This window comes from Oscillospiraceae bacterium (assembly GCA_015065085.1).
Classification (GTDB): Bacteria; Bacillota; Clostridia; order Oscillospirales; family SIG627; genus SIG627.
On sequence record SVQW01000002.1, the window covers coordinates 1 to 230,686 of the forward strand.

The window sequence follows — 230,686 nt, forward strand, 5'->3', positions numbered from 1 at the left end:
AAAACCATTAATTATGTCCGTGACAGTTTCCACCGCAACCGTGTTCACCGCAGGTGTGACCTTCACCGTGTTCGTGGTCGTGGTGGTCGCATTTTGCATCGGGATCGTATTGGAGAGCATCGTTAAGATAAGCCTCCACTGCTTTGTCTGCATCACCCTGAACACCGCCGAACAACTTAATTCCTGCCTGAGCGAGAGCCATCTGTGCACCTCCGCCAATGCCACCGCAGATAAGCACATCTATGTCGAGTGCAGAGAGCATACCTGCAAGTGCTCCGTGTCCGCTTCCGTTTGTATCTACTACTTTTGATGAAAGTATTTTGCCGTTCTCGGTCTCGTATACCTTAAACTGTTTTGTGTGCCCAAAATGTCCGAAGATTTCTCCGTTTTCATAAGTTACTGCAATTTTCATAGTGTTTTGTCTCCTTTTTAAATTTATTTTTTTGGCTGATAAAGCCCTACTGTTTCTTTATTTCTATACTCGTGCTTTTCGTAATAACCGATTAAGTTTTTGTCATCATCACGAAGAGCGACCATATACACATCTTTATTTTCCTCGTCATTGCGATAGGTGTATATGATGTTGTTATCCTTGCTTTCGCGAAACCACGCAACCACTTTATCAATCTGCTCATTTGCTTTTGGCGGATGGCAGTCTTTAATACTTCTGCCTGTCAAGTCTTTGTGATAACGCTCTATTGCTGACGGATTCATATATACAATGATATCATCTATATCGCAAACAACCACAGGGGCAAGGTCTTGATCTAATACACTTTTTAATAATTTATTTAACATTTATTTCTCCATTCCGCAGTCATATGCATTTTTTGATACAACCTCATCATAGTACATCGTGCCATAAAGTCTGTATCCGCCTGCAAAATTGTAGGCGTCAAAGCCGTTTTGCATAAGTATTCTTGTCGCAAGATAGCTCCTTAAACCGCTCTGGCACATCACATATACAGGCTTTGATTTATCAAGCTCTGTAAGTCTTTCACGCAGTTCATCAACGGGAATATTGATAAAGCCCTCTGCATGACCGCGCATATATTCGTAGACGGTTCTTGTATCTAAAAGCGTGACATCGTCTCTTTTTTGAAGAAGAGGAATATCATTATAATAGAACTGCTTTACAATACCATTCTTCACGTTTTCAATGATAAAGCCTGCCATATTCACAGGGTCTTTTGCAGATGAATACGGCGGTGCATAGGAAAGTTCAAGGTCTTTTAGCTTGTCCGCTGTAAGTCCCGCAAAAATTGCCGTAGCAATTACATCAATCCTTTTTTCAACACCCTCATAACCTACCGCTTGTGCACCAAGGATTTTATATGTTTCCTTTTCAAATATAACCTTTAATGTCATAACTGTTGCCCCCGGGTAATATCCCGCGTGAGAAAGGGGCGAAAGAATGACTTTTTCGTAAGCGATATTACTGTTTTTAAGCTGTGTTTCAGTCATTCCTGTTGATGCAACTGTCACATCAAATAGCTTAATAACCGATGCGCCTTGCGTGCCTTTATAAGTGCTGTTAATCCCGCAAATATTATCTGCTGCGATTCGCCCCTGCTTATTGGCAGGGCCTGCTAATGTTATAACTGCCTTATCATTTGAAATAAAGTTTATAACCTCTACCGCATCACCAACTGCATAAATGTCCTCGTCCGAGGTTTGCATATTGTCAGAAACTGAAATTGCACCCTTTACACCCAGGTTAAGACCTGCATCCTTTGCAAGCGTATTTTCAGGCGAAACACCAACAGATACAATGACCATATCGGCAGGTATTTCCTGACAATCGGTAACAACCATATTATTCTCAATGCTTTTTACATTGGCATTTAAAAGAATATTGATGCCCTTTGTCCTTAAATTTGTGTGAACAAATGATGCAATGTCAGAATCTACTGTATTTAAAAGGTGGTCTCCTTTTTGAATGACAGTAACATCTATGCCGCGGTTTTTAAGATTTTCCGCCATCTCAAGTCCTATAAAACCACCGCCGATGATAACTGCCGTCTTAATTGGATAGTTGTCTGTAAACTCACGGATTTTAAGCGTATCTTCTACTGTGCGCAGTGTAAAAATGTTACTGCAATCACCAATGCAAAAATCAGGCATAACAGGCTTTGCACCGGGAGATAAAATGAGTTTGTCGTAGCTTTCTTCAAACACGTTTCCAGCATTCTTATCCAAAACCGTAACAGTTTTTCTTTCGCGGTTTATTTTAGTTACCTCATGGAGCGTTCTTACATCAATTTTAAATCTCGACCAAAATCCTTCGGGAGTCTGCAAAAACAAATCCTCTTTGTCAGCAATTTCTCCTCCGATATAGTAAGGGAGACCGCAATTTGCATAAGAAACATATCCGCTTCGTTCAAAAATGATTATCTCCGAATTTTCATCAAGTCGCCTGATTCTTGCCGCAGCCGTAGCACCGCCTGCAACTCCTCCAATAATAACAACCTTCATTTTTACACCTCCGTTATTTCTTTTAATGCCTTTTTAAACTGGAATGTAAACAGTATTGCCGTAAATGTAACTGCGATAATGTCTGCGACGGGTTCTGCCATATAGACCGCCTGTGTCTTGTCTGCCAAAATGCTTGGCATAATATAGATGAGCGGAAGTAGCAATACGAATTTACGCACAACTGCAACCACAATGGAGTTTGCCGCTTTGCCAAGTGATGTAAATGTCATCTGGCAGGCAATCTGAATGCCAAAGAGACCAAGTCCGCCGAGATAAATTCTCAGCATTGGGGCTGCAAACTGTGCAAGGGATGCGTCCGATGTAAATATCTTGACAAACACTTGCGGAGCTATCATAACCGCCGCCCAGAGTGCTATGGAATATGTTAAACAAGTGATTAAAAGCAGACGGAAGGTTTTCTTAACTCTACCCGCATTTTTAGCCCCAAAATTGTAGCTTGTAATCGGCTGAGCACCCTGTGCAATTCCCTGAAGCGGAAGCATTGCAAACTGCATAACGCTTGTCATAATGGTCATGGCACCGACTGCAATATCTCCGCCATATTTAAGGAGTGAAGAATTAAAGCAAACGGAAATCACGCTTTCGCTTGACTGCATAACAAACGCCGCTGTCCCGAGTGCGATGCAAGGCAGAATGATATCTGCCCGAAGTTTTAAGTTTTCTTTCTTTAGTTTAAGGAGTGTCTTCTTCCCGCAAAGGAAAGAGATAATCCATACACAAGAAAGCATTTGCGAAATAATAGTTGCAAGTGCCACACCCTTTACACCCATACCGAATCCAAAAATGAATATGGGGTCAAGCACAATATTACACACCGCACCGATAATTACCGAAACCATAGATACAGTGGTAAAGCCTTGCGCTGTGATGAATGTGTTCATACCCAAGGTCATCTGCACAAACAAAGTGCCAAGAGCGTAAATGCTCATATAATCGGTTGCATAGCCGATTGTGTTTTCACTTGCACCAAAGGCAAGGAGCAAGTCCTTGTTCCAAATAAGTAAAACTGCGGTCAGGATAACCGACACAACAATCTGCAGACTAAAGCAGTTACCAAGCGTCTTTTCAGCAGATTCAATATCCTTTTCGCCCATAAAGATAGATGCTCTCGGTGAACCGCCTGAACTTACCAATGCCGCAAACGCTGAAACAAGCATGATAATCGGCATACACACACCAACACCGGTAAGTGCTAAACTGCCATCACCCGGCATATGACCTATGTATATGCGGTCAACAATATTGTAAAGCATATTGATAAGCTGTGCCACAACCGTCGGAATAGACAGTCTGAACAAAAGCTTACCGATAGGCTCTGTCGCTAAAAATTCTTTTTTGTCATTCATTTAATATAACACCTTATTTTCTTTTATAATTCATTCAAGCGACTATTTTAATCTATAATAACAAGTAGACTTGCCCGAACCTTCACGCTTTAGCTCTCCTTCGCTTACCATTTTACGAAGTGCCCCTTCAACGGAGCTTATGCTGAGTGACGGACAGAGTTCTCTGATATCCTGTTTGGTAAAGCGCCCCACCTTATTCAGTGATGCCTTTCTTACCATTTCGATTGCAGGAAGTTTTTCTTCTACGATGGAAAATCTGTCTTCAAAGTCTTTATATGCAGCAAGGATAGTACCAAGGATATATTTTATAAACGGTGTTGCATCCTCTAAACCCTCATGCCATCTATCCTGAGATTTGTTAAGGGAATCGTGATATAAATCTTTGCTCTTTGCAATTTTAGCTTCAAGCGAGATATATTTACCAACATAAAATCCGCTTCTGTAAAGTAACAAGGTGGTAAGCAGTCTTGACATTCTTCCATTACCGTCGTTAAAAGGATGAATGCAGAGAAAATCGTGAATGAATGTCGGAATTGCAATCAATGGTTCAAGTTCAAGATTGCCGATAACTTTATTATATTCCTCGCAGATTTTATCAAGCGCCTCTTCAGTTTCATAAGGTGCCAGCGGCGTAAACAGAACTTCTGAATGTCCGTGAGGATAAGTTGCGCTTATATAATTTTGCACACTCTTTGTTTTGCCAGCCATAGGGTTATTCATATGAGTGTACATAATCTTATGGAGCCCGAGTATATAGTTTTTTGAAACAGGAATTGCATCAAAATTCTCGTGGATGATATTAAGAGCATCTCTGTATCCCGCAATTTCTTGTTCATCACGGGTTCTGGGAGTCGTCTTTTCTGCTACAAGTTGTTTAATACGTGTATTTGTTGTAACGATACCTTCGATTGCATTGGAAGACTCTGTGCTTTGTATCTTTGCGATTTCCACAAGCTTTTCAAGCTCTTCCGGGCGCATCTTTAAATAGAAGTCCTGTTTTCCTGCTTCTTTATATATGCCAGCTACGAGACCGAGAAGTTCAGAATCCCATTTATGTTCTTTGATTATCGAATAATTAAACATTCTCATGCCCTTAACCTCCTTTCTTCCCCTTAAATATTATCACATATTAAGGGAATTGTCAATATGTTAAGAAAATTTACCCTTATTTATTGTTTCTTTTTAAGGCAAAGTTATTCAAAACGGCGTTTCCAGAGTCGATTTTGCGTTTTTATAATCAAAAAGAGGACCTATCTTGGTCCTCCAATGTTTTTAGCTCTCATTTATCTTCTTCCCATACCCAACCTGATTTTAATTTAATTATTTCTGCTGAATTATAAATTGAAAAAGAATCATTTTATCGTAAAAAATATGTCGTAAAGACATACCAAAGGCACCCCGATTGGAGTGCCTTTGGTGGTTAGTTTTGCGTTGATATTAAATTCGCTTTAACAAATCTGTAAAATATTGTTGCAGCTTCAGCTCTTGTTGCATTGTCAAGCGGATTTAATGTGCTTTCTGTTTTACCATTAATCAAGCCAATTCCGTTTGCCCACTGCAAAGAAGCCTTTGCATAATCGGAAATGCTGTCAGAATCATCATAAGAAAGAATATTTGTATTTTCTCCTGATTCCACATCATCGCCCTTATACATTGCGTAACGATGCATAATCGTTGCTATCTGTTCACGGGTAATATCAATATCCGGTGCAAATTCATTCTCTGTTACGCCGTTTACAATGCCGTTCTGCTTTGCCCACAAAACTGCTTTTTCATACCATGCATTATCTTCTATATCCTCAAAGCTATTTGTTGCATCTACTTCGGGTTCACCTTCTGCACGGTAAAGCATTGTAACAAGCATAGCTCTTGTCAAATGCGCATCCGGAGCAAATTTGTCTTCGCCAATACCTTTCATAATACCAAGCGCACTGACAAAATCTACAGATTTTGCTGCCCAATGATTATTATTATGAACATCTGTATAGAGTGCTCTTTCACTCTGTATTACCGAAATCTTAACATTACCGTTTGCTGTAACGGCTATACCCTCATCGCTTTCTATAAATTCATCGGTATATGTTGTTCTTCCGTTTTCGTCGGTGAAAGATACTACAACAATATCCTCGGTGGGTTCTATCGGCAAAACAACATCCTTTTCAGAATTTGCTTTAACTTCGGCAGTAACAGTACCGTCTTTTTCGCTTTTAACAGTTACAACATCACCATCAGGATAAGTTGTAACTTCGGTTACTGTTCCTGTCTTTTTATCTGTTGTTGTTTTGGTTGTAGAACCATCCTCGTTCTTTTCGGTTTTTGTAAAAATGAAACTACCTGATGAACCACCCGACGAACCTGATGACAACACGTTTACATTAATAACATCAGAAATGCCGCTTTCAGTATAGTGAGCTGTAATCTGAGTGCTTCCAACTCCTACACCTGTAACAACACCATTTTCATCAACAGTTGCCACTTCATCATCAGCAGACGAATATGTTACCTGCCCTGCAAGACTGTTCCACGGTGCCGCAACACTGGTAAGAGTACTTGTTTTTCCTGCCGCCAAATCAAAGGTTTCTTTACCACCGTTTATCTCGGCAACAACGGGTTTAAGCGGTATGTAATCTCCAATGGCGGTTACTGTATTGTCCTCACCGAAATCAGCAGTAGCTTTGACAATCATAACTCCTAAATTGCTGAAATACTCGTTCTTAAGTTCAATGGAAGCCGCTATGTCAACCGTCTCGCCCGGATTAAGAGCCTTTAATTTTGCCGTTGCAATCACATTATCATTTTCATCACAGATATTTACATCTGTTTCAGTTGATGCTGTGTTACCGCTGTTTGTTGCGGTTGTACTTACGATAAGCTGACCGTCATCCGCAAGTGCAAATTCCAGAGAATCCATTGTCACGCGTGGAGCACCCGAAAGTTCGCACTCAACTGTTTGAGGTCTTGCCTGAACAACTCCGCTGGCTTCGCTTACTGTTACTTTGATTATTGTGCCATCGACATTTTCGGGAACAGTCCAGGAAATGTTGTATGGTTCACTCTCGTTCGTATCAAGATATGTGCTGACAGTTTCTTCAAACAACACTTCTTCTGTGCCATTCTTTTCTGCCACAACTTTGAGATTATAATCCTTGAGCGTGTAAAGTCCGCGATTTTCAACATCAAATCCGATATTTACAATGCTTCCGGGCACCGAATCTCCACTAACGGATATATCATTATATTTGATATTGGCAGAACCCATAGGCTCAAAATCAATTTCTACAAGCTTGTTCGGAGTATATTCTACTACACCGTCGTCATTTATAGACTGTCTGTAGAAGTTTGATACAAGGCTTATCTTATTATCCTCGGTCATGAACATATCAAATTCATCTATAACCGCATCGTAATCTGTAATGGCAACAGCATCGGTAAAGCCCCATTCGCCCACGTTTGCATCAGCTTCGGCATAAACGTCTGTGCCAAGGCCGTCGTCTTCTTCGCCAATATAGCGTTTGTACCTTATACCATAAAGTTCCATACCTGTCTTTTCAGGATTTTCGTTCATCTTTGTAAAGAAGATATAAATATCGTTTCCGTTTGAAACAAGTTTATATTCTTCAATGGATAAATTATCCGTTTCACCAGTGGTTATGCTTGTACCGGAGATTCGGAATGTTCCGTTATACAGGTCATTGTATATAGAGTCATCATATACGAGATGGCCATGACAATCAGATTCCGTGGCAGGACTAAATGATTCCTCGGTGTGCATTTCAAGTTCTTTGGCTTTCTTTTTATACCATGCAGCATCATTCTCGTTGCTATCTGCATAAACGCTTCCTATGGCATCATTCATAAACAGTGCTGATACAAGGTCGGAAACATCAAGAAGCTGAATCTCTCTTGTGTCTTTGAGCCATGAAAGGAATATTTCGTCACCGAGTTTTGTAAGCCTCGGAACAGATACAGTAACACCTGAACTAATTTTAATCGGATAGTACTCCTTGCCATTTGTTGCGTCTCTTATTGAGAGGTAAAGTTCTCTGTCAGATGCCGTATCAATCTTACCGTCGGTATCTACTGTATATGTGGCAAGTGTGTATGTATTATCTCCGATTTTGCTTGTCAATGTGTTATAGTCCATTGTGAGCGGATCGTCGATTGCAGGATGCTTTATATCGACAAAAGCTCTCGGAATAACTTCTTTTGCCGCCATATCATATCCAACTGTTACCATAGTGCTGTAAAGTCCCGTCACATCAAGGATATCCTCGTCCTTGGTGACCGATTCAATATCACGTGCCATGTATGACACATATATTTTGTCATCGACCATACTTACCTGAGGAGCAAGATTAAAGTATTCATCCGAAACAAAATTAAGCTCGTCACTCATTGTGCCGCTTTCAAGATTATAGATTGCACCGCTTATACCAAGGGTATTGAGCTTGTCTTTAAGGGAATCTTCCGATGTAAGCTCTCTTGCGGAATCAGCCCATACGATGCCGATGTTCTCTTTGTTTGTTCCAAACACAATATCCGGCATAGTATCAAAAGTACCGTCATCTGCAACAGGAACCGGCTCTGCCCAATTTCCGTTTTCATCACAGATTGAATAGAACAGACACATATCATTTGCGGGAAGCTCGGAATCCGTTCCTCTGTTTGCTATGAATACAACAAACTTTCTACCGTCACCCAAATCAAGAATTTGGGGGCGAGTTCTATCTGCAGCATCGTTTAGAAGGGTTTGCATATTCACAGCTTCAGGCATACCTCTTAGCATTTTCATTCCAAAGGTGGACATATCATCCGTTCCTGCACCATAATCCGATGTTGATGTGCCGTCATTATTATTAATTTCTGTGGTATCACGAGCAGCAGACCTCAGACTCAACGGTACGCTTATCTTATCATTAAGGAATGAAACATGGATAGCGTTTTTTAAACTACCGACTCCCTGTGTGAATTTAGCAATGTTTATATCGATTGAGCCAAAAAACAAATCGAATCCGATACCGCCTCCTGCAGTCCATAAAAAACCCTCTCTTGCACCGGTTTCGAACTGCAGACCCAGATCAACAAAGCCTCTTGTACTGAAAACACCGTTCATACCGGCACCGGCCTGAAGCTTGCCCTTGATAACCATATCAGTTAAAGTCTCCCAGTCAGTTCCTTCAGCAGCATCATCAATAATGCTCTTTATGTTGCCGCTGTATGATTCAAAATCTGTACTGCTGAGCATACCGTCTTTGGTCCATGAGTTTGTTAAGTTAACCTGGATTGTTGTTGTAATGTTAATAAAAGTAGGAACAGAACCCAAAAGGAAATACTTGGTAGATACTACGGTTGCTGTAGCACCTACTGCGAAAGATGTACGGAAATGTTTGAATTCCTGCGTTTCAGGGTTGAGGATATAATCTAAAGTAAAACATATAATTGCGGATATAGTACCCAAACTTTTATCCAATGCCGTAGCAGCATCTTTTGCCTGCTTTGAATAATCAGCGTGAATCTTCTTATATTGTTCTATCGTCCTTGTAATGTCAGTAAGCTGCGCCACGCTATTGTCAACATCCTTTTCATTTCCTTGAGCATGTGCCAGATTAATAATTTGTTGCAAAGTTCGTAACGAATTATCATAGTCATCTTTAGAGGACTTTTCTAGCAAATTTGTAGTATGCGCCTTGTCTACAGCACCCTTAAAGTCTTTATATCCCTTTAATTTCTGCGCTGTTGTCATCGAAGGCGTATTTGTCCAGGAGCCTGCTGCATTTACCGCAAATGTTAATCCCGTTCCGTCTGCCCATTTTGTTTTTTCAATCTTCAAAAGTTTGGAGTTGGCAGATGGACTGGCTTTTCCGATAAGAGGAATATCTACTGTTGTAATATCATCTAAACTATATTCCTTTGGAGCGATAACCGCATTTTCAACATAGAAGACTATTCCGGTATCCACCTTTGGATATACGATTGCCTCTGATGCCTCTGTTCCGTCAATTGTTTCTTCGTCAACAAGGTATACACTTACACGGTCGCCGTTATATGCTACTTCGGGAAGTGCGTCAATCTTGCATGAATAAACATTTGAACCGGTCATTTCGGGATATGCATCATAGGATGACACAATACCGTTTGTGGTGCGAATCTGGAATACCGCTTTCTTTATCTTTCTGCCATTGGAATTTACAACGGCACGGATTGTAAGATTATCGTCAAAAACACGGATAGAGTTTTCTCTTAAATCTATCTGCTCGTTGTTTGTGCTCTTGTCATAATAATAAGATATTCCACCTTCGGGGATATAAGGGAGATTTGGTGAATACTGCAGACAGAATTCCTCTGCGCCTACAGTTACTTCCTTACCATTCGTACCTTTTGCGGGGAGCTTTACGTTTATGATATCCTCGGTATTTGTTCCGTTAGTAACCAAAAGGTTTATATATACATTCTTAAAGCCCTGAATTGCATCAAATTCAAAGCTTCCGTTTTCGTCAGTAATATCAATGGCAGTATCAACAACGGTAACAGTTTCCTTAACGCCATTTACTGATGTTTGTTCGATTTCCCTTTCGCCACTACCCATGATTACACTGTAGCCCTGAGCGCCCTCTTTGGAAAATTCAAGTCCGTTTGACAAAATCGGCTTGTAGGATGTCTTTACAGAGCCTTTAATTTTGTATTTTCCAACATTAGCTGCCTTAGCTTGATAAGCTGCAAGGTTTATCACATTGTCGCCGGGCATAGAGCGAGCCTTGAAGTAGTACCTGTTTGTTATATACTTATTGCCCGTCATTTTGTCAGTTATATACGGGAAATATGTGAAACTTTTGTTAGACCGATTATTCTTCCATATAACATCAAGATAATAAATTTTTCCAACCTCGGGCGTCATCTGCTCAAGCACGGTTTCCTTTTCAGGATGAAGCTTCAGGATTGTTTTACCTGCAAATTCAGGATAAGGCGCAAGCTCTTCCTCTGTGAAAACGTTGTTTCCAATTTCAAAATATTTCATAGCACCTTCAGATCTGGTAATCTCAATACAGTTGTTGATTTGAGAAATTACAGGTCTTATGGTGTATTTATTTCCGGGTAGCAGTACAAGTGTTTTTGTATCACGGATGGTGTTGAACACACCGTCATTTACCGAAACCTCGTAGCCTTCCGCCTTATAGGAATCATCATACGGCTCACCTGTAAGATCAAGTGAATCACCTGCATGGAAGCGATGCTCTCCAAGGGAAAGTTCCCGCCACTTAAAGCCGCCGAGAACAACATTCATGTCTGTTCCCTCAGTATATGGCTTTACAACGGTAACATCCACATCATAATAATCTACAATCGGCGTAAATTTAAGTTCCTGATGGTATGCTTTTCCACCGTCACTGATAACTCCCGGTGTCTTGTCCTGAGAGTTTTTCTCGTTCTGTACCGATTCTATCCATGCAGAAAAATACTTGTCTATCGGTATTGTATCAAGGTTGCTGTTTACCTTTTTCTTGACAGATTCCACAGCAGCACTTGTAAATGACAAAGATGTAGTACTTGCATTGGCTTTCACCTTAGAATCAAGGAAGCTAAAATAATCAGCAGGATAGCTCTTGTTGATGTAAGCCGAAGATGACCCTATACGGATTGTATACCCCGTTATTTTACCGAATTTTCCGTTTACACCATTTACACGGTTATCGCTGACACTGAACACAAGATTGGATTTTTTCTCATCATCATTGATGAAAATATCCATATTTTCTCTGTTTCCGAGTATCTGCGCTCCGCAGTTTACATTTACCTGAGCAGGGATATAGCCGGTAGTTACAGCTTCCCCTGTTTCTGAATTAACACCGGTAATAAACTGCTTTTCGGTAGGATATGTAACACTTATGCGATACTTCTTATAAAACGCCGCAACACCGTAGAATTTGGTTCTGATTTTAGGCGTTCTGCCCGTATACTTATCCACCGCAGCAACCTTTACGCACATAGCGTTAAGAACATCTTTAATCTGAACGGCAGAATCCATACTTGTTTCTTTTGAAAATTTGCCTGTTCTTACACCAGTACCAATTAAACCTTGTTCAAGGGCCTTTTTATTTAAAGCTCTGTCATAAACATCCATTGAGGATAACTGGCTGTCACTCACAATGACATTACCGAAGGTTCTGTCTTGCTCCCAATGCGGGATAAGATACTGATAGTACGGACCTTCTATTTTTGTAGTAGCATCAACGTTACTGTATGTATACATACTACCGGTTCTTTTTGTGTAAGAATGGTAATACTCCAACTGACCGTTACCGGTGGCGAAATCACCTTCGGTGATCGGCTCTGAATAGAAGGAATTATAATTACCCTTATTGGAAGGCTTGGTGCCGGTACTGTTATCTCTGCTGTAGTTAAATATTCCACCTTTACTGTCAGGAGCAGAGAAATAGTACTTACCTACCAAAAGATGAGGATCATAGCCGGTATCATATATTTCTCCGACTATATCGCCGGATTTGTATTTTACTGTATATGTTTTGTCTTTAACCGTAATGGAGAATTCAAGTCCATCATTAACGGCTGCAAAAAGAGCAATACCTGCACCTTCGTCAATCTTGGCGGTAGCCTGACTTAAAGCACCTGCTTCACAACCTGTAAAATCTGAAAGTGTGAGCTTGAAATCGCCTTTTCCGCCAACAATAATATCTACTGTTTTTTCTTTTTCATAGGGTGCAAAAACAATCTCACCATATATACTTTCATAGTGTACATCTGCAATCGCACTGCCGTCTGTTGTCTCTAATATACATGTTGCAGGCGAATACTCTGCACCGTTTCTTTTTACGGTTACACTTACCATTCCGTCCTTTGATTTGTATTCATCCGACGAAAAGGTTACCTTGGGAAGCACCACAGGTTCATCATCTGTGATGATTACATTTGTTGATGTCACCTGAGAAAGCTCGGCTCCAATCGCTTCGGTCATAAGAAGAGTGAAATATTCTTCACCTTCTGAAATGCCGTCATCCATAATACGTATATTAACATATTTAACTTCCTCACCAGGGGCAAAGGTTAAAACAGTTTCGGATGAATAATTTACATATTCAAATATATCGCCAAGCAGTTCATCCCTGACAATATCGCCAAGTTCGTTATACACTTCTGTTTTCTGAACCTCTCTGGTGGGTTTTCCTGTCTGTGCCTCTTTTTCTAAAGCAAGTTTGCTTTTGCCCGAGGTTTCTTCAACTTCAATTTCAGGCACAACCGCAAAATATTCCTTGCTTTCATCAGGAGTTTCTTCTGTATTATCAGTTTCTGTTTCGACTTCGGTGTTAACAGTTTCATCAGCTGTTTCTTCTTCGACTTCAGCATCCGGAGAATCGGGATCGTCGTCTGTCAGCACATCGCTGTTTTCTTCGATTGTTTCTCCAATTTGCTGACTGCCTTCCTCTATTTCGTTCAGAGCGGAGTCATCTATGATTGACTCCTCGCCGGTCATTGCCAGTTCAATAAGAGTTTTGTCTCTCTCTATGATTTCTATACTATCGCCTATAATACTGTAATCCTTATTATAAAGTGCTGAAAAATCAAGAGTTCTGAGCACTACTGATGCTTCCTGCGAAACATCACCGCTTCTTAAAATCGGAAATGCATATACTTTGTCATTTTCGTCAAACACCGGTCCCGGTACACCAAAGTAAATAATATTGCCATCAAATTCCTGCCGTGTAATACCTATTGTTTCGTATGGAACCTCGCTATTCGCAAAAGCAGGTGCACTTGTGGACAGCAACATGCTCAGAACCAAGACCAGTGCAACCAGTGGCCTGGATTTAAACATATATATCACCTCAATTACTTATTTTTAAATGCTTCTATTCTTACCTTGGCATTTTCACGCAAATTCATATAATAGAAACCGTAATCATAACCGTGATAGCTTTCGGGTCCAAAAAGTGCATGTGCAGCTTCAGGAATTGCATACACTGCAGAATCGGCAGTTTCACAAACTACAACACCACGCTCTAAATCAATCTTTGCATCAGCAAGATTCTTTTCGATTTCTCCGTCTATATTAAGTGAACCGAGGTTTTCTTCTTTAGATGCATATGTATCATCTTTTTTCCAGTTAATCGGGTTAATGGAAATAGCGCCATCAGTTACAACCGCATTGTGCTGATCCTTGTTTGCAGGACCTTCTGTATTGTATGAAATGATAACTCCTGTATCGTCAGCACCTTCTGCAAACTTAAGGTGCGGGTTTGCTGCAAGATATTTGTCGGTTACGGAGTATCCAATTACATATGCTGCAATCATATTTTTGTAGTGCTCAGGATGTTCTTTCATGTAGTCAGAAAGAATCATAGTCAAAATCTGAGAACCCTGAGAATGTCCCGCAAGAATGAAGGGTTTGCCGTTGTTATAGTTTTCAAAGTAGTAATCAAGTGCAGCGGACGGATCCTGTGATGCGGAATAACGGAGCAGATCGTCAGCTTCTTCATCACTGAGAGTGAGTGCATAGGCTGCATTTACCTGTCTGTAAAAAGGTGCATAGATATTGCAATCCTCTATAAATACCGAAGCCTGATTTTTAAGTTCTCTCTGTGCTCCGCTACGCATAGATTCATCTGTAATATCTGCTACATCAGGAGCATCGTCAGATACCTTTGAAAAGGTTGTTGGATAAAAATATACAACGTCAACATCCTTGCCTGTGTCTTCTGCACTAAGCCAGTTATCTGCATTGGCATAGTCTATTTTTGTTTCCCACTTTTCGCCGCCGTTAGTCTTTGCAATGACTGCCGGAACATTACTTACTTCAGTTTCTGCATTTGTATCAGTATTGTTTACCGTGCATCCTGTAAGCAATGCCATTACCATAGCAAAAATTAAAATGGTTTGAAAGATTCTTTTACTTTTCATAAAATTTCCTCCTAAAATACACTTTTAATTAAAATATACACTTTAATTTTACCAAATTTATATAATAAATAGATAGCGTTGTCGTAATTTGTATGTTTTCTGTCGTAATTTGTAAAAAAACTCTCTTGACAAAGCAAGAGAGTTTTATGAATTGATTAAATTTTTACCTATGCATCCATGATAACGATACACTCAAACTGTCCCGCGCCCGCCACAAATCGACAGTTACCATTATGTTTTTCAACCACAGAACATATACTTTTGATGCCTGTGCTTCGCATTTGCTCGGGCATATCATCAAAGTCAAGGTCTAAATCACAGGAATTTGAACATTTAAGAACGATTTTCTTCCCCTTGTGGAATATATCAAGTTTTATATATCTTCCGTTTTTAGGTGCCAGTTCCGCACCGTTCAAAGCATTTTCGATGACATTTGCAAACACCGTAACAATATCAGGAGGAGCAATGCCAAGTGTTTTGCGTGTTGATGCCTGCACCTCGAAATCTATACCTTTATTTTTTGCTTTTTCCTGATAAACACCCAAAATACTGTTGATTGTATGGTTTTCGCAAAATGTTTTTGGTGCATAAGAAGCAGTTTGTTCCATGTATTGTTTAATGTAGTCAATTATTCTTTCCGTTTCTCCGGCAGAAGCATAAGACATAAGTGCATCATAGTGATGATGCATATCATGCTTAAACTGCCTTGCATATTCGATTTCCTTTTCCTGTGCCTCCACCTGCAAAATAAGTAGTTCAGAGTGGAGCTGTCTGCGTCGTTCCTTTTCGTGGTTTACCGCATCCTGCAAACTTGCAAACAACGCTACATACACCACAAAGAAGGATACAACTGTAAGCATAAAATAGATAAACTGTGCGTTTGAAAGTGCAAGCTCATCCGGTAAGTATATGGACTGTGCCGCAATCATAATAAAGAAAGCTATTACAATGGCATAATATTTTGCCCATCCACCATTTATATATGCACTAAATCGCTTAAACTTGGGCAAAAGCACATAGTAAAGTAAAAGCTGAAGCACAACCATAGTCAGAATTACGAATGTGATTTTAGCTGCAAGTGGTATTTGCCTTGCCGCTACATAAGTAACCATTGTAGAAAAGCAGGTGTATATACATACATAACTTAAAAACAGAAAGCCTTTTACCGACGGCTTTCCCTTCGTTGTGAAAAAGAACAAAACACCGTTAAGCACAATCGAGATAATGAAATTCTCACGGGGATGCTGTGCCGGCAAACCTAAAAACACAATACTGAATACAAGCCATATAAGTGCAGTTAGAACTCTGTTAAAGCGTGGCTTCGCAAGAAAAAGCGACATTCCAACGTGAGAAAGTACAGATAAAACCAAAAGTAGAATTTCAACAACGCCTATCTCTCTCATATCCGCTTACCTCCTCCCGAAATAATCAAAATATGCAGTCTGCAAGCCCTTGAACGCAGTCCTCGGAATAACTAAATTATCGCCGCTTGTCAACGCTGCAGAATTTGATGACAGTTTATCAATATAATCAAGGTTTATGATATATGTTTTTCCGCATTGATAGAAGCATCCGAAAGGAGAGAGTTTATCTGCAAGCTCGGTTGCAGAAATTCTGACAGAAAGTTTTTCACCATTTAACAGTGATATTATCTGATAATGGTCGTTTGATTCGCTCCACACAATATTGTAAACAAGAATGGTTTTATATCCGCCCTCAATTTTTAGCTTTATGGTTTTTGGTGAATTGATGTTAATAGCCGCAAGTGCTTTATCTACACCTTTGAAGAATTCTTCTTTTGTGTAAGGTTTTACGATATAGTGTGTTGCGTTCACACCAAACGCCTGTACCGCGTAATCGGAATATGAAGTTAAAAACACTATCGGACTTTCAATGCGCTTTGCACGAAGCTCCGTTGCCAAACTCATACCCGTGATACCCGGCATACAAACATCAAGCAAATAAATATCATATTCCACAGTTTCATCAAGCAAATCCGATGGATTTGAAAATTCAGTTATATCAAAAGGAACATCCTTTTCTGCTCCGTACTGGGTAATCAGATTTTTTGCAGTATCCAAATATTCTTTTTGGTCGTCGCAGATTGCTATTTTAATCATTTCGCATTCACCTTACTTTCCCATTGAGTTCACCTTAAAGCTTTTCTTTTAAGCATCATGGTAAACAGGTCTAATTTAAGTGCTCCATTAGAACGGAAGTTCTTTGCCTTGTTTCTGCCATTCGCGGAATTCTGCAGTTGCACAGAAGATTACATCGCCTGATGAATTTATTGCAGTTTCAAGCGAATCCTGAATAACACCGATTATAAAGCCTACTCCGACTACCTGCATTGCAATATCCTGACCTACACCAAGAAGCGAACATGCCATCGGGATAAGAAGAAGTGAGCCACCTGCAACACCTGATGCACCGCAAGCACCCAGCGTTGCCACAAAACTTAATAGTATTGCAAGAAAAATATTTACCTCTATACCCTGTGAAAAAGCTGCAGCAAGAGACATAACAGTGATAGTGATTGCAGCACCATCCATATTAATAGTAGCACCAAGAGGAATGGAAACACTGTAATATTCTTTGTCGAGTCCAAGTTTTTCACATAAGTTCATATTTACCGGAATATTTGCAGCAGAACTTCTTGTAAAGAATGCTGTTACACCAGATTCCTTGAAACACTTAAATACGAGAGGGTATGGGTTTTTCTTTAATGCCAAAGCAACAATCAAGGGATCAATCACAAGTGCCATCAAAATCATACATCCTACAAGAACTGCAAGAACTTTTCCATAATCAGTGAAAATTTCAAGGCCGTATTCACTTACAGAACTATATACAAGCCCCATAATACCAAAGGGTGCAAGTTGGATTACCCATGCTACCGACCTTGATACAGCATTTGAAATATCAGTAAGTACTTCTTTTGTCTTTTCGCCGGCAACAATTCGAAGTGCAAGACCAAGAATGATAGACCAAGTGAGAATTCCCACATAGTTTGCGTTGATAAGTGCACTTACAGGATTCATAACCATATTTCCCATAAGTGTGCGGAAGACTTCGCCAAGTCCTGTCGGAGCGGTCTGCTCTACAGCCTGAGCAAGAGGGATTGTTGTGCGGAAAATAAAACTTAAAACAACTGCAATTACTGCAGCAAGGAAAGTACTTAGCATATAGAAAAATATTACAGATTTAAATCTGTTTCCTATGCCCTTGCCCGCACTTGCCAAAGATGCCACTACAAGTACAAATACAAGTATTGGTGCGATTGCTTTAAGTGCACCGACAAAAATATCGCCAAAAACAGTTACAAAACCTGCTTCAGGAACCCAAAGCCCAAGGCATATACCTATAACAAGGCCTATCGCAATCCTCAAAATTAATGGGGTTTTTGTGTAAAAACCAAAAAACTTTTTCATACTTTTTCCTCCGTATAAATTCCATAAAAATATATTAATTAAAATCATTATCTATATACAGCAAATATATCACATAGTGTTGTCACAACAACATCTCCAAAGCCATAAAATAATTCACTAAAATATATTTCATTATAACAGAAAAAAGTGATTTTGTAAATATGTATAATGTTTTTTATTCTAATTGAGAGTTTTAATTTTCCCATCGAATAGCTTCCTACGAATTTATTGCCATTGATATTTTTTTGCAAAACAAAATGCAATACCCGTTCGTAATTATAATTTATATACTCAAAAATATAAATCAAACAAACAAGTATTGCATTTCACTTTACAATTGAGGACATATATTAGATTGTTCATTTGCAACAATGACGTGTAATTCTTCTTTGTTCACAGTATGTAGCCTCATCTACAAATTCTTATTTGTCAAACTGTTCAACATATCAGGATTTATCTGTCTGCTATAAAATCTATTCCTGCTTTTCTTGCCTGACTACACAGGTCTTTTGTTTGCAATTTGTATTCTTTACCGTCCTTAATAAAATTAGTTCCGCATTGTCTGAACTCAAAGGATACATTTTTGTGAATACATTGCTCTCTGATATCAAGTGCCCAATCATAATCAAAAGGTCGTGCATATTTATCCGACTCTCCGCCGACAACTACAAGCTCAATACCATCAAGATACGGTTCAATATGTATTTTTTCAAGCAGCGGTTGTGCAGTAATGCATTTATGTTTTATTGGTAATGATCGAAAAACAGATAGCTTTTTCTCAGCATTTTTTTGGTTTTCTATGGTACAGCACACAACAACATTCTCATATCCATCGCCCCAATCGTCAGGAACACAATCAGAGAATCTTTCTATTCGTTTAGTGAGAAAAAGAAAGGTACAATCTTGTCGCTCTTTTATCATATCCCAGCACTCTTTGCGCCATACGTCTGCTTCTTCTATCAGAAAATCTGTTGAAAAGCAAAGATAAACTATCCCTGCTTTCATTTTGTAGTTTCCGCTTTTTAACCGTTCAACAGGTTTGTAAAAATCTTTTGTTTTTACAATGTCGTTTGTGTTAACACCACGTTTTGCATCGCCTTTGTGTATATAGCAATGCAGACAACCTTCACTGCATTTTTTGCAACCTCGCCATGGATTCCACATAGCCATAATAAATACTTCTCCAAATTCTTATTTATCTTTTCTTATAAATCACAAGTTCGGGATCAGCACAGTTTTCTCCGTACTCGGCTACAAGCAAAAAATCCATGCCTGCTACCAAGCCAAAGCACTTTATAAGTTCGCCATCGTTAAATTCACACTCAACCTGATTGCAGAGGTAAATTTCTTTATCATCAAGCAATTTTACCTCATAACCGCTTGGCATAGGGTATGCTATATTTACATAAGAACCGTTTATTGGATACAAATCTTCTATTTTAGGCATACCAGGAACACTAAGATTGTTAAACTCGCCAATCAAAGTCTGTTTTAGTTCGTTATATTTTTCTATTCCACCTAATTTTATGTACTTGTAAATAAAACACTCTTTTCCAAAGGGACAACCTTTTGATTCGGCACAACCTTTACAATTATTACTTGTTCCAAATCCACAATCGGCACAATTAGCACCACAAATTGATTTATTCATTTTTATCCTCCGATTTTTTAAACATTCTTTCAAGCTCAGGACCGGTATATTCACGATTTAGTCTGTCTGCATGGATTTCACTTTCTACCGGATACCAATCCTCATAAATTTTATCTGAACTTTCTGCAAATTTATTAAGCTTATAACACTGAACAAGAAAATATGCACCGCAATTTTTGCATCGCACAATCTTTCTATACCCATCCTTACCATCATCCCAACGGTACAAAAACCACCTTATACTTCCATCAGGATTTTTAGGCTTTGGCTCGTATTTTTTTATCAGTTCAAATTCTTCATTCTCACAGCATTTCATTTCTTTTTCCTCGGCATTGGCAGTTCATCATACATAGCTTTGAAAAGCTCTGTCAAGAAAGCTTTGTCATCGACATTCTCAACCAGTAACATATCCTTTGCACCGTCATAGGGCGGTTCCATTTTTGCATCGGGTAACATTTTAACAGCTGACTGAACAGGCTTTACCAAAAGTCTGTTATCGCAAAGATACGCCGAAATCTTGCCATTATAATAAATAATATATTCGCTCATCATCTGTTTTGCAGTAATACCATCAAGTCCCGATAATTGGTCTAATATAAAGTTCAGGTATTCTTTTCTTGTCGCCATATCAATTACAATCCTTTACTTTCAAGAATTTTTTCAAACTTCTTTTCTGACAATATTTCGTGTGTTACAAGCTCTCCGTCATAAAAAAGTGAATATGTTGTAAATGGTGAAGGAGCATTTTGCGCTTTTTCTTTTGTATCAATATGTATTACCTGAAAATCTGCTCCACGTTCTTTCGCCATACTTTCGATTATAGGCACATATTTAGCTGTAAAAGGACATTGATTTGTGTAATACAAAGCAAAGCCTTTCGGAATATTTTCATGAGTGTGTACCGACTTTTTAAAGCATGGCTTATCAGAGCTTTTGTCAAAAGGCAAATACATTAGCTCAAAATACGGACTTGCTGTATCAACTGCTTCAAAGCCTTTATATTTCATATATTTCGGATCAGAAAGAAAGCCCATTTTCTTTTTGGAAGACAGAATTACAAGACCTTTTTTACCTTTTTCTTTAGCATCCTCTATGCACTTATCCAAAAGCAATGTAGAATATCCGTGCCCCCTAAACTGTCCCGATACCCACAAGCAATTGATATACATATATCCGTCTGCTTCGATTGGTGCCCATGCAAACTCTGCAGGTATATATTCAATAAAGCATTTGCCTCTGACATCACATTTTAAGAATACAAGTCCTTCGTCAAGTCTTTCTTTTAACCAATTCTTTTTTGACATAACCTGAATGTCTTTGTTATTTGCAATAGCACAACAGATGTGTTCATTTTCTATATTTTCATGTGTCAGTTTTACGAAATCCATAATATATTACCTCATACATCCATTCACAAATTTTAGCGGTACATCCATTCGCTTTGCAACCTGCTCCGGTGTCATTCCGCTATCTAAAAAACGTTTGCAAACAGTTTTCATATTTTCTCCAACCTCGATAATATGCATATCAGGATCATAGAATCGAACCACACGCTGTCCCCATGAGTGTTCTTTAATTCCATGAACATATTTTATATCAAACGTCTCTAACTTTTGGGCAAAACTATCAAAATCATCTTCTTCAAAATATACTTCAAAGCTGTTACTGCCAAAAAATATATTTTTATTATCAATAAATTCTTTAAAACTTTCTTTTGTTTGCAAACACAGACCTCCTGTAAGTGTTACATTTGCACCAAAATCCATAATTTTACGAAGTCCTAAAACATTTTTATAAAACTCAACCGATTTATCTATATCAGTTACAACTAACAACGGATTTTTTAATTTCATTTTATATCTGCGCCTCCGAATATGCAAAAGCCGTTAATTGTGAGTGTTACACCATCTTTATCGACAGATTTTATCGTTCTTTTATCGCTTATTCCGCCAAACAGACAGAAAGTATTGACTTTTACATTTACATTTTCAGGAACAATAATGTCAGCACCGCCAAAGGCACAGAAAAGGTCAAGCTGACTTCCATCCTTTATTTTAGCATCTGTTAGATTGCATTTTGCACCGCCGAAAACTGCTCCGATTTTTGCTACCGTAATTTCTTCGTCAGCATAATCAAAGTTTTGTGAGCTGAATGCTGCCATACTTTCCTTTTGTCCTTTTTCCGCATTCTCAATCTCCTTTTGGGGAGAAGCTGATTTCACAATCAACTTAATACCCAGCATAATGATAATAATCGGAACAATTATTTTCCATATCATATCGTACTCAAATACATTCTGTGCTGCTAAAAGAAGGAGCACACCCACTGAAAGACCTATAAAATTGCCAAATTTATCTTTGCTTGTGAAAAGTCCATTCAGACATGGAATAATGATAAATAATGTCCACCATCCATCAAGAGAAATGTTAACATCTGCTATTCCAAAGGCACCTAAAATATAGACGACACCACACGCAATTAAAATTGCTCCCATAATAATTCTTGTTACGTTTTTCATTATCTCTTACCTCCGTTTTTTTCTGGTTTGTTTGTGTTTACTTTCTTTAAATCTGATTTCATCATCATAACAGCTCCGGTAAATTCACAAGTCAGCATATCCGAAATCTGTTCTTCTGTATACTCATATACTTTCATTGCAGACAGAGTTGCAAGTCCAAATGTAAATATCCACACCTGTTCAAAAAGCATTCTTGCCTGCTCAGCACCTAACCCATAGTCTTTTGAAATTACATCTATGCAGGTATCCTCAACAGTTTTGAGACCTTGTACTGCTTCGGGATTTTTGTGCATAAACAAAAATTCAAACAGTTTTGGCTCGATGGTAGCAAAAGAAATAATCTGCATACCCACTTGCTTAAACGCAGGTGTGTAATCGGTAAAATTCTTTGAATACTCCTTAAACATTTCAACACCTGCATCTGTTACGGCATTTTTCAAATCATCCATATTTTCAAACGCCGTAAAAATGGGTCTTGATGAAGTACCAAGTTTTGCTCCTAAATCTCTTGCGGTCAGGGAGTTCTCACCTTGCTCTCTTACCATATCAAGCGCAACCTTTACAACCTCTTCCTTAGTATATTTTGGTTTTGGGGGCATTTCCATCATCCTTTCAAAGTCGTTATGCAACAATCGTTGTGCAACATTTGTTTTATTATAACTCATATTCTTTTGCTTGTCAATATCTATTAACAAAAACAGCCGATGAAAACGCATCGGCTGTCGGTGTTTTTATAGGTTTATTTTTCTATCTCATACGGCCAATCAATGATTCCGCCGAACTCTTTTACATTGGTGTAGCCGAGTTTTGCAAGGCTTTCGGCTGCAATTTTGCTTCGTCTGCCCGAACGGCAATATACTAAAATCAGCTTGTCCTTATCGGGGATCATTTCTTCTGCCTTGTTTTCAATTTCTGTGTATGGAATCAGAATTGCATTTGGAATGTGTCCCTCGTCAAATTCGTCCTGTTCTCTTGTGTCTAAAATGATATGCTCTTCGCCTGAGTCCATTATCTTTTTTGCTTCCTCTGCCGTAATTTGTTCGTACATTGCTTTTTCTCCTTTTTCTGCGACTATTATAGATGTCGGCCCGTCCGCACCGCTGATAATTCCGACACTGCTATCATTTCCGCAGGCTATCAGCAGTATGCAAAGTGAGATTGTTATAACACATAATAATTTTTTCATAGCTTTCACCTGATTTTCATATTTAAATACTATATTTCCCCAAATTTATTCTGCCGTCTGTTTCAAAAACAATGCCTTCTGATTCGAGCAGTTCTCTTTGAATTCCTTCGCCGCCAAATGCAAAACCAGGTGCAACCCTGCCCTCACGGTTTACCACTCTATGGCAGGGAATGATACCCGGCTCAGGATTCACATGCAAGGCATATCCTACAACTCTTGCCCAGCGTGGATTTCCCGCAAGCAGTGCTACTTGTCCATAGCTTGCAACTCTGCCTTCGGGGATGCTTTTCACAACCTCATATATCTTTTCAAATGTGTTCATAGACTTACCTGCTTAAAGTTGTACAATGTGTTTGTTTCTCTGTTTCTGTATTCGTGCTTTTCGTAATAGCCGATTAGACTACCGTTATCATCACGAAGTGCGACCATATACACATCCTTATTTTCCTCGTCATTGCGATAGGTGTATATGATGTTGTTATCCTTGCTTTCCCGAAACCACGCAACCACCTTGTCAATCATTTCATTAGCTTTTGGCGGGTGACAGTCTTTAATGCTTTTGCCTGTTAAATCCTTATGATAATGCTCTATCGCAGATGGATTCATATACACAATGATATCATCTGTATCACAAACAACAACAGGGGCAAGGTCTTGGTCTAATACACTTTTTAATAATTTATTTAACATTTTATTTCTCCGTTTCAAATAAAACAAATTGATTTTTCTCAAACTCTAAAAGTCCTTCGTCGCGCATCTTGCATAATTCGTTCGACATGGCACTTCTGTCAACCGACAAAAAGTCTGCAAGTTGTTGGCGGTTAAAAGGGATTGTGATTTTAGAACTGTTTTGTTTTTTCGCCTCTTCAGACAAATATGAAATCAGTTTTTCCCTTGTCGTACGCCTTGACATATGACCGAGCTTTTGCACAAGGGTTCTGTTTTTCTCAGAAATTGCAAAAAACATATTCATGACTACCATAGAATGAAATCGGCAGGCAGTAGAACAGGTGGTTAAAATCCGTTTCACATCAAAAAATATTACCTTACTGTCTTCCACCGCAACGACATCATTTAGCATAGCACCACTCTCCAGGCCGGCATACGCCTCGCCAAACATTTCTCCGACGGAAATCTGACCCAATATACTGCGGTTCCCCCAGTAATCATCTTTTTGTATGTGCAGATTTCCCTCTGCCAGAATCATAATGTCAGAGATGTGTTCCCCTTGTCTTAAAACATACTCACCCTTTTGGTATTCTAAAATTCTTGCGCCAAGGCAGGAAAGCAGAGAGTCAATTTCATCTTCACCTATGCCTGCGAACAATCGGGTGCGTTTTAATATTGAAATAAATTTTTTCATTAAATTCACCTCTTGTTGTAAATACAACAGACTTGTTACAATTATTATACTATAATGTACATAGAAAATCAAGGAGGTAACCTTTTATGATAAGAAAAATTATAAAAATTGATGAGAAAAAATGTAACGGATGCGGATTATGTGCCGCAGCCTGCCACGAAGGAGCAATTGAAATGATAAACGGAAAGGCAAAGCTTACCCGCGAGGATTATTGCGACGGGCTTGGTGATTGTCTGCCGGCTTGCCCTACGGGTGCAATTACCTTTGAAGAAAGAGAGGCACCTGCCTACGATGAAGAGGCTGTAAAAAAGGCAAAAGAACAAAAGGTATCAGCACCGCTCCCTTGCGGTTGTCCCGGAACAAAATCAAAGTCAATAAAGAGAGAAATCCGCGATATAAATGCGCCTCTTGCACCTTTGGCAAGTCAGCTCACGCAGTGGCCTGTTCAGATCAAGCTTGTCCCTGTGAATGCACCATACTTTGACGGAGCAAAACTTTTGGTGGCCGCCGATTGTACAGCTTATGCTTATGGAAGCTTTCACAATGAATTTATCAGAGGGCATATAACCCTTATTGGATGCCCGAAACTTGACGAAGGCGATTACACAGAAAAGCTTACCGCTATTATAGCAAACAACAATATAAAAAGTGTAACCGTTGTTCGCATGGAGGTTCCTTGTTGCGGGGGCATTGAAAATGCAGTTAAAAATGCCCTTTTAGCAAGCGGAAAATTTATTCCGTGGCGAGTTGTAACCATTTCAACGGACGGGAATATACTTGATTAAGCGGTTTTTATCGCTTTTAAGTTCTTTTAACTTCCGCCAATTTTCTCTATCTAAAAAGACTCTCTAAAAGCTCAAAAATGACATACACTTCAAGATAATAACTTCAGAAGCCACGCAGAGTTACTAAAACAGCAATACGGCAAAAAGGAGTGAGTCGCACGACTCACTCCTTGATGTATACACATGTTTTACTTTTAATTCCGATTTATCACTCGGTCAAATCGAATTATAACTTCTCACAAACCTTTCGCACTCATCAAGCGGAAGTGCTTTTGAATAATACCATCCCTGAATATAATTGCAGCCGGATCCCGATACAAGCGCGTTTTGCTCTTCCGTTTCAACGCCTTCGCAAATAACTTTTATATCCATGTTATGAGCGAGGGCAATTATTCCGGCGAATAATTGTCTGCCATTTTCAGACTCGGTTTTAAGCAATATATCGCGGTCAATTTTGACCACATCGATAGGATAGTCACAAAGATTTGAAAGCGATGTATATCCGCTTCCAAGGTCATCAAGGTAAATTCTAAAGCCCAGTTCTTTTGCACGAACCACGTTTTTTGTTGCAGCTTCCCAGTCCTTTTCAATAGCATCTTCTGTAATTTCTATGGCAATTTTTGATTTGTCAAAATTGTAGCTGTCAGAAATCATCTTTAGCTTATCTATAAAGTTTTCTTCGGAAAGAGTTATTCTTGTAAAATTGCAGGAAACAGTGATATGGTCGTATTCAGTATCCTTCCATTTTTCAAGCTGACGACAAACGAGATCAAATATATGAAAATCATGCCTTGAGATAAGCCCGGAATTCTCCATACTTTCAATATATTTACCCGGACCTATCAGTCCGTTTTCAGTGCTTTCCCATCTTGAAAGTGCTTCTGCCGACACAAATCTTTTTGTTTTGTTATCGACAATGAACTGCATATACATTTTGAACTCATTATTTTCAAGACCTTTTAATATGCTTTCAGTAATTTTCTTTTCTTCCTGAACCATATTCATAGAATGTATGTCGCAACACACCATCTGCCGGTCGGTCCCCAAAATACTGTTACAGTTCTTTCTCAGATTAAATAACAATATCTCACAATTTTCGTCCATCTGCGCAAGGTGATAGGTAGCGGCATGGAACACAAGCTTGCTGCTTTTATCATTCACGCCCGCAAAACCGTTAAGCTTATCCATAATCCCTTTTAGTCTTATTCGGGCATCTTCATCATTGGTTGACTGATATACAAGAGCAAAATCGTTTTCCGTAATCCGTGCAACTATTTCTTTGTCACCCGTGTTTTCCGACAGCACAGATGATGTGTATTTTAAGACCTCATCAAATGAAGTGTCGCTATGGTAGGAACGCAGATAGCTACTGTCTAAAACGATATATGCAATATGATACAGATTTCTTGAGCTATCACATATAGTGTGCCTGAAATGATATTTGAAATATTGTAGATTGCCCATTCCGGTTTCCGCATCCGTCATTTTTTCAATTTCGTTTTCTTTTCGTATTTTTCTGATTTGTAAAAACAAAATTCCGACCCAAACCATAAGGGAAAAGGACAATATCAATGTACTTACAAACCATTTATATGAACCAATCATTATCTCAATTTCCATTCTTCACACTCACCTCCCTAATCCGGTATTATATAATATGAGGTTTTTATATTTCGTGATATGTAACCTTGTTTCAACCTTTTTGAATGGTTTCATCAAGTGAAACCATTTCATTTCAATAATGACAACTGCATACGTTTTGTTGAGGCAATATATTCATTGCACTGATTCCGGCGCGAACACATAAGCTTTATAAAACAGTACTTATTCTCTGGCGAACACCCAAAGGGTATCCTTGATATTGTCTGTTTCGCCACCAAGCTTATACACACTTAAAACGACAGTTTCGCCGTTTATCTTTTTGTAAGTAATTCTGGGAGTTTTATTCTCTTCAAGCTCTCTCTTGATAGCATCATAGTTCAGGAAACTCATAACAGATCTATGGAAGTCAGGATGAACAAATTCATCTATATATTTTGTCAAAAGCTTTGAGAAATTGTTTTCCTCCTCGTTGTACCCAAGATAAGCCGGCATAAGAATTCTATGTGCATTATCAGCTTCAAGAGAAACTCTGTAAATTCCGTTATAATGGTCCTTCAGAAGAGACAGAATCGTATCAATTTCTCTTATACCGGTTTTTGTCTGAACATACTTTTTATCTGTGTCTTTCGATACACTGGTTTGTTCCTTGTTCTGATAATACTGTGCTTTCGCCTCATACATTCTTATTTCGGCTTCTCTTACCATTTCTTCGCAGTTCATATTCTGCTTTCTGTAAGACATGCCGATTGCAACATTGTAATCCGTAGTTTTTAATTGTTCAACAAATGCTTCAATATGTTTCTTTACTTGTTCATGGTCAATATTTTTCACAAAAACCAAAAATTCATCGCCACCCATACGGTATATGTAATGACCGTAGAATGTCTCTTTCAATGTGTTGGCAATATAGATGAGCATCGCATCGCCTGCCGCGTGGCCATATTTATTGTTGCGCAAATGAAGCTCGTTGACATCAATATAAATGCAGGAAAAATCATTCGGCATTTCCTCATCGAATACTAAAATATCCTTTTTATATGCCACACGATTCATTGCCCCGGTCAGAGAATCTGTTGTTGCGGCAAGCTCGGTTTTGTTAAGATGCTTTTTATTGTAAATGGCAATTGAAAAGCAAATCGCAACATCTTCAATAAGATTTTTCACGGCAAAGGCTTTCTTCGGGTTAATCGTACCTAATATGCTGACATGGTTATTCTTGTCCGCAATAATCGCAAAAGATATTTCTTTGATATCTTGACTTAACAAAAAGCCATGCAACTCGGGATTGGTTTTTAAAAGGTGGTTGTTGGGAACGATTTGCAAAAATCCGGTAGATGAATCATCGGTATGAATATTTGCGGCATACCTGAAAAGCTCACTGACAAAGTATTTTCTGTCGTCTCCGAACAAACATTTTTCTTTTAAGGACGGCTTGATATAGTAATAATCTTCTCCGTCGGTATCTGCGAAAAAGCAAGAACGGGCGCCTGAGAATTCTTTTATTCTTTTTAACGCCGAATTTATATTTTCTTGTTGTCGATTCACTTCCAATAGAAGATGTCTGATAATGGAAGATTCTGAATTCAATTTCGTTCTGTTTTTCTCGTTCTTTAATACTATCTCAAGATAAATTGCCATAATCAAAACAATTGCGGTAAAAGCAATAACTAAATTGCGGGATATTTTATGCGTTTCTTCAAACACCTGAGTTTCGTAACGGGCAAGAATAATCCCCCAGTTAAAATCCTCAATAGTAGAATAATGTATATACAGATCCTCGCCTGTGCGTATTGACTTGAAGGAAGAATAACCTTTATCGGAATTAGCCAACAGTTCGTAAGAGTAACCGTCATTGTACTCTCTGTTTTTTAAGCTTGATAATTCATTGGGAGTTTCATTTATAGTATCTATAATGAATTTTCCGCTTTCCTTATCGTACACAAAAAGCTGAGCATCAAGCTCTTGTGCCATATTACTGTATTTTTCATTGATAGTTTCAATCTTTATGATTCCGTATATAATACCGACAGTTTCCCCATTCACAAGAATAGGGACAGAGCTTCTTACCACCTGCTCATCGGGAATTGAATAACTGTAAGTTCTTCCGGTAACGTGCTCTCCCAAAAGAGCTTGTTCTTCAAATGATATTTTACCTTTTAAATCATAGTTACCGTCTTTTGTAATAAAGGTGCCGTCCGGATTAAGAATACCGATTCTTGAAAACAAGCCGATCGGCTTAAACGAATCAAACATACGTTCATAGCCTTTTCCGTCGGCATAAAGCTTTGACGCAAAGTTTGCCATAGTAATAAGATTTTCTCTGTCTGATTTCAGCTGCAAAGTGAGATCGTCTTTAATCTGCTTTGTCTGGATATGAAGCATTTCATAAGCATCATCCTCAGCTTTAATAAAGAAAGATACAACAATTGCCAAAAAAACTACACATATTAAAATTACAGCGGCTATTGTATATAAAATATTATTATGTCCCTGTTTTTTTCTTTCGTATGTCGTTGCCATGTCGATTACCTCTAAATATGTATTACGTAAAATGTTATAATTACCCACATAGAATTATATCATATATATTTAATTTTTTCAATATGATTCACTGTTTTTCTACAAAAATGACAATAAACACAGAAAAAACTGTTTACTTTTCAAGAAAAAGCCTCTTATTGCCGTCGGTATTCAGTTATATTATCAAAAATCATATGACAAACCTATGATAAAAATCACTATTCCATCGTTTTCCAGAAAACGTAATGACTTCACCTGATATATAAAAATCGGTTGTATGTTTATAAAACTAACACAAAACAAAAATGATATGCGCCCAAAAGCTTGAGTGTTTCGTCAGCGCATATCATTTTCGCGTAATTTTCAGTTTTTCAGTTAAATTTTATTGCAATTCTGGCATTTTCCAAAAAATATGACAGTGTGAGCTTCGACCGTTGCCGCGGTGTGCTTCTCGGCATAGGAATTGACGTATTCCGAAAAGCTTTTTTCCTCGCTCTCATCCATGAATATATCTATCACTGCTCCGCATTCACGGCAAACCATATGATGGTGCGGTAACGTATTGCCGTCAAAATGGTCGCGCCCGTCATTCACATTAAGCTTAAGGATTGTACCGTCCTGCGACATTTTTGCAAGATTTCGATACACGGTTCCAAGGCTGATGTTGGGGATTTCCTGTCTCACCTGTTCATATATCCAGTCTGCATCCGGATGGCATTCGGTAGAGCAAAGAACCTTTAATAAAGTCTCTTTCTGCTTACTGTACTTTCCGTTCATTTGCGCCTCCTTTCGGGGAGATCACTCTTCTTCAAAGGCGTCCTTTCCCAATCCGCAGGTGGGGCACTCCCAATCCTCGGGTACATCCTCCCAGGGGGTTCCGGGAGCAATACCGTTGTCCGGATCTCCAACTGCAGGATCATAAACATAGCCACAGGGGCAAACATACTTTTTCATTTATATAAATCTCCTTTGGTGTGATGAATTTTTGAACACATATCAAGATATGATATATGTAAAATCTATTATTTATTGAAAAATCTCTTGAGAAGACCTTCAAAACCGCAACCATGGCGAGCTTCATCGCGTGCCATTTCATGTACGGTGTCATGGATTGCGTCGTAACCAAGTTCTTTTGCAAGCTTTGCAAGCTCTACCTTACCTGCGGTAGCGCCGTTTTCTGCCTCGGTACGCAGTTCAAGGTTCTTCTTGGTGTCAGCGTGAACAACCTCGCCCAGAAGCTCAGCGAACTTTGCAGCGTGCTCTGCTTCTTCAAAAGCTGCCTGCTGATAGAAAGCGCCGATTTCGGGATAGCCTTCTCTTATCGCCTGACGGGACATAGCAAGATACATACCAACCTCGGTGCACTCGCCGGTGAAGTTTGCTCTGAGACCTTCGATAACTCTGGGATCAACATCCTTTGCTACGCCGATAACATGCTCAGCAGCCCAGGTAAGACCCTCGCCGCTCTTTTCCAGAAACTTTTCAGCAGGTGCTTTGCACTGGGGGCATTTTTCGGGAGCAGCATCTCCGTTGTGAACATAACCGCAAATTGAACATACAAACTTTTTCATTTTTAATACCTCTCAAATATAATTATTTTTCGTTTTGTGAAAGTAGTAATGATTACTGTTATTATATTATCACAACTTTTTGATTTTGTCAATAGGTTTTTGAAAAAAATTATAAAAATTTTTTTGGAAGATTTTTTTCAACAAAAACGGCGGAGCATGGATTGCTCCGCCGTTCTTTTTTTCAATTATATTTTTCGCAATTTGCGAGTGTATCAATTATTTTTACGTAGTCCGTTGTATGCTGTGCCATTCTTTCTATATCCACATTATCCATATTATCCAGCTCGGTATGGAGCAGTGAATATATCAGTTTTTCTTTAAGCCATACGGTAGGAATACCGTTTTGCGAGAATGTCTTGTCATCTCCCGACAGAACCGCATTCCGCGTCACACTCGCCTCAACATTGAAAGAAGGAAGATTCTCGCCGTGGGATATTTCAAGCACTCTGTCAGCCATGATACCGCCCATGCCGTCAAGATTTACAAACCATTTTATATCCTCGTTCTTGTGGCGCTTAACATAATCCTTACTGCCCTCGGGGTAATTGTCAACTATGTATTCCTCTGCCGAAAAAGCGCAGAAATCAAATGACCAGTCGGGATATTTATCCTTGAAGATACGCGCAAGCTCAATAACTCCGCAGGTACCTGAGGCATCGTCGCTTGCGCCCTGGATAAACGGTGCGGTATCGTAATGAGCACCGATTACACCCTTTTTTGCTCCGCCGTTCCGACGTGCAACAACGTTGCAGGAAACATGGTCAAATTTTTCCGCCGTTATTTTCAAGCGGTAAATGTCGTTGCGGTTGGCATACAAATCATATGCGGCGGTCTGATTGACCGTAACTGTCGCCATGGTTTTCATCAAAGGCGAACGGGGAAGCTTAGTGCTGGGCATATATGCCGTATGCTCGGAAGAAACAAATACCGCGCCCGCCGCGCCATATGAATCCAACAGCTCGGCAACGGCGTTCATTCCCCCTCCGATAGAAATTATGTGCGCTTCCACAAAGCAGAGCTTGCCTTTTAGGTCCATTGTGTCAAGCTTATTCAGCTCTATGCCCGTAAGCCACACAAGAGGTGCCTCGATATCCACAGAATTGGAAAAATATCCCGCAGTGGCAAATTCGATTTTGCGGTTTTTTGTCACATTCCGGAATGAAAACTCGGTACAGTTCCAGCCGATAGTGGAAAATTCCTCGCGGAATGTTTCATATCCGAGCTTTCTGAATTCGCTCTCAATATAGTCCGATGCCATTTTTTCGCCTGCCGAACCGCACTGACGGGGTCCGCATTCAAGGCACAGCTTTTCCATGTGACGTTTTAAGTTCTGGTAAATCTTATTCATTTTATTTTTTCTCAGTTTCGGACAGTACGTCATATATATCGGGGCGGCGTTCGTTCATGAACACATCCTTTCCCTCGCCGTAGTAAAGTCCCACCGAAAGACGTGCGCGCCAACGGGGTTTGTTTATATCAACAGTAGCTATTGTATAGCCTCTCTCCCCTGCCTCATCGACCACGTCTCCGTTTTTATCAAAAATGCAGGTGGTATCGGGTGCATACGCCGCAGCTACAATGTAGGAAGCACTTGTAAATGCCGCCGCGTTGTTCTGACATCTTGCATTTCCTCTTGTAGGAAGCACCAGTATGTCACAGCCTTTCACAAAGTACATACGGCTGATTTCAGGGAAGAAAACATCCCAGCATATCATAAAGCCAATTCGTCCGATGTCGGTATCAACGCATACTATTTCGTTTCCGCGCTTTATTCCCCATTCGTATTCCATAATAGTAAGATGGGTTTTATCGTACTGAGCAATATTTTTGCCTTGACGGTCAAAAAGTATGGCTCTGTTATAGCGACAGCCGTTTTCAAGGATATGATACGAACCGCAGATGTATATGCCATGCTGTTTCGCTTTATCGGAAATAAGCTTTATAATCTCGCTGTCGGGTGGGAGAAATCTGTTTTCAAGCGTCAGATTGCGCACAGCCATATTGTGAAAATGCTCAGTAAGCACAATGAGGTCGGGCTTTTCTTTTGCCACAATTTCATCTATTTTTTTGCAGTATGCCATGGTAAGGTCATACTGAGATCCAAGTGCCTCACGGGGCATAACGTCGTCGCCTATTGCGCAGATACGTACATTTTTGGGCTGATAATCCTTTACATATTCGTATGTTACATCGCCAAGCGATATTTCTTCCTTTTTATCGGAACACACGACAACGGAAACCGAGAAGCAGTCCATTCCTTCCGGAGCACACACCTCTTCCCCGCTTTTCACATACATACGATATCCGTAATTTTCTTCGCGGATATGTCCTCCTGCCTCGTAAAGCGGCAGGTCATTTTTATTGAAAAACTGAACTAGGGTTCTGAAATCGGTTTTTCCGCCGTCGGCATCGATGTTGATTTTATATATCTTATTCTGTTCACAGTCAAAGTAATTGCTGACAAGGTTGATGTGAGACCACACATCACTGTTCATGCGGAGCAAAAGCTTTCCGGCGTTTTCTTCAACAATTACGCTGTCATTTTTTTCGATAACATTCCATTTTGTATCCATGATAAAATCCCCCTCATCAAAACATCTGATAATAGTTTACAGAGCCAATAGAGGTATTACGGTCAAAGCCGACTCTTTCATATGCCTTTCGGGCAGGCGCATGAGCATCGTCCAATCCTGTATGTACGCTTGCGTATTTTGCCCCATTTTCCTGTGCTTTATCCAAAACAAATTTATACATTGCACTGCCAATCCCCTTACCGGCATACTCGGGATTTACCGCATTGTTACAAAGAGTCAGCATTTCGCCGTTAGGACCTGATATGCGTACGGTAATAAAGCCTACAACCTTGCCGTTCAGCATTGCGGCATATACCTCGTTTGCCAGAACGGCTTTTTTAACGCTTTCGCACTTTGGTATTTCCCATCCGGTGAACAAACGCTTATGAAGCTGTTCGCCGAGCAATTTCTTACGCAAGTCATATATGGGAGTCCATGCCGCTACGGTTATTTTCAGAATTTCATCAAGATGTTTCTCTGTCGCAGGTACCATTACAACATCTTCATTAACCTTGACATCGGGTCTCTTATCGAGGTGCATATAGTAAATAATTTCTTCAAGCCCTCTGTCAAAGCCTGCCTTAGCATAGGATCGGCGTGCAGGAGCATGATTGTCATCAAGGTCGGTATGAACCCTGGCGTATTTATAGCCGTTCTTCTTAGCCTCGCCCAGCACGAGGTCATACATTTTTGTCCCAAGCCCTCTGCCCTTATAGGAGGTATCAACAGCGTTATAGCCTATCTGTATCATGTCGCCTATACTGTCGGCATCACGGTAAGTAACAAATCCCGCTACGTTTGCGTCAACCAGCGCTACATATCCGCAACCCGCATCAATTCGTTCTTTTATGGTTGAAAACTGATTTTCTTTCCAGTCCCCCACTGCATTAAAAGAAGCTATGTCTTCTCCTATTCTTTCGTGCTTTGATTTTCTGATAGGCGTCCATGCCTGAACCATTATTCTTTTTACATCATCATAATGTGATGCATCGGCCTTGACGATTTTTATTTCTTCACTCATTTTACATTCTCCTTAATACTGAGAGTAGCATTCATACAGGATAATTATAATTCTTTATTTTGTACAAAATGTAAACAAATCTCTAAAACATCGTATTACAAAAAAACTAGACTATTTTTAAGGCTAAGGTATAAAAAATATGCAATATTATATGTAGATATTTGTAGCTGGGTATTGCATTTTCCGAAGATTTGTGGTAAAATAAAACTTAATAATACTTTTATATTTGAAAGGGAAACAAAATGGCAGAAATCAAAACCTTCAAAGCCTTGAGATTTACCGATAAAGCGGGCGACATTGCCAAAAACGTATGTCCGCCGTATGATATTATCAGCGATGCGCAGCGAGTGGAGTACCTCAATGACAGCCGGTACAACATTATACGTCTTGAGCTTCCTAAGGGTGATGACCCATACGCGCAGGCAGGCGAAACTCTTGAAAAATGGCTGCAAGACGGCATTCTCAAGCAGGACGACAAGGACGGTCTTTACATCTACGAGGAAGAGTTTGAGGCTTACGGTCAAAAATACACCATTCGAGGAATGGTATGCCTTGTTAAGCTTGAAGAGTTCTCAAAAGGAGTTGTACTTCCTCATGAGGAAACACTTTCGAAAGCAAAAACCGACCGTTTCAACCTTATGAGCGCTACCTACTGTAACTTTTCTCAGATATATTCCATGTATATCGATGAAACCAACGAGATAAGCGGTAAAGTAAACGAAATCGGAAACCGCAAGCCCGATATTGAATTCAAGACAGCCGACGGTGTTATCCAGAGACTTTGGGTGAGCCAGAACGATGCAGACAACGAATTCATTACATCGCGTTTTAAAGACAAGCAGCTTTACATTGCAGACGGTCATCATCGTTACGAGACTGCACTCAACTTCAAAAAGAAGATGATTGAAGACGGTACTCTTACCGATGAGACCCAGGGCGGCAACTATGTAATGATGTTCCTTATCGACATTGACAATCCCGGTCTGGTTATATTCCCCACCCACCGTTTTGTACGCGACCTTGCAAATTATGACGAGGCTAAAACGGTTGAAGGTATCAAAAAGTACTTTGATGTGGAGAAAATAAACGGCATAGATAAGCTGGACGAAACTCTCAGAAAAAGTGACGACAAAAGAACCTACGCTTATTATACCGGCAAGGATTATTACTACCTATGCCGCATAAAGGACGAAAGCATTGTCAAGCAGAAGCTTGCCGACAAATCCGAAGCATACTGTTCTCTGGATGTTACCGCACTTCATACTCTTATTCTGGAGGAAGTATTCGGAATCGACAAGGAAAACATGGCAAAGCAGATAAACCTGACCTATACACGCGACTTCAGCGAAGCTATTGAAAAGGTCAAGGATGGTACCTTCCAGTGCAGCTTTATACTTAACTCCACCAAGATTCATCAGATAAAGGACGTGGCTCTGGCGGGCGAAAAAATGCCTCAGAAATCCACCTACTTCTATCCCAAGCTTATCACCGGTCTTGTAATGAATAAGCTTAAATAACAGAAAGGATTTTTACATCACAATGGCAAAAGAATTGAACAAGGTATATAATCCCAAGGATTTCGAGGACAGACTGTATGCAGAATGGACTGAAAAAGGTTATTTTACTCCCTCGGAAGATCATACAAAGAAGCCCTTTTCCATCGTTATTCCGCCCCCAAATGTAACAGGTCAGCTTCACATGGGTCACGCACTCAACAACACTCTGCAGGATATTATTATCCGTACCAAGCGTATGCAGGGCTACAATGCGCTGTGGGTGCCCGGTACAGACCATGCGGGCATTGCTACCCAGATAAAGGTTGAGGAGGACCTGAGAGTAAATCACAACGGTCTTACCCGTTACGACCTGGGACGCGAAGAATTTCTCAAGCGTGTTTGGGAATGGAAAGGCAAATACGGCGACCGTATTATCAGTCAGCTCAAAAAGCTGGGATCCAGCTGTGACTGGACACGCGAGCGCTTCACAATGGACGAAACCTGCTCAAAGGCGGTTAAAAAGACTTTTATCACCCTTTTCAACAAAGGACTTATATACAAGGGCTACCGTATTATAAACTGGTGCCCCAAGTGTGCAACCGCTCTTTCCGACGCGGAGGTAGATTACAAAGAGCTTGACGGCAATTTCTGGCATATCAGATATCCCATTGAGGGAACAGATGATTATATGATAGTTGCCACAACACGTCCCGAAACCATGCTGGGTGATACAGGCATCGCCGTTCATCCCGAGGATGAAAGATATGCTCACCTTGTAGGTAAGTACGCAATTCTTCCCCTTGTGGGCAGAAGAATCCCCATTGTAGCAGACGAATATGTTGACAAGGAATTCGGTACGGGATGCGTTAAGATGACTCCCTGCCACGACCCCAACGACTTTGAGGTAGGCAAGCGTCACAACCTTGAACAGATTAAAGTTATTGACGAGGAAGCCAAAATCAACAAAAACGGCGGTGTTTACGAAGGTCTTGACCGTTACGAAGCACGTAAAAAGATTGTGGAAGATCTTGAAAAAGGCGGATATCTGGTAAAGGTAGAGCCTCATGTACACAACGTTGGTCACTGCTACCGTTGCAAGACGGTCGTTGAGCCTACTGCTTCCGAACAATGGTTCGTTTCCATGAAACCTCTTGCAAAGCCTGCTATTGACATTGTAAAAAGCGGCGAGCTTGAGTATATCCCCGAAAGATTTGCAAAAATATATCTCAACTGGATGGAAAACATTCAGGACTGGTGCATTTCCCGTCAGCTTTGGTGGGGTCACCGTATTCCGGTTTATTACTGTCAGGATTGCGGTGAGATTATTGCCGCTGAGGACACGCCCGATGTTTGTCCCAAGTGCGGATGCAAGGAGTTCAAGCAGGAGGAGGACGTTCTGGATACATGGTTCTCGTCCGCTTTGTGGCCCTTCTCTACTCTGGGCTGGCCCGAAAAGACCACCGACCTGGAGTATTTCTACCCCACAAACGTACTTGTTACAGCATATGACATAATCACATTCTGGGTAAGTAAGATGATATTCTCCGCACTGGAATTCATGGATGAAAAGCCCTTCAAATACGTTCTCATCCATGGCCTGGTACGCGACGAGCAAGGACGCAAGATGTCCAAATCTCTGGGCAATGGTATTGACCCGCTTGAAATCGTTGACCAGTACGGTGCAGATGCGCTGAGATTTACCCTTGCAACAGGCAACTCCCCCGGAAATGACATGAGATTCTCCGAAAAGCGTGTTGAAGCCTCCAGAAACTTTGCCAACAAAATCTGGAATGCAGCAAGATTTATCATGATGAATCTTGATATTGAAAGCTTCACCGACCCTGTGGTAAGCGAGCTTGAAGATGAGGACAAATGGATTCTCAACGCTTACAACACACTGGTAAGCGAAGTTACCGAAAACATCGACAAATACGAATTAGGTATTGCAGTTTCCAAGCTGTACGACTTTATATGGGACGTATTCTGCGACTGGTACATTGAACTTGTAAAGCCCCGTCTTAACGACAAAGGCTCCAAAACAAATGCTGTTGCACAGAACACCATTGTTTACGTGTTCTCCAACACATTAAAGCTTTTACATCCCATTATGCCGTTTATCACAGAAGAAATCTGGCTCACATTGCCTCATGAGGGCGAAAGCATTATGATTTCCGCTTGGCCGGTTGCGAAGGATGAATTCAACTTTGCACCCGAAACCGAAAAGATAAACTGCATAATTGATGCCATTAAGGCTATAAGAAACCGCCGTGCCGAAATGAACGTTGCCCCCTCCAAAAAGGCGCATGTTTATATCGAAACCGCAAACAAGGATATTTACAAGGGAAGCGGCGTGTTCTTTGAAAAGCTGGCTTCCGCTTCGGGCATCACTCTTACCGATGATTACTCCGACGAAAATTCGGTAACCATAATCACAGATAATGCAAAATTCTACATTCCGCTTAACGAAATGCTGGACTTCGCAAAAGAGCTGGAGCGTCTGACTAAAGAGAAGGAAAAGACACAAGGCGAGATAGACCGTATTGAAAAGAAGCTTTCCAATCAGGCATTTGTAGCAAAAGCGCCTGCAGCCGTTGTTGCCGCAGAGAACGAAAAGCTTGAAAAATACAAAGAAACTCTTGCCAACATTCTGAGTGCTATTGAAAGAATAAAATGAACTACACCGAAGCGCTGAACTATATTCACGGCGCAAAGAAATTTCCCAAAACAGGACTTGAACGCTTTAAAAGCTTTTTAAATCTCATAGGAAATCCGCACAAGAAGCTGAAATTCATACACGTGGCAGGCACTAACGGAAAGGGCTCAACCTGCGCCATGCTTTCCTCGGTGCTGTCATGTGCGGGGTATAAAACCGGGCTTTTCATATCCCCTTTCATAGTCCGTTTCAACGAGCGCATTTCCATAAATCAGATTAATATTCCCGATGATACTCTTGCAAGGCTGTGCGAGTATATTGTGCCATTCAATAAGCAAAATGCGGCTCTTGGCTACGAGGAGCTTGCCGAGTTCGAGATAAATACAGCCATTGCATTTCTTTATTTTCTTGAAGAAAAGTGCGATGTGGTTGTGTTGGAAACAGGTATGGGCGGACGTCTGGACGCCACCAATGTTCAAGACCCTTTACTATCGGTTATAACGCTTATTGACTATGACCATATGGCAATACTTGGCGACACCATAGAAAAAATCGCCTACGAAAAAAGCGGTATAGTAAAACCGCATGTGCCTGTGGTAATGTACCCGGTTCAATCTGAGGGTGCTTATAACACTGTAAAAACAGCGGCGCATACAAATCAAACGCAGATTTTCATGCCCGACACAACTTCTCTATCGGACATATCTTCGGATGGTCTGGGCTCTGATTTTATATATTTTGGAAAAAGCTACCGCGTATCTTTACCGGGCAAGCATCAGGTATATAACGCGTTGACCGTATTGGAAGCACTGAAGCATCTTGAAGGCTTTGATATTTCGGAGGACGACATAAAAAACGGCCTTTCGGATGTACGTTTCCCCGCAAGAATGGAAAAGCTGTGTGATACTCCCCTTGTGTATTTCGACGGTGCACACAACATTTCGGGGGCAAAAATGCTGTATGACAACATAAAAGCAATTTTCCCCGACAGTGAGCTTATCCTGGTACTGGGCGTTCTCAAGGAAAAAGGTGTAAGCATGTTTGAGCCCCTGATACGGCATGCAAATCAGGTAATAAACGTTACTCCCGACAGTTATCGTTCAATGGACAGCGTTGAAGCGTTGCAGGAAACCTTGCAATATACATCAAGCGCCGTTTCTTATGACAGTATACCGCAAGCTCTGCGATATGCACATGACCGGGCAAAGCTTTTGAGCAAACCACTGATTGTGTGCACGGGGTCATTATATCTGGCTTCGGATATAAAAAATTACTATTCGCGCATAATATGACATAAAATTCAAATGAAAAGTTGTATTCTATATATGTAGAATACAACTTTTTTATTTAAAAAAACGGAGGTGCAAAATCATGCCGAATGTTATCCGAAAAGAAAACGGTGTTATGACAGTAAAAATCACGGGAGATATAGACCATCACACTTGCAAGGATTTGCGGAACGAAATTGACAGTATACTTTTATGCGAATCACCCGAATGTATGCTATTCGACCTTACCGAGTGCGATTTTATGGATAGTTCAGGGCTGGGGCTTATTTTGGGAAGATTCCGAAAATGCACGGAAAACGGATGTGAATTCAAAATAGTGAATCCAAGCGGAAAAACCCTTAAAATACTTCGCATGGCGGGAGTTGACAAACTTATCAAGGTTGAAAGTATTGAAATATGAAAGGAATGAAAAAATGAAAGCAGTAAATGAATTTAAAATACGTTTTGTTTCAAAAAGCGAAAACGAAGCATTTTCCCGAATAGTTATAACAGCATTCACGGCACAGTTCTCTCCGACGGTAGAGGACATTGCCGACATAAAGACTGCCGTATCGGAAGCGGTTACCAACTGCGTAGTGCACGCCTACCGTGATACGGTAGGTTACATACAGCTTTCAGCACAGTATTTTGAAAACGGGAAACTGAGAATTACCATAAAGGATAACGGTTGCGGCATACAGGATGTAGACACAGCGCGAACGGCGATGTTCACCACCGATGCAGAAAACGAACGCAGCGGTATGGGCTTTTCAATAATGGAAAGTTTTACCGACAAACTGAAGGTAAAATCTGTTGTAGGCAAAGGCACTACCGTAATTATGGAGAAAAAAATCGGATGCAAACACAGCACATAAACGATTATAAAGCGATTAACGCCGCCCGCAACGGCGACGAGGCAGCCTTGGCACAAATAATAGAGTCAAATCTAGGGCTTGTACGACGGTTGGCGGTTCGTTTTACAGACCGCGGAACCGAGTACGAAGATTTAGTACAAATTGGCACCATAGGCATGATAAAAGCTATCCGCAAATTTGATATATCGTACAACACAGCCTTTTCCACATATGCGGTTCCTATGATAATTGGTGAAATAAAGCGCTTTTTGCGGGACGACGGCATTATCAAGATAGGCCGCACCGCAAAAAAAAACGCATCCGATATTGCACATTTCTGCCACGAATACAGAAATGCCAACGGATGCGAGCCAACTATTGATGAAATTATTACTTCACTGGGACTTACAAAGGAGGACGCTGTTTTTGCTTTGGAAGCCACACAGCCCGTTTCTTCTATTTACAGAAATGATGATGATGATTCGCCCGGTGTTGAGGATATAGTGGGCGAACAAGATGAAATAGAAAAGCTTTGCGATAATTTGTCGCTCAGAGAATCGCTATCACAGCTTGAAGCATCGGAGCGTATGCTCATAACCCTTCGCTACTTCAAAAATCTCACACAACAACAAACTGCAAAGGTCATGGGGTGTTCGCAGGTCAAAATTTCACGGGAGGAAAAACGCATATTTCAGAAACTCAAAAAATATCTTTAGGTACTGATTTATGCTTCAAATCAGGATTTCCTGCCATTGCGGCTATTAAGTTATGTCGACACATGTTATTTCGTGTATCAACACAAAAAATCAAAAGGCTTGCAGATTTCTGCAAGCCTTTATGTTTGTAAAATTATTTTACAAGCTCGATTATCGCCATTTCAGCAGCATCACCGCGACGGGGACCGATCTTGATGATACGGGTGTAACCGCCGTTACGGTCAGCGTAAGAGGGAGCGATAGTATCGAAAAGATTCTTAACAACGTCTTCCTTGGTAATGAAGGCGAGTGCCTGTCTCTTGGAAGCAAGTGTGTTTGCTTTTCCGAGAGTTATCATTTTTTCGGTAAGACTTCTGACTTCTTTAGCACGTGTAACAGTGGTCTGGATGCTGCCCTTTTCCAAAAGCAGTGTTACCATACCGCGGAGCATTGCCATTCTGTGGTCAGTTGTTCTTCCGAGTTTTCTTGTTCCGGGCATTTATTTTACCTCCTATGTGAGATTCTTAAAACCTTGAGTTTACTCTGAATTATTCTTCTTCCTTCTTGAGGCCTAAGCCCAAAGAATGAAGCTTGTGTATAACTTCCTCAAGCGATTTTTTGCCGAGGTTTCTGACCTTTATCATATCCTCTTCGGTACGGTTGGTCAGGTCCTCAACGGTATCAATACCTGCGCGCTTCAAGCAGTTAAACGAACGAACCGACATGTCAAGCTCCTCAATGGTCATCTCAAGGACTTTTTCTTTGATGGTTTCCTCTCTGTCAACCATGATTTCAGCCTTCTTAGCTTCATCAGAAAGGTCTATGAAGAGGTTGAGATGTTCGTTGAGAATCTTGGCTGCAAGCGAAATTGATTCCTTAGCAGTTATAATTCCGTTGGTGGTTACATCCAGCGTTAACTTATCAAAATCAATGCTGTTGCCCACACGGGTATTACCTACTGTATAGTTTACCTTGTAAACAGGTGTGAATATGGAGTCGGTGTAAATAACACCGATGGTAGGAGTACCGTTTTGCTTGTTCTTATCGCTGGACACGTAGCCGCGGCCATTGTCGAATACAAGCTCCATATAAAGATTTGCACTGGAAGACAAGGTTGCTATATGATGATCCGGGTTGATTATTTCAAGTTCCGAATCGGAAACGATGTCGCCTGCTGTAACTTTACATTCACCGTGGGCATCAATGATTGCCGTTTTGGGTACGGTTGAATGAAGTTTAGCGGTAATTCCCTTGATGTTCAGGATTATTTCGGTTACATCCTCTTTAACACCCGGAATTGTGGAAATTTCGTGCAAAACACCATCTATTTTAACACGAGTTACCGCTACACCGGGTAACGAGCTGAGCAATATTCTGCGTAAAGAATTGCCGAGAGTCATTCCGAAACCGCGTTCAAGTGGCTCTACAACAAATACGCCGTGAGAACCGTCCTCCGAGGTTTCCAGGGTGGTAATGCTCGGTCTTTCAATCATAAAAATACCCTCCTTAATTTAATATTTTTCAAATACAAACTGCCGAGAAATAAGAAATGTACGGCGAGGGTGTTATTATTTGGAATACAGCTCGACGATGAGGTTTTCTTCGAACGGGAAGTCGATATCATCACGCTGAGGGTTCTGAGCGATTTTCGCAACAAAGTTGGTCTTATCAAGCTCAATCCACTTAGGTGTGTTGGTAGCTTCTACGCCTTCGAGAATTTCCTTAATACGAGGCTTTGCACGGCTGGTATCCTTTATGGAAATAACATCACCGGGTTTAACGATAAGAGAAGGAATGTTAACCTTCTTGCCGTTGAGGGTGAAGTGACCATGAAGAACAAACTGTCTTGCTTCTCTGCGGCTATCTGCGAATCCCAGTCTGTAAACTACGTTATCAAGACGCTTTTCGATCATGGTGAGCAGGTTTTCACCGGCTTTACCTTCCTGTCTGGAAGCCTTGTCGTAGTAGTTTCTGAACTGCTTTTCGAGAATACCGTAGTATCTCTTGGCCTTCTGCTTTTCACGAAGCTGTAAGCCGTATTCTTTTACTGTTTTTCTGCCTGCGCCATGCTGACCGGGAACGGTAGAACGGCGGGTTATAGCGCACTTGTCGCTAAAGCAGCGGTCGCCCTTGAGGAAAAGCTTAACGCCTTCTCTGCGGCACTGTCTGCAAGCAGGACCTGTATATTTTGCCATAGTTTTTGCTCCTCCTTATTATAAATTATACACGTCTTCTCTTGGGAGGACGGCATCCGTTATGCGGAATAGGTGTTACGTCTTTGATGAGGTTGATGCTGAGACCTGCGGTCTGAAGTGCGCGGATTGCGCTTTCTCTTCCCTGACCGGGACCTTTTACATAAACTTCAACAGTCTTCAAGCCATGTTCCATAGCGGCTTTGGCAGCAGTTTCTGCAGCCATCTGTGCGGCAAAGGGAGTGGACTTCTTAGAACCTTTAAAGCCGAGCTCGCCTGCCGATGCCCATGATAATGCATTTCCGTTCGTATCAGTGATTGTAACGATGGTATTGTTGTAAGTAGAACGGATGTGCGCAGCGCCTGCCTCGACGTTTTTACGTTCGCGGCGTTTTCTGATTACTTTCTTAGCCTGTGCTTTTGCAGCCATCTAATTATTCACTCCTTACTTCTTCTTATTTGCTATTGTTTTAGCGGGTCCCTTACGTGTACGAGCGTTTGTTTTGGTACGCTGTCCGCGAACAGGAAGACCCTTTCTGTGTCTTACGCCTCTGTAACAACCGATTTCAACCATTCTCTTAATATCATAAGCGATATTTCTGCGAAGGTCACCTTCAACGGTGTATTCTTCGATGATGTCACGGAGCTTAGCGACTTCGTCATCGGTGAGGTCCTTACATCTGGTGTCAGGGTTTACACCGGCTTTGGCAAGGATTTTGTTAGAGGTCGTTCTGCCTATACCGTAAATATAGGTAAGACCAATCTCAACACGTTTCTCTCTTGGGATATCTACGCCTGCTATACGAGCCATTTATTTGCCTCCTTATCCTTGTTTCTGTTTATGCTTGGGGTTCTCGCAGATTACCATGATGTTGCCTTTTCTCTTGATAATCTTGCACTTTTCGCAAATTTTCTTTACAGAAGGTTTAACTTTCATTCTCTAATCGACCTCCATGTCTTTCGATTTAATTACAATCTCCGGGTAATTCTACCCTTGGTAGGATCATATACCGAAACATCTACCAATACTCTGTCACCCGGGATTATCTTGATATAGTTCATGCGCATCTTGCCGGATACATGCGCCAAGATGATCATGTCGTTGGGTAACTTAACTTTGAAATTTGCACTGGGCAATGTCTCAACAACTGTGCCCTCAAATTCCATTACATCGTCTTTAGCCAGAATAATCCCTCTTTCTTCAATACATGATAACAGAAAGCTCTTTTTTCAAGATGTTGTTTGTGAGCTTGCCGTCAGAAATCTTTTGAGCAATTTCTTCACTCTGAGAAATGAACTTCAAATGCTTAAGCTTCTTTTTCTTTGGAGTTTCAAGCCGTCTGACACGTCCATCCGAAATAAGAACATAGTTTTCATCTATAATTCCAACTACTGCGAACATTCTGTCAGAATCGCGGCCTGCCGTGGAAAGCACTATACTTCCACTTATAATGTCCATTAAATCAAGCCTCCGTTTAAATTTGACTCATATCAAAGTCAGCAGCTCTACACCGTTATCCGTAAGTGCTATTGTGTGTTCGTAATGCGCTGAAATCGACCCGTCAACTGTAACAACCGTCCAGTCATTTTCCAGCGTACGGACATGATAATCACCAACGCAAACCATAGGTTCTATGGCGAATGTCATACCCGGAACAACCCTGGGACCTCTGCCGGCTCTGCCGAAATTAGGTACATCAGGCTCCTCGTGAAGATTCTTTCCGACCCCGTGACCGATAAAGTCGCGGACTACCGAAAAGCCGTTATCTTCAACCGTTGCCTGTATTGCCGCGGAAATATCTCCGATACGGCAATTTTCCTTGATTATGGCAACTCCGTCGTAAAAGCTTTGTCGGGTTACTTCTATAAGTTTTTTGGCTTCTTCGGTTACCTCGCCTACCGCAAAGGTGTTTGCGCTGTCACCGTGGTAGCCCTTATAAAACGCACCTACGTCGATTTTAACGATGTCACCGTTTTTAAGAACTCTGTCATCAGGTATACCGTGAATAACCTCGCTGTTTACGCTGATGCATGCTGAAGCGGGGAAACCGGCATATCCGAGAAATGATGGCTTAGCGCCGTGGGATTCAATAAAAGATCGGATCTTTTTATCAATGGCGAGAAGGGATACACCCTCTTTTGCCATCTCGCCACCCAGTTGAAGAGCAGCCCCCGTTATCTTTCCCGCCTCACGCATAAGTTCTATTTGACTTGCTGTTTTTAAAATGATCATTTGATGTTTAAAGCCTCAAGCGTTAACTTTGTAGTATCTTCAAGCTTTTCCTGGCCAACAACTGTGACAAGTAACTTTTTGTCATTGTAGAACGCTTCAAGCGGTGCGGTTTGCTCGTGGTAAACGGCAAGACGGCTCTTAACAACCTCGGGATCATCATCCTTGCGGATAATAAGCTCAGCAGAGCATTTATCACAGGTTTTGTTATCCTTGGTCGGCTTGAAAACCGTATGATAACTTGTACCGCAAGCCGAACAAACACGTCTTCCGCTCATGCGCTGTACAATATCTTCATCAGATACGAAAATGTTAACGACTTTATCGATTTTTACACCCATTTTCTCGAGTGCTTCTGCCTGAGCTATTGTCCTTGGGAAACCGTCTAAAATAAATCCGTTTTTGCAGTCGCTTTCAGCAAGTCTGTCCTTGATAATTCCGATAACGACATCGTCTGAAACAAGCTCACCTTTTTCGATAGCTGCCTGCGCTGAAAGACCCATAGGAGTCTTGTTTTTGATTGCCTCACGAATTATGGCACCGGTGGATATTGTCGGAATTGCGAGTCTTTCACTTACGATTTCGGCCTGTGTTCCTTTTCCCGCGCCGGGGGCACCCAAAAAGATTATATTCATATATTTCCCTTTCTAATTCAAGCTTTTAACCGAGAAAACCTTTGTAATGTCTCATGGTAATCTGCGCTTCGATTTCTCTCACAGTCTCAAGTGCAACACCTACGATAATCAGCAGTGAGGTACCGCCGAATGCCATTGCACCCAGGCTGCCCCAACCTGCAGCAGTAAACACTGCATTGAGAATGAAGGGAATGATAGCGATTATACCAAGGAAGAAAGCACCTATTAAGGTGATACGGTTGAGAGACTTGGTAATGTAGTCAACCGTGGGCTTACCGGGACGGATACCTGGTATGAAGCCGCCGTTTCTCTTAAGATTGTTCGCAACTTCGGTGGGATTAAAGGAAATCGCCAGATAGAAGTAAGAGAACGCAATGATAAGAATAAACAACAGTGCCGAGTACAGGGGTCCTGTGTAAGCAAATACACGTTCAAATCCCGCCCAGAATGCATTCTTGTTGGGGAAGAACATGAGGATTGTTGTGGGTATGGAAACGATGGAAGAAGCGAAGATGATTGGCATAACGCCGGACATATTCAGCTTGAGAGGCAGGTTTGTGCTCTGACCGCCGTACATTTTTCTTCCAACCTGTTTCTTTGCATACTGTACCGGGAGACGTCTTTCGGAATTGGTCATAAATACTACAAATGCAATGATAGCAACGAAGATAACGATAACAACCGCACCTACGATAATGCCCTTAAGCGCGTTATCCTTCATCATCATGGGGATACCCGAGAAGGATGCGGGAAGGCTTGCTACGATGTTTGCAAAGAGTATGATGGAGATACCGTTTCCGACACCGTTTTCGTTTACTTTTTCACCCAGCCACATAATAAGAGAAGCACCTGCAGAATAGCACGCTACAATTACGATAGCTTCGAAGAGACCGCTCTTGGTCTGGAGAAGAAGCAAATCATAGCTCTTAAGGTAGATATAGTAGCCGATACCGGTTATAACACCGAGAATAACGGTAAGATATCTGGTGATCTGGTTAATCTTCTTTCTACCCTCTTCGCCTTCCTTCTGCAGTCTTTCCAGTGCAGGAATTGCAATGGCAAGAAGCTGCATAACGATGGAAGCAGTAATATAGGGAGAAATAGAAAGTGCGAACAGTGTTGCCTTGGAAAGGGCGTCACCGGAAATGATGTTCATATACTGAAGAATGGAGCCATCCGCGGTTACCGCAAACATGTTCTGCAATGCAGGAGCGTTAATAAACGGTACCGGAATTGCACATCCGATTCTGTACAGCACGATGATGATAAGTGTGAAAATCAGCTTATTTCTGATCTCGGGAATTTTCCAAGCGTTTTGAAGAGTTTTCAGCAATTAAATCACCTCTGCCTTTCCGCCTGCAGCTTCTATTTTAGCCTTTGCGGATGCGGAGAAGATTTTAGCCTGAACGGTCAGCTTTTTGGTGATTTCGCCGTCACCCAAAACCTTTAAACCGTCAAATACCTTGCTGATCATACCGTTTTCAACGAGGTTTACTATGCTGATCACAGCACCGTCCTCAAAAACGTTTAAATCGCCGATGTTAATGATAGCATATTTGGTTGCAAATCTGCTATTATCAAAGCCGCGCTTGGGAAGTCTTCTGTAGGTCGGGATCTGACCGCCCTCGAAACCGGGTCTTACACCGCCGCCGGAGCGAGCGTTCTGACCCTTGTGGCCTCTGCCGGCAGTCTTACCGTTACCGGAACCGGCACCTCTACCTTTGCGCCAAGCCGGTGTGTTGGAACCGGGAGCCGGTGAAAGTTCATGAAGCTTCATGGATTGTCCTCCTTGTCAACAAATTTGTTTTACTTTTTGAATTAGTCAACCTTTTCAACTGTAACAAGGTGACCGATAGTAACGAGTTTGCCCTGAGTTGCTGCATTGTCGGGCTGAACGGTAAAATCATTTACCTTCTTGAGTCCGAAAGAAGCAGCAGTCTTTATCTGCTTGTCAAGACGACCGATAAGGCTCTTGGTAAGCGTAATCTTTAAAGATGCCATAATACCATTCCTTTCAACAACTAAGTTTGATTATCAGTCTGTGATCTGCTCAGGCTCAAGATCTCTCATCTTGGCAACCTGCTCAACTGTTCTCAAAGCACGAAGACCTTCAAAGGTTGCTTTCACAACGTTTGTAGGGTTGTTGGAACGAAGGCATTTTGTACGAACATCGCGAATACCTACCATGTCGAGTACGCTTCTTACCTTACCGCCTGCGATAACGCCGGTACCGGGAGCTGCGGGCTTGAGAAGAACTTCGCCTGCGCCGAATTTACCGATGATTTCGTGGGGAATGGTTGTTCCTTTAAGAGAAACCTCTATGATGTTTTTCTTAGCGTCTTCAATGCCTTTTCTAACAGCTTCAGGTCTTTCAGCCGCTTTGCCGAGACCACAGCCTACATGACCGTTTTCGTCGCCTACAACAACAAGTGCAGTGAACTTACGAACACGTCCGCCCTTAACTGTCTTGGAAACGCTCTTGCAATCTACGACAATTTCCTTCAAATCCTTAAGGTTTGCCGCATCTATTCTTACTGCCATAATTACCTCCTATTACGTTAAATTCTTAGAATTTAAGTCCGCCTTCTCTTGCACCGTCTGCGAGCTCTTTAACACGTCCGTGGTACAGATAACCGCCGCGGTCAAATACCACTTCTTCAATGCCCTTTGACTTAGCTCTTTCAGCTACGATGATGCCGAGTTTTTTGGCAGCTTCTTTGTTACCGCCGTATACTTCAAAATCCTTTTCAATGGTAGAAGCGGAAACAAGTGTCGTGCCGGCTACGTCGTCAATAATCTGAACGTATATGTTCTTGAGAGAACGGAATACGCAAAGACGGGGGGTAGCAGCAGTACCGGAGATTTTCGCACGTACTCTCTTATGTCTTTTAAGTCTCTTTTTGTTTGTATCAACTCTGGTGACCATTCAATTCCACTCCTTTCTTTATTTACCGGCTTTACCGGATTTACGACGGATAGTTTCGGTGGTATACTTGATACCCTTGCCCAGATAGGGTTCCGGAGGTCTCTTGGATCTGATCTCAGCGGCAACCTGACCTACCTGCTGCTTGTCTGCACCGGAAACTACCAGATGGTTAGGATCGGGTACGTCAACAGTGATACCGGCAATCTCGGGAATTACAACGTCATGAGAGAAGCCAAGGTTGAGAACAACATTCTTGCCGCTCTTCTGAGCTCTGTAACCAACACCGTTGATTTCCAGTTCCTTTTTGTATCCTTCGGTAACACCTACAACCATGTTGTAGATAAGAGTGCGGGTAAGACCGTGAAGGGACTTGTGCACCTTTTCTTCGGAAGGACGAGTAACAGTAATTTCTTTTTCAGTAACATTAATAGCCATATCGCTGTGAAGTGCCTGTGTGAGCTCACCCTTGGGGCCCTTTACCTTGATAACGTTGCCGTCCAAAGTAACCTTTACACCGGCGGGAATAGCGACCGGCATTCTACCTATTCTTGACATAGTCGTATTCCTCCTACCTTTACCATATGAAGGCGAGAACTTCACCGCCAACATTCTGTTTTCTTGCATTCTTGTCGGTCATGATACCCTTGGAAGTGGAAATGATAGCCACACCCAGACCTCTCATAACGCGGGGGAGTTCTTCGCAGCCGGCGTAGATACGCAGACCGGGCTTAGATACTCTCTTAATGCCCTGAATGATTCTCTGCTTCTTGGGACCGTATTTCAGAGTAACGCGAATGATACCCTGCTTGGAGTCCTCGATGAGTTGGTAACCCTTGATGTAGCCTTCGTCAACAAGGATGTCGGCAATAGCCTTCTTTACCTTGGAGCAAGGAATATCAACGGTTTCGTGTTTTGCTGAGTTTGCGTTACGTATTCTTGTGAGCATATCAGCAATTGCATCAGTGATTTGCATTTATATATCCTCCATTTCGCGCATAGTATGCATTTTTGCACTTGTGCGCATATTTTACGGGTTTACCAGCTTGCTTTTCTTACGCCGGGGATCTGACCTTTGTAAGCAAGTTCGCGGAAGCAAATTCGGCAGATGCCGTATTTGCGAAGATAAGCATGGGGACGGCCGCAGATTTTGCATCTGTTATATTCTCTGGTAGAGAATTTCTGCTCTTTCTGCTGCTTTAAGATCATTGCTTTCTTTGCCATTGTGTTCCCCTCCCTTAGTTCTTAGCGAACGGTGCGCCCATAAGGGTCAGCAGCTCGCGCGCTTCTTCGTCGGTTTTTGCAGTTGTAACAAAAGCTATATCCATACCTCTGATTTTATCGATCTTATCGTAGTCGATTTCAGGGAATATAAGCTGTTCCTTGATACCCAGAGAATAGTTTCCGCGGCCATCAAAGCCATCGGGGTTAATTCCCTTGAAGTCACGAACGCGGGGCAGTGCGAGGTTGAACAGTCTGTCCATGAACTCGTACATTCTTTCGCCGCGGAGAGTAACCTTCGCGCCGATCTTCATGCCGGCACGGATTTTGAAGTTTGCAACGGACTTTTTAGCAACGGTAGCAACTGCTGCCTGTCCGGTGATTGCGGTAAGGTCGGTGATGATGCTGTCGATAACCTTAGAGTTATCCTTAGCTTCGCCTGCACCGATGTTAACAACAATCTTGTCAAACTTAGGTATCTGCATGGGGCTCTTGTACTCGAACTTCTTCATCAGCGCGGGAGCAACTTCCTGTTTGTAAAAATCTTTCAATCTAGACATTGTTATTCCTCCCTCGTATTAAAGATTTTCGCCGCATTTAGCGCAAACGCGAACTTTTTCGCCGCTTGCGAGTACGGTGTGCTTAACTCTTACGCCCTTATCGCACTTGGGGCAGTAGATCTGAACCTTGGATGCGTAGATAGCGCCCTCGGTCTTAACAATTCCGCCTGCCTCCCCCTGCTTACGGGGCTTAACATGCTTGGATACAATGTTAGCGCCTTCTACGATAACTTTGCCTTCCTTGGGAGCAACTTCAACAACCTTGCCTTTTTTGCCCTTGGAATTACCGGAGATAACAACTACTGTATCATCCTTTTTAATGTGAAGCTTATTCATTTTCTTTACCCCCTATCAAAGTACTTCGGGTGCCAAGGATAATATCTTAAGATAATCCTTTTCACGAAGCTCTCTTGCAACAGGGCCAAATATACGTGTACCCCTGGGATTCTTGTCCTCTTTGATTATGACAGCTGCGTTCTCGTCGAATTTGACATAAGAACCGTCTGCTCTGCGAATGCCTTTTACGCTTCTGACGATGACTGCTTTAACAACCTCGCCTTTTTTTACAACGCCGCCGGGTGTTGCTTTTTTAACAGAAGCTACTACGACATCGCCGATGTTCGCATAACGTCTTCCTGTACCGCCGAGCACGCGGATGCACATTAATTCTTTGGCGCCGGTATTGTCGGCAACCTTCATAAAGCTTTGCTGCTGTATCATTTTTTGTGTATCCTCCTTCTAACGGTAATTATTTAGCTTTTTCTATGATTTCAACAAGACGCCATCTTTTCTCTTTGGAAAGAGGTCTTGTTTCCATGATTTCAACCTTGTCGCCGATGCGGCATTCATTGTTTTCGTCATGGGCTTTGAACTTAACAGTTCTCTTAACGATCTTATTATAAACAGGGTGCTTAATGTTGTCCTGGATAGCTACAACAATGGTCTTGTCCATCTTGTCGCTGACAACCTTACCAACTCTTGTCTTTCTGAGAGTTCTTTCCTGTGCCATTTTGAATACTCCTTTCCGTAATTATAAATAAATTATTTATTTGCCGCAATTTCCTTTTCACGAAGAACGGTAAGTATCTTCGCAATGGTTTTCTTGGTTTCAACAATCTTCTGAGGATTGTCCAACTGATTTACGGCATGCTGGAAGCGGAGATTGAAAAGTTCGTTTTTAAGTTCAAGAAGCTGTTTGTTCAGCTCGTCGGTAGACTTTTCACGTATTTCATTAATCTTTATCATTATTTCGCTACCTCCTCAAGCTGTTCTTTGGTGTAGAATTTGCATTTGATAGGAAGTTTGTGGGAAGCAAGACGCATAGCTTCTTTTGCCTGCTCCTCGGTAATACCATCCATTTCAAACATAACTCTGCCCGGTTTTACAACCGCTACCCAATATTCGGGAGAACCTTTACCGGAACCCATTCGGGTTTCAGCAGGCTTTTCGGTGATGGGCTTATCGGGGAATATTTTAATCCAAACGTTACCGCCACGTTTTACGTATCTGGTCATCGCAATACGGGCTGCTTCAATCTGGTTAGAGGTGATCCATGCGGGTTCCATTGCTACGAGACCGAAGGAACCGTTGGTGATCTTATTGCCTCTGTACGCGCGGCCGGTAAGTCTGCCTCTGTGAACGCGTCTGTATTTAACTCTCTTAGGCATTAACATTATCTGTTACCTCCCTCTCGCGTATTGCGGGGACGTTCTCTACGGGTGTTCTGTCTTCTTACTTCGTTGAGAACCTCGCCCTTGTATATCCATACCTTGATACCGATTTTACCATAAGTGGTATCTGCTTCAGCAAAGCCGTAGTCAATATCAGCTCTGATAGTCTGCAGCGGAATTGTACCTTCATGATAGTGCTCGGTACGAGCAATTTCAGCACCGCCGAGACGGCCGCTGCACTGAATCTTGATACCTCTTGCACCAAGCTTCATTGTTCTGCCGATGCACTGCTTCATAGCACGTCTGAAGGAAATTCTCTTTTCAAGCTGAGAAGCAATATTTTCTGCAACCAGCTGAGAATTGAGGTCGGGATTTTTAACTTCGACAACGTTAACAGAAACCTGTTTGCCGTCATTGAGGAAGTTAACGATCTCGGTACGCAGCTTTTCGATTTCGCTGCCCTGATGACCGATTACCAGACCGGGTTTTGCACAGTGAAGAATAACTCTTACACGTGCAGCATCACGTTCGATTTCTATCTTTGCTATACCTGCCTGAGCAAGGTTAGCCTTGGCGTTTAAAAACTTTCTAAGGTTGTAGTCGGAAACGAGAACATCGCCGAACTCTTCGTCCTTGGCATACCATCTCGAATCCCAGCCTTTGATAACACCTACACGTAAGCCGTGAGGATTAACTTTCTGACCCATTACATTTACCTCCTTCTTTAAAATTAGTCTCTCTCTGCGACCTTGATGGTCACGTGAGAAGATCTCTTCAATATACGGAATCCGCGGCCCTGAGCTCTGGGCATCATGCGCTTCATTGTTCTGCCTGCAGTTGCGTTGCATTCGCAAACATAAAGCTTTTCGGGATCCATATTGAAATTATTCTGAGCGTTTGCCACAGCCTCATCAAGCATCTTTATGAGGTAAGGCGAAGCACTCTTAGGTGTGTTCTTTAATATGGCACGTGCAAGCTTAGTATCTTTATTTCTTATAAGATCAAGCACAATCGCTATTTTTCTGGGGGAAATTCTGATTCCCTCGCGATATGCTCTGGCAATCTTAACTTCTGCCATGCAGTGTTGCCTCCTTTCGCTTTGTCGAAAAAAATCACGTCCGGGTATTTACCGGCTTATTATTTAGAGTTGGCTGTCTTGGAGCCGGAATGGCCCTTGAAGGTTCTGGTGGGAGCAAATTCGCCGAGCTTGTGACCTACCATGTCTTCTGTCACATAAACCGGGATATGCTTTCTGCCGTCGTAGACAGCGATTGTGTGTCCTACAAATTCAGGGAATATTGTAGAAGAGCGGGACCAGGTCTTAACGACCTTCTTTTCCTTGTTTGCATTCATAGCTTCGATCTGTGCGAACAGCTTTTCATGCACGAAGGGGCCTTTTTTAACGCTTCTGCTCATTATGCTTTCTCCTTTCGTGACAGATTATTTGTCATTTCTGCGCTTTACAATAAACTTATTGGTACGCGCTTTCTTGTTTCTGGTCTTGTAACCCAGAGTAGGTTTACCCCAAGGAGTAACAGGAGTGGGACGACCGATAGGAGAACGTCCTTCACCACCACCGTGAGGATGGTCTACGGGGTTCATAACGGAACCGCGGACGGTAGGACGGATGCCCATGTGGCGCTTCTTACCTGCTTTACCGATGTTCACGTTTTCATATTCGAGGTTGCCGACCTGACCGATGGTAGCCTTGCAGTCGTAGCGAATGTAACGAACTTCGCCGGAAGGAAGACGTACCTGAGCAATGCCGTCCTCTTTAGCCATAAGCTGAGCTGCTGTACCTGCACTTCTTACGAGCTGAGCGCCCTTACCGGGATAAAGCTCGATGTTGTGAATAAAGGTACCCAGAGGAATGTTTGCGATAGGAAGTGTGTTTCCGGGTTTGATATCTGCGGTTGCATCGGACACAATCTTGTCGCCGACGCTGATTCCCAGAGGAGCGATAATGTAGCTCTTTGCACCGTCTTCATACTGGATGAGAGCGATGTGTGCCGAACGGTTAGGGTCATAGTGAATGCCGATAACGGTTGCGGGAGCAGCATTAAGTCTCTTGAAATCGATGATTCTGTACTTCTGACGATTTCCGCCGCCCTGATGACGTACGGTAATGCGTCCGGTATTGTTACGTCCTGCGTGCTTCTTGAGAACTGTCAATAAGCTTTTTTCGGGAACTCTGGATGTAATTTCTTCAAAAGACTGAACAGTCATCTGTCTTCTTGCAGGAGTTGTAGGTTTGTAAGTTTTATTTGCCATTTATCTTCCCTCCCGATTACATCATTCCGTCGAAGAACTCGATGGTCTTGGAATCAGCTTTGAGAGTAACGATAGCTTTCTTCCATGCACTTGTAGTGCCCATATGAACGCCGAGTCTCTTAGGTTTGCTTTTCATCATTATAGTGTTGACTTTTTCTACTTCAACCTTGAATGCTTCTTCTACAGCATTCTTGATTTCGATTTTGGTTGCAGACTTATCTACCTCAAAGGTATATCTCTTGTCTGCGATACCTGCCATGCTGGCTTCGGTAATAACCGGTCTCTTTATAATATCGTAGGATGTTTTCATGCGTACACCTCCTCGATGATCTGAACTGCCGGCTGAGCTACGATGAACTTATCGCAGTTGATAACATCGTATACGCTGATGCTGTCCGCAGTGGTTGTCTTAACACCGGGAATGTTTGCAAAAGATTTGATAATCTTCTGGTCTGCATTGGGGATAACAACCAGTGCCTTTTTGTCAGCACCGACAGCTTTGAGCATCTGAACCATTGTTTTGGTCTTGTACTCAGTTGCTTCAAGGTTGGAAATAACGATCATTTCGTCTGCCAGAACCTTGCTGGAAAGTGCGCTCTTAAGAGCAAGTCTCTTAACCTTCTTATTGAGGGTCAGCTTGTAGCTTCTCGGCTTAGGTCCGAGAGCAATACCGCCGTGAGTCCACTGAGGAGAACGGGTAGAGCCCTGTCTTGCGCGGCCTGTGCCCTTCTGACGCCACGGCTTGATACCGCCGCCGGAAACTTCTGCACGGGTCAGAGTAGACTGAGTGCCCTGTCTCTGATTTGCTAAATATGCTTTTACAGCCATGTGAAGGACGGAAGCATTTACCTCTACGCCGAATATTTCATCGGACAGAGCCAAAGTACCATTTTCCTTACCGGCCATATCATAAATCTTTACACTTGGCATTTTATATCCTCCCTTCTGTCATTAAGCCTTTACGGTATTGCGAATGAACACGATACCGCCCTTAGCACCGGGAACGGCGCCCTTAACGGCGATAAGGTTCTTTTCTGCATCTACCTTAACTACATCGAGGTTGAGAACGGTAATCTGCTCGTTACCATACTGACCTGCCATCTTCTTGTTCTTGAAGATTCTGGCGGGGTCGATAACACCCATAGAACCGGACTGACGGTGAACAGGACCTGTACCGTGAGTCATACGGAGTCTGTGAAGGTTCCATCTCTTGATGGCACCGGTGTAACCGTGACCTTTGGAGATACCGATTACGTCAACAGCCTCGCCCGCTGCGAATGCGTCAGCCTTTACTTCGTCGCCAACATTCATGGAAGCGGCGTCGTCAAGTCTGAATTCCTTGAGGTGCTTCTTGCAAGCGATATTAGCTTTCTTGAAGTGACCTGCCAGGGGCTTGGTGACCTTTTTCTCAGCTACATCGATGAAGCCGAGCTGAACAGAAGAGTAACCGTCGGTTTCTACTGTCTTCTTCTGTGTTACAACACAGGGACCGGCCTGAATAATGGTAACGGGAATAACCTGACCATTGTCGCCGAAAAGCTGTGTCATACCGAGTTTTTTGCCGATAATTGCTTTTTTCATGGTTAAAAAATCCTCCTAAACAGTTATTGGTTGAGTACTTGGCTCAACGTGACCGTGAATTTGCTTCGATCGCTTTTAGTCCATCTTGATTTCAAGATCAACGCCGGCGGGAAGCTCGAGACCCATGAGTGCATCAACCGCTTCTTTGGAAGGATTGATGATGTCAATCAGTCTCTTGTGAGTACGATACTCAAATTGCTCACGAGAGTCTTTATACTTATGGACAGCTCTGAGAATGGTGATAATTTCCTTGTCGGTCGGGAGCGGAATGGGACCGGAAACCTTAGCGCCGAAACGCTTAGCAGTTTCAACTATCTTCTCGGAAGACTGGTCGATAAGTGTGTGGTCGTAAGCCTTGAGTCTTACTCTGATTTTCTGCTTTGCCATAGTTTTGCCTCCTTCAAAAATTGCTGCACGCCCTCGTGGCGGAGCTATGCAGATATTTGTTGGGGACACAGAAAATTCTGAACAACGCATCCGGGTGTTTCATACCACCCTATTACAAAACCGAACTTTAAGTTTCCTTAAAATTCGGGTACACAAATATAAAATTGCATAAGGAACCGCGCGGGCACGCCCACGGGTTATCCAAACAAAAAAATATTTTGTGTTCAGCTAAGTTCTGCTGTCGCCCGGTTTTTCGGACATACTCTGCGGAAATTACCTGCATATTTCAGCAGCAACCTCCCGCTTCATCGCACATCAAGCCTGATTATTATACTATATATAGAGAAAAAAAGCAATACGAACGATTGCTTTTTAACAAAATATTTACAATTATTTTTACTGATTTTTCGCTTCTTCCGGCGGTTCCATCTTGGGATATATAAGTTTTGCATGTACCGCAAATCTTTCATAATCCCGGATATTTGTACATGTACTGAGTGTCAGTATCCTGTCATAAGGCGTAAAGGTCAGTTTTTTGGTGAATATCGACTGATCCTGCATGGAATTTGCAAAGGCAATAAAAGCCTCCTCGTTTTCAAATGTTGTGACAAAATACGGGTCGGTTTCATGTACAACATGTGCTGAAAATATCTCATATATATGAAGTCCATCATCAGTGGTTATTTCCACAAGACCGTTTTCAAAGAATTTTTTATCTCTGAAATTGAACAGTGTGTGGAACATCGAGCCATCGGTCATATTATGACCATAAATAACGGTATTATAATTATCGGTAAGCTTTTTGGAATTTGCACAATCAACAAACAGCGCGCCCGAGTACATATACTGCTTCGCAAAGGTGTAATGCAGATAATAATCATTATCAACCCCTTGCACAACAGGATAGTCAACCCTTGTGCCGTCAATTTTTATCCAGCCGTAAACGTCCTGGTTGATGGATTTAAGTGTATTAAGCTTGCTTCGTATCAAAAACTGTTCATCCACGGTTTCACTTCCGCCGTCATCATACACATTGCCGGTAATGGGAGAAACAACAGGACTCTGGAGCGATGTTACCAATGCACCATCGGGCGCAATACCGCTATTATCATAAAACAAGTCGCGTATGTCCTCATATGCGTTATTTGCACGCACCTTTGAAGTGAGCTGATCCGCCATAAGCCACGCACTGTACGCGAAAACCGCAACGCAAATAAACATAATCGACTTACGCAGAATATTTGCAATATCAGTTTTCTCGCTTTCAGATTGCTCGCTCGATATATCCTCAGGCGCGAGCTGTTCCAGTGACAGCGCAAAAGCATTTTCGTCAATCACTGCATTGCGGTTTCTTTTATTTGCCGACACAAGCCTCACACCTTTCGATAAATCTACAATATTATTTTATTGCAAAGCAGGCATTTTTTCAATACAGAATTTTTAAAGATATTTTTAATATTTTAAAATGCCTATCCCCCTGCCCACGGGTTTACCGGCTTTTATCCACTTCACAAGATTTTTTTGGAGCGTGGTGTTCTGCGGATAGTCGTCGGGTTTTTCCTTGTAGGGTCCGAATACCCACTGAATAGGCGCCGCAGGCTCATTCGTAACTCCGTAAATATAAAAATCGCGTCCGAACTTTGCAATAGCAGAATCTGCGGGAAGCAGTTCCTGCAGATTTGGGTGTATCATCCAGCTGTTGCAGATTATGGGTATATCCTTGAGTCCCAAAGATTTGTCGAAGAATATCTTCGCCTTTTCATAGGATTCGAGACATGCCTCATGAGTGAATTTGAGATACGACGGAATATGTATTGTCATTGCCTTTTGACCGTTTTTGTATTGAACGCCGTTATACTCAAAATCGGTCTTTATTTCAAATGTCTCATATTCAAGACGGCCGAATTTGAAATATATGGGATTGGGTCTTACAAAACCGGAAAGCCATTGAAAATTATCTATTCCGACAACCTCGGATTTCTTTTCCTTGTAGTTGCGCATAATACGCACACAAATATCAGACATGCTGTCGTAGTACACATCCATATCCCATCCGTTTTTCATGTACACATCATATGCTTTTTCGCACAAAAGAAGCTGTATATATAATAGGAAGGAACAAGACGGCATTTCAAGTTTTTCGGCGAGCGCAACCGCATTTTTGTGGCACGTTTCAAAGTCCTCGCCGTGAAGCACCAACAGTTTTGCAATTTCCTCCTTCAAGAGAGGATCGGAATTTTTCTTTGCTTCCATTTCCCAAAAAAGCACAACAGCCTCTTCCGGCAGAGATATTCTTTCAAACAAAACCTTGTAATCCATTTTTATACACCTCAATATTCGAGTATTTCCGGGACGCCTCTAGAAGCTCCCCACAGCCCACGCAACAATGTACGAGCCAAATGTCATAATAAGTCCCGCCAGAACAACGCCGAGGAATATTGCGGGAACGGCAATTTTGAGGCGCATATTGAGAAGCGTAGCAATAACAGCACCCGACCACGCTCCGGTGCCGGGCGCAGGTATAGCAACAAAGGTTATGAGTCCGATTATGGCATAACCCATTATCTTATCGGCTTTTTCAGCCAAACGCTTTTCGTATTTGGTAGCTGTCTCACCCAAAAGCCTCGTCGTCTGAAGCCAAGAAATGATCCTGCGCCCAAAAAGCATAATAAACGGCACAGGGAGCATATTTCCGATTATACAAATAATAAGTGCTATCACCGGATTCACACCCATAGTCGCCGCGACAGGTATAGCACCTCTCAGCTCTATTACCGGCACCATAGATATGCCAAAAAGTATGGCGGCATTTTTCAAATTAAGCATTTCACACCTTATGATGTCATCAAAGTGACATCACCCTTTTAAAAATCAGTCTATCCAGCCGGTAAGCTTTTTAAATACAGGCCACGCATCGTCGGCATAGAATCGATGTCCCTCCGAACCGATAACATGAGCACAGTTGTCGGGAACTCCTGCCGCGGCATATATTTTTTCAACCGTTTCGTAAGCCTTATTTGCCGCATCAAGCGGGAATATCTCATCCTTTGCACCATTTACGATTATGAGCTTTTTGGGCGCAAGAAGGCAGGCAAGATCCTGCATTTCAAAGTATTTATACTGATCCGGCATTAAATTACATGGGCAATGGGCAATAGAGTAAATAGAAGCCTCCAGTGTACAGAACGCGCACGAGGGCATTACAGCCTTTATCCTGTCCTCTGTACAGCTTGCGTAATATGTTGCAGTTCCGCCGCCCGAGTTACCCATGCAGGCAATACGGTCGGTATCAAGCTGTTCAAAATAATAAAGAGTATCAATTGCTTGAGAAATATCCAACGCGCGCTCTCCGATAACCGTTCTGCCCACGAGAATAGCCTGCATGGCTATCAGATGGCATCTTCCCAATTCATGATCTTTTTTATCGCTTTCGCACTCACCGAATGCTCGCTGTTCCATGACAAGCGCAGCATAGCCTTCTTTCACGGCACGGATGGCAAAATCACGGTCGCCACCGGAAATTTTAGCTTCATCACCGGGATATTTGGCTATACCCAGAGAAATATGCATACCCGTGGAATGCCCCTGCAAACAGATAACCACAGGGCAGGGCTTTTTAGCCGCCTTGGGAATAAGCAAATGGCAGGGCACAAAATAGCCGGGCTCACTTTCAAAGGAATAGCGGATTTCGGTATAAGTTTCCTTGTCCTCGGTATATTCTATCTCAGGTTTAGCGTCAATAGTTTTGGCAGGCTTTTTGATTATTTCGGCATATTTATTCTTTACCTTTTCACGCCATTCGGCATAATCACAACCGTCATTATACGTGAATTCGGGAGTGATGGTTTTTATTAACTCCTTGTGGAAGGTTGAAGGATTGTAATTCTTCATAACACTTTCTCCTTGAAAATAAAAAATGGAAATACGGCTGTCAATAAAATACCGCAAAATTCTATATTAATAATATCACAACATTGCCCCGAAGTCAAGGTTTTACCGTAATTTTTCTGATATTCAGGTACAAAAAAGGCTCCTTACGGAGCCTTTTTTATATCTGATTATTTATGCGGTTTCCTGCACCTCGAACCATTCTTCGGGAAGAATTACCGCGTAGTACATCTTGTAGTTATTGGAAGAAGAAGTGTAGGTACGGATCGTCTGTCCCTGCATTTCCTCTGCATCAACCTGTTCAACAACATATTCTTCGTTTTCATCAATAGAAAGCTTGAATATGGGAGTGTTGCCTATGGTAACACTTCTTTCGGCACCGTCGATGAATACTACGTTACCGTCGTACACGCCGTTTTCGCCGATTGTTGCGAGACCTGCTGCGGTTGCATTGTTAAGGCTTTCAAACTTCTGGTCTGCATCGGATACCAGAGTAATGGAACCGTTTGCAGCCTGACGTACAACAGAACCTATTGCAAAGAACTCGTCATCCACCGCAACATATGCATCGGTAATTGTTTCAATAGTACCGGTGAACACGTTAAGAACATCGTAAGTCTTGTAGGTCTTACCGTTATCAAGAACCGTTCCATGAGAAAGAACTATTCTGTTACCGGTGTACTGGGTAGAACCTGCAAAATCGTCGCCGTTGGTAAGGTAAGCAACAACAAGAGTGTAAACAGAGCTGTTTTCGTTCTTGCGGAGAACAGCGGATTGAAGCTTGCCGGAAGCATTTTCGGGCATGTTAACCTTGGTGTAACGCTTTACGCTTTCATACTCGCCCTCGGGAGAGAACTTAGCTACATACACCTCGGAGTTTTCGTCCAGATTGATATATTTACCGTCAATCTTGTAAAGTCCGGTGTAACGGTCATATTCAAGATTTCCGTTAACCTTGATTTCATGTTCCTCATCCTTGACAATTATTTCTGGATAAAGAACGTATTTACCGTCAATAGCATCGGTGATGGTAACAACACGGTGTATATACAGTGATATTTCATACTTTTCATGAATGGGCATTGTAACCGCCTTGCCATTCATGAAGCCGATGAAATTATTAACATTCTGTACAGCACCGGTCTCGGGATCAACACTTACCTCGCTGTCGCCCTCGTTAATAATAAACGCATAGCTGTAAGGATTGTAGCCGATAGCATCGGAGCCTGTGGAGTAAAGAACCTTGTCATTCACAACATATATTGCTTTTTCAGCAGATTCAACAGTGAGATACTTACCGGAATGGTCAATATTCTTCACAGGGTTATTGGCAGTAGCATAAGTGACCACCATACCGTTGCCGAGGGTGTACTTAGTATTTTTACCTGTGCCGCGGCGAGAAGCTACGTTGGTGATTTCAGGCTCAACAACTTCCTCGATTACGGTGAAGCCGCCTCTGTTGTACACCAGTACATAGTCCTTTTCTTCAGCCTCAGTGTTGAGAAGAATGTTTTCTTCGTCAATGGTTTCGGACTGAGATGCATCGGGATCTCTGAGGATGTATGCGCCCTTGGAGGTAATATCCTTGATCTGCTTGAAGGACATTTCAAAAATGAGAACTATGTCATCCTTGCCGTCGTTATCAAGGTCAATTGTCTGCTGTGCGTATTTGCCGTTGCCACTGTAAAATACGGGGTATACTTCGGACAAGTCCTTGTCGGATGCGATGGGAGCGATAACGCCCTTGTCGGAAACGGTGTAAACAATTTCATGAACATTGTAATGTTTACCGTTTACGGAGATAAGCTCGGGATTTCTCAGGTCTGTAGAAGAGGTGGTGTTCTTATCGGGCTCATCATAAGCCACTTCAAGCTCGGACTCGGTGTCGAGCGCGGAGGTGATAACGGAGCCAAGAACAATCGAGTTCTTTTCACCGATTTTGCCTCTGGACATAACGCGCAGATATCCAAGAATATTGTCATCAGATTCGACATCCTCGCTTATTTCAAGCTCGTCAAAGTCGTAATATACGCCTTTATTTGAAACCTCGCCCTTGGCGTTTACTTCCGCCAGGTAATAAGCATTCTTTTCGCCGGACTTGTTGTAACCATCAAGATTGAAGTTTTCTGTACCAACTATCTGATAGGTGATTTTTTTGAAGTTATAGATGTCTTCTGCAATGGTGAAGGGTCTTGTGGTGGTTATGGGGAAGTTTTCAAAGTAGATGGTCTCTTTTACTTCCTGTGCGTTAGGCGCCTCCAGTGCGTTGTAAAGTATCTTCGCCATTTCTCCTCTGGTAAGCAGCTTGTCAAACGCTATGCCCTCAAGACCTTCGGTAAGTCCTACGGTGCGTGCCTTGGTTATGTAACCCAAGGGATATGAAAGATTCTTATAACCGATAAGCCTTGTCACCATGGTAAGTGCATCCTGATAAATGATATTTTCGGAAGGCTCAAAGGTGGTTGGGGTGGTTCCGTCTACCACGCCCTGGTCATAGCACCATGATATCATAGTATTGTAAAAAGGGTCGGTAAGGTCGGTGAAGGGGGTGAGATTCTGTCCGCCTTCATTGGAATATGTGGTATAAAGTCTGTACACGAGAGCCGCGAATTCTTCACGGGTCACCAGATCTTCGGGAGCGTATTCGGTTTCGGTTTTTCCGTGTATTACTCCCAGCGCAGTAAGGGTGCTGATAGCTTCATATGCATCGTGCTCAACACTTACATCGTTGAATGCCGATACAGAAAAAATGCTTAAAGCGCCCATAATTACAGCAAATACCATTGCCATAATGCGTTTTGAGTTTTTCATGTAATATGTTCCTCCTAAATGTTTATGATGTTTTTATTGTCGTTTCGGGTTGTTTTCCTGTCGACGCGAATATGATACCACAAGTCAATTCGTTTGTCAATGGATTTCGACCTTTTGTAGTATAACTGTAACGTACAGAACAAAAACAACGTGTTTTTGTATTTTCATGTAATCGCTTTGAAATATACCGACCAGATTTTACAAGTATCACTTTACATTTTTATGTCTTTTCGGGCATTTTTACAAATTAATCGTTTTTACTGTTTTCGTATTGATTTTGTTACCTATTTATAGTATAATATATAGGCACATTTAAAATTAACACTTTATTAATTTAATTTGTTAATACATTACTTGACTAAAGTGTGATTTGGGTGTATAATTCTCTCATAATTTATTGAGCCATATATTTTCACAGAGGTATATTATATGAACATAACGCTTGACACATTGCGCAAAGAAGAAGAAGTTGCTCTGAAGCTTCGTAGTCTTTATGAGAATTTAGGTTACAAGAAATTCAAAATGGCAAAATTTGAAGAATACAGTTTTTATGTTGAAAACATGAATTTTCTTCAAAGTCATAACATAATAGCTTTCAATGACGCAAACGGACGTCTTATGGCGCTCAAGCCCGACGTAACGCTAAGCATCGTAAAGAATACCAATGCCGCAGGCAGTGTCACCGAAAAGCTGTATTACAATGAAAACGTTTACCGCATGAACATGCAGGGACGCGAATACAAGGAAATAAACCAGACCGGTCTTGAGGTTATCGGAAATATCACTCCGTACACCACTCTGGAAGTCGTGAACCTTGCCGCAAAAAGCCTTGAAATAATCCATAACGACTACATATTGGATGTTTCCCATATGGGCTATGTAATGGGTATGCTGGACGAGCTTGTACAGGACGATAATCTCAAATCAACTCTCGTCAAGTGCATCACCAAAAAAAATCTTCATGAGCTTGAAAAGGCTTGCAAAGAGAACGAAATTTCCGACGACACCACCAAAAAGCTGGGAATACTTGTTTCTTTAAGCGGCAGCTTTGCAAAGACACTTGAGAAAGCGCGTGCTTACGTTCTCAATCAGCGCATGCAGAACGCGTTGGACGAATTGGAAACACTTCTGGGCACCAACACATCAAAAATGCGTCTTGATTTTTCAATTATTAACGATATGAGCTACTACAACGGAATTATTTTCCAGGGATATGTGGCACCTGTACCAAAAGCTGTGCTTTCAGGCGGACGTTATGACAACCTTCTGCAGAAGATGGGCAAAAGCAAGCTGTGTGCTATCGGATTTGCGGTATACTTTGATGAATTCGACCGCTATTTCAAGGCACATTGCGGTGCCAAAACAGATGTTGTTATCCTGTACAACCAAAACACCGACCTTGCCGAGCTTTGGGCTAAAACCGCCGAGCTTTCTGAAAAAGGCAGTGTCCTTGTACTTGAAAATCTGCCCGAAAATGTTGAATATCTGCGTACGGAGGATATGAGAAAATGATAAATATTGCTTTACCAAAAGGTCGTCTGGGAGACAAGGTATATGAGCTTTTCTCCTCCATAGGCTACGATTGCAAAAGTATATACGAGGACAACAGAAAGCTTGTTTTTGAAAACAAAGAAAACGGTGTAAGATACCTGCTTATAAAGCCGTCCGACGTTGCCATATACGTGGAGCACGGTGCCGCGGATATAGGCGTTGTCGGGAAGGACGTCATTCTGGAGACCAATCCCGATGTTTACGAGCTGTGCGACCTTAACTTAGGAAAATGCCGTCTGTGTGTTGCTGCTCCCAACAATTACACCGAGGACAAAAGCGCCGTACTCAGAGTTGCCACAAAGTACCCCAATGTGGCAAAGAGCTACTATCTTTCCAAAAACCGCGAGATAGAAATCATAAAGCTCAACGGCTCGATAGAGCTTGCCCCTATTCTGGGACTTTCGGATGTCATCGTGGACATTGTGGAAACGGGAACAACACTGGTGGAGAACAATCTGAGAGTGTTTGACGAAATAGCATACAGCAGTGCGCGTTTTATAGCCAACAAAAGCTCCTACAAATTCAACGAAAAAGAAATCAATATCATGGTAGGTAAGATAAATGATAAAAATATTTGACATAAAGGATACGGATATTTCCTCCATCATCAAGCGCGACAACGAGTTTGACAGAAGTGTTGAAAATATCGTTGAGGACATAATCAAAAACGTACGTGCCAACGGCGACAAAGCACTTTTTGAATACTGCGAAAAATTCGACAAAGCAAAGCTCTCTTTTCTTGAAGTAACAAGCGAAGAAATTGACGAAGCCTACAACAGTGCCGAGCCGGAATTCATAAAAACTCTGGAAATGGCAAAGGCCAATATATATGATTATCATCGCCGTCAGAAACGCGAAAACTTTGTCGTCAACGAAAAGGACGGCGTGATTATGGGTCAGCGTATTATACCCATAGAAAAAGCCGGACTTTATGTTCCAGGCGGTACTGCAAGTTACCCCAGCAGTGTGCTTATGAATTCCATTCCTGCAAAAATAGCGGGAGTCAGCCAGCTTGTAATGGTTACTCCGCCCGGCAGCGATGGCAAAATTGCACCCGCCATACTCACAGCCGCAAAAGTTGCGGGGGTTGACCGCATATTCAAAGTCGGCGGCGCACAGGCTATTGCGGCATTGGCTTACGGAACCGAGACAATCCCAAAGGTTGATACCATAGTAGGACCCGGAAATATTTTCGTTGCCACTGCAAAGCGCATGGTTTTCGGTACGGTTAACATTGATATGGTGGCAGGTCCCAGCGAAATACTGGTGATTGCCGACGGTAAGGGAAATGCTTCACACATTGCCGCAGACCTGCTGTCACAGGCTGAGCACGACCGTCTTTCCAGCGCAATACTCATCACCGATTCTATGGATTTTGCAGTTAAAGTTCAAAATGAGCTGGAGGTACAGATTCCTCTGCTCCCACGTGCGGAAATAGCCCGTACTTCAATAGACAATAACGGAAAAATCATCATTGTCAAAGACCTGGCTCAGGCCGTCGATGTCAGCAATGCCATTGCCCCCGAGCACCTTGAGATAAGCACCGACGATCCCTTTGCGCTTCTCAACAGTGTTAAAAACGCAGGAAGTGTATTTCTCGGCAGAAATGTTCCCGAGGCACTGGGAGACTATTTTGCAGGTCCCAACCACACGCTCCCCACCAGCGGAACGGCACGTTTTTCCTCTCCCCTTTCCGTAGATGATTTTATCAAAAAATCCTCTTTCATTTACTACACCAAGGAAGCACTGGGACAGGTTCAGGAGCGTATTGTGGATTTTGCGCACCGAGAGGGGCTGGATGCCCATGCAAACAGCATTGCAATAAGATTCAAGGAGCAGAATAAATAAATGAGTAAATTCTTATCCTCAGCTTTCTCTGCGCTGGCACCCTACACCCCGGGCGAACAGCCGCAGAACAGAAAATATATAAAGCTTAACACCAACGAAAGTCCCTTTCCGCCTGCACCCGGCGTTATCAAAGCCATTAATTCCGACAAGGTTTCGGAATTAAACCTCTATTCCGACCCCCAGGCATCAACACTTATCAGTGCGATTGCCGAAAATTTCGGTGTGAGAGAAAATATGGTGGCTGTGGGAAACGGCTCAGATGAGCTTCTTGCCTTTTCCTTTATGGCATTTTGCGAAAAAGGCGTAGCTTATGCCGATATAACCTACGGGTTTTACGAAGTGTATGCAGAGCTTTTCGGACTTGACAGCAAGGTTATCCCCCTTTCTGATAATTTTGAGGTTGTGCCCGAGGATTATTTTAACTTGGGACGCACAGTTTTTATTGCAAATCCCAACGCCCCTACCGGACTTACACTACCCATTTCAAAAATCGAAGAAATTCTGATAAATAACCGCGAAAATCTGGTCGTAATCGACGAAGCTTACGTTGATTTCGGCGGAGAAAGTGCAATAAAGCTGGTTGACAAATACGACAACCTTCTGGTTATAGGTACATTTTCCAAATCCAGAAACCTTGCCGGCGCACGTATCGGATACGCCGTATCCAATCCGTCGGTTATAGAGGATCTTGGAAAAATGAAATTCTCCTTTAACCCCTACAACCTCAACCGTCTTTCCATTATTGCGGGTACCGAGTCTATGAAAGACCGCGCATATTTTGAAAAATGTACGGAGCTTATCAAACAGGCACGTGCTTTTGCGATAAAAGAGCTTAGCGACCTTGGCTTTGATATTCTTGACTCGAAAGCCAATTTCATTTTTGCCCGTAGCAATAAAATAAGCGGAAACGATTACTACCTAAAGCTTAAGGATCACGGCATACTTGTAAGATGGTTCAACCGTGACAGAATACGCAACTTCGTACGCATCACCATCGGCACAGAAGAACAGATGCAGGCACTTATTGATGCCACACGTGAAATACTCAGTTAAGGAGACTAATATGAGAACTTCAACAATTCAGCGCAAAACAGCCGAAACAGATATAAAAATCGAGCTTAATCTGGACGGAAGCGGACAGAGCTCCATTTCCACGGGATGCGGATTTCTCAACCACATGCTCACACTTTTTGCCAAGCACGGACGCTTTGACCTTAATGTATCCTGCAAGGGCGATACGGATGTGGATTTCCACCACACCACCGAGGATATCGGTATAGCACTCGGTCAGGCTCTAAAAGAATGTGTAGGCGACGGTGCGGGCATAACGCGCTATGCAGATATTGTGCTCCCCATGGACGAGGCGCTGATTCTTGCAGCAGTGGATGTTTGCGGACGTTCATATCTGGGCTTTGGACTTGAATTGAAAGCCGGCAAAGTCGGTGATTTCGACACAGAGCTGGTAAACGAATTTTTTGCGGCGTTGGTGGGAAATTTTCCCATTTCTTTGCACATAAAGCAGCTTGACGGAAAGAACACCCACCACATTATTGAGGGTGCTTTCAAGGCCGTGGCGCGTGTACTGAGCGCGGCACTGAAAATAAACAGTGACACCGCAGGTGAAATCCCTTCAACAAAAGGTAAATTATTTTAGGAAAGGTATCATATGATAGCTATTATAGATTACGGCGTAGGCAACCTGTTTTCCCTCTCCTCTTCTTTGGAGCACCTTGGGCTTGATTGTGTTATAACCAACGACCGTGAAACCATTAAAAATGCAGAAAAAATAATCCTACCCGGTGTAGGTGCTTTTTCGGATGCACGTGCTCTTCTCAAAAAGGACGGGCTGGATGATTTTTTGATAGAGCAGGCAAAGAGCGGTAAGCCGTTTTTCGGGATCTGCCTCGGAATGCAGTTACTTTTCGATAAAAGCTTTGAATACGGCGTGCATGAAGGTCTGGGACTTATAAAGGGAGAAATACGTCCTATTCCCACTGCTCTGAAAATCCCGCACATCGGTTGGAATTCTCTGAATTTTGAAAAGGACGACCCTCTGCTTAAATACATAAAAAACGGTGATTATGTTTATTATGTTCATTCCTACTGTGCAATGGACTGTGAAGAAAGCCTTGTGGCATCCTCCGATTACGGCACGAAGGTCACGGGTATAGTCAGAAACGGCAATGTGTGCGGTACACAGTTCCATCCCGAAAAAAGCGGAGCTGTGGGACTTAACATTCTCAAAGCCTTCGGCGAAATGTAAAAGGAGAACGGTATGAAAATTTTTCCCGCAATTGACTTGCGCTTCGGCAATGTTGTGCGTCTTTCAAAAGGTGACTACAATGCCATGAATACATACAGCGAAGATCCCCGTGAGATAGTGAGACTTTTCAAATCAAAGGGTGCCGAGTATCTGCATATTGTTGACCTGGACGGTGCAAAGGACGGTAAGCCCACGAATTTCGAGGCAGTGAAAGCAATTATTTCCGAGGGTGGTCTGTTCACCGAGGTGGGTGGCGGAATACGTAATGAGCAACGGATTTGCGACTATCTTTCCATGGGCGTTTCCCGTGTTATTCTGGGAACAGCTGCAGTGGCGGATTTTGATTTTACTTGCCGAATGGTTGAAAAGTACGGTGAAAAAATCGCCATCGGCGTAGACGCGCGCGACGGAAAGGTTGCCGTAAGCGGTTGGCTTGAAACCTCCGGGCAGAATTCGGTGGATTTCTGTAAAAAACTTGCAGAGGTTGGTGTAAAAACCGTTATTTACACCGACATTTCCAAGGACGGAATGCTAAGCGGAACAAACCTTGAGGTATACAAAACTCTGAGCACTATAAAAGGCCTTGATATTGTAGCTTCCGGCGGAATTTCCTTTGAAAGCGAAATCACTCAGCTTAAGGATATGGGAATTTACGGTGCTATTGTAGGCAAAGCAATATATGAAAACAAACTGCAGCTCGACAAGGCTATTGAGCTGGCAAAATAAAGGAACAGGTATGATTACAAAAAGAATTATCCCCTGCCTTGATGTACGTAACGGCAGAGTAGTCAAGGGAACCAATTTTGAGGGCATAAAGGACGTAGAGGATCCCGTAGAGCTTGCAAAATTCTACAACGCAAGCGGCGCAGACGAGCTTGTTTTTTACGATATAACCGCAAGCTACGAAGGGCGCGGACTGTTTGTGGATGTGCTGAAAAAGGTGGCGTCCGAAATATTTATTCCGCTGACGGTAGGCGGAAGTATAAACACCACCGATGACTTTGACCGCGTCCTAAAATGCGGTGCGGACAAGGTCAGTGTAAACTCAGGAGCGATAAAAGACCCGTCACTTATTTCGGCGGCGGCAAAAAAGTACGGTAACCAGTGCGTTGTTCTTTCCATGGATGTGAAGCGAGTGGACGGTAAATTCACGGTTTTTGCCAAGGGCGGACGTGAAAACACGGGCATAGATGCGCTGGAATGGGCCGTTTTCGGCGAGAAAAACGGTGCAGGCGAATTGGTTGTCAACAGCATTGATACCGACGGTGTAAAAGGCGGGTTTGATCTTGAGATGCTGAGCGCCATCGGAGATAAAGTAAATATCCCCATAATCGCAAGCGGCGGTGCCGGAAATATGGAGCATTTTGATACGTTGTTTAAAACCGTACCCAGAGTGGATGCAGGTCTTGCCGCTTCAATATTCCACTATCGTCAGGTAGCTATCAAGGATTTGAAGAATTACCTTAAAAACAATAACATTGAAATGAGGATTTAGTGACATGGAACTTAAATTTGACGAAAAAGGCCTTATTCCCTGCGTTGTACAGGATTTTATTACAAAAAAGGTACTCACCGTAGCTTACATGAACAAGGAAAGCCTCGAAATAACTCTCAAAGAAAAGCGCACCTGCTTCTTCTCCAGAAGCCGTCAGGTATTGTGGCGCAAGGGTGAGCATTCCGGCAACGTACAGCATCTTGTACGCCTCACCTCCGATTGTGACAACGATGCGTTAGTGGCAGAGGTCATAAAGGACGGACCCGCTTGCCATCTCGGTACAGACAGTTGTTTTAACAATCTTATTTATAATGACGATGCACAGAGTGAGTTTTCCATTGAAGCTCTCTACCGCCTTATCGAGGGCAGAAAAACCGAGAAAAAAGAAGGCTCCTACACCACATATCTTTTTGAAAAGGGCAAGGAAAAGATACTCAAAAAAGTCGGTGAGGAATGTACCGAGGTTATTATTGGTGCCATGAAGGACAGCAAGGAGGAAACTATTTACGAAATATCCGACCTTGCATATCATGTACTTGTGCTGATGGTGGAAATGGGAATTACTGTTGACGACATCAAAAACGAGCTTGCCTCCCGTCATGTTGTGGACAAAAAGGTAAAACAGGAAACCATGAAATAATAATATATCAAAAGCCAAACAGACATGCAAAATGCATGTCTGTTTGGCTTTTATTTATATATTCTTTATTTAACGATTTTGTTAAGCCTGCGGTATTCGGTGGGGGAAATTCTTTCGGACTGGCGGAATTTTTTGATGAAAAAGCTGTAATCACCGAATCCGCACTGCATTGCTATATCCGTTATCTTATCGTCGGTGGTGACAAGAAGCTTCTTAGCTTTGGAAAATCTGCAAACGTTTCTGTATTCAATAATGCTAAGCTTGGTTTTACGCTTAAAAACATGGCACAGATAATAGGTGCTGACGTTCAATTCACGTGCAATAGAGGAAATGTCTGTATCCTGTGTAATATTTTCCTGGATATAAGATATGACACGGTCGACAAGTGGTTCCTCGCGTGTGCCTGATGCAGATATATCGGCATTATTGAGAAGCTCGGCAAGGTTAATGAGATTTTGGCGCACACTTCCCTTGCGGGTCTTTATATTGTCTATATATTCATCCATCTTCTTCACATCGACGCAGTGCATATTACGGCAGGAAATGGGATAAAACGCAAACACTGCGGCGAGCATACGGTCGGTATCATCATAAGCTGAAAGCTCGTCGGCAAGCTTTTGGCTGTCCATAAACTCATTGGTTTCGGAATATACACACTCACCCTCATATTTGCCCAGCTTATTAACGATTTTCTGCGTATAACCGCCGTCGGTTTTAAATTCACCGCAAAGTATATCCTGCTCATTTATTTTTGCAATAAGTATCTCGCGTGCAAAGTCATAAGCATCCTCGACCTTCTTTACACCTGCGGCACGTTCGCGGTCATAGATAACATATATCCAACCGTCCTCGCCCTCAATGGCATCGGGATAAGAAACAGTATCGCGTCCGTCAAGAAGAAGCTTATACGGCCAGGTTGCGCCATCGTCCTCAGACAGCATTGCGGTAAGATTATTCCTGCCGGTATATTCATGATGGTTTATCATAAGAAGTCTGCCCGAATTAAGACGTCTTACATGAAATCGCGTTGAAGGATTGGGGACGGAATAACGCCTGCCGTCCACCCAGGTGATACCCCTGTCGTACGATTCGGTAATTCCCGTACCGGTGGTAGTACGCGTAAGCATACAAAGTGCACCGTTTTTCTTTTCAAATATCATGCTTTCGTCATATGAACGTCCCGGCATGTTGGAGCATCCGCCAAGATATGTTATGGTTTTGCCGTTGTCTGTACTGATATGTACGTTAGCGCCTGAATTTCTGAAGTTTTCTTTGGCCCAAAAATCATCGGAACGGTAAATATGCTTTTTGAGCAGTGAGCAATACGACCAGTAATCCCAGACACAAATCGGGAACAGCCACTCTCCTCCGGACAGTACGGTAGGCTTATTGAGCATAACACCGTAGCCAACGAAAAACTCCTCCGACCATTTAAGCTCGTCGGCATCGGGATCTTCGCATATAACGGCATAGGTTTCAAATTCATGTCCCAGACACCAGAAAAACCACAGCCTTCCCAGCGGGTCTATCCATACAGTGGGGTCAAAGCAACGGTGAGTTTCACCCGCGTAAGCGGCACACACCGGCTCTGTCCAGTTTTCGCCGTCATCGTCACTTTGTATCACAACGCTGTAATTTCCGCAAAGCTCATCCAGCATACCGGAATAAAACGTACAGAAAAGCCTTCCGCTTTTTGTTCTTTCCACTGACGGAATCCCCTGCCATATACGGTAAGGAGTGGAAAATTCAATCAGTTTTTCTTTATCGCTTATAAACATCTTTTCACCTCATGAGTTTTTTACAGTATAAAACAACATTTTGTAAAAAAATATAACGATATTGTCATAAAAACTCTTTCAGCTTTTGATAAATATCCTTGGGATCGGAAACGTTTTTAATATTCTGCCAGAATGGCGGAAATGTTTCCTTTGTTTCGTCATACATAAAGCGCTCATCAACAAGAAGTGCAAAACCGCGGTCGTTTTCAGTACGTATAACACGCCCCATCGCCTGAAACACCCGGTTCATGCCGGGATAAAAGAAACTGTAATTAAAGCCGTTTTCATCATTTTCGGTGAAATATGTTGACACGGCACTGCGCTCAACGCAGGGGGACGGCAATCCCGTACCGATTATCACAACACCCGTCAATCGGTCGCCCGTAAGGTCTATACCCTCGGAAAAAATACCTCCCATAACCGCAAAACCCACCAATGTTTTTTGGGGTGATTCCTTGAAAAGCGAAATGTACATTTCGCGCTCTGCCGATGACATTTTTCGCTTCTGCATGATAAAATCGGAATCCGGGTACATCATCCTGTATATAGACGATGCTTTTTCCATATAGGAAAAAGAAGGAAAAAACACAAGATAATTTCCGGTTTTTACGCTTACGGCGGCTTTTACCGCACGAACAAGCTCGGTAAGATTACCATCGCGGTCATTGAATTTGGTAGAAAGCCCATAGGACATAATAAGGAAATTATCCTGCAAAAACGGCGAAGGCACCTCATATTTAAGGTCGTGATCCTCATATCCCAGCATTGTCAGATAATACTCCCATGGCAAGAGTGTTGCCGAAAAGAACACCGCGGTTCCGCTGTTTTTAACCACATTTTTGATACGATCGCCAGGGTTTACGCAGTAAAGTCTGATTTTTTTATCCTCATCCACATATCTCACACAGCTTTTGTCGTACTGCAACGCCGTATTCACAAAATGACGGCATTCCAACATAAGGCTTATAAGCTCGTTGAATTTTTCTTTCTCCAGCCCGGTAAAGACCTCGCGGTTCTTTTTCATTGCTTCCGAAAGCATCATGTGAAAGCGGTTGACACACAGGTACAGTGCCTCAGGCATATCAAAGCTGACATATTCCGAGTATTCCTCCGCGTCTGCCACAAGGGAGTCGATGTAGCCCTGTATTTTTTTTATAACATCGTCAAGCTGAGGGAAGCTGTCTTTAAAAGTATTATTGAATTTTGCAAACCATGATTTTTTCAGCTCTGCGGAAAACATTTCACGTGCACGGTCCGCCAGGTTATGAGCCTCGTCCACCAGAAGGACAAACTTTTCGCCCGTTTCGTTATGACGGCGTATAGCGGCACGGGGGTCGAACACATAGTTATAATCCCCTATCATGACATCGCACCACTCAGAAATGTCAAGAGAAAACTCGAACGGACACACCTTATGCTTTTCGGCGTATTCACGCACCGTTTCATCCGTAATTATCCATTCGTTTGTTATTATATCAAATATGGCATCATTCACACGGTCATAATAGCCGTTTCCGCGTTCACAGCTTTCGCAGGGGTAATCCTTTTCCTTTACACCGGGGTAAATGCACATTTTGCCCTTGGCGCTTATGGTCACGCACTTAATAAACGGATTCTCGCCGCCGATAAGTTTTAAAGCCTCGCGCGCTACCGACTGAGTAGATGTTTTGGCTGTAAGGTAAAATATCTTATCGGTGTTTTTATTAAAGCTCAAAACGGCGGGATACAGGGTAGACATGGTCTTGCCTATTCCTGTGGGAGCATTTACGTAAAGACTGTAATTATGAGTTACGGCAGTGTAGCACTCCTTCATAAGATCACTCTGACCTGCTCTTGCCTTTTTGAAAGGAAAACGAAGCTGTTTCACTCCGATAGTGCGCTTATTGTGCATATCCAGCGCCAGAAGCGCCCATTTGCCGTAAGAGTGCACCAGAGAGTGAAAAAACTCCGTTATCTGAGAAGACGTAAAGGAATAATTGAAGGTACGTATTTCGTTTTCCTCTACATGATAATATATAAGCTTAACATTTATAACATCAAGCTTTTTTGACTTCATCAGCATATAGGCATAGCACTTTGCCTGTGCAAGATGAAGCCGTGAAAAATGCTCATCTATAAGTGCCAGAGGATATATGACCGACTTTATTTCGTCAACTGTATATTCAAAGCCGTCAAAGGTAACACCGTCGGCACGTCCGCCCACTTCGAGTATATAATCGCTGAATTCAAGTGTCGCCGAAAGACGCACCTCTGCCTTGTACTGTTCGTCCTTTAAAAGACATTCCCGCTGTATCATGCGGTGGACAGCCGTACCGTTTATCAGCTCGTAGTGACTGCCGCTTTTCTTCACATCACCCATTCTGAGGACAAAAGCACATAATTCACGCACACTGAGTGAAATCTTCGGCTTTGTATCTTTATCGGAAAATACAGGCTTCACGACAGTCAATCCTTTCTTTTATTGTGCAGAAGTAATTATATCCCCTGCCCTCGCGGCAAACGGGAGTTCCATGTAAAACTCCATCTGGGGATGAGGTGTAGATTCTATGGGATTCATTTTGCTGTCATACAGTCTGCCGATGGTTATATCACAAGCTGTCTTGCCGGGGGTGAGAAAACGTGCCGCTTCTCCATAAAGCATTTTGTTCTTCTGACAGCATTTTGCAAGTCCTGTTTCTGCATCGTAATCCGTGATAGTGGCAAAGAACGATTTTTCTTTAAGATAACCTGCCGTGGAAGCAAGGTTAGGCTCTTGCATTGAATTATTGAAATAGTAACCCGTGCAGTATTCACGGTGGGAAACGCTGTCAAGCTCTCTGAGAATCGCAGGATTGAACTCCCTGCCCTCCGCCCAGTCATCCATTGCCATGCGATAAGCATTTGTAACAACAGCTGTGTAGTAAGCGCTCTTCATTCTGCCCTCTATCTTAAAGCTGTTTATACCGGCTTTATAAAGCTCGGGAATATGCTCCACAAGGCACATGTCGCGTGATCCGAAAATATAGGTTCCCTCGGGATGAATTTCACCGGTAAGAATATTTTCGGGACGCTTTTCCTCCGCAAATCGGTATATCCAGCGGCAGGGCTGAGCACACTTACCCTCGTTTGCCCCGCGTCCCGTGTAATAATCCGACAGCAGGCATCTGCCCGAAACAGACACACACATAGAACCGTGCACAAAGGCCTCAAGCTCCAGTGTGTTTGGTGTTTTGGCACGTATTTCGGCAATTTCCTCAAGAGTCAGTTCTCTTGCAAGAACAACGCGTTTGGCACCCATATCATGCCATGCACGGCAGGACTGATAATTAAAATTTGCCCCCTGAGTTGAAATGTGGACATCAATATCGGGAAGGCACTTCTTAACCTGACAGAATACGCCCAGATCCGCAACAATAAGAGCATCAGGCTTTATTTCACCCAGCTTTTCAAGGTATTCGGGCAGTTTATCTATGTCGTTGTTACGCGGCATTGTGTTTACGGTGACGTAAACCTTCACACCTGCCTGATGAGCTTTTGCTACCGCGGCTTTCATTTCGTCAAATGAAAAATTATCTGCCGCAGCACGCATGCCAAAGCTGTCACCCGCAAGGTACACCGCATCTGCACCGTACCTTACGGCAAATTCAAATTTTTCATAATTTCCTGCCGGAGAGAGTATCTCCGGCTTTTTAATCTCGTTTACCATAGCGTTATATAAATTCGAAGAATGCTTTTACTGCTTTATAGGTCATATAAACATCGGTTTTTGACACAAGCTCATAAGGCGCATGCATGGAAACTACCGCAACACCGATATCCACCGTGTCAACATTAAGGTTGGCAACATATTTTGCAACCGTTCCGCCGCCGCCCAGGTCCGTTTTACCCAACTCTGCAGTCTGCCACAGTGCACCGCCCTTTTCAAAGGCACGTGCAACCTGTCCGATATATTCGGCAGAGGCATCAGAGGTACCGCTTTTTCCGCGTGAGCCTGTGTATTTTGTAAGCACGACACCGTTATTGATAAATGCGGCGTTACGCTTTTCGTATGCATCTGCGTAGTCGGGGTCGAAGCAGGCATTTACATCGGCAGAAAGACACTTGGAATTATTGAGGGCCTTTCGGGGATTGACCTTTTGGCTGTTTGCCAGTTCCACAATAAAGTCATAAAGGAAATTGGACTGGAGTCCCGTGTTTCCGTCACTTCCCGTTTCTTCCTTATCGGCAAAAACGCTCACAAGTGTCTTTTCGGGCATGTCCGCTTCAAGTATTGCCATAAGCTGAGGATACGCACAAACGCGGTCATCGTGACCGTATGCGGCAATAAGACTTCTGTCAAAGCCTACATCGCGTGCCTTGAAGGTGGGGACCGCACTTATTTCGGCACAGGTAAAATCGCGCTCGGTGATACCGTATTTTTCGTTTATGAGCTTCATTATATTTTCTTTAATCTTTTCGCCCGAGTCACTATCCGTGGGACGGGTTCCCAAAATTATATTCAGTGTCTCGGCGGGAATGGCTTCATGCATGGGCTTAGTCATTTGGTTTGTACCGAGATGAGGAAGCAAGTCACTGATATAGAAAACAGGGTCGTTTTCGTCTTCTCCGATACTGATTTCAACCTGTCTGCCGTCAAGACAGCTAACCACGCCATGAAGAGCAAGCGGAATTGTCGTCCACTGATATTTTTTTATGCCGCCGTAATAATGGGTCTTGAAAAAGGCAAAACCGGAATCCTCATAAAGCGGATTGGGTTTTAGGTCTATTCTCGGACAGTCTATGTGTGCCGCTGCAATGTTCACACCGTTATCAACACTCTTCTTGCCGATTACCGCAAGTATCACGGCTTTACCGCGGTTATTGAAATATACCTTGTCGCCTGATTTGTATTCTCTGTCATATTCAAATTCATTAAAGCCGTTCTTTTTTGCCATAGCAATAACGGTATCGGTCGCCATACGTTCGGTTTTACTGCTGTCTAGAAATTTTTTATAGTCCTCGCAGAAGTTATATGCTTTATTTATTTCTTCTTCCGAAAGCACCTCATAGGCGCTTTTGGCTTTATACATAAGCTCGCTCATTTTTTGTTACCTCCAGAATATTTCTGTATTTTTCAATTGACCTTTTAATTTTTCCCACGTAATTGCGCGTTTCTTCAAAGGGTATGTGGTAAAGCGCGCCGTCCTTATAATATCTTTCATCTTTCATCCAGCTTTTTATTCTGGCGCGCCCTGCGTTATATGCAGCATGGGCAACATCCGCATCGTCAAACTCCTCGTAAAGCATAGACAAAAGAAGGGTCCCGTAGCGTATATTCACCTCCGGGGACATAATGTCAAGGCTTTCGCTGTCTTCACCCGTTTTGGTGCACAGCCACTCAAAAGTATCCTGCGTTATCTGCATCAATCCAAGGGCATTTTTGGGAGACACGGCATCTGCATCAAAACCACTCTCGCACAGAATGGTAGCATAGACCACAGATGGCTCAATGCCGTATTTGTGCGAATATTTTTCCACAATCGCCGTGTATTTAAGCGGATATGTGTTTTTCTCGTTTTCGAGAGCGGTTTGGGTGTAATTATGCACTGCTGCCACTGTGCAAACCACTATTATTACAATCGTGAAAAATGCTTTATATCTTAATTTCATGTGCAATCCTTCTGACAGCCTCACCAAGAGCATCGAGGTCGGAGTTATTATATATCACATAGTCGCACTTATTTACAAGCTCGTCGGAGCTTATCTGATTCATGATACGGCTTACGGCAAATTCACGGGTGATATTATCCCTCTCCATTATACGTCTTATGCGTATTTCTTCATCTGCCACAACGGCTATTGTTTTATAGCATATTCTGTCAAGCCCGCTTTCAAAAAGAAGCGGTGCATCGACTATGGCATATTCAATACCTTTATTTTCAAATTCCGCGATTCTTTCCAGCGTAAAGTTTATTATATGCTTGTGGGTTATTTCTTCAAGAATTCTCTTTTTTTGCGCATCGTTAAATATGACAGAGGCAAGCTTTTTTCGTATTATCTCACCATTTTCGTCAAGTATTGATTTTCCGAAAGCTTCAACCACCTCTCGGTAGCATTCGTTTCCTTTTTTCATGACCGTGCGTGAAACTGCATCCGTATCCACCGAGGGTATTCCGAGCTGTTCAAAAGCACGGCAAACCTGACCCTTGCCTGCTCCGCTTCCTCCGCAAAGACCTATTATCCTCACAGGCATATCACCTCGTATCCGCATGCCTTTATAAGGCGGTTGTAGACCGCAAAGCCCACTCCGCTGCGGCAGGGCTCCACTGCATAAACAACATCGAAATCATGGCGGTCGATTTCTCTGAGCTTTTCAAACAGCAGTTTTGCCTGAGTATTGACATCGGCTTTGGGGCCAAGCGAAAATATGTTCGAAAATGCTTCAAGTCTTTTCTTTTGCTCCTCAAAGCACAAAACCGCAACACGGGAAGAAGAAAGCTTCCTTTCAAAAAATTCCATAACCTTTTCATCACTTCCGCAAACGGTAACCACCGGTACATGCGGAGCATAATGGCGGTATTTCATTCCGGGAGCAAGGGGTTTCTCACCCTCCTTCATCTTCTCGGTAAGCGCCTTATCTGCTTCAACCGGGGCAAACTCACTGAGCTGTTCCATCGTCACTGCGCCCGGGCGCAAAAGCTTTATCACGCCGTTTTTAGGCATGATTATCGTAGATTCAAGCCCTATTTCGCACTGTCCGCCATCAACTATCATTTCTATTCTGCCATCCATGTCATCTATAACGTGATGTGCACATGTAGGGCTGGGGCTTCCCGAGCGATTTGCCGACGGAGCGGCTATCGGAACACCGCTTTTGCGTATAAGCTGTGCCGCAACGGGATGGGACGGAAAACGAACGGCAACAGTATCAAGCCCTGCGGTTACCTCAGTAGGGATTATATCCGCCTTGGGAAGCACCATTGTTATGGGACCCGGCATAAAGGCACGTGCCAGTTCGTATATAAGTTCTTTATCGGTGCAGGTATTTACGGCAGTATATTTTTCTATATCCTCTATACAGCCTATGTGAATTATCAGCGGATTATCACCAGGGCGTCCCTTGGCTTCGAAAATACGTCGGCAAGCATCTGCATCAAGCCCGTTTGCACCCAGTCCGTAAACCGTTTCTGTGGGCATGGCAACAAGACCGCCCGATTTTATTATTTCTGCCGCCTCGTCGAGAGGAGCATAGTTCTCATTTTCTATTTTTACTACCTTGGTTTCCAAATTAAAATTCACCCGATTTCAACATTTCCGCTTTCTGAGCGGTGGCAAGTGCATCAAACACCTCGTCAAGCTTGCCGTTGAGAATAGTTTCAAGATTATACAGTGTAAGACCGATGCGATGGTCAGTAAGGCGTCCTTGGGGATAGTTATAGGTACGTATACGCTCACTTCTGTCGCCCGTTCCAACTTGGCTTTTACGCTGAGATGCAATAGCATCCGTCTGCTCCTTCATCTTTTGCTCATACAGCTTGGAGCGAAGCACCTTCATTGCCTTGTCGCGGTTTTTGTACTGGCTTCTTTCATCCTGACATTCTACAATAATACCCGTGGGCTTATGCAGAATACGTATTGCAGAGTCGGTTTTGTTTACGTGCTGTCCGCCGGCGCCGCTGGCACGGTGAGCCTCGATTTCAAGGTCATTGGGGTTAATTTCTATCTCCACATCCTCGACCTCCGGAAGTACTGCAACGGTAACCGTAGAGGTGTGAATACGTCCCTGGGTTTCGGTTTCGGGCACACGCTGTACACGGTGAACACCGCTTTCAAATTTCAGCTTGGAATATGCACCCTCTCCGATAATACTGAACGAAACCTCCTTAAAGCCACCCAGCTCGGTGGGGTTCTCGTTAATTATTTCTGTCTTCCAGCCCACACTGTCGGCGTACATATTATACATACGGTAAAGAACATAGGAAAACAGCGCAGCTTCTTCTCCGCCGGCACCTCCGCGTATTTCGATTATAACGTTATTATCGTCATTGGGGTCGCGGGGCAGAAGAAGTATTTTCAACTGCTCGAGAGTGCTCTCTATGAGGGGTTCGTTTTCCGCTATTTCCAGTTCGCACAGCTCTTTCATGTCCTCATCCGGCTTTGAAGCGAGAAGCTCCTTGGCCTGCTCCACATTGGCAACAGCTGTTTTATATTCGCGAAATTTTTCAATTATAGGAGTCAACACTTTATATTCCCGCATCAGCTTTTTATACTGCTCCTGGTCATTTATAATCTCCGGCAGCATAAGGTCATCCGACAGCTTTTCATATCTTTTTTCTACTTCGTTAAGCTTATTTATCATAATTTATCCTTTATAGATTTTATATTTTTTTCAAGTTTAACACGGGGCACGACAACCTCGTGTGCGCACGTAGTACATCTGATTTTTATATCGCTTCCCACCCTGAGAACCTCAAATTCCTTTCCGCCGCAGGGATGGGGCTTTTTCATAAGGAGCTTGTCCCCCACTTCCACATATATCACTCCAAAACATAATTTTACATTATATATTATACAACAAATCCTTAAATAAGTCAAGAAAAACGAAAAAATAACCGTCTTTGTCTGCTTACAAAAACAAGGACGGTTATTTGTATTACAATTCAAACGAGCCGCGCACACCGTTGACAAAGGTGGTTATTTCACGCACTCCCAGCTTTTTGAGTATATCGTATTCCCTTTCGATGTCGCTTCCGATAAAATGAGCGCCGTGGCTGTCCGAGCCTATGGTGATAAGCTTTCCGCCCATATCAACATAGCACTGTACCATTCCGTCAAGCGCCATGGAGTTATTCATGCCCTGGCGCCATCCCGAGGTGTTGACCTCAAGCGCAATTTCATGCTTTATCAGAAGCTCAAAAATATATTTCATACGCTTCATGTACTTTTCGTCGTATGGATTTACAAGCTCAGTAAGATTATTGCGCATGAAATACCTTATGGGATATCCAAGATGCCCGAGAGTTGAAATCCTGCCCACACACCATTTGATGTGGTCAGCGGTTTCATCAAGGTAGTTTTCGTAATACCTTATAAGCGTTTCGTGGGGTGTATTTTGGTAGTCAATGAGCGAAAAATCGCACACATCAATGTTATTGTGGTATGAGCCTATAACATACTCATATTTATTGTTTTTAAGTATTTCCGAAGCAAACTGCGGTACCTGATGGGGCTGTCCAAGCTCTATGCCATATATGATGTCAAGTCTGCCCTCGTACGCTTTTTTGGCACGCATAACATCCTCGCGCACCTGCTTTGTGTCCAGCATAATGAGCTCACCCGAATAAACGGTATTGACGTCCAAATGATCTGTAATCGCTATCTGGGTAACGCCGTTTTTCAATGCGCCATCACATATATCAAACACTCTGCCCGGCAGAAGCGTTGACCAGTCAAAGGAGTACTCAGTGTGAATGTGGTAATCAACAATGGGTCGTTTCATTTAGGTATACCTGATTTCCGTAGTAATTTACCACATTATAGCACAACACTGTTTTTTTTTCAATAGCCTGTCACAATATTATACAGATAAGTCCGTTACTGCCCTCATTTATTATTCGTCCCAGTGTTTCAACGATTTTCAGACGCGATTCGCGTGGCATATGGGCAAGCTTTGTGTTAAGTCCTTCATTGACAAGGTCGTACAGGGATTTGCCAAACATATTGGAATGCCATATACGGGCAGGATCCTCCTCAAATTCGTGCAAAAGATATTTCACCATTTCCTCCGATTGCTTTTCAGAGCCCATAATGGGATTAACCTCAGTCTGAATATTAGCACGTATAATGTGCAGACTGGGTGCGGAAGCCTTTAGTTTTATGCCGTAGCCGCCCTGTTGCTTTGTTATTTCCGGCTGTTCCAGTTTCATATCCTCAACGCTCGGTGTAACAATTCCGTAACCGCTGTTCTGTGCCTCTTCAACCGCGGCTCTTATTTTATCATACTGTTGCTTGGAATGGTTAAGCTCACAGATTGTACGCATAAGGTCATCATCGCCGTTTATCTCAATGCCGGTTCTCTCACTGATTACATCATAGAAAAGTCCGTCGTGCAGTTTTATATCCACCAACGCACTGCCTTCACCTAAATTGATGTTTTCCGTGTCAGCACGGTCAATAAATTCTCCCGAGCAAAGCTTTTCAAACACGGGACGTATGTCGCCTATTTTATTAATACTCCGTGCCGCCTCCGTTATGCCGTCCGTGATGGTACGGCGCAGTGCGTTATCCTCCTCCATAGCCATAATCCACAACGGAAGATTGACACCTATTTCCCGTACAGGGAACTCAAACAGCACAAGGCGTATGATATTTGTTATATCAATTTCGCTTATTTCAAGGCAGTTCACAAGAGCCACCGGAGCAGCATATTTTTCTTCAAGCTCATAAGCAAGTGATGTTGCCTCCACGCTTTCGGGTCGGGCGGAATTGAGCACAATGACAAAAGGCTTATTCATTTCTTTAAGCTCATTAACTACTCTTTCTTCCGCAAGTACATAATCCTCTCTGGGAATTTCACCGATAGTACCGTCGGTGGTTACCATAAGTCCTATGGTAGAATGCTCGGTTATAACCTTACGTGTGCCTATTTCAGCAGCCTTTTCAAACGGCACAGGGCTTTGCGACCAGGGAGTCATAACCATTCGCGGCTCGCCGTTTTCGCTGTCCCCTATTGCACCCGGCACCATGTAACCCACGCAATCTATCATCTTTACCATGAATTCAGCATTGTCATCCAGTGTAACCTTTACCGCCTTGTCAGGTATGAATTTAGGCTCGGCAGTCATAACGGTACGTCCGGAAGCGCTCTGCGGAAGCTCATCCACTGTACGTTCTCTTTCGGATATATCAGCAATATTCGGTATAACAAGCGAATCCATAAATCTCTTTATAAGTGTGGATTTTCCCGTTCTTACAGGTCCCACCACCCCGATATATATGTCGCCGCCTGTCCGACGGGCAATGTCGGTGTATATATTCTCCATGAGAAATCCCCCTTTTTTTCTGTTGCTACATTTTATTACCTGATACAAAAAAATATGCGGCAAAACCAAAATAATTTTAACATTTTGAAAAATATTCAAAAAAATAACACTCGTTATGTGAAAAGGGCACAAAAACATTTAAAACGGGCTTGAATTTATACTGCATCAATAGTATAATTAATATGTATAGTTTATTAATATTAATGAAAGAGGTTTACTGATTTGAAAAGCATTATTAACGGTAAGATTATAACCCCATACGGTATCATAAAGAATAAGGTACTCAATTTCAGAACCATCATAAACAGTATTTCCGACACCGCGCAAGGCGAAATAATTGACGCAAAGGGAAATTATGTTTGCCCGGGTCTTGTGGATATCCATATACACGGTTATGCCGGTGAGGACGCTTCCGACGGAAAGGCTGAAGGTATCCGTACCATGGCTGAGGGCATTGTAAAAAACGGTGTTACCTCCTGGCTTCCCACTACCATGACAGTTTCCAAGGCAGAGCTTGAAGCGGCGTTTGAAGCTATCCGGACAGTCAAGGCAGAAAGTGAAACTCCGGATTTCAAGGGTGCACAGATACTGGGTATCAACGCTGAAGGTCCTTTTATCAATGCTCAGTACAAGGGCGCTCAGGCCGAGGAAAACATCATTAAACCGGATGCCGAATTTATTAAAAAGTATGCAGATATCATAAAGCTGGTTACTGTTGCTCCCGAGGTTGAGGGCGCAATGGACTTTATAAAGGAAATCAAGAAGGACACTTCCATTACCGTTTCCATGGGTCACACCGGCACAACCTACGAAACCGCAAAAGAAGCTTTTGAGGCAGGTCTTTCCCATGTCACCCATCTCTTTAACGCCATGACTCCCCTGCATCACAGAAAGCCCGGTGCGGTAGGTGCGGCTCTTTCAAAATCATCTGTAACTTGTGAGCTTATTTGCGATACATACCACGTTCATCCGGGTCAGTACGAGCTGGTATATTCTCTCAAGGGCGACAAGCTGGTGCTTATCACCGACTGTATCCGCGCAGGCGGTCTGACCGACGGCGAATACACTCTGGGCGGTCAGAAAGTTACCGTAAAGGGTATCACCTGTCTGCTGGATGACGGCACCATTGCAGGAAGCGTTCTCAAGCTCAATAATGCCATTAAGAACTTCAAGAACAACACAAATATTCCGCTTCACAAAATAGTAAACTGTGCTTCTCTCACCCCCGCAAAGGCAATCGGAGTTGACAAGACCAAGGGCTCCATTGAAGTTGGCAAGGATGCGGATATAGTTATCATGGACGAAGATTTCCAGGTTCTCAGCACCTTTGTAGGCGGAGACCTCAAGTATTCGAAATAATATAATTAAAATATAAAGGAGTTAATTATGAATCTCAAAGTTAAAGCTGTTCTGGACGAAGGCTTTGCTCCGATGTCCGTTGTTTTCCGTGATTTTGAAGCTGCAGCAAAGGCTAACCCTCAGGAAATTGTCGTTGCTGTTGTAAGAAACAAGGGGCTTACCTCCACTTATAAGCTCACCGTTTTTGCCGACGACGCAGGTAAGGACGAGGAGAATTTCATGTTCTGCGACCGTATCGTAAAATCCATGCTGTGGATGCGCGGCGGTTACAAAATCATTATCGCAGGTTCCGAAAAAATCTACAACTATTTCAAAAAGGCTTACTCCAAGGGCGGATCCCGTGAGTTTGATGTAAACTTCATGAGCCGCGTTTACGAATGTCCATTTGAAGTTGAATACATTGCCGATGTTAAAAACGCTCCCGTTGACAAAGAAGACGCAAATCCCGTAGGACGTCATCTTGATGGTTGCCGTATAGGCTTTGACGCAGGCGGAAGCGACCGCAAAGTAAGTGCAGTTATCGACGGTGAGGCTGTTTACTCCGAAGAAGTGGTATGGTTCCCCAAAACCAATTCTGATCCCATGTATCACTACAACGGCATTCTCGAAGCAATGAAGACCGCGGCTTCCAAAATGCCCCGCGTTGACGCTATCGGTGTAAGCTCCGCAGGTGTTTACATCGACAACCGTATCATGGTTGCTTCTCTGTTCCTCAAGGTTTCCGACGAGGAATTTGACAAAAAGGTTAAGAACATGTACCTTGATGTTGCAAAAGAAATCGGTGCAGATATTCCCGTTGAAGTTGCAAACGACGGTGACGTTACCGCTCTTGCAGGTGCTATGGATCTTCAGGACAACAACGTTCTGGGTATCGCCATGGGTACCAGTGAAGCAGGCGGATATGTTGACGGCGACGGCAATATCACCGGCTGGCTCAATGAGCTTGCATTTGTTCCCGTTGACTACAATACCGAATCCATGGTAGACGAATGGTCCGGAGACTACGGTTGCGGCGTTAAGTACTTCTCTCAGGATGCTGTTATAAAGTTGGCTCCTGCCGCAGGCATTGAATTGGACCCCAGCCTTTCTCCCGCAGAAAAGCTTAAGGTAGTTCAGGGTCTTATGGCTCAGGACGATCCCAGAGCAGTTAAGATTTACGAAACCATCGGTGTATACTTCGGTTATGCAATTGCTTACTACGCACTGTTCTATGATATAAAGCACGTTCTCATTATGGGCCGTGTTTCTTCCGGCAAGGGCGGTACTCTCATTCTTGACAAGGCAAACGAAGTACTTAAGGCCGAATTCCCCGAGCTGGACAAGAAGCTTGAGCTTCACATTCCCGACGAATCCAGCCGTCGTGTTGGTCAGTCCGTTGCAGCTGCAAGCCTTCCCAACATCAAGAAATAATCAGCAAACAGTCATGACCACCGGCTAAGCCGGTGGCTTGCTCAGCCCTATAAGGGCATATTACTGGCGGGGCTAAAAGCCCATCGAAAAATCTGCCAACCGCAAGCGGACACAAGCTACCGCTAAAGCGGTTGGCTTATTTTTTGCTTGCGCGTACCGGCTCACCCGTAAACGGGTCAACGAGTTCTTTTATACTCATTTGTTCGTACGCCAAATCTTCTTGGAGTTGGTTTCTTATGTATTCGGCAATTGCCTTTTTGTTCTTCCCTACTGTATCAACATAGTATCCCCTACACCAAAACTCTCTGTTTCCGTATCTGTATTTCATATTCGCGTGTCTATCGAATATCATCAAACTACTTTTTCCTTTTAGGTATCCCATAAAACTTGATACACTTATCTTAGGCGGTATGGACACTAACATGTGTATATGATCGGGGCAAGCTTCCGCTTCGATTATCTCTACACCCTTCCATTCACATAGCTTTCTTATTATCTCTCCTATATCTCCTTTTATTTTTCCGTAGATTACCTGTCTACGATATTTCGGGGCAAATACTATGTGATACTTGCAATTCCATGTGGTATGTGCTATACTATTTGTGTCAATTTTCATAATTGACCTCCTTCTATGTTTATCTTACTTGCGGTTGGCTAGACCCGCTTGTATTATATCATAGAAGGTGTTTTTGTTCAACGGCAAAAGCCTCTATCTAACCACCCGCTTAGCGGGTGGTTTTCGGTATACAAAAATGGCTTATGATGAAACATCATAAGCCATTTTTATTATTTATTTATGCTCCGAAGTTGAACATTTTTGTGCCGAACACCTCGGGGTTATACATGACGATAACGCAGTCGAAATCGTATTGCTCAACGTATTGTGCGGGAACGGGTGTTGCCGCATCGCGCAGATCCATCATGTGAAGTTCACCCACACAGGTTGAAAGGAATGCCGCAAAAGGAAGCGAATATGAATCCTTTATAAGCAGAATTTTTGTATCATTATCGATTTTATTATTCTTTATAATCAGATTTCCATAGTCATACTCAAAGTACGCCGCGTGCTTGTTGGCAGATTTATCGGTGCTATCAAGAATATATTGTCTGACTATGCTGTTCATGAAATCGCCTTGCCACATACAGACTTCAGGAGAAGAAAGGGCATCGTATATTGTGTAATCCGTTTCAAAATCCGGCTTTATGAAAGTATAGTCATCATATCCTGAAATCGCCGAGCCCACACGCCGTCCCAACGAGCCAAGATAGCATTCCGGGTAAAATTCGATGATGTAATTATCCAAATCACGATAAAACCCGGTGGGATCTATATTCAGATCAAAACTTTCGTTAAGCTTATCCACCGTCTCGCCAAACGCCCAGAAAGCAGTTTTTGTGGTCCAGTGATGGTCTGTGGTGTAAAACAGGCTGTTACGGTCAAGATTCTGAAGCTTTATGCTCTCGCGTAAATCAAGGGTGGAAACACCGGCGTTCTCCAGCTCTTCGAGCAACACATTGCAATCCTCGTTAGCGTAATTCTCCGCTCCCGCAGGAAAAACAGTGTAATCCTCCAACTTTTTATTTGGAGTCTGAACGTAGATAAACGGTGTGTTTCTTTTGCCGAGCAATTCAGCAAAAGCTATCGTCCTTGCAATTTCGCCGGAAACATCAAAGTGCGGCGCGGGAAAATGAAGCTTTCCATGTGTATCCTTAATTATGTATCCGTATTCAGCATCCTCAAGCTTAGTCGCCTTTTGAGCCGAGGTCATTCGCTGAATGGCAGACCATATTTCCACAAACGCTTCTTTTTTATAAAATCCGCCGGTATACACTCTTTCTATATCACCCATCCCGAAGGGATAATTCTTCAGTGCAGTAGTAATACCGAAGAAAAATATAACGGCAAGAAAAAACATTGTGACCAGTATTTCTTTTTTAAGAAATCTTTTCATCATTCTCCTAGAACATTTTCTTCTTGGCAAGTATTATTACCATTATCGCAACAATTACTGCCGATATTCCCACAGGAAACCAAAAGCTTCCCGACAGCGGTATTCCCTGAACGTTCATTCCGTAAAAGCCCGAAACTATGGTTGGAACCGCCATTATTATGGTTATGGAAGCAAGAAGCTTCATGGCAAAGTTAAGATTATTTGAAATTACCGAAGCAAACGCATCAATCATACCTGCCAGAATAGAGCTGTATATATCCGCCATTTCACGCGCCTGACGTATCTCGATAATTACATCATCGAACAGCTCCTCATCTTCCTCGTAAAGCTTTATAAGACGTCCGCGCTCCAGCTTGTGAAGCGTTGTTTCGATTGATTTAAGGGAGGTCGAGAAATAAACAAGAGATTTTGACAGCGCCATAAGCTGAACAATCTCTTTATTTTTGGTAGCCTTGTAAAGCTGATTTTCGATATATACCGTTATCTTGTCAATCTGTTTAAGATATTTGAGATAGCGGGTAGCCAGCGCAAGCATCAACTTTAAGAAAAATCGACTCTTTAAAGCCGGATCTGTCCCACGAATATGTCCGTCCGCAATATCTTTAAGCACACTGTTTTCCTTAAGGCAAACAGTAATTATACATTCACTCGTGAATACTACACCGATAGGAAATGTTGAATACGTGACCGAACCGTTTTCATCCTTCAGGGCAACAGGTCCGTCCACAAGTATGAGGGTAACACCGTCATCGTTTTCGACACGGCCCATTTCCTCCTCATCCAGAGCGGCGCGTATATATTCGGGTTGGATCTTTGCAAGCTCGCAGACCGTGTCAATTTCTTCCGCATTTGGGTTGACCATATATACCCAACATCCCCTGCGGAATTCATCGCATTCACCGAGTTTGCCGTTAGTTGTAGAAAAATAAGAAAGCATTTTATCCGTCCTTTCTGCGGGCAGAAGGAAACAGAGTCAAATGCTTTCTTCGTCACTGAGTTATATGCACATGCCACCACAAACCGACCGCCCGGTCATTATTAAATTCAAAATAACTCCGCACAATCGTTCGGGTACCAAGTATTTTCACCTCAGCTTTTTGTTGTTAAGTATATTATCAGTTATTGTTTTTCTTGCCGTCCATGAGTCCGTTTACGAGAGCATCAATAGGATCGTCGTAATTGAAAACATCGGGCTTGGACTCTTCTTCAGTCTTAGCTACGGGTTCGTCTGCAACAACAGGCTCAGCCACCTCAGCCTGTGCAGGCTTTTTGTCGAAGCCGGTTGCGATAACGGTAACCTTCATCTTATCCTCGAAGGTTTCATCAATAGCAACACCCCAGATAATGGTTGCATCGGGCATAGCCTCTTTGGCAACAATAGAAGAAGCGATTTCGGTTTCTTCCAGACCAACATCGGGACCTGCGGTGATATTAACGATAATAGCACGTGCGCCACTGATAGAAGTTTCAAGCAGCGGGCTGGAAATAGCCATTTTTGCGGCAATCTCTGCCTTCTCCTTGCCTTCACCGTTACCAACACCCATATGTGCAAGACCTGCATCCTTCATTGCTGTGGTAACGTCCGCAAAGTCAAGGTTGATAAGTGCTGTATCGCTAACCAGTTCAGTGATGGACATAACACCGCGTGCGAGAACGCTGTCAGCTTCATCAAAAGCAGTGAGCAGAGTGATGCGTGTTTCGGAAATGAGCTTGAGTCTTTCGTTGGGAATAACAATGAGAGAGTCAACATTTTCACGAAGGCGGGCAATACCCATTTCAGCCTGTTCCATACGCTTTTTGCCTTCAAAAGCAAAAGGCTTGGTAACGATACCAACGGTAAGGATACCCATGTCTCTTGCTGCCTTTGCAATTACGGGAGCCGCACCGGTACCGGTACCGCCGCCCATACCGCAGGTAATAAACAGCATGTGTGCATCCTTGATGGATTCGAGGACTTCTTCAAGAGTTTCCTCGGCAGCACGCTGACCGATTTCGGGGTTTGCGCCTGCGCCGTGACCCTTTGTAATTTTTTCGCCTATAACGATTTTACGCTCTGCAGAATTCTTTATAAGAGCGGCTTTATCAGTGTTTACCGCAAGGAACTCAACGCCTTGCATATTGTTCTTGATCATCTTGTTGACAGCGTTATTACCGCCGCCGCCGACTCCGAGAACCTTAATTTTTACCACTTCTGTGGTTATGCTGTCATTTGTATCAAATGGCATAGTGACTCCTCCTGTTTCAACATCTTTTATCTTATTTTATCAAAAAATACATACATAAGATTGAGTAGATATATCTTATTATATATTAATATCTTTTTGAAGAAAATGCAATAGCTTATAAAAAAATTTTAAAAACATTAACATTTTCACTAAAAATTCTGTTAATTTTAATTAAAAATCATCCAGATTTATCACAGCTCTTCCATTTTCGGAAATTGTTATTTTGCCTGTGTCGTTGGGAAAATCCACAATTACTTTTTCAAAAATCTTGATTTTGAAATCAAGCAATTCATCATCGCCTATATATACATCAAAGCGGTTGCCGTAATTAAAGACTATATTGAACTTATCGGTTACGTCAATAAACGAAATTTCATCCTGAACGCCTGCTTTGAAAAGCTCTCCGTAAATTCGCTTTATAATATCACCGTCGTCCTTGTCGGAAAACTCCGCCGTCTCACCAACGATACAGCGTCGTACACCGCTCGTACGAAGCTCCGCCTTAGGCGTATCCGCCTTAACCTTTCCCAAAACCTTCATATCTCTGTTAAGGGCGTAAGTCTCGTGCAGTATCGGCAGATACATAGCGCCATTCTGAACCTCAAATTTTATTTCAACAGCATCCGGAAAGTGTTTTGATACCCTGACACTACTTATATATGGGCGCACCGAATACAGCCTTTTTTCCAATTTGCCGTTATTGCAGGTGAATATACTTTCACCCTTTTTCAAACCGCTTGCCGATATTATATCCTGTGCTGTGTAAAACTCATTTTCGGACACAATGATTTCATTTATCACAAAATACCGCGTTGCCAGCAGATACCCGCCCGCAAGCACAAGAACAAGCGCAAGGAAAATATACATTATTTTCAATCTTGCGCGCCTTTTTTCTCTTAGTTCTTTGAGCTCTTCAAGGGATTTTCCTTTTTTCATTTTTTGTCCGTCAAATTCTTAATTATTTCGTATATTCTTTCACCCGAATCGCGTATTGCCAACGACAGCATATTCCTATGCATCTCTTCAAGCCTGTCGGGGCTCTTCACAATGGCGTCCACTGCTTTTATAAGGGCGTCGGGAGTAAGGTATTTTTCCTCAATTATTTCAGCTGCACCACTGTTCTTAAGAACCAGTGCGTTTTTGTATTGATGGTTATTCGTTACATTTGGCGAAGGTATAAGTATTGCAGGCTTGCCCATTACTGCAAGCTCTGCCAGTGTTATGGCACCCGCACGGCAAATAACCACATCGCTTGCCGCCATACGCATGGGCATATCATAAATATATTCCAGTATCTCGGCGTTTTTTATACCTTTAAGGCTTTCAACACGTTCCTTGCGTTTCTCCCACTCATAGGAGCCTATGGCATGAACGTGAACAACATCCGTATTTCCCGAAACATACTTTTCAATAAAATCAAGGACATTATTGTTTATTTCCCTTGCGCCAAGGCTTCCGCCGAATGACAGAACGCAAAGTTTGTCCGAGAGACCGAACTTTTCCCGAGCCTCTTTTCGGTCAGCATTCAGTATTTCGGGAGAAACAGGATTTCCCACAAGGACGGTCTTTTCGGGCAATCCTATATATTCAGCCGACTCCTTAAAGCTTATCATAACCTTATCGACATACCGCGACAGCATCTTTGTGGTTACACCGGGAACAGCATTCTGCTCGTGTATAGCCGTAGGAATTCCTGCCTTGGAAGCCGCTTTTACAATCGGCCAGCTTGCATAACCGCCCGTTCCGATGACAATATCGGGCTTAAATTCCTTAAGAATTTTTTTCGCCCTAAACGGAGAGGTAACCGCTTTATAAAGTATGGGGACATTTTTCAGAGTAGGCTTTCGTATGAAGCCCTTGACGTCCACATGATAAAGCTTGAAGCCCTCGCGTGGAATGAGCTTATTTTCCATTCCGTAAGGCGTTCCTACAAAGGCTACTTCGGCATCGGGAACACTTTTCAGTATTCGTTTTGCTATGGCGAGAGCGGGGTTGATGTGTCCGCCCGTTCCGCCGCCGCTTAAAAGTACACGCATTATTATCCCCTATTTCTCTGTATAAGAATATTTTGATACGTTCAGAACTATACCCATTTCACCCATCAGCACAAGAAGTGCCGTACCACCATAGCTGAAAAACGGAAGCGGTATTCCCGTACTGGGAAGTACGTTTGTCACCACCGCTATATTCAGCACAACCTGAACGGCAATTTTAGCCACTATACCGATTACTATCATTTTGCTGAATTTATCGGGTGCATTAAAGCCGATGTGAAATCCGCGCCATATGAAAACACCGAACAGCAAAAGCACAAACGCCGCAAAAATAAATCCCATTTCTTCGCAAAGTATCGAAAAGATATAGTCATTCTGGGGCTCAGGCAAAAACAGATGCTTCTGACGGCTGTTTCCGAGTCCCACACCCCACAGACCACCGGAACCGATTGCCAGCATGGACTGATATGGTTGCCAGGCGTTGTTCTTAATTTCTTCGTATGTCATTTTGCTGAATGGTTTCATCCAGGTTTCAAGACGTTCTCTGGAATGTGCCGAGCCGAACAGCAATGCCACTGCACCGCCCGCACCCGCGAGAACTCCCGCCCCCAGCCACTTGAACGAGCACTGACCCAGCACCATCATAATAAGTGTTTCAAGGCCTATTATTATAAGGCAGGACATGTGCGGCTGAAGCTTTAAGAGGACTGCGATTACCACAAGGAAAAGAGCATAAGGGAAAATACCGGTCCAGAAAGTCTTCATGCGGTTTTTAGGAGGAGTAAGCCTTCTGAAAAACCTGTACTTACTGCTTTTGCACCACGGATAGTACCTGGAATATATCACTTTTGCCAACCGATTATCCTTGCTTCGATGGGTTATGTTATAGTCGGCAAAATACAAAATAAGAGCCGTTTTCATAACCTCAGACGGCTGGAACTGGAAACCGATATTTATCCAGCGGGTCGCACCGTTGACATTTACACCCACACCCGGTATGAGAACCAACACAAGAAGTACAAATGAACCGTAGAACAGAAGCTTTATGCATCTGCGTATCCACAGATAGTCTATTTTCCATGCCACAAAAGCCATTCCGATAAGACCTGCCGCAACAAATATTGCCTGCTGTCTTACATAGTGGAAGCTATCGCCGTCAAAGGTTCTTTGGGCATAGGCATAGCTTGCCGAAAAGACCATTACGGTGCCAATGCACAAAAGCAGTATTATCAATATCAGGAACATTCCGTCCACAGAGCCCTCAATACGCATTTTCGGCGTACTTGTAGCGGTCATCGCCGCCGTACGTCTGGGCTTGCGGTCATTGGTTTTGTTTTTTGGATCACGGTGGGAAGAACCGTTGTTATGCATACATTACCTCGCCATCATACGAACATGAAATATGCCAATACGGAAAAAACAACTGTAAGAACTGTAAATACAGCAACAATTTTGATTTCGCCCCATCCGCACATTTCAAAGTGATGATGTATGGGGCTCATTTTAAATACGCGCTTTCCTGTCAGTTTAAAGGATATAACCTGTATAACTACGGACAGCGACTCACAAACATAAATAATTCCTGCCACAAGGGCTATAAACGGCTGATTAAACAGATATGCCGCTCCCACGACCGCAGAACCCAGGAACAGCGAACCTGTATCGCCCATAAAAATTCTTGCGGGATGAAAATTATATACCAGAAATCCGAACATACCTCCCGCTATCGCGCCAAACAGAACCAGACGTGTAATATTGCAAACACCGGCAGCGGCAGAAAGAGCCATACTCATACTTCCGAAAAGCACCATGACCACAAGGGTAACACTGGCGCAAAGTCCGTCGATTCCGTCGGTGAGATTTACACTGTTAGTCATGAATACAATAAAGAAAAGGGAGAGTATATAATAAAAGATACCAAGTTCAATTTCTATATCCGAAAACGGCAGAACAACAGATGTATCAAGATATCCGCCCAGTTCCATACTCAGAAGAAACAATGCCGCCGCCGCAAACTGGCACACCATCTTCTGCATGGCACTCAGACCCTTATTGCGTTTTTTTATAAACTTTACATAGTCATCGGCAAAACCGATAAGACCGTTTATAAACATAAAAAGCAAAAGAATCAGTATTGAAAGCTCGCCCTCTGTCACCGCCTGGACGATGCTTAATATAAATACTGTTATGTATATTGCGGCGATGAAAAATATACCGCCCATTGTAGGGGTGCCTTGCTTGTTCTTATGCCATCTGGGTCCTATTTCAAGTATGTTCTGACCCATTTTAATACGCATAAGAAACGGTATATACTTCTTTTCCAGTATTACCGTAATAACAAAGCTCATCAGCATTGCGCCCAAGAACCATAAAAGCGAAACTCCTGTTATGCTCATTTTATTTCAAACCCCATTTTTTTGATTATTTCTTCCATGCGAACTCCTCTGCTGGCCTTGAACAAAAGCATGTCGCCCTGTTTGACAGTTCTGCAAAGAGCAGTATAAAGCTCGTCCTTATCTGCAAAATGCATACATTTTGCGGACAGATATCCGTTTTGTAAAGCTCCGGTTTGAATCTCCTTTGCACCCGAAAGCGTAAACAGCATATCAGGATTTACCTGCGCAACGCATTTTCCTACATCGTTGTGGTACTCAAGACTTTTCTCACCCAGCTCGAGCATTTCACCCAAAACAGCAATTTTGCGTTGTGCCTTATACGCTTCACTGCAAAGCACCTTGAGTGACGCACACATAGACTCACGGCTGGCATTATAGCAATCCGCCATAATCTGTATGCCGTCTTTTTCAATTACATTCTGTCTCATGCCGTAGCTGTGAAAATCAGATATTGCCGCTGCCGCCTTGTAAGGCTCAATACCGCACTCCACACCGGCGCAAAAAGCAAACAACGCGTTATAAACGTTATGCTCCCCCGGAACATTGAGGCAGGCATTGTATCCCACTCCGTTGTATTTTATGGTGAAATGTGTGCTCTCACCGCATTCCATGTCGGTAATATGTATGTCATTATGTTCTTTGAAACCGACAAGTATCACCTTGTAATCCGCTGAAAACTCTTTCGCGCGCTCTTTCAGAAGGGGCTCATCTCCGTTAAGAATAAGAGTGGAGCCTTTTTTCATGCCGGTGACTATTTCAAGCTTTGCTTTTGCGATATTTTCACGGCTTCCCAGCATTTCTATATGAGATGTACCAATATTGGTAATCATTCCGATATCGGGACAGGCGATGCCGCTGAGGTGTTCTATTTCCCCAAATCCGCTCATGCCCATTTCGCACACCAACACGCGGTGACTTTCATCAAGTCCGAAAAGCGTCATGGGAACACCCAGTGCATTATTATAATTACCCGCAGTTTTATGAGTATTGAACTGAGATGAAAGAACACAGGCAGTAATATCCTTCGTAGTGGTCTTTCCCACACTGCCTGTTACCGCTACGGTTTTTATAAGATTGCAGTGATTTGATTTGTACCATTTTGCCAATTCGGTCAATGCGGTCATAACATCATCTGTCACCACTGCATCTATTTCACATTCAGGCTTCGTACTGCAAAGCACAGCCGCGCCGCTTCCCGAAAGTGACGGTATAAACTCATGACCGTCTCTCTTTTCGCCCTTAAGTGCCGCAAAAAGTACTCCGTCGTTGCAGGAACGAGAGTCAAAGCTTATAGCGGTTACTATTTTTTCTCTGTTGCCGTAAAGACGTGCGCCAAGTGTATCTGCTATTTCACCCAGGGTTATTTTCAAAGCTTTCCGACCTTTCTCATTACAATTTCGGTTTCGGAATAAGGATGCTTGCCTGTTTTATCAATTTCATACTCTTCATGTCCCTTGCCCGCCAGAAGGATTATATCTCCCGGTTTTGCCATATCTATGGCATACTCAATGGCTTCGGTACGGTTTTCGATGACGGTATGAGGAGTTTTTATTCCCTTTATTCCCGTTAGGATATCTGCTATGATGGCAGATTTTTCCTCACTTCTGGAGTTATCGGAGGTTATAATGCAGTAATCGGAATTTTCCATTGCCACCTTTCCCATAAGAGGGCGTTTTGTTCTGTCGCGGTCTCCTCCGCAACCAAACAGTGTAATGGAACGTCCGCTTCCCTTGAAGCCGTTTATGGTATTGAGAATATTCTGCAATCCGTCGGGAGTGTGTGCAAAGTCGATTATAACGCTGAAGGGGGTTCCGGTATCCAGCTTGCAAATGCGCCCCGGAACACCGGGCATGTCAACCAGTGCCTGAGCTATATCCTCGCTCTTTACACCCATGACATAGGCACAGGAAGCCGCCGCAAGTGAATTGTATACCGAGAAGTCACCGGGGATGGGAATCTTTATGCGAAAAATACTGTCGTTGGTCAAAAGCTCATATTCCGTTCCGTCAGCGCCCTTTGAACGTATATTCTTAGCCATAAAATCCGACTTGAGATTTTTGAGTGCAAAGCCGAATATCTTTCCGCCGCACTTCTTCTTCATTTCCGGAGTCTGGACATCATCGTTGTTGAAAATTCCGATGTCGCAGTTTTCAAACAACTTGGCTTTTATATCGCGGTAAGCCTCCATGTCACCGTGAAAATCAAGGTGGTCACGGGAAAGGTTAGTAAACACGGCAATATTGAAATGCATTCCGCAAATTTTATTCAGCGCAATGGCATGACTTGAAACCTCCATTACAAGGCAGTCGACATTTTCCTTACGCATTTCACTCATGAGTTCAAATAAAAGCTCAGAATCCGGTGTGGTAAGCACGTTCTGCGTTTTGTCAGTAACATACTCACGATCGCCTATCATATACTTTACAGTGCCGATAAGACCCACCTTATAGCCAGCCTGTTCAAGTATACGTTTCAACATAAATGTAGTAGAGCTTTTACCGTTCGTACCCGTAACACCTATAACATATTTGAAGGAACGCTGGGGATTTCCGTAGAAATTGGCAAGCAGTAAAGCAAACGCCTCACGTGTGTCCTCAACCATAACATAGTTGACATTGTCAAGCGGTTGTTCGCATCCCTGCTGTACCACACACAGCACTGCGCCGTCACTTACCGCCTGAGGTATAAATGTGTGCGCATCTACCTTTGCACCCTTTATACACACGAATGCAGTGCCCTCGGAAATCTTACGGCTGTCTGCCGACAACGCGGTAATCTCAAGGTTTTGTGCGATATTTGTTTTGATGATTTTGATGTCTTTGAATAACTCGTTGTATAACATATTTCACCTGATATTATTAGTCTGTACTTTCGTGTCTGAAATCTACGCTTACTATACTTCCGGGATGTGTGTATATACCTGCCTGGGGGCTTTGTGAAACAACAATAGCTCCTGCAAGCTTATCAACACTTACACCCGCAAGGCTGATGTTAAGTCCCTTGTTGGTAAGCACCTCATTAGCTCTTGTTGCGGTCATTCCCACCACATTTGGTATCTCAATGTCATCCTCGGGAGTTATTTTGTCGGTATAAAGAACTATTGTTCCGCCCTTGGTGAGAGAATTGCCGCGCTTGGGTATCTGCTCGGTAACAACGGTGCCCGAACCCATGATTTTATAGGCAAATCCGTCTTGCTTTACCTTTAATTTTGCATCCTCAACATTCATGTTGCGGTAATCATTAAGTGCCGTTTCTATCGACGCTGCTTCCTCGTCACTGTACTGTGATTCAACATTGAGGTACGGAAGAGATTCGGAAAGTATATTGGAAACTACCGGCGCCGCAATTGTTCCGCCGTAAACCGCTCCTGCCGACGGCTCGTCAATCATAACCAGTACGGCAATCTGAGGGTCATTTGCAGGCGCAAATCCTATACACGAACCGATTCGGTAGGATGCCTCGCCGTTTTTGTCAAATTTATCTCTCTTTTCGGAAGTACCTGTCTTTGCCGCCACACGATATCCCGATACATATGCGTTTCGTGCTGAGCCGTCCGTGCTTACACCTCGTTCAAGATAGGAACAAAGCAGTGCGGAGGTCTCGGCAGATATAACCTGTCTTTTGACTTCAGGCTGATAATTTTCTATTACCGTTCCGTTTTCATCCACTGTCGCTTTCAGAACATGGGGCGTTACAAGATTACCTCCGTTGGCAACTGCCGCAATCGCGGCAATTTGCTGGATAGGTGTGACCTTGAAGGTCTGACCGAAAGCTGAAATCGCAAGCTCTACCGGACCGAAATTTTTGTGCCAGATACCCTGTGCCTCACCCGGAAGGTCTATTCCCGTTTTATCACCGTAACCAAAAGCTTCGTAATATTCATAAAACTTCTGATTTCCGATGCGCTGTCCCACCATCATAAATACAGGGTTGCAGGAATACTTTATTCCGTCGGCAAATGGCAAGGTACCGTGACCGCCGTGCTTGTGACAGCGGATGGGCTTGGGATAACCTTCTACATGATAATAGCCCGGGCAGTAGAATGTTTCGTGCTCGTTTACCAGCTTTTCCTCTATTGCCATTGCGGCAGTAATTACCTTAAAGGTGGAACCGGGCTCATATAGCTCTGTTATTGCCTTGTTTTTCCACAAGGCGTAGAGAAGCTGTGTGCGGTACTGTGCTTTTTCTTCTTCCGTACCGTCATACTGCTCGGCAATCTTTATTGATGCTTCGTCCAGGACATATGGGTTATTGAGGTCAAAATCGGGTTTGGTGGACATTGCCAGTACGGCACCCGTTTTCACATTCATAACAATGGCACAAACACGGTTGGTGGCTTTGGTTTCAGTAAGTGCCTTTTCAAGCTCGCTTTCCACAAGATGCTGTATGGTCCAGTCCAGGGTAAGCATTATATTTGTTCCGTTCTGAGCGGAAATATAGCTTTCGTATTTAAACGGCATATCGCCGCCTATTCCATTACGTGCGGTTACTACTTTTCCCGGGACACCCTTGAGATAGCTGTCATAGTATGCCTCGACACCCGAAAGTCCGTTTCCGTCATAACCGGTTATGCCTATAACATGAGATGCCAGCGAATTAAACGGGTAAAATCTGCGCGTGCTTTCTGCCAGATGAATCATCTGTTCGTAATGTTTGTTTACTATCATTTCGCGTACGGCATTGGATTCATCGATTTCAGCCTGGCGCTTGATGGTTTCGTCGGCACGATTGAGCTTTTTGGACTTTTCCATAATATCGGCTTTGTCCACATCTTCAAGCAGAGTCGAAAGTTCATTTGCAATATCCTCTGCAACGGTTATACCCATATCCGAAAAATGCGATTCAAATCTTTGTCTTTCAAGTCTTTTTTCTTCATTATCAAGCTTATCCGACGGGTATTCCTGCTCAATATAGTCCCGCACCGTCATCTGAGGTATTTTGTTTGGTGCGATAAACACACGATCCACCGTAACACTGGTGGCAAGCACCTTCATGTTGGTATCGTATATAGTGCCACGCTTGGCGCTTATGGCAATTTCTTTGGTATATTGCTCTATTGTAAGATCCTGGTACTCATCGTATTCAAGAACCTGTATTCTGAAAAGATTGGCTATAAGACAAAAAAGCGCGACAAAGCACGCGAGCATAATAATTCGCCCGGTTATGTACAGCGGCTTTAATTCGCGATTCATTTTATCTTCCAAAATTGATTCTCTCCTTATGTTCAAAACGGACTGTGGCCACAATACTGCGCCGCACAGTCCTGATTTGCTACGTTAGTACGTAAACACAGAATACATCCTGGAAATATTCTATGCCGTCAATATAAAAATATTACTGATTGCCGTATATTTCTATAATGTCCTCCTCGGGAGTTACAGAAATATATTTATCCGGTGTTTTACGCACCATTCCCTCCTCAGCGGCAAACTGCTCGATTTTATCAAGCGACGGATTCTTATCGTCAAGCTTTGTTTCCCAAGTGTTAAGTGTCATGTTTTTTTCAGAAATCATGTTATTCATATCGTTTATGCTTTCCTGAAGCTCGAATTTCTGGATATAAAGCACCACGAAATAAAGAAGCATGACCGTAATTATAAGAATAGCGGAAACTGCACCAATGGGAAGGGCATTTTTATCTTTTCGCTTTTTTGTTATAATTCCACCGGGAGAAGTACGTCGCTTTGCGGTATATACCTTAGAACGCTTACGTACTGTCGGCTTTGCGGAGTTGTCAGACATATTCTGTACATTTAATGTTTCGCGGTGTATCTCCGCGGTAGCTTTGTTCGGACGCACATTGGATACGTACACACCCGTATCGCTTTTTGCATGAGCCACAGGAATGGTACGGGTTTTTGTCGCATTAGCATGCTGAACCGTATTAATCTTTGTAACAATGTCGTTTCGAACAGAAGTATTGCTTGGAGCAGTAGGAACAGCACGGCTCTTAAGCTGTTTAACAGGTGCGGAGTACATTTCCTCTATACGCGCCGCCGCCACAGCTTTTAATTTATCGTTGGTGTCCATGCCGCCGTTAAGCACACGTGGAGCGGGTTCGCTGTACTTTTCGCTGTTGACAAGTGCTTTTTTCTCAGACTCCGCTCTTGCACGGCGTCTGGAGCCCATAGCAATAATATCAAGGTCAAATCCGTTAATATCGCCTATCTTAGCAGAATAAGACACCTTTATACCTCCATTACCTTTCTTGCCGCCCTCAGCTTTGCACTTTGGGAACGGGAATTTTCTTTTAATTCTTCACTGTCGGGAAGAATCGGTTTTCTGGTTATAACCTCAAGCTGTTTTTTGAAGCCGCACACGCACATAGGGAAATTTGGCGGGCATGTACAGCCATCCTCGTATTTTTTCAGTGTTTCCTTTACAACGCGGTCTTCGAGTGAATGAAATGTTATAACGGCAACCGTGCCACCGACTCTCAGCTTTTTAACAAGGCTGTGTATAGCTTTCGGGATTGCTGAAAGTTCATCATTCACTTCAATTCGTATTGCCTGGAAGGTCCGCTTTGCAGGATGCTTATCATCGTAGGAATTCCCAACGGCAGATTTTATGATTTCCGCAAGCTCCGTGGTAGTCGTGATGGCTTTTTCCTCACGGGCACGGATTATTCTATTAACAATGCGCTTTGCCTGTTTTTCTTCACCGTATTTGTAAAGAATATCGCAAAGCTGTTCGTAAGAGTAACCGTTTACAACATCATATGCGCACTTGGTCTCCGACCTGTTCATTCGCATATCAAGAGGTGCCTCTTTCATATATGAAAAACCGCGCTCGGCAGTGTCCAGCTGATAGGATGAAACACCGAGATCCATTACGGCACCATCTATATATTCAACATCGTTTAAATATTCTCCGATGTTTTCATAATTATCATGCACATATGTAACGTTTTTATAATTCTTAAGTCTTTCGGATGCGGCTTTAATGGCATCGGTATCGCGGTCAACCGCTATAAGACGACCCGTTTCACCCATTCTATTGAGTATTTCGAGAGAGTGTCCTCCTCCGCCAAGGGTACAATCCACATAAATTCCGCCGGGTGCAGGAGCAACAAAATCGACGGATTCCTTAAGCATAACAGAATAATGGTTAAACTCCATTACGACAGGCTCGCCTCCTCTATTTTTCCGAGAAGACTTCCGCCGTCATTTTTCTCTATATATTCTTCATATACAGTGGTAGACCATATTTCCGCATGATCTGATACACCGATAATAGTAACATCTTTTTCAAGTGAGGCGTAAGCGCGAAGCTTTGCAGGGATGAGTATTCTGCCTTGCTGGTCCGGCTCAACTTCCTGTGCGGAAGCAAATATAATTCTTTTTGTAGTAAGAGCCTTAACCTCAGAAGCAGACAAAAGCTTCTCGACGAACTTTTCCCAAACGGTATGCGAAAAGACAGCAATACAGTTATCCTCGTATTTAACGACGATAAATGTTTCGCCCAATTCTTCGCGGTAACGTGCAGGCACAAACAAACGACCCTTAGCGTCGATTGTATGTGTAAATTCACCAAGAAGCATACGAATTCTTTCCCTTCATAATATTTGGTACGCCGAAAAAACATGGCAAATCATCCCGACACAAACATTTGCGTCCACTTTTCACCACATTTCAACACCACAGCTATATTATATAGGGAATTTTATAAAATTTCAATAGTATTTTGATATATTTTTGCGCGTTAACAATTTTTTTACATTTGTTAACGCGCTTATTGGAAGATTTTCCCTTGATTTTATTACTTGTTATGGTCAATCCACCCTGCGGATAACATGTACAAAAGTCTTACCGTACTTATACTGTTTTACAATTTCCGCCTTGCCGAAAACGCTGGAATTGATTACATCAAGGTCAAAATCGGCACTGTCGCTCTCACAGTAAATAAGACTGCTCTCGTGTATACAGCCCGACTTGAATATCTTTTTAACCACTTCCGGGCAAAGCTTCAAATCATACGGCGGATCTACGAATATATAATCAAACTTCACATCTTTATCTGTCACCGACTTAAGGTATTCGGTGTAGTCCATGCAGGACACCTTGCATGCAGGGAAAAGCTTGGTTTTCTGCGCATTTTTCTTAATAATTGCAGCCGCCGCCGCGGAATTATCTATAAAAACACAGCTTTGCGCACCTCGGCTGAGCGCTTCAAGTCCCATCTGTCCGCTTCCCGCAAACAGATCCAGAATACGTCTGCCTTCTATATCAAACTGAACAGAGCTGAATATCCCCTCCTTCGCCATTTCGGTGGTAGGGCGGGTAGCCTCACCGTCAAGAGTTTCAAGCTTTGTTCCTCTTGCTGTTCCTGTAATTATTCTCATATTATTGCTTCCTTGTTTATAATTTGACGGGGAGATACCATCGGTGTCTCCCCGTTTTTAGTGTTTTATGTGCGGAGCACTTTAATATTAAAGGAATTTTTCAAGCGGGAAGTAATCCAGCAGAAAGCTCATTGCCAGGGGTTCAATTCCGCTTATCAGCTTATCTTGAAATTCGCTGCAATCCCATTCGCTCATTCCGTTATAGATTTCAAGTGCCGCATCTATTTTGTCAGCATACTTTTCGTTTACATACTCGGGTGTGATAAGAATTCCGTTATTGGCATCATTCACAACGGCATTAAAGCCCTCCAGGAACAGCGCTCTTATCGAACTTTCAGTTTCATTCATAGATATTTCAGTAATGTCGTTGCTTGCAGTAGTAAGATGTCCGATGATTTCTTCATTAGCTTCTTTGATTTCCTCGGGTGTCATTTCATCATCATCCGAACCGCCTGTTGAACCGCCTGTTGAACCACCGGTCGAGTCGCCTGTTGAACCACCTGTGGAGCCACCGGTCGAACCGCCTGTTGAACCGCCTGTCGAACCACCTGTTGAGCCGCCCGAGCTGGGTCTGTTGGAACCTCCGGTAGGCTTGGAAGGAGTAGAGCTTCCGGATGAAGAACCTGTGCTTGCGCCTGCGGAACCGGTCTGAGATTCATTCTTTTCCTGTTCTTTCTCCAGCTCTTCCTGGCGTGCGGTGTAGAGGTTTGCAAGAACTACTATAACCTCGGAGCGCTTGATAATCTCGGTTGCTCTGAAGGTATTGCCTTCTTCAAGTGGCATAAGAAAGTTGGTAACAACTGCATTAACATCATTTACAGCCCAATCGGAAACCTCATCGGTGATTTCCATTCCGGGCAAAGGAAGTGCATAAAGGGCGAGAAGTCTGTTAAGGACCGTGCAAGTCTCCTCACGGGTAAGCTGATTGTCGCCGCGGAAGGAGTTATCCTCGTAACCCTTGATGTAACCCGCTTTCTTGGCAACAAGAGCTATGTCGTAAAACCAGCAATGAATATCTTCTCTGCTGATATCGCTGAATGCCTCGGGGTCGCTTTCGGTATAACCGAAAATCATATTGACCATTTTGCAGAATTCCGCACGGGTAAGACCATTCTGAGGTCTGAATGTACCGTCGGGGAAGCCACCTACAATGCCTGCCTTAGCAAGAACGGAAACGGAGCTTGCAAAAGCATCATTAGTATAATCGATATCTGCAAAAAGAGGTGTGCCGTCGGGCGCAAATCTGAGCGCAGTGGTAGGTGCATCGGTAAGATCGTCATCAGCTATTGCCATAACATCGCCCTGAACATAAGAGGGGTCGTTCTGAATAAGCTGATCGGCACCGTTCTGCTCGGCAAAAGCGGTAACCGTCAAAAGTGTCGCAACAAGTGCGAAAAGTACTAAAAGTTTTTTCATTAATGCAGTTCCCTTCATTTTTTTGATTTAGACGAACAAAAAACTTCTTTTGTTCCGTGCCTTCAAATCAAATGGGCAGAACACCTTCTGCCCATTTGAAAAACTTACTTGTAATTATTTGTAAATTTCCACGCTTCTTCCAAGCCAGCCGGAAATACCCTTAATTTCCTTGAAGAAGCCGTCGGTAATATTACTACCCTGTAATGCCTCGGGGAGGTTTTCGCTGCCAAACTTAACACTGTTAAGCTCATCGTGGTCGAAGTTATAAGCCCTTTCGTAAGCAGACTTGGTAGTTACATTGTAACCCTCAATTGCCGTCTTGAGATAATCGACAATCTTGTCAATGTCTTGTTGTTCAAGTCTTCTGTCCTTATACTCTTCAATAATTTCAATCTTTTCTTTTTCGGTGAGGTCGTAAATCTTATTAACAACACGGTCAATATACTCATCAAGCAGGTCATTAACCTTGGTCATGTATTCACTCATAAGCTCGCCCAACTCATCAGCCATGCTCTTGAGCTCATCATCACCCATATTTGCCTCATCCTTGAACCACTTGCCTGCCTCATCAGCCATAACAACAGCTTCTCTGATAACATCAAAGTAGTAGTTATTGCTCTTGAGAGTGTAACCGGTGAGCAATTCGTCGTCATTTTGATATCCTTTATCGCCGTCCAGCAGATAATCGGGATTTACAATTTCAAGCAGTCTCATGAAGTATGCGTTATCCTTATACTTGTCATAGAACTTGCTTTCAAACTTGTTCATTGCCTGCTCATACTTAGGCTCAACGATACCGGAGATAACGTTTATCTTAATAACAACAGTGGATTTAACTTTGTGCTCATTCATTGAAACAGCAGAGGTATGTGCCATAGGAGGATTGTTTGCAAGGTAATCCTGATACCAATCGTCCAGCCAATCAGGAACCTCGAATTCAGGATGCTGGTCATGGAACTGCCAAAGAGTAAGATTAATCTCGGTAGAATACTGTTCCTTAGCATCCTCGAAGGCTTCCTTCATTTCCTCTTCGGTCATTACCTGCTTATACGACTCGGGAATATCTTCCTCAATGTCCTCGTATGTGAGCTCGTTAACCTTATCACCGTACTTTTCAATAACCTTTACATTTTCCTCGGTAATGGTTACATGCTTTTCTTCAAAGAGTTCTTCCACAACGTCTATTATGATCTGCTCATCAACGCTGGGAGCGGTTCCTCCGGGCTGTGTAAGTGCCTGTTGGATTTCCTCTTTGATAGCTTCTTTACCCAGTGTTTCAACGATACAAACCTCATGCTCAATAAGCTTGATATTTCTGTTTTCGTCCAGAACAAAGCCTGCCACATCAATAAGCTTATCGTTAAGCTTCTGGTTGTTTAAAACTTCCTTAATAGCAGTTTCCTTGAGGAAGAGGAAGTCCTTAACCGTGTCAATAGCTCTTGTTTCGCTGTTGTATTTTACATCATAGTTCTTGAGCTTGCTAAAATACTCGGGAGCTTTAACGCCCACATTTATTTCGTACCACTTAGGATATACTGTAATATTGCCGGTAACGGGTGTGTCGGGTGTGAATTCAACGCCGTTTGCATCAACCCAGGTGTCGTTTCTTACGCTACGTTCAAGTACAAACTCATTAGCGGTTCCTTCAAGGAACTTTTCGCTCACGTAAGCATCCTCATAGCACCAATGGAACAGTTTTTCGCCGAGAGTCTCGCCCTTCTTGGCGGTTCTGGTAGCCAGAGTGGCTCCGGTAGTACCATTCTTGAAGGTTACTCTGTATGTATCGGTGGTTCCCACAGAGATGGAGCCGCCGCCGGTGCGTTTCTTGAAGGTTACGGGAGTTTTTGCAATGATATCTTTAAAAACATCCTCATCCTTGTAGTTATCGAAGTTTACGGTTGTATTATTGTTGCTTACAACAACGCCGCCATCTGCCGTCACTTTTGTAAGCTTAACGTTTTTACCGCCTCGGATTACAAGACGGCCGTTGATTTTAACATTTTCGAGAGTAACCTTATTGAGGCAAACACCGTCTGCAATGATAAGGTCGCCTGTAACTTCAACGTTTTTCACGGTAAGGTCGCTTACGGTATTGAGAAGCAGGTTGCCCTCAACCTTTACATCCTTAATAACAGCATCGCCGAGAATACGGTTGAAAATATTATAGAGAAGCTGTGCAAATTCAGCTCTTGTTATGTACTCTCTGGGATAAAGATTATTCTTTTCTGAGTCTGCAACGGGAGAGCCATTGATGTACTGACGCTGTGCAAGATCGGAAAGCAATGCAACTGCCCAATCGGAAATATTTTTAGCATCTCCGAACTTTTCAAGTACAGTAACATCTGCGCCGCTGAGAACCAGCGCTCTTGCGATTACGACAAAAGCTTCTTCACGGACAATATAATCGTCTGGGCGAAGATGAGTATCATCGCTTCCCTCGAAAGTGCCCATATTTACAGCCTTTGACATTTCCTCGTAAAACCAATCGGTGTCTTTAACATCCTCAAACTTGGTAATACTTGCAAGTACGGATGCACCGAAAGCACGGTTTACAATAGTAGCCATTTCGGCTCTTGTAAGATTTGCATCCGCTCTGATGGTGCCGTCATGATAACCCTTGATAAGGTCATTTTCAACTGCCCATGCGAGAGCTGCCGCTGCCCAATGTTCCTCGGAATAATCCGACATATCACTTGCGGTAAGAGCGCCTGCGGGGATGCAGAATACCGACAGCATCATTGCTACGGTAAGAAGTATTGCTGTTAAGCTTCTGGTAAATTTCAATTTTGCCACCCTTTCGTTTATGTTAATTTTATTATATCCATTTATTAATTTTGCCCATGTAGTAAGCTTTAATGTTCGTTTTTTCTTCCTCATATGCGGCTTTCAGAGAATCCACAAGCCCCTGGTCCTGACCGGATTCCTTAAGAAGCGTTTTGACCTGCTTGAGTATTTCCTCAACCTGAGCATCGGTATCTGCTTCCCACTGAGCCACTATCTTAACTGCACGCTTAACATATGTTGCAAGAAGATTGGTTGCCGTTCGTTCCTTGTTAGGCACTTTCAAATACTCAGCTTTCCATTCAGCCTCCATATTACTCAGCCTTGTATTCGACTGTGACTTTGTAACGTAGAGCTGTGCCACGAGGCGGGCTATTTTTTCATTGGTCTCTTTGAGCTTTTCATCCGATATCATCGGTTTGTCAGTAGTTTCCGACTGCTTCGGAGGCTCGGTGATATCAATTGGAACGTAATCACTGCCTGTTGTGCCGATATCCGTATTATCCGGTCCTGAATTTTCCGGCGGGACAACCGGATTATCTTGCGGCGGATTCGTCACTGTCGGCGGAGAAGCCAGTATATCGGAAATATCCGGGTCATCCTCCGATGGCGGAGCCGAAATATCCGGTGGCGGTGGTACATCCGACGCATCCGGCGGAGGCGGAATATCAATATCAACCGCGGGTCCACTGCCTTGCTTATACTCATCGGGGATGTGAAGCAGCTCTTCTTCCGATTTGCCGACAATAAGCTCGATTGCTTCCTGTTCGGTAATCTCGTTGTTGGCCAGCTTTTCCTTTTCTTCGGGAGTAAGATCGCGAACGTTTATACCATCATAATTTTCCAGCAGTTGCTCGGGAGTTTTTCCATTCTCCATCATCTGCCGAAGCTCTTCCGGTGTCTTGGTTTGCGATATTATAAAAGCGTTTATGTAGCTTCTGAAGTGAAAAGCAGTCAAAGCCAGTATAACAAGTACCGCCAAAAGCAAGAAAAGTATTACTTTTGTACGCTTTTTTATAATATTACCTCCCATCCGCCGTTGATTGTATACGCAAAAATATACACGTATAGCATTATGTTTAATTATATCATCTTTTGTAACGAATGTCAATAGAAAATGTACAAATCGGCAAAGACAAATATTGTTAATATTTTGAAAACAATACTATCAATTGTATTTGGCACGCTCTCCGCCTATGTATTTTGCACGTGTTCGCGCCATTACAAGATTAGCCTCGCCTATTTTCTTTATTTCACAGCGTACCGGTACAGCAACAGCTCTGAGATGCATTCCGATAAGAGTGTCACCGATATCAATGCCTGCATGCGCTTTCACACTTTCTACCGTCACGGGATTTTTCAGCATTCCATGGACAGTCGTAGCAAACGAACCGCCTGCATGCGCGTGAGGAACGGCATTTACAATTTCCAGATTATAAAGATGTGCCGCCTCTTCTTCAATGATTATGGCGCGGTTGAGATGTTCACAGCACTGTGCCGCAAGAAATATTCCATGCGGCGTCAGCGCTTCGTCAAGGGCGGCATAGAGCTGTGCCGCCACGTCTAGGCTTCCGTAAGAACCTATTTTTGCACCCAGCACCTCACTGGTACTGCATCCTACAACAAGTATGTCGCCTTTTTTAAGCTGTGCCGCATCAAGCAGTGCTTTTGCTGCCGAAGCAAGCTGATTTTTTATTTCATTCATAGCATTATTCCTCTATCCAAAATAATGATTTTCTGATTTTCTCGAATTTTTCCGCTGCTTTTTCAAAGTTATCCGCCGTAATAAAGCAATAAACCTTGAATTTTGGTTCCGTTCCCGAGGGGCGTATTATAACCTCCGAAAGGTCTTCCAGCTCGTACGCTACTACATCATCGGGTACAAACGGGAGCTTTTCCACACTTTTGTCATATGTGTTTATGATGGAAGAAATGTGATAATCCTTCACTTTCACAATACGCAGCCCGCCAAGATTGTCGGAAGTCTCATGCAAAGAGTAAGCCTTAGACATTATTTCCTTCATTTTTCCCTTGATGTCAAGTGCGGAAATAACAACATCATAGGACATTTCCGCCGAAAAACCGTATTCGCGATAAATATCCTCCAGTGCTTCTCTCAGTGTTATTCCGCGGGATTTGTGATAAGCCGCCATCTCACATATGAGAAGAGAGGTTGCAACAGCGTCCTTGTCGCGCGCATAGGATGCACTGAGATAGCCGTAGCTCTCCTCGAATCCGAATATAAATGTATGGCTGTTGTCGCGCTCAAATTCTTTTATTTTTTCGCCTATATACTTGAATCCGGTGTATACATTTATCATCTCAACCCCGTTTTTACGGCATATGCTTTCGGCAAGCTTGGTGGAGACAATAGATTTGACAGCACAGGCATTATCCGCAAGTGTTCCGTTTTTACGGCGTTGTTTTATTATATAATCCAGCATCATAAGTCCTGCCTGATTTCCGGTGGGCAAAAACCAGTTTCCATCTCTGTCCGGTGCACAGATGCCAACACGGTCAGCATCCGGATCGGTAGCGAGAATAATATCGCATCCGCCGTTTTCATCCGCCATTTTGCACGCAAGCTCATAGCTTTCCTTATACTGGGGATTAGGCTTTTTGACAGTCGGAAAATTGCCGTCCAGTATCATTTGCTCAGGCACGGTGGTCACATTTTTAAATCCCGCTCTTCTCAGCACCTCCGGGACAAGCGCATGACCGGCACCGTGAAGCGGAGTATATACTATTTTGAGATCATTTTGAGCTTCTATATTATTTTGACTGATAATGTGGGTAAGAAGTTCCGACAAATACTGTTCATCCAATTCTTCCCCTATAACCGTTATCAAGCCGTCCGATACCGCCTTGTCGTAATCCATCGTCTTTATGCTTTTAAAGAAATCGTACTGCATACACTGTGCAGAAACCGCCGCCGCTTCCTCCGGCGGAAGCTGAGCGCCGTCCTCCCAGTACACCTTGTAGCCGTTATCCTCTTTGGGGTTATGGGAAGCAGTAACATTTATGCCCGCCTTGCAGCCCAGCCTTCTTATGGCATAAGAAAGCTCGGGAGTTGGGCGCAGTGCATCGAAAAGGTAAACCTTAATGCCGTTCGCCGCGAGGACGCATGCCGCACGCCTTGAAAACTCTTCGGAATTGTTACGGCTGTCATACGCAATAGCAACACCCTTTTGTGCACCGTCGTTTTTTAATACAATGCTCGCAAGTGCCTGCGTTGCAAGCTCCACGGTATGAACGTTCATATTGGAAGAGCCAACTTTCATTTTGCCGCGGAGTCCTGCCGTTCCAAAGCTTATAAGTGTCAGAAATCCGCTTATAAGCGCATCCTTATCATTTTTTATCGTATCAAGCTCTTTCTTCAATTCATGCCCTACGCGCGGATTTGCGCACCACTCGGCATAGTTAGCCGCGGCAATGGCCTCTCTTTGGGAAACATCAATTTCCGAAATGCTTTTGAATAATCTCATAAAGTCACTTTCCTTCCGATATGTTATTTAACATTTTCGCTTATGGCGCGTGCCAGCTGATCGGGGCACGAGGTAGGCTTAAAGCCGCATTTTATTCCCGAAAGACGCTTGACCGCCTCATCCGGTGTCATTCCTTCCACAAGCCTTGCGACGCCCTGAGTATTTCCGGCACAGCCACCGATAAATTTAACACCCGTCAACTTGCCGTCCACAACATCAAACTGTATTTCCCGCGAGCAGGTGCCTTTTGTTTTGTACTTAAACATAATCATTATCCTTTCCGATATGCCCCAATTAAAATTATATCTGAAAATCGGGAGAAATATTCACCATGAGATTGCATTAAACTCTTCATTATAATCCAATTTATATTATAACAGAAATTAACACATATGTCAATCATAACGGAAGCATTTTTTATTAAATGACAAAACTTGTGTTTACTATTGACATTCCTGCGCTTTTGTGATAAAATATATAAAGAATATGCGCCTGTGGCGGAACTGGCAGACGCGCCAGACTTAGGTTCCGTCCTGTATGTGATTTTATTGTTGATTACGGTTTTTCCGTTTTCATAGATGAGGATTAAGTGATATGCTCCTCCTCGGTGCACCTCTACCGTGTAAAAATCAAGAGGTAAAACTTAATATGCGGATGTGGCGGAATCGGCAGACGCGCTAGACTTAGGTTCCGTCCTGTATGTGATTTTATTGTTGATTACGGTTTTTGCCGTTTTCATAGATGAGGATTAAGCGATATGCTCCTCCTCGGTGTACCTCCACCGTGTAAAAATTAAGAGGTAAAAACTTAATATGCGGATGTGGCGGAATTGGCAGACGCGCTAGACTTAGGATCTAGTGATTTTATCGTGGGGGTTCAAGTCCCTTCATCCGCACCAAACAGTAGAAATCCGAACCTTGTACCAATCGGTGAAGGGTTCGGATTTTTATTATATCTTGACTATCCTAATTTTAATAGTAAACTTGAAAAACAATAATATCGAAATCTCAGGGGATAAAACTTTAATCGGTTTTATCTCTTTTTTTATATATTTTTACCCGCACATTCGTCAAAACAAATGCCATCATATCAATCGTATCAGTTTTAATAACTTCTTTTTCTGTAAGCGCTACAGAGGTACCGAGAGAATCGGCACCCTGCAATGCCACAAACGAAGCAATCATTTTTGTTGAAAATTGCATCGGTGATATTTTAACCGAAGTGCAGAACGGGTTGGGATATGCCGATGCAAGAGCGAAATCAAACCGCATATTCTTTAATGCTTGGCTCAATGGTCAGACAAATGGATATAGCTACGGCGAGCTTGTGGATATAGCCAATAATGCAATATGGCAATATCGGGATATGTATCTGCGACCTGACTTTTACAAAGATAATCTTGAAAAAGTCAGAGTTATTATTGCTCCTGTAATTGAAGATTCAATAAGGAACGAAGTTCCGTCATTCAACGTTCAAGCGGCAGATAAACTGCCGCTTGAAAAAGCAATGCAAAGCCATTGCTTTTAGTTATAAATCAGGCAAAATCACTTATGCAGAAGCAGAGTTCAATGCTCGAACAAGAATTTATCAATCAGTAAAACCTGACTTCAATCCTGATGTTGAATATATGAAAGATCCTCTTTCAAGAGATATTCCATCGGTTGATAACAGCTTATTTATACTTGCAAGAAAATTAATTCTATCATAGCACAAAAGTGGCATAACCTATACAAAACAGGCTATGCCTCTTTTTAATACATTTTAATACTCATTTATATAAAACTCAAATGTGTTTCCTTTGGTTCCGTAAAGAATCGCATCGCCGTCTATGTGTGTTAACTCAAGACCGCCGGGATTAACTTCCCAGTCAAAAGACGCATTTAAAGGATATGGACTAATCACAATCGGCTCATCCACGCCTTCTACAACTCCACCATTCAGGTTAAGTTTCAATACATCACCATCTAATTTCCATGTTCATTCAAACTGTTCCAAAACCTCACTGTTTCCAATTCCATAGACATAGCTTACCGTTCCGTCAGGGTTGAGTTCAAGCCCCAGTGCTCTTTCCTCGCCGTTTCCATCATTTGCAAAAGCAATCCAGCTTCCGCAAAACTCAGCGTCAGGAATTTCATCAGAGCCACTAAACTCTGTCATCTTGTCATACGGTGTAAAGTCATAGACTTTGGTTTCGCTGTTTTCAAGTCTTCCGTCCATACCTGACTGAACAGGTGTGTAACAAACCTTTTCAGAACCCTTTTTTGCAATTACCACTCTGCAACTGAACCGTCGGGATGATGCCATACAGGATTTTTCCAATTATGTGGATTCTCATTCTCTTCAATGACTAGCTTCTTGTTAACATTCACTCCTAGCCCCGGAAGTTTTGGAAGATTTACAAAACCATCTATAAATTTAAAGTCCTCTTTATTCTCTACATAATCAAGAACTGTTTTACCCACATTGTAGTGAATACCCATACTCTGCTCCTGAATAACCGCATTATAGCTTGTGGCATCCACATTAAGGCACGCCGCAAGGGCAATTGGGCCAAGAGGACAATGAGGTGCCAAAGCCACATCATAAGCCTCTGCCATACCGGCAATCTTCTTTACCTCGGTAATTCCGCCTGCGTGAGAAAGGTCTGGCTGAATAATATCCACTCCGCCAAATTCCAGCAGGCGCTTGAAATCGTATTTTGAGAACAATCTTTCGCCTGTTGCGATAGGGATATTGCAGCAAAGCGCAATTTCTTTAAATACCTCCATATTTTCGCACAGCACAGGTTCCTCAATAAACATTGGGTCAAATTCCTCAAGCTTTTTAGCAAGAACTTTTGCCATAGGCTTGTGCACTCTGCCGTGGAAGTCAATAGCTATGCCAAAATATTTTCCGCAAGACTCGCGGATAGCCGCAACACGTTCCAAAACGGCATCAATTTTATCGTATGAATCTATCATCTGCAATTCTTCTGTTGCATTCATTTTTATTGCTTTGAAGCCTTCCTCCTGCTTTTGTTTTGCAGCATTGCCCACATCTGAAGGTCTGTCGCCGCCAATCCAGGAATACACCTTCATCTTGTCACGGCATCTTCCGCCCATGAGTTCATATACAGGAACGCCAAAAACTTTTCCTTTGATATCCCAAAGTGCTTGGTCTATTCCTGAAATTGCGCTCATAATCACACCGCCTCCGCGGTAGAATCCCGCACGGTACATTGTTTCCCACAGACCTTCGATTTGTGACGGGTCTGCATCAATCAGATAGTCCTTCATTTCCTGAACACAGGCCAGAACTGCTGCAACATGACCTTCTAAAACTGCTTCACCCCAACCAACAAAGCCCTCGTCTGTAATAATCTCCACAAAACCCCATCGTGGTCTGACAAAATACGTATTAACCTCTTTAATCCTCATAACAATTCTCCTTTACATCTAATTTAAAAAACTGAAAAAACTCTTTTCTTTTTTTACTATTAATGATATAATAACATCAATCTATGATACTCGCTTTCCATTTTTGAAGAAATCTATCTCATTTTTTGTCATAAGGAGGGGTATTTTATGCATGCACGGTTTGATTTTGAAAGAGAAAGAAGCCGAGAACTTATAAAAGAAGTTGTAAACGACAATTTAGATGGAAGTTGTCCGTTTAAATTCCATTCGCAAATCGAATTGTATTTTGTTGAAGATGGAGAAATTAGAGCTTTTATAAATCATCACCAAAAGATTCTCAAAAAAGGTCATATGGCTATTACAATGAGCTATGACGCACATTTGTTCCGTTCCATCAAGGACTCAAAGTCAAGCATATTATTTATACCCCTAGAAATATGTAATGAATTTTCAGAATTAACAAAAGCTAAGAATATAAACAATCCTTTTATTTGCGATGTGAATACTGTAAATAAAATCAAATTTTATGTCAATGAAATAAAAGATGGATGTAACGATATAACATTACGAGGATATCTGTATGTTATTCTTGGAATTGTGCTGGATAACGTTTTTCTTACCGAAACGGATAGTTCTTTTGATGCAGAGCTTTCATCTGCTCTTTTGATTTATCTGAATCAGAATTTTCGCAAAAAAATAACACTGAACACCTTGTCCAATAAATTTGGCTATTCAAAAAGCTATCTATCACGTTTTTTTAAAAAGAATCTTGGAATAGGTTTTAACAGCTATGTCAATATCCTAAGATTACGACACTATCTCTTACTTATGCACGAAAAAAAACATACAAACACTTACTGTGCATTTGAAAGCGGCTTTGACTCGATGGGAACATTTTATCGTGTTTTCAAGCAAGAGTTTAATTGTTCCCCAGGTGAATATTTTTCTGAAAATTAAACTCTAATTTCCTTGTCAAAATACCAAAGCTTATGACAGTATAGAAAAAGTTGAAAATGTTAGTAAACCTAATGATTTAATGAGCTTTATGGTTCCTAATAACTTATAATTATTAAAGATATTATTTCACATACGCTATATAACCATTAGGATCTGGTGTCTACGACGTGGGGGTTCAAGTCCCTTCAGGCGCATAAACAAAGAGGCAGTAACCTTTCGGTTACTGCCTCACAGTGTGTCGATAAACATATCGACACACTGTGAGACTTTCGAAAAGTCAGGGATATTTTGCCGATTTAAGCCTGTCGGCGTACAAAGGTACGATAGGGCTTGAAGCGGCAAAAAGCGACAAACAGCAGGTGATATTCGATGTATCACCTGCTGTTAAATTATTTTTTGCTTTATTTGCGTTTTTTGAAATATAATTTATTTCCGTCGCGGTATCACGGCTTTCTCGACAGTCTGAGAGGCAGTAACCTTTCGGTTACTGCCTCTTGCGTTTTCAAAACATAAACACCGTTATTCCTCGTCAGATTCCGACGAGGATTGTTTTTTCTTCAGCAGAATTCTGAGCCATGTATCCACCGCACTCACTATCCGCTTGTCAATGTCTTTTTCATACGCTTCGTCAAAAAACTCATCGGCATTTTTCAATGTGTTTTTATGATATGCGTTCTCAAATTCATACATGGTGGTTATATGTTTTTCCCACTCATTTCCGAGCATAACGGAAAGCTTTATTACATCAGCGGTCTCCACCGCATCAAAGCACTCGCCCGCCGCGGCAAAAAGATATTTATCAAAACTTTTGTAGCTGTCAGGCTCGAATATATCCGGGTATGCCTCGTACAAATCCGCTACGGCATTGAGAGCATCACATTCTTCGTCGTAAATAATTTCAGCAACGCACTTGTGATTTTCCTCATTGTTGCACCAACGCTTCAGAGGATCCTTGAATGAAACCGTGCCTTTGATGAGACCGTCGGTCAGCCTTGCGAATTCCGCACGGCTTTGTTCAATACGTCCCGATATATCCGCCGCACGCTTCATGCCGTCAAAACGTGCATGATGCATGCGTTGCTTGAATTTTTCTATACTGCGTCTGAGAAAGCCCGAATCGATTATATCGAGATTATCAACATACATGCGGAAAATGCCTTCCTTACGTGTGCCCCATATCCTGTCGAAAAGCTCATCATCCATACTCTCAAAGATATAGCTTTCGCCTATGTCACCCTGGCGCCCCGCTCTGCCGCGTATCTGCTGTTCTATACGCATGTCCTCATATGGCTCCGATCCTATGACACAAAGACCGCCTGCAGCTATAACCTTTTCACGTTCAATCGCCGCCAGTGCACGGTTTTTTGCAAGAGCTGCGGTATATATACCGTAAAGCTCAGTTGATCTCGTTTCCTCGTCGGGCAGAGTATAAAGTATTTCGTCTATGGAAGAAATATCCACTCCCTGCTCCACCAGTTCAAACAGCGTCGCGCGCTCAGCATCACCGCCAAGCTTTATATCAACCCCGCGGTTGGCAATCTGAGTAGCAATAAGTACACTGCCAAGCATGCCGGCATTTGCCAGAAGCTCGGGCGACTGCTCGGAATTTACCGCATTAAGTACATTGTGCGGTATTCCGCGCTCTTTAAGCAGCTGCGAAAAATGCGCCGATTCGCGAAGATTCTTCACAATGAGAAGAACGGGCTGACCGTTTGCATTCTTTTCCTCAACCATATCCGCAACAGCGGTGTCCTTCAACTGCTTTGAAGTGTACAGCGTGACAGTACGGTCGATCCTTTGTATAGGATGCACCGGTGGAACAGCCACAACGTCAAGACCGTATATGCTCTTGAATTCTTTCTTGAAACTGCTGGCAGTAGCTGAAGTACCGCAAAGTGTTCCGAAGCGCTTGAGCAGTCCGTAGAGATATACGATATCATTCAGAGAATTATGCTCATAAAGCTCCATTTCATATCTGCGTGACGGAAGAGAGTTAAAGCGTGCGGTAAAATAGCCCCACTCTCCGCTCATGGCTCTTACCGAGCCGTTGCTCTCATTTTCCGAATAAATAACACCGTCCCGCACAAAGAAATCTTCTCCCTGCACATATCTGCTGCAATACACTGCTCTGCGTATAAGAGTTTCCATTCTCATGAAGTCCTCGGTCTTGGTTATGTCATCACGGCTTATACCGCAATATGCCTCTATAAGACCGCATATTTTTTCTTCATTGAACTCAACAATATCCGAGCGCACCGTAACACAGCTTGGATCGTCCTTTATTTTGTCCGCAATATTAAATGCCGTTCTGCATTTTTTCAGATATCCGTCCGTAACCGAGGAAGCATTTTTCAGCATTATGGGCAGGGCGGCGGATTCTATAAGGAAATAGTCCGCTTCATCAATGACAGCACTGCATCGGGACAAATCCATACGTTTGTCTGCACTTGCCTTTTGCTTAAAAAGGAAGTTGACGCCAAAGGTTTCCAGGTCGGAATAAATAATATTTTCCCCGCCGTTTTTGCCGTCATAATACTTCGAGTTCAACTTCACAAGAAGCTCTGTTTTAAGCCCCAGTAAGCAGTAAAGCCCGCGCATCCATTTGTAATTTCTTTTATTGAGATATTTTGACTCGTCAAGGACATACACCTTGTCGCTATAAAGGCTGTTCACATATGCCGCAAGCGCAATAGTGTATGTCTTACCCTCACCGTTAAGTATTTCGGCGATTTTGCCGTCAAGCATAGCCGCGGCTCCTACATATTGCACGTAATGGTGCTTGTATCCCAGCGTTCTCATTCCGGCTTCGCTGACAAGTGCAAATGCCTCGGGCGCAAGCTTCAGCTTATTTTCACCTTTTTGGGCACGCTCCCGCAGCTTTTGTGTGCGCAGAGCAAAATCCGCCTCACTAAAACCCGAAAAATCAAACTTTGCGGCATCATTGGCAATACGGTTGTACTTCATCATGGTGATAAAGTCGTTTTTCTTTTCTGCGGAGTAGTGCTGATAATAGCTTTTGTTTGCAATAACACCGCCTGCAGAAATATTTGTCTGGCCTCTTTCGATACATATATCGCCTATGGAAAGCACCGCCTCCGCCTTATCGCGCACATCTGACGGAAACTCTTCGTTTTCCGCACAGAATGTTATCAGGTCGCGGTATTTCTCCATAAATACGATTACATCCTCGTTTCGCCCTTCAATAAGAAGACGGTTTACAATCATCTCCGCATCATCCATTGCAAGGGAGTTAAACTCACCCATACCACAGCTCACAAATTCGCTGAATTTTTCAATTGATTCGTCAAGCTGACCGTTTGCGGCAAGTACATAAGAATATATTCCCAGATGCTCCTTTTTCACATTTTCACCAGCCTCACGAGACAGTGAATTATCCTGAATTGCCTCATCAAGAAGCTCATCTGCCGCCATGATTACTGAACCCGCATCCGCATCGCTGTCGTTTGAATTGACAATTATTTTCACATATAGTAAAAGTATCTGGTGCATGTAATAACTTTTCCATTCAAGCGTCATTAGCTTTTCCAGCACCGTACGGCAGATATGGTATGCACCCATATTACAGCAGGACTGATAGATAAGTTTTGCAACAGTAAGCATGGGAGCAGCAAATTCCTCCGACTCAAGGTATTCGCTGTGTTTGCTTAAATGGTCGACAAGAGCATCAAAGTGGCGTCCCACCGCATCAATATCTCGTGTCAAAAAGCCGGTCACAATATCACTGTACAAAAAATCGAAAAGGCTTTTGCCGTCGTCCTCTTCATCTTCAAAGTCATCAATATCAAATTCTTCCATGCTGTCAAAAAGCTTCATTGCTTCGGGATCATCTGCTATATCGTCAAATGTATTATCCATCAACTTGTTCCAGTCAAAATCGGAAAAGTCACGGGAAGTATTCAGACTGTAAATAAAAGGAAGCGAGGCGCTCATGCGTAAAAGCGGAAGAACATAACACTTTATCCATACAGCGACATTTGTTGTAAATTCATCGCGCGGAGAAGGATTTTCACCAACGCCGGCACGAAAACTGCTGTACCACGTTTTAAAACGCTCATCCGCGTTTTTGCACTTTTCCATATCGTGACGGTCGGTGACAAGCTCCGTTCTCAAAAGTCTGAATATATCTGCAGCCTCATCAAGCTGCAACAATCTGGCAAAATGCTCAAACCTTGTATAAAACCGCAATCCCGTAACCGCATCGTTTGCTCCGGCAGTCATCATACTGTCGCACATACTGTCAAACAACACTTTCGGTACAGAATAATCCTCCCCCAACAGCTTGGGTATGCATAACTGTGCAATTATGGGCTCAATATATACGGTACGGCTGTGTGAATTGTAGGTTATCCACCTGTGCGCTGTAAGTTCGGTTATTACACCGCGATAAATAATGCCACACTTTTCCATAAGTCCGTACAGCTTATCCTCATCCGCGACGGGATGTGCCATAAGAGCAATCAGAAGCAGTGTACGCCTTGCTTCATCACTGAAATCTTCAAGTGCAATAAGATCTGAAAGCTTTTTCAAGACGCGGTCATTAAGCGTTTTTTTGCTGTCGGTGCCAACTGAAAGATACTGTTTTATTTCCCTCGAATCGGCACGTATCTCCTTTGAAAGCACCGAGGCTGTTATCTCAACGGTCTTGGTATGCCCTCCCACATCCTCAAAAAAGCTTTCCAAAAAAGGAATAACAGCCTCGCGGTCAGCATGCTCATCACGGTCATAATAATGAAAAAACAGCTCTGAAAGATGCTTGTTTTGCATCCTGCCAACCTGGATAACAGGAAAATGGTCGGCATAGGCGTCCGCAGAATTCTGCGTAATGAAAACAACATGGCAGTTAAGACCCCTGAGAAGCCCCAATATGAATTCATCCGCCTCATCTTCTACATCCACATCCGAAGCTATAAGAATATGGCGTTTATCAAGCCTTGAAAGAAAATCAAATTTTGCACGTATGACACTGCGTTCATCCTGCTTTTCAAAAGCACCCTCGTTGATATTTGAAAAGTGCAAATCGTTCAGAAAGAAATTATACAGATTGTCGTGTATTCCCTGCACCTCAACAGCAGATGTATAGCTGTTGAGGCTTACGTATCGTCTTATAACGGTTCTTTTTCCGAATCCGAAAACACCGCTTACAAAAATAACATTGGAAGAAGAAAAGGCATCATTTACACGGTTTATAATATCATCACGGCTGCCGTCGACAAAATAACCGCTTGAGGCGGCAGTTGCTCCGTAAACGCGGGGAACAAGAACGTCATACGGCTTTTCGGGCATTCCGTCGGCACGGCACTTAAGCAGATGCTTCACCCTTTTTATCAAAGCATCAAGTCCGCCGGATTTGCCCAATTTCTGTATTCTTGCCACACAGTTCGAGTCTGAAACATGGTTAAGCTGCATTGCAAAACGCTCTGTGTAAGGCTCATCGGTTACTTTATAGACAATAATGTTAAGACGGCCGTCATTTTCCATTCGACGCGCCTCGATCAATTCATTTATAACATAAGATTTGGTGTCCATTGAGGCTTCGCTTACAATCACCACGAAAACCTGACTTCGGCGGATATTATCGATACATTCCTTTGAAAAATCCGACACACAGTGCTCATCCGAGTCCCAATATGTAATATTCTCCTGCTGTAATTTTGATGCTATGACATTTTTAACATCACGGTCCGCTCCGGACCAACTGATAAATACGCTCATACACTGCGCCTTTCTTTGGGTTTATATGTGAACTAATGCTTCTTTGTTTCCGAAATATCCTTGATAAATGAGTTTATAACGTTGCCCAGTATACCCTCTCCGTTTTCGTCCGTCTTGTAGATATATGCACAGTGGCTCGAATGCATAAGCTTAAGCTTGACATTATCCTTATGCCCGAAGTGCTCCAGGGTTTTGATCATAAGCATAGTCTGTTCATAACGTCCGAACATATCATTGTCCGAAACTATAAAAAGCATGGGTGGATACTTTTCTTCGGTTCCCACAAAGAACATAGGAGCAGTTTCGTCCACAATAACTCTTCTGCTGTCCTTTCCCATTTCCTTGAGTACATTGAAATGAGAAGTGGGCTGACCCGCATCGTGAATATATGCGTCTATATCGGTAGGCTTCACGCCCACCTTTTCAAAATATCTGCCGTCAAAACAAAGCATCATGGATATGTATCCGCCCGCACTGCTTCCTCCGACAAAAATGCGGTTCAGCTTGCCGTAAGCACCTATGTTATCCTTAAGCCATCTTACAGAGCATGCCGCATCTTCAATGAAATCGGGGAATTTTGCCGTAGGGTACATTCTGTATTCAACCGATGCCGTTGCAATACTGTTTTTTGCCAGAGTTTTTGCAAAAACCTCTGTGTTTTTTTTGTTGCCTCCGCTGAGGCCTCCGCCGTGGAAGTACACAAACAAATCAAAATCTGCACTTTCGGGAAGATGCAGGTCCAGGCAAAGACCATCCTTGTAGACTATATCATATTTACTTATCATATCAAATCTCCTACATGCATCATAAAACAAAAAATAATTAAATATACTTTCTAATGAAAAACTAAAGGAAGGTGTTATTTATGAAGAAACACATAGCTTTATGGCAATTCGCCGGCTTTGCCGTAACTTCTTTTTTGGGGAGCATTCTGCATTTTCTTTACGATTGGACCAACGAAAACACTTTAAGCGCTCTCATTTCGGCAGTCAACGAATCCACTTGGGAACACATGAAGATTTTATTCTTCCCCATGTTCATTTTTGCACTCATACAAAGACGATTCTTTAAGAAAGCAGAAAACTACTGGTGTATAAAGCTTATCGGCACCTCTATCGGACTTATTCTCATTCCCGTTCTGTTTTACACCTTAAACGGAATATTCGGTCCCACACCCGATTGGGTAAATATCACCATATTCTTTGTCAGTGCGGCAACGTCATATATTTTAGAAGCAATACTATTCAAAGCCGATAAGCCTCAATGTCCTTTCAACCGCACAGCATTTTTACTGTTGTGTTTGATAGGTGCTTTATTTATCATCTTCACCTTTTACCCGCCTCAAATCCTCCTGTTCAGAGACCCTTTGACAGGCACCTACGGAATAAACGGATAACAAAGCTTTATATTATCCTTTCAAAAGCCACCCGAGGAAGCGTCTTATTATTTATGAGAACGGTTCCGCAACGTGAAAAGCCGTTTTTTATGAGAAGCCTCTGCATTGAAATATTATCCTCATGGGTATCGCACCGCAGTGAATGTATTCCCCTTTCATTGCACATTCTTACGGCGTTCTCCACAATAAATCCGCCTATTCCACCGCCCTTGAGGCTTTCCTTCACGGCAATTCTGTGTATTGCCCCGTATTCATAATCCGTGAGCCACTTCCCTTCGGTCATGGCATCATAATTATCCTCGTGACCGAAGTGAACTGCTGCAAGCCCGATTATCTCTTTGTCCTGCTCGGCAACATACGCAATGCCGTTTTGTATATCCTTAGCATAGTCATCCGCCGAGGGATAACCATCCTGCCACTGGTCGATTCCGCTTCTTTTCATATATGCCCTTGCCGCCTCAACTATTTCCATTACTTCATCAAGGTCACAGGGGGTCATTGATCTGAAAATCCTCATAGCCGTCACCATTATTTTTTCAATTTTCTGAGTCTGTGCATAACATCACTTCCGCCACTGCCGAAATAATCATGCAGTTCAAGGTACTCTTTATAAAGCGCACGGTATTTGGGTGACATTTCGGGGTTGGGTTTATAATAATCCTCTCTGATACGTCCCATGGCCTGTGCCGCATCATCAAGAGTATCAAAAACTCCCGCCGCCTGCGCCGCATATATGGCGCTGCCCACCGCACCGCCCTGTGTGGTTTCGGAAAGATATACGGGAAGCTCCAGAACGTCCGAAAGCATCTGTACAAGCACAGGGTTCTTTGAAGCTATGCCGCCCGTAGCGTAAACGCTGTCCACGGCGATGCCGTGTTTTACAAAATTATCTATAATTATTTTGGTGCTGAAAGACGTAGCCTCCATAAAAGCACGGTACACCTCTTCAGGTGTTGTATTCAGATTTATGCCAAGTATCATACCGCTCAATTCAGAATCATTGAGTATTGAACGATTTCCGTTAAACCAGTCCAGCACCATAAGTCCGCTTTCGCCCGGAGCAAGCTTTGATGCCTTTTCGGTGAGAAGCTGATGAGGGCTCAAGCCTTTTTCACGCGCTTCTGCGGCATAATCTTCGGGGAACATATTCTTGACCACCCAAGCAAAGGAGTCGCCGTAGCAGGATTGACCTGCCTCGTACGCAATATATCCCGCCATTGTGCCGCCGTCCACATTGCCCAGTATTCCTTTGACGGAAAGCTCCTTTTGGTCCATTATTATGAACACACCCGACGTACCCAGGATAGCAAAAAGTCTGCCGGGACGGGTGATTTTAAGTGCAGGTGCCGCAGCATGGGCATCTATCATTGCACAGCACACCGCCGTGCCCTTTTCAAGTCCCGTCACGCGGGACATTTCTTCGGTTATTTCCCCTGCCTTTTGTCCTGCAAAAATAACAGGAGCATTAAGCTTTTGGGAAACGAGATTTTCAAAGCGTTTATCCAGTGCGGTGTTGAACTCTGCGGAGGGATAGCCCTCGGAGGTGTAAAAATACTTGAAACCGGCAATGCAGGCAGAGCGCTTTTGCTGTCCGCACAGTTTCCATATTATCCAGTCGCCCGCATCAATGAAGTAGTCGGCTTTTTCATATATTTCGGGGGCCTCGCGAAGAGTCTGCAATATCTTGGGATAGGCGAATTCGCAGGATATTTTGGAGCCATAGCTTTCAAACCACTTTTCTCCCCTCGCCTTTGCCACTTCATTTATAAAATCCGCTTCCTTTTGTGCCGCGTGGTGCTTCCACAGCTTGGCGTATGCGTTAGGCTGTGATGCATATTGAGGAAGCATACACAGCGGAGTCGCATCCTTCAATACGGGAAGTATGGTGCAGGCGGTGAAATCTACACCCACACCCTTTATAAGCGACGGTGATATGCCGCTTTCCTTTATGAGTGCAGGCAGAGTTTCGGTAATCACCATAAGATAGTCTTCCGGGTGCTGAAGCGCCCAGTCATCACCCAGCGGCGTGCCGTCGGGGAGAGCTTTTTCCATAACACCGTGAGGATATACAAGTTCTTTTGACATTATTTCATTTCCGTTCTCGCAATCAACAATGGAAACACGTCCTGACAGTGTACCATAATCTATACCTACTGTGTAGTTTTTCATATTTAAAGCCTTTCAAGTGTAATATGATTATTATAACGTTATTATAATGCTTTTATAAAGCATTGTCAATATTTTAGTGTTATTTTAAAAAAGCAAATACCGAGGCTTATGCCTAGTGTTCTTGAGGACATTAACCATAAAGACGGAAAATCTAAAAAGATTTTCCGTCTTTATTTATCCTTTAGTTTTAATTTAACAACTTGTAGAGCATACGCGGTCTGCCTCCGGTTCCGTAGTTCATATCCGCAATAACCATTCCCGTTTCCGAAAGGTGTGTCATATATCTTCTTACAGTAACGCCGGTAAGTCCGACTTTTTCTGCGATTTCATCGCCGGTGAGCCATTTGTTTTTGTTTTCTTTCAAATGTTCAATAATGGTTTGCAAAGTCTTTTCCTGTACGCCTTTCGGATAAAGTTCGTTTGCCCTCTTCCTTGATTTATCTATCAAAAAGTCAATATTTTTCTGATTAACCTTATCCAAATCTTTCAATGCTTCAACCTGAGCAATAAATTTATCAAGTGCCACCTTAAATCTTTCAAATGTAAACGGCTTTACCAAATAATCAACTACACCAAGATGCAGTCCCTCTTTTAATTGCTCTCTTTCATTAGCTGCAGTTACCATTATAACATCAACGGAAATCTGTTTTTTTCTTATCTGTCTGAGTGTTTCAAAGCCATCCATATAAGGCATAAATACATCAAGGATGATTAAATCAACCTCGTTTTCATCAAGGTATTCCAGGGCACTTTTTCCGTCATTACATTTATGTGCAACCACAAAGTCTTTATGCCGGCTTACAAATTGCTCATTTATCATAGCGACCATAGGATCGTCTTCTACGATTAAAACTTTATACATAATACACCTCCAAAAAGTTATTTTGAAAAGCTGACGGTAAATGATGTACCCATATTTTCCTGTGATTCAACCGTTATTTTACCACCTACAGCTTCAACCATTTCCTTTACCTGACATAGTCCGGTGCCACGACCTTCGCCTTTGGTTGAGAAACCGTTATCAAATATATGTTCAACATTGTCTTTACCGATTCCAACACCTGTATCGTCAACAGTTATAAGGAGTGCATCTTCACGGGAATAGATGCCAAAATGCAGTTGTTTTTGTCTGTCTATATCCTTTATATTCATTGCATCAAACGCATTATCTATAAGGTTGCCGATAACCGTAACCATAAGCTCGGGGGGAAGATATAAATCTGTTTTTGAATAGTGGCTTTCTTCACTCAGTATAAACTTTATATTAAGTTCCGAAGCTCTTGCACTTTTACCTATTAAAAGTGCCGCTATACTTGGTTCATCAACTACTGACATAATTTTACTGATGGTTTCTCTCTGCACAATAGAAATATTTTCAATATACGATACCGCTTCGTTATACATTTCCATTTGTATCAGTCCCATTATAACATGAAGCTTGTTTGTGAAATCGTGATTGTTAGCCCGCATTGAATCCACAAGATACCTTGTTCCTGCAAGATCTTCCATCAGCTTTGTGTATTCTTCACGGTTGTGAAGAATTGCAACTGCTCCGATAATGTCATTTTTTTCCCTGATAGGTATGCAGTCAATCAAAACATTGCTGTTATCAATGCTTTGCTCTTGAATGTTAAATTCTTTTTCGCCTGTTCTGATGACATTTTGTATGAAACCGTCATTACAGCAATCGGTAAATGGTGCATTTATAAGCTCTTTTGATTTTTCCTTGCCAAGCATTTTTGCCGCAGAGCGATTTGCAAACTGCACAACTCCGTTTTTATCTACGGCAAGTACACCCTCGTTTAATGATTCCAAAATATTATCACGAACTTGAAACATTGCCGAGAAAACATTTGGTTCATATCCATGCAAGCTCTTTTTAATAGAGCTTGAAAGCTCTGCAGAAATAATCAGTTCTATTAAAATTGCGGCAATAGTAATGAGCGCAAAGATAAAAAGTATCTGCAAGGTTTCCGCCTTGATATTTTCAAGAAGCATAATCGTCATAACGAATCCGGTGTAGTTTCCGTTTTTATCATAAACTGCCGCATACGCACGGCGCTGTGAACCGGAAGGCCCCGTTTCATTTGCTGTGTAGTATTCCTTTGATACCTTTTCAAATTCAGGTATAGTTCCGTCATACTCTGTACCAATCAAATCGTGATTGGAATGATACAGACGAACATTATCACGACTTACAAAGGATATAAAGTCAATATTGTCAAGGGTTGTTTTGAGAGAGTCAAGATACTCATTTAACAGCTCAGTTGTTTTTTCATCATCGGGATTTTCAATTTTGTCATCCACAAGTGGAGAATTTGCCACAGCCTCGGCAATGTTCTGCAGGTTCTGATCTCGTTTATCTATTTCAAAATGAATATTTATCAAGGTTCCCGAAATGCCCAAAAACAAAGCAAGGGTTATGATGAGTATAAGTTGCGTGGTGAATATTTTTCTGTGTATGTTTTTTATTGAAATCTGCTTTTGCGGATTTTTCAATTTCTTCTTTATCTTCATAATAAAGGACTTCCTTTTTGATTTTCTTACTTAAAATTATAGCATATAATGGATGAAATTTCAATTTATTATCTTATTTTATGACTTTTGTAAGTAAAATAAATTTTCTGAAACGACAAATTATGTTTATATTTTACATAAAATTGTCAGCGTTTCAATGTTGTGATAGGCTTTAATACGAAATTAAAAACAAAGGAGTTTTGTGTTATGAGTTCTATTTTTGAAACAATTATGTTGGTGTGCTTTGGGTTGTCGTGGCCTATCAATGTTATTAAGGCTTACAAAGCACGGACGGCGAAAGCAACAAGTCTGCCGTTTATTCTTTTAATCTTTACCGGGTACATAGCAGGAATAGGTGCAAAAATTATTTCGGGGCAGATGAACTATGTGTTTATCGTTTATCTGCTTAACCTTGCAATCGTTCTCCTAAACATTGTGGTATATTTCAGAAATGTTGCTTTAGACAATAAATCAAGATAAGGGGTGCAAAAGATGAGAGAACAAGAAATTAAAAATTATAAGGTATTAAACAAACTTGCAGAGCAAAATGGCATTGTTATCTTTGGTGGAAAAGAAGATGTTTCTATTCCGCTATGTGAATTAAGACAGGCTTTTGGTATCAAAGAAAACTGCTATAATCGTAGCTTTGAAAATCTTACAATCAGCGAGGCTTTTGACATTTATGCAGATTGTGTTGCAGACCTTTCTCCCGAAACAATACTTTTGCATATTGAAGATGTAGAATGCTTCAAATTTTCGGCAGATAAATTTACTGATGATTACCGCAAACTGATTTCACAAATTAAAAAACATAATAAAAAGTACAGAATTGGCATTGTGTCTGCAAAAAACTACGATAACAACAATGATATTACAGAATTAAACAAGCAGTTAAAATATATAGCCGATTCTGAAAAGTGTGAATTTTGCGATATTTCTGAAAAAAGAGTGTGGAACCCGCAACAAACAAAAGAGTTTGTTTCGTTTGTATATAACATTGGATTTATGCATCCATTAAAAACTAAAAGACCGCTTAATGATTTGGTTAGGTTATTGTTTTGTGTAAATGACTATAATTATACAATATAAAAACGTCCGGTAATTTAACGAGCAGGAAAGATGCGTACCATATTCCACGATTTTAGGATAATCCTAATACCTTATACAATAAACCCCGAAACAGAATTTTGTTTCGGGGTTTAAACTGTCCCTAAGAACACACCTAATATGCCTCGGTATTTGTTTTAAACAATATATTATTTTCCGAATATGCCGATATATCCCTGAATGAACAGGAAGATAACCAGCAAGGGAAGAATGTAAGTAACATAGAATCGAATCTGTTTGGGGAACTTAAGACCCTTTCCGGTGTTAACCTCCGCAATAAAGTTATCCCAGCCCCAGCCGTAGCGTGTAACGCAGAACAGAAGATAAACGAGCGAGCCCAGAGGAAGAAGGTTATTGCTTACAATAAAGTCCTCAAGGTCCATAATGTTAGTGCCTTCGCCCAAAGGAGCGAAACCGCTGAGAATATTGAAGCCCAGGACACAGGGTAACGAAAGTACAATTATCAGCACGATATTTACAATTACCGCTTTCTTACGTGACCAGCCCCAGTCCATTGCAAAGGATATAATGTTTTCAAACACCGCAATTACAGTGGACAGTGCCGCAAAAGACATGAATACGAAGAACAGTGCGCCCCATATTCTTCCGCCTGCCATGGAATTGAAGATGTTGGGGAGTGTAATGAAAACAAGGTTTGGTCCGCTTTCGGGATTAACACCGAAAGCAAAGCATGCGGGGAATATAATAAATCCGGACATAAGCGCAACACCGGTATCCAGTCCGAGTATGCTGAGGGACTCACCCATGAGAGAGCGGTCCTTGCCGATATAGCTTCCGAATATTGCCATGGATCCGATACCGATACTGAGGGTGAAGAATGCCTGACCCATTGCCGCGGAAATGACTTCAAAAGCACCCGCTTCGAACATCTTTCCGAAATCGGGCATAAGGTAGAACTTAAGTCCCTCTGCCGCACCGTCAAGCGTTACCGCGCGAATAACCAGCAAACCCATAATTGCAAGCAGACACAGCATCATAATCTTTGTTATTTTTTCAACACCGTTTTTAAGACCGAGCGAACAAACACCGAAGCTTATCAGAATGACCAATATTGTCCAGAATATCATCTCACCGGGGTTTTGCGTCATATTGCCGAATATTTCACCGACTGCCTGAGGGTCGGCGCCAACAAAATCACCCTTTGCCATTTTGACAAAATAGTTAAGCATCCAGCCTGCGATAACAGTATAGAACATCATCAAAAGATAGTTGCCCGCAACCGCCAAAGCGCTGTACCAATGCCACTTTGTGCCCTTAGGCTCCAGCTCGCGGAAGGACTGAGCTACACTCTTACGGCTGGCTCTTCCGACGGAAAATTCCATTGCCATAACAGGCAAACCGAAAATCACAAGGAAGAACAGATACACCAGAACGAATGCCGCGCCGCCGTATTTACCGGTAATGTAAGGGAATCTCCATACATTGCCAAGTCCAATGGCACAGCCTGCGGAAATAAGAATAAATCCAAGTCTTGACGAAAATTTTTCTCTTTCTTTCATTGTTTTTTCCTTTCTGCTTATTTATATTGTTCAAGCTTTACAGGTCCGATAAGACCGGTAGGCTCAAGCAGCACATATTTTGAAAATCTGTCACGGAATTTATACGCGGCATTATTGGTAACCGTTATTTCCAATTCATTACTGCCCTGCACTACAAATTCCGAAATATCAAATCTGTAAGGCGGGAAAATTCTTGTACCTGCATCTTTTCCGTTGATTTTCACGCAAGCTGTTTCACCGACATTTCCAAGGTCGAGAATGTAATTTCCGCTTTCCGGAACGGTAATATGCGTTTGATACCGTATATCTCCGGCAAAATCGGGAACGCCATGTCTGCCGTTTATGCTGAACAGATTTCCGGTAGTTTTATACGGTGAAAAGCTGTCTGCATCCGCCTCTCTGAGATGTATTTCGTAGCTGCAGGACGGGGTAATTGACGAAACAATATTTTTCTTCATCTCCCATTCCACTTGATCATCAGATACATCACCGAAGATTACGAGCACCGAATTGTAAGGAGCAAGACATATTTTCACGTTGCCGTCAATGCTTTTTACCTTTTCCGCTTTATTTTCAAATCCGCGGTACAGTATATACTCCCCGCCGTCAAATGCACCAAGTCGCACATCGGCGCATACAGTGTTATTTATGTCCTCGTTGGAGAACATATAAATATGTGCTCCGCCGCGTACATAGTGTAAATATCTCAGATTTGGATACCTGCCGTCGGTTACAACGTCAACGTATCCGTTGGCGTGCATAAAACCGCACAGCTCATCCGGATTTACCGTTTCAAACTCTTCATCCCGTCTGTCCGACACAACAACTACCCGTGTGTTGGCTTTTTTAAGCGAATCGCGTATACGGCAAGGCATATATTCCGCATAAGGTACAAGAATAAGCTTATACTGCTCATTGCCCAGCATATTGTCCCGGCCGATGCTTTCAACAGCCTCACAAGGGAGAATATCATAATCCAACTGGTTGTCATACAACAGCTTTGCTATATCCTCCAACGGAGTGCGTGCAGTACGTGTCCAGTGGTTTTCCGCATCATAAAGGATTGCACAGGTATTTATATGAACACCTCCGCTCAGCATATGACACATGCGGTTAGTGTATTCCATAAGCAGTCTGAAATACGGATACTGGGGATTGCGTCCGCCAAGATAAAATGTCGGTGGAACATCATTGGGATCACTTAAAGGCGAAAATGCATGGGGGACATAGAAATTTATACCTCGCACCAGCATATGGTCAAGCAGATACTTCATGAACTTAGTGCCTTCCGCCCAACCGAAAGCACCGAATATTTCACACATTGCCCTGCCCTTCATATGTGGCTGATAATGCGCAAGCGATGAACCGAGCTTTGCAAGACAGTAGTTGAAGAAACGGTTTTCCATCTCTTTATAACTCACAAATCCGCTGTTGGCACACTCCGTAAGTCCCGGCATTATCTGGTGGAGCACCACATCTATACCCGACATATCCTGAGGACTGAGCGCTCTGAAATAATGTCCCGCGCCGTATGCAGTTCGGGCATGAATGTTATTATCCTCAATAACATGTCCTATATATTCCACACCATGCTCATGACACCAGTCGGCCAGCATGGCAGGGAAATTATCATGATATGAATGTGTGATATAATCCATGTATGCCACACGGTACTCTTCGTGGCCGATGTCACGGAACTCAAACCACAGTGCCAGAAGATTGCGCATACCGTTTGTACCGTACAGCTTTTCAAAATGCTTTGCAACACTTTCATGCCAGGGATAATAGGTAAATATCTCACCGAGAACGGTAAAAGGGTTATTATGGTTATTTCTGAAACCGGGTTCATCCGAGAAAAATCCTGCAAAAACATTGCCGAAATATTCGCCCAGGTTTTCATAGTGCTTGTCATAAACTTCGCGTATGTATACCCTTGTTGCCTCAGGATTGAGCTTATCGCAATATTGCAAAGTGCGGTCTTTCAGTACGCTTTGCGCCTTTATGAGAAACACTATACGCCACATACCCTCGGGAAGATCAAAATATACATTTCCGTCTTTTAAATTACCGCTCAGATCGATAATATTACCGGTAAGTACCTTGCTGTCAGGTATATGCTCACAGGCGAACACTGCCAGTATTTCTTCGTCCTCCGCTTCCCGCCACACATCCGCCAGTGCGCACCCTTCGGTAACAGGTCCCGGGACATCCATATGACGCTCGGTTATATTCCATTGGGCATACTCACGGTGCTGTGCTATATATCCGTTGGCATAGCCGGAAGGAAAATGCTTATCGTCCAATATCCACGCTTTCATGCCATGCGTTGCGCAGAAATCAAATATAAGACGGCAATCGCTCCACCAATCTGCGTTGCAGAATTCCTCGTGTGTCCGTGATTCCAGACAAACGGCACGTATACCGCTTTCGTATATTTTTTCAAGCTCAGCAACTATTTTTTCGTCATCCTCATTGTGGAGCCACAGAAACGGTGCAATGTAATTGTCCGGATTTTGTGAAAGTACATCAAAAATACGATTATCCAACTTCAACACCTCTGATTTGTTTTACTCAGTATAACACAAAAAAGGACTTATGTAAAGCCCTTTTACATTTTTTGTTTATTTGGTAAAAGCACATCTGATGCTGAGTATTTACTTTTTGAAGAACGAAATCCGCTTTACATCACTGCAAAAACGGCTCTCATCGTAAAGATTTTATCCGTTAAAAACCAAATTACAACGAAAAAAGCACTTCGGTAAAGAAGTGCTTTTTCTATGGAGCATAGGGGACTTGAACCCCTGACCCCCACACTGCCAGTGTGATGCGCTCCCAACTGCGCTAATGCCCCGAATTCCGCCGATTGAATACCGACGGGAGCAGTATAACCAAAAAGAGCTGAACTTATATCGGATACTGCATAAAAACATGTTTTTGCAAATGATTATTGATCTTTACTCCTGGGACTTGTGATACTCCAGCATTTCGGCAAATATCTTTGATGCCACGCCGGAATTCTTATTTACGTATATGTAGGAATCGCGATGAAGTCCGTCATTGATATGTACAAGTTTTATATGTTCTTCAGACTCTCTTCCCCAGGAAACACGGGGGTACAGCGTAACACCCATACCCAGCTTTACATATTCTCTTATGAAGTAAGGGTCATCACATTCAATAATTACATCATGCTTTACACCGTTTTCGCGCAAAAGCTTTTCGGCATAATCGCCCATACTGGTGCCGCTGGGCATACATATAAATTTTTCACCCGAAAGATGCTTTAGATTAACGGAAGACATTCTGGAAACGGGATTATCCTTATGAACCGCAAGAAAGATTTCATCATGAACAAAAAGCCAGCTCGTGAAAGCATCGTTTTTAATGTCGCTGTCTGAAATTATTATATCATACTGCGAACGGTTGATGTTGTCGCCGTGATCGGAGTGCTTGATGTTAAATGAAACAGCGGGATATTTCTGTCTGAAAAGCGAAATAACATTTGTTACTATGCGTCGGTTGGTCATAACAAGAAGATTTATTTCACCCGAAGGCTGAGAATTGAGATTGAGCATCTCGATAGTTGCCTTTCTTATCTCATTCTCGCTGTTTTCCAGCGCACGAAGAAATATCTTGCCGTATTCATTAAGACGCAAAGTGTTGGCTGTGCGATCAAAAAGCTTTACGTTAAGTTCGTTTTCCAATTTTTTTATAGTTGCCGAAACTCCCGACGGCGGTACCATAAAAATACTTGCCGTATGAGAAATATTTTCGGTTCTTGCAACATGCATAAAATACTTGAGCTGTAATATTTCCATTTTTACCTCGTTGCCACATTGAAGACTGTATACTTTTGTTTGTATAGTCGCATTATATCACAAATTACAGTAAATTTCAAGATATGCCACAATAATATTTACTATAATTTACAAATTATTAAACAAACGCGGTAAACGTTTTGAAAAAATTGTTTAAAAGCATGGCTGTCTCATCGACATTATCTACATAGATGCACAAAAAAATGTAGGGGTCAATGCCTACATCAGCCCTAAAACAATGAACAGATGTGGGCGTCCGCCCCTACAAAATGTGTTTTTTACATTAAATCCGTTTAAAGATACCGTACATTTTATAATTTTATTTCCGCCTTGTCTTCACAATAGGATATACGCTCTCCCGATGCCCAAAGTGTATCCAAATAATCAAAGAACTCCTGTTTTGATGCAAATGTGGGTTCAAACTCGTCTATCACCTTTTGGGCATATGAAGCATTGTCGCAAAGCAAACGGTACAGTGTTGCAAGCTGCCATTTTGCACAGCTTACGCACGCCTTTTCAACATCCGCAATGATATAATCCGCACCGTGGCTTGTTCCCCTTGCACCGGGTGCGTAAGGATGAAGCGCAGGAATAACCGATGAAATATCACCCATATCCGTACTGCCCGTAGATATGGCGGGATTATCGAAGAATTCAACATCCGGATATGCTTTTTTTGCGGTCTCCATCATCAGTTTGTGCAGATTCATGTCATTTCTGAGAGGGCTGTAACCGGGAATATCGTCAATTTCGATATTTGCTCCCATCGACAGTGCACCGCCGCAAAGAGCACGATTGATGCGCTTGTTTGCCAATCTTATTGCATCGAAGCTTGCTCCGCGCACATATGCCTCTATCGTAACCTTTTCGGGAATGGCGTTAACTGCCTCGCCACCATGGGTAATGATGGGATGGAAACGGATATAATCACTTTCCTTGAAGGTTTCACGTAACGCATTTGCGGCAGAAAGGCCCTGTGTTGCCGCATAAAGCGCATTGCAACCGTTCCAGGGGCTTCCGCCCGCGTGTGCAGACACACCCTTATACGTGATATTCTTTGCGACGCATCCAACACTTCCTCTGTTTGCCGAAAGTGCTGTGGAAGTGTGCACCATAAAAGCGATATCAACTCCGTCAAAATAACCGCGGCGCAGAAATTCAGGCTTACCGCCGAAATATTTAATTATTCCCTTATCCTTAAGTTGTCTGCGATAGCCTATTTCAATAAGCTCCTCGGCAGGCACGGCACAAAGACGTATTCTTCCGCACATGCCCTCCAGTACACCGGGCTCCTTGAGTGACGCCGCTATTCCCAGCAATGCCGCGCTCTGAGCACTGTGTCCGCAGGCATGAACCGCACCCGTGTTAGGGTCAGCCTCCTTGTGGTTAGGACATATCAGAGAATCCATTTCACCCAGAATAAGCACCTCGGGACCGGGGATACCTGTATCAAGAACAGTATAAAATCCGGGAATATCGCCCGCACGTATAAGCTCATACCCCAAGGCAGTAAACTTTTCTTCAAGATATGCCGAGGTCTTCCATTCCTTATAACCTGTTTCGGGATTTTTCCATATATAATCGTGTGCTTCAAAAATGAGATTACGGTTTTTATCTACCGCCGCAAAAAGCTTTTCCATGTATTTCTCCTTTAAATTCATAAATACAGTGCAAGGCTGCAATGCTTACGAAGTGTAAGCGAAAGTGTTCCGTTTCGGGAAGTATATTCTGCATTTTCAAATATATCCGTCAGCTTAACATCACGTCCGAAAATCTTCATTACGTCAATATTATATGTCTTATCCTGCTCGGTAAAATTAAAGATATACAGTGCATCTGCACCCTTTTTGAACCACACCTGCGGAAGCTCGGCTCCCGTGTCCACAGGTACCGACGCATAAAAGTCGGCGTACTTCACTGTGGTTTTCGCAAGCTTTAAGCCTTTATCGTTAAGAAGGCTGAGCTTATCACTCAGAATCACAGACGAACCGGTCATAAGTATCTGGGTACACCAGAACTTTGCTTCGTTGTAATTGAAATCCTCTCCCTCACGCCAACGGAATTTTTCGCTTTTTACCGCTTTGTAATATCCCTTTTTGGGATTAAGGACATTTGTGTCCCTTTCAAACGAGGTTTCGGGTCCGCGGACAACAAGATAATCCATATCATTCTGATATATATTTCTCTGTGCGGGTATGGCAGGATAGTATATTTCACTGCATTTCACGATATGGTTCCAGGTGTTGTGAATGTCAAGCCCCGTACGTCTGGAGTTAACTCCGTCTCCGCCGTATCCGTAAGGAAGAGAGCATCCCATTATGTGGCTTTCCTCTCCTACGCTTTCCCTGATAGCGGATATTAACTTCTTCAAAGCATCATAATGACCTGCGGTGCTGTCATGAAAACGATCGCATTTGAGAAGGTTACTGATAAAATCTATTTTATAAAATCCGAAGCCCGCATCTTTAAGGTAGGAGAAAATTTCCTTTACGAATTTCTCACCCTCGGGATGAGTGGGGTCAAGAACATAAAACTCCTCGTCCATTATGGGGTCGCCGTACTCATCAAGCACCAAAAAATCATTACGGCGCATAACGGTTCCGCACAGATAATGCAGTCTTGTCGGTGCCGTCCATATACCTGCGGTGTAGCCCTTTGAATTGATATATTCCGTTGTTTTCTTAAGTCCTCCGGGGAATCTTATACCCTCGCGCCAATCGCCCTCGCGCTGCTGCCAGCCGTCGTCTATGGCTATATACTTTATCCTTTCCCGCAAGGTATCATCGGCATATATAAAATCAGTGTTTTCCTTTACGTCATCCTCTGTGACGGAAGTGAAATAGTAATCCCAGCTTCCCCAGCCTATAACATTTTCCCATTTCTGCGGAGTACCGTTTTTCTCCGCAATAAGCCTTAGCGCATCTCCGTGTGTCATACCGCATGCAATGATGAAAGTCTCGGCAGGTATATCGCCTTTATAGGAAAAAGGCACAACGGTTTCAAGTACCATTTCATTTTTGTCGCGGAAATAATGCATCTCGGAATAAAACTTGCAGGGAAGCTTAACTGCAAATGTTATTCCCACGCCGTTTTTGTCCATCAGCGACATATAAAACTTACTTCTCGTATCCTCTTCAAGGTTTTTCACGCTTTTAAAGCCACTGTCAAAAAAGTCGTGAACCATAGCATACTCAAAATCCGCCTGTACATCAAAAACATACTTTATTTTGCGCACGGATTTATTTCCATAAGGCACATTCAAAGACACTTCATACACATCTCTGCAAACATTTTTCAGGTTTGCTTCACGCAAGCAGGGTATAACCGTGCCATCCGCATATTCGATAAACGTAGTTTTTAATTCAAACATTTTTATAATCCCCGTCTTTTTTGTGTTTTATAATCCCGATAACTGCATCTATACCGAGAGTTTTAATCAGAAGGCCAACAAAAGAGCATATCGCAATGCTCCACCCCGACAGCATTCCGCCTGCAACAACTATGGCAATATCAGTGACAAGAAGTGCCTTTCCTATGTCCATACGGCTGAATTTTCTTACTATCAATGCAATAATATCTGTACCACCCGAGCTTGAATCAACATAAAACATTACACCGCTTGCAAGCGCTATTATTGCCGCGCCAACCACCGAAGAAATAAATACATCGGATACCACGGGAGAGCTGACAGGGAAAGCAATGTCCATAAGCCCTATAAAAAGAGTTGTAACAACCGAACCCACCAATGTCCTTACAGCCATACCGCGTCCCAGAACCGCAAACGCCAGTATCAGTAATGCAAAATTTATAACCATAAGTATAACACCAGGGGAAAACGGCAAAAATGCTTCAAGTATAACGGATATACCGCTGGTTCCGCCCAAAAGCAGTGCATGGGGAAATATAAAGAAATTGGTACTGACGGCATAAAGCAATCCGCCGATTACTATCAGAGTATAATCCTTTACTTTCTCAAATTGCATATAGCACCCCTTAAATTGTTACTTTGTTGATATTATACTGTCCGAGCAATAAAATGTCAACACAAAAACGTAAAAAAGAAAAATTCGGGCACGTTTCCCCTAAAAAGCAACGCGCCCGAATGTTTATTATTTATCAAAAATAAATGCTGAAAAGTCTTTTATCATCGCTCATGATATTTGTTCCCGAGGCATAGTCGCATGCATCCGCACGGCTGCCGTCGGAAAATGTAAGTGTGTACGCCGTATTGACATTTGGCTTTTCAATTCTTTCGGCAGTGCAGGTGAGATTATCTGCCGTAATGGGAGAAGAGAACATTTCCTCCTCCGTATTTCCTATAAGCTTTGTACGGCAGAGAAGCGAAACACCCTTACGGATAATATAACGCGGTGCGCTCAAATACAAAACGGAATCCACGTTCCCGTCGGAATCCCACTCATCAAACCTTGACGCTTTCCAGTCAAATGCCTTTTCGGGCACAGGTGATATGAGGCGTACCTCCGTGCTGTCATCAAACTCAGCCAGTATTTTAACCTTGTCCGATTTTGCATCAAGGGTAAAGAACCCTCTTTCGGGTGTATAAGTCACACCCTCGGCAGTGATTTTGTTGACAGTGCTGTATGAGGGGATACGCATACGTATTTTTCTTATATCAGAGTCCCTGAAATCCACAGTTATTTCAGCCTTGCCGTCGGCTATATAATCACCATCGCAAATGACCTTGACCCCGTCGATGCACACCTCACAGGGTGAATAGAAATTGATTACAACCGCCTCACCGTCCGTCATAATACAGCTTTCCGCCATATTCATAAAGCCGCGCGGCATATTGTTGACACAGCAGTGGTTGTATACAAATCTCGCCTGAAGCTTGGCAACAAGATGCCTGCCCGATGCCCTTGCGGCACGTGCTCCCCATTTGCCGTCCTTGAATGCACTGGCCATAAATGGATTATAGAAGGCCATTTCAAAGGTATCCATATATTTTGCTTTACCCGTAATGCAGAAAAGCTCATGGCACAGGCGCATAAGATGTATCACATCGCAAGGCTCGGTCAGGCTGTTGATACCGTAAGCTGCATCGCCGAAAACATCGTTATACGCAACGCTGAACAGCAAATTTTTCTCGTGCTCCATGAGAATATCGTAAAAGCTTTCGCAGGCATCAAGATACTTTTTATTTCCCGTCACGCGGTAAAGCTCGCATATGCCGTCGAAGCAGGACATCATTTCATAAGCCTTTGCCCATTTGTTGGACGGTCCCTCATACCACTGAGTAAGCGGTTTTTTGCTGAGAGCATTGGCAATCAGTCCGGGCATAATACGGGAATTTTCCCAGCGGTCGGCTATACTCAGACAGAAATCCAGATACTTTTTATCCTCCGTCAGACGGTAAAGAATAAGCATGGGCTTCATGATGGAGCAGCTGGGCATACCCTTGAATGTGCCCGTATCGCCTATATCAGTATTTGTTTGTTTGAGTTCAGAAATAAGCTGGTTCGCCATACCCGTACAGCAATCAAGAACCCTTTTATCGTCTGTTATGCCGTAACACTCCAGCATTGCCCAAAGGGTATATTTTCTGCACCAGATATTCCAGTTCCAGTTATTTGAGGTCTTTTCTGGCGGAGCGGAAATAAAATTGTGCGAGGTTTTATATGTTCCCAGATACCCGTCCTCTCTCTGCAAAGAAATAAGCTTTAATGCGCCTTTATGTATAAATTCCTTAAGGCTGCTCTCACCCGTATATCTGTACACACGGCAGGCACTTATTATCCATTTACCCCAGAATTCGCCCTGCCATATTCCCACACCGTATATTTCGCTGTCATCATCCACACAGTTAACAAAGGCATCCTCCGCTTCTTTATAAACCATATTGCGGGCATGGTCGGAAAATATTCTCTGAGAAAAAAATGTATCCATGAGCTCTCCGGGATATCCCTTGACCTTTACATTTTCAAGTGGAGCTTTACGGACACGGTCTTTAACTTCATAATCAAGCATAACAAAAACTCCTTTCATGCGTACATTTTAACATGAAAGGAGCTTTGTTACAATATCATTTATTTACTTATCCTCACTCTTTGGTGACAATTCTTTACTTTTTCTGTACTTTACGGGCGTTATGCCGTAATAATCATTGAAAAGACGGTAAAACTGTGTCTTGCCCGCAAATCCGCAGTCAAGGCAGATATCCGTCACCGTCATATCGGTGTTTTCCAAAAGTTCCAGGGCTTTTTCAAGCCGTTTTTCGCGTATATAGTCAGTCAGATTCCTGCCGTAGCACTCCTTGAATTTGCGGCTGAAATATGATGGATTATAAAAACAGTCGGCGGATATATCACGAAGAGTAATTCTTTCCGAAATATGGGTGTCGATATATGAAGTTATATCCGACACAAATTTACTGTACTCTGCACCCGTATGCTCGCGCAGCTTACGTATCATCATGGCAAAAATCACTTGCAGACAGCCATACAGAACAGTGTTGTAGCCATCCTTTTTCTGTTCATACTCCTCTATCATGACATCCACTGTTTTTTCAATCACGGCAAGCTCACTGCCGCGGAACGGTATACGCTCCAGTCCGTTATACTCCCCTGTTATGGAATCAAACCTTTCAAGAGCGAATATATCAAAAATGTTTTCAGAATTTACCAGCTTTTCACTCATAAACTCAGGCTTGAACAGAATGTTTACAAACTCCATATCCGAGCGCTTTATTTCATGCACCTGAGAATAATTTATGAAAAGCAGATCACCTTTGGTAACCTCATACACGCGGTCATTTATGATGTGCACTCCCTTGCCCGAGCGTATGTACACAAGCTCCACAAACTCATGTCTGTGACTGTAAGTGTCGTGGTCTGCCGCAAGACGCTTTACATTTATAATTTCTCCGTTTTTGAATGAATTTTTCGGTGTGAATATTTTCATAATACCTCTTTTACAAAGCATTAAACGCTTATTACTCTGCCGATATTTCAATCTGCATCATTTTGAAATTGCCCTCCGTTTTGCGGTAAATGCCGTTTTTATTGAGCTGTGCTCCGATTACACGCTCACCGCCTGCGATATGGTAGGTTTTGTTTTCATCGACACACGGATACACGGTAACACCCGTCTGAACAAGCTTGTTTGAGAAGATCTGCACTTTTATGTTTTTAAAATCTCTGTCATTGAACTGGAGCACGGTAAAGGATTTTGTATCACACAAAATACGGCATTCAGCATTGCTCCAGAAAGCTCTCTGTTTCTTGAAATCCGCAACCATTCCGCACAGCATACTTTGCGTCTCGGGTGAAAAATGAGCCACATCACAGCTGAAGCCTATCGTCCCTGCAGAAAGAAAGCCTTTAAGCCAGCTTGGCGAAACATCACTAAGTCTTTCGCACACGGCATCTCCGGTAGCAAAAACATGCTCGGGATTCTCTTCATCATACCCATCCATACCAACACTTGACGCTCCAAGCACCGCCCAGCGTTCTATCACCTGGGGCGGAAGACGCAGCATTGATTCCTTGAATATTCTCATGCCGTGATAAGGGCTTTGGTTATCCGAAGGCCAAAAGCTGTCAAAATCTCTGCAATTCGAAAGAGTCATTCTCAATCCACCCGAGGCACAATTTGTAATATAAAGCTCGGGGTATTCATTACGGAAACGCTTTATGAGCTGACGGTAGCCCTCAAAATATTTTACAAAAGCCCTTCCCGTAGTATCAAATTCAAGGTCGGCATTGAAATCAAATTTGACATATTCAACACCAAACCGGTCAATAACGCCGCTGACGGCATCAAATATAAAATCTCTTACCTCACTGCGTGAAAAATCCGCAAAATACGTACCCTTATATTTTATAAAATAGTCACGGTGGCAATTCAGTGAATTGGTGTTCTCCATAGTACGCTCAGGTTCAAACCACAGTCCGAATTTCATTCCGTTGCGTCGCACTTCGTCCGCAATTTCCGCCATCCGTCCCTTGAATCCCGAATTGAGATTTTCCGTCCAATCGCCTATATTTGTCACCCAGCCCGCACTGTTTCCGAACCAACCCGCATCAATCACAAAGTATTCCGCACCAAGTTTTGCGGCGGCAGGAATCTGCTTCATGGTGCTTTCAAAATCAATGCGGTCAAAGCGGTACAGCCATGTATTATAAATAACAGGAAGAGCACGGCGAGGCATATTGATATTGCAGTAACGATGAAGTCTGTAACATTCAAAATCCCGTCTGTCTGTAAATTCATAGTATAGTATTTCAGGCAAATCTATGCTTTCGCCGGCATTCACCGTGTACACCATGTTGTTCGACCACATTCCCAATTCCATAGCAACATAGCTGTTTTCACCGGGGGCGGCACATCGCTGTGCCGTCATGTTCCATGAGCAGTCGGCAATAAGATGGAACACCATGCCTCGGTTAGCCTGACAGCTCCACAGCGCCATAAACGGAGCGGCACCGTTTGCCGAACGCACAGAATCGGTATGCGCAGATATTTCGGTGTTAAGCATATGCCACTGACCCATACTTTCGTTCTGCCAGCTGTTAAACTGAGTATACACCTCATATTCACCGCCGTCAAAGGTTATGCGCGAGCGAAGTGCAGTAAATGTAAGAGGCGCGTCACTTGTATTTTCAAGGCGGTCTCTGCGGGAAAAAATACCATCGTTCTTTTGTCTTATATCTGCAGTGAGCGTATACTTACCGTAATCGGCAAATATTCTGCCGTCGGAAATTTCAAGCGTCGCCTCGGGGATTTCCGAAAGTGAGCACACATTCCAAAGCTGAAAATGATTTTCGGTAAGAATTCTGTTCATAACGCATCCATCCTTGTTTCTGTTTGTTTACAGGAACATTATACAATATCAGACAGGAAATTTCAACATATTTTTTGTATTTTACTTACTTGATTTTAAAAGCCTGCAGGTGTATAATGTATGAGTTGACTGCAAAACGAGGTGAATTATGGATAATATCTGGGTATTATTTGTTTTTTTATACAGCTTGCTTAAAGGCTCACGTGACGGAATGAAAAAAGCCGCCATCAAAAAAAGCGGAGCAAACGAAATTTTATTTTTCTATACACTCATAGGTCTGATACTGACAATTCCATTTTCGGCATCGGCATTTTCACTTAAGCCGTTTTACATATTCCTTATATTCATTAAAGCGGCAGTGGTGTGCACTGCATGGCTTTTCTCCTTTATAGCGCTGAAAAGCATGTCGGTCAGCCTTTTCGGAATAATGGATCTGTCGCGTATGGTATTCTCCACAATGCTGGGAGTTTTTGCACTGGGTGAAAGCTTCACCTGGCAGAAAGCCGTGGGGGTTATACTGGTAGTAACAGGACTTATGCTGGTAAATCTAAAAAAGGATACATCTTCAAAGGGTATGTCGTTTTCCATTCTCATGGCTGCACTTCTCAACTGCTTTTTCAATGCACTTTCGGGTACAATGGACAAGGTACTGATGCAGTACATGGAATCCGCACAGCTTCAGTTCTGGTTTATGCTTTTCATGACGGTAATTTACGGTGCAGTGCTTGTGATAAAGAGAGAACGCATTTCGGTAAAGCACATAAAAACCAATTACTGGATACCGCTTATGAGCATTTCCCTTGTTGTTGGAGACAAGCTCCTCTTCGAAGCCAATGCTTCTCCCGCCAGCGAAGTAACACTTATGACGATAATAAAGCAATCTTCGGTGATTGTCACGGTACTTACGGGCTGGCTGGCATTTAAAGAAAAGCACATTCTGTACAAGCTTATGTGTACGGCAATCGTTCTTACAGGTATTTTCATTGCCGTGTTATTATAAAAAGTGCTCCCGAAGCTTTGCTTCGGGAGCATATTTTTTACAGTAATCTTACCAGCTCGTCGCCTACCTGACTTGTTGTTGCTTTTCCACCCATATCGGGAGTGAGTACTTTGCCGTCCACCATAATCTGTTCAATGGAATCAATCAGCTTCCTGCCCCATTCTTCATGACCGAAGAAATCCAGCATCTGACTTGCAGACCATACCGAAGCAAGAGGATTTGCAATCTGTTTGCCCGCAATATCCGGTGCCGAGCCGTGGATAGGCTCAAACATAGAGGGATATTTTCTCTCCGGATTTATATTTGCTCCTGCCGCAAGTCCCATTCCGCCGGAAATTGCCGCACCAAGGTCGGTAATTATATCGCCGAACAAATTGGAGGTAACAACCACCTCAAATCGTGAAGGGTTCTTCACAAAAAACATGCTTGCCGCATCAACCAGAAGCGAATCTGTCTTTACATCAGGATATTCCTTACCTACTTCGGCAAAAATACTGTCCCAGAACACCATAGAATAGTTAAGAGCGTTTCCTTTTGAAATGCTGGTAAGCTTTTTGCCGGCTGCACGTGCCGTTTCGTAGGCATAGCGTATAATTCTTTCTGTTCCTTTACGTGAAAAAACGCCCGTCTGCAACACAACTTCATTGGGCTGACCCTTGAAAAGCCAGTTACCCTCGCCCGCATATTCGCCCTCGCTGTTTTCACGTATTACCAGCATATCAATATCACTGCACTTTACATCTTTAAGCGGACAGGGTGCACCCTTCAACAGCTTGACCGGGCGCAGGTTTACATACTGATCGAACTCATGGCGTATTGTAAGCAAAAGATCCCAGAGAGAAATATGGTCGGGAACGCCGGGATAGCCCACCGCGCCGAGATAAACAGCATCAAATTGAGAAAGTATCTTTATTCCGTCCTTCGGCATCATTCTGCCGTTTTCAAGGTAATATTTACATCCCCACGGGAAATGTGTAAATTCAAAGGAAAAACCGCCGTCCAGCTCTGATGCACGGTTAAGCACCTTTATTCCCTCGCTGAGTACCTCGGGACCGATTCCGTCACCTGCGACAACTGCTATTTTATATTTTTTCATATCTTTTACCTTGCCTTTCAGTTCTGCTTGCGAACGAATTTATACTCATCGTAAAATTTATAATACGGACAATCGTACTTTTTGCCGTATGCCATGCGCGCCATTTCGTCCTCGTCAAAGCTTACGGTACATTCGTTTTGTTCGGTATCAATATTGTAGTCGTAATATGCACAGGTTTCGCACTGTGCATTTTTGTTTTCGCCTGCCACATCCATTCCTCCATGCATTAAAAGTCATAAAACGGATAATCGTATTTTTTGAAGTCGTAATAGGAATAGTCCTTGTTCTCTTCTTTTTCTTCCTTTTTATTCTTTTCCATCTTTACTTCACGCATTTTAAGGCTGATTTCATCAAGCATATCAAGCGCCTCGGTCTTTGTGCCGTCCGCCACACGGTCAATCGGCTCGCCCTTTTCGGTCAATTCAAGCTTCATTTCGCTTTCGTCACATTCCACCAGACATGGATGGAGCTTTAATGAAAGGCTTTTATGCGTTCCGAATTCTTTGTAGTAATGCACATACATATCCGTAAATCTGAAACCGCTGACGCGCATGAAAGCATTCCATCTGCGGTGCTCCAGCCAGGCAAGTCTGTGACGCATCCATGCATCCTCCGTCACAACAAGATCGCCCTTTGCAAAGCTTTCATACTTTTGGTAATCCTTTTTGAGCGCTTCAAGATAAGTATCATAGTCCTTTTCGTCAAAAACAGAGGCGGTTGCCATACCACAGGAAAACATCTTATACGGGATATGCACCGCACGTGCCGAATTAGCCCAGAAGGTGTAATCATCCCTTGTGCGCTTCTTGTTACTCTTAGCTCGTTTTTCGGCATCCGCGGCAAAATTATACTTTTCATCCAGCGAATCCGCCTTTATGCTCAGTTCGGGACTCAATACATTTCCCGCACTGTACATCTCGCCCATCGAGCCGAAAGCATACATATATATGTCGGGATAAAACATTTTGGAAGAGGTGAAGAGCCTTGCGTTGTTGAGCGCCTTGCACATTTCAGTATCATATATTGCGTATGCTATGACCGTTTTTTTGTTGTGCGCGGATTCAAGATGATATTTTCCGATTTCACGTCGCAACGCATCCGCAACAGTAAGATTAAGCTCGTCCGAACCCAATGCCACAACGAAATAGTCGGTGTCAAGAAGAGAAATGCCGTCCTTGTTCTTTTTCTCGAGCAGCTGAGGAATGTTTTCGAATCTCACATCTGCGCCAAAAAAGCTGAAGGAGCAATAGGGATTAGAAAATTCTCCTCTTTTATTCTTGACGAGTATTGGGTCATTTTCCGTTGCGGATTTTATTATATCGCAATTTATGCGGTTGAGTCTTCCCTCAAAATCCTCCTTGGTTTCATTGGCAACAACATTTATTCTGAGCTTACTGTCCAGTACCTGTCCGCACCAGTAAGTACCGGTAAGTACCTCGGTTCCGATAGAACCTGTACCGAAAACAGTTACGTTAAGGTCGGTATTAAGCCCCGGCTTTCTTCTGTGGATAAGCGGCTGATACAGCGGCACCTTCTGCAAAAGATTGCAGGCCAGCTTGCGGTAGCACTGAGCGGGAGTAACCGACGGCATTTCGCCTTCCTCAAGCCTTGAAGAAAGCATTTCAATAAAGCTCTTTTCTGCCAGAACATACGAATCATCCTGGCTAAACATGAATATTTCGGAATTTTTGAGATAACCCACATCCTTGCCGTCAGCCATTTTAGTCAGAGTGTGAAGGTTGTTTATCTCCTGCTCATCAATAAGAAAATACTTATTTTCAATATTCTTTTTCTTTTTTACATGTAAAATGTCATCCTGCAGGCAGATAGCGCCCATTGACTTTGCGGTTTTAATAAGCTCACTGCTCTTTTCGCTTTCGTCATCATGATATGCGTCGGTAAAAATAATCAGGGGCTTGGGGCTGTCTGCGTTATTCTCGGACAGACTTGAAGCAAGTACTGCCGAGCGGGAATTAAGCTCGCTGAAATAGCAACGCATACGGCGTGAAAATTTCATAATGCACCATACTTTAAGCTTGGGGAATATATTAACCAGCACATCCAGTATTATTGCGCCCCCTGCAATGGGCGAGATAATATTGAGAACAGAGGCAAATATTCTGAAGCCTACACACATCCACTCACGTCCGAAAGCATAAAGAGAAGCCTGCTTCAAGCTCTGCATATATCCCTCGTAATCCGCATCCATACTGAAGGTCTGAAGCGATGCCACAACCGAAGAAAACAGTTCCTCCCACCAGGTAGATACCACAGCATCCCTTTCGGGCGATCGTACAACGTACAGACTTACGGCATACCTCATAAGAAATACCGCCAAAAGAAGTATTCCTGAAATTATAAATACGCTTTTTTCATTGAAGAAAGCAGTTCTGCACTCATTCTTTTTGCAGAAGTACCTGATTATCTTATATATGTACCAGCCAAGCATTGCCAGTACCATCAAAAACGCAGCCATCATAAGTGCGCCTATCAATTCATGGGGCCATACCATAAAATCTCTACTTCCTTTCGTTACAGCTTCCTGTTTTTGCTCATAAGCCATTCTATAAGCTTATCATTATAGGCGTGCTCCCAGACATTGTGTCCGACACCTTCAACACGTGAATAGGTAACATCCCCTCCGCGTGCTTTAATACTTTGTACCATATGGTCGGAATTGACAACGCTTACAACACTGTCCTCCACACCGTGAAATACCCACACCGGCATATCCAGCACTCCTGCATTCCAGGGCATTCCGCCGCCGCATACAGGCGATATAGCGGCAAACATTCGGGGGCATGCCATTGCGGTGAACCAAGTACCGTAGCCTCCCATACTCAGACCGGTAAGATAAATTCTTTGCTTATCAACCTCAAATTCCTCAGAAATCTTCTGAATGAAGCTTATTATCGACTCCACCTTTGCTGCCCAGAAAGTATCAGGAGGGCACTGAGGCATAACAAAAATACAATCATATTCGTTTTTTGCCATAAGCTTCGAAAAGCCGTGAACATCCACCTTTGATAGGTCATCACCGCCCTTGCCCCTTTCACCCGCACCGTGAAGCTGGACCACAAGGGGGAGATTGCTTTTTTCGTTTTCGGGTGAATACTTAACAAACGGGAAAGCCCATTGTGAGCCTCTGCATTCTGTTCTTTTCATAAAATCAGCCTTTCAGTATACTTTCGATTTCGGCACCTGAAAGATGATTTTGGGTTATCAGTGCATCTACCAGTGCATCCATCTTTTTCCTGTTCTTTTCTATTATTTCAACAGCAAGCTGAAGCTGTTCGGCAAGTATCTTATTTACCGATGAGCGGACCTCGCGTGACAGCTCACCGCTTCTTGCAGACTCGCTTTCTATGGTGGCAAGCCCGAATTCTTCGTCCATGCCGTAGGTACAGATTATGTGCTGTGCCATATTGGTTGCAGAATTCAAATCTCCGCTTGCTCCTGTGGAAATACCGTCCTTATTACCGTAATAAACAATTTCCGCTGCTCTTCCGCCCAGTGCAGTGCGTATACGGCTGACAAGCTCATCCTTTGTGTAGCTTCCTTTATTTTCGGTATCACCATGTTGCATATATCCGCCGTGGTCGCCACGTGCAACCACCGTAAGATATGACGGTGTTTCACCGCTTTCGTAGCATATAAAGGCGTGTCCCGCTTCATGTCTTGCGGTGCGCTCCAGCTGAGACGGATCCCACTTTTTCTTTTCACCGCTTGTAAAGGTTTCAAAGGCTTCCTCAAATGCTTCGTCGGTAACCTTAATATCACCCTCGCGGATGGCAGTTCTTAAAGACATTTCAAAAACCGATTCCAGTGCGGCAAGGCTCATGCCGGTGGAACGCACGGCTATATTTTCAATTTTTTCTTCACTGATGGTGTATATTGGGTTTTCAGATGCTTTAAGCCTCATGTAACGGATTCGTTCCTGCTTATTCGGCAAATCGATGTATACCCGTCTGTCAAAACGGCGCATAAGCGCACCGTCAAGGCTCTTGGGACTTCCCGGCTCTACGTCGAAATTGGTGGCAGCCAATACGAACACAGGCTTTGTAACATCGTTCTTGAAGCCGTCCATTTCCGTAAGAAACGCTGTGAGAATTTCCTCTGCTCCGCTGTTGTTGTCACCGCCCTTACGTTCTTTGGCAATGGCATCTATTTCATCCACAAAAACTATGGCAGGCGCGTATTTTCTTGCCGTTCTGAACAGCTCATGCACCTTTTCGGGGCCTTCGCCTACATACTTTTTCAAAAACTGGTTTCCCTCGGCAGTAATAAAAGTAGCGTCCGATTCACTCGCCATTGCTTTTGCAAGCATGGTTTTACCCGTGCCGGGCGGGCCGTAAAGCAATACACCTCTGGGAGCTCTCACACCCGTACCTATGTACTTTTTGGGGTTTCTGAGATATTCGGCAAAGTATTTCAGCTCTTTCTTGGCATCCTCGGCACCGATAACTTTATCAAAGCTTATATTGGGCTTGGACACATTACTGAGTATATTCTCGGAATCCTCAGCATCAAGCGCGATCTCCATTCTGAAATCAAAAAGTCTTATTTCAGCCGTCTTGCCTCCGTTCTTAAGGCACTGGGCGGTTTCAAACCTCACCAGTTTATTGGCCTTTGCAAGTGTCTCCATGCTGTTTTGCTGGTGAAGGGCGGCACAGATAATATCCATATCCTGCGAAAAGCTCTTTTTATTTCCCTCAAGAGTTATTACACCCCTGACGCCCTGGCGCATGAAGGAAACCTTTTCCTCGTCGTTGAACTGATGGGCGCGGGTTTCCAGCAGATACGTGGGAAGCTGATTATAATTCTCGCGTATAAAGTGCAAAAAGTCGCGTGCGGAGGAATCCACATCCTCTACATTGAGATACTCGTTAAGCGGATTTCTTATGCCGTAATTCACATCAAAAAGCGCCAATGCTATTTCGTTTTCCCGTATTACCTTTTTGGCACTGTCAAGGTCAGAAACATGTATAAAACTGCATCCGCATCTTGCGTCACTGCACAGCTGTGCAATCTCTTCCTGAGCGAAAACGATAACCTTTGGAGGCTCCATTCCTTCAAAGAGCGACAGCACCTCGTCATTGTCACTTGGCAAATCAAGAGTAATATTTATATTGTTTATCTTTTTTACAGAGCCTTTGAGTGAGTCTGATGCGGCAAGACGGAAAAGCTCGAAAAGCTCATCGTCAAAAAACGCCTCCGCACGGCTTCGTACCGTTCTGGCATCCGTAGCTCCGCCCTCTGCAAACAGCAGTGCAGTATACACCTTTTCGTCTATATCTACCTTTACACCTATCTCGTTCTCAAAGTCGCGGGCATGTCGCAATACCTCATTCTTGGCAATCATGCGCAGGCTGTGGGCTGAAATGTGATTGAACATAACCACGTTTCCCGAAGCAAAGCGGGAGCATATGGCACCCGGGAAAAACGGAACACCCGTTTCGGGATTTTTGTCATTCTGAAGTGCTTTTAGAATAACCTTACGTGTAACGCATGAGAAATCTCCGTTTTCGGAGTTTTCATAAAGCTGTTTTCCCGCATTGGTGGTAAGTATTATTATGGTATCCGAGAAGGACACCTCGTTATCGGTATAGTTGTCGCGCAGTCTGCCTGCATCCAGCATCTGCAAGAACAGATGTATAACGCACATATGAGCCTTTTCAATTTCATCAAACAGCAGTACGCATCTGGGGTTCTTCTCAACAAAGCTTGTAACATTACCGGCCTTGCCGTTTTTATATACCTTGTCCGAACCGCAGAATTCAATATTTGCTTCCTTATCGGCATACTCACTCATATCAAAACGCATGAAAGGAAGCCCCAGCTCCATTGCGGCACTTTCCGCCAGAAAAGTTTTTCCCACTCCGGGAGGACCCGCAAAAAGAAATGTAGCGCGGGGTCTGGTGCGGGTTTTGTCGGTAAGTGCGAGAAGCTCGGAGCGAAAATACCCCGAGGCAAAAACGCTTATGGCATTATCCTGTCCGAAAATTTTACCGGACAGTGCCTTTTGTATATTCTTCACCTTGTTTACAAGGTATTCCATCTTTTCCTTGGGATTGTCAGGCAGCTTTTCCTGAGGCAGCTTCACCTCGGGCTGAGGCTTTTTTGCGGGCTTCTTTTCTTCCAAAGCGACATCTTCATCGCAATCCATTTTGAATTTTTTGGCAAAATTTTCTTTTATTTTTTTCTTTTCTTCATCTGAAATCGAAGAAAGCGGTTTTTCACCTTCATTGCCGTTTTTCTTGCCCGATTCCCATTCGGTGCCGTAGCTTTTACGTATACAATTTCTTATTCTTTCGTTGGGAACGGCAAATATGACCTCGAGAAGCAGCTCGGGGGTAAGGCAGGGATGCTTTTTTTCAACCGCTTTTTCGGTTGCTTCCTTCAATTTACGCTTCATATACAATTCATCCAGGAATCCCGTAGATTTGGGGTCGGACACATACTCATTGAGTATGTCGGAAGCAACATCCATGTCTATTCCGTTTTTAATGAATATTTCCTTAAAGATTGTTATTATCGCCGTTTCTTTCGTTCCGGTACTTTCCTGCACCGTTTTTATTACCGCCAGAAGAAACCGCTCCACCGTGAGAATTCCCAAAGTATTGTTGCCTATAAACTTTGAGTAAGACAGCAACGAATCCAGCAAAGCACTGTTTTTTATTTCAGCCATTATTAAATATCCCCTTTTGAATCATTTTTTTCTATTTTATATCCCAGTGCGATTATAAGCTTCAGCGTCCCGATTGCCGTTATGCGGTCGTATTCCTTTTCTGATTCGGGAAGCTCATTATACGGCACAAGGCAGGGTGTGGTCTTTTTTATGTCGTCCCTTTTTTCGCCTAATGTCCAGCCCTCGGCAATACGCGCCTTTGCCCAGGTTTCATGAACATTTTCGGCTATTTTTTCCGTAAGCTCAATAAGCTCGCGGTCAAGACTTATATTATCTGTATTTATGGGTTTTGGTGTATACATATTTTCTCCGTTATTATAGAATTCTGAAAATGCTTCTTATGCGACAGGCAATTCAAATTTTATTTATCATCAGTAGAAAAGTCCCAGCGAATTAAGAATGAATATCCATCCGAAAAGAGTAACAAGGCAGAAGGCAGAGGTCAATACCACCGCTTGCGCCGCCAGCTTTTCGTCACCGCCCATCTGCTGTGCCATAGTGAATGATGAAACGGCAACAGGCGAGCCGAAGGTGACCAGCAGGCACACAAGAGGCTCTCCGCGAAAGCCCATAAGCACCGCCGCCGTAAGAGCTATAACGGGAACTATGATAAGCCTTGCCGAAAGAATTATAAGGTTTTCTTTTTCGTATCCCTTTATGCTTGAAAAAGTGAAGCTTGCACCCAGTGTTATTATGGCAAGAGGGGTTGCAGCCTTTGAAATATCGCTCACCGACTTTTCAATAAGCTGAGGCATTTTCAAGCCGGTTGCAAAAAACAATACACCGATAAGACAGCCTATTATAAGAGGGTTGGTAATAATTCCTTTGATGAGCTTTTTGAAATTTACATTTCCGTCGCGGAAACGTTCCAGGCAAACCACTGCAAGCACATTGAAGGTGGGCACAACTATCGCAACCATAAGCGAGGTAAGACCCGTGGTTTTATCCGAGCAGATATAGTCCGCAAGAGGCACACCGAGAATTGCAAAGTTAGAGCGGAAAAAGCCCTGAAGCATAACGCCGCGTCGGGTATTGTCCTTTGTTACTGATTTGACGAAGAAATAGCCCGCCGTAAACACGGCTATAACGCATATTTCGGTAAAAACAATGAGCTTTATGTCAAACACATCGCCCGACTCTGTTTTATAGATATTATAAAACAGCAGTACCGGCAAAAACACCTTGAATACAAGCTTATTTATGCCGTCAAAAACCTTTTGGTCGGCTACTTTAAGATTTTTAAGCACATAGCCTACCAGCATAAGTATGAATATGGGCATTATAGAGTCAAATGACAACTTGAGACTTTCCATAAATTCTCCTTAAATCCGTTAAAGTACAACAACAAACAAAAGATACATAAGAGGTATTGTTATGACCGCCAGTGTGTGAGATATCATGGTCATGGCGGCACCTGTTTTGGTATCTCCGCCGTATGCCGCAGGGTATACAATGGTGTTCATTCCCAGCGGTGTTGCAAAAGCAACAAGCGCCAGTGAAACGATTTCGTCATTTGTTCCCAAAAGCTTCAGTATTGAAACTATAACGGCAGGAATGACTATAAGTCTTGCTGCTGTAACAATATAGACTTTTTTATTGACAAACAGACTTTTGAACTCATATCCGCCGATAACAACACCTGCCAGCACCATAGCAACAGGGCCCATACAGCTTCCCGCGTTGGAAAACGCCGTAAGCAAAAATTCCGGCACAAAGCGTTTTAAATTGAGAAGTCCGAAAGCGACACCCACAACAAGCGCCAGCATTGGAGGTGCAAGAAATCCCTTCATGATGTTTTTTATAACACCTGCATTCTGTTCCTTGGGAATGAGTATGTAAAGTCCCCAACTGCTGCAAATTATACCTACTATCAGGGTAAACATGGAGTATTTGAAAAACATTTCGCTTCCCCATACACCCAGTACAATAAAGTTACCCATAAATCCGTAGTTGCCGAAGGTAAGTGCATATTTATAGATATTACGCTGATAGGCAAGCTCGGCACTTTCACGGTGGCGTCTGACAAACAATGCAGACAGCGGGTACGCCGCGGCGACAGCCACAGCCACTACAACAGCGCCGTACAGAATCAGCTTGGAGTTTTCTTTAAAGGTTTCAACGGTACAGTTAGTCATCTGATTATGCAGGCTTAGTGCAGGAACAAATATGTAGGTCTCCAGACGCGACATGGTGACATAAGCATTGGAGGGAAGTATATTACTCTTTCTGAGCACAATTCCCAGCACAATAAAAGTGAACATCAACAGCATCTGATTGAGCGTCAAACCAAAAATTTCCATTTATCTGACCTCGCAATTTTTTATTTGTGTGTTATTCTTTATATATCATGTCGTCGGTACCCAGATTTTCAAGTACCGGCAGCATCCCACGCGCCTCGGATTTTGCAGTTTCGAGGTCATGCTCAAGGTAATTTCCGCATTCAATTTTTGTATTTCCCGGAATTTCACCTTCATAATTCGCCGTGAAGCTAAAGGCGTCCTTCACCAGCTCAAGTGCATCGGCACGGCTGACTGTATCGCGGAGCAAAAGATAAAAGCCCGTTCTGCAGCCCATTGGACCGAAGTATATCACACTTTCGCCGAAACGGCTGTTTCTCACGTATGTTGCAAATATATGCTCCATGGTATGCATGGAGCCGTTGGTCAGGTAATCCCCTCCGTTGGGCTTCTTCACACGGATATCGTATGTTACAACATCGCCGTCGATGCGTGAAATATACACGCCTCTTTCAAGAATATCGTGGTTGACCTTAAAGCTTTCGATTTTTTTCATCGTTTTTTCCTTACCTTATGTAAATCTTAAAATTATCTGTTTTATAGCCATCAAAGGCTCCCTGCGCCTCCACGCGGACAGTATGCAGTCGGCCCTCCTTTTTAAAGGCACGCAACACCTCATACACTGCTACCGACGACTGTGGAACACTGTCCTTATCCCATATATCATCACAAGCATCAATTGCATCCTGAACAGCGACAGGATCACTTTGTCTGCCTGTCAGAAATTCTTCCAGACGTACATATACACGGTGCCATATATCCGGGGTAAGAGGTGCGATGCTCCGTATTGCAAGGGCGTGTGGCGAAAGCTTATAACCGCCTTCAAACACTTCTACCGTTGATGCCGGCGGAAGGGATTCGATAATTCTGAACTTCACATCCTCGGGAAATGCCAGTGCAGTGGTCGCAAGATAGGTATCTCCATCCTCGGAAATGCCTATCATCATGGGAAAATTAATGCGGGTAACAAAAATTCTGTCCGGAATCTGTTGGCGCATCACCAGCCCAACCACCTCGGACGGAATATATGAAAATGAACAGCTCATAGCCTCGTCGGTTGCCATGCCGTTATTCACAAGACAGGATATGTGCTGACACGCAAGGTCGCTCATGTGTATTGCGGTACCATCCGAAAGGTGCGGGTAATTGCTGATAACACCCTCGGTTTTAGAAGAAAATACGTATCCTTTTTTCTCCAGCTCCAGAGCTAATTCACAGCGCTTTTTATCCGTTTCCTCGTTGAGAAAAACTCCTGCGGTGCCGTTGGCAATATACGAAAGAGTTCCGTCGGAGCTTACAAAGGGATGACCCCACCGTACATCTCCGCCTGATTTTGAACGGCTGTGAAGAAAACCCATATTCCCCTCAAATTTTATGCCGTCGGTTTCGTTGAGAAAATCAGCCATGTCACCCACTACCTTTACGCTGTTGAGCTTTTTGCCGTCATGGGTGGTAATGCCCGTATAATAACCACCGCCATAGCCTTCCTGTTTTTTCATCATTTCACACAGAATGGGTGCAGCTCTTCTTTTTCCTATATATCCAGCTATATTACACATACTTATCTCTCCCAAAGTCATACTTTTACCGATACATTATACAACATATAAAGCGAAAAATCAACATTAAAACACAAAAAAACAGGCTGTTGCCTGTTTTTTGCGTCAGTATTATACATCTTTTTTCTGTATATCCGTAACAGTGGGTCTGCCAATATAGTTAAGCCCGTATTTTTCAACCATCTCATAAGCTTTCTTAAGCGATTCGCCGTCAAATGCCGCATTCACATCATGGGCATCAAAGCCGAAAACCACAGGACATTTTTCCTGACCTGCCATTTCCCAAAAGCTTCCGTACGGATAGTTGCGCCCGTCGCGTATTCCCAAAAAGTTCAATTCCAACGGAACATTATACTCGCGGGAGTTAACACATATTCTACGCATTTTTTCGTTATATACCGCTTCGTTCCCCGTAAATCTCACCATATCGGGATGTGCAATATATGTGAATACGCCGCTTTTAATACCTGAAACAATACAATTTACATACTCTTCGAGCACCCCTTCATCTTCGGTTCTCTTGTTGCAATGAATTCCGTCGGGAAGCTCCTCGTGCATGTAATGCTCGCCCAGAATCAGATATTCCGCTCCGCTTTTTTTGACAAAATTGAACATATCATTGAACTTTTCAGGGTAATATTCCATTTCAAAGCCGATTTTGATGTCAATCTTGTCCTTATATTTTTCACGAAGACCGGTGAGCATGGAAAAATATTCCCCTACCCTTGCCGTCGGTACTCTGTAACCTGCTTCCTTTCCGCATGAGCATATAAATGGTGCATGATCTGAAAATCCCATGTGCGTTATTCCGCAATCAATTGCTCTGAGTATATACTCCTCGGGCGTTCCGGTAGCATGGGAGCACATAAAGGTATGTGTGTGGTAGTTGTATGTCATGATATTGCCTTTCCTGATTTACACTCTGAAAAATTCCTCGCCCAGTTTTTCAAGTATTGCCTTTGCAAGGTTTATACCGGCAACCTGGGCACCCGCTCCGTCGGGATGAACGCCGTCGATAAAGGTAATATTCCAGTCCTTGGTTTCCACAACGGTTATATTCTCATATTCCTCGGTTACAAAGCGGATAAGACCTGCCTTCTGCTGACCGAAGGGAATTGCATAGAAAATGGGAGTGGAGGGATACTTCTCAACCATGACATCCAGCGCCTTTTTAAGTTCGTTTTTAAACTGGTTATCTGCGAACCGTGAGTCGTTTGTACCGTGGTTAATAACGATAACATCGGGAACAAAACCCTCGATCTCGCTTACGTTTTCGCTGATATTGGTAATGGCGTTGATAAAGGTGTTAAAGGAGCCGACGGAAATAATACCCGTAGCGCCATAGCCCACACTGTGAGTAACCGCGCCCAGCATTTTTGAGCAATAATAAGGATATGCATGAGTAGCGCTGTTTCCGTCGCTGTCTGCAAGCATATTGAGGGCACGTATGCCTTCGGTTATGCTGTCGCCGTAGTACGCAATAACCTTGTTCTGAGGAATTATTCCGTAAACCTTACCGTCATTTACCGTAATATCCTTAAGTGCAAAACCCTTTTCCTCAACCCATTTGCCTTCGCCCTCGGTCATACCGTCCGCCCATATACAAACCGTATGTTTGCCGTTGTCGGGGAGCTGAACCGTGGGAATTGTTATATGCTGACGTATGGGCTGTGCACCGTCTATTGAATAAGCAAAGAACGGTGTTTTGCCTGTGGTTATGACGGTAAAATTCACATCAAAGCTGTTTGCGCCGTCCGTCATAAAGTGGAAGGTGCTTCCGTCTGACAGAGTGACATTGTGCTTTACACCGTCAATATCCTTTTCAAACCAACGGCCTACAAAGCCGGGGGTACTTTTGCCAAGCAACTTATATGAGGGATAAGCAATACCCTCCAGCCAAATCTGGTATTCCGCCATTTTCACATCCTCCTCGTCCGAACCTTCGACGCTGAAAATATAAGCTTCTCTCATCTTATCCGACCACAGCACCTTGCCATCAAACGCTTCCGCAACAAAGCGTGCAGGCGCAAGAGTTCTTCCGCCCAAAAGAAGCGGTGCCACATCCATAGCGTATTCGGTGCCGTTAATGTACATAATGTTGCTTCCGATAGTGGCAACAACCGTTTTATCGCCCTTGGTTGCAGTAACGGTTCTGGTAGGATCATCCCATTCAACAACTGCACCCATCTTTTCAAAAACAGCACGTAACGGAACCATAGTTCTTCCGCCTATTATCTGCGGTTTCACGTCAAATTCTACTATTTCACCGTCCAAAAGCACTGTCACTGTCTCATTTTCGTAAGCCAAAGCAGTAAAAATACATACTGTCAGAAGTAACATACAAACAAGAAACTTTTTCATATAAAACACCTCTTCAAATTCTTTTTACATACTCAGAAATATTTCCCACAGTGCCAGCACAAGTCCCACAACAGTCAGTATAAATACAAGGACGTTGTTGAACTCGGAATGGGCAAGCTCCAGGTCGCTTTCCAGCATTTCCAGAAGGTCCTTTACCTGCTCGACAATGGGGGCAATATGCTGGCTTTCCAGAAGCATTGCGCTGAGCTGACCGATTTCGGAAATTTCAGCCCTTTCCACCTTTTCCAGCACCATTATTATCTTTCTTCTCAAATCGCGGGTCTTGCCCATACGCAGAAAGAAAAATATTTTTTTCTTTTTGTAAAACTTGCTCTGATAGCTCAGAACATTATTCACCAACGCCTTGAGCGTCATGGCGAATTCCACCGAAAACAGTATTCCGTGATTTACTGTTAACGGGCACTCTCCCATAAGAAAATACGGGTTTACGGCACCGTAGGCATTAACTCCGTATTCTTTCTGATGCTCTATATACTCATTGTGCCGTTTTGTGCCTATGAGGTTTATAAACAGAAAAGACTGACCGAAGGCGTAAATTCTCATGAAATCGCGGCTGCTCCAGCTAAGCTTCAATCGGTCACTTGCCAGATTGTCCGAAACAAATTCATATCCCTCATCTCCCGTTATAAATCCGTACAAACGCTTTTTTTCTGCTTCTTCAAGTGACTGTGCCGTCTGGTAATTACCGATTTTTGTTATTTCGCAAAGAGTGCTGTACTCAGAACGCTCGGCAGTAATTCCCAGAGCGGAGCAGATATCTTCCGCAAGCTGATAACAGGACATTTTTCCAAATCCGAAATCATACTGCTTTATTCCTCCGCTCTGGCGGAGCTTTATTATATTGTCGGTATCGGTATTCTTGAGGGAATAGTGAAAGGAAAGAGCTACTATATTAAGCTCCGGAAAATAAGCAATCATGGTTATCCAGTCGCTTATGCCCTCTTCCTTCATATTTTTGGGCTTATGCTCCGTCAGAAACACACGACAGACATCATAAGTCTGCATTCCGCCGTGCAGAAAATTCTCTGCAACGCTGAGGTCCTTGAGATACTGCTCGGTCTTGTTTGACTTAGAGTCATAAACATATGCATCACAGTATTTTTCCTTCACCTTTTTTACAAATCCGACAGTGTTTTTCCACTTGTTGGATTCATAGTACAAAGAATGCGTAAGGTTTAAATCTATACTAAGATCCTTCATTTTTCACTTCCTTTCAGCTATGCTTTGCTGATTACATCTATTTTGAACTCATAGCTGTCGTCCATTATATCATCTTCGGTGAAAGAGGTGAAAAGTATTTCCTTTGCCCCTGTTCTTTCGCGGTCATAGGTAAGATAAATCCTTCCGTCGTGAAAGTCGATATCGGGATAGGAAATATCCGGTCTTGGGTCTATCAGCTTTTTGTACTTCCATGTTTCGCCGTCATCTTCCGAAAGATACGCCGTCATTTTACAGCGTGTTTTGCTGTCATCGTTAAGTACAAGCAACACTCTTCCGCTTGGTGTGCGTGACACATAGAACCTGCTGTTTGCCGCCACAATTCCGCTGTTTTCAGCCTTTTCCCAGGTGTTTCCGTCATCGTGGGAAACGCTTTGTGCAAGGTATCCCACATCTGTTCTTGCGAACATACGTATTGTGCCGTCTTCTTTCTGATACGCCATAGCCTCATCAAAAGGGGTGCTGACTTTTTCAGCGCCGTAAAGATGTGTGTAGCTCTTGCCGTTGTTGTCCGAAATACTGTAACCGTATCGTTCGCTCATCTGGTCATAATTGAAATTTATCCATCTGCCGCTTTTTGTAACAAGCGGCTTGCAACGTAAAAAACCTATATCAAGATATCTCGGCTGTGAAAAGCTCAGCACCTCTGCATCCGGTTCATCACATACACTCACCCACTCCGCATGCAGAAAATCAGGGAACTGATATCCGTCCACACAGACCCACGGCTGATTGGGCTTTAAGTTCTCGGGCTTGGGGTCTGTTTCGTAAGCGGTATTGTTCTGCACCCAGAACACATAAAGCTTGCCCTCGGGAGATGTCCAAAGCTGAATGTCCAGCGCGTGAATGAATTTTTCTTTATTACCGGGTATAACCAGTACGGGATGTGACCAGGTCTTGCCTTTATCATCGCTGTAAATGAGCAGGTTATAGTTATCCATGTGCGGCTCGCGCGTTCCACCGGAATACCAGCCTGCAAATATTCTTCCGCCTTTTGTTACGGCAAGAGTGGGACAGCCCTGAAAATGACGTATTTTTTCTGAATACTTTTCGTCCGTGGGATACATGAGCAGTTCACATTGGATTTTTGATGCGTTATTATTCATTTCGAAGTCCCTCGTGACTTACAGCTTTAAAGACATTTTACCGTATACTGACCGGAAGCCACCTTTTTGCACGCTGTGCCGTCCTCGAACGCAAAGCCATTTTCCAGATATGCAGTGGCTTTCACACCATCGGGTATTTCCAGCGTAAGAGTTATCTTTCCGTTTTCCTTCTTCCAGCCCGAAACAATCTTGCCCATAGGTGCTTCATAATAGCCCTCGGCATTGTCAAGAGCGGTGGCAAAGCAAGGTCTTATATCCACCTCGGAAATATCGTTGAGATTGGGGTTGAATTGTATACCTGCAAGGCATTTTATAAACCATGCGCTGATATCGCCCCAGAAATGGTGGTTCATGGAGTCTACTCTGTCGGTCAGGAATCTTTCCCAAAGCGTGGTAGCACCCTGCGCAATCCAGTTACCGTAGGAGGGGAAGTCGGGTCTTATTATCATTTTCAGTGCAAGGTCGGTGTAACCGAAACGGGAAAGCACGTGGAAAATAACCCTTGCGCCCAAAACACCTATATCTATATGTTCATCCGCCTCATGAACAAAATCAATAAGGCGCTCAACGGCTTTTTCGGTTTCCTCGGGAGTGAATACACCATAATAAATGCACATCGCCTGGCTGCTCTGACAGCTTCCCTTGACGGTCATTGTTTCAAAATCGATAAGGTTTTTGCGTATAGCCGCCTTATAATTGCCCGCAACAGTCAAAGCAAAATCACGCTGAGGCACCATGCCTACGGCATCAAACATAACCGCCATCTTATTGGCTATATCCATGGAAATAACGGTATCGGTAACTACCAGAGGAGCCTTGGGAGGACGGATATCGTTGATATGACACCAGTCGCCAAGACCTATGTGTATAGTTCCGTCCGCGTCATTGCGTGTTGTGAGATAGTGCAGATATTTCATGAACGCATGGGCACAGTCTTTTATTGTATCGGTATCACCACGGTAAATGTACATGTAGTAAGGCAGATATGCCAGCACGCAGTCCCATGCAGGTCCGTTGCCCCAGTGGAAGCCCCATCCGGTGGTGGGAATAATTCCCGGAAGAGCACCAAGTTCGTTCTGAGCCTTGCAAATATTTTTTAACCATTCTTTGTAGCTTTTTTCGGGAGCAAAGTTCAGCATAACGTGCTCGCAGGACAGTGCCGCATCAGCAGTCCAGCCGTTTTTCTCACGCTGAGGGCAGTCCGTGGGAAAATAATGGAAGTTTGAGATATCGCTTCTGCGGGTTATTTCCTGAAGTGTGTTAACGGTTTTATCGGAACAGGTAAACCCTCCGCGGGATTTAATATTTGAATGTATTACAAGATATGTAAGAAGCTCCTTGGTAGCCTGCCCGGGAGTTATTCCGGTAACCTTTACATAGCGGAAGCCGTGGTAAACAAATGTTGGGGTGTAGGTCTCATTTCCCGAGCCGTTGCACACATAAATATCTTTATGAACTATGTCCTTATCGAAATCCCATTTCTGGTTGAACCACAGATTCTTCAAAAGCGGCTCGCCGTTTTTATCAAGGCCCTCAAAGTGTACCATTTCCACCTTCTGACCTTTTTCGCCCTTTATATTGAGGCGGCAGATACCGGCATTCACAATGCCGAAGTCATAGATATATCCATCCTCCGCTTTTATGATTTCAACGGGCTTTATTTCGGTTTCCTTAACAATGGGTTCAACCGTACACAGACGAAGCTCACCTCTCGGAGGGAGTGTTTCTATTGCATTATTCCATGCACTGTCATCAAAGTTCTTTTCGTTCCAGCCCGAAATTTCACAGTTTGCATCATAGTATTCACCAAAGCGGTAATCATCAGAAAGTATTGGAGACGGAAATGTTTTAAATGTACTGTCGGTTTCCACCACAATCTCGTTGCCGTCAGCCGATTTATAGCTGAGTGTCATGGCGACAAGAGGGGCACTTCGGAAAGGTGCCTTATCAAAATCCCATATATGTCCGCCGGGGTTATTCTGGAAACCGTTGCCCAGAAGAAGCCCGATTACGTTTTCCCCTTTATCAACGGGAATTTCGTACTCATCGCAATAAATGTAGTCATCGGTGTTGGATATATATGGTGCAAGATAGCCCTTGGTGTATCTCTTTCCGTTGAAATACAATTCGTAAAATCCGCATGCCGCTATAACTATCTTAGCCGTTGAATCAGTATCCGAAACAAAGCTTTTTCTCAGATACGGTGCGGGAACATTTTTTTCAAAGGTATTAAACTCATTGGTTGCTTTAATAAACTTATTGATGTTCATAAAATCACCTCATGTTAATGTATTTATTTTAATTGTTATTCAATTGATGAACACTGGTCGGATTTTATAAATTTCTTCCAGAAGAAATACGATATAAAAGCAAGAAGCACCGATACCGCCGCAAATGCCATCCACACCGCAACAACAGGTACCCAGTTATTGTCAAACGCATCAGCCACTCTGGGAGAAACGTAGTTTGCAACAACTATTCCCAGAGAGGTCGTGGCATTAAGCAGTCCCGAAACCGTTGCCGATTTCCCCATTTTTGAAAACCGCATTGTCATATGGGAAAAAGGTATGGTAGCGGATGCGGAGGAAATCATTACCACAAGCGAAACCATCAGAAGCATAAGCCATACATTTATTTTGCCAACAAAAAGCATTACGCCGAATATAGGCAAAAGAGACATAAGGCAAATCATAATGGTCATACATTCGTTGTATACTTTTTTTCGGTATATGCACTTTATAAGAAGCTTGCCGACAACACCCAAAACTATCGGAATAACCGTAATTACACTTGCAACAGCGGAAGAAACACCGTCATAGCTTTCGGCAAGCATACTGGGCGTCACGGACGGTACACCGAGAAAGAACACCGACTGCAATACAGTAAGCGGAAGGAGAAAGCACATACCGCTGGTTATCATAACCTTTGCAAAACCCGCATCTTTTTTATTCCTCTCGGTTTTTTGCTCTGTCACGTTTGGGGCGGTATGATCAATATTTTCGTTTTTCACCATTTTAATATCAAAGAATTTTCCGGCAACTATCCAGTAAACCGAGCATACTGCCAGAACGATTGCCGAAACCGTGAAATTCATTTTCCAGCCCGAAACCGAACCTGCGAGCAAATAGCTCATTATAAGTCCCAAAGTGGACGAAAAGTTTATGTAAAACACACCGTTGTATCTGTGCTCGGGCGCAAGGCAAGAAGCAACTATTTTGAAAACACCCGGCCATACGCCGAACTGCACAATACCGTTGAGCGCCCACACGGCCATCATGAAATAATAATTGCTGTTTAAGGTTATAAGTACGTTTGCAACCGCAGCACCTATAAAACCTATGGTAATAAGCTTATATGGCGAGTATTTATCTGCCGCCATACCTCCCAATATCTGAAAGGGTGCATATATCAGATAAAACATGGCTGAAATGGTGCCCGTCTGGCTTTTGGTGAGAACTCCCTCCTCCACCAGTCGTACCATTGCGGCACTGTAACAATTTTTGGTCATGTAAATTATGGCATATAAAATTGCAAGACTGAGAAACAACGCAAGACTTAATTTTTGATTTTTTAAATACTTGTTTTTCATAATGTTTAAACCAACCTGATTAAAGCTGTGATTTGATTTTATCGTAGAGATTGTTAAAATAGTGCTCAAAACCGCTGTCATTGGGGTGAAGCCGCAAATCAGCGTAATACTTTGAATCGTGAGGCACAAAATCAATGCCGTCAACAAATACCGTATTATCCATACTTTCCGCCAATTCTTTTATATATCTGCTGACGCTTTCAAAGGGACCGAGGTCTCTTTTTTCATGCATATCGCTGCGCCATATGGGTGATATTGCAAATATCTTTGCAGTGGGGTGGCTTTTTCTGAGATTCGTGTAAAAGCCCTTGCACTTGCTCTTGAAGGTCTGTTCGTCATAAACGCTCCAGTCGTTTGTTCCATATGCTACGGTTATGTAATCCGGCTCAAAACTGTCTTTAAGCTGTGCCAGCTCGGGTGAAAACCTCTCTGCACCGATAGCCTTGTTGAATTCCTCCGCATTCATCGCTTCCGCAAGCATTGCAATATAGCGGTTTGACGGGCGCAGAGCATCGTAGCCGTGGGTTATGGAATCGCCGTATGCAATCAGCTTCTTCGGGGGCTTCAATGCCTTGATAAAAGCGTTATCATCAACCGTAAGTTTTTCTATTGCCGTGCTTACCGACCAGGGCAGATGTATACATACCGTTTTTGTTCCGCCGCCAAGCTTAAATTCCTTTTCAAAACCGCCCAATCCGGCATTTATGCCCGCGTAGTTATCCGGAATTTCCATATGTGAAAAATTATCAATACAGCCGACGGTTTTTTTATCGGCAAATACATCAATCGAAAAATACTTACGCGAAGATCCCTGCGCCGTAATCCCCTTCACAAGCAGGCTTTCGCTGTTTGTTTCAAACAAGAATTTTATTCCCGCCGAAGAAAGACTCTTCATATAAAAATCAGGATTTGTTGTCTTGTAAAATTGCTCCTGATCCTTTGTGAATCTGTAAAAATGTATCAATCCGTCCCGCAATTCAACACGAACTGCGCCTGTTGTGATTTCCTTTATTTTTTCAAAACTGAGTTCCATACATTAACCAACCTTTTATAGTATCATTTGAGATATTCCATTGCAATGGCACAGTACGCCGCAACACCCCGCCAAAGCACGTCCTCGTCCACGTCAAAAGCAGGATTGTGATTGGCATTGGTTATTCCCTTGTCAGAGTTATTGGTGCACAGAAAGAAATACACTCCCGGCACTTTTTGGGCATAGTTTGCAAAATCATCCGACCCCATAAGTGCAGATGAAACTTTTGATACAACCTTTTCTTCGCCCAATTTTTCACTCACTGCTTTATACACAAGGTTGCTCAACGCCTCATCGTTGACAACGGTGGCAGAGCCCTTTTTCAATTCCACATCGCACTCTGCCCCAAACGCCGAGGCAATGTGAGTGCATATGCATTTCAATCTTTCCCCTATAAACTCACGTGTTTCGGGATTCTGTACTCTTGTACTGCCTTTGAGTACGGCGGTATCGGGAATGGTATTATGGTCTATACCTGCATGAAAGCTTCCGAAAGACAGCACCGCAGCCGTTCCCGCCGGAAGCTCTCTTGCAAAAATCTCTTCACAGGCATTTACAATTCTTGCCGCTATGAGAATGGGGTCAATGCCCTTTTCGGGAAAAGCGGAATGTGTTCCCTTGCCTTTTACGGTGATGGTGAATTTGTCCTTACCCGCCGTAACCGGTCCCGAAAGCACTGCCAGAGTACCTGCGGACAGTTTGTCTCCTGCCAGATTGCCCACATGAAGAGCACAAATCGCATCAACACACTCCAGCGCACCCTCGGAAATCATGTTAAGTGCACCCGTTCCGGTTTCCTCACCGGTCTGAAACAGCAGACGAACAGTTCCGTTCAATTCGTTTTTATATTCATTGAGCACCTCCGCCGCCGCAAGAAGTATTGCGGTATGTGCATCATGTCCGCATCCATGCATCTGACCTTCAATTTCCGAGCGAAACTCAAGTCCCGTACCCTCATTTATGTGAAGTCCATCCATATCTGCACGAAATGCAATTGTTTTTCCGCCGCTTTTGCCCCTTATTTCGGCAACAATACCGTCATCCGACTCATTAAGCTTATACGGTATACCCAAGGCATCCAACGCACTGCACACAATTTTCCGTGTTTTGGGCAGCCTTTCGCCGATTTCGGGATATCTGTGCAAATTGCGCCGCATATCAATAAGCTTTTTTTCATTTTTTCTTATTTTATCAATTATTGATTCTGACATACAATCACCGCTTTGTGTATTTTTAAATGCGTTTGGTTTTCATTTTTCTCGCAAACAAAGTAAGCGCCAGGAGAATTATATAAAGACATCCGATGGTGGCAAAAACAGCAGTCCAGCCGAAAGTGTCCTTTACGAAGCCGAAAATTGAAGCCTGAATAGCAGCACCCATATATACTGCCCAGTCAAATACACCCACGATGGTTGAGGAAAAAGCTCTTCCGCCCATATCACCCGCTATTGCCCATATAACACCCGTAACCATGGCAAACACGCCCAGAATGAACAGCATAGCCGATGCTGCGCCCTGGCTCCTTATGAACGGGAACAGAATCATTCCGAAGAATGTGATTACCGACGCAAGAATAAGCATTGGTTCGCGTTTTCCTTTGAATATCTTATCTGTAATAAACGGGAACACAAACATTGCACATGCCTGCCCGAAAGGAAGCAGTATGGAGCTGAAAATTCCGCTCTTTATGGACAATCCCAGTTCTTCCATGAAGTACGTGGGAACCCAGGTCAGAAGTCCGTAACGTCCCACACCCGCAATAGCGGAAATAAGGCAGAAAACGAGCACCTTAGGCTCAGTGAAAAGCACTTTATACGGGTAAAGATAGCCCTTTTCGTCAATAGATTTGGCAAGCTCCGCATCGCGTTGTGCCGCCGTCGCATCCGTTTCTTCAAAAGCCTTAAGCCCCACATCTTCGGGCTTTTCCTTGAAGAATGCCGCAAAAGCAATAAGCATCAGTACCATTGGTATCATGGGATATCTGAACGCCGCTCGCCAGCCCCACTCGGGATTCCAGTCCATGCAAAGGAGTATGGTAAGATATGTAACAACCTGCGCCATACCGGAAAAAGCGGTCGTCAGTCCGGAAGCAAATCCGCGTTTTTCCTTGGGCCACCATTTATTCAGAACACCCAGGCCGTTCGCCCACACGGTGGACTGGAAAAAGCCGTTTAGTCCCCACAGTACCGCAATAACAGGTATTGAAGTCTGGAAAGAAATTATTACATTTATCACGGCAGAGGCGATAATGCCTATCATCATAAAGCGTTTATATCCAAAAAACGCACCCAGTCTGCCGTTAATGAGCTGTCCGAAAGCATAGCACCAGAAAAGTGCCGAAGACACAACGCCCAGAGCCGCCGTAGAAGAGCCGAGCCCCTCTGCCATCTGCGTCATGACAAGATTTATATTCTGTCTTCCGTTATAGAAAAACAGATATGTAAGACCGAAGCTGAGAAGCATAAGCCAGGCATATTTTTTGAACTTACCATAGTCTTTCTGTGAATATCCGTATGTATTTTGCTGCATATTTTTTCTCCTTACAGAATGGATATTTATTTGATTCTTGCTTAAACTGATTTTGGTTTATCGGCGATAAAGCCTGCGGCTGTTAATATTTATGAATACCGTTTTTATAATCAAATTATGCCAAACAATATAAAGCCAACCGTATTTATTGCAAAATTGGCAAACATATGTACCAGCCAGGAGGGATAGACAGTACCGCTTTTTTCATTGAGATAATTGAAAATCAAACCGCCCGCGAAAAGCCCCGCCATAATGATAATGAATACATCAGGCTTGAACCAGCCCACCATCATGGCTATGTGGTACACCGCAAATACTGCTGCGCTGAACAGATAGGCAAATTTTTTGCCCGTTATTCTTTTGAGTGTCAGGAAAGCAAATCCGCGGAAGAAAAATTCCTCCAGAAGCGAATTCACAAAGGATATATACAGTGAAACGTATATAAAGTTATTCCCCGTAACACCGATATTATTTGTCAGTGAACCCGTAACTGCCGAAAAATCAAACACTCCTCTGAGAAGCAGGTAACCACCCAGAATAACCACATACACCAAAACGGCAAGTATGAGTGCAAGCTTCACTCCCTTTTTATCGGGCTTGAATATCTCTTTTATTTTTATATTCCTGTCATAAAATGAATACAGTGCAGGAAGCACCAGAAACAATACAAGCTTTATGACCGATTTGGTGAAATAGTCTGCCTTGAGTACTCCGTCGATAACCGCCATAACGGCACAGAACGCTACTATGAGCGACACCATTAAAATCGGTTTTTTGATATTGTTTTTCATTTTTCTCCTTTATCGGGCACGGCCGCAGTATCCCTATGGGTGATAATCCGTATTGCCTTATTGAGATTTTTCACTTTGATAATCTTTTCGCCCTCGGCATATTCGCCGTCCAAAGTCCAGTTTATGTTTTCTTGTGTTTCGACGGTAATGCTGCTTGCACTCATGAATGTTATCATTTTTGTTTTATATTTTTTGGAGCTTAGTGCAATAACGATTTCATTAAGCTCGAAAAGGTCCTTGGGCAGTCTTATCAACAAAAGTTCAAACATACCGTCGCTCAAATCCACCGTTTTGGGATCCAGGTTAAGTACACCCCCCACAGAAGTGGAGTTGCAGATAGCGCCGAAAATAAAATCATCCTCTATAACAGTGCCGTCCGCCGTAAAGCGCAGATGCTTGCTTTTTAAATTTGCAATATCCTTTATTCCCTCAAACGCATAAGCAAGATAACCAAGTGTATTTTTGGCGTTCTGGGGTGTTTTGTAGGAAATCTCGGTGAATGCGCCGAAGGACGCCACATAAGAAAAACTTCTGCCGTTAAAAGAGCCGATGTCTATTTCACGGGCAGTACCCTTCATTATATCGTCCGCAGCCTTCATAATGTTTTTTGACAGCTTAAGGCTGTTAGCAAAATCGTTGGTACTGCCGGCGGGAATATAACCGATTTGTGTATCGGTGCCTGACTTCAGCACTCCTTCAACAACCTCATTGAAGGTACCGTCGCCGCCTATTGCCACCACAAGGTCATAGCCTTTGGAGTTTTTACTTGCAAATCTCCCGGCGTCCCCCACCGATTCGGTAAGATGCACCGTTGTATTATAGCCGTTTTTGCCGAACAGCACAAGAATATCGGTTAAATACTTATTTGCTTTTCTGGTACCGGCACATGGATTCATTATGAGTAAAAGATTTTTGTTTTTTTCAAATCATATCACTCCGCTTTTATTTAAACAAAACTTTACTGTTTTATTTTTATATTTTGTGTTTTGATAATCCATCCATTGAATATTGTGTACTGCCGCAAATTATTTAAAAGCTCATCATTACAAGCGAAACCAAACCGAGAATTACGCCCACCGTCTGCCGTCTTGTAAATCTGTCTTTAAAAATCAGCACTCCCGAAAGGGTGGCAAAAACTATTGTTGCTCCCGTTTGGGCAGGAAAAAGAAAGGTTCCGTCGATATTTGCAATGCCGTATGTATAAATCATCTGATACACCGCAAGAGAAAGCCCTACCGCGGCGGCATATTTTATCACACCAAATTCGATTTTGAAATTCAGTTTTTCCCTTTTTCTCAAAATGGGAAAAACAAGAATTCCTATAACGGCTGCCCACATATAAAGGCAGGAAATAAATGCCTGATTTTCATTCCCGATGGGAGATTCGCCAAAGAACTTCTGCACCGATGTGCCCAGCGAGGTTGACAGCATGGCAAACAGAGTAAGCATCAGCCATTTTCCCCGATTACCCTGCGATTGCTTACCACCGCCATTACAGATTATAAATGACAGTATTGTCAGAATGATTGCAATAAAGCGTATGAGCGAAATGGGCTCATCAAAAACAAAATACGAAATAATGACGCACACCACCATACTGAAGTTTACTATCAATACGGTCAAAGACACGTTTCCGATCGACAATGCCTTGGTGTACAAAAGCTGAAATGCAACCGTACACACCGCACCGGCAAGGGCATACAGCCACACCGTCGGCGAACATCCGAAAACCCGTGGAAGAAAAAGAAGCGCCGAGAATATGAACACAAAAATATTAAAGCACAGCGCATCGGCTGAGTTTTTTACGTTTTTCTTGCTGAATGCCGTCTGAAAGCTCATTTTTGAACTGGACAGTACCCCCAGCAAAATAACAAGTATATATTCCATTGGTTTTCCTCTTTTCCGCACACGTTACCGTACAAATCACACTGTCGGGTATATTGCAAATTCCGTCAGGAATTTATATCGCTGATGAATTCACATAGTGAATTCATCATATAAAGACTGTATAATCCGGATACCGGTGTTTTCATCAGTATAATTATCTGACTACCGAAGAATGACTGTAAATGTAGAACTCTTCCTGACTCGGCATCCATTTCTTTTCTTTAGGCATGAATGTTTTATCAAACAACTCTACTGCGGCGGTATCTTCACAGCAGTCGGCAGCGGTACTTGGAATATACATCCATTTTCTGCCGTCAAGTGCATTAGGTACAAGTTCACAAACAAGAAGTGCAGTCGGGAAGTTTCCTTCAACAACAAAACTAATATTTTTCTTTTTGCAACTTACAAACCCTCTGCTAACATAGTTGCCGGGATTTCCGAAATTGATATTGACATCATATCCCATTTTTCTTGCAACATCAAACGAATGTTCAATAAGCATCTTTCCGAATTTTTGCCTCTGATATTCGGGTGCAACGCAAAGTGGACCGAAAGAAAGGATCTCTTTTCTTTCACCATTTTCATCTTCAAGCCATGCCTTTGTATACATAATATTACCAATAATCTCGCCATCCATTTCAAGAACAAAGGCAAGTTCAGGAATGAAATCGGGGTGATTCCGCATCTCGTGCACAAAATAATGCTCGTCAGCGCCCGGCTTATAAACATTCCAGAAAGCCTCGCGGGTAAGCTCTTCTACTGCCCTATAATCTTTTTCTTCTTCTAATCGTATAATCGAATTTTTCATTTCGTAATTCCTTTCGCCAAAATTCGACAATCTTACTGTCTTCACACCAAGCCAATCCAAAAACACGGCTGACGTGTAAATTATAACACAAAAATGCAAAAATAACAATACTCTTATACAAGAATATTGTTATTTTTGAAATGTTATTATTTCAGTTCAAATTCGCCCAGATTGCTGGTTTCGATATAGTCCTTTTTGATTTCGCGCAGGCGTGCCATGTGGGGCTGTTCTATGTGTGTCTGCTGGTGCTGTTTGGACTCCCATGCTTCAATGAGAAGTATCTCGTTGGGGTCCTTTTCGGAATAATAGTAATCGTATCGGATGCAACCGTCCTCTTTCCTTACCGCATCAACAATATTTTCACTGTGCAGTTTTTCGATAAATGCCTCACGCTTGCCGGGAAAGCTTTTGAAAACAACGTAAATTGTATACATTTTTATTTCTCCTTTATGTAAAATATTTTCAACCCAACATTTTTATCACGTATGCCGCAATGGTTTTGGCGTAATCAACCAGCTTATCACACTCGATAAACTCATTGGGCTGGTGAGCACCGCCGATTTTGTTGAAGTCGCGTCCGATACCGAAGCCGAAAGCACGGTCGCTTCCGTACTTGGAAATAACAGAAAGGTCTGAAAGACAGGAACCGCATACAAGAGGCTCTTTTCCGGTAGTCTCTCTTGAAGCCTCCAGCATGAGCTTTATATCCTCGCTGTCCGGCTCGCAGTGTACATAGTGGAAGAAGCGTGTGTTTGGCACAAAGCCGTCACCCACAATGCCCATGGCATCCAGCTTTTTGGAGATAACTTCATGAAGCTGTGCAAATTCCTTATATATCTCATCCTTGGTCTTGTCGGTGTAGAATACAAAGTATACCTCGCCCATGCCAAGATCCGAACCGCCGTTTCCTGCACGCACACCCATATAACGCATAGCGGTTGAGGGAATAATGGTGCCTTTATAGTAGCGATTGTTTCCAAGCTCTGTTCTGCGTCTTTGGGCAAAAGCCTCCAGTTCTTCCATTATAACGGGAATGGCAGATGCCGTAAGTCCAGCGCTGTCCACAGGTTCTTTGGTGTGGAACAGATACTTCATTTCTCCTCCGCCCGAGCCGCAGTGCCAGATAAGATTTTCCTTGCAGTCCATATTTACAATATGCTTGCAAGGATACTTCATAACAGCCGCCATTGCACCGTGCGATCCGCCGTATTCTTCATCGGAATATGCGGCAAACACAAGGTTCTTTTTGGGCTTGAAGCCCTGCTCCTTGAGTAGCTTTATAATAAAAAGTGCAGTTGCAAGGGCATATTTATCGTCGCATGCACCTCTGCCGAACACCTTTCCGTCCTTTACAAATCCCGCAGTGGGCTCAAATTCCCAGTTATTCAAGTCGCCTATTCTGACGGTATCGCTGTGTCCCATCAGCATAAGGTGATCACAGTCCTCCTCGCCTCTCCAGCGCGCTACGGTATTGTAGCGGTTTTCAAGATTTCTGCCGGGCATGTAGTCGGGGTGTTCGCTGAAGCCCTCAATTTCAAGCGGAGAATACATATCCGTCTCCATGCCCATTTCAATGCATAAATCGCGTATGTATTCAGCACATTCCTGCTCGTTTCCGTGATCGCCGAAATCTTCGGAATTGATTCTTATAAGCTTGCACAAAAGCTCAAAAAGCTCTTCCTTCTTACTGTCAATAAGCTGACAGATATTTTTGATTTCCATATCAACACTCCTTATAATGATTTGAAGCTGAATTTAAGATTGGTTTTATATTCCTCAAATGAGCCAAGCGGAATAAACTTATTGTTTTTAACAATATTCTCTCCTCCCAGAGAGGTGGTGCGTGGTTCAAGCCCCACGGCATACTCACTCTCGCCCAGCATCTTCCACAACAGAAAATCCGGAATAGTTTTTCTGCCGTAGGTGACGTATGCACTTATTTCACCATTTTCAATTCCGACCGTAACGATATCATCGGTATACTTAACATCGACACATTCCTCCTGTGCCTTGTGTACCGGCGCTGTTATCTCCGACACCTCGGACGGAACGTTTATAATTTTTGCACCGGGACGGACAAGCGGATAACCAAAATTGCAATGATAGCACAATGCGATATTTTCGGTATCAAAGCCCTCGTTGACAACCGTATCCTCGAGAGTAAATTCATCCGAAAACAGTTTGGTGGAAATTGTTCTTTTTAAAACAAGATTCTCGCCGCCCACGACACTTTCACGCATCTCGCCCGAAATTTTCATGACATATTCATCTCCCACCCAATCGGCAAAAACACTTACCTTTTGAGCAGCAATATTTGAAATTCTGCCATGCAGACCCAACTCCGGGGTAGGTCTTCCGATATTCTTGAGACCGCAGGTGGTTACAAGTCCACCGTAAAAACCGCGCATAAAGCTTTTTCCGTCCTTTTCATAATACATGGGCGAGGTTATTCCCGTCTTGGAAATCCAGCTTACAGCGCTTGTTTTATAAAAAGCCTGGGCAATGTCAAGACATCTGTCGGGCAAAACGGTAAAACGCAGATTGCCTGTGTTCACCTCAACAGCATCTACACCCTTTGCCCTGCCGTCGTTGAAGGTAAATCGTCTGATGCCGCCTATCTGCTCCACAGAGCCTATATGTCTCAGCAATTCCTGTTTGTTCATGCAGTACTCCTTTTGAATTTAGTGGTTTTCACATCTTTCCGTCAATAACCGCATATCCTGCGGAATAGGGCAGAAAAGCTTGATTTCTTTTTTCGTTATGGGGTGCAGGAAAACGATACCCGCACAGTGAAGCCGCGTCCTTTCGTTTAACTGCGGTGCGCCGTAAAGGTCGTCACCGTAAATGGGCATGCCTATATAGCTCATGTGCACGCGCAGCTGATGGGTTCTGCCGGTACGGGGCACAAGATGCACCAGCGACAGCGAGCCGCATGTTTTGTGCACCTCATATTCCGTCACTGCCTCTTTTCCGTCGGGCGAAACACAGCGTAATATGACGCTTTCCTGCATTCTTTTTATGGGTGCCGATATAATATCCTTGGCAGGACAGGGCACTCCGTTCACGACGGCAAAATACTCTTTTTGTATTTTCTGCCGCTTCATATCCTCGTTGAGCAGTTGTGCGGAAAGAGAATTTTTGGCAATCAGCACAATGCCCGATGTATCACCGTCCAAGCGAGTTACGGCACGGAACGTAAAATCATGCTCACGGAAATAGTAAGCTATACCGTTGGCAAGCGTATCGTCATAATGTCTGTGGGACGGATGTGTGGGCATACCACGGGGCTTGTTGACGGCTATAACGTCCTCATCCTCGTAAATTATGTCCAGCGGAATGTTTACGGGCACTATATTTTCGGACGGCTCATCGCGAAGAGTTACGATAAGCACATCACCGGTGTTTACGGTTTTATTGACATGCACAGAGTGACCGTTCAAGAGAATTCCGTCCTCGTGCTTTTTAAGGTCGCGCAGATTCGCGGAAGAGAAGCCGTTGCGACGCAGTATTTCCTTAACGGTTTTACCATCAAGGCTGAAATTTACAGTTATGGTAAGACTTTTATTCATATCATATAAATTATACAACAATAACAGCTCATTGTCAAGCATATATACAAAAATACGGAAATTTTATTTGCATCGAAAACAAAAAGAGATATACTCATAAAATAGCATAAAACGTCACAAACATATGTGTTTATGGCACGTGTTTTTTATTGACAGCCTCACGTGATATATGGTATAATTGTGGCATAGATCTGCGAAAAACAAGTCACGAAAGGTACTGTATACATATGGACAAAAAGCTTATTTTGCATGTGGATTGTACAAAGGAATATAATAAGGAGAACTATTTTGAAATAGGAACTACGGCAATCACGGGAACTTCGGCAGGCAGATACAGAGAAACCGACGGCGCGCATCTGTCGCGATTCGGATACAGATTCATGCTGGAGAACAAGGACAAGCCTCATCTTATTGTGGTTAAATATCCGGACGACAAAGAGCGCTTCATGTGCGTGACAAATGATTCGTCATACGACCTTGACAGCGGAATAACCTGTGGCGGTGTGAATGCCGTAAGCGGTAAAATGCTGGAATCGGAAATTTATTTTTATCCAAGATGGCAAGAAGAAACCGTTGTATTTACTTCGTGGGGTAAAAATTGTCCTGCGGCAGTATCGGAATTTTCTGTTTATGAAATTGACGGCTTCAACAAAGCCGAGCTTTCGGACGAATGCTACAAAACCGACAGACGCTCATTCGGCATCCAGTATGAAGACCCCTGCAATGTAGGCTTGAGCGTCGGAGCAAAAAATTTAAACGAGTTTATTGAGCGACACATAGAATATATGAAATTCAGCGGAAGAAGCCATCTTACATATCCCGTCAACTGGTATCACGGTCCCATCGTGCCGGTGGAATGTCAGCCCTCCAGCCGCTTTATTCTTGTGGGCATGCAGAACAGAAAAAGGTATATAGTTGCACGCAAGAATAATATCGATGATTGGCTGGAATACTGGCTTACACGCTTTGATGAAGAGGGATTTACCTTCAAGGGCTCCATGACTCTGATGAGACTCGGAAGACTTATGCAGGGAATGAATGCCGATTCGGAAAGTGTAAAAAACGGTGCAGATACATATAATAATGTGCTGTTCAACGGTGAAATCCAGCAATCGCTCAACGATTGGACCGCAGTATTTAATCCAATTACTTTTGAAAGCTGGTATGACAGCTTTACAAAGGGTATCCCCATGTCCTTTGCGTACGGTGAGCAGCGCCCGCAGAAGAACGAGCTTTCCGACAGTGTCCGCGTGCCGATCTTCAATCCGTTGCATCCCGTTGTTCAAAACCAGGTACTGGAGCTGTTGGAGGAGCTTTGCAAAAAATATGCAAAGCATCCGTCATTTAAGGGGCTTTCCGTAAACATGTGGCACGGCACCATGCTGTGGTACGGCAACCTGCTTGCAGGATATGATGACGTAAGTACAGGCATGTTTGAAAACGAAACAGGTATTTCGCTTGGAATATCCCCGGACGATCCGAAACGTTTTGAAAAGCGCCATATAAAGCTTACAATGACGCTGCGTGATGCTTTTATCAACTGGAGATGCAAAAAAATACATGAATTTATCTGCCGCTGCAGAGACACAATATCTGCCGTAAGAAGCGATCTTACACTTACTCTCACCTTGTGGAACGAGACCTCCGCATCCTACGGATATCTGAATACTGTTCCCGGCGCACTGACCGGATATGGTGCCAGACGAAGCTTTGACGAGATATACAAAGAAGGCGGTATCGACCTCAGACTTTACGGCAACGAGAAGAATATTGAAATCGCCATTGAAAAGACCTCAACACGCGATCAGAGTGAAAATGCACTCAGAGGCGAGGAATTTACAAATATGTTTGTCGACACGGCTTTTTTGGATGAAAACATTGCCAAGGCATTGCAGCACAGCAAAAACTCAACCGCCTTTATTTTCGATTCATGGGTTGAAATGTGGGGCAGAACAGTGCTTGAAGAGCGCCGCGATGATGACACAAATATTGCCGCACTGTCACATTTTGAATTCGGAGACACCGATTTTATCGCGCAGGAAAATTCTTACTACGCCGATGATACACAAAACAAATTCTGGTTTGACAGTCAGATGAGAATAACCTCGGCATTTCCTTCGGGTCATTATCTTGAGTGGCTTGCCAACGAGATTGCCGTGCATGACGCTCTTGAGGTAACACAGGGCGGACTCTATATGGATATGGCACATGCAAAGGAACAGCTCAGCTTTGCCGCACAATACCGCAAGCTTCCCAAGTGCAAATTCAAAACACTTGACGGTGAAACGGGAATTGTGGTTGTGCGTTATCTCGAGAAAGACGGAAAAACCTATATATACGCGGTAAACCGTGAGCCTTACACCGTGGAAACAGAAATTAAAACAAATGGTGCAACATACAAAATGACTCTCGGAAAATTCGAGCTAAAAAGCGAAATTCTCGATGCGGGCCTTATCCCGTACAGTTACACCGTCGAAATCCCGTCAGGTATAGAAGAATGTTATATATCCGACGTCAAAAAGGCAATAAACAAAATCGAAGAATCGTTTGAAAAAGGATTTTTTGCAGCAGGTGCTGAGGAGCTCAAGGAAAGAATGTCAAATGCCGTGGTACAACGCAATTTTTCTTTTATACGCCATGCACTTAAAAGCCAGATCATGAACAATGTATATAAGCTTCTGAGCAAAAAATAAAAAAACGGCTGAGTCAATGACTCAGCCGTTTTTTTATTTCTGTTCAGCTGTTATCTTTTCAAAATAGTCCATGGCATTATCCCAGTCAAAAGCTGTCTGGGAATGGTCACCGCTTTTAACATGGTAAGCAATGCGACCTTCGTGGTACACTTTATTAAGCTCTGGCTTTTCGGGAGCAACAAGACCCTTGAGTCCGTAAAGCTCATATGCACAGCTTGCAAGCTGTGCAGAAAGGAATTCTGCATCGGGGTCTGCCCATTCGTCCTCGATTGAGCTTGTTATGTACAAATATCTGGGAGCCATAAGTGCACACAGCATGTGCTGGTCTACCGGCAGAAGCTCCTCACAGTCATTATACTCGTGAAACTTGTCGCACAGCCAGTCGCTGATGTTTATATCCACCGCATGCTCACCTTTTTTGTCTCGCAGAACAGCAGCACCCATACAACCCGAGTTATTTGGTACGGCAAGAAGTATACGTTGGTCGGTAACGCCTGCCCAAAGAGCCGCCTTGCCGCTTCTGGAGTGGCCGATACTGCATATCTTGGAACAATCAATATCACCGTCGGTTTCAAGATAATCTATAACACGGCTTGCGCCCCATGCCCAGGCTGAAAGGCTTGCCCAGGAGTGCTTATTTCTGCCCATAGGTGTTTTGACATGTGCAAAAACGCCTTTTTTAAATTCTGCGTGCCAGGTCCACTCGGGGTATATCTCACGGGTGGGCATAGCCGCAACGGCAAAGCCTCGGTCGGTTATGTCCTTAAGAGGAAGAGTTGCCTCCGACTCATCGCATCTGTACATATTACCCTTGTCATCATATCTGAAAAACTTTTCCATATTTTCATGCATGACGTAAACAAATACGGGAAGCGGTCCGTTTTGCTTTTTGGGCAGGTAAAGCTTGAAATTGAAAGCAAAATCGTCAAACCCAACCTTTATGCACTTAACGCGCATGCCGTATTCCTCGATTTCTCCCGTGTTTTCGAAATACAGGTTTTCGGGGCGCTCAATGTCTCTTATACCGTAAACATAACGGCAAAACAAATCCATTATTTCGTCTCGGCGGTAGTTTTCCCAGGTTTTTACGTCCTTTACCTCTACACCGCCCAGTGTCGTAAGTATTTCGGGTAATTTCATTTGTTACTCTCCTATGTTTATGTCAAACTCTTTTTGCAATAGCTTTATTGTAATGCTTGTATTAAGCTCCATGGCATCAATAGGATATGTTTCCTTTACGTAGCCTCGGTAAAACTTCTTTTTGAAAAAATCCATTATATACTGCGTAGATATGTTTTCCTTAAGCATTGCTAATATTTCCGATGCGGTAACGGTAGCACTTTCCCAAGCTTTTTTAAGGAAAAAGTCCGCTTTTTCATCACTCAGAAGTCCGTAGTGAGGTACAAGAATATGCCGTACACCCAGTTTTTCCGCTCTTTTTATGGCATCACAGGTCATTTGATACCCCACAAGATATGACGGTACCACATCATCCTCGCCGTTATACACTCCCAGTGTTTCACAGCCTAAAAGAAGCTTTTTTGCGGGACACCAGTAACCAACCGAGCATTTTGTATGCCCGGGAAGATTGAGTACGGTAAACTCCAAATCCCCTGCCTTGACTGTGTCACCGTCGCTTACCGCCATATCAACACTCAGCTCGTCAAACAAATCCTCGTATTCCGTCACACCGCACTTGACGGCAAATTTCATATCAAGGTCACGCATAACCGCTTTTGCGGTGGGCTTTTGAAATATTTTTGCGGCATATTCCCCTGCCACAACCTTAGCTGACGGAAAACGTCTTTTCACATATGCCGAGCCGGCGGCATGGTCGTAGTGGGAATGGGTGAGAAATATATAGTCAAGCTCTCTTTCTCCCAGAACAGCTTTTACCTTATCAGCCACAGCGTATCCCGTGAAAGCAAAGCCCGTATCATACAGTATCGCAGTCTTTCCGTCATCCAGAAGAAACGCACTGTCGCCCGGCAACACTCTCACATCGGTAATTTTAAAATTTTCCATTTATTTCAAGGAGTTAAGAAGCTTCGTCATTCCCTCGACGATAATATCATCTCCGCCGGGTTTAAGAGAAGAGCTCTTTGCCTCATATCCGCCCTCATCATAAGCTTTGGTTGTCGGAACATATCCGCCGGCGGTATTTGTCAGACAGCAAAGAATGGTCTGCTCAAAGGGAGATGCTTCATTTATGCGGTTGCCGATTTCGGTAAAGGGCTCACCGCCGATACCCGCAAACACAATGTCGCCTATCTTAACCGCGGACAGATAGTAAGGGAAGGATTCGGGACCTTTTTCCAGCTTGATTATACGGCTTGCTTCTGCAACTGCAGTGGTAAGTGCCATTTCCTTGTAAGGCAGTTCGTTTGCTCGTCCCGCTGTGTACAGATCGTAAATCTTTCTCATTTCTTCAATGCGGTCGTTTTCCTGATGTGAAGGCAGGTCAACACGCGAGAAAGCATAGGAAATTTCATCTGCATTCACCTTTTCGGTAATGGAACAGATGGAAAGCACTGCACCTGCAATTATTCTGCCCATGTGCTCGGCATGCTTTATGCTTCTGGGAACGCTGTCAAAGTCAATAACCGAAATAGCACTTTCTCCGGGTGTGGGATTTACGTTAACGTGGTTTACGTCGCCTTGTGCACCCTGAAGGAAAATACATTTTGTACCGGGAACTGCTTTTTCAAGAATATCACATACAAATCCCATATAATCGGCACTTATGTACTCACCGCCCACAGAATCGGGATGTGTACCGAAGTTTACAACAAAAATATTATCTCCGCCGTCCCTGAGAATTTTTATAAGCTTAACAGTCTCGTTGGGCGTACCAAGCGCGTGGTCAATTTCGGGGTTCTTTACACCGGGGTTGGTAGCCACACTTCCGTCCTTCATACGGTAACGGCGAATAAAGGAAATATTCTTTGCCTGAGTCTGACCGATTTCAAAGGTAGATTCCTTAAGGTCGTTAAGTGCATATACCGCCGCATCACGCGCGCAGGCAACAAAAAAGTCATCATATGCCTGAGTGCTGTACAAATCTGAAGCAAAATCCTTGCCCAGCAGAGGACCTGTATGAGTGTGGGAAAGATTTATAAAAATACCGTTGCTTTCAATTCCGGTAGCTTCTACAATGGCATTTTTTATAGCATCGAAATACTTTTGAGCCAATTCGCAAACGTCAATTGCAATAACAACCGCCTTTTTCTTGCCGTCGTCAAAGGCAACCGCTCTGGCATAAAGGTTGTCCAGTATGCCTTTTACAAAACGCTTTTCATAATAACCCACAATCGGGGCACCGTAAGGGGGATTGATACAAACCTGTGCAAAACCTGTTTTCATTTTATTCTCCTTATATATTAATTTTTATTTTTGCAAATCTGAGTTTTTCAAAACTTTGTCATGTTAAGATACTGAAAAAGTCTGTCGGGAAAATTAACTGTCATGCCGTCAACTCCAAGTGCGCACATTTTTTTCATAAGAGCTGTATTTAAAACTCCCCATGCACGTATTCCAAGACCCTTTTGACGCCATTTACGGCACATTTCTTCATCAATAAGCTCTGCCTTGGGTGCGATTTCCTCACCACCTGTTGCAATAAAGCTTTCCGTCTCTTCATCTGTGGGTACATTAGTCAGCCAGCCTGTTCTTGCACTGCTGTCAAGAGATTTAATCTTTGCTATATAGTCAAACTTGAAAGAAGTGAATGTGGTTTTATCCATTATACCGTACTTTTTTACCAGCTCCAGGGTGTCCTTTTCCACGCCTTTGCCCTTAAGCTCAACAGCGAAGCTTATGCCGTAGCAAGAGAATTTATCAAGAAATTCTTCAAATGTAACTATTCTGTCAAAAAAGCCTGCGGTGCTGTTGCCATATACCTTCAGCTCCTTAAGTTCATTCAGTGTAAAGTCCTCCACCCTGCCGCTGCCGTCGGTAACCCTGTCCACCGTGTCATCATGGAAAAGCACGAGATGACCGTCCTTCGTGCGCTGTACATCCGTTTCAATTCCGTTTGCTCCCTGCAGAAGCCCAAGGTAAAACGAACAGAGTGTATTTTCCGGTGCATATTCACTTGCACCTCTGTGTGCGTAATTTATCATATTCATTTCTCCTGAAATACTGTATAATATCCTGCAATTTTTTATGTATGCCGTTTTTCCGTTACAGCACCCGTAACGCCATCCTTCAAATAGGTGCAGCACAATCGGTACGGAAATAAAACTTTAATATATGCATCAGATAAAAACCATTCGCTTTAATTATAAAAGCTCTTTATGGTGTCAAATCCCTGCCAGTTTCTTAAAACATCCGAATACATATTTTGCCATGATTTCGGAAGCAAGCGGTGTGGGATGGCAGGCATCCACTCCTCCGGCAAGCCAATCGCCGTGACCGAAATTATCAGCATCGTCACTGTAATGGTCGGTCCACAACTTATGCGTATCTATCAAGTCCAGACCATATTGCCGTGCAACTCTGATTGTCGCCTCGCAATGTCCGTCCACCGACCAGTCATTATAGGTTGCCGTCATAAGTACGATAGCCGTTTCAGGGTCACGCTTTTTCACATCATGAATAAGCTTTTTATAGTTTTCCTCGAATTGCTCCGGAGTAGTATATCTCGTCGGGTCGGGCTTAAGCGCATCATTGATACCAAACATCATAAAGGTTACGTCAGATTTTCTGCCGTTAGCAAGAATACCTGTAAAATCATCAATTCTGTTGTGGGCACGGGTAAGAGTGTTTCCGCCTATTCCGTTTCTTATCACATCGATTCTGCCCGAAGCACCGTCAGAAACCAATATGGGACCGTCAAAGTACTTCATGGGCAGAAGTCCGTTTTCGCAAATTCCGTCGTATCTGAAAACCTTGTGTCCGTAAAAATGCTTGCTCAGTTCAACTGCGAATTTCGCAACATATGTTTCCTCCGCACGGCAGTGTTCAGTTCCTAACGTAATACTGTCACCTACAAAATTCAACGTGATGTGCTCACCGTTTTTTACAGCCTGTCCCATGTTGTAAAAGCTCATAAGCGAACTCCTTCATCTGTTTGTATTAATGTAAAAAACAAATATCCTTCTGACTTTAACTAGTGTATCACAAAAACGTTTTAAAGTCAATCTGTTAAGTGAAAAAATATCAATTATATCGCAAAGTTGCAAAAGGCACATTGCACAACGTGACAGTTAATTATTATGCAATATTTACAAATTCATCGCTTTACTTTGATAAATTACTAAAATGCTATTGCCTTTTTTTTCAAAAGTGTGATAGAATAGCTGTACAATTTTTAAGAAAGACGAGGAAAATCTCATGAAGAAAATTCTTTCCATCCTTTTGGTACTTACAATGGCATTTGCTGTTCTCGGTCTGGCTTCCTGCACACAGGCACCCGTCGAGACTCCCGATGATGAAACTCCCGCAGAGCCCGACACCCTTGTTTGCGGCGTTACCATCTTTGAAAACATGAATGAAAAAGACGAAAACGGTAACTGGACCGGCTTTGAGTCCGACTTTGCAGTAGAAGTCGGCAAGCTTATCGGCATGAACGTTGAGTTCCAGGAAATTGACTGGTCTCAGAAGTACAATGAGCTCAACTCCGGCGCTATCGACTGCATCTGGAACGGCTTCACCGCAAACTCCGCAGACAACGGAATTGCACGCTCCGAGCTCGTTGATTTCTCCTACGGCTATATGCTCAACCAGCAGTGCATCGTAACAAAGGCTGACAAGGTTGCTGAATTTGCAACTGCCGCTGACCTTGCAGGCAAGACTGCTTGCGTTGAAGGCGGAAGCGCAGGTGCTGCTTACGCAGAGTCCGTAACCGACGCTGACAAAATCTTCGCTACCACCGCTCAGATCAATGCTTTCACCGAAGTTAAATCCGGTGCTGTTGACTTTGCAGTAGTTGACATCATTCTTGCTCAGAACATTTGCGGAAACGGTGACTATGCAGACCTTGCTATTGTTGAAGCAATCGAGCTTGACTCTGAAATCTATGCTATCGGCTTCAAGAAGGGCAGCGAGCTTACCGCAAAGGTAAACGAAGCCATCAAGACTCTGGAAGCAAACGGCAAGCTTATGGAGCTGGCTACAAAATACGGCTTTGAAAACGTTCTGAAGGTTTCCGAAACCATCGAATAATATTCACTTTAAAGGAAATAAATAATGGGATTCTGGGATGTAAATTTAAGCCTTTTCGGCGGATTAAAATACACCTGCCTGATATTTGCGCTAACACTTGTGTTAGCGCTTCCTTTAGGTTTGGTGATAGCATTCGGCTCAATGTCAAAATTCAAACCGCTTTCCTACCTTGTCAAAACCTTTGTATGGGTAATACGCGGCGTACCATTGATGCTTCAGGTAATCATATTCTTCTACGTCCCCGGCTTTATGCTGGGTACACCTATACTTTCGCGTTTTAATTCCGTTATTGCGGCGTTTGTGATAAACTACGCCTGTTATTTTTCGGAAATCTACCGTGGTGGTATTGAGTCCATCTCAAAGGGTCAGTACGAGGCAGGTCAGGTGCTGGGCATGACGAAAAGCCAGATATTCTTCAAGGTTGTGCTCATGCAGGTGGTAAAACGCATTCTTCCCCCTATGTCCAACGAGGTCATAACACTTGTAAAGGATACCGCACTTGCCAGAGTTATAATGATTGTTGAAATTCTCCAGGCGGCACAGAATTTCGCTGCCTACGGTCTTATGTGGCCCCTGTTCTACACGGCTGTATTCTACCTTGCATTTGTCGGAATACTTACGCTTCTGTTCGGATATTTTGAGAGAAAGCTCTCATATTACAGAGTTTAAGGAGGGTATGTATGGCATTTCTTAATGTTGAAAGCATAAAAAAGCGCTTCGGCTCAAACGAGGTTCTCAAGAACATCTCCTTCAGCCTCGAAAAGGGCGAGGTGCTCGCCATAATAGGCTCCTCGGGAAGCGGTAAAACCACTCTTTTAAGATGTCTCAATTTTCTTGAAAAAGCAGACAGCGGAAAAATAACCGTTGGTAACGAGCTTCTTTTCGACGGCGACGACAAAAACACCTTCAACGAAAAAACAATCCGCGAAAAAAGGCTTCATTTCGGTCTTGTTTTCCAATCGTTCAATCTTTTCCCGCAATATACGGCGCTTAAAAATATAACTCTTGCACCCGAAATGCATCTCGCCGAGCGTGCGTCAAAAGCAAAAATGTCTCACGCCGAAAAGCGTGCAGAGCACGATAAAATTCTGCAAAACGCAAAAACGCTTCTGGATAGTGTGGGGCTTTCAATGAAAGCAGAAGCATATCCCTGCGAGCTTTCGGGCGGTCAGTGCCAGCGTGTTGCCATCGCCCGTGCATTGGCGCTCAGTCCCGACGTACTGTGCTTTGACGAGCCCACTTCGGCTCTTGATCCTGAGCTTACAGGCGAAGTACTGAGAGTTATCAGGGACCTTAAATCCAGTGACCGCACTATGATAGTGGTTACGCACGAAATGGAATTTGCGCGCAATGTTGCCGACCGTGTTATATTTATGTCGGACGGTGTAATTGAGGAAGAAGGCACTCCCGAAGAAGTTTTTGACAATCCAAAAAGTCCCAGAACACGTGAGTTTCTCACACGGCCTGAATTTTAAATACAATCGGTATGCGTACATACGCATGCCGATTTTTTTTGATTTTTTTACAAAAAGGTACTTGACAAACGCATTTTTTTCTGATATAATACGTGACAATATTAAACGCGTTGACGCGGAATAGTATGCAACAGAATTTCACCTTCAGAGAGATGCCGTACGGTGCGAGGCATTGGGAAAGAATTGCAGAACTCACCGCCGAGCGGCTGCCATGAAAACAAGAAGTAATGACAGACGGGCGCTCCCGTAACAGAGTAAAGATGTGTTTGCATCCGAGTGCATCCTTTAAGGATGAAAAAGAGTGGTACCGCGGAAGGTTAAAAATTTTGCAATTAACGCTTTCGTCTCTTTGAAACAACAAAGAGATGAAAGTTTTTTTGTTGTTCGGAACAATGCCGAAAGGAGTTCATATTTCATGAAAAAAATCAACATTTCTGACATCACCCTGAAAAAGCTGTCTCAGAGCCGTGAGGTCTCACTGCTTTTCCGTGAAAAAACCGCCATTGCTTCAGCCGCAGACAGCCTGGGGGCGGATGCCATAGAGCTTGCACCCGTAAAAAACATCCGAGAGGATACAATAATTTATAAAACAATTTCCGCCAATATCAAAAAATCCGCCATTGCTCTTCCGGTCGGTTTCACTGTTCAGGAGGTAGAAGCAGCATGGGAATGCATAAAGGATGCGGTTCACCCGCGTCTGCAGGTGGAGCTTCCCGTTTCCACCGTTCAGATGGAATATGCTTATCATGTGAAAGCTGACAAAATGCTTGAAAAGATAGCCGAGCTGACCGCAAAAGCAAAGTCACTGTGCGAGGATGTGGAGTTATGCGCACTGGATGCCACACGCGCAGATGAGGATTTTCTTTTAAAGGCAATAAGCACCGCTCAGCAAAACGGTGCGGGTATCATTACGGTATGCGATGATGCCGGAACAGCTTTGGTGCAGGAGATATCGGCACTCACTGCAAAAATTAAAGCTCACACCGAGCTTCCCGTATACATTCAGGTTTCCGATGCGCTTGGTATGGCAGTCGCATCCGCTGTCGCCGCCATCGGTGCCGGCGCAGACGGTCTTAAATGTGCAATGGCAGGCGAAAATGCACTTTCAATGGGCGCTGTTTCCAATGCTGTGGCTGCACGCGGAGACGCTATCGGTGCGAAAATTTCTCTCGAGCATACCCGTATACACGCAGGTATTGACGACCTGCTGTCAAAAATAAACCACGAAAGCTATGAAAGCGTCAACAATGTAAGCGAGAAGAAAAAAATACTTCTGGACACAGAAAGCACACTTTCCGATGTAGCTCATGCTGCATCCATTCTGGGCTATGACCTTTCGGACGAGGATGCGGGCAATGTTCACAAGGCTCTTTGTCAGGTGTGTGAGAAAAAGGGCTCGGTTGGTTCCAAGGAGCTGGAAGCTCTTATTGCAAGCTTTGCAATGCAGGCTCCATCTACATATCATCTTGAAAGCTACACCACCACCAGTTCAAATGTTTCAAGCTCCATGTCCCAGGTAACACTTAAATGCGGCGAAGAACTGCTTTGCGGTGTCAGCACGGGCGACGGACCTATCGACTCGGTGTTCCGCGCCATTGAGCAAAGCATCGGACATCACTACGAGCTGGACGATTTCCAGATCCAGGCTGTCACCGACGGAAAAGAGGCTCTCGGCTCCGCAGTGGTCAAGCTGAGAAACAACGGCAAGCTGTATTCCGGCAACGGTATTTCCACCGACATTGTGGCGGCAAGTATAAGAGCTTATATCAACGCACTTAACAAGATAGTTTTCGAGGAGGCTTAATTTAAAATGAAGCTTACCTTTTCGACAAAACACGTAAACCGCACGTCATTTCTTGAAACTTGCAAATTTGCTTACGATTACGGATTTGCAGGCTTTGAGATCTACGATGCAATAAAGGAAAGAAAACAACATTACGACAGCATTCTCAGAAGTGACCGCGTTTCGGACTCAAAACGCAAGCTGGTTAACCGCAATCTCAATGTTTCGGCGCTGGTATATCCTTATGAGCTGGAAAGCGAGCAGGCAGATGCTCAGACCATTCTCAGATATGTGGAGATGGCGCGCAACGCAGGTATAGAGCGTGTTATACTGCACATTGACGAAAAAACCGACAATGAAAATCTCCGCCAAAAGCTCAGCGATGCAATAAAGTACGCAGAAACGGCGGATATTCAGATACTTTTTGAAACATCGGGCTTTCTCTGCGAGACCGAAAATGTTATAGATATTATCAACTTTTTCTCCTCCGCTGTAATAGGAGCTTCGTGGAATGTGCGCGAAACATATTTCACCGCCGGCGAAAGTGCGGAAACCACTATAAAAAATCTCGGTGCGTATATAAAATATGTCCGTCTGGGTGACAAAAAAGACGGCAGAACGGTGCTTATCGGTGAGGGTGAACTGCCCGTCAACAGCTTTTTAAACGCTCTTTCATCCCTCAATTATGACGGCTATATCTGTGCTGCCTGGAACGAGGAGATAAATGATGCGGATATAGTTCTTACCCATTTCACAAATTATATATCCGGGCTCTCGCGTGATAAAAAGGAATTCGACCGCACTTACTATAACCGTGACAAGTCGGGAACCTTTGTATGGAAAAAATACGACGTTATCGATGCAACCTTCTCCGACGTACTGGATACCATGGCTGAACGGTATCCTGACCAGTACGCTTTTAAATACACCACACTGGATTACACCAGAACCTACACCCAGTTCAGACGTGATGTGGACGAATGTGCCGCCGCACTTATTTCACTGGGCGTAAAGGCGGGAGACCATGTTGCAATATGGGCAACAAACGTGCCCGCATGGTTTATAACCTTCTGGGCAACTACAAAAATCGGTGCAGTGCTTGTAACGGTTAATACGGCATACAAAATACACGAAATAGAATATCTTCTGCGTCAGTCAGACACACACACACTGGTAATGATAGAGGAATTAAAAGATATTAATTACCGAGAAATAATCAAGGAGCTTTGTCCCGAGCTCAAGAGTCTTACACCGGGTCAGCCGCTTTATTCCAAGAATCTCCCATTCCTGCGCAATGTAGTAACAGTGGGCTTTTCCATGGACGGCTGTCTTACCTGGGAACAAATGCTGGAGCGCAGTAAGCTTATTCCTCACGAAGAAGTACGCCGCCGCGCCTCTCTTGTCAAGCCCGATGACGTGTGCAATATGCAGTATACCTCAGGAACAACAGGCTTTCCCAAGGGTGTTATGCTTACCCACAGAAACATTGTCAACAACGGCAAAACAATTGGAGACAGAATGGATCTTTCAACTGCTGACCGCATGATGGTACAGGTACCCATGTTCCACTGCTTCGGAATGGTGCTTTCCATGACCTCCACCATGACTCACGGCGGAACGCTGTGCCCTATGCCGTATTTCTCACCAAAATCCTCACTGGCATGTGTAAATGATGAACACATCACCTGCTTCAACGGTGTCCCTACCATGTTTATCGCAATGTTCAATCACGCAGATTTTGCAAAAACTGACTTTTCGTATATGCGCACCGGCATTATGGCAGGTGCAAACTGCCCTGCCGACCTTATGCGCCGTGCCGCAGCCGAAATGAACATGAGAGAAATCATCTCGGTTTACGGACAGACCGAAGCTTCCCCCGGATGCACCATGGGCGAAGTGAATGAGGATATCGACCACCGTGTCGAAACAGTGGGAAGTCCTTTCCCGGGTGTAGAATGCAAAGTTATTGACCCGGAAACGGGCGAAGAGCTTCCGGACGGCGAAAGCGGTGAATTTGTGGCGCGCGGCTTCAACATTATGAAAGGCTACTACAAAATGCCGGAAGCCACCGCACAGACCATTGATGCAGACGGATGGCTCCATTCCGGAGATATATGCTGCCGCACTCCAGACGGATACTACAAGGTTACAGGCCGTCTTAAAGATATGATAATCCGCGGAGGTGAAAACCTGTACCCCCGCGAAATAGAAGAATTTTATCTCACAAATCCCAAGGTTCGCGACGTTCAGGTAGTAGGTGTTCCGGACAAAACCTACGGCGAAGAATGCTGTGCATGGATAATTCTTCACAATGGCGAAACAGCTGACGAGGCTGAAATGAAAGACTTCGGTAACGCATCCATAGCAAAGCACAAAGTGCCCAGATACTTCCTGTTCGTGAAGGAATTCCCCATGAATGCCGCAGGAAAAATACTCAAATACAAAATGCGTGAAGAATCGGTTGAAATACTGGGAATAAAAAAATAACGAACCGTTTTGAAACGTCCGTTAAATTTCCAAATCCGCATTGAAACCCGTGGACGATTGTCCACGGGTTTCTTCACTTATCGCGACGTTGAGCACTCAGCATCACATAAAACTCTTTCTGTATTTTGCGGGAGTCACACCTTTAACCTGCTTGAAGGTTTTGATAAAATAGCTAAGATCGTTAAATCCGCATGAAAATGCCACTTCCGTTACGCTCATGTCGGAATTTATAAGCTTTTTTATTGCCATTTCAATGCGATAGAAGTTAAGATACTCGATAGGGGTCTTGGTTGTCATTGCTTTGAAAAAATGGCAGAAATACTTAGGAGACATTTCAGCCGACTCAGCCATTTCATTCAAAGTTATCTGCGCATCATAATTACCGCGTATAAAGGCAAGCACCATTCTCAGCTTATTTACGTTTTTGCCAAGTGTGACAGGCATGATTTCGGTGGGGTGATACAGATTCTCCTCCACTATTGCGGCAAACAAATTGTTCAATGCACCCATTACCTTGAATTTGTATGATGGATTAGTGCATTTCATGGCGCTGAAAACATCTCTCATGGCTCGGGAATACTGTGAATCCCTATTCGCATAAAACTCCTCCACCACATACTCATGGTTTTTAAGAGCCTGTGCGAGAGAAAAACTGCCCATAAGATACTCGGGAAGCAAATCCGTGCTGAAAACTATGCATTCATACACACAATCATCGGGTGAAAAATAATGCACTGTTTCGGAATTAATGAATAATATATCCCCTCTTTGTGCACAGTATGTATTGTTATTAAGTCTTACGGTAAGCTTGCCCGAAAGAATGTGCAGAAACTCCACTTCTCCGTGCCAATGGGAATAAGATTCGCCGTATCTTACATGTTGTTTATCCACATGATAAAGCTCTATTGGGAAGTCACTTGTGCCCCTTTGAAGCACTTCATTATATATCATAATTCACCAACTCTGAAAATATTTACATTTTATATTATTATAGCACAAGTATTATACTTATTTCAAGTATATAATTATCATGTAATATAGTGTTTTAAAAATATTTACAAATCAGGAGGAAATAATATGTCTAACAACAGATATGTAGGTGGCTATCCCGTTATAGGAATACGCCCCGTAATTGATGCAAGACGCGGCCCATTAAAGCTGCGTGAAAGCCTCGAGGCTCAGACCATGGAGCTTGCCATGGCGGCAAAAAAATTATTCGAGGAAAACCTCAACTACTCCAACGGCGATCCCGTTAAGGTAGTTATTGCAAATCACAGCATCGGAAGAGTTCCCGAAGCAGCGGCTTGTGCCGAGCAGTTTAAAAAAGAAGGCGTTGATATCACGTTGTCTGTGACTCCCTGCTGGTGCTACGGCTCTGAAACAATGGACATGGACCCTAACACCATTAAAGGTGTATGGGGATTTAACGGCACCGAAAGACCCGGTGCAGTTTACCTTGCAGCAGTGCTTGCCTCACACGCACAAAAAGGGCTGCCGGCCTTTGGCATTTACGGCCATGAGGTTCAGGACAGAGACCAGGTAAGCACCATTCCCGAAGATGTAAAGGAAAAGCTTCTTCGCTTTGGACGTGCGGCTGTTGCAGTTGCTACCATGAGAGGCAAGTCTTATCTTCAGATCGGTTCTCAGTGCATGGGTATCGGCGGCTCTATCATGGATCAGGATTTTGTTGAATCCTATCTTGGAATGAGAGTTGAATCCGTTGACGAGGTTGAAGTTCTCCGCCGTATGGAGGAAGGCATCTACAACGAAGAAGAATACCGTAAGGCTCTCAAATGGACCAAGGAGCACTGCAAAATGGGTCGCGATGACAACCCCGATTCCGTACGCTTTTCTGACGAAGAAAAGGAAAAGCAGTGGGAATTCACCGTTAAAATGTACTGCATTATAAAAGACCTTATGACAGGCAACAACGACCTTCCCGAAAGATTCGGTGAGGAAATGCTGGGTCACAATGCCATCGCGGGCGGATTCCAGGGTCAGAGACAGTGGACAGACCACTGGCCCAACTGCGACTATCCTGAGGCTCTTCTCAGCTCCACCTTTGACCACAACGGCGCACGCGAGCCCTACACTCTGGCTACTGAAAACGACGTTCTCAACGGTCTGGGCATGCTGTTCATGAGATTGCTCACTCACCGCGCTCAGATTTTCGCAGACGTTCGTACCTACTGGTCTCCCGAGGCTACAAAGCGTGTTACCGGCTACGATCTGGAGGGCAAAGCGAAGGAAAACGGCGGTATCATCCATCTTCTCAACTCCGGTGCGGCTTGTCTTGATGCCTGTGGCGAATGCAAGGACGAAAACGGCAACGCCATCATGAAGAAGTGGTGGGAAGTTACCGAGGAAGATATAAAGAAAATGACCGACGCAACCGTATGGTGCGAGGCAGGCTTCGACAACTTCCGCGGCGGCGGATTCTCCAGCCACTTTACAACCCGTGCCGAAATGCCCGCAACCATGATAAGACTCAATCTTGTCAAGGGTCTGGGTCCCGTTCTTCAGATTGCTGAGGGCTGGACAGTTCATCTTCCCGACGAGGTTTCCGACACTCTTATGGAAAGAACAAATCCCACCTGGCCCTGCACATGGTTTACCCCCAGATGCACAGGCGAGGGTGCTTTCAAGAGTGCATATGACGTGATGAACAACTGGGGTGCAAACCACGGCGCTATCAGCTACGGTCACATCGGTGCTGACCTTATCACCATGTGTTCCATGCTGAGAATTCCCGTTTGCATGCACAATGTACCCGAGGATCAGATTTTCAGACCTGCGGCATGGAATGCCTTCGGTATGGACAAAGAGGGACAGGATTACAGAGCCTGCGCAGCTTACGGTCCTCTTTACAAATAATCCGATTAAAAATAAAAAATATCCAACCTTACGGTTGGATATTTTTTTGTTTTACTTTTTCAAATAGTCTTTCAGTTTGTCCACAAAGCTCTTCTTTTTGGCGTTATTGTTATTGCCCAGTGAGGACTCGAACTGTCGGAGTATTTCTTTTTGCTTGTCGCTGAGGTTTTTGGGTATTTCGACCTCTATTTGAATTATCTGGTCGCCTCGACGGGTGGAATTTATGTTCTGGATACCACGGTTTTTCAATGTAAACTGCTTACCGTTCTGCGTGCCCTCGGGAATTGTGTACTTTATGTTGCCATCCAGTGTGGGAACATCTATTTCTGCGCCAAGCGCCGCTTCAACCATGGTTATGGGCACTTCGCAAAATACTGTGTAACCGTCGCGCTCAAACACAGGATGCGGTCTTATCTGCACCTCAACTATAAGGTCACCGCTGGGGCCGCCGTTACGTCCTGCATTACCCTGGCCTCTTGCAGAAACGCGCTGTCCGTCATCGATACCTGCCGGAAAATTGATTTCCAGCTTTTTGCTTTTCTTTTCCAGGCCTGCGCCATTGCATTTTTTACATGGAGTTTTTATTATTTTACCGGTTCCGCGGCAATTATCACACGTCTTTGTAGTCTGGAACATACCGAAAGCGGTACTCTGACGTACATTCATCTGACCCGTTCCGCGGCACTTAGGACAAGTTTCCGCAACAGTACCTGCCGCCGCACCGCTTCCGTTACACTCGGAGCACTGCTCAATACGGCTGTAAGAAATCTCCTTTGTACAGCCGAAAGCCGCTTCCTCGAAGGTAAGCATCATGCGATAACCTATATCATCGCCTCTGACGGGGCCGTTACGACTGCGTCCGCCGCCACCGAAAATTCCGCCGAACAGATCGCCGAAATCCATATCAAAGCCACCGAATCCTCCTCCGAAGCCGCCGAAGCCGCCACCTGCGCCTGCACCGTACTGAGGATCGACACCTGCGTGACCATACTGGTCATAAAGCTTTTTCTTTTCGGGATTGGAAAGTATCTCGTAAGCCTCGTTTATTTCCTTGAACTTGTCCTCTGCTTCCTTATCCCCGGGGTTTCTGTCGGGGTGGTATTTCATGGCAAGCTTTCGGAAAGCTTTTTTTATCTCATCGTCACTTGAGGTTTTGGGCAAGCCCAAAACCTCATAAAAATCTCTTTTTTCAGCCATTTAGTGAAAAAACCTTTCGATTAATTATCGGATTTATCAGTAAAATCGGCATTGTAGGAGCCATCGGAGTTCTGCTGTGCACCGCCTGCATTGGGGTCAAAACCGCCCTGCGCATTGGGGTCACCCTGGTAAAGCTTTGCTGAAATTGCGTAAACCGCCTGTGTGAGTGCCTCGGTATCCGCCTTAATGGCTTCAATGTCCTCGCCCTTTACAGTTTCGCGGAGTTTATCGATTGCCGCCTTTACGGGAGCCTTGTCCTCGTCAGTCAGCTTGTCGCCTGCATCAGTCATCGCCTTTTCAGCCTGGAACATAAGAGTTTCAGCCTGGTTTCTGGTCTCGATGTTTTCCTTTGCCTTCTTATCCTCTTCAGCGTGAAGCTCTGCATCCTTTATGGCTTTTTCGATGTCTTCCTGAGACATGTTGGTGGAAGCGGTAATGGAGATGTGCTGTTCCTTACCTGTGCCCTTGTCGCAAGCGGTAACGTTTACAATACCGTTGGCGTCAATATCAAAGGTAACCTCAATCTGAGGAATTCCGCGGGGTGCAGGTGCAATGCCGTCAAGATTAAATCTGCCCAGAGTCTTATTATCACGCGCCATTTCACGTTCGCCCTGAAGTACATGGATTTCAACAGAGGTCTGGTTGTCGGCAGCAGTGGAGTAAATCTGGCTCTTTTTAACGGGAATGGTGGTGTTTCTTTCGATAAGCTTATTGAAGATACCGCCAAGAGTTTCGATACCCAAAGACAGAGGTGTGACGTCCAGAAGCAGAAGATCTTTTACATCGCCGCCCAATACACCTGCCTGAATAGCTGCGCCCATTGCAACACATTCGTCGGGGTTGATGCCCTTGAAGGGCTCTTTACCGATGAAGTTCTTAACCGCATCCTGTACAGCAGGAATACGGCTGGAGCCGCCTACGAGAAGGACCTTATCTATCTGAGAGGGCTGAAGACCTGCGTCGCTGAGAGCCTGACGGGTGGGACCCATTGTGTTTTCAACAAGGTCCGCGGTAAGCTCATTGAACTTTGCTCTGGTAAGAGTTGCATCGAAGTGCTTGGGGCCGGTAGCATCTGCTGTGATAAAGGGAAGATTGATGTTGGTAGACATTACGCCGCTAAGCTCAATTTTTGCTTTTTCAGCAGCTTCCTTGAGTCTCTGAAGGGACGAACGGTCATTTCTAAGGTCGATACCGTTATCTCTCTTGAACTCGTCTGCCATCCAGTTAATAATACGTTCGTCAAAGTCATCGCCGCCCAGACGGTTGTTACCCGCGGTTGCGAGAACCTCAAATACACCGTCGGAGATTTCCAAAATAGAAACGTCGAAGGTGCCGCCGCCAAGGTCGAATACAAGAACCTTCTGTTCATTTTCCTTGTCAACGCCGTAGGAAAGAGCCGCCGCGGTAGGCTCGTTGATTATACGAAGAACCTCAAGACCTGCAATTTTACCTGCATCCTTAGTTGCCTGGCGCTGTGCGTCGGTGAAGTATGCGGGAACTGTGATTACCGCCTGGCTTACGGTAGTGCCGAGGAATGCCTCTGCATCCGCCTTAAGCTTCTGCAGAATCATTGCGGAAATTTCCTGGGGAGTATAGCTCTTATCGTCGATATTTACCTTTTTGTCGGTACCCATATCACGCTTGATGGAGCTGATGGTTCTGTCGGGATTGGTAATAGCCTGTCTTTTTGCTATCTGACCTACCATTCTTTCGCCTGCCTTGGAGAAAGCAACAACGGAAGGAGTGGTACGTGCTCCTTCGGGATTGGTTATAACAGTGGGCTCACCGCCCTCGAATACTGCTACGCAGGAGTTGGTTGTACCTAAGTCGATACCTATGATTTTTGCCATATCTGTTACCTCTTTCTTTATGATGGATTATTTTTTACGTTGATTAGTTGACTACCTTTACCATTGCATGGCGAAGCACCTTATCGCCGATTGTGTAGCCCTTCTGGAACACCTCAATAACGGTGTTCTGCGGTGCATCCTCGTTGTCCTCATGCATTACCGCGTTGTGAAGCTCGGGGTTGAATTCGCAGTCCAGCGCAGGTATTTCCTTAATATCCAGCTTTTCAAGATATTCGTTGAACTGCTTTATAATCATTTTAAGACCTTCAAGAACCTTTTCGGGCTCATTATAAAGCTCGGCACGCTCCAGATTGTCTATAACCGGAAGCAATTTTTCTATAACATCGGTTTTTGCCGCGGAATATATGTCTGCCTTTTCCTTGACAGTGCGCTTTTTATAGTTATCAAACTCCGCCACAAGACGCACGTACTTATCGTACATTCCCGCGTAATCCTCTTTCAGCTTTGCCACCTCGGGAGAATCAATTTCGGCAGTTTCCTCGGTTGCTTCTTCTGTTTCGACAGTCTCGGTGGTGTCGGTTTCCTTTTCGGTCTCTTCTGTCATATTGATTTCTTTATTCGCCGCCATTATTATTTCCTTTCTTTTGGAATTTCATATCTTCATCGGGCTCATTGTGAGCGCCTGTAAGATTTTTTGTAAAATATTCAAGCTGTGCCATAACCTTGGAATAATCCATGCGCCTGGGACCTATAAGTCCCACAGCACCTACCATACCGCCGTCAATGTCAAAGGTGTGGAATACGATGCTGGCGTCATTCATAGAACCCGGCAGGCTGTCATCACCGATGTAAACGTTGATGCCGTCCTTAGCCTGGGCAAGCATGCTTATAAGCTGACGTTTTTCCTCCAGTGCAGACAGTATGCTTCGTGCTTTTATCACATCCGCAAATTCCGGATACCTCAAAAGGTTTGACACACCATCCAAACGCACATCAAAGCGGTCGATTTCGCTTATAACCTCGTATACTGCGCGTACAATGGGTGAAAACACCTGACGGTAAGCACCAAGCTGATTTTCTATATGCATTATCAGCGGAATGTTGATGTTTTCCAGTCTCACGTCCGCAAGACTTTCGTTAAGCACTCTTACAATGAGTGCCAGTGTTGCGGTGTCAATCTCCACATCTGTCTTTATCTGACGGCTTTTTGTGAGATTGGTGGAGGTTATCATGACAATCAGTATATTGTAGCTGTCGATGAGTATTCCCTCAAAACGCTTTACCGTTCCCCTTTTGGGCTTTGAAGTGATTGAAACCGCTGCATAGTTGGTGGTATCACTGAAAAACCTTGTTGCGTCCTCAATTATATTATTCATTTCCGAAAGCTTGGAGCCCAGAAGTTCATCAATAACCTGAATTTCTTCCATGGTGAGGCGATACCGGTTCATAAGGCTGTCAACGTACATTCTGTAACCGGAGCTGGATGGAATTCTGCCCGCCGAAGTATGCGGCTGTTCGAGATAGCCCATATGCTCCAGCTCACTCATGTCATTTCTGACAGTGGCGGAAGAAACCGGAATTCCAAGATGTTCGGTAATATACTTTGAGCCAACAGGCTCGCCCGAGGAAATATATGTGTCAATAATGGATTTTAAAATCATTTTTTTGCGTTCGTTTATATCCATTAATCTTCACTTCCTTTCCCGAATTAGCACTTGAGGGTGCCGAGTGCTAACACTATATAATTTACCATTATTTTGTGGATTATCAACAGTGTTATTGTAAATATATTGTTAATAACGCAAAAACCATCATTGATACCAAAACTCACCGACACATAATTTACAGAAAATACATGATTTCAAGCCTTTTATCTGATATAATTTACGCAGTAAAATAATAAGTGAGGAAACCACTATGGACATTTTCAAAAAACCGTACTTTCCATCAGATAAAACCGTAAGATTCCCCTACACCCGCGAACAGCTCTCTCAGCGTCCCATATTTCCCACTCTGGTAATGGACGGTGGCGGACACTTTTTTCTCAAGCAGACCTTCGGTGTTTCAAACGGCGATGAGATATTGCAAAAAACTCTTGACGGAAGTATTTTTGAGTTTTACAAAACCGACGGTGTTTTCGATTGGAAAGCCATTCTTAAACGATTCCGCGAAACGGATTTTCTGCACGAATGGGAAGCGCACATCTGGCTGTGCAGGATGTACATTCTTCTTCCCCTGGCGCAAAAATACATGATTACGGGCGACAAAAGGTATTCCGATGCCTGGTATAAAATATTCAGCCATTTCAAGGCTGAAAATCCCCATTACCGCTTCGACCCGAATGTGCACCGCTTCAACACAAACATGATATGGAGCGACATGCAGATGGTATGGCGCAACATAAACCTCATATTCAGCGTGTACATGATGGGCGAAAAGGACGATTGCTTCACCCGTGAACAGTGGTGCGAAATACACGATTTTATAAAGCTTCACGCAGAATTGATATTCGATGAAGCAATGTATCATGTAAAAGAGAAGGATCCGGGCAATCACAATCTGCAGATCGGATTATGCATGATAATGGTGGGAGTATTGTATCCCGAGTGGAAAAATTCAAGTGTTTGCATAGAAACCGGAAAACAAGTAGTAAAGGACAATATGACCCTTTCGGTATATCCTGACGGGCTTAATCACGAAGATGCCATCAGCTATTTTCCGTTCATCGCACGTCTGTATCTGGAGAGCCATCTGTTGCTTTTCAAAAACGGCTATGACGGAATAGAAGGTATAGAAGAAAGTCTTTCAAAGCAGTACGAATTTTTATTCCAGTTTTCACAGCCCGACGGCACAACTCCACAGTTCGGTGATTCTTACCGTTTTAACGTAATAAACGATATCGAATTTGTAAAACAGCTTTTCCCCTTGAAAATATCCGATAAAAAAGCGTCGGTACTGTTCCCGGACGGTCACATGGCGGTACTGAGAAACGAGCATTTCGAGCTGTTTATCGATGCTATGGACATACGCACCTGGCACCAGCATATCGGACGCATGAATTTTGTGCTGTTCCACGACGGTATGCCGGTTGTATGCGACAGCGGATGCACAAACTATGACCGCTCGGACCTGCGCGATTATCTCAACTCCGCACAGGCGCACAACACACTTTCCCTCGACAGCGGTGAAGAGCCCATGGAAAAAATAGAAGCATTGAGCTTTTCAGGCGAAGGTGACGTTCAGCACATAACCCTGCGTTCAACCACAGACAGATACACTCACACACGCACATTCACGATGTATTCCGACCGTTTTGAAATTGAAGACACCGCACAGCTCAAAGGCGGTGCCACTATGACAAACAACCTGCATCTGCATCCGTACGTGCTGGGCTATACCACTCCCGAAGCGAAAAATCAGCCTATAACCCAAGGCAACACTCTTTATACCCACCGCATCGGAAACCGTCTGATGCGTCTGAGCACCACCGACAGCTTCACGAGAGAAATGGTTCCCTGCGTAAACGAAAAATCCCTGCATGACTACTGTGTGGCTCTGCGTATCCCCGTAAAAAACGAAAAAACACATAAAATTGTAATAAGCTTTGAGTAAAAGCACGAAAACGTTGACAAAACAAAGGCTTTCGAAAAGCCAGGGATATTTTGCCGATTAAAGCCCGTCGGCGTACAAAGGTACGATAGGGCTTGAAGCGGCAAAAAGCGACAAGCAGCAGGTGATATTCGATGTATCACCTGCTGTTAAATTATTTTTTGCTTTATTTGAGTTTTTTGAAATATAATTTATTTCCGTCGCGGTATCACGGCTTTCTCGACAGTCGGACAAAACAAAGGCTGATGCATAAGCATCAGCCTTTGTTTTGTATCATTATACGAAATCTAGACTATAAGGTGATTAAACCTTAAATAAATCGATTAATTGTTGTTCCATTCTCCGCCCATGGCGTTTTCAACCTGAGCTACGGAACGTACAACAGGTGCAAAGTAGTAGTATGTGCCGTTATAGCAGATGTAGGAACGAGCCACCAGCTCCTGTGGCTTGTCGCCCTCGGGAATATCCCATACAACGGCAGTGTAGGTAGCAGAGGTTTCAGTGCTGGTGTAAATATTCTCAGCTCTTACATCTGCAAAGCTTTCTGCGGGAACATTTGCATGTGTGAAGTTGCTGGGAGTAACATCATCAGCAAGCTCGGATACAGGAATTATGATAGTACCTGCATAGAATATATCGCCTGCATTCTCGGTATACTGAATCTGCTCAAGAGCAATACCGTCGGTGAAGTTAACAGATGTACCGAATCTGAGACCCTGGGGCTCGGTAGTTCTTATCTGTGCACCCAGCATGTCACCGTCGATTTCAACGGGAGCGGCATCCTGCTTGAGCTTAACGGAAATACTGTCGATGTAGAAGTAGCAGTTGCTGTTGCTTCTTACAGTGAGTGTAAGACCCTTGAAGTAGCCGTTCGCATCTTTAAGCTCGGTAAATGAGTGAGAAAGCGAAGCGAGGAACTCTTCGGTAAGCTCAATGTCTACCCACTGGTTCATCTTGTCCAACTTCTGTAAGTCAAATGCATTCAAGTTGCCATAGTTTAACCAACTGGTGACATTATATTGACTGAATCTTACCTGAGGGTATTCGGTAGAACTGTTGGCACCATTGGGATTCTCTGCGGGTGCCCACATACGAATGGTAACGGATTCAATGTCTTTTGCGGGAATCTGGGAACGCAGGAAGTCAAGGTTTATAGTTGCACCGGAAGAACCTGTGCTTGAGATCTTAAGAACAGTGCCGTTGTAAGAGGTGTTTTTAAGCTCGTCGGGGATATTTGCGGAAGTATATTTTACTGCTGTTCCGCCGTAATGAGGCTTATTGCCCGATAATGTATTTATAACATCGCAGGGGAATTCGTCGGTTTCCAGCAACTCAACCTTAACGCTGTCAATCAAGAAGTAACGAGTAGTAGCGCTACTGTTGAAAACACTCAGGTCCAGACCGGTGAGATAACCGTTTTCATCGGCAAGGTTTATGAACTTGTAATTGGTAGATAACATATCATTGGTTATTCTGAAATCAAACCACTGATCAAGCTCGGTTTCTGTATTAAGAGTGTAGAACTTTGTGGTGCTGTTATACATTATACGGGTTGTAGTGCCGGTTGCGGTAAGTCTTATCTGTGAAGAAGGAGAAGGAATATACATTCTCAACACTATCGAATCTACGCGGTTTGCGGGTATCTGCATTCCGCTGAAATCAATGGTAGCCGTTGTACCGGTATCTGCTGTTCCCTTGAACTGCCATACATAGTCCTCAAATCCGCTTACGCTGGAGGGGGGATTATCCTTGTATATTGCCATAGAGGGCTTGTAGGGGGGATTGTCCTGAACCTCTGTCTGAGGTGCGAGCTTAGGCATTTTGGTGTAATCCAAAGTTGATTCGTCAACGCCTCTTGTGTACTTAACACTAATGGTATCGATATAGTAGGGGTCAGAGGTGTCATTACGACGGCTTATAAGGTTGAAGCGGTCGAGATAGCCATCTCCATTTATATCGAGTGAATTCATGTTCATATCGGTTGATTTGACTTTTACATCGCACCAGCCCTTTGTCCAGGTATCGGGGAACATGTCAAAGCCGCTCTGACCTGTACTAACACCCCACAGCCATTCGCCCTTTGTAGTACGTGCAATTCTGAGGTTGGGTCCCCAATCGGTGGAAGCATCCTCAGGTGCATAAACGCGGAAGATAAAGTACTCAATTTCGGAGATTTTGATTTGTTCGTCGAATTCTATCATTGCACCGACAGAACCAAGACCGGTAGAACTGGGAGCAACCTTCCAAACGCTTTTGCTGAAGCCTTCGGGGAGTCCTTCTGTTATTGCCTTATTAAGACCAAGCTTGGTAATTGTACCGCCAACGTAGAAGTTGTCATCGGTATCATTCTCACCCTTGGTGCCGTCAACGGTAAAGTTAACATTTGTGTCATACTGTTCGGGATAAAGCTCGACAACAACCGAGTCAAAGTATACTGCGCCAGTCTTGTTATTTGTTCTTGTACCTACCTCAAAACGGCCGAGATACTCATTGGTAGAAAGCATCGCGAAGCTGTCAGAAGCCGCTTCAAAGGTTGAAGAGTCGAGGGTGAATTCAACCCACTGGTCATAACTGGTGGAAGGATAATTCTGCATGGTAACCCATTGATCCACATCAGTAGCGTCGTTGATACGGAACTGTGAGGAACCGGCAGCAGTCTCAGAATAAATTCTGAATGTGATGGATTTTACCTGTTCAATCAGAATCTTTGCTGCGGACATATCGATAACGGGGGAAGCGCCGGAACCGTTAGGTGTAGCCTTCCATACGTCGCCTGTAAAGCCCTCGGGTACACCTGCGGCTTTTGCCTCTTGTTCAGTGTAATGAGTCAGGCTTGCACATCCCAGTCTGTACTCGTACGGGTTACCTTTCGAGGTACTTTTTTCAAAGGTTACACTGCTTGTTACATCTACTGTTGTTGTTTCCAGATCGGCTATGCTCAATGCCATAGCGCCGGAAACAGTCAAGAGCATAAGCATTGCAACCATTGCAAGTATTACAAGGTTTCTTTTCATGATATGTACTCCTTAAAATAATTTTTGTGCGAAGCAAAAAGCCGTTTGGAGACACATAAGACATAATAAAGTGATATTGTGTACAGTAGTACTGTACACAAGTAAAGGGTACCCTTTACTTCGCAAAATTTATACATTTTCGATTATAGTACAATTTTTACATTTTGTCAATAGATTTTGCGAAAAAATCTATATTTTTCACAAACATTTTAACGATGCTTCAGCTTTGTTGTGCTCAGCGTGGTAATATGAAGAAAAACGCTTTGCGTTTTTCAACCCCAACTGAGAATTGCAAATTAAAAAAATGCGTCCGGCGATGTTTCTATCGCCGGACGCATTTCATGTCAGTAAAACAATAAAATAAATATTAATACTCAACCTTCATGCCTATGCTTGCCGCCAGGCTGTCAAGGCTTGCATTGTATTCATCCAGAAGCGCAAGACCTGCATTGAGCTTTTCGTTACCCTGATTAAGAGCCGCCTCGTCTGCATTCTCAAATCCTGCAAGAATATCGTTGAAAGCGTCCTTGTAGCTGTGCATAACACCTATGAACTGCTCTCTTACAGCTTTTACCTCATCGGTCTCAAGGCTGATTGCGGAAACAATGCTTATGTTTTCTTCACATTTTGGAATGATGATTTCCTTAAGGCTTGTGATGAACTGTTCGTCGGCTTCGTAGCTTTCCCAGTTGCCCATCTCAGCGGTAAGTGCGTCATAGTTTGCGTTTGCCTGAACCATTTTAACATTGATAAAATCGGTGAATTCGTCTTCAACGGGGTTAGCACAGGCAGTAAGTGCAAAAATTCCGATAACCAGTATGAGTGCAAATGTAAGTATTTTTTTCATTGTTGTAATCTCCTTGGTAAAGTAATATATTCAAGTGAAAAACACTTCATAAATTATAGGCTTAACGGTTTATGAATTCTATTGCCAGCTCACAGGGCTCCAGCGTTTTTTCTACGGATTTACCGTGTGCACTGATTGTTAAGGTGACGGGGTTGGTAAAATCGGTATTAAGCAGACATATCATATCCTTATCTTCGCCGCGGTAAACCGAAAATTTAAGCTTATCTCCCGCATTCACCTTTACATCACAATTTCTGTGGGATGCCGTAACAAGCTCGCGGACGATGGTGCGGTAAACGGGATATACACCGTTCTGACCCGGATAATCACGGCTGAGAAGCACGGTAACAACGCCATCTCCGTATTTATTCTCCAGTACTGCGGGATGAATTTCTCCGCCGTCGGACAAATAGAAGCTGTCGTGCCATATTGCGGTAGTTTGAGCGGTTGAAATATCCGTTTCCACAGCATTCAGCCGTCCGCCTGCCATAATGGGGTCGCCGTCTCCGTTGGACATTACGGGGAATACAACTCCGTCGCGCAAGCTTTCCTTTACAAACTTAACGCCCAGATTCACGGGATAGGTTTCTTTAATATCAAAGCCTGTAAAATCGGACATTTTTCCGTTGTTTATGGGAAGATACTTTCCGTCACGCTTGGTATTGGTGTTAAAATGCGCCGCCGTGATGAACAGATGTCCTCCGCCCGATACGAATTTTTTGAGATTAGCCCATATTTCGTCTGTCATGGAGTTCCAGCCTACGAAAATAACGGTATCATATTTTGCCATTTTATCAGCAGGTGTATCGGCGGGAATAACATCGTAAAGACCATAGGCAGGTGCAAAGGAAAAGTCCTTTTCACCGTAGTTTTCTATATCCTGCCAGCTTCTCGCATGGTGCATATCCTCAAGTATGCGCCAGCTCCATTCCGCCTGTCCCCAGCTCCACTCGGGACGGTCATACTGCTCCCAAACGGAAGTACCCATATAACCGGTATATGCATCCAAATTTCCGTACACAAAAGCCACTTTTGCCTCGGGCTCAGGTGCAATACGGGTATTTTTGCGTATAAAGCTTTCATATTCCTCAAACTGCTTGCGGTATGCACGGCAAACAGGATGGTCGGATTCGAAATTGTAGCCGTAGCTCTGCACCTTTTCGTCTCCCGATTCAAGGCATATAATGTGAGAGCCCGAAAGATATGTATAGCCGTAAGCCACTTTCAGACGCTTTTCTTTCAGGGGATCGTCGTTGCGTATACCGCCGTACCATTCCTGTGCCACATATGTGCCCCACAACTCATGGCCGTATGCATGGGCACAGCCTCGGTTGAGCGAAACGAGAAATTCGGGATCGCCCGGCATCATTTCCAGAAGAATTATATCCCCGCCCGCATCGTAGGTATATTTAAGCATGGCGGTCGCTTCAACGGGAACAATATTCGGAACACCCATCTTTTTGTCAATATCGACATATTTTTTTATTTGCGACAGAAAATAATCACGGCAGTCCTTCATATCGTCCAGCACGGGCATCTTTGGTCCGTAACCTCTCGGACGTGCGCCGTAGATGGTTCCCACCTCGCCTATCTGGTCACCCATGAAATATTCACCCGCTATTTTCTTCACATTTGCGGTTATTTCGGGCGTAAGATGGCTTTCGGTACCATCGAGTGCATTCTGAATGGTATAAAGGTACATGAAGTACACCTTATGCTCCCTGCACCACTCTGCCCACTGATAAAAATACTCGGGCTCTACACGCTTTCTGCGTGTGCGGATAGTCAGAAAGCTGGTGTTCTGTACACCGCGTGCTTCAAATTCCTTTGTAAGCTCGGCAGGGATAAAGCTGTGCTCGCCCACATGTATTCCCGAAACAAGAAAATTCTCTTTCATATGCTTCTCCTTGTAAAAGGTTTATGCTTTTATTCTACCATAACAACGTGGAAAAATCAATAGAATCTTATGTTTTATTCAAAAATTTGTAAAAAAGTGTGTATTTGAAAATATCACCGGTCTTTTTTTCTGCGGATATTTACTTTTTGAGCGGTTTGTGATAGAATATATGTAATTATTATTATTTTGGAAGGAAAAATCAATGTCGGATTTCGTGCATCTGCATCTTCACACCGAATACAGTCTCCTTGACGGAGCTTGCCGTATAAACAAAATGTTCGAAAGAATAAATGAATACGGTCAGTCTGCCGTCGCCATAACCGACCACGGTGCCATGTTCGGCGCGGTGGAATTTTACCGTGCCGCAAAAGCGGCAGGCGTAAAGCCCATTATCGGATGCGAAGTATATATGGCAGAGCGCTCTATGCATGATAAGCAGTTTGAGCATGACAAAGAAAACTATCATCTGGTTCTTTTATGCAAAAACGAAACAGGCTATAAAAATCTGTGCAGGCTTGTTTCCGCCGCATATGTGGAAGGATTTTATTCAAAGCCACGTATAGACATGGAGCTTCTTAAAAACAACTGTGAAGGGCTTATCGCCCTTTCCGCCTGCCTTGCCGGCAGAATACCGCAGTATCTTCTGAACGGTATGTACGATGAAGCGTTAAAATATACCCTTGAAATGAAACGCATATTCGGCAGAGAGAATTTTTATCTTGAGCTGCAAAACCACGGCTACAAAGAGCAGATGCAGGTCAACACACTTCTTGCGAAGCTGGCAAAGGACGCGGATGCAGAGCTTGTTGCAACCAACGATGTGCATTATCTTGACAAGCAGGATGCCCAGAGCCAGGCGGTTCTGATGTGCATACAGACAAACTCTCTTATCACCGAGGGACGTCCCATAGGCTTTGAAACGGATGAATTCTATTTAAAGAGCACCGACGAAATGAAAGCTCTTTTCAGCTCATATGAAAATGCGATCGAAAACACCGTAAAAATTGCTGATATGTGCAATTTTGACTTTGATTTTTCACAAACATTTCTTCCTGCCTTTGAAATTCCCAAAGGCTTTACCTCCAGAAGCTATCTTGAAAAGCTGATATTTGAAGGGCTTGAAAGACGGGGGTTTTCAGATAATGAAAAGTACATCAGCCGTATAAATCACGAAATGGATATAGTTTCCCGAATGGGCTACTGCGAATATTTTCTCATTGTAAACGATTTTGTGTCCTTCGCAAAGGAAAGCGGTATATTTGTCGGCCCCGGAAGAGGCTCGGGTGCCGGAAGTCTGTGTGCATATTGTCTGGGTATAACCGATATAGACCCAATGCGATACGACCTGTTATTTGAGCGTTTTCTCAATCCGGAGCGTGTAAGCATGCCCGACTTTGATATAGATTTTTGTTATGAACGCCGTCACGAGGTCATAGAATATGTATCAAGAAAGTACGGTGCGGACCACGTAACCCAGATAGTCACCTTTTCAACCATGGCGGCACGCGCCGTTATACGCGATGTCGGCCGTGCACTTGGTATGCCCTATTCCGAGGTTGACCCCGTCGCCAAAAAAATCCCCCGCACTATCGGCATGAGTATTGATACGGCGCTTGAGGCAGTGCCGGAATTGCGTGAAATGTACCTGTCCTCACCCGATATCGCAAGGCTCATAAATATATCCAAAACCCTTGAGGGTATGCCGAGAAACCTTTCCATTCATGCGGCAGGAGTGGTTATAACCGACCGTCCCACGCAGGAATATGTTCCGCTGTGCACGGGAAATGACGATGTTATTATCACCCAGTACCCAATGAATACTTTGGCAGATTTGGGACTTCTTAAAATAGACTTTCTGGGTCTGCGCTATCTCACCATACTCAAGGACACCCAGAACATGATACGCCGCCGTGTGCCGGATTTTGATATACACAACATACCCGAAAATGACCCGAAAACCTTTGAAATGCTTTCAAAGGGTCACACGGTGGGTATATTTCAGCTTGAATCTGGCGGTATGCGTAATCTTATCATGTCCATGAAGCCACGGTGCCTTGAAGATATTATTGCCGCAATCTCTCTCTACCGACCCGGTCCCATGGATTCAATACCCAAATATCTGGAAAACCGCAAAAAAGATAAAATCACTTATACCACTCCCCTGCTGGAGGATATTCTTTCCGTTACCCACGGATGCATAGTATACCAGGAGCAGGTAATGCAGATATTCAGAAAGCTTGCGGGCTATTCATTCGGCAGAGCAGACATTGTACGTCGCGCCATGGCTAAAAAGAAGCTGGATGTAATGCAAAACGAGCGTCAGACATTTCTGTACGGAAAAGAGGGTGAATGTCCCGGTGCTCTTGCAAACGGTGTAACAAAAGAAGCGGCGGAAAGAATATTTGACGACATGGCAGAGTTTGCAAAATACGCATTCAGCAAATCTCATGCCGCACCGTACAGTCTTATCGCTTATCAGACGGCATATCTCAAATGCCATTATCCCCATGAATACATGGCGGCAATGCTGACCGCACAGCTGGAGCAAACTGAAAAAATGCCGCTTTACATCAACGAATGCCGCAGAATGGGAATACAGGTTTTGCCCCCCGATATAAACGAAAGCGACACGGTATTTACGGTACAGGACGGGAATATACGTTTCGGGCTTCTGGCAGTGAAAAATGTAGGGCTCAGTTTTCTGAGGGATATACTGACTCAGCGCGGAATACAGCCATTTGTTTCACTGGAGGATTTTATTATCCGCATGAGCCCATATTCCCCCAACAAACGCATGATAGAAAGTCTTATACGCTGCGGAGCATTTGACTGTTTTGGTTTCTTCCGCACACAGCTGATGGCAGTATACGACATGGCACTGGAAAGCATGGCTCAGATAAACCGCGCCAACGTAGCAGGACAGCTTGACCTTTTTTCGCAGCCCCAGAACAAGCAAAGCGGCGGCATGCTTTCAATAAAATATCCCGACCTCAAAGAATATATATACAGCGAAAAACTGCTTATGGAAAAAGAGGCTACCGGACTTTATCTGTCCGGCAACCCCTTGTATGAATACACAGATGAGGCTTCACGCAGAAGAACGGTGTGTATTTCCGATATTCACGACGCACTCGAAAACGGCAGAGGCGCCTACGGCGACGGAAGCGTTGTTACGCTTTTGGGAATAATAAGTGACAAAAAACAAAAAATACTTAAAAACAACACTCAGATGTTCTTTTTGACCTTAGAAGATCTCACCGGCTCTGCCGAAGTAATTGTTTTCCCGAAAACGGCTCAGACATATTCTCATAATATAGTCAAGGACAGTGTAGTTTTAATTACCGGCGAGGTTTCCCCAAAAGATGACGAGTTAAAAATACTGGCGCGCACGATAATTCCCGCCGAGAAAAACAAAAACGGCTACGATGAAAATGCAGTGCTGTCTGTGCAAAACCAAGCTTCTCAAAAGAAATACGGTAATAAAAAGCTGTTTTTACGAATCCCATCACGGGACAGCAGTGAATTCAGACGTACCAAAGCCTTGCTTGAAATATTTGACGGACAGTGTGAGACGGTATTTTACTGTGCCGACACACAAAGCGCTTTCCAGATAAAGGAGCTTTTGTGCTATCCGTCCGACTTTGTTATTTCACAATTAAAGGAACTTCTTGGAGAAAAGAACGTCATATTGAAATAAGCTTCAGTGTTGTGGCAGTATGTTTCTTCTGTTGCGCAAACCATAATCAGGCATGCCTTCACGGAAGGAATCATAGAAATGATAATCATACGCAACAATGCGTTTTTCCTCTCTTTCAGCCCCCTTCACCGCCGCCAGAGCGAACATTATGCTTAAAAAGACGGCGAGAATGATTATAAACCATTTAGACCTCAAAACATTTAACAATTTTTTCATAAATGACATATACCTCATTTTTAAGTTTGTGATAGTATTATTTTGTATATTTTGAAAAATCATATTCAATATGAAGAATAATTGTCATTTATAATTACACGAAAGGTGTCTATGATGAAAACGAAAAAACAAAATCGGCACAGCACCTTATTCATCCTCAAAACGGTGTGGAAATATCTTTCAAAGATAATCACAGTTTCTCTGAGCGTGTTTTTTACACTGTTTATAATTGCCGTAATAACGGGTGTCATAATGGCATCGGCGCTTGCCATATATGTAAAGAATTACATTGACCCCACATTTGATATTCCCGACCTTCAAAGCAATATAGACCTCTCCACCACACTGTATTATAACGACCGCTCTGACCCAAGCGGTATACCAAGCTGGGTGGAGATGGAGGATGAACAGCTTCATGCTTCCGAAAACCGCACATGGGTATCCTACGACAAAATACCCGAAAATCTTATAAATGCCTTTATCGCCATTGAAGACAAGCGCTTCAGAACACACAACGGCATTGATTACCGCCGTACAATCGGTGCGTTTCTCGAGTTGGCAAAGGGAAATACCTCCTACGGTGGTTCAACCATAACTCAACAGCTTATAAAAAACAACACCGGTCAGGACCAAACCACCATACAGCGCAAAATTCAGGAAATAATGCAGGCTCTTGACCTTGAAAAACGCCGTTCCAAAGAAGAAATAATGGAAATGTACCTCAACACCATCTACCTCTCACAAGGTCAGTACGGTGTACAGGCGGCGGCTGATGAATATTTCGGCAAGGATGTCATTGACCTGACCCTTGTTGAATGTGCCGCCATTGCCTCCATAACCCAATATCCCACCAAGTGGGATCCACGACAGAACCCGGACAACAACAAGGAACGCCGCAGCGTAGTCCTTGACCAGATGCTTGACCAGGATCTCATAACGCAGGAAGAATATGACGAGGCCTACAATGCCGAGCTTGTACTGGTAAAGAAAGAAGAACACAAGAGAAACGAAAAGATACGCTCTTATTTCATAGATCAGACCATAACCGATGTGATAAACGACCTGATGAGCGAAAAGGGCTACTCCGAGGAAATGGCAAAGCATCTTGTTTATGCCGGAGGTCTCAAAATTTACACCACTGTTGACCCGAATGTACAGAGTATTCTTGAAGAAGTATACGAAGAGGAAAACGAACAGTTCTTCCAGCTCAACGGCAACGGAATGGAGCCTCAGAGCGCCATGGTTATCATGGATCACACCAACGGCGATATCGTGGCAATGGTAGGCGGACGCGGAGAAAAAGATCTTAATCTGGGTCTCAATCGTGCAACCCAGAGTAAGCGTCAGCCGGGTTCGGCAATGAAGCCGATTGCGGTTTATGCCCCGGCAATCGACCTCGGGCTTCTCACCTATGGTTCCTGCATAGACGACACTCCTCCTCTTTACGTAAACAATTCTCCCTGGCCCAAAAACGCCAATAACACTTACAGCGGACATGTTTCGCTGGCCCGTGCCATTGCATACTCCTACAACACAACCGCCATACGTTCCTATTTACAGCTTGGCGATGAATACGTTTTCAACAATCTGCGTGACAAATTCCACATAACCACGCTGGTGGATGAGATAACACTGGACAGCGGCAAGGTTCTCACTGACCATACTCCGTCACTGGCTCTGGGCGGTCTTACCTATGGTGTCACTGTTCGCGAAATGGCAGGTGCATATTCTGTTTTTGCCAACCGAGGCATTTACTCAAAACCCCGAACCTATATAAAAGTACTGGACAAGGACAACAACGTTCTTCTCTCCAACGAGGGTAAACAGCAGATATCCGTTTCTTCCGACACCGCGGCAATAATGACAAGGCTTTTGCAAAACGTTGTGGATTACGGTACAGGTGCTTCAATCGACCTTAAAAACCGAATCAATGTGGCAGGAAAAACAGGTTCTACAACGGACAACAAGGACCTTTATTTCTGCGGATATACCCCCTACTACACCGCCGCAATTTGGGTGGGCTACGATATTCCCCGCGTGCTTTCCAACACAAAGATTGCCACCGCCGCATGGAACACCGTAATGAAAAAAATACACGAGCCCATTATAGAAAAATCCAAGGCTGATGGAACGGCACTTAAAAGCTTTGATGAGAATTGTTCAAATCTGGTTCAGGCTCAATTCTGTATAGACTCCGGTATGAAGCCGGGTCCCAATTGTGCCCTCGACCCTCGCGGAAGCCGCACATCTGTGGGATGGTTTTCCAGGGACAATCTTCCCACGCGTACCTGTACGGCTCACGTGGCGACACGCTGGGACGTAACAACAGGTGCAGTGGCAGGTCCCGGATGTCCCGATGACTACTGTGTCAATATTTCGCTGGTGCGTGAAAACGGACGTTCTTTCAATTCCAAGCTTTCCAATGTGTATATCACGGATGCTCAGTATATCTGGAGAGATGTTCCGACAGGCTATGTGTACCCCACCGTACCTTCGGTTCCTTTCTTTTCAAATGCACTGCCCGACGGCATAAACGCAGGCTTTGCTGCTGAAGCACGTCCAAAAAACAGCTATTGCTTTGAGCATAACGACCCGAATATAAAAATCGAGGACATCATCCCCGATGCTCCGTCGGACGGATACGAGGACGAAGTGATATCGCCCGATGATGTATTGCCGGATAACGGCGAGGGTACTATACCCGACACGGGCGAAACACCAGATATACAGCCCGACGCAACAGATGACCAAGTTCAGACACCCGTTCCGGATGACACTCAGCCCCCATCGGATGTGGATACTCCGGAGGATTTGCCTGCCGTACCGGACAGTGTCGAAGACCCCGAAGCAACACCGCCCGAAACAACTGACACACCTGCTGTGGACGAAACCCCATCAGAAGCACAGACCTCTTCGGAAGACAGCACAAAAACTCCCGATGTTCCATTTCCCGATGAGCTGCCTGTGATAGACAACGCCCAATAAATACAAATGGCTGAGCGATAATGTATTGTGTTATAAAGGATAGTTAAATAAGAAAAAACCTCTGAAAACGGCATGAAAAGCCAAATTCAGAGGTTTTATTTATCCGGTGATATGTTGTCTTGCGACAACGCGATATATTTGCTTACGCAAATTCGGATATAATATAAATTCTCGTCACGAAGTGACATATCGCGCCGCTTGCGGCATATCGAGTGCGAAGCATATATATCAAATTCCGCAGGAATTTATATCGCTGCGCAGTGTCCCCCCGGACACTGCGCTAATGCTCAGCCATTTTTTTAAAACTCTATTTCGTGATTAGCCAGCTGCTGTACAAGAGCTTTCATTTCCTTTTTTGAATTAACGCTATGCGCTCTGTCAATTACATTCTGTTTCTGTTCAGCGGTGAGACCCGCAAAATACTCCATTGCAGGCATATTCTGCGCGAATGCCATTCCGAGTCCCAAAGGTATCTGACTGTTATTCGTCAAATCGTTCATTTTTTCACCCCCGGAAATAGTATTACTCGCCGAGAATGAATTATTATGTAATATTATTGACGCACAAGCATTAATTTTCCCGCAATTTTAAAATGTTGAATTTTCGGGAATAACATATGCGGCGTTGACATAACCTCCGCTCTGCAAACGGTACCAAAGACCGCATTTGCATGTAATTTCCAAAATACTGCCATTGGCGGCACGCCCGATAACAGCCGCCGAAGAATCCGGGGCATTTCGTATATTGACTCCTGTGCCATCGGTGGTAACAATCCCCCGCACAAATGGCGGCGGTGTGAAAAACGGAACTCCCACAAATTCTGCCGTCGCACGAGCAAGTACACGGGCGATATTCTCAATGTTTGCCTTTATCCATGCCTCGTCCTGAGGATTATCATGATAGCCCGTCTCCACAAGAATTGCCGGAGCACGTGTCTTATTAAGCTCTATGAGCGTGTCCAGAGGTACAATGTTTACCCTTGAAGGAATGGGGTATATTGTACGATAATATCGTGCTGTTATCTGAGCGTATCTTCGACCCGAAGCACTTGTAGGATAATAGTAAATGTCACACCCTCTCAAAAGACCCGAAAGCTCGGGCGGTGCGGAATTGGAATGGATGGCAAGATATGCGTCAAAATTGAAAACATTGGCATTATCTGCAGACTGCTGCGCCGTCATCCAGGGTCTGTTACGCTCATAGCATATATCGGACGCATTAAGATAAGGAACAATCGCATCTGCGATCAGATTGGCATAATATTCCTCTGTTCCACCGCTCAAAAACGGATTAAACTCCTGACCGGACGGACTCAAATATATACAAGCCATGCTTAAATCACCTCGGTATCATTATATTACCCCGACATTTTTTGTGACACAAAGAACATAATATTTAGGGGCAAAAGTCCCGAAACGAGGTGTATTAAAATGAAAAAATTTCTTGCAGCCGTAATTACGGTTATTTTTATATCATCAGTATTCGGAGTATCGGCAAAAAGCTGGTACACTCAAATCACCAAAGAACATGCCCGTCCCACAGTGCCGGATGAAGCAATTCTTAAAAAATACGATGCTATTGCGCTGGGGCCCGATCAAAAAAAGGTATATCTTACCTTTGATGCGGGATATGAAAACGGTAATGTAAAACGCATTGCGGATATTTTGAAAAAAAATAATGTTCGCGGCGCATTTTTTATTCTGTCCAACATTGTCGAAACTCATCCCCAGCTGATAAAACAGCTGATTTCTGACGGTAATCTTGTTTGCAACCACACAAGAAAACATCCTGATATGTCGGCTAAAAGTGAACAGAATTTCAAAAATGAGCTCACTTCAATGGAGGAGTATTTCAAGGGCAAAACCGGTCACGAAATAGCAAAATTTTATCGTCCGCCGGAAGGAAAATATACGTCGGAAAATCTCAAATGGGCAAAAGAAATGGGTTACAAAACGGTTTTTTGGTCGGTGGCATATCATGACTGGGACAACAACAAGCAAATGCCACGGGACAAAGCGCTGAACATTCTTCTCGGGCGTGCACACAACGGTGCGGTGTATCTGCTTCATCCTACCTCAAAAACCAATGCCGAGGTACTGGATGAATTCATAAAAAAGCTGAAATCCGAAGGGTATGAATTCGGGCTTATAAGCGAGATGGAGTGAGGCACAAGGTGAAAAAAATCTTTATACTGACACTTACTGTTTTCTTTCTTGCAATAAATGCCATTGCCACTCCCGAGATATATGCCAACAACTCTGCCGCTTCAAAAAAAATAGCACTCACCTTTGATGACGGTCCACATCCTACCCACACCGAGGAAATACTCGACATTCTCAAAGAGTATAATGTAAAAGCAACTTTTTTCATTGTCGGTGTAAACGCCGAACGCTATCCGTCCATCGTAAAGCGCACCTTTGACGAAGGTCACGAGCTGGGAAACCACACCTATAACCATGTTTTTATCAACCGTGTTTCGGATGAAGAGGTGCTGAAGGAAATACGAATGACAGACGAGGTCATAAAGCGCATAACAGGAACTACACCTGTCATATTCCGTCCGCCGGGCGGAGCATACAACGACAGCAAGGTGGAGGTTATTTCCTCTGCCGGTCACAAGTGCATTCTGTGGTCCTGGTGGCAGGACACACGGGATTGGTCCTGTCCCGCAGTCGATAAGGTGGTGTCTACCGTTATGAACAATCTGCACGACGGCGACATAGTTCTTTTTCACGATTTCAACAGCGGAAATACTCCTACTGCCGCGGCACTGAAAATAATAATACCTCAGCTTATCGAAAAAGGGTACGAATTTGTAAGTGTGTCGGAGCTCATTGATACAGTGTAATACCACAATAATAAGACTACCCGAAAAAGTGGAATCTTTTTCGGGTAGTCTTTTCGCAGAACGAATTAAGTGAGTATTGTCACCATGTCGCTTATATCCTTGCGCTTTTTGGGGCGCAGTTCATCTGTTGCGGCATAGCCCAATGCGATTATCAAGCGTATTCGCTTATCGTGAGATATTCCCACCGCATCCGCAAGCTGTTTTTCGTTAAACCAGCCCAGAATACAGGTTGAAAGACCTAAATCACGTGCCGCCAGAACGATATGCGCGGCAGCTATTCCTATATCCATCTGTGCATATTCCTGCTTTTTGACAGCACCGCCCAGTCGTGCGGAAAGAGCGGCTTCCTCTTCGTTTATTATTATAAACGCAGGACAATTATCGGTGAATTTATTCATGCCCAATTCATGAGTGCACGATGCCGTCTTTTTGGCATTCTCGCCCGTTGCAACAGTGAAATGCCAGGGCTGTGAGTTACATGCCGAGGGAGAAAGAAGCGCTGTTTTAAGAATACTTGTTATTTTTTCAATTTCAACCGGTCTGTCGGAAAAATCACGGCAGCTTTCGCGGTTCATAACCAGTTTTTCAAAGCTTTCCATATGTGATCTCCTTTATTCGGAATCGGAATTCATAAGCATCTCACTGTATCTTTCTCTGGATATTATGACCTGACGTGGTTTTGCTCCTGAGAAAGGACCAATGATACCAAGCTCGTACATATAGTCTACCAGACGCGCCGAGCGAGCATAGCCCAGCGACAGTCTGCGCTGAATGAGAGATGCGGAAATAGAGCCCATTTCAAAGGCTATTTCAATGGCGGGCTTGAGCATTTCATCACTGTCAAGAGTTATACCGCTTTCGCTCTTACCGCCTGCGGCACCCGCTTTACCCTTTTTGTCACCGCATTTTTCCGCTTCGGCTTCTATGCTGCGGATAACCTCATCGCTGTATTCTGCCTTGAGGCTGTCCTTTATAAAGCTTGTTACTGCCTCAACCTCGCCCTCGCTCACAAAAGAGCCCTGAACACGTAAAGGCTTAGAAAATCCAACAGGCGCATACAGCATATCACCGCGTCCTATAAGCTTTTCGGCACCCGAAATATCAATAATGGTTCGGGAGTCAACCTGGGAAGCAACAGTAAATGCTATACGTGAAGGAATATTTGCCTTGATAAGACCTGTGATGACGTCAACCGAAGGACGCTGTGTACCTATAATAAGGTGCATACCTGCGGCACGGGCTTTTTGCGCCAGACGACAGATAGAGCTTTCAACGTCATCTCTTGCCATCATCATAAGGTCGGCAAGCTCGTCGATAATTATGACGATATGCGGCAATGCCTCGCGTTCTTCGTAATATTTTATGGCTTCGTTATAGGATTTTATATCTCTTACGCCAACCTCTTCGATAAGCGCAAAACGGCGTTCCATCTCACCCACAGCCCAACACAGAGAACCTGCGGCTCGCTTGGGATCGCTTACCACGGGAACAAGAAGATGAGGAATACCGTTATATATACTCAATTCAACCTTTTTGGGGTCAATGAGAATCAGCTTAAGCTCATCGGGAGTCGCTTTATAAAGCATACTTACAATAAGGCTGTTGATACACACCGACTTACCCATACCGGTAGCACCTGCGATAAGAAGATGGGGCATTTTGGCAATGTCGCAGTAAATCGGCTTACCCGCCACGTCCATGCCGAGACAAGTGGTAAGCTTGCTCTTGCTGTCGGAAAATCCGCTGTTTTCAATAAGCTCGCGGACATATACTGTTGAAACAGTTTTATTTGGTATTTCAACACCCACCGCCTCCTGACCGGGAATGGGAGCTTCGATACGTACACCCGTAGCCGCAAGGTTAAGAGCAATGTCATCCGCAAGATTTATAATAGATTTTACCTTTATTCCTCTTTCGGGCTTAAGCTCGTAACGAGTTATGGTAGGTCCCTTTGAAATGTTTATTATCTCGGTATTTACTCGGAAGCTTTTGAGTGTTTCCACCAGCTTCTGACCAACCTGACGGTACATTTCCTCGGAATTGTAGGAAGCGTGCTCCTCCTTTTTGAGAAGCGATATGGGCGGAAATCTGTACTCCTGTACAGCAGGATCTGCAGGAGTGTCGGTTATGAGACTTTCTTTTTCTTCCTCTATTTCAGCTTCATCGTCTGCCGTAACCTCGGGAACAGGCTCGTCCTCAAGCTCACAGGAAACACTCTGTCCGTCGCTCTGACCAACCGTTGCCTCGCCCTCCATAGCTTCGGGGTATATGGTTTCGTCCGAAGGTATCAGCTGAGCATTATTCTTTTCATCCTTGCTCGGGTCATATGCAAAAATATTTACGAGCGTATCATTTATATCGCGTTCAACCTCGGGGTCGCATGCCTCCTTGGGCATACGGTCGCCCTTATTTTCAAGCTCCGTAAGTGGTTCATCCAGCTCTATTTCGGGGGCAGGAACATCGTCAATAGGAATATCCACCTCGTAATTTGTGCCTTTTTTCTTTTGCTTTTTAACCATTTCAAGCTGTCTCGGCTGTACGGGCTGAATATCCTGCTCCTCGTCCTCGTCATCTTCCACATCAATTTCGCGCTGAGAAATCTGCTTCACTGTATCTGCCGTGCTGACAAAAAAGCTTTTCACTCCGCGGACGATTTTACCGAAAATGTAAGCGGGGGTTTTACCGAATACCAGTGTCACAAAAACCAGTATTCCCACCGCCGCAAGTATTCCCACACCGAAAGGTCCTATGCACAACTCAAGTATGTTATAAACATACCCGCCCACAACACCGCCGCCATGAAGCTTTGTGCCTTGTGTATAGTGGTCAGAAAAGCCGTAGCCTCCGACGGGTGAAATAAGCGAGCAAATAACAGATATAAATACGATTGAGACTATCATGAACACCCACTTCTGACGGTGGACGTTATTTTTTATATTTGCATGATGGTAAATTGCCAGATACATGAGAAATACAGGTATAAAATACGCACCCCAGGAGAACATTCCAAGCAGGAACACTCCTATATATTTGGCAAATCCAACATAATCCCTTATGAACAAAGAAGCTGCCAGGAATATGGCGATAAAGCCCGTGATATAAGGTGCAAGCTGTTCGGACAACGTCGATTTATTTGCTGTTTTGAGATTTTTGGAGTTTTTCGCCGTTGGCTTTTTTCTTTTGGTTTCAGCCACTTTATCATCCCTTTTCAATAAGATAACTGCGGCGACTCGGTAACCGAGCCGCCGGAAAAGCACTAATTTTTTACTGTTTTATCAGCCTACGATACCGGGAACAAGAGAAACAAGCTGCTTCTTCATATCGTCAATCTGATCTGCGGCATCCTTTATAAACTCTTCAAACTGAGAGTAATCGGGATTTGCGATCTTGTTGTTTATGAGGTCAACAATCTGTGTGCCCAGCGATTTTACAGCTTCCTTAACCTCGCCTTCAGTCTTGGCTACGGTATCAACAGCAAGGTTAAACAGTGACTGAAGCTCTTTATACTTTTCTTCCAGCTCGGTTCTGGACTCCTCAGTGGACATTTCTGCGCCCTCAACGTCATATTCGTTTACGGGAACATCCTCTTCAACAGCCTCATCGTCACTCTGCTCTATCTGAGCATCGTCGGCGGGGTCAACAACCTCATCCTTATTGCAGGAAATAAGAGCGAACATAGAAGCCAGTACCAGTAAAGCCGCTATAATAAAAAGTTTTGTTTTCATGATTTTCTCCTTCGTATGTAGTAGTTTTTGATTACACATCTTTATTATACAACATATTTTCAAAAAATGCAAGTATTATACAAAAAAATATACCCTTGTAATAGTAAGTTCACAAAAAGGTGATAGAATTACATTTAGAAAGGATGATGAAAAATGGATAATAATTCCAATATCAATTTCAAAAACTATCGGCCTCCGGTAAAAATCAAAGGTTTTATCATTACCGCAATCGTGATAGTGCTGGCAATACTCATCGGCTCCACCTGCTGGTACACCGTCAACGACAAGCAGGAAGCTATTGTCACCACCTTCGGTAAGGTAACCGACGTTACTCAGGCGGGAATCCACTTTAAGCTCCCCTTCGGAATACAAAAGGTAGAGCTTGTGGATGTTAATATTATTCAGAAAATCGAGCTTGGATACCGCTCCGACTCCGGCAATAAGCCTGTCGAGAGTGAAAGCAAAATGATTTCGGGCGACTACAATATAGTAAATGTAGACTTTTTTATAGGCTACAAAATATCCGATCCGGTAAAATACCGCTATGCATCCCGTCAGCCCGCCGAGATACTGCGCAATCTCGCACAAAGCCAGATACGCAACGTAATCGGTTCCTTTGATGTGGACAGCATCCTCACCACCCACAAGGGCGAAATACAAAACCAGGTAAAAGAGCTTATAGTAGCGGAGCTTGCGGAATATGACATCGGACTCATGCTTACCGACATCAAAATTCAGGATGCCGAGCCGCCTACCGAAGCAGTCAATGAAGCGTTCAAAAACGTAGAAACCGCCAAGCAGGGCAAGGACACGGCAATAAATCAAGCATACGCCTACAAAAACGAGCAGATTCCTGCCGCAAATGCCCAGGCAGACAAGCTTCTTCAGAATGCGGAATATCTCAAGCAAAACCGTATCAACGAAGCCAACAAGCAGGTTGCCATGTTCAATGCCATGTTTAACGAATACACTCTCAACCCCGAAATAACAAAAATGAGAATGTACTACGAAGCCATTGAAAGCGTATTCCCGAATGTTAAAATTATTATCGACCAGACAGGCTCGGGCACACAGAAGCTTTTGCCCATTGACAGCTTTTTAACAGGAGGTGACGTGCAGTGAAAAAGTTTATTATAATCGCAATTGTTATGCTAATTATCATAGGTGCGGTAGCTCTTTCATGTCTGTACACCGTCGCCGAAAATCAGTACGCCTGCCTCGTAAGATTTTCTAAAATAATCGATGTTCAGGATACCGCAGGGCTTCACTTCAAGCTTCCCTTTGTGGATACTGTCAGATATTTTCCAAAAACCATCATGATATACGACATTGCTCCGTCGGAGGTTCTTACAAAGGACAAAAAGAGCATGACGGTGGACAGCTATGTACTGTGGAAAATAAGCGATCCGCTCACCTTCTACAAAACCCTTGGCACCACAAACGAAGCGGAAAACCGTCTTGACGTAACCACTTACACTGCCTTCAAAATCACTCTCGGCGCCATCGACCAGCAGGAAATAATCAATCAGGAAGAGGGCGCAAAGCGTAACCAGATATACAATGACATCACCAATCAGGTTACCCAGAGCATCAATTCCTACGGCATCGAGGTGGTGGACGTAAAGCTTAAACGCCTTGACCTGCCCGCAGACAACGAGCAGGCGGTGTACACTCGTATGATTTCCGAACGCAATCAGATGGCGGCAAGCTTCACCGCCGAGGGTAACGAGGAAGCCACCAAAATACGAAATGAAGTTGACCGCACGGTTAACATCATGATTTCCGATGCACAGCTTGAAGCAGAGCGCATAATAGCCGAGGGCGAAGCGGAATACATGCGTATCCTCGCTCAGACTTACAGCTCACCCGAAAAACAGGAGTTCTACAACTTTATCCGTGCACTGGATGCACTGAAAATCTCTCTTTCAGGCGGCGACAAAACGGTTATACTGGGCGCCGACTCTCCCCTTGCAAAGGTAATCAACAATAAATAACGGAAAGAGCGCGGGCGGACATTATGTTCGCCCGCAATTAAATATTATGTTTAAAAATCTGTTTTGGCAGTTACGCGATTTTCCTGTTCTGGAAACTCCCCGCCTCACTCTGCGTCAGCTTCTCCCGCGTGATAAGGACGATATGTTTGAATACGCGCAGAATCCCGAAATCACAAAATACCTTTTGTGGTACGAGCACGAGAACGTGCAATTCACCGCAAAATATTTAAAGTATCTCCAGCCCCGCTACCGCCGCGGCGAATATCACGATTGGGCTATTGTAAATAATGAGGAAAACAAAATGATAGGAACCGCGGGCTTTGTCACCTTTGATACCGAAAACAATGCCGCCGAAATCGGATATGTCATTTCACATAAGTACCATAATCTCGGCTACGCCACCGAAGCGGTCAAGCGTATTATAAATTTCGGCTTTGAAGAGCTGGCGCTCAACCGCATTTTCGCACGCCATATAGCGGGCAATGATGCCTCGGGCAGAGTAATGCAGAAATGCGGCATGACCTTCGAGGGAATTCAGCGAAGCTCCATGTACATTAAAGAACGCTATCGCGATATCGCCCTGTATGCCATCACACGTGAGGATTATTTCGGCAACTGAACTCCGGCGACAAACAGTAAATATCCGCGTACAACAATTCCGATAAATCCATTTCGGAATAAACTTTATAAAGCTCCGTAAAACATTACAAAATATGTTAAATCAGAGAGAACTGAACAAAAAATATCAAAAAGTATAACAAAATTCATGAAAAAACTTCAAAATTCTGAATATTGATATTGAAAAACATAAAAATGTGTGATATACTTATATCATCAATATATGTCATTTTTGAGCGCTTAAGGCGGAATTGTTAAACCCAATAGTATTCATTAAACCAAAGGGTACCCTTTGGTTTATGTGCAATGTATTGCACATCGTTTTTCCGATGTAACATCCGGGCGGATTTTACATAAAATTTGGGACAAGTGTTTCTGATACAAAACACAATCCAAACTAAAAAATTATCAAGGAGAGACAAAAATGAAAGCAAAAAATCTTTTCAGACTTTCACTCTTAGTTGCAGTTCTTTGCGCGTTGCTTGCCATCACCACACTGGCAGCAGACCCCGCATACCCTGCAAAAGTCATCACTTTTGACGGTACAAACACTGCCGGCTTCGGTTTGCCCGTTGTTTACAGCACTTCCAGATCTAATGCCAGCTTTTTCGTAAACGATAACGGCAATTTCGTAAACCGATTTGAAATAACCGGTTACGGTGATGACACCGACTTTGCATACGGTGTAAGTACAGGTTTCAGTCTTAACGATTACCCCTATATGAAAATCAAGTCAAGCACAACTTTTACAGTACCTGTTGTTATTTATCTTAACGGCTGGAGCATCAACTCAGTTCTGTATAACTGGACTACCGGAGACAAGGTTACAACCTTTAACTTCTTCAACGGTGACGGGTATACCGCTTGCGACGCATCTTTCAATCAGTCGGATGCAACAAGTTTAAATTTTTCAACCATAGACTTCAGAGTGCTCGGAAACGCATCAAGCGACCAGTCAAAGAGCATTGGTACACTTGATTTTGAGTATATCGCTTTCTTCCATACTTATGATGAAATGATGGCTTACAACGGTCCCGAAGCAAAAATCGGTGAAAACGAAAAATTCAACGAAGATAATTTCAGCATTGCAACTTATGCAAACTCCTTCGTAGGCGGTGCAACAGTTTCCGACGTTGTAATAGCTGACGGCAAGCTCAGCGGTAAAATCAACAACTTCAATGTTACCGTTCCTTATGAAGTGAAGTACCCCACAAAGGTTATCGCTTTTGACGGAAACGAAGATAATGTTCAAATCAACCTGCCTGTTCTTTATAATTTTGCAAACACCGATGCAAGCATTTATGTAAAAGAAGGTAAATTTATCAACAGATTCACCAACGATGTTGACGTGGCTACTGATTTTGCATTAGGTGTTACCGAAAGCATCAAGCTTAACGATTATCCTTACATCAAGGTTAAATCCAACACCGACATGACTGCGGCAATACAGTTTTACGTTAATGGAACCAATTATGTTACCACTTTAAGAAACTGGGATCAGCAAGGCGAAAAAGTACAGACCTTCAATTTCTTCAGTGGCGAAGGATACACACCTTGCAGCGCAAGCTTCTCCGGCAACGGTGGTAGCTTTGAAGGTGATATCTACTTCACAAGCGCTCAATTCCATGTATTGGATAACTACAATATCTCTAATGGTTTCCTTGATATCGAGTACATCGCATTCTTCCACAGCTACGACCAGATGATGGCTTACGAAGGTCCCGAGGCTAATACCGATCCTTTCAACGAGGCGACTTTCTCACTTGAAAAATACACAAAGGGATCTTTTACAAATGGTAAAGATGCTGCCATCTCTACAATGACCATCGGCGACGGAGTTGCAACCGGCAGAATCGGCGCAAGCAATTATGACATTGCAGTAACCATTCCTTTTGAGGCGAATGATTACGGCATGACAGTTGAAAATCTGGGCGCACAGATTCGTGTTGATGACGTTGACGATGAAGCCATCAGCGAAAAGGCTCTGCGTTTCGGTACAAAGCTTAACTATGACACTGCAAACACAGCTCTTGAAGATGTTGTTTACGGTGCGATAGTAGGCACTCCCGGCTCCACTCCCAAGAAGGAATACGGTGCAAACAATGCTCCTCTCAACTTCCACAATGCGAAGAATTTCGAGACTAAAGAGGACGGAATTTACTTCAACACTGTTGTAACAGGTATTCCTGCCGATCAGATCACAACTCAGGTTAAGGTAACTCCTTTCATTACCTACACTGTTAACGGCGGCAACTACACCCGTTACTTTGCACCCATCATACGCAGTGTACAGAATGTATTGGATGCACTTGCCGACAACGCTGAAACCGAGTGGGATGTCGAAGAAATCTAAGCCAACCCAAGTATCACTTTGAGAATTGACAGCTCAGTATTTATACAAACAAAAAGTCGTGGGGAAACCCACGGCTTTTTGTTTGTTGTCATGTGAAACAACAACGTAGGACGGTAAAGCCTCCTTGCCTAAAGGGAGCGGAGGGATTCAAACTCTCCCTGTTCAAGACAATAAACGGGAGATTCATGAATCTCCCCTACATGTCATTCTGAGCGAAACAACAAAGTATGGCAAAGTGCGAAGAAGCGCAAAACAGCTATTGAAAAAACTCGAAATATGGTGTATAATACGGTTATGATATTATTAAAAGAGGTACGACATGAAAACTTACATCACAATCGATGGCGGAACCACGAATACAAGAGTAAACCTCGTACAGGACAAAAAGCTTATAAAGAGTGAAAAAATATCCATGGGCGCAAAAGACTGCATCGGCGGAAACGGAGAATTGAAAAAAAGAATAGAAGAAAAAATCATTTTTCTTTTATCTTTTGGAAAAATAGAAAAGTCCGATATAACAGCGGTCATCGCCTCCGGCATGATAACCTCGGAATACGGCTTATGCGAATTAAAGCATCTCGATGCTCCCGCGGGAATGAAAGAGCTGCATGACGGTATAAAAAAGGTGTTTTTTCCCGAAATATGCGGGCTTGAAATAAACTTTATCCCGGGTGTAAAGGTGGGTGCAGATTCGCCCGAAACCGCCGACATGATGCGCGGTGAGGAAACGGAGCTTTACGGTCTTTACGACGGAAGCGACGGTGTATATGTACTGCCCGGCTCACACTCAAAGCTTATTGCAACAGACAAAAACGGGCGTATCTCTGATTTTAAAACAATGCTTACGGGTGAAATGATAGCGGCTTTAAGCGGAAACACCATTCTCAAAGATGCGGTTGATCTGTCGGTTTCGGAATACGACAGGGAGTATCTTATAATGGGCTACAATTACTGCATGGCACAGGGAATAAACAATGCGCTGTTCAAAACCAGGATATTGAAAAATCTTTTTAAGAAAAACACGGTTCAGACATACAGCTATTTCATGGGAGTTGTGCTGACTGCCGAAATTGAGGCATTGAAAAAATACGGCAAGGACAATATTATTATCGGCGGAAAAAGCCAGATAAAATATGCCATGAGTGATATTATAAAAGCAGTATGCAGTCTCAATGTCACCTGCGTTTCGGACGAAGCGGTAGACAGTGCGGTTGCGCTGGGTGCGGTAAAGGTATTTGAATACGGAGAATGAATTTTACCATAAATTTAAAATTACACCCGGTATATAGTATTTTGTTATTTACTTTTCGGAAATTTTTGTTATAATATCAACGTAAATCAATTTTAAAAATAAATAATCTGAAAGGAATAAAAAATGAAAAAGCCCATCAGACTTGGAACAATCGGTCTCGGACGTGCCGGATATTCAATGCACCTGAAAGAACTCAAAGGTAAAGAGGATATGTTCACCTTTGCCGCGGTGTGCGACCTCGAAGAAGACCGTCGAGAAAACATGAAAAATCTTTACGGATGCAAGACATACGTAAATGCCGAGGATCTGGTAGAAGACCCCGATGTTGATGTTGTTGTGGTTGCTACACGCTCCTGTGACCATTTCAGACATGCTAAAACTGCGCTCGAAGCAGGAAAGATCGTATTCCTGGAAAAGCCCATCTGTACCAATTATGCCGATGCAAAGGCTCTTATGGAGCTGGATGCAAAAAACGGCGAACAGAAGCTTTTTATACGCCATAACCGCCGTTTTGAAGCAAAGTTCATGCAACTGAACAAAATAATCGACTCCGGCATTCTGGGCGATGTATATTTGGTACGCCGCAACACCTCCAACTATGAATTGAGACACGACTGGCAGACACTCAGTCAGTACGGCGGCGGACAGCTTCTCAACTGGGGTCCGCACATCGTTGACCAGGCGCTGAGATTCTGTGGCGGCGACTACAAGAGTCTGCACTCTATTACACGTCAGATTGCGGCATCCGGCGACTGTGAAGACTATGTACGCGCTGTATTTACAGGCATAAACGACCGAATCGTTGAAATTGAAATCGGCGGTGGAACAGCACTTCGTATGCCGGAGTACATAGTATACGGTACAAGAGGTGCGCTGGTTGACAAGGGTGCCACCTATACCATCAAGCACCTGCCTGCAGATTACGAAATCCCCCACCCCGTTTCCAGTGCACACACTCCCAAGGATGCAAAATTTGGACCTGCTATCCAGTTACCCTTCGTTACCGAAGAACTGACCTGGGATACCAACGACCTGGATCACACCTGGGTTTATCTGTACGAAACACTGTGTGAGGGCAAGCCTTACCCCATCAAGAACGAGGAAGCGTTGATGGTTATGAAGGCAATTCAGGAAATCAAAGATCAGAACGCATAGTTTTTGCAATGTTTTGTGTAGAAAACACATTGACTTCAACATTGCGATACAGTATAATTCACATATTGTGTTATATTAATTATTCAAAGGAGTACTAAAATGAAAATAGGCGCACAACTTTACACGGTTCATGACTATACAAAAACTCTTGAGGATTTTGCTGACGCACTTGCAAAGGTTGCCGATATGGGTTATACCTCCGTTCAGGTTTCCGGTACATGTGCATATGAGCCCGAATGGCTGGCGGCAGAGCTTAAGAAAAACGGTCTTACCTGTGACCTTACTCACACTGACTTTAACGTTCTTAAGGCTGATCCCAAAAAAGCTGTTGAAAATCACAATATATTCGGCTGTAAGTATATTGGTGTAGGCGGATACGGCCCTTTCTATCATGAAGGTGTTGCCGGTGTGGAAAAATTTATGGCTGAAGCACCTGCCGTTGCAAAAACCATAAAGGATATGGGTAAAAAATTTTTCTATCACAACCACGCACACGAATTCAAGCCCGAAAACGGTACTTATGTTTTTGAACAGCTTGTAAAGAATTTCGGAGCCGATGAATTGGGCTTCACTCTGGATGTGTATTGGGTTGCGGAAGGTAAGCACGACCCCTGCGAGTGGCTTAGAACACTTAAGGGACGTGTTCAGTGTATCCACTTTAAGGATATGGCCTGCGACAGCGAGGGTAAGCACATTTTCGCCCCCGTTGGAAGCGGTATTCTTGATTTTGACAAAATCATTCAGGCTTCTTACGATGCACAAGTTGAATATGCCTTTGTTGAGCAGGATAACTGTTACGGCGAGGATCCATTTGAATGTCTTAAAAAGAGCTACGAGTTCCTTAAATCAAAAGGACTTAACTGATAGTTGCAAAAAAGCGGTGTACCGAATTTCGGTACACCGCTTTTTGTATATTGACAAATAGAGTATAATGTGGTATAATTATAATGTTATAGTGTGTGTTTGATTATTATTTCGAACAATGGGGTAATTATGAAGAAGGTTATTTTATATACAGCTCTCATATTTGTGATGCTTACTTGCGTATCGGCGATTGAGTATTCATCAGACGGCTTTTACTGGGATTTCAGTGATGAAGCGCAAAGCAAAGAATGGCTGGCAAGCGGTGGATTTTCAAGTTTTGAGACGGGTATTTACATTTTCACTTCCACTTCGACAGACCCACAGCTGAAGTATCACTTTATCGAAAACAGCTTTGAGGCATTGGAATATCCGTATTTCGCTTACCGATACAAGGCGCACACCTCCAAAAAAAGCAGTGCCCTCTTCTGGACAAATGAAACATATACCGTTTTTACTGATGTGGCGGATGCCAACAGACTTCCCATAGTGCCGGACGGTGCTTGGCATAGTGAGATTGCAGACCTGCGCGAAGCAGAAAAAAACGACGGTACCTGGAGCGGAACGATAACCTCTGTCCGTTTTGACCCTATAAACCTGTGCAATGAAAATGATTATATATACCTGTCTTGTGTGGGCTTTTTCAAAACTGAGGAGGCGGCAAAGCAATTTTTGAACGGTGTGAAGGAAACATATAAATTTGATGTTCTCACCACTTTCAGAGATAATATGCAGTGTTCCTATGTCCCTGCGGGAGTTTTGAAGGATGGATATGACAGAACCGATTATCTCATTCTCGATACTTCGGCTGAGGGTAATGTGGTAATGTATACCGATGAAAACGGTGAACAAAGGGTTGTTCCGCTGTCCCACATCAACAAGGGGGGCTTTATCAGCTTTTCGCCTAACCGCAAGGCTGATTATGTGCTTGGAACAAGCAGTGTTCAGTTTTCTGATATTGATACTCACTGGGCGAAGGAATCAATAGAATATGTCTCTCAGAGAAAGATTTTCGGCGGAACGGCTGCCAATATATTCAGCCCCGATATGCCTTTGACCAACGGAATGTTTGTTACGGTTATGGGCAGGCTTGACGGAGCGGACGGCACAACAACCGGGATGTATTTTGAACCGTATCTTGACCATGTAATGCAAAAAGGATATTATGATGGTACCGTAACAGACTTTTGCCCCGAAGAGGCAGTTACCCGTCTTGAAGTGGCAAAAATGTTGGATAAATTCATATCCTGTGCAGGATATAATATTTTAAATAACTATACCTGCAATTTTTCCGATATTTCAGCTTTGAGTAACAGTGACCAGGCGGCAGTGAACAGTATTTGTGCGTACGGCATAATGAACGGACGTGACAAGGATAATTTTGACCCATACGGCATTATGACCCGCGGCGAAGCGGCAGAGCTTGTAGAAAATCTTATAAAATCCGTTCTGAATGTTAAAATCGATTCGCCATATACTGACGAATATTTCCGCCGTGACCGCATCAAGCTGGGTACAAAGGGAAGCTTTGAGCCGTATTTTGTTATGGACACCGAATATATGAACCGTGTCAAGGACTGTGGATTTGACTGGATAATTGCAACGGGAGCCGTTTCGGGCGGTGAAATAGGCAGTGCGCTTTTGAATTTTGCGGATAAAAACGGCATAGAGGTATACCTTACTGATAATGCCCACAAGGATTATTCAAACTCATTGGAATTTTGCGAGCGCCCCAGCTACACGGGAACATATGTTTTTGATGAGCCGGGTGTTGATGAAATGGCACAGCTTGCCGAAATTGCCAATGATTATCTGGAAAATACAGGCAGAGACCCTCATGTCAATTTGCTTCCGCTGTACGCAAGCGACGCACAGCTTAAATACGGAGCAAATACCGATAAAACGTATACTTCCGACGACCACTATCAGTTCTACTATGAATATGCCAAGAACTGGGGCGAGCTGGCGGATGCAGACTTTATGTGCGTGGATATATACCCTCTCAAAACCTCGGGCACGTATAAAGATTATGTGGAAAGCATAAATCTTTTCGCCCGTGCCGCACGCGATACAGAAAAAGAGTTTTATGCGTATATTCAGTCATACGGTTGGACTGATGGTAAGCGTAATGCCAATTTGCGTGATTTCAGATTTCAGGTTTACAGCATGCTGTCCTTTGGCTGTAAGGGACTTATCTACTGGTCGTACACATCTCAGGGAAATTATGACATCTATTCACTGGTAGACAAGGACGGCGAGCCTACCGAAATCTACTACGCGGCGCAGACCTCGTTGCAGGAGCTTAAAAAGCTTTCAGACATTTACTGCTCCTACGATAATATAGGCGCCTTCAATCATAATTGCACAGATGCTACGCCATATCTGAAAATGACAAATCCCGTTTCTTTCCCCGCGATAAGCAAAATCAACAGTCAAAGCCCGCTTCTTATCGGTTGCTTTGAAGCTAAAGAAGGCGACGGAAAGGCATTTACACTTGTGAACATGAACGAGCTTCTGGAAAACAAGAGTGCTGATGTAAGCTTCAAAATCAGCGGATACACCAAAGTCACAGCATATCTCAAGGGCGAGCCCGCGGTGCTGACAGCAAATGATGGTATGTACAGCATCAGCCTTGAGCCCGGCGAAGGCGTTTTCATAACATTGGATAAATAACATCATAAATAAAAGTCTCCGTTTGGAAAACCAAACGGAGACTTTTATTTACACGATTTATGTTACTATCTCAAACTGTTCATCTGTTTTGAGGTCAATAACCGTGCAGTCGTTAGCGTAGGTGCATTCGGGAAGAATTATCATGGCGGTCAGAATGTCCTTTGTTGCGGGCAGGGGGGCAAGATGCCATATTGCCGCATTCATTTTGATAAGGGTATTCTTTGGCACGATAAATGCTTTAACATGGTCGGTCACCACAGCACCTGCCGAAGCGGGTGCACAGTGCAAGATCATGTCATCATCAAGAGGAAGAATCATTTCCCACGTGGTAGTGTGATACTCCTGCTGAGTTATAACCATTTTTTCGGGCTTTTTTACGGTAATAGGAGAAAATCCCACACGGTGATTGCTGTCTGCTGTTACGCGGTCAGGGTAAAACTTATGAAGTTCTCCGCAAAGTGCGTATCCATCGGGAGTGTCCATGCGGTAAAACTGACCGAACGGTGCAAAATTTTCATGAGTTAGCGGAACCGCTTTTATCTTTTTCATTTTTATTACCTTTCAAATTATAAAGTCTTAAATGCCTTTATCCATTCGTTTTTGATGTATTCATGTCCCATAGGAGTGGGGTGAACACCATCATGAAGCCAGTAGCTTGGTTCAACATTTTTGCATCTCTCGTCGAAGCCCTTCTGGAGTCTGACAAAGGGAAGGTTATATTTCTGTGCTATTTTTTCGGCCATCTGAGAACGCTTCTTGACCTGAAGGTCGAATTCTTCCCAGTTATCCTGAGTGCCGGAGCCCTTGAGAACAAACGGCTCAAGTATCATGATTTTTATGTCGGGAAGAGCCGCTTTCACCTCTTCAATAAGCATATCATATATTCTGAAATACTTTTCGGCATCTACACCGTTGGGGGATTCAGCAAATTCATGCCATACATCGTTCACACCGATAAGTATGCTCATCACATCCGGCTTAAGGTTTATAATATCGTTTTTTATACGTGCGTAAAGGTCAACAATACGGTTTCCGCTGATACCGCGGTTAAAAAATTCATACTTGCCGGGTGCCTCAAATCCAAGTGCTGACTTTACAAGCAAAGGATATCCAACTCCCACATAACCATCGCTGTCGCGTGCACGTCCTGCATCTGTGATGGAATCTCCCTGAAATAAAATTCTCATAATCGTTCTCCTTTTATGTTTAAATCTAAGTTTTTATTGGAACAGTTTTTTGTATATTGC

General features: G+C 43.4%; 211 protein-coding genes and 2 tRNA genes (1 of these 213 cut by a window edge). 45 read left to right on the plus strand and 168 right to left on the minus strand.

The annotated features are described in order from the left end of the window. Window positions 1-7 precede the first annotated feature (7 nt). The 22 genes from E7588_02510 to E7588_02615 all read right to left on the minus strand — a co-directional run bounded on the left by E7588_02510 (window position 8) and on the right by E7588_02615 (window position 24,902). The gene (locus E7588_02510; GenBank protein ID MBE6688132.1) at window positions 8-412 is read right to left on the minus strand and encodes a dinitrogenase iron-molybdenum cofactor biosynthesis protein; all 405 of its coding nucleotides are present in this window, start codon (window positions 410-412) and stop codon (window positions 8-10) included. A gap of 23 nt (window positions 413-435) precedes the next feature. Beyond that, window positions 436-798, minus strand: coding sequence for a PAS domain-containing protein (locus E7588_02515; GenBank protein ID MBE6688133.1), 363 nt, complete (start codon window positions 796-798; stop codon window positions 436-438). Further along, complete coding sequence (locus tag E7588_02520) at window positions 799-2,475, minus strand: CoA-disulfide reductase (protein MBE6688134.1); 1,677 nt, start codon at window positions 2,473-2,475, stop codon at window positions 799-801. A 2-nt stretch (window positions 2,476-2,477) separates the two neighbouring features. Further along, the gene (locus E7588_02525; protein ID MBE6688135.1) at window positions 2,478-3,842 is read right to left on the minus strand and encodes an MATE family efflux transporter; all 1,365 of its coding nucleotides are present in this window, start codon (window positions 3,840-3,842) and stop codon (window positions 2,478-2,480) included. Window positions 3,843-3,884: 42 nt separating this feature from the next. Then, on the minus strand, window positions 3,885-4,931 hold the full coding sequence (locus E7588_02530) for a Fic family protein (protein MBE6688136.1): 1,047 nt from the start codon (window positions 4,929-4,931) through the stop codon (window positions 3,885-3,887). Between the two features lie 331 nt (window positions 4,932-5,262). After that, window positions 5,263-13,671, minus strand: a complete 8,409-nt coding sequence (locus E7588_02535) for a hypothetical protein (GenBank protein MBE6688137.1) — start codon at window positions 13,669-13,671, stop codon at window positions 5,263-5,265. Window positions 13,672-13,685: 14 nt separating this feature from the next. Next, window positions 13,686-14,753, minus strand: coding sequence for a DUF3089 domain-containing protein (locus tag E7588_02540; GenBank protein ID MBE6688138.1), 1,068 nt, complete (start codon window positions 14,751-14,753; stop codon window positions 13,686-13,688). A 167-nt stretch (window positions 14,754-14,920) separates the two neighbouring features. Then, on the minus strand, window positions 14,921-16,156 hold the full coding sequence (locus tag E7588_02545) for a GHKL domain-containing protein (protein ID MBE6688139.1): 1,236 nt from the start codon (window positions 16,154-16,156) through the stop codon (window positions 14,921-14,923). Window positions 16,157-16,162: 6 nt separating this feature from the next. Continuing rightward, window positions 16,163-16,873, minus strand: coding sequence for a response regulator transcription factor (locus E7588_02550; protein ID MBE6688140.1), 711 nt, complete (start codon window positions 16,871-16,873; stop codon window positions 16,163-16,165). 87 nt (window positions 16,874-16,960) lie between these two features. After that, complete coding sequence (gene sstT / locus E7588_02555) at window positions 16,961-18,184, minus strand: serine/threonine transporter SstT (GenBank protein MBE6688141.1); 1,224 nt, start codon at window positions 18,182-18,184, stop codon at window positions 16,961-16,963. Between the two features lie 453 nt (window positions 18,185-18,637). Further along, window positions 18,638-19,354 (minus strand): DUF5131 family protein, encoded by a 717-nt coding sequence (locus E7588_02560; protein ID MBE6688142.1) that lies wholly within the window; start codon window positions 19,352-19,354, stop codon window positions 18,638-18,640. Window positions 19,355-19,379: 25 nt separating this feature from the next. Further along, entirely contained in the window at window positions 19,380-19,835 is a 456-nt protein-coding gene (locus E7588_02565; GenBank protein MBE6688143.1) for a DUF3795 domain-containing protein, read from the minus strand. Next, window positions 19,828-20,151: a hypothetical protein gene (locus E7588_02570; protein MBE6688144.1), complete on the minus strand. Its 324-nt coding sequence runs from the start codon at window positions 20,149-20,151 to the stop codon at window positions 19,828-19,830. Before E7588_02570 ends, E7588_02565 begins: the two co-directional genes overlap by 8 nt. Then, window positions 20,148-20,462 (minus strand): competence protein TfoX, encoded by a 315-nt coding sequence (locus tag E7588_02575; GenBank protein MBE6688145.1) that lies wholly within the window; start codon window positions 20,460-20,462, stop codon window positions 20,148-20,150. Before E7588_02575 ends, E7588_02570 begins: the two co-directional genes overlap by 4 nt. 5 nt (window positions 20,463-20,467) lie before the next feature. Further along, on the minus strand, window positions 20,468-21,223 hold the full coding sequence (locus E7588_02580; protein ID MBE6688146.1) for a GNAT family N-acetyltransferase: 756 nt from the start codon (window positions 21,221-21,223) through the stop codon (window positions 20,468-20,470). Window positions 21,224-21,229: 6 nt separating this feature from the next. Beyond that, window positions 21,230-21,688 carry a glyoxalase gene (locus E7588_02585; GenBank protein MBE6688147.1) on the minus strand — a complete coding sequence of 153 codons (459 nt, stop codon included), beginning with the start codon at window positions 21,686-21,688 and terminating at the stop codon, window positions 21,230-21,232. Further along, entirely contained in the window at window positions 21,685-22,353 is a 669-nt protein-coding gene (locus E7588_02590; protein ID MBE6688148.1) for a hypothetical protein, read from the minus strand. The genes E7588_02585 and E7588_02590 overlap by 4 nt, the downstream gene beginning before the upstream one ends. Beyond that, window positions 22,353-23,069: a TetR/AcrR family transcriptional regulator gene (locus tag E7588_02595; protein ID MBE6688149.1), complete on the minus strand. Its 717-nt coding sequence runs from the start codon at window positions 23,067-23,069 to the stop codon at window positions 22,353-22,355. The genes E7588_02590 and E7588_02595 overlap by 1 nt, the downstream gene beginning before the upstream one ends. Window positions 23,070-23,092: 23 nt before the next feature. Further along, window positions 23,093-23,539: a rhodanese-like domain-containing protein gene (locus tag E7588_02600; protein ID MBE6688150.1), complete on the minus strand. Its 447-nt coding sequence runs from the start codon at window positions 23,537-23,539 to the stop codon at window positions 23,093-23,095. 22 nt (window positions 23,540-23,561) lie between these two features. After that, on the minus strand, window positions 23,562-23,861 hold the full coding sequence (locus E7588_02605) for an MGMT family protein (protein ID MBE6688151.1): 300 nt from the start codon (window positions 23,859-23,861) through the stop codon (window positions 23,562-23,564). Beyond that, window positions 23,858-24,229 carry a PAS domain-containing protein gene (locus tag E7588_02610; GenBank protein ID MBE6688152.1) on the minus strand — a complete coding sequence of 124 codons (372 nt, stop codon included), beginning with the start codon at window positions 24,227-24,229 and terminating at the stop codon, window positions 23,858-23,860. The genes E7588_02605 and E7588_02610 overlap by 4 nt, the downstream gene beginning before the upstream one ends. 1 nt (window position 24,230) lies before the next feature. Continuing rightward, complete coding sequence (locus E7588_02615; protein MBE6688153.1) at window positions 24,231-24,902, minus strand: Crp/Fnr family transcriptional regulator; 672 nt, start codon at window positions 24,900-24,902, stop codon at window positions 24,231-24,233. An 86-nt stretch (window positions 24,903-24,988) separates the two neighbouring features. Between E7588_02615 and E7588_02620 the strand changes: the two genes are divergently transcribed. Next, window positions 24,989-25,687, plus strand: coding sequence for a 4Fe-4S dicluster domain-containing protein (locus E7588_02620; GenBank protein MBE6688154.1), 699 nt, complete (start codon window positions 24,989-24,991; stop codon window positions 25,685-25,687). Window positions 25,688-25,903: 216 nt separating this feature from the next. On the opposite strand, the gene E7588_02625 is transcribed toward E7588_02620, so the two are convergent. The 8 genes from E7588_02625 to E7588_02660 form a co-directional block, all read right to left on the minus strand. Continuing rightward, window positions 25,904-27,307 carry a GGDEF domain-containing protein gene (locus E7588_02625; protein MBE6688155.1) on the minus strand — a complete coding sequence of 468 codons (1,404 nt, stop codon included), beginning with the start codon at window positions 27,305-27,307 and terminating at the stop codon, window positions 25,904-25,906. Between the two features lie 204 nt (window positions 27,308-27,511). Next, window positions 27,512-29,809, minus strand: a complete 2,298-nt coding sequence (locus E7588_02630; GenBank protein ID MBE6688156.1) for a GGDEF domain-containing protein — start codon at window positions 29,807-29,809, stop codon at window positions 27,512-27,514. Window positions 29,810-30,184: 375 nt separating this feature from the next. Then, window positions 30,185-30,586: a transcriptional repressor gene (locus E7588_02635; protein ID MBE6688157.1), complete on the minus strand. Its 402-nt coding sequence runs from the start codon at window positions 30,584-30,586 to the stop codon at window positions 30,185-30,187. Between the two features lie 21 nt (window positions 30,587-30,607). Then, on the minus strand, window positions 30,608-30,763 hold the full coding sequence (locus tag E7588_02640) for a rubredoxin (protein ID MBE6688158.1): 156 nt from the start codon (window positions 30,761-30,763) through the stop codon (window positions 30,608-30,610). 68 nt (window positions 30,764-30,831) lie between these two features. Beyond that, a complete protein-coding gene (locus E7588_02645) occupies window positions 30,832-31,380 on the minus strand; it encodes an NADH peroxidase (protein ID MBE6688159.1) in 549 nt (182 codons plus the stop codon). A gap of 181 nt (window positions 31,381-31,561) precedes the next feature. Then, complete coding sequence (locus E7588_02650; protein ID MBE6688160.1) at window positions 31,562-32,761, minus strand: M28 family peptidase; 1,200 nt, start codon at window positions 32,759-32,761, stop codon at window positions 31,562-31,564. Continuing rightward, window positions 32,730-33,953 carry a carbon-nitrogen hydrolase family protein gene (locus tag E7588_02655; protein ID MBE6688161.1) on the minus strand — a complete coding sequence of 408 codons (1,224 nt, stop codon included), beginning with the start codon at window positions 33,951-33,953 and terminating at the stop codon, window positions 32,730-32,732. Before E7588_02655 ends, E7588_02650 begins: the two co-directional genes overlap by 32 nt. 16 nt (window positions 33,954-33,969) lie before the next feature. Further along, window positions 33,970-34,974: a GNAT family N-acetyltransferase gene (locus E7588_02660; GenBank protein ID MBE6688162.1), complete on the minus strand. Its 1,005-nt coding sequence runs from the start codon at window positions 34,972-34,974 to the stop codon at window positions 33,970-33,972. Window positions 34,975-35,216: 242 nt separating this feature from the next. Between E7588_02660 and E7588_02665 the strand changes: the two genes are divergently transcribed. From E7588_02665 to E7588_02690, 6 genes are all read left to right on the plus strand, one after another. Further along, window positions 35,217-36,491, plus strand: a complete 1,275-nt coding sequence (locus tag E7588_02665) for a DUF1015 domain-containing protein (protein ID MBE6688163.1) — start codon at window positions 35,217-35,219, stop codon at window positions 36,489-36,491. 22 nt (window positions 36,492-36,513) lie between these two features. Continuing rightward, a complete protein-coding gene (locus E7588_02670; GenBank protein ID MBE6688164.1) occupies window positions 36,514-39,144 on the plus strand; it encodes a valine--tRNA ligase in 2,631 nt (876 codons plus the stop codon). Beyond that, a complete protein-coding gene (locus tag E7588_02675; GenBank protein ID MBE6688165.1) occupies window positions 39,141-40,415 on the plus strand; it encodes a bifunctional folylpolyglutamate synthase/dihydrofolate synthase in 1,275 nt (424 codons plus the stop codon). The genes E7588_02670 and E7588_02675 overlap by 4 nt, the downstream gene beginning before the upstream one ends. 79 nt (window positions 40,416-40,494) lie before the next feature. Next, window positions 40,495-40,812, plus strand: a complete 318-nt coding sequence (locus E7588_02680) for an STAS domain-containing protein (protein MBE6688166.1) — start codon at window positions 40,495-40,497, stop codon at window positions 40,810-40,812. Window positions 40,813-40,825: 13 nt separating this feature from the next. After that, window positions 40,826-41,266 carry an anti-sigma F factor gene (locus tag E7588_02685; GenBank protein ID MBE6688167.1) on the plus strand — a complete coding sequence of 147 codons (441 nt, stop codon included), beginning with the start codon at window positions 40,826-40,828 and terminating at the stop codon, window positions 41,264-41,266. Continuing rightward, complete coding sequence (locus tag E7588_02690; GenBank protein MBE6688168.1) at window positions 41,248-41,961, plus strand: sigma-70 family RNA polymerase sigma factor; 714 nt, start codon at window positions 41,248-41,250, stop codon at window positions 41,959-41,961. Before E7588_02685 ends, E7588_02690 begins: the two co-directional genes overlap by 19 nt. 133 nt (window positions 41,962-42,094) lie before the next feature. Here E7588_02690 and E7588_02695 read toward each other — a convergent pair whose 3' ends face one another. The 37 genes from E7588_02695 to E7588_02875 all read right to left on the minus strand — a co-directional run bounded on the left by E7588_02695 (window position 42,095) and on the right by E7588_02875 (window position 64,309). Then, a complete protein-coding gene (locus tag E7588_02695; GenBank protein MBE6688169.1) occupies window positions 42,095-42,439 on the minus strand; it encodes a 50S ribosomal protein L17 in 345 nt (114 codons plus the stop codon). A 49-nt stretch (window positions 42,440-42,488) separates the two neighbouring features. Further along, window positions 42,489-43,439 carry a DNA-directed RNA polymerase subunit alpha gene (locus E7588_02700; protein MBE6688170.1) on the minus strand — a complete coding sequence of 317 codons (951 nt, stop codon included), beginning with the start codon at window positions 43,437-43,439 and terminating at the stop codon, window positions 42,489-42,491. A 69-nt stretch (window positions 43,440-43,508) separates the two neighbouring features. Then, window positions 43,509-44,135, minus strand: coding sequence for a 30S ribosomal protein S4 (gene rpsD / locus E7588_02705; GenBank protein MBE6688171.1), 627 nt, complete (start codon window positions 44,133-44,135; stop codon window positions 43,509-43,511). A 25-nt stretch (window positions 44,136-44,160) separates the two neighbouring features. Further along, window positions 44,161-44,562: a 30S ribosomal protein S11 gene (gene rpsK / locus E7588_02710; protein MBE6688172.1), complete on the minus strand. Its 402-nt coding sequence runs from the start codon at window positions 44,560-44,562 to the stop codon at window positions 44,161-44,163. Window positions 44,563-44,577: 15 nt separating this feature from the next. Further along, complete coding sequence (gene rpsM, locus E7588_02715; GenBank protein MBE6688173.1) at window positions 44,578-44,943, minus strand: 30S ribosomal protein S13; 366 nt, start codon at window positions 44,941-44,943, stop codon at window positions 44,578-44,580. Between the two features lie 12 nt (window positions 44,944-44,955). Then, a complete protein-coding gene (gene rpmJ / locus E7588_02720) occupies window positions 44,956-45,069 on the minus strand; it encodes a 50S ribosomal protein L36 (protein ID MBE6688174.1) in 114 nt (37 codons plus the stop codon). Window positions 45,070-45,101: 32 nt separating this feature from the next. Next, a complete protein-coding gene (infA, locus tag E7588_02725) occupies window positions 45,102-45,317 on the minus strand; it encodes a translation initiation factor IF-1 (protein ID MBE6688175.1) in 216 nt (71 codons plus the stop codon). 16 nt (window positions 45,318-45,333) lie between these two features. Continuing rightward, window positions 45,334-45,591 (minus strand): RNA-binding protein, encoded by a 258-nt coding sequence (locus E7588_02730; protein MBE6688176.1) that lies wholly within the window; start codon window positions 45,589-45,591, stop codon window positions 45,334-45,336. Between the two features lie 27 nt (window positions 45,592-45,618). Then, window positions 45,619-46,365 carry a type I methionyl aminopeptidase gene (gene map / locus E7588_02735; GenBank protein MBE6688177.1) on the minus strand — a complete coding sequence of 249 codons (747 nt, stop codon included), beginning with the start codon at window positions 46,363-46,365 and terminating at the stop codon, window positions 45,619-45,621. Continuing rightward, a complete protein-coding gene (locus tag E7588_02740) occupies window positions 46,362-46,997 on the minus strand; it encodes an adenylate kinase (protein ID MBE6688178.1) in 636 nt (211 codons plus the stop codon). Before E7588_02740 ends, map begins: the two co-directional genes overlap by 4 nt. 25 nt (window positions 46,998-47,022) lie before the next feature. Then, a complete protein-coding gene (secY, locus tag E7588_02745) occupies window positions 47,023-48,330 on the minus strand; it encodes a preprotein translocase subunit SecY (GenBank protein MBE6688179.1) in 1,308 nt (435 codons plus the stop codon). Then, the gene (locus tag E7588_02750; protein MBE6688180.1) at window positions 48,331-48,774 is read right to left on the minus strand and encodes a 50S ribosomal protein L15; all 444 of its coding nucleotides are present in this window, start codon (window positions 48,772-48,774) and stop codon (window positions 48,331-48,333) included. A gap of 41 nt (window positions 48,775-48,815) precedes the next feature. Beyond that, window positions 48,816-48,998, minus strand: coding sequence for a 50S ribosomal protein L30 (gene rpmD, locus E7588_02755; GenBank protein MBE6688181.1), 183 nt, complete (start codon window positions 48,996-48,998; stop codon window positions 48,816-48,818). Window positions 48,999-49,031: 33 nt separating this feature from the next. Then, window positions 49,032-49,538 (minus strand): 30S ribosomal protein S5, encoded by a 507-nt coding sequence (locus tag E7588_02760; protein MBE6688182.1) that lies wholly within the window; start codon window positions 49,536-49,538, stop codon window positions 49,032-49,034. A 25-nt stretch (window positions 49,539-49,563) separates the two neighbouring features. Then, window positions 49,564-49,923 carry a 50S ribosomal protein L18 gene (locus tag E7588_02765; protein MBE6688183.1) on the minus strand — a complete coding sequence of 120 codons (360 nt, stop codon included), beginning with the start codon at window positions 49,921-49,923 and terminating at the stop codon, window positions 49,564-49,566. A gap of 18 nt (window positions 49,924-49,941) precedes the next feature. Then, entirely contained in the window at window positions 49,942-50,478 is a 537-nt protein-coding gene (locus E7588_02770) for a 50S ribosomal protein L6 (protein MBE6688184.1), read from the minus strand. 19 nt (window positions 50,479-50,497) lie between these two features. Then, entirely contained in the window at window positions 50,498-50,896 is a 399-nt protein-coding gene (rpsH, locus tag E7588_02775; GenBank protein ID MBE6688185.1) for a 30S ribosomal protein S8, read from the minus strand. 62 nt (window positions 50,897-50,958) lie between these two features. Then, window positions 50,959-51,144 carry a type Z 30S ribosomal protein S14 gene (locus E7588_02780; protein ID MBE6688186.1) on the minus strand — a complete coding sequence of 62 codons (186 nt, stop codon included), beginning with the start codon at window positions 51,142-51,144 and terminating at the stop codon, window positions 50,959-50,961. A gap of 14 nt (window positions 51,145-51,158) precedes the next feature. Then, a complete protein-coding gene (gene rplE / locus E7588_02785) occupies window positions 51,159-51,701 on the minus strand; it encodes a 50S ribosomal protein L5 (protein MBE6688187.1) in 543 nt (180 codons plus the stop codon). An 18-nt stretch (window positions 51,702-51,719) separates the two neighbouring features. Then, window positions 51,720-52,037, minus strand: coding sequence for a 50S ribosomal protein L24 (locus E7588_02790; protein ID MBE6688188.1), 318 nt, complete (start codon window positions 52,035-52,037; stop codon window positions 51,720-51,722). A 15-nt stretch (window positions 52,038-52,052) separates the two neighbouring features. Then, the gene (gene rplN / locus E7588_02795) at window positions 52,053-52,421 is read right to left on the minus strand and encodes a 50S ribosomal protein L14 (protein MBE6688189.1); all 369 of its coding nucleotides are present in this window, start codon (window positions 52,419-52,421) and stop codon (window positions 52,053-52,055) included. Between the two features lie 28 nt (window positions 52,422-52,449). Further along, a complete protein-coding gene (gene rpsQ, locus E7588_02800; protein MBE6688190.1) occupies window positions 52,450-52,710 on the minus strand; it encodes a 30S ribosomal protein S17 in 261 nt (86 codons plus the stop codon). 32 nt (window positions 52,711-52,742) lie between these two features. Beyond that, on the minus strand, window positions 52,743-52,943 hold the full coding sequence (locus E7588_02805; GenBank protein ID MBE6688191.1) for a 50S ribosomal protein L29: 201 nt from the start codon (window positions 52,941-52,943) through the stop codon (window positions 52,743-52,745). A gap of 2 nt (window positions 52,944-52,945) precedes the next feature. Next, window positions 52,946-53,374 (minus strand): 50S ribosomal protein L16, encoded by a 429-nt coding sequence (rplP, locus tag E7588_02810; protein ID MBE6688192.1) that lies wholly within the window; start codon window positions 53,372-53,374, stop codon window positions 52,946-52,948. After that, window positions 53,374-54,078, minus strand: coding sequence for a 30S ribosomal protein S3 (rpsC, locus tag E7588_02815; GenBank protein ID MBE6688193.1), 705 nt, complete (start codon window positions 54,076-54,078; stop codon window positions 53,374-53,376). Before rpsC ends, rplP begins: the two co-directional genes overlap by 1 nt. Before the next feature lie 23 nt (window positions 54,079-54,101). Beyond that, on the minus strand, window positions 54,102-54,449 hold the full coding sequence (locus E7588_02820) for a 50S ribosomal protein L22 (protein MBE6688194.1): 348 nt from the start codon (window positions 54,447-54,449) through the stop codon (window positions 54,102-54,104). 59 nt (window positions 54,450-54,508) lie between these two features. Next, the gene (gene rpsS / locus E7588_02825; GenBank protein MBE6688195.1) at window positions 54,509-54,787 is read right to left on the minus strand and encodes a 30S ribosomal protein S19; all 279 of its coding nucleotides are present in this window, start codon (window positions 54,785-54,787) and stop codon (window positions 54,509-54,511) included. Between the two features lie 24 nt (window positions 54,788-54,811). Continuing rightward, a complete protein-coding gene (rplB, locus tag E7588_02830) occupies window positions 54,812-55,642 on the minus strand; it encodes a 50S ribosomal protein L2 (protein MBE6688196.1) in 831 nt (276 codons plus the stop codon). A gap of 16 nt (window positions 55,643-55,658) precedes the next feature. Continuing rightward, the gene (locus tag E7588_02835) at window positions 55,659-55,952 is read right to left on the minus strand and encodes a 50S ribosomal protein L23 (GenBank protein ID MBE6688197.1); all 294 of its coding nucleotides are present in this window, start codon (window positions 55,950-55,952) and stop codon (window positions 55,659-55,661) included. After that, window positions 55,949-56,572: a 50S ribosomal protein L4 gene (gene rplD, locus E7588_02840; protein ID MBE6688198.1), complete on the minus strand. Its 624-nt coding sequence runs from the start codon at window positions 56,570-56,572 to the stop codon at window positions 55,949-55,951. Before rplD ends, E7588_02835 begins: the two co-directional genes overlap by 4 nt. Window positions 56,573-56,593: 21 nt before the next feature. Next, window positions 56,594-57,223, minus strand: coding sequence for a 50S ribosomal protein L3 (locus E7588_02845; protein ID MBE6688199.1), 630 nt, complete (start codon window positions 57,221-57,223; stop codon window positions 56,594-56,596). Window positions 57,224-57,298: 75 nt separating this feature from the next. Continuing rightward, window positions 57,299-57,610 carry a 30S ribosomal protein S10 gene (gene rpsJ / locus E7588_02850; GenBank protein MBE6688200.1) on the minus strand — a complete coding sequence of 104 codons (312 nt, stop codon included), beginning with the start codon at window positions 57,608-57,610 and terminating at the stop codon, window positions 57,299-57,301. 396 nt (window positions 57,611-58,006) lie between these two features. Continuing rightward, window positions 58,007-58,978 carry a class B sortase gene (gene srtB, locus E7588_02855; protein MBE6688201.1) on the minus strand — a complete coding sequence of 324 codons (972 nt, stop codon included), beginning with the start codon at window positions 58,976-58,978 and terminating at the stop codon, window positions 58,007-58,009. 84 nt (window positions 58,979-59,062) lie between these two features. Next, the gene (locus tag E7588_02860; GenBank protein ID MBE6688202.1) at window positions 59,063-59,929 is read right to left on the minus strand and encodes a hypothetical protein; all 867 of its coding nucleotides are present in this window, start codon (window positions 59,927-59,929) and stop codon (window positions 59,063-59,065) included. 39 nt (window positions 59,930-59,968) lie between these two features. Further along, window positions 59,969-60,436, minus strand: coding sequence for a small multidrug export protein (locus E7588_02865; protein MBE6688203.1), 468 nt, complete (start codon window positions 60,434-60,436; stop codon window positions 59,969-59,971). Window positions 60,437-60,481: 45 nt separating this feature from the next. Then, a complete protein-coding gene (locus E7588_02870) occupies window positions 60,482-61,501 on the minus strand; it encodes a hypothetical protein (protein ID MBE6688204.1) in 1,020 nt (339 codons plus the stop codon). Window positions 61,502-61,672: 171 nt separating this feature from the next. Next, window positions 61,673-64,309 (minus strand): S-layer homology domain-containing protein, encoded by a 2,637-nt coding sequence (locus E7588_02875; GenBank protein ID MBE6688205.1) that lies wholly within the window; start codon window positions 64,307-64,309, stop codon window positions 61,673-61,675. 429 nt (window positions 64,310-64,738) lie between these two features. On the opposite strand from E7588_02875, the gene E7588_02880 reads away from it, so the two are divergent. Genes E7588_02880 through E7588_02920 form a run of 9 tightly spaced genes read left to right on the plus strand, consistent with a single transcriptional unit; the run spans window position 64,739 to window position 72,106 of the window. Beyond that, a complete protein-coding gene (locus E7588_02880) occupies window positions 64,739-65,821 on the plus strand; it encodes a hypothetical protein (protein MBE6688206.1) in 1,083 nt (360 codons plus the stop codon). After that, complete coding sequence (locus tag E7588_02885) at window positions 65,818-66,438, plus strand: ATP phosphoribosyltransferase (protein MBE6688207.1); 621 nt, start codon at window positions 65,818-65,820, stop codon at window positions 66,436-66,438. The genes E7588_02880 and E7588_02885 overlap by 4 nt, the downstream gene beginning before the upstream one ends. Continuing rightward, a complete protein-coding gene (hisD, locus tag E7588_02890; protein MBE6688208.1) occupies window positions 66,422-67,708 on the plus strand; it encodes a histidinol dehydrogenase in 1,287 nt (428 codons plus the stop codon). Before E7588_02885 ends, hisD begins: the two co-directional genes overlap by 17 nt. After that, a complete protein-coding gene (locus E7588_02895; GenBank protein MBE6688209.1) occupies window positions 67,709-68,761 on the plus strand; it encodes a histidinol-phosphate transaminase in 1,053 nt (350 codons plus the stop codon). Between the two features lie 10 nt (window positions 68,762-68,771). After that, complete coding sequence (gene hisB / locus E7588_02900; GenBank protein ID MBE6688210.1) at window positions 68,772-69,362, plus strand: imidazoleglycerol-phosphate dehydratase HisB; 591 nt, start codon at window positions 68,772-68,774, stop codon at window positions 69,360-69,362. Between the two features lie 12 nt (window positions 69,363-69,374). After that, on the plus strand, window positions 69,375-69,971 hold the full coding sequence (gene hisH / locus E7588_02905; GenBank protein MBE6688211.1) for an imidazole glycerol phosphate synthase subunit HisH: 597 nt from the start codon (window positions 69,375-69,377) through the stop codon (window positions 69,969-69,971). Window positions 69,972-69,983: 12 nt separating this feature from the next. Next, the gene (gene hisA, locus E7588_02910; protein ID MBE6688212.1) at window positions 69,984-70,697 is read left to right on the plus strand and encodes a 1-(5-phosphoribosyl)-5-[(5-phosphoribosylamino)methylideneamino]imidazole-4-carboxamide isomerase; all 714 of its coding nucleotides are present in this window, start codon (window positions 69,984-69,986) and stop codon (window positions 70,695-70,697) included. 10 nt (window positions 70,698-70,707) lie between these two features. Continuing rightward, complete coding sequence (gene hisF / locus E7588_02915; protein ID MBE6688213.1) at window positions 70,708-71,466, plus strand: imidazole glycerol phosphate synthase subunit HisF; 759 nt, start codon at window positions 70,708-70,710, stop codon at window positions 71,464-71,466. A 4-nt stretch (window positions 71,467-71,470) separates the two neighbouring features. After that, complete coding sequence (locus E7588_02920; GenBank protein MBE6688214.1) at window positions 71,471-72,106, plus strand: bifunctional phosphoribosyl-AMP cyclohydrolase/phosphoribosyl-ATP diphosphatase HisIE; 636 nt, start codon at window positions 71,471-71,473, stop codon at window positions 72,104-72,106. 65 nt (window positions 72,107-72,171) lie between these two features. Here the strand turns inward: E7588_02920 and E7588_02925 are convergent, their stop codons facing one another. The 11 genes from E7588_02925 to spoIVA form a co-directional block, all read right to left on the minus strand. Then, the gene (locus E7588_02925) at window positions 72,172-73,884 is read right to left on the minus strand and encodes a helix-turn-helix domain-containing protein (GenBank protein MBE6688215.1); all 1,713 of its coding nucleotides are present in this window, start codon (window positions 73,882-73,884) and stop codon (window positions 72,172-72,174) included. A gap of 64 nt (window positions 73,885-73,948) precedes the next feature. Then, window positions 73,949-76,324 carry an ATP-dependent DNA helicase gene (locus tag E7588_02930; protein MBE6688216.1) on the minus strand — a complete coding sequence of 792 codons (2,376 nt, stop codon included), beginning with the start codon at window positions 76,322-76,324 and terminating at the stop codon, window positions 73,949-73,951. Window positions 76,325-76,342: 18 nt separating this feature from the next. Then, complete coding sequence (locus E7588_02935; GenBank protein MBE6688217.1) at window positions 76,343-77,557, minus strand: U32 family peptidase; 1,215 nt, start codon at window positions 77,555-77,557, stop codon at window positions 76,343-76,345. A 16-nt stretch (window positions 77,558-77,573) separates the two neighbouring features. After that, window positions 77,574-78,932 carry an aminopeptidase gene (locus tag E7588_02940; GenBank protein ID MBE6688218.1) on the minus strand — a complete coding sequence of 453 codons (1,359 nt, stop codon included), beginning with the start codon at window positions 78,930-78,932 and terminating at the stop codon, window positions 77,574-77,576. Next, window positions 78,925-79,545 (minus strand): lytic transglycosylase domain-containing protein, encoded by a 621-nt coding sequence (locus E7588_02945; GenBank protein ID MBE6688219.1) that lies wholly within the window; start codon window positions 79,543-79,545, stop codon window positions 78,925-78,927. The genes E7588_02940 and E7588_02945 overlap by 8 nt, the downstream gene beginning before the upstream one ends. Next, entirely contained in the window at window positions 79,496-80,113 is a 618-nt protein-coding gene (locus E7588_02950) for a dephospho-CoA kinase (GenBank protein ID MBE6688220.1), read from the minus strand. The genes E7588_02945 and E7588_02950 overlap by 50 nt, the downstream gene beginning before the upstream one ends. Then, window positions 80,086-81,129: a threonylcarbamoyl-AMP synthase gene (locus E7588_02955; protein MBE6688221.1), complete on the minus strand. Its 1,044-nt coding sequence runs from the start codon at window positions 81,127-81,129 to the stop codon at window positions 80,086-80,088. The genes E7588_02950 and E7588_02955 overlap by 28 nt, the downstream gene beginning before the upstream one ends. A 1-nt stretch (window position 81,130) precedes the next feature. Beyond that, window positions 81,131-82,201 carry a peptide chain release factor 1 gene (locus E7588_02960; protein ID MBE6688222.1) on the minus strand — a complete coding sequence of 357 codons (1,071 nt, stop codon included), beginning with the start codon at window positions 82,199-82,201 and terminating at the stop codon, window positions 81,131-81,133. Continuing rightward, a complete protein-coding gene (locus tag E7588_02965) occupies window positions 82,198-82,380 on the minus strand; it encodes a DUF951 domain-containing protein (protein MBE6688223.1) in 183 nt (60 codons plus the stop codon). The genes E7588_02960 and E7588_02965 overlap by 4 nt, the downstream gene beginning before the upstream one ends. Before the next feature lie 115 nt (window positions 82,381-82,495). Further along, a complete protein-coding gene (locus tag E7588_02970; protein ID MBE6688224.1) occupies window positions 82,496-83,341 on the minus strand; it encodes a histidinol-phosphatase HisJ family protein in 846 nt (281 codons plus the stop codon). A 70-nt stretch (window positions 83,342-83,411) separates the two neighbouring features. After that, a complete protein-coding gene (gene spoIVA, locus E7588_02975; GenBank protein MBE6688225.1) occupies window positions 83,412-84,884 on the minus strand; it encodes a stage IV sporulation protein A in 1,473 nt (490 codons plus the stop codon). A 222-nt stretch (window positions 84,885-85,106) separates the two neighbouring features. Here spoIVA and nagA point away from each other — a divergent pair, with 222 nt between their 5' ends. Beyond that, window positions 85,107-86,243 (plus strand): N-acetylglucosamine-6-phosphate deacetylase, encoded by a 1,137-nt coding sequence (gene nagA, locus E7588_02980; protein ID MBE6688226.1) that lies wholly within the window; start codon window positions 85,107-85,109, stop codon window positions 86,241-86,243. 27 nt (window positions 86,244-86,270) lie between these two features. Next, window positions 86,271-87,653, plus strand: coding sequence for an ROK family protein (locus E7588_02985; protein ID MBE6688227.1), 1,383 nt, complete (start codon window positions 86,271-86,273; stop codon window positions 87,651-87,653). A 136-nt stretch (window positions 87,654-87,789) separates the two neighbouring features. On the opposite strand, the gene tnpA is transcribed toward E7588_02985, so the two are convergent. From tnpA to E7588_03090, 21 genes are all read right to left on the minus strand, one after another. Continuing rightward, window positions 87,790-88,269, minus strand: a complete 480-nt coding sequence (tnpA, locus tag E7588_02990) for an IS200/IS605 family transposase (protein MBE6688228.1) — start codon at window positions 88,267-88,269, stop codon at window positions 87,790-87,792. 178 nt (window positions 88,270-88,447) lie between these two features. Continuing rightward, window positions 88,448-89,608 carry a hypothetical protein gene (locus tag E7588_02995; GenBank protein MBE6688229.1) on the minus strand — a complete coding sequence of 387 codons (1,161 nt, stop codon included), beginning with the start codon at window positions 89,606-89,608 and terminating at the stop codon, window positions 88,448-88,450. A 4-nt stretch (window positions 89,609-89,612) separates the two neighbouring features. Continuing rightward, window positions 89,613-90,542 carry a magnesium transporter CorA family protein gene (locus tag E7588_03000; GenBank protein MBE6688230.1) on the minus strand — a complete coding sequence of 310 codons (930 nt, stop codon included), beginning with the start codon at window positions 90,540-90,542 and terminating at the stop codon, window positions 89,613-89,615. A 178-nt stretch (window positions 90,543-90,720) separates the two neighbouring features. Next, the gene (gene ftsZ / locus E7588_03005; GenBank protein MBE6688231.1) at window positions 90,721-91,830 is read right to left on the minus strand and encodes a cell division protein FtsZ; all 1,110 of its coding nucleotides are present in this window, start codon (window positions 91,828-91,830) and stop codon (window positions 90,721-90,723) included. 171 nt (window positions 91,831-92,001) lie between these two features. Then, the gene (locus E7588_03010; GenBank protein MBE6688232.1) at window positions 92,002-92,766 is read right to left on the minus strand and encodes an FtsQ-type POTRA domain-containing protein; all 765 of its coding nucleotides are present in this window, start codon (window positions 92,764-92,766) and stop codon (window positions 92,002-92,004) included. After that, complete coding sequence (gene murG, locus E7588_03015) at window positions 92,763-93,866, minus strand: undecaprenyldiphospho-muramoylpentapeptide beta-N-acetylglucosaminyltransferase (GenBank protein MBE6688233.1); 1,104 nt, start codon at window positions 93,864-93,866, stop codon at window positions 92,763-92,765. The genes E7588_03010 and murG overlap by 4 nt, the downstream gene beginning before the upstream one ends. Before the next feature lie 9 nt (window positions 93,867-93,875). Beyond that, complete coding sequence (locus tag E7588_03020) at window positions 93,876-95,195, minus strand: cell division protein FtsW (GenBank protein MBE6688234.1); 1,320 nt, start codon at window positions 95,193-95,195, stop codon at window positions 93,876-93,878. Window positions 95,196-95,209: 14 nt separating this feature from the next. Next, the gene (locus tag E7588_03025; protein ID MBE6688235.1) at window positions 95,210-96,220 is read right to left on the minus strand and encodes a phospho-N-acetylmuramoyl-pentapeptide-transferase; all 1,011 of its coding nucleotides are present in this window, start codon (window positions 96,218-96,220) and stop codon (window positions 95,210-95,212) included. Then, complete coding sequence (locus E7588_03030) at window positions 96,217-97,590, minus strand: UDP-N-acetylmuramoyl-tripeptide--D-alanyl-D-alanine ligase (GenBank protein MBE6688236.1); 1,374 nt, start codon at window positions 97,588-97,590, stop codon at window positions 96,217-96,219. The genes E7588_03025 and E7588_03030 overlap by 4 nt, the downstream gene beginning before the upstream one ends. Then, on the minus strand, window positions 97,587-99,062 hold the full coding sequence (locus E7588_03035) for a UDP-N-acetylmuramoyl-L-alanyl-D-glutamate--2,6-diaminopimelate ligase (protein MBE6688237.1): 1,476 nt from the start codon (window positions 99,060-99,062) through the stop codon (window positions 97,587-97,589). The genes E7588_03030 and E7588_03035 overlap by 4 nt, the downstream gene beginning before the upstream one ends. Before the next feature lie 16 nt (window positions 99,063-99,078). Beyond that, window positions 99,079-101,424, minus strand: coding sequence for a PASTA domain-containing protein (locus E7588_03040; GenBank protein ID MBE6688238.1), 2,346 nt, complete (start codon window positions 101,422-101,424; stop codon window positions 99,079-99,081). Between the two features lie 130 nt (window positions 101,425-101,554). After that, the gene (locus tag E7588_03045) at window positions 101,555-102,406 is read right to left on the minus strand and encodes a hypothetical protein (protein MBE6688239.1); all 852 of its coding nucleotides are present in this window, start codon (window positions 102,404-102,406) and stop codon (window positions 101,555-101,557) included. Between the two features lie 2 nt (window positions 102,407-102,408). Further along, window positions 102,409-103,338, minus strand: a complete 930-nt coding sequence (gene rsmH / locus E7588_03050) for a 16S rRNA (cytosine(1402)-N(4))-methyltransferase RsmH (GenBank protein MBE6688240.1) — start codon at window positions 103,336-103,338, stop codon at window positions 102,409-102,411. Continuing rightward, the gene (mraZ, locus tag E7588_03055; GenBank protein MBE6688241.1) at window positions 103,338-103,760 is read right to left on the minus strand and encodes a division/cell wall cluster transcriptional repressor MraZ; all 423 of its coding nucleotides are present in this window, start codon (window positions 103,758-103,760) and stop codon (window positions 103,338-103,340) included. Before mraZ ends, rsmH begins: the two co-directional genes overlap by 1 nt. A 231-nt stretch (window positions 103,761-103,991) precedes the next feature. Then, window positions 103,992-104,561, minus strand: coding sequence for a 16S rRNA (guanine(966)-N(2))-methyltransferase RsmD (rsmD, locus tag E7588_03060; GenBank protein ID MBE6688242.1), 570 nt, complete (start codon window positions 104,559-104,561; stop codon window positions 103,992-103,994). An 87-nt stretch (window positions 104,562-104,648) separates the two neighbouring features. After that, window positions 104,649-105,995 carry an S-layer homology domain-containing protein gene (locus tag E7588_03065; GenBank protein ID MBE6688243.1) on the minus strand — a complete coding sequence of 449 codons (1,347 nt, stop codon included), beginning with the start codon at window positions 105,993-105,995 and terminating at the stop codon, window positions 104,649-104,651. Between the two features lie 96 nt (window positions 105,996-106,091). Then, entirely contained in the window at window positions 106,092-108,854 is a 2,763-nt protein-coding gene (locus E7588_03070) for a hypothetical protein (GenBank protein MBE6688244.1), read from the minus strand. Next, the gene (locus E7588_03075) at window positions 108,793-109,791 is read right to left on the minus strand and encodes a hypothetical protein (protein MBE6688245.1); all 999 of its coding nucleotides are present in this window, start codon (window positions 109,789-109,791) and stop codon (window positions 108,793-108,795) included. The genes E7588_03070 and E7588_03075 overlap by 62 nt, the downstream gene beginning before the upstream one ends. Window positions 109,792-109,926: 135 nt before the next feature. Next, window positions 109,927-110,463, minus strand: a complete 537-nt coding sequence (locus E7588_03080; GenBank protein MBE6688246.1) for a TIGR01440 family protein — start codon at window positions 110,461-110,463, stop codon at window positions 109,927-109,929. Between the two features lie 4 nt (window positions 110,464-110,467). Further along, the gene (locus tag E7588_03085) at window positions 110,468-112,243 is read right to left on the minus strand and encodes a phospho-sugar mutase (GenBank protein MBE6688247.1); all 1,776 of its coding nucleotides are present in this window, start codon (window positions 112,241-112,243) and stop codon (window positions 110,468-110,470) included. Window positions 112,244-112,266: 23 nt separating this feature from the next. Beyond that, window positions 112,267-112,509: a TIGR03905 family TSCPD domain-containing protein gene (locus tag E7588_03090; protein ID MBE6688248.1), complete on the minus strand. Its 243-nt coding sequence runs from the start codon at window positions 112,507-112,509 to the stop codon at window positions 112,267-112,269. 548 nt (window positions 112,510-113,057) lie between these two features. Between E7588_03090 and E7588_03095 the strand changes: the two genes are divergently transcribed. Beyond that, window positions 113,058-113,141 (plus strand) — tRNA-Leu (locus tag E7588_03095). Window positions 113,142-113,265: 124 nt separating this feature from the next. Here E7588_03095 and E7588_03100 read toward each other — a convergent pair. Next, window positions 113,266-113,445, minus strand: coding sequence for a hypothetical protein (locus E7588_03100; GenBank protein ID MBE6688249.1), 180 nt, complete (start codon window positions 113,443-113,445; stop codon window positions 113,266-113,268). 19 nt (window positions 113,446-113,464) lie between these two features. On the opposite strand from E7588_03100, the gene E7588_03105 reads away from it, so the two are divergent. Further along, on the plus strand, window positions 113,465-113,770 hold the full coding sequence (locus tag E7588_03105; protein ID MBE6688250.1) for a hypothetical protein: 306 nt from the start codon (window positions 113,465-113,467) through the stop codon (window positions 113,768-113,770). Between the two features lie 234 nt (window positions 113,771-114,004). Here the strand turns inward: E7588_03105 and E7588_03110 are convergent, their stop codons facing one another. From E7588_03110 to dgoD, 3 genes are read right to left on the minus strand one after another with little or no spacing between them, the layout of a single operon-like run. Beyond that, window positions 114,005-114,196 carry a hypothetical protein gene (locus E7588_03110; protein ID MBE6688251.1) on the minus strand — a complete coding sequence of 64 codons (192 nt, stop codon included), beginning with the start codon at window positions 114,194-114,196 and terminating at the stop codon, window positions 114,005-114,007. Between the two features lie 24 nt (window positions 114,197-114,220). Next, complete coding sequence (locus tag E7588_03115; GenBank protein MBE6688252.1) at window positions 114,221-114,517, minus strand: hypothetical protein; 297 nt, start codon at window positions 114,515-114,517, stop codon at window positions 114,221-114,223. Next, window positions 114,511-115,659 carry a galactonate dehydratase gene (gene dgoD / locus E7588_03120; GenBank protein MBE6688253.1) on the minus strand — a complete coding sequence of 383 codons (1,149 nt, stop codon included), beginning with the start codon at window positions 115,657-115,659 and terminating at the stop codon, window positions 114,511-114,513. Before dgoD ends, E7588_03115 begins: the two co-directional genes overlap by 7 nt. Window positions 115,660-115,806: 147 nt before the next feature. On the opposite strand from dgoD, the gene E7588_03125 reads away from it, so the two are divergent. Further along, entirely contained in the window at window positions 115,807-116,595 is a 789-nt protein-coding gene (locus E7588_03125) for a helix-turn-helix domain-containing protein (GenBank protein MBE6688254.1), read from the plus strand. Between the two features lie 519 nt (window positions 116,596-117,114). On the opposite strand, the gene E7588_03130 is transcribed toward E7588_03125, so the two are convergent. Next, a complete protein-coding gene (locus E7588_03130; protein ID MBE6688255.1) occupies window positions 117,115-122,328 on the minus strand; it encodes a TIR domain-containing protein in 5,214 nt (1,737 codons plus the stop codon). A 32-nt stretch (window positions 122,329-122,360) separates the two neighbouring features. Then, window positions 122,361-123,113 carry an alpha/beta hydrolase gene (locus E7588_03135; GenBank protein MBE6688256.1) on the minus strand — a complete coding sequence of 251 codons (753 nt, stop codon included), beginning with the start codon at window positions 123,111-123,113 and terminating at the stop codon, window positions 122,361-122,363. Window positions 123,114-123,193: 80 nt separating this feature from the next. Here E7588_03135 and E7588_03140 point away from each other — a divergent pair, with 80 nt between their 5' ends. After that, window positions 123,194-123,724, plus strand: coding sequence for a hypothetical protein (locus tag E7588_03140; GenBank protein MBE6688257.1), 531 nt, complete (start codon window positions 123,194-123,196; stop codon window positions 123,722-123,724). Window positions 123,725-123,731: 7 nt separating this feature from the next. Here the strand turns inward: E7588_03140 and E7588_03145 are convergent, their stop codons facing one another. The 4 genes from E7588_03145 to E7588_03160 all read right to left on the minus strand — a co-directional run bounded on the left by E7588_03145 (window position 123,732) and on the right by E7588_03160 (window position 128,410). Next, window positions 123,732-124,253 (minus strand): GNAT family N-acetyltransferase, encoded by a 522-nt coding sequence (locus E7588_03145; protein ID MBE6688258.1) that lies wholly within the window; start codon window positions 124,251-124,253, stop codon window positions 123,732-123,734. Beyond that, window positions 124,253-125,893 carry a ribulokinase gene (locus E7588_03150; protein MBE6688259.1) on the minus strand — a complete coding sequence of 547 codons (1,641 nt, stop codon included), beginning with the start codon at window positions 125,891-125,893 and terminating at the stop codon, window positions 124,253-124,255. The genes E7588_03145 and E7588_03150 overlap by 1 nt, the downstream gene beginning before the upstream one ends. A gap of 187 nt (window positions 125,894-126,080) precedes the next feature. Beyond that, window positions 126,081-126,755: a response regulator gene (locus E7588_03155; GenBank protein ID MBE6688260.1), complete on the minus strand. Its 675-nt coding sequence runs from the start codon at window positions 126,753-126,755 to the stop codon at window positions 126,081-126,083. Between the two features lie 17 nt (window positions 126,756-126,772). Continuing rightward, entirely contained in the window at window positions 126,773-128,410 is a 1,638-nt protein-coding gene (locus E7588_03160; protein MBE6688261.1) for a PAS domain-containing protein, read from the minus strand. Window positions 128,411-128,617: 207 nt separating this feature from the next. Here E7588_03160 and E7588_03165 point away from each other — a divergent pair, with 207 nt between their 5' ends. Then, window positions 128,618-128,890, plus strand: coding sequence for a hypothetical protein (locus E7588_03165; protein MBE6688262.1), 273 nt, complete (start codon window positions 128,618-128,620; stop codon window positions 128,888-128,890). A 12-nt stretch (window positions 128,891-128,902) separates the two neighbouring features. Continuing rightward, window positions 128,903-129,499, plus strand: a complete 597-nt coding sequence (locus E7588_03170; protein MBE6688263.1) for a hypothetical protein — start codon at window positions 128,903-128,905, stop codon at window positions 129,497-129,499. A 167-nt stretch (window positions 129,500-129,666) separates the two neighbouring features. Here E7588_03170 and E7588_03175 read toward each other — a convergent pair whose 3' ends face one another. The 10 genes from E7588_03175 to E7588_03220 all read right to left on the minus strand — a co-directional run bounded on the left by E7588_03175 (window position 129,667) and on the right by E7588_03220 (window position 143,658). After that, entirely contained in the window at window positions 129,667-131,037 is a 1,371-nt protein-coding gene (locus E7588_03175; protein MBE6688264.1) for a sodium-dependent transporter, read from the minus strand. A gap of 17 nt (window positions 131,038-131,054) precedes the next feature. Next, window positions 131,055-133,583, minus strand: a complete 2,529-nt coding sequence (locus tag E7588_03180) for a hypothetical protein (GenBank protein ID MBE6688265.1) — start codon at window positions 133,581-133,583, stop codon at window positions 131,055-131,057. A 232-nt stretch (window positions 133,584-133,815) separates the two neighbouring features. After that, window positions 133,816-133,888: transfer RNA gene (locus tag E7588_03185), tRNA-Ala, on the minus strand. Window positions 133,889-133,991: 103 nt separating this feature from the next. Next, the gene (locus tag E7588_03190) at window positions 133,992-134,855 is read right to left on the minus strand and encodes a LysR family transcriptional regulator (protein ID MBE6688266.1); all 864 of its coding nucleotides are present in this window, start codon (window positions 134,853-134,855) and stop codon (window positions 133,992-133,994) included. Window positions 134,856-135,166: 311 nt separating this feature from the next. After that, window positions 135,167-136,516 (minus strand): amidohydrolase, encoded by a 1,350-nt coding sequence (locus E7588_03195; protein MBE6688267.1) that lies wholly within the window; start codon window positions 136,514-136,516, stop codon window positions 135,167-135,169. Beyond that, window positions 136,513-138,225 carry a hypothetical protein gene (locus E7588_03200; GenBank protein MBE6688268.1) on the minus strand — a complete coding sequence of 571 codons (1,713 nt, stop codon included), beginning with the start codon at window positions 138,223-138,225 and terminating at the stop codon, window positions 136,513-136,515. Before E7588_03200 ends, E7588_03195 begins: the two co-directional genes overlap by 4 nt. Continuing rightward, window positions 138,218-138,838, minus strand: a complete 621-nt coding sequence (locus E7588_03205) for a YitT family protein (GenBank protein MBE6688269.1) — start codon at window positions 138,836-138,838, stop codon at window positions 138,218-138,220. The genes E7588_03200 and E7588_03205 overlap by 8 nt, the downstream gene beginning before the upstream one ends. 133 nt (window positions 138,839-138,971) lie before the next feature. Beyond that, complete coding sequence (locus E7588_03210; protein MBE6688270.1) at window positions 138,972-140,861, minus strand: hypothetical protein; 1,890 nt, start codon at window positions 140,859-140,861, stop codon at window positions 138,972-138,974. 45 nt (window positions 140,862-140,906) lie between these two features. Next, the gene (locus E7588_03215; protein MBE6688271.1) at window positions 140,907-141,797 is read right to left on the minus strand and encodes a helix-turn-helix domain-containing protein; all 891 of its coding nucleotides are present in this window, start codon (window positions 141,795-141,797) and stop codon (window positions 140,907-140,909) included. A 10-nt stretch (window positions 141,798-141,807) separates the two neighbouring features. Further along, window positions 141,808-143,658, minus strand: a complete 1,851-nt coding sequence (locus tag E7588_03220; GenBank protein ID MBE6688272.1) for an alpha-galactosidase — start codon at window positions 143,656-143,658, stop codon at window positions 141,808-141,810. 148 nt (window positions 143,659-143,806) lie between these two features. On the opposite strand from E7588_03220, the gene E7588_03225 reads away from it, so the two are divergent. Further along, entirely contained in the window at window positions 143,807-144,658 is an 852-nt protein-coding gene (locus E7588_03225; GenBank protein ID MBE6688273.1) for a hypothetical protein, read from the plus strand. Between the two features lie 37 nt (window positions 144,659-144,695). Here the strand turns inward: E7588_03225 and E7588_03230 are convergent, their stop codons facing one another. From E7588_03230 to E7588_03360, 27 genes are all read right to left on the minus strand, one after another. Continuing rightward, entirely contained in the window at window positions 144,696-145,754 is a 1,059-nt protein-coding gene (locus tag E7588_03230) for a tartrate dehydrogenase (protein MBE6688274.1), read from the minus strand. 17 nt (window positions 145,755-145,771) lie between these two features. Next, window positions 145,772-145,969, minus strand: a complete 198-nt coding sequence (locus E7588_03235; protein MBE6688275.1) for a hypothetical protein — start codon at window positions 145,967-145,969, stop codon at window positions 145,772-145,774. A gap of 11 nt (window positions 145,970-145,980) precedes the next feature. Then, complete coding sequence (locus E7588_03240) at window positions 145,981-148,266, minus strand: hypothetical protein (GenBank protein MBE6688276.1); 2,286 nt, start codon at window positions 148,264-148,266, stop codon at window positions 145,981-145,983. 20 nt (window positions 148,267-148,286) lie between these two features. Further along, window positions 148,287-148,919, minus strand: a complete 633-nt coding sequence (locus tag E7588_03245; GenBank protein ID MBE6688277.1) for a phospholipase — start codon at window positions 148,917-148,919, stop codon at window positions 148,287-148,289. A 4-nt stretch (window positions 148,920-148,923) separates the two neighbouring features. Next, entirely contained in the window at window positions 148,924-152,442 is a 3,519-nt protein-coding gene (locus tag E7588_03250) for an AAA family ATPase (GenBank protein MBE6688278.1), read from the minus strand. 2 nt (window positions 152,443-152,444) lie between these two features. Next, entirely contained in the window at window positions 152,445-152,744 is a 300-nt protein-coding gene (locus E7588_03255; protein MBE6688279.1) for a Ryanodine receptor Ryr, read from the minus strand. Window positions 152,745-152,813: 69 nt separating this feature from the next. Continuing rightward, entirely contained in the window at window positions 152,814-153,755 is a 942-nt protein-coding gene (locus E7588_03260) for an AEC family transporter (GenBank protein ID MBE6688280.1), read from the minus strand. Window positions 153,756-153,773: 18 nt separating this feature from the next. Next, window positions 153,774-154,742, minus strand: a complete 969-nt coding sequence (locus E7588_03265) for a hypothetical protein (protein ID MBE6688281.1) — start codon at window positions 154,740-154,742, stop codon at window positions 153,774-153,776. Window positions 154,743-154,773: 31 nt separating this feature from the next. Then, on the minus strand, window positions 154,774-155,235 hold the full coding sequence (locus tag E7588_03270) for an S-ribosylhomocysteine lyase (protein MBE6688282.1): 462 nt from the start codon (window positions 155,233-155,235) through the stop codon (window positions 154,774-154,776). A gap of 10 nt (window positions 155,236-155,245) precedes the next feature. Then, window positions 155,246-156,298 (minus strand): hypothetical protein, encoded by a 1,053-nt coding sequence (locus tag E7588_03275; GenBank protein ID MBE6688283.1) that lies wholly within the window; start codon window positions 156,296-156,298, stop codon window positions 155,246-155,248. A gap of 111 nt (window positions 156,299-156,409) precedes the next feature. Further along, on the minus strand, window positions 156,410-157,195 hold the full coding sequence (locus E7588_03280) for a PHP domain-containing protein (GenBank protein MBE6688284.1): 786 nt from the start codon (window positions 157,193-157,195) through the stop codon (window positions 156,410-156,412). 18 nt (window positions 157,196-157,213) lie between these two features. Next, window positions 157,214-158,659 carry a hypothetical protein gene (locus tag E7588_03285; GenBank protein ID MBE6688285.1) on the minus strand — a complete coding sequence of 482 codons (1,446 nt, stop codon included), beginning with the start codon at window positions 158,657-158,659 and terminating at the stop codon, window positions 157,214-157,216. A gap of 24 nt (window positions 158,660-158,683) precedes the next feature. Then, on the minus strand, window positions 158,684-159,880 hold the full coding sequence (locus tag E7588_03290) for a hypothetical protein (GenBank protein ID MBE6688286.1): 1,197 nt from the start codon (window positions 159,878-159,880) through the stop codon (window positions 158,684-158,686). A 17-nt stretch (window positions 159,881-159,897) separates the two neighbouring features. Beyond that, window positions 159,898-161,004, minus strand: coding sequence for an exo-alpha-sialidase (locus E7588_03295; protein ID MBE6688287.1), 1,107 nt, complete (start codon window positions 161,002-161,004; stop codon window positions 159,898-159,900). Window positions 161,005-161,030: 26 nt separating this feature from the next. Beyond that, window positions 161,031-163,274 (minus strand): hypothetical protein, encoded by a 2,244-nt coding sequence (locus E7588_03300; GenBank protein MBE6688288.1) that lies wholly within the window; start codon window positions 163,272-163,274, stop codon window positions 161,031-161,033. A gap of 35 nt (window positions 163,275-163,309) precedes the next feature. Next, window positions 163,310-164,674 (minus strand): MFS transporter, encoded by a 1,365-nt coding sequence (locus E7588_03305; GenBank protein MBE6688289.1) that lies wholly within the window; start codon window positions 164,672-164,674, stop codon window positions 163,310-163,312. Beyond that, window positions 164,613-165,626 carry a hypothetical protein gene (locus E7588_03310; GenBank protein ID MBE6688290.1) on the minus strand — a complete coding sequence of 338 codons (1,014 nt, stop codon included), beginning with the start codon at window positions 165,624-165,626 and terminating at the stop codon, window positions 164,613-164,615. Before E7588_03310 ends, E7588_03305 begins: the two co-directional genes overlap by 62 nt. A gap of 23 nt (window positions 165,627-165,649) precedes the next feature. Next, window positions 165,650-166,837, minus strand: a complete 1,188-nt coding sequence (locus E7588_03315) for an amidohydrolase (GenBank protein ID MBE6688291.1) — start codon at window positions 166,835-166,837, stop codon at window positions 165,650-165,652. A gap of 22 nt (window positions 166,838-166,859) precedes the next feature. After that, window positions 166,860-168,155: an MFS transporter gene (locus tag E7588_03320; GenBank protein ID MBE6688292.1), complete on the minus strand. Its 1,296-nt coding sequence runs from the start codon at window positions 168,153-168,155 to the stop codon at window positions 166,860-166,862. 110 nt (window positions 168,156-168,265) lie between these two features. Beyond that, window positions 168,266-168,883, minus strand: coding sequence for a CPBP family intramembrane metalloprotease (locus E7588_03325; protein MBE6688293.1), 618 nt, complete (start codon window positions 168,881-168,883; stop codon window positions 168,266-168,268). Between the two features lie 59 nt (window positions 168,884-168,942). Continuing rightward, a complete protein-coding gene (locus E7588_03330; protein MBE6688294.1) occupies window positions 168,943-169,842 on the minus strand; it encodes a YegS/Rv2252/BmrU family lipid kinase in 900 nt (299 codons plus the stop codon). Between the two features lie 133 nt (window positions 169,843-169,975). After that, window positions 169,976-170,833, minus strand: coding sequence for a DMT family transporter (locus tag E7588_03335; GenBank protein ID MBE6688295.1), 858 nt, complete (start codon window positions 170,831-170,833; stop codon window positions 169,976-169,978). Between the two features lie 154 nt (window positions 170,834-170,987). Beyond that, a complete protein-coding gene (locus tag E7588_03340) occupies window positions 170,988-171,641 on the minus strand; it encodes an N-acetyltransferase (protein ID MBE6688296.1) in 654 nt (217 codons plus the stop codon). Between the two features lie 146 nt (window positions 171,642-171,787). Then, on the minus strand, window positions 171,788-172,075 hold the full coding sequence (locus tag E7588_03345) for an antibiotic biosynthesis monooxygenase (GenBank protein ID MBE6688297.1): 288 nt from the start codon (window positions 172,073-172,075) through the stop codon (window positions 171,788-171,790). A gap of 28 nt (window positions 172,076-172,103) precedes the next feature. Further along, on the minus strand, window positions 172,104-173,363 hold the full coding sequence (locus E7588_03350) for a M20 family metallopeptidase (GenBank protein ID MBE6688298.1): 1,260 nt from the start codon (window positions 173,361-173,363) through the stop codon (window positions 172,104-172,106). Window positions 173,364-173,374: 11 nt separating this feature from the next. After that, on the minus strand, window positions 173,375-174,304 hold the full coding sequence (locus E7588_03355) for a DUF4432 family protein (GenBank protein ID MBE6688299.1): 930 nt from the start codon (window positions 174,302-174,304) through the stop codon (window positions 173,375-173,377). Between the two features lie 18 nt (window positions 174,305-174,322). After that, entirely contained in the window at window positions 174,323-175,252 is a 930-nt protein-coding gene (locus E7588_03360; protein ID MBE6688300.1) for an RluA family pseudouridine synthase, read from the minus strand. 185 nt (window positions 175,253-175,437) lie between these two features. On the opposite strand from E7588_03360, the gene E7588_03365 reads away from it, so the two are divergent. Continuing rightward, window positions 175,438-177,903, plus strand: a complete 2,466-nt coding sequence (locus E7588_03365; GenBank protein ID MBE6688301.1) for a hypothetical protein — start codon at window positions 175,438-175,440, stop codon at window positions 177,901-177,903. Between the two features lie 33 nt (window positions 177,904-177,936). Here E7588_03365 and E7588_03370 read toward each other — a convergent pair whose 3' ends face one another. The 5 genes from E7588_03370 to E7588_03390 form a co-directional block, all read right to left on the minus strand. Further along, window positions 177,937-179,043, minus strand: a complete 1,107-nt coding sequence (locus tag E7588_03370; protein ID MBE6688302.1) for a hypothetical protein — start codon at window positions 179,041-179,043, stop codon at window positions 177,937-177,939. A gap of 3 nt (window positions 179,044-179,046) precedes the next feature. Beyond that, window positions 179,047-179,928 (minus strand): MBL fold metallo-hydrolase, encoded by an 882-nt coding sequence (locus tag E7588_03375; GenBank protein ID MBE6688303.1) that lies wholly within the window; start codon window positions 179,926-179,928, stop codon window positions 179,047-179,049. Beyond that, window positions 179,929-181,266: a hypothetical protein gene (locus tag E7588_03380; GenBank protein ID MBE6688304.1), complete on the minus strand. Its 1,338-nt coding sequence runs from the start codon at window positions 181,264-181,266 to the stop codon at window positions 179,929-179,931. It lies immediately after the preceding gene. Between the two features lie 47 nt (window positions 181,267-181,313). Next, window positions 181,314-182,030 (minus strand): hypothetical protein, encoded by a 717-nt coding sequence (locus E7588_03385; GenBank protein ID MBE6688305.1) that lies wholly within the window; start codon window positions 182,028-182,030, stop codon window positions 181,314-181,316. 174 nt (window positions 182,031-182,204) lie between these two features. Next, window positions 182,205-182,954 (minus strand): hypothetical protein, encoded by a 750-nt coding sequence (locus E7588_03390; GenBank protein ID MBE6688306.1) that lies wholly within the window; start codon window positions 182,952-182,954, stop codon window positions 182,205-182,207. A 283-nt stretch (window positions 182,955-183,237) separates the two neighbouring features. Between E7588_03390 and E7588_03395 the strand changes: the two genes are divergently transcribed. From E7588_03395 to E7588_03415, 5 genes are all read left to right on the plus strand, one after another. Next, on the plus strand, window positions 183,238-184,068 hold the full coding sequence (locus E7588_03395) for a transporter substrate-binding domain-containing protein (protein MBE6688307.1): 831 nt from the start codon (window positions 183,238-183,240) through the stop codon (window positions 184,066-184,068). A gap of 24 nt (window positions 184,069-184,092) precedes the next feature. Beyond that, window positions 184,093-184,737, plus strand: a complete 645-nt coding sequence (locus E7588_03400) for an amino acid ABC transporter permease (GenBank protein MBE6688308.1) — start codon at window positions 184,093-184,095, stop codon at window positions 184,735-184,737. Between the two features lie 11 nt (window positions 184,738-184,748). Then, window positions 184,749-185,543 (plus strand): amino acid ABC transporter ATP-binding protein, encoded by a 795-nt coding sequence (locus E7588_03405; GenBank protein MBE6688309.1) that lies wholly within the window; start codon window positions 184,749-184,751, stop codon window positions 185,541-185,543. A 415-nt stretch (window positions 185,544-185,958) separates the two neighbouring features. Continuing rightward, window positions 185,959-187,347, plus strand: a complete 1,389-nt coding sequence (locus E7588_03410; GenBank protein ID MBE6688310.1) for a hypothetical protein — start codon at window positions 185,959-185,961, stop codon at window positions 187,345-187,347. Window positions 187,348-187,353: 6 nt separating this feature from the next. Further along, complete coding sequence (locus E7588_03415) at window positions 187,354-189,813, plus strand: AMP-dependent synthetase (GenBank protein ID MBE6688311.1); 2,460 nt, start codon at window positions 187,354-187,356, stop codon at window positions 189,811-189,813. A 102-nt stretch (window positions 189,814-189,915) separates the two neighbouring features. Here E7588_03415 and E7588_03420 read toward each other — a convergent pair whose 3' ends face one another. Further along, window positions 189,916-190,764: a helix-turn-helix domain-containing protein gene (locus tag E7588_03420; GenBank protein MBE6688312.1), complete on the minus strand. Its 849-nt coding sequence runs from the start codon at window positions 190,762-190,764 to the stop codon at window positions 189,916-189,918. A 126-nt stretch (window positions 190,765-190,890) separates the two neighbouring features. Between E7588_03420 and E7588_03425 the strand changes: the two genes are divergently transcribed. Further along, a complete protein-coding gene (locus E7588_03425) occupies window positions 190,891-192,687 on the plus strand; it encodes an L-fucose isomerase (protein ID MBE6688313.1) in 1,797 nt (598 codons plus the stop codon). Between the two features lie 51 nt (window positions 192,688-192,738). Here E7588_03425 and dnaJ read toward each other — a convergent pair whose 3' ends face one another. From dnaJ to hrcA, 4 genes are read right to left on the minus strand one after another with little or no spacing between them, the layout of a single operon-like run. Then, window positions 192,739-193,884: a molecular chaperone DnaJ gene (gene dnaJ, locus E7588_03430; GenBank protein ID MBE6688314.1), complete on the minus strand. Its 1,146-nt coding sequence runs from the start codon at window positions 193,882-193,884 to the stop codon at window positions 192,739-192,741. Window positions 193,885-193,904: 20 nt separating this feature from the next. Next, window positions 193,905-195,734: a molecular chaperone DnaK gene (gene dnaK / locus E7588_03435; GenBank protein MBE6688315.1), complete on the minus strand. Its 1,830-nt coding sequence runs from the start codon at window positions 195,732-195,734 to the stop codon at window positions 193,905-193,907. Between the two features lie 43 nt (window positions 195,735-195,777). After that, the gene (gene grpE / locus E7588_03440) at window positions 195,778-196,323 is read right to left on the minus strand and encodes a nucleotide exchange factor GrpE (GenBank protein MBE6688316.1); all 546 of its coding nucleotides are present in this window, start codon (window positions 196,321-196,323) and stop codon (window positions 195,778-195,780) included. Further along, window positions 196,310-197,380, minus strand: coding sequence for a heat-inducible transcription repressor HrcA (hrcA, locus tag E7588_03445; GenBank protein ID MBE6688317.1), 1,071 nt, complete (start codon window positions 197,378-197,380; stop codon window positions 196,310-196,312). The genes grpE and hrcA overlap by 14 nt, the downstream gene beginning before the upstream one ends. 232 nt (window positions 197,381-197,612) lie before the next feature. Here hrcA and E7588_03450 point away from each other — a divergent pair, with 232 nt between their 5' ends. After that, entirely contained in the window at window positions 197,613-199,307 is a 1,695-nt protein-coding gene (locus tag E7588_03450; protein MBE6688318.1) for a hypothetical protein, read from the plus strand. A 320-nt stretch (window positions 199,308-199,627) separates the two neighbouring features. On the opposite strand, the gene E7588_03455 is transcribed toward E7588_03450, so the two are convergent. From E7588_03455 to E7588_03465, 3 genes are all read right to left on the minus strand, one after another. Then, on the minus strand, window positions 199,628-202,318 hold the full coding sequence (locus E7588_03455; protein ID MBE6688319.1) for a hypothetical protein: 2,691 nt from the start codon (window positions 202,316-202,318) through the stop codon (window positions 199,628-199,630). Between the two features lie 367 nt (window positions 202,319-202,685). Further along, a complete protein-coding gene (locus E7588_03460; protein MBE6688320.1) occupies window positions 202,686-203,165 on the minus strand; it encodes a hypothetical protein in 480 nt (159 codons plus the stop codon). A gap of 61 nt (window positions 203,166-203,226) precedes the next feature. Then, on the minus strand, window positions 203,227-205,062 hold the full coding sequence (locus tag E7588_03465) for a hypothetical protein (protein ID MBE6688321.1): 1,836 nt from the start codon (window positions 205,060-205,062) through the stop codon (window positions 203,227-203,229). Window positions 205,063-205,264: 202 nt separating this feature from the next. Here E7588_03465 and E7588_03470 point away from each other — a divergent pair, with 202 nt between their 5' ends. Then, window positions 205,265-208,759, plus strand: a complete 3,495-nt coding sequence (locus tag E7588_03470) for a DNA polymerase III subunit alpha (protein MBE6688322.1) — start codon at window positions 205,265-205,267, stop codon at window positions 208,757-208,759. A 3-nt stretch (window positions 208,760-208,762) separates the two neighbouring features. Here the strand turns inward: E7588_03470 and E7588_03475 are convergent, their stop codons facing one another. Beyond that, entirely contained in the window at window positions 208,763-208,975 is a 213-nt protein-coding gene (locus tag E7588_03475; protein MBE6688323.1) for a hypothetical protein, read from the minus strand. Window positions 208,976-209,086: 111 nt separating this feature from the next. Here E7588_03475 and E7588_03480 point away from each other — a divergent pair, with 111 nt between their 5' ends. Next, window positions 209,087-211,960, plus strand: coding sequence for a PBP1A family penicillin-binding protein (locus E7588_03480; protein MBE6688324.1), 2,874 nt, complete (start codon window positions 209,087-209,089; stop codon window positions 211,958-211,960). A gap of 299 nt (window positions 211,961-212,259) precedes the next feature. On the opposite strand, the gene E7588_03485 is transcribed toward E7588_03480, so the two are convergent. Both E7588_03485 and E7588_03490 read right to left on the minus strand, forming a co-directional pair. Then, window positions 212,260-212,460: a hypothetical protein gene (locus E7588_03485; protein MBE6688325.1), complete on the minus strand. Its 201-nt coding sequence runs from the start codon at window positions 212,458-212,460 to the stop codon at window positions 212,260-212,262. An 87-nt stretch (window positions 212,461-212,547) separates the two neighbouring features. Further along, entirely contained in the window at window positions 212,548-213,291 is a 744-nt protein-coding gene (locus tag E7588_03490) for a peptidoglycan hydrolase (protein MBE6688326.1), read from the minus strand. A 99-nt stretch (window positions 213,292-213,390) separates the two neighbouring features. Between E7588_03490 and E7588_03495 the strand changes: the two genes are divergently transcribed. Next, window positions 213,391-214,125: a delta-lactam-biosynthetic de-N-acetylase gene (locus E7588_03495; GenBank protein ID MBE6688327.1), complete on the plus strand. Its 735-nt coding sequence runs from the start codon at window positions 213,391-213,393 to the stop codon at window positions 214,123-214,125. Next, entirely contained in the window at window positions 214,098-214,808 is a 711-nt protein-coding gene (locus E7588_03500) for a chitooligosaccharide deacetylase (GenBank protein ID MBE6688328.1), read from the plus strand. The genes E7588_03495 and E7588_03500 overlap by 28 nt, the downstream gene beginning before the upstream one ends. A gap of 65 nt (window positions 214,809-214,873) precedes the next feature. On the opposite strand, the gene E7588_03505 is transcribed toward E7588_03500, so the two are convergent. The 3 genes from E7588_03505 to E7588_03515 all read right to left on the minus strand — a co-directional run bounded on the left by E7588_03505 (window position 214,874) and on the right by E7588_03515 (window position 218,533). After that, complete coding sequence (locus E7588_03505; protein ID MBE6688329.1) at window positions 214,874-215,407, minus strand: NAD(P)H nitroreductase; 534 nt, start codon at window positions 215,405-215,407, stop codon at window positions 214,874-214,876. 12 nt (window positions 215,408-215,419) lie between these two features. Further along, window positions 215,420-218,002, minus strand: a complete 2,583-nt coding sequence (locus E7588_03510; protein MBE6688330.1) for a DNA translocase FtsK — start codon at window positions 218,000-218,002, stop codon at window positions 215,420-215,422. 81 nt (window positions 218,003-218,083) lie between these two features. Further along, complete coding sequence (locus E7588_03515) at window positions 218,084-218,533, minus strand: hypothetical protein (GenBank protein MBE6688331.1); 450 nt, start codon at window positions 218,531-218,533, stop codon at window positions 218,084-218,086. Window positions 218,534-218,686: 153 nt separating this feature from the next. On the opposite strand from E7588_03515, the gene hflK reads away from it, so the two are divergent. From hflK to E7588_03555, 8 genes are all read left to right on the plus strand, one after another. Continuing rightward, the gene (hflK, locus tag E7588_03520) at window positions 218,687-219,655 is read left to right on the plus strand and encodes an FtsH protease activity modulator HflK (GenBank protein ID MBE6688332.1); all 969 of its coding nucleotides are present in this window, start codon (window positions 218,687-218,689) and stop codon (window positions 219,653-219,655) included. Then, a complete protein-coding gene (locus E7588_03525; protein ID MBE6688333.1) occupies window positions 219,652-220,527 on the plus strand; it encodes a protease modulator HflC in 876 nt (291 codons plus the stop codon). Before hflK ends, E7588_03525 begins: the two co-directional genes overlap by 4 nt. Window positions 220,528-220,573: 46 nt before the next feature. Further along, window positions 220,574-221,146 carry a GNAT family N-acetyltransferase gene (locus E7588_03530; protein MBE6688334.1) on the plus strand — a complete coding sequence of 191 codons (573 nt, stop codon included), beginning with the start codon at window positions 220,574-220,576 and terminating at the stop codon, window positions 221,144-221,146. Between the two features lie 423 nt (window positions 221,147-221,569). Further along, entirely contained in the window at window positions 221,570-223,498 is a 1,929-nt protein-coding gene (locus E7588_03535) for a hypothetical protein (GenBank protein MBE6688335.1), read from the plus strand. A gap of 319 nt (window positions 223,499-223,817) precedes the next feature. After that, complete coding sequence (locus tag E7588_03540) at window positions 223,818-224,750, plus strand: hypothetical protein (protein ID MBE6688336.1); 933 nt, start codon at window positions 223,818-223,820, stop codon at window positions 224,748-224,750. Window positions 224,751-224,873: 123 nt separating this feature from the next. Further along, window positions 224,874-225,905, plus strand: a complete 1,032-nt coding sequence (locus E7588_03545) for a Gfo/Idh/MocA family oxidoreductase (protein ID MBE6688337.1) — start codon at window positions 224,874-224,876, stop codon at window positions 225,903-225,905. 99 nt (window positions 225,906-226,004) lie between these two features. Further along, the gene (locus E7588_03550) at window positions 226,005-226,769 is read left to right on the plus strand and encodes a sugar phosphate isomerase/epimerase (protein MBE6688338.1); all 765 of its coding nucleotides are present in this window, start codon (window positions 226,005-226,007) and stop codon (window positions 226,767-226,769) included. A 129-nt stretch (window positions 226,770-226,898) separates the two neighbouring features. Further along, window positions 226,899-229,439 (plus strand): S-layer homology domain-containing protein, encoded by a 2,541-nt coding sequence (locus E7588_03555; GenBank protein ID MBE6688339.1) that lies wholly within the window; start codon window positions 226,899-226,901, stop codon window positions 229,437-229,439. Between the two features lie 57 nt (window positions 229,440-229,496). Here E7588_03555 and E7588_03560 read toward each other — a convergent pair whose 3' ends face one another. The 3 genes in view from E7588_03560 to E7588_03570 are tightly spaced (at most 33 nt apart) and all read right to left on the minus strand, a layout consistent with a single transcriptional unit that may run on beyond the window. Then, entirely contained in the window at window positions 229,497-229,988 is a 492-nt protein-coding gene (locus tag E7588_03560; protein ID MBE6688340.1) for a Ureidoglycolate hydrolase, read from the minus strand. Window positions 229,989-230,005: 17 nt separating this feature from the next. Beyond that, window positions 230,006-230,626 (minus strand): lysophospholipase, encoded by a 621-nt coding sequence (locus E7588_03565; protein ID MBE6688341.1) that lies wholly within the window; start codon window positions 230,624-230,626, stop codon window positions 230,006-230,008. Between the two features lie 33 nt (window positions 230,627-230,659). Continuing rightward, window positions 230,660-230,686, minus strand: the 3' portion of a protein-coding gene (locus E7588_03570; GenBank protein MBE6688342.1) for an iron-containing alcohol dehydrogenase. The gene runs 1,077 nt beyond the window's last position; only the last 27 of its 1,104 coding nucleotides appear in the window; the start codon falls outside the window, past its right edge; its stop codon occupies window positions 230,660-230,662.

What these genes read in the sequence shown, in the direction of transcription:
- E7588_02510 (MBE6688132.1), bottom strand. Translation starts at nt 412, where the DNA reads ATGAAAATTGCAGTAACTTATGAAAACGGAGAAATCTTCGGACATTTT.
- E7588_02515 (MBE6688133.1), bottom strand. Translation starts at nt 798, where the DNA reads ATGTTAAATAAATTATTAAAAAGTGTATTAGATCAAGACCTTGCCCCT.
- E7588_02520 (MBE6688134.1), bottom strand. Translation starts at nt 2,475, where the DNA reads ATGAAGGTTGTTATTATTGGAGGAGTTGCAGGCGGTGCTACGGCTGCG.
- E7588_02525 (MBE6688135.1), bottom strand. Translation starts at nt 3,842, where the DNA reads ATGAATGACAAAAAAGAATTTTTAGCGACAGAGCCTATCGGTAAGCTT.
- E7588_02530 (MBE6688136.1), bottom strand. Translation starts at nt 4,931, where the DNA reads ATGAGAATGTTTAATTATTCGATAATCAAAGAACATAAATGGGATTCT.
- E7588_02535 (MBE6688137.1), bottom strand. Translation starts at nt 13,671, where the DNA reads ATGTTTAAATCCAGGCCACTGGTTGCACTGGTCTTGGTTCTGAGCATG.
- E7588_02540 (MBE6688138.1), bottom strand. Translation starts at nt 14,753, where the DNA reads ATGAAAAGTAAAAGAATCTTTCAAACCATTTTAATTTTTGCTATGGTA.
- E7588_02545 (MBE6688139.1), bottom strand. Translation starts at nt 16,156, where the DNA reads ATGAGAGAGATAGGCGTTGTTGAAATTCTACTTTTGGTTTTATCTGTA.
- E7588_02550 (MBE6688140.1), bottom strand. Translation starts at nt 16,873, where the DNA reads ATGATTAAAATAGCAATCTGCGACGACCAAAAAGAATATTTGGATACT.
- sstT (MBE6688141.1), bottom strand. Translation starts at nt 18,184, where the DNA reads ATGAAAAAGTTTTTTGGTTTTTACACAAAAACCCCATTAATTTTGAGG.
- E7588_02560 (MBE6688142.1), bottom strand. Translation starts at nt 19,354, where the DNA reads ATGGCTATGTGGAATCCATGGCGAGGTTGCAAAAAATGCAGTGAAGGT.
- E7588_02565 (MBE6688143.1), bottom strand. Translation starts at nt 19,835, where the DNA reads ATGAATAAATCAATTTGTGGTGCTAATTGTGCCGATTGTGGATTTGGA.
- E7588_02570 (MBE6688144.1), bottom strand. Translation starts at nt 20,151, where the DNA reads ATGAAATGCTGTGAGAATGAAGAATTTGAACTGATAAAAAAATACGAG.
- E7588_02575 (MBE6688145.1), bottom strand. Translation starts at nt 20,462, where the DNA reads ATGGCGACAAGAAAAGAATACCTGAACTTTATATTAGACCAATTATCG.
- E7588_02580 (MBE6688146.1), bottom strand. Translation starts at nt 21,223, where the DNA reads ATGGATTTCGTAAAACTGACACATGAAAATATAGAAAATGAACACATC.
- E7588_02585 (MBE6688147.1), bottom strand. Translation starts at nt 21,688, where the DNA reads ATGAAATTAAAAAATCCGTTGTTAGTTGTAACTGATATAGATAAATCG.
- E7588_02590 (MBE6688148.1), bottom strand. Translation starts at nt 22,353, where the DNA reads ATGAAAAACGTAACAAGAATTATTATGGGAGCAATTTTAATTGCGTGT.
- E7588_02595 (MBE6688149.1), bottom strand. Translation starts at nt 23,069, where the DNA reads ATGCGTTTTCATCGGCTGTTTTTGTTAATAGATATTGACAAGCAAAAG.
- E7588_02600 (MBE6688150.1), bottom strand. Translation starts at nt 23,539, where the DNA reads ATGAAAAAATTATTATGTGTTATAACAATCTCACTTTGCATACTGCTG.
- E7588_02605 (MBE6688151.1), bottom strand. Translation starts at nt 23,861, where the DNA reads ATGAACACATTTGAAAAGATATATGAGGTTGTGAAAAGCATCCCCGAA.
- E7588_02610 (MBE6688152.1), bottom strand. Translation starts at nt 24,229, where the DNA reads ATGTTAAATAAATTATTAAAAAGTGTATTAGACCAAGACCTTGCCCCT.
- E7588_02615 (MBE6688153.1), bottom strand. Translation starts at nt 24,902, where the DNA reads ATGAAAAAATTTATTTCAATATTAAAACGCACCCGATTGTTCGCAGGC.
- E7588_02620 (MBE6688154.1), top strand. Translation starts at nt 24,989, where the DNA reads ATGATAAGAAAAATTATAAAAATTGATGAGAAAAAATGTAACGGATGC.
- E7588_02625 (MBE6688155.1), bottom strand. Translation starts at nt 27,307, where the DNA reads ATGGAAATTGAGATAATGATTGGTTCATATAAATGGTTTGTAAGTACA.
- E7588_02630 (MBE6688156.1), bottom strand. Translation starts at nt 29,809, where the DNA reads ATGGCAACGACATACGAAAGAAAAAAACAGGGACATAATAATATTTTA.
- E7588_02635 (MBE6688157.1), bottom strand. Translation starts at nt 30,586, where the DNA reads ATGAACGGAAAGTACAGTAAGCAGAAAGAGACTTTATTAAAGGTTCTT.
- E7588_02640 (MBE6688158.1), bottom strand. Translation starts at nt 30,763, where the DNA reads ATGAAAAAGTATGTTTGCCCCTGTGGCTATGTTTATGATCCTGCAGTT.
- E7588_02645 (MBE6688159.1), bottom strand. Translation starts at nt 31,380, where the DNA reads ATGAAAAAGTTTGTATGTTCAATTTGCGGTTATGTTCACAACGGAGAT.
- E7588_02650 (MBE6688160.1), bottom strand. Translation starts at nt 32,761, where the DNA reads ATGACGTACTGTCCGAAACTGAGAAAAAATAAAATGAATAAGATTTAC.
- E7588_02655 (MBE6688161.1), bottom strand. Translation starts at nt 33,953, where the DNA reads ATGGATACAAAATGGAATGTTATCGAAAAAAATGACAGCGTAATTGTT.
- E7588_02660 (MBE6688162.1), bottom strand. Translation starts at nt 34,974, where the DNA reads ATGAGTGAAGAAATAAAAATCGTCAAGGCCGATGCATCACATTATGAT.
- E7588_02665 (MBE6688163.1), top strand. Translation starts at nt 35,217, where the DNA reads ATGGCAGAAATCAAAACCTTCAAAGCCTTGAGATTTACCGATAAAGCG.
- E7588_02670 (MBE6688164.1), top strand. Translation starts at nt 36,514, where the DNA reads ATGGCAAAAGAATTGAACAAGGTATATAATCCCAAGGATTTCGAGGAC.
- E7588_02675 (MBE6688165.1), top strand. Translation starts at nt 39,141, where the DNA reads ATGAACTACACCGAAGCGCTGAACTATATTCACGGCGCAAAGAAATTT.
- E7588_02680 (MBE6688166.1), top strand. Translation starts at nt 40,495, where the DNA reads ATGCCGAATGTTATCCGAAAAGAAAACGGTGTTATGACAGTAAAAATC.
- E7588_02685 (MBE6688167.1), top strand. Translation starts at nt 40,826, where the DNA reads ATGAAAGCAGTAAATGAATTTAAAATACGTTTTGTTTCAAAAAGCGAA.
- E7588_02690 (MBE6688168.1), top strand. Translation starts at nt 41,248, where the DNA reads ATGCAAACACAGCACATAAACGATTATAAAGCGATTAACGCCGCCCGC.
- E7588_02695 (MBE6688169.1), bottom strand. Translation starts at nt 42,439, where the DNA reads ATGCCCGGAACAAGAAAACTCGGAAGAACAACTGACCACAGAATGGCA.
- rpsD (MBE6688171.1), bottom strand. Translation starts at nt 44,135, where the DNA reads ATGGCAAAATATACAGGTCCTGCTTGCAGACAGTGCCGCAGAGAAGGC.
- rpsK (MBE6688172.1), bottom strand. Translation starts at nt 44,562, where the DNA reads ATGGCTGCAAAAGCACAGGCTAAGAAAGTAATCAGAAAACGCCGCGAA.
- rpsM (MBE6688173.1), bottom strand. Translation starts at nt 44,943, where the DNA reads ATGGCTCGTATAGCAGGCGTAGATATCCCAAGAGAGAAACGTGTTGAG.
- rpmJ (MBE6688174.1), bottom strand. Translation starts at nt 45,069, where the DNA reads ATGAAAGTTAAACCTTCTGTAAAGAAAATTTGCGAAAAGTGCAAGATT.
- E7588_02730 (MBE6688176.1), bottom strand. Translation starts at nt 45,591, where the DNA reads ATGGACATTATAAGTGGAAGTATAGTGCTTTCCACGGCAGGCCGCGAT.
- map (MBE6688177.1), bottom strand. Translation starts at nt 46,365, where the DNA reads ATGATCATTTTAAAAACAGCAAGTCAAATAGAACTTATGCGTGAGGCG.
- E7588_02740 (MBE6688178.1), bottom strand. Translation starts at nt 46,997, where the DNA reads ATGAATATAATCTTTTTGGGTGCCCCCGGCGCGGGAAAAGGAACACAG.
- E7588_02750 (MBE6688180.1), bottom strand. Translation starts at nt 48,774, where the DNA reads ATGAAGCTTCATGAACTTTCACCGGCTCCCGGTTCCAACACACCGGCT.
- rpmD (MBE6688181.1), bottom strand. Translation starts at nt 48,998, where the DNA reads ATGGCATCTTTAAAGATTACGCTTACCAAGAGCCTTATCGGTCGTCTT.
- E7588_02760 (MBE6688182.1), bottom strand. Translation starts at nt 49,538, where the DNA reads ATGGCAGTAAGAATAGATGCGGCAAACCTTAAGGATTTGAAGGAAATT.
- E7588_02765 (MBE6688183.1), bottom strand. Translation starts at nt 49,923, where the DNA reads ATGGTCACCAGAGTTGATACAAACAAAAAGAGACTTAAAAGACATAAG.
- E7588_02770 (MBE6688184.1), bottom strand. Translation starts at nt 50,478, where the DNA reads ATGTCAAGAATAGGTAGAATGCCGGTCGCTATTCCCGCCGGTGTAAAG.
- rpsH (MBE6688185.1), bottom strand. Translation starts at nt 50,896, where the DNA reads ATGCAAATCACTGATGCAATTGCTGATATGCTCACAAGAATACGTAAC.
- E7588_02780 (MBE6688186.1), bottom strand. Translation starts at nt 51,144, where the DNA reads ATGGCAAAGAAAGCAATGATCTTAAAGCAGCAGAAAGAGCAGAAATTC.
- rplE (MBE6688187.1), bottom strand. Translation starts at nt 51,701, where the DNA reads ATGTCTAGATTGAAAGATTTTTACAAACAGGAAGTTGCTCCCGCGCTG.
- E7588_02790 (MBE6688188.1), bottom strand. Translation starts at nt 52,037, where the DNA reads ATGAATAAGCTTCACATTAAAAAGGATGATACAGTAGTTGTTATCTCC.
- rplN (MBE6688189.1), bottom strand. Translation starts at nt 52,421, where the DNA reads ATGATACAGCAGCAAAGCTTTATGAAGGTTGCCGACAATACCGGCGCC.
- rpsQ (MBE6688190.1), bottom strand. Translation starts at nt 52,710, where the DNA reads ATGGCACAGGAAAGAACTCTCAGAAAGACAAGAGTTGGTAAGGTTGTC.
- rplP (MBE6688192.1), bottom strand. Translation starts at nt 53,374, where the DNA reads ATGTTAATGCCTAAGAGAGTTAAATACAGACGCGTTCACAGAGGCAGA.
- rpsC (MBE6688193.1), bottom strand. Translation starts at nt 54,078, where the DNA reads ATGGGTCAGAAAGTTAATCCTCACGGCTTACGTGTAGGTGTTATCAAA.
- E7588_02820 (MBE6688194.1), bottom strand. Translation starts at nt 54,449, where the DNA reads ATGGCAGAAGTTAAGATTGCCAGAGCATATCGCGAGGGAATCAGAATT.
- rpsS (MBE6688195.1), bottom strand. Translation starts at nt 54,787, where the DNA reads ATGAGCAGAAGCGTTAAAAAAGGCCCCTTCGTGCATGAAAAGCTGTTC.
- rplB (MBE6688196.1), bottom strand. Translation starts at nt 55,642, where the DNA reads ATGGCAAATAAAACTTACAAACCTACAACTCCTGCAAGAAGACAGATG.
- E7588_02835 (MBE6688197.1), bottom strand. Translation starts at nt 55,952, where the DNA reads ATGAAAACATCCTACGATATTATAAAGAGACCGGTTATTACCGAAGCC.
- rplD (MBE6688198.1), bottom strand. Translation starts at nt 56,572, where the DNA reads ATGCCAAGTGTAAAGATTTATGATATGGCCGGTAAGGAAAATGGTACT.
- E7588_02845 (MBE6688199.1), bottom strand. Translation starts at nt 57,223, where the DNA reads ATGAAAAAAGCAATTATCGGCAAAAAACTCGGTATGACACAGCTTTTC.
- rpsJ (MBE6688200.1), bottom strand. Translation starts at nt 57,610, where the DNA reads ATGGCAAAGCAGAAAATCAGAGTAAGACTCAAGGCTTACGACCACACA.
- E7588_02860 (MBE6688202.1), bottom strand. Translation starts at nt 59,929, where the DNA reads ATGGATTACAAGGTTTTGTTTGAAAGAATATCTCTGCCGGAAGAGGCT.
- E7588_02865 (MBE6688203.1), bottom strand. Translation starts at nt 60,436, where the DNA reads ATGCTTAATTTGAAAAATGCCGCCATACTTTTTGGCATATCTATGGTG.
- E7588_02870 (MBE6688204.1), bottom strand. Translation starts at nt 61,501, where the DNA reads ATGAAGAATTACAATCCTTCAACCTTCCACAAGGAGTTAATAAAAACC.
- E7588_02875 (MBE6688205.1), bottom strand. Translation starts at nt 64,309, where the DNA reads ATGAAAAACTCAAAACGCATTATGGCAATGGTATTTGCTGTAATTATG.
- E7588_02880 (MBE6688206.1), top strand. Translation starts at nt 64,739, where the DNA reads ATGAACATAACGCTTGACACATTGCGCAAAGAAGAAGAAGTTGCTCTG.
- E7588_02885 (MBE6688207.1), top strand. Translation starts at nt 65,818, where the DNA reads ATGATAAATATTGCTTTACCAAAAGGTCGTCTGGGAGACAAGGTATAT.
- hisD (MBE6688208.1), top strand. Translation starts at nt 66,422, where the DNA reads ATGATAAAAATATTTGACATAAAGGATACGGATATTTCCTCCATCATC.
- E7588_02895 (MBE6688209.1), top strand. Translation starts at nt 67,709, where the DNA reads ATGAGTAAATTCTTATCCTCAGCTTTCTCTGCGCTGGCACCCTACACC.
- hisB (MBE6688210.1), top strand. Translation starts at nt 68,772, where the DNA reads ATGAGAACTTCAACAATTCAGCGCAAAACAGCCGAAACAGATATAAAA.
- hisH (MBE6688211.1), top strand. Translation starts at nt 69,375, where the DNA reads ATGATAGCTATTATAGATTACGGCGTAGGCAACCTGTTTTCCCTCTCC.
- hisA (MBE6688212.1), top strand. Translation starts at nt 69,984, where the DNA reads ATGAAAATTTTTCCCGCAATTGACTTGCGCTTCGGCAATGTTGTGCGT.
- hisF (MBE6688213.1), top strand. Translation starts at nt 70,708, where the DNA reads ATGATTACAAAAAGAATTATCCCCTGCCTTGATGTACGTAACGGCAGA.
- E7588_02920 (MBE6688214.1), top strand. Translation starts at nt 71,471, where the DNA reads ATGGAACTTAAATTTGACGAAAAAGGCCTTATTCCCTGCGTTGTACAG.
- E7588_02925 (MBE6688215.1), bottom strand. Translation starts at nt 73,884, where the DNA reads ATGTTTATAAGCGATAAAGAAAAACTGATTGAATTTTCCACTCCTTAC.
- E7588_02940 (MBE6688218.1), bottom strand. Translation starts at nt 78,932, where the DNA reads ATGTATAAAGCCAAAAGCGCCTATGAGGTGCTTTCGGAAGAAGAAATA.
- E7588_02945 (MBE6688219.1), bottom strand. Translation starts at nt 79,545, where the DNA reads ATGCTCTTGGTGAGGCTGTCAGAAGGATTGCACATGAAATTAAGATAT.
- E7588_02950 (MBE6688220.1), bottom strand. Translation starts at nt 80,113, where the DNA reads ATGCGGATACGAGGTGATATGCCTGTGAGGATAATAGGTCTTTGCGGA.
- E7588_02960 (MBE6688222.1), bottom strand. Translation starts at nt 82,201, where the DNA reads ATGATAAATAAGCTTAACGAAGTAGAAAAAAGATATGAAAAGCTGTCG.
- E7588_02970 (MBE6688224.1), bottom strand. Translation starts at nt 83,341, where the DNA reads ATGAAACGACCCATTGTTGATTACCACATTCACACTGAGTACTCCTTT.
- spoIVA (MBE6688225.1), bottom strand. Translation starts at nt 84,884, where the DNA reads ATGGAGAATATATACACCGACATTGCCCGTCGGACAGGCGGCGACATA.
- E7588_02985 (MBE6688227.1), top strand. Translation starts at nt 86,271, where the DNA reads ATGAATCTCAAAGTTAAAGCTGTTCTGGACGAAGGCTTTGCTCCGATG.
- tnpA (MBE6688228.1), bottom strand. Translation starts at nt 88,269, where the DNA reads ATGAAAATTGACACAAATAGTATAGCACATACCACATGGAATTGCAAG.
- E7588_02995 (MBE6688229.1), bottom strand. Translation starts at nt 89,608, where the DNA reads ATGATGAAAAGATTTCTTAAAAAAGAAATACTGGTCACAATGTTTTTT.
- E7588_03000 (MBE6688230.1), bottom strand. Translation starts at nt 90,542, where the DNA reads ATGCTTTCTTATTTTTCTACAACTAACGGCAAACTCGGTGAATGCGAT.
- ftsZ (MBE6688231.1), bottom strand. Translation starts at nt 91,830, where the DNA reads ATGCCATTTGATACAAATGACAGCATAACCACAGAAGTGGTAAAAATT.
- E7588_03010 (MBE6688232.1), bottom strand. Translation starts at nt 92,766, where the DNA reads ATGAAAAAAGGAAAATCCCTTGAAGAGCTCAAAGAACTAAGAGAAAAA.
- murG (MBE6688233.1), bottom strand. Translation starts at nt 93,866, where the DNA reads ATGCGTGTACTTTTAAGCGGCGGCGGAACGGGCGGACACATCAACCCC.
- E7588_03020 (MBE6688234.1), bottom strand. Translation starts at nt 95,195, where the DNA reads ATGCATAACAACGGTTCTTCCCACCGTGATCCAAAAAACAAAACCAAT.
- E7588_03025 (MBE6688235.1), bottom strand. Translation starts at nt 96,220, where the DNA reads ATGAGCATAACAGGAGTTTCGCTTTTATGGTTCTTGGGCGCAATGCTG.
- E7588_03035 (MBE6688237.1), bottom strand. Translation starts at nt 99,062, where the DNA reads ATGTTATACAACGAGTTATTCAAAGACATCAAAATCATCAAAACAAAT.
- rsmH (MBE6688240.1), bottom strand. Translation starts at nt 103,338, where the DNA reads ATGGAGTTTAACCATTATTCTGTTATGCTTAAGGAATCCGTCGATTTT.
- mraZ (MBE6688241.1), bottom strand. Translation starts at nt 103,760, where the DNA reads ATGCTTCTTGGTGAATTTACACATACAATCGACGCTAAGGGTCGTTTG.
- rsmD (MBE6688242.1), bottom strand. Translation starts at nt 104,561, where the DNA reads ATGAGAATAATTACAGGAACAGCAAGAGGAACAAAGCTTGAAACTCTT.
- E7588_03065 (MBE6688243.1), bottom strand. Translation starts at nt 105,995, where the DNA reads ATGAAGGGAACTGCATTAATGAAAAAACTTTTAGTACTTTTCGCACTT.
- E7588_03070 (MBE6688244.1), bottom strand. Translation starts at nt 108,854, where the DNA reads ATGAGGAAGAAAAAACGAACATTAAAGCTTACTACATGGGCAAAATTA.
- E7588_03075 (MBE6688245.1), bottom strand. Translation starts at nt 109,791, where the DNA reads ATGGGAGGTAATATTATAAAAAAGCGTACAAAAGTAATACTTTTCTTG.
- E7588_03080 (MBE6688246.1), bottom strand. Translation starts at nt 110,463, where the DNA reads ATGAATGAAATAAAAAATCAGCTTGCTTCGGCAGCAAAAGCACTGCTT.
- E7588_03085 (MBE6688247.1), bottom strand. Translation starts at nt 112,243, where the DNA reads ATGAGATTATTCAAAAGCATTTCGGAAATTGATGTTTCCCAAAGAGAG.
- E7588_03090 (MBE6688248.1), bottom strand. Translation starts at nt 112,509, where the DNA reads ATGTTTAAGTACAAAACAAAAGGCACCTGCTCGCGGGAAATACAGTTT.
- E7588_03100 (MBE6688249.1), bottom strand. Translation starts at nt 113,445, where the DNA reads ATGCAATTTTCAACAAAAATGATTGCTTCGTTTGTGGCATTGCAGGGT.
- dgoD (MBE6688253.1), bottom strand. Translation starts at nt 115,659, where the DNA reads ATGAGGATTAAAGAGGTTAATACGTATTTTGTCAGACCACGATGGGGT.
- E7588_03125 (MBE6688254.1), top strand. Translation starts at nt 115,807, where the DNA reads ATGCATGCACGGTTTGATTTTGAAAGAGAAAGAAGCCGAGAACTTATA.
- E7588_03130 (MBE6688255.1), bottom strand. Translation starts at nt 122,328, where the DNA reads ATGAGCGTATTTATCAGTTGGTCCGGAGCGGACCGTGATGTTAAAAAT.
- E7588_03135 (MBE6688256.1), bottom strand. Translation starts at nt 123,113, where the DNA reads ATGATAAGTAAATATGATATAGTCTACAAGGATGGTCTTTGCCTGGAC.
- E7588_03140 (MBE6688257.1), top strand. Translation starts at nt 123,194, where the DNA reads ATGAAGAAACACATAGCTTTATGGCAATTCGCCGGCTTTGCCGTAACT.
- E7588_03145 (MBE6688258.1), bottom strand. Translation starts at nt 124,253, where the DNA reads ATGGTGACGGCTATGAGGATTTTCAGATCAATGACCCCCTGTGACCTT.
- E7588_03150 (MBE6688259.1), bottom strand. Translation starts at nt 125,893, where the DNA reads ATGAAAAACTACACAGTAGGTATAGATTATGGTACACTGTCAGGACGT.
- E7588_03155 (MBE6688260.1), bottom strand. Translation starts at nt 126,755, where the DNA reads ATGTATAAAGTTTTAATCGTAGAAGACGATCCTATGGTCGCTATGATA.
- E7588_03160 (MBE6688261.1), bottom strand. Translation starts at nt 128,410, where the DNA reads ATGAAGATAAAGAAGAAATTGAAAAATCCGCAAAAGCAGATTTCAATA.
- E7588_03165 (MBE6688262.1), top strand. Translation starts at nt 128,618, where the DNA reads ATGAGTTCTATTTTTGAAACAATTATGTTGGTGTGCTTTGGGTTGTCG.
- E7588_03170 (MBE6688263.1), top strand. Translation starts at nt 128,903, where the DNA reads ATGAGAGAACAAGAAATTAAAAATTATAAGGTATTAAACAAACTTGCA.
- E7588_03175 (MBE6688264.1), bottom strand. Translation starts at nt 131,037, where the DNA reads ATGAAAGAAAGAGAAAAATTTTCGTCAAGACTTGGATTTATTCTTATT.
- E7588_03190 (MBE6688266.1), bottom strand. Translation starts at nt 134,855, where the DNA reads ATGGAAATATTACAGCTCAAGTATTTTATGCATGTTGCAAGAACCGAA.
- E7588_03195 (MBE6688267.1), bottom strand. Translation starts at nt 136,516, where the DNA reads ATGAATTTAAAGGAGAAATACATGGAAAAGCTTTTTGCGGCGGTAGAT.
- E7588_03200 (MBE6688268.1), bottom strand. Translation starts at nt 138,225, where the DNA reads ATGTTTGAATTAAAAACTACGTTTATCGAATATGCGGATGGCACGGTT.
- E7588_03205 (MBE6688269.1), bottom strand. Translation starts at nt 138,838, where the DNA reads ATGCAATTTGAGAAAGTAAAGGATTATACTCTGATAGTAATCGGCGGA.
- E7588_03210 (MBE6688270.1), bottom strand. Translation starts at nt 140,861, where the DNA reads ATGAAAGGAGTTTTTGTTATGCTTGATTATGAAGTTAAAGACCGTGTC.
- E7588_03215 (MBE6688271.1), bottom strand. Translation starts at nt 141,797, where the DNA reads ATGCTTTGTAAAAGAGGTATTATGAAAATATTCACACCGAAAAATTCA.
- E7588_03220 (MBE6688272.1), bottom strand. Translation starts at nt 143,658, where the DNA reads ATGAACAGAATTCTTACCGAAAATCATTTTCAGCTTTGGAATGTGTGC.
- E7588_03225 (MBE6688273.1), top strand. Translation starts at nt 143,807, where the DNA reads ATGGATAATATCTGGGTATTATTTGTTTTTTTATACAGCTTGCTTAAA.
- E7588_03230 (MBE6688274.1), bottom strand. Translation starts at nt 145,754, where the DNA reads ATGAAAAAATATAAAATAGCAGTTGTCGCAGGTGACGGAATCGGTCCC.
- E7588_03235 (MBE6688275.1), bottom strand. Translation starts at nt 145,969, where the DNA reads ATGGATGTGGCAGGCGAAAACAAAAATGCACAGTGCGAAACCTGTGCA.
- E7588_03240 (MBE6688276.1), bottom strand. Translation starts at nt 148,266, where the DNA reads ATGGTATGGCCCCATGAATTGATAGGCGCACTTATGATGGCTGCGTTT.
- E7588_03245 (MBE6688277.1), bottom strand. Translation starts at nt 148,919, where the DNA reads ATGAAAAGAACAGAATGCAGAGGCTCACAATGGGCTTTCCCGTTTGTT.
- E7588_03250 (MBE6688278.1), bottom strand. Translation starts at nt 152,442, where the DNA reads ATGGCTGAAATAAAAAACAGTGCTTTGCTGGATTCGTTGCTGTCTTAC.
- E7588_03255 (MBE6688279.1), bottom strand. Translation starts at nt 152,744, where the DNA reads ATGTATACACCAAAACCCATAAATACAGATAATATAAGTCTTGACCGC.
- E7588_03260 (MBE6688280.1), bottom strand. Translation starts at nt 153,755, where the DNA reads ATGGAAAGTCTCAAGTTGTCATTTGACTCTATAATGCCCATATTCATA.
- E7588_03265 (MBE6688281.1), bottom strand. Translation starts at nt 154,742, where the DNA reads ATGGAAATTTTTGGTTTGACGCTCAATCAGATGCTGTTGATGTTCACT.
- E7588_03270 (MBE6688282.1), bottom strand. Translation starts at nt 155,235, where the DNA reads ATGAAAAAAATCGAAAGCTTTAAGGTCAACCACGATATTCTTGAAAGA.
- E7588_03275 (MBE6688283.1), bottom strand. Translation starts at nt 156,298, where the DNA reads ATGTGTAATATAGCTGGATATATAGGAAAAAGAAGAGCTGCACCCATT.
- E7588_03280 (MBE6688284.1), bottom strand. Translation starts at nt 157,195, where the DNA reads ATGACATACAACTACCACACACATACCTTTATGTGCTCCCATGCTACC.
- E7588_03285 (MBE6688285.1), bottom strand. Translation starts at nt 158,659, where the DNA reads ATGAAAAAGTTTCTTGTTTGTATGTTACTTCTGACAGTATGTATTTTT.
- E7588_03290 (MBE6688286.1), bottom strand. Translation starts at nt 159,880, where the DNA reads ATGAAGGATCTTAGTATAGATTTAAACCTTACGCATTCTTTGTACTAT.
- E7588_03295 (MBE6688287.1), bottom strand. Translation starts at nt 161,004, where the DNA reads ATGAATAATAACGCATCAAAAATCCAATGTGAACTGCTCATGTATCCC.
- E7588_03300 (MBE6688288.1), bottom strand. Translation starts at nt 163,274, where the DNA reads ATGAACATCAATAAGTTTATTAAAGCAACCAATGAGTTTAATACCTTT.
- E7588_03305 (MBE6688289.1), bottom strand. Translation starts at nt 164,674, where the DNA reads ATGACAGCGGTTTTGAGCACTATTTTAACAATCTCTACGATAAAATCA.
- E7588_03310 (MBE6688290.1), bottom strand. Translation starts at nt 165,626, where the DNA reads ATGGAACTCAGTTTTGAAAAAATAAAGGAAATCACAACAGGCGCAGTT.
- E7588_03315 (MBE6688291.1), bottom strand. Translation starts at nt 166,837, where the DNA reads ATGTCAGAATCAATAATTGATAAAATAAGAAAAAATGAAAAAAAGCTT.
- E7588_03320 (MBE6688292.1), bottom strand. Translation starts at nt 168,155, where the DNA reads ATGCAGCAAAATACATACGGATATTCACAGAAAGACTATGGTAAGTTC.
- E7588_03325 (MBE6688293.1), bottom strand. Translation starts at nt 168,883, where the DNA reads ATGGCGGTTATCGACGGAGTACTCAAGGCAGACTATTTCACCAAATCG.
- E7588_03330 (MBE6688294.1), bottom strand. Translation starts at nt 169,842, where the DNA reads ATGAATCCATGTGCCGGTACCAGAAAAGCAAATAAGTATTTAACCGAT.
- E7588_03335 (MBE6688295.1), bottom strand. Translation starts at nt 170,833, where the DNA reads ATGGAATATATACTTGTTATTTTGCTGGGGGTACTGTCCAGTTCAAAA.
- E7588_03340 (MBE6688296.1), bottom strand. Translation starts at nt 171,641, where the DNA reads ATGAAAAATTCGATTATACGATTAGAAGAAGAAAAAGATTATAGGGCA.
- E7588_03345 (MBE6688297.1), bottom strand. Translation starts at nt 172,075, where the DNA reads ATGTATACAATTTACGTTGTTTTCAAAAGCTTTCCCGGCAAGCGTGAG.
- E7588_03350 (MBE6688298.1), bottom strand. Translation starts at nt 173,363, where the DNA reads ATGGAAATCAAAAATATCTGTCAGCTTATTGACAGTAAGAAGGAAGAG.
- E7588_03355 (MBE6688299.1), bottom strand. Translation starts at nt 174,304, where the DNA reads ATGAACAAACAGGAATTGCTGAGACATATAGGCTCTGTGGAGCAGATA.
- E7588_03360 (MBE6688300.1), bottom strand. Translation starts at nt 175,252, where the DNA reads ATGCTTGACAATGAGCTGTTATTGTTGTATAATTTATATGATATGAAT.
- E7588_03365 (MBE6688301.1), top strand. Translation starts at nt 175,438, where the DNA reads ATGGACAAAAAGCTTATTTTGCATGTGGATTGTACAAAGGAATATAAT.
- E7588_03370 (MBE6688302.1), bottom strand. Translation starts at nt 179,043, where the DNA reads ATGAAATTACCCGAAATACTTACGACACTGGGCGGTGTAGAGGTAAAG.
- E7588_03375 (MBE6688303.1), bottom strand. Translation starts at nt 179,928, where the DNA reads ATGGAAAATTTTAAAATTACCGATGTGAGAGTGTTGCCGGGCGACAGT.
- E7588_03380 (MBE6688304.1), bottom strand. Translation starts at nt 181,266, where the DNA reads ATGAAAACAGGTTTTGCACAGGTTTGTATCAATCCCCCTTACGGTGCC.
- E7588_03385 (MBE6688305.1), bottom strand. Translation starts at nt 182,030, where the DNA reads ATGAATATGATAAATTACGCACACAGAGGTGCAAGTGAATATGCACCG.
- E7588_03390 (MBE6688306.1), bottom strand. Translation starts at nt 182,954, where the DNA reads ATGAGCTTTTACAACATGGGACAGGCTGTAAAAAACGGTGAGCACATC.
- E7588_03395 (MBE6688307.1), top strand. Translation starts at nt 183,238, where the DNA reads ATGAAGAAAATTCTTTCCATCCTTTTGGTACTTACAATGGCATTTGCT.
- E7588_03400 (MBE6688308.1), top strand. Translation starts at nt 184,093, where the DNA reads ATGGGATTCTGGGATGTAAATTTAAGCCTTTTCGGCGGATTAAAATAC.
- E7588_03405 (MBE6688309.1), top strand. Translation starts at nt 184,749, where the DNA reads ATGGCATTTCTTAATGTTGAAAGCATAAAAAAGCGCTTCGGCTCAAAC.
- E7588_03410 (MBE6688310.1), top strand. Translation starts at nt 185,959, where the DNA reads ATGAAAAAAATCAACATTTCTGACATCACCCTGAAAAAGCTGTCTCAG.
- E7588_03415 (MBE6688311.1), top strand. Translation starts at nt 187,354, where the DNA reads ATGAAGCTTACCTTTTCGACAAAACACGTAAACCGCACGTCATTTCTT.
- E7588_03420 (MBE6688312.1), bottom strand. Translation starts at nt 190,764, where the DNA reads ATGATATATAATGAAGTGCTTCAAAGGGGCACAAGTGACTTCCCAATA.
- E7588_03425 (MBE6688313.1), top strand. Translation starts at nt 190,891, where the DNA reads ATGTCTAACAACAGATATGTAGGTGGCTATCCCGTTATAGGAATACGC.
- dnaJ (MBE6688314.1), bottom strand. Translation starts at nt 193,884, where the DNA reads ATGGCTGAAAAAAGAGATTTTTATGAGGTTTTGGGCTTGCCCAAAACC.
- dnaK (MBE6688315.1), bottom strand. Translation starts at nt 195,734, where the DNA reads ATGGCAAAAATCATAGGTATCGACTTAGGTACAACCAACTCCTGCGTA.
- grpE (MBE6688316.1), bottom strand. Translation starts at nt 196,323, where the DNA reads ATGGCGGCGAATAAAGAAATCAATATGACAGAAGAGACCGAAAAGGAA.
- hrcA (MBE6688317.1), bottom strand. Translation starts at nt 197,380, where the DNA reads ATGGATATAAACGAACGCAAAAAAATGATTTTAAAATCCATTATTGAC.
- E7588_03450 (MBE6688318.1), top strand. Translation starts at nt 197,613, where the DNA reads ATGGACATTTTCAAAAAACCGTACTTTCCATCAGATAAAACCGTAAGA.
- E7588_03455 (MBE6688319.1), bottom strand. Translation starts at nt 202,318, where the DNA reads ATGAAAAGAAACCTTGTAATACTTGCAATGGTTGCAATGCTTATGCTC.
- E7588_03460 (MBE6688320.1), bottom strand. Translation starts at nt 203,165, where the DNA reads ATGAAAAAAATACTTACATTTGCACTCATACTGGTTATCGGAATTTTT.
- E7588_03465 (MBE6688321.1), bottom strand. Translation starts at nt 205,062, where the DNA reads ATGAAAGAGAATTTTCTTGTTTCGGGAATACATGTGGGCGAGCACAGC.
- E7588_03470 (MBE6688322.1), top strand. Translation starts at nt 205,265, where the DNA reads ATGTCGGATTTCGTGCATCTGCATCTTCACACCGAATACAGTCTCCTT.
- E7588_03475 (MBE6688323.1), bottom strand. Translation starts at nt 208,975, where the DNA reads ATGAAAAAATTGTTAAATGTTTTGAGGTCTAAATGGTTTATAATCATT.
- E7588_03480 (MBE6688324.1), top strand. Translation starts at nt 209,087, where the DNA reads ATGATGAAAACGAAAAAACAAAATCGGCACAGCACCTTATTCATCCTC.
- E7588_03485 (MBE6688325.1), bottom strand. Translation starts at nt 212,460, where the DNA reads ATGAACGATTTGACGAATAACAGTCAGATACCTTTGGGACTCGGAATG.
- E7588_03490 (MBE6688326.1), bottom strand. Translation starts at nt 213,291, where the DNA reads ATGGCTTGTATATATTTGAGTCCGTCCGGTCAGGAGTTTAATCCGTTT.
- E7588_03495 (MBE6688327.1), top strand. Translation starts at nt 213,391, where the DNA reads ATGAAAAAATTTCTTGCAGCCGTAATTACGGTTATTTTTATATCATCA.
- E7588_03505 (MBE6688329.1), bottom strand. Translation starts at nt 215,407, where the DNA reads ATGGAAAGCTTTGAAAAACTGGTTATGAACCGCGAAAGCTGCCGTGAT.
- E7588_03515 (MBE6688331.1), bottom strand. Translation starts at nt 218,533, where the DNA reads ATGAAAACAAAACTTTTTATTATAGCGGCTTTACTGGTACTGGCTTCT.
- hflK (MBE6688332.1), top strand. Translation starts at nt 218,687, where the DNA reads ATGGATAATAATTCCAATATCAATTTCAAAAACTATCGGCCTCCGGTA.
- E7588_03530 (MBE6688334.1), top strand. Translation starts at nt 220,574, where the DNA reads ATGTTTAAAAATCTGTTTTGGCAGTTACGCGATTTTCCTGTTCTGGAA.
- E7588_03535 (MBE6688335.1), top strand. Translation starts at nt 221,570, where the DNA reads ATGAAAGCAAAAAATCTTTTCAGACTTTCACTCTTAGTTGCAGTTCTT.
- E7588_03540 (MBE6688336.1), top strand. Translation starts at nt 223,818, where the DNA reads ATGAAAACTTACATCACAATCGATGGCGGAACCACGAATACAAGAGTA.
- E7588_03545 (MBE6688337.1), top strand. Translation starts at nt 224,874, where the DNA reads ATGAAAAAGCCCATCAGACTTGGAACAATCGGTCTCGGACGTGCCGGA.
- E7588_03550 (MBE6688338.1), top strand. Translation starts at nt 226,005, where the DNA reads ATGAAAATAGGCGCACAACTTTACACGGTTCATGACTATACAAAAACT.
- E7588_03555 (MBE6688339.1), top strand. Translation starts at nt 226,899, where the DNA reads ATGAAGAAGGTTATTTTATATACAGCTCTCATATTTGTGATGCTTACT.
- E7588_03560 (MBE6688340.1), bottom strand. Translation starts at nt 229,988, where the DNA reads ATGAAAAAGATAAAAGCGGTTCCGCTAACTCATGAAAATTTTGCACCG.
- E7588_03565 (MBE6688341.1), bottom strand. Translation starts at nt 230,626, where the DNA reads ATGAGAATTTTATTTCAGGGAGATTCCATCACAGATGCAGGACGTGCA.